The 228,805-nt window shown below is 74.5% G+C and carries 188 protein-coding genes, 1 tRNA gene and 6 pseudogenes (2 of these 195 only partly in view); 83 read left to right on the top strand and 112 right to left on the bottom strand.

What is annotated here, in order from left to right:
- Nucleotides 1-2,351, top strand: partial view of a glycoside hydrolase family 31 protein gene (locus tag ACSHWO_RS03945; RefSeq protein ID WP_438310064.1) — the 3' portion only. Its footprint begins 64 nt before the window's first position; 2,351 of the gene's 2,415 nt are visible here — the last part of the coding sequence; the start codon falls outside the window, past its left edge; its stop codon occupies nt 2,349-2,351.
- A 35-nt stretch (nt 2,352-2,386) separates the two neighbouring features.
- On the opposite strand, the gene ACSHWO_RS03940 is transcribed toward ACSHWO_RS03945, so the two are convergent.
- A complete protein-coding gene (locus ACSHWO_RS03940; protein ID WP_385804316.1) occupies nt 2,387-2,923 on the bottom strand; it encodes a DUF6817 domain-containing protein in 537 nt (178 codons plus the stop codon).
- Between the two features lie 180 nt (nt 2,924-3,103).
- Between ACSHWO_RS03940 and ACSHWO_RS03935 the strand changes: the two genes are divergently transcribed.
- Nucleotides 3,104-4,012 carry a LysR family transcriptional regulator gene (locus tag ACSHWO_RS03935; RefSeq protein WP_438310063.1) on the top strand — a complete coding sequence of 303 codons (909 nt, stop codon included), beginning with the start codon at nt 3,104-3,106 and terminating at the stop codon, nt 4,010-4,012.
- On the opposite strand, the pseudogene ACSHWO_RS03930 reads toward ACSHWO_RS03935, so the two are convergent.
- A pseudogene (locus ACSHWO_RS03930) lies at nt 3,980-5,290 on the bottom strand (MFS transporter); the annotation flags it as partial. The gene ACSHWO_RS03935 and the pseudogene ACSHWO_RS03930 overlap by 33 nt on opposite strands.
- Before the next feature lie 217 nt (nt 5,291-5,507).
- Here ACSHWO_RS03930 and ACSHWO_RS03925 point away from each other — a divergent pair.
- On the top strand, nt 5,508-5,771 hold the full coding sequence (locus ACSHWO_RS03925; protein ID WP_361085452.1) for a DUF6158 family protein: 264 nt from the start codon (nt 5,508-5,510) through the stop codon (nt 5,769-5,771).
- Between the two features lie 93 nt (nt 5,772-5,864).
- Here ACSHWO_RS03925 and ACSHWO_RS03920 read toward each other — a convergent pair whose 3' ends face one another.
- Nucleotides 5,865-7,235: a helix-turn-helix domain-containing protein gene (locus tag ACSHWO_RS03920; protein WP_438310062.1), complete on the bottom strand. Its 1,371-nt coding sequence runs from the start codon at nt 7,233-7,235 to the stop codon at nt 5,865-5,867.
- Between the two features lie 139 nt (nt 7,236-7,374).
- On the opposite strand from ACSHWO_RS03920, the gene ACSHWO_RS03915 reads away from it, so the two are divergent.
- On the top strand, nt 7,375-8,757 hold the full coding sequence (locus ACSHWO_RS03915) for a M64 family metallopeptidase (RefSeq protein ID WP_438310061.1): 1,383 nt from the start codon (nt 7,375-7,377) through the stop codon (nt 8,755-8,757).
- A 25-nt stretch (nt 8,758-8,782) separates the two neighbouring features.
- Here ACSHWO_RS03915 and ACSHWO_RS03910 read toward each other — a convergent pair whose 3' ends face one another.
- On the bottom strand, nt 8,783-9,946 hold the full coding sequence (locus ACSHWO_RS03910) for a serine hydrolase domain-containing protein (RefSeq protein WP_438310060.1): 1,164 nt from the start codon (nt 9,944-9,946) through the stop codon (nt 8,783-8,785).
- 104 nt (nt 9,947-10,050) lie between these two features.
- Here ACSHWO_RS03910 and ACSHWO_RS03905 point away from each other — a divergent pair, with 104 nt between their 5' ends.
- A complete protein-coding gene (locus tag ACSHWO_RS03905) occupies nt 10,051-11,130 on the top strand; it encodes a GNAT family N-acetyltransferase (protein WP_438310059.1) in 1,080 nt (359 codons plus the stop codon).
- On the opposite strand, the gene ACSHWO_RS03900 is transcribed toward ACSHWO_RS03905, so the two are convergent.
- Complete coding sequence (locus ACSHWO_RS03900; RefSeq protein ID WP_385804304.1) at nt 11,124-11,537, bottom strand: peptidase inhibitor family I36 protein; 414 nt, start codon at nt 11,535-11,537, stop codon at nt 11,124-11,126. The genes ACSHWO_RS03905 and ACSHWO_RS03900 overlap by 7 nt on opposite strands.
- Complete coding sequence (locus ACSHWO_RS03895; protein WP_438310058.1) at nt 11,530-12,471, bottom strand: hypothetical protein; 942 nt, start codon at nt 12,469-12,471, stop codon at nt 11,530-11,532. Before ACSHWO_RS03895 ends, ACSHWO_RS03900 begins: the two co-directional genes overlap by 8 nt.
- A gap of 152 nt (nt 12,472-12,623) precedes the next feature.
- Between ACSHWO_RS03895 and ACSHWO_RS03890 the strand changes: the two genes are divergently transcribed.
- The 4 genes from ACSHWO_RS03890 (at nt 12,624) to ACSHWO_RS03875 (ending at nt 18,535) form a co-directional block, all read left to right on the top strand.
- On the top strand, nt 12,624-15,482 hold the full coding sequence (locus tag ACSHWO_RS03890; RefSeq protein WP_438310057.1) for an nSTAND1 domain-containing NTPase: 2,859 nt from the start codon (nt 12,624-12,626) through the stop codon (nt 15,480-15,482).
- Nucleotides 15,483-15,622: 140 nt separating this feature from the next.
- On the top strand, nt 15,623-16,621 hold the full coding sequence (locus ACSHWO_RS03885) for an isopenicillin N synthase family dioxygenase (protein ID WP_438310056.1): 999 nt from the start codon (nt 15,623-15,625) through the stop codon (nt 16,619-16,621).
- A gap of 125 nt (nt 16,622-16,746) precedes the next feature.
- Complete coding sequence (locus ACSHWO_RS03880) at nt 16,747-17,955, top strand: alpha/beta hydrolase family protein (RefSeq protein WP_438310055.1); 1,209 nt, start codon at nt 16,747-16,749, stop codon at nt 17,953-17,955.
- Between the two features lie 46 nt (nt 17,956-18,001).
- Complete coding sequence (locus ACSHWO_RS03875) at nt 18,002-18,535, top strand: GNAT family N-acetyltransferase (protein ID WP_385804294.1); 534 nt, start codon at nt 18,002-18,004, stop codon at nt 18,533-18,535.
- Between the two features lie 100 nt (nt 18,536-18,635).
- Here ACSHWO_RS03875 and ACSHWO_RS03870 read toward each other — a convergent pair whose 3' ends face one another.
- On the bottom strand, nt 18,636-19,382 hold the full coding sequence (locus tag ACSHWO_RS03870; protein WP_438310054.1) for an HNH endonuclease family protein: 747 nt from the start codon (nt 19,380-19,382) through the stop codon (nt 18,636-18,638).
- Nucleotides 19,383-19,617: 235 nt separating this feature from the next.
- Between ACSHWO_RS03870 and ACSHWO_RS03865 the strand changes: the two genes are divergently transcribed.
- The 5 genes from ACSHWO_RS03865 to ACSHWO_RS03845 all read left to right on the top strand — a co-directional run bounded on the left by ACSHWO_RS03865 (nt 19,618) and on the right by ACSHWO_RS03845 (nt 32,381).
- The gene (locus tag ACSHWO_RS03865) at nt 19,618-20,487 is read left to right on the top strand and encodes a DUF4132 domain-containing protein (protein WP_385804290.1); all 870 of its coding nucleotides are present in this window, start codon (nt 19,618-19,620) and stop codon (nt 20,485-20,487) included.
- Nucleotides 20,484-25,454 carry a DNA-binding protein gene (locus ACSHWO_RS03860; protein ID WP_438310053.1) on the top strand — a complete coding sequence of 1,657 codons (4,971 nt, stop codon included), beginning with the start codon at nt 20,484-20,486 and terminating at the stop codon, nt 25,452-25,454. The genes ACSHWO_RS03865 and ACSHWO_RS03860 overlap by 4 nt, the downstream gene beginning before the upstream one ends.
- A gap of 137 nt (nt 25,455-25,591) precedes the next feature.
- Nucleotides 25,592-26,755, top strand: a complete 1,164-nt coding sequence (locus ACSHWO_RS03855; RefSeq protein ID WP_438310052.1) for an ATP-binding protein — start codon at nt 25,592-25,594, stop codon at nt 26,753-26,755.
- Nucleotides 26,752-30,474, top strand: coding sequence for a DUF5682 family protein (locus ACSHWO_RS03850; protein ID WP_438310051.1), 3,723 nt, complete (start codon nt 26,752-26,754; stop codon nt 30,472-30,474). The genes ACSHWO_RS03855 and ACSHWO_RS03850 overlap by 4 nt, the downstream gene beginning before the upstream one ends.
- A complete protein-coding gene (locus tag ACSHWO_RS03845) occupies nt 30,471-32,381 on the top strand; it encodes a hypothetical protein (protein WP_438310050.1) in 1,911 nt (636 codons plus the stop codon). Before ACSHWO_RS03850 ends, ACSHWO_RS03845 begins: the two co-directional genes overlap by 4 nt.
- 85 nt (nt 32,382-32,466) lie before the next feature.
- Here the strand turns inward: ACSHWO_RS03845 and ACSHWO_RS03840 are convergent, their stop codons facing one another.
- From ACSHWO_RS03840 to ACSHWO_RS03820, 5 genes are all read right to left on the bottom strand, one after another.
- Complete coding sequence (locus ACSHWO_RS03840; RefSeq protein ID WP_438310049.1) at nt 32,467-33,015, bottom strand: HAD domain-containing protein; 549 nt, start codon at nt 33,013-33,015, stop codon at nt 32,467-32,469.
- Between the two features lie 61 nt (nt 33,016-33,076).
- Nucleotides 33,077-33,661 carry a helix-turn-helix domain-containing protein gene (locus ACSHWO_RS03835; RefSeq protein ID WP_385804278.1) on the bottom strand — a complete coding sequence of 195 codons (585 nt, stop codon included), beginning with the start codon at nt 33,659-33,661 and terminating at the stop codon, nt 33,077-33,079.
- A gap of 288 nt (nt 33,662-33,949) precedes the next feature.
- Nucleotides 33,950-34,459 carry a mycothiol transferase gene (locus ACSHWO_RS03830; RefSeq protein ID WP_438310048.1) on the bottom strand — a complete coding sequence of 170 codons (510 nt, stop codon included), beginning with the start codon at nt 34,457-34,459 and terminating at the stop codon, nt 33,950-33,952.
- Between the two features lie 100 nt (nt 34,460-34,559).
- Nucleotides 34,560-34,748, bottom strand: a complete 189-nt coding sequence (locus tag ACSHWO_RS03825; RefSeq protein WP_385804274.1) for a DUF6381 family protein — start codon at nt 34,746-34,748, stop codon at nt 34,560-34,562.
- A gap of 442 nt (nt 34,749-35,190) precedes the next feature.
- Nucleotides 35,191-36,267: a PHP domain-containing protein gene (locus ACSHWO_RS03820; RefSeq protein WP_438310047.1), complete on the bottom strand. Its 1,077-nt coding sequence runs from the start codon at nt 36,265-36,267 to the stop codon at nt 35,191-35,193.
- 202 nt (nt 36,268-36,469) lie between these two features.
- Here ACSHWO_RS03820 and ACSHWO_RS03815 point away from each other — a divergent pair, with 202 nt between their 5' ends.
- The gene (locus ACSHWO_RS03815; protein WP_438310046.1) at nt 36,470-37,831 is read left to right on the top strand and encodes an FAD-dependent oxidoreductase; all 1,362 of its coding nucleotides are present in this window, start codon (nt 36,470-36,472) and stop codon (nt 37,829-37,831) included.
- A 154-nt stretch (nt 37,832-37,985) separates the two neighbouring features.
- On the top strand, nt 37,986-38,639 hold the full coding sequence (locus ACSHWO_RS03810; protein ID WP_438310045.1) for a HutD/Ves family protein: 654 nt from the start codon (nt 37,986-37,988) through the stop codon (nt 38,637-38,639).
- Between the two features lie 65 nt (nt 38,640-38,704).
- Here ACSHWO_RS03810 and ACSHWO_RS03805 read toward each other — a convergent pair whose 3' ends face one another.
- Nucleotides 38,705-39,145, bottom strand: a complete 441-nt coding sequence (locus ACSHWO_RS03805; RefSeq protein ID WP_361085384.1) for a MarR family winged helix-turn-helix transcriptional regulator — start codon at nt 39,143-39,145, stop codon at nt 38,705-38,707.
- Between the two features lie 138 nt (nt 39,146-39,283).
- Between ACSHWO_RS03805 and ACSHWO_RS03800 the strand changes: the two genes are divergently transcribed.
- Nucleotides 39,284-40,804, top strand: coding sequence for an MFS transporter (locus tag ACSHWO_RS03800; RefSeq protein WP_438310044.1), 1,521 nt, complete (start codon nt 39,284-39,286; stop codon nt 40,802-40,804).
- 104 nt (nt 40,805-40,908) lie between these two features.
- On the opposite strand, the gene ACSHWO_RS03795 is transcribed toward ACSHWO_RS03800, so the two are convergent.
- The 4 genes and pseudogenes from ACSHWO_RS03795 to ACSHWO_RS03780 form a co-directional block, all read right to left on the bottom strand.
- Nucleotides 40,909-41,484, bottom strand: coding sequence for a pirin family protein (locus ACSHWO_RS03795; protein ID WP_438310043.1), 576 nt, complete (start codon nt 41,482-41,484; stop codon nt 40,909-40,911).
- A 92-nt stretch (nt 41,485-41,576) separates the two neighbouring features.
- Entirely contained in the window at nt 41,577-42,248 is a 672-nt protein-coding gene (locus ACSHWO_RS03790; RefSeq protein ID WP_361085375.1) for a hypothetical protein, read from the bottom strand.
- A 178-nt stretch (nt 42,249-42,426) separates the two neighbouring features.
- Nucleotides 42,427-44,439 carry an RICIN domain-containing protein gene (locus ACSHWO_RS03785; RefSeq protein ID WP_385804260.1) on the bottom strand — a complete coding sequence of 671 codons (2,013 nt, stop codon included), beginning with the start codon at nt 44,437-44,439 and terminating at the stop codon, nt 42,427-42,429.
- 301 nt (nt 44,440-44,740) lie between these two features.
- Nucleotides 44,741-45,303 (bottom strand): annotated as a pseudogene (locus ACSHWO_RS03780) (EamA family transporter).
- Here ACSHWO_RS03780 and ACSHWO_RS03775 point away from each other — a divergent pair.
- Nucleotides 45,278-45,664: a MarR family winged helix-turn-helix transcriptional regulator gene (locus ACSHWO_RS03775; protein ID WP_438318905.1), complete on the top strand. Its 387-nt coding sequence runs from the start codon at nt 45,278-45,280 to the stop codon at nt 45,662-45,664. The pseudogene ACSHWO_RS03780 and the gene ACSHWO_RS03775 overlap by 26 nt on opposite strands.
- Here the strand turns inward: ACSHWO_RS03775 and ACSHWO_RS03770 are convergent.
- Nucleotides 45,592-47,544, bottom strand: coding sequence for a galactose oxidase-like domain-containing protein (locus tag ACSHWO_RS03770; RefSeq protein WP_438310042.1), 1,953 nt, complete (start codon nt 47,542-47,544; stop codon nt 45,592-45,594). The two genes, ACSHWO_RS03775 and ACSHWO_RS03770, sit on opposite strands and share 73 nt — an antisense overlap.
- A 224-nt stretch (nt 47,545-47,768) precedes the next feature.
- Between ACSHWO_RS03770 and ACSHWO_RS03765 the strand changes: the two genes are divergently transcribed.
- Nucleotides 47,769-48,431 carry a DUF4360 domain-containing protein gene (locus ACSHWO_RS03765; protein WP_438310041.1) on the top strand — a complete coding sequence of 221 codons (663 nt, stop codon included), beginning with the start codon at nt 47,769-47,771 and terminating at the stop codon, nt 48,429-48,431.
- A gap of 103 nt (nt 48,432-48,534) precedes the next feature.
- On the opposite strand, the gene ACSHWO_RS03760 is transcribed toward ACSHWO_RS03765, so the two are convergent.
- The gene (locus ACSHWO_RS03760; protein WP_438310040.1) at nt 48,535-49,563 is read right to left on the bottom strand and encodes an AraC family transcriptional regulator; all 1,029 of its coding nucleotides are present in this window, start codon (nt 49,561-49,563) and stop codon (nt 48,535-48,537) included.
- A 127-nt stretch (nt 49,564-49,690) separates the two neighbouring features.
- On the opposite strand from ACSHWO_RS03760, the gene ACSHWO_RS03755 reads away from it, so the two are divergent.
- Nucleotides 49,691-50,617 carry an MBL fold metallo-hydrolase gene (locus tag ACSHWO_RS03755; protein ID WP_438310039.1) on the top strand — a complete coding sequence of 309 codons (927 nt, stop codon included), beginning with the start codon at nt 49,691-49,693 and terminating at the stop codon, nt 50,615-50,617.
- Nucleotides 50,618-50,701: 84 nt separating this feature from the next.
- On the opposite strand, the gene ACSHWO_RS03750 is transcribed toward ACSHWO_RS03755, so the two are convergent.
- Nucleotides 50,702-52,699 (bottom strand): helix-turn-helix domain-containing protein, encoded by a 1,998-nt coding sequence (locus tag ACSHWO_RS03750; protein ID WP_438310038.1) that lies wholly within the window; start codon nt 52,697-52,699, stop codon nt 50,702-50,704.
- A gap of 32 nt (nt 52,700-52,731) precedes the next feature.
- On the bottom strand, nt 52,732-54,132 hold the full coding sequence (locus tag ACSHWO_RS03745; protein WP_438310037.1) for an MFS transporter: 1,401 nt from the start codon (nt 54,130-54,132) through the stop codon (nt 52,732-52,734).
- A 464-nt stretch (nt 54,133-54,596) separates the two neighbouring features.
- Here ACSHWO_RS03745 and ACSHWO_RS03740 point away from each other — a divergent pair, with 464 nt between their 5' ends.
- The 7 genes from ACSHWO_RS03740 (at nt 54,597) to ACSHWO_RS03710 (ending at nt 64,642) form a co-directional block, all read left to right on the top strand.
- Nucleotides 54,597-54,770, top strand: coding sequence for a thiazolylpeptide-type bacteriocin (locus tag ACSHWO_RS03740; protein ID WP_361085353.1), 174 nt, complete (start codon nt 54,597-54,599; stop codon nt 54,768-54,770).
- A gap of 87 nt (nt 54,771-54,857) precedes the next feature.
- On the top strand, nt 54,858-55,037 hold the full coding sequence (locus ACSHWO_RS03735) for a thiazolylpeptide-type bacteriocin (RefSeq protein ID WP_361085350.1): 180 nt from the start codon (nt 54,858-54,860) through the stop codon (nt 55,035-55,037).
- Nucleotides 55,038-55,144: 107 nt separating this feature from the next.
- On the top strand, nt 55,145-57,919 hold the full coding sequence (locus tag ACSHWO_RS03730) for a lantibiotic dehydratase (protein ID WP_438310036.1): 2,775 nt from the start codon (nt 55,145-55,147) through the stop codon (nt 57,917-57,919).
- A gap of 38 nt (nt 57,920-57,957) precedes the next feature.
- Complete coding sequence (locus ACSHWO_RS03725) at nt 57,958-59,097, top strand: lantibiotic dehydratase C-terminal domain-containing protein (RefSeq protein WP_438318902.1); 1,140 nt, start codon at nt 57,958-57,960, stop codon at nt 59,095-59,097.
- The gene (locus tag ACSHWO_RS03720; protein WP_438310035.1) at nt 59,094-60,896 is read left to right on the top strand and encodes a hypothetical protein; all 1,803 of its coding nucleotides are present in this window, start codon (nt 59,094-59,096) and stop codon (nt 60,894-60,896) included. Before ACSHWO_RS03725 ends, ACSHWO_RS03720 begins: the two co-directional genes overlap by 4 nt.
- Nucleotides 60,893-62,893, top strand: a complete 2,001-nt coding sequence (locus ACSHWO_RS03715; RefSeq protein ID WP_438310034.1) for a TOMM precursor leader peptide-binding protein — start codon at nt 60,893-60,895, stop codon at nt 62,891-62,893. Before ACSHWO_RS03720 ends, ACSHWO_RS03715 begins: the two co-directional genes overlap by 4 nt.
- Nucleotides 62,894-62,935: 42 nt before the next feature.
- Nucleotides 62,936-64,642 (top strand): thiopeptide-type bacteriocin biosynthesis protein, encoded by a 1,707-nt coding sequence (locus ACSHWO_RS03710; protein ID WP_438310033.1) that lies wholly within the window; start codon nt 62,936-62,938, stop codon nt 64,640-64,642.
- Nucleotides 64,643-64,652: 10 nt separating this feature from the next.
- Here ACSHWO_RS03710 and ACSHWO_RS03705 read toward each other — a convergent pair whose 3' ends face one another.
- A complete protein-coding gene (locus ACSHWO_RS03705) occupies nt 64,653-64,910 on the bottom strand; it encodes a LapA family protein (RefSeq protein ID WP_385804235.1) in 258 nt (85 codons plus the stop codon).
- A gap of 115 nt (nt 64,911-65,025) precedes the next feature.
- Between ACSHWO_RS03705 and ACSHWO_RS03700 the strand changes: the two genes are divergently transcribed.
- Nucleotides 65,026-65,098, top strand: a tRNA-Gly gene (locus tag ACSHWO_RS03700).
- Between the two features lie 3 nt (nt 65,099-65,101).
- Nucleotides 65,102-67,519 (top strand): hypothetical protein, encoded by a 2,418-nt coding sequence (locus ACSHWO_RS03695; RefSeq protein WP_438310032.1) that lies wholly within the window; start codon nt 65,102-65,104, stop codon nt 67,517-67,519.
- A gap of 15 nt (nt 67,520-67,534) precedes the next feature.
- Here the strand turns inward: ACSHWO_RS03695 and ACSHWO_RS03690 are convergent, their stop codons facing one another.
- From ACSHWO_RS03690 to ACSHWO_RS03655, 8 genes are all read right to left on the bottom strand, one after another.
- A complete protein-coding gene (locus tag ACSHWO_RS03690; protein WP_438310031.1) occupies nt 67,535-68,875 on the bottom strand; it encodes a S28 family serine protease in 1,341 nt (446 codons plus the stop codon).
- A 192-nt stretch (nt 68,876-69,067) separates the two neighbouring features.
- Nucleotides 69,068-69,220 (bottom strand): hypothetical protein, encoded by a 153-nt coding sequence (locus tag ACSHWO_RS03685; protein WP_438310030.1) that lies wholly within the window; start codon nt 69,218-69,220, stop codon nt 69,068-69,070.
- Nucleotides 69,221-69,608: 388 nt separating this feature from the next.
- Entirely contained in the window at nt 69,609-71,837 is a 2,229-nt protein-coding gene (locus ACSHWO_RS03680; protein WP_438310029.1) for a protein kinase domain-containing protein, read from the bottom strand.
- A 159-nt stretch (nt 71,838-71,996) separates the two neighbouring features.
- Nucleotides 71,997-73,163: a substrate-binding domain-containing protein gene (locus ACSHWO_RS03675; RefSeq protein ID WP_438310028.1), complete on the bottom strand. Its 1,167-nt coding sequence runs from the start codon at nt 73,161-73,163 to the stop codon at nt 71,997-71,999.
- 10 nt (nt 73,164-73,173) lie between these two features.
- Nucleotides 73,174-74,220 carry an ABC transporter permease gene (locus tag ACSHWO_RS03670; RefSeq protein ID WP_438310027.1) on the bottom strand — a complete coding sequence of 349 codons (1,047 nt, stop codon included), beginning with the start codon at nt 74,218-74,220 and terminating at the stop codon, nt 73,174-73,176.
- Complete coding sequence (locus tag ACSHWO_RS03665; RefSeq protein WP_438310026.1) at nt 74,217-75,806, bottom strand: sugar ABC transporter ATP-binding protein; 1,590 nt, start codon at nt 75,804-75,806, stop codon at nt 74,217-74,219. Before ACSHWO_RS03665 ends, ACSHWO_RS03670 begins: the two co-directional genes overlap by 4 nt.
- A gap of 169 nt (nt 75,807-75,975) precedes the next feature.
- Nucleotides 75,976-78,777 (bottom strand): SpoIIE family protein phosphatase, encoded by a 2,802-nt coding sequence (locus tag ACSHWO_RS03660; RefSeq protein ID WP_438310025.1) that lies wholly within the window; start codon nt 78,775-78,777, stop codon nt 75,976-75,978.
- 145 nt (nt 78,778-78,922) lie between these two features.
- Nucleotides 78,923-79,918: a cyclase family protein gene (locus ACSHWO_RS03655; protein ID WP_438310024.1), complete on the bottom strand. Its 996-nt coding sequence runs from the start codon at nt 79,916-79,918 to the stop codon at nt 78,923-78,925.
- Nucleotides 79,919-80,102: 184 nt separating this feature from the next.
- Here ACSHWO_RS03655 and ACSHWO_RS03650 point away from each other — a divergent pair, with 184 nt between their 5' ends.
- From ACSHWO_RS03650 to ACSHWO_RS03635, 4 genes are all read left to right on the top strand, one after another.
- Nucleotides 80,103-81,311: a PP2C family protein-serine/threonine phosphatase gene (locus ACSHWO_RS03650; RefSeq protein ID WP_438310023.1), complete on the top strand. Its 1,209-nt coding sequence runs from the start codon at nt 80,103-80,105 to the stop codon at nt 81,309-81,311.
- 17 nt (nt 81,312-81,328) lie between these two features.
- Nucleotides 81,329-81,778 carry a helix-turn-helix transcriptional regulator gene (locus tag ACSHWO_RS03645; protein ID WP_385804698.1) on the top strand — a complete coding sequence of 150 codons (450 nt, stop codon included), beginning with the start codon at nt 81,329-81,331 and terminating at the stop codon, nt 81,776-81,778.
- Nucleotides 81,779-81,788: 10 nt separating this feature from the next.
- Nucleotides 81,789-82,199, top strand: coding sequence for a VOC family protein (locus ACSHWO_RS03640; protein ID WP_361085305.1), 411 nt, complete (start codon nt 81,789-81,791; stop codon nt 82,197-82,199).
- Between the two features lie 65 nt (nt 82,200-82,264).
- Nucleotides 82,265-84,655, top strand: a complete 2,391-nt coding sequence (locus ACSHWO_RS03635) for an ATP-binding cassette domain-containing protein (RefSeq protein WP_438310022.1) — start codon at nt 82,265-82,267, stop codon at nt 84,653-84,655.
- A 106-nt stretch (nt 84,656-84,761) separates the two neighbouring features.
- Here the strand turns inward: ACSHWO_RS03635 and ACSHWO_RS03630 are convergent, their stop codons facing one another.
- Nucleotides 84,762-85,088 (bottom strand): hypothetical protein, encoded by a 327-nt coding sequence (locus ACSHWO_RS03630; protein WP_438310021.1) that lies wholly within the window; start codon nt 85,086-85,088, stop codon nt 84,762-84,764.
- 858 nt (nt 85,089-85,946) lie between these two features.
- Between ACSHWO_RS03630 and ACSHWO_RS03625 the strand changes: the two genes are divergently transcribed.
- Entirely contained in the window at nt 85,947-86,633 is a 687-nt protein-coding gene (locus tag ACSHWO_RS03625) for a TioE family transcriptional regulator (protein ID WP_385804195.1), read from the top strand.
- A gap of 20 nt (nt 86,634-86,653) precedes the next feature.
- On the opposite strand, the gene ACSHWO_RS03620 is transcribed toward ACSHWO_RS03625, so the two are convergent.
- Nucleotides 86,654-87,910 carry an FAD-dependent monooxygenase gene (locus tag ACSHWO_RS03620; RefSeq protein ID WP_438310020.1) on the bottom strand — a complete coding sequence of 419 codons (1,257 nt, stop codon included), beginning with the start codon at nt 87,908-87,910 and terminating at the stop codon, nt 86,654-86,656.
- A 103-nt stretch (nt 87,911-88,013) separates the two neighbouring features.
- Between ACSHWO_RS03620 and ACSHWO_RS03615 the strand changes: the two genes are divergently transcribed.
- Complete coding sequence (locus tag ACSHWO_RS03615) at nt 88,014-88,730, top strand: TetR/AcrR family transcriptional regulator (RefSeq protein WP_385804189.1); 717 nt, start codon at nt 88,014-88,016, stop codon at nt 88,728-88,730.
- A gap of 32 nt (nt 88,731-88,762) precedes the next feature.
- On the opposite strand, the gene ACSHWO_RS03610 is transcribed toward ACSHWO_RS03615, so the two are convergent.
- The 5 genes from ACSHWO_RS03610 to ACSHWO_RS03590 all read right to left on the bottom strand — a co-directional run bounded on the left by ACSHWO_RS03610 (nt 88,763) and on the right by ACSHWO_RS03590 (nt 97,415).
- The gene (locus ACSHWO_RS03610; RefSeq protein ID WP_438310019.1) at nt 88,763-90,034 is read right to left on the bottom strand and encodes a competence protein CoiA; all 1,272 of its coding nucleotides are present in this window, start codon (nt 90,032-90,034) and stop codon (nt 88,763-88,765) included.
- Between the two features lie 185 nt (nt 90,035-90,219).
- A complete protein-coding gene (locus ACSHWO_RS03605; protein ID WP_438310018.1) occupies nt 90,220-91,641 on the bottom strand; it encodes a DUF2079 domain-containing protein in 1,422 nt (473 codons plus the stop codon).
- Between the two features lie 148 nt (nt 91,642-91,789).
- The gene (locus tag ACSHWO_RS03600) at nt 91,790-93,856 is read right to left on the bottom strand and encodes a SpoIIE family protein phosphatase (RefSeq protein ID WP_438310017.1); all 2,067 of its coding nucleotides are present in this window, start codon (nt 93,854-93,856) and stop codon (nt 91,790-91,792) included.
- A 206-nt stretch (nt 93,857-94,062) separates the two neighbouring features.
- Nucleotides 94,063-95,955, bottom strand: a complete 1,893-nt coding sequence (locus tag ACSHWO_RS03595) for a peroxidase family protein (protein WP_438310016.1) — start codon at nt 95,953-95,955, stop codon at nt 94,063-94,065.
- A gap of 95 nt (nt 95,956-96,050) precedes the next feature.
- Nucleotides 96,051-97,415 carry a cytochrome P450 gene (locus ACSHWO_RS03590; RefSeq protein WP_438310015.1) on the bottom strand — a complete coding sequence of 455 codons (1,365 nt, stop codon included), beginning with the start codon at nt 97,413-97,415 and terminating at the stop codon, nt 96,051-96,053.
- Nucleotides 97,416-97,747: 332 nt separating this feature from the next.
- On the opposite strand from ACSHWO_RS03590, the gene ACSHWO_RS03585 reads away from it, so the two are divergent.
- Nucleotides 97,748-98,269, top strand: coding sequence for a SixA phosphatase family protein (locus ACSHWO_RS03585; RefSeq protein ID WP_438310014.1), 522 nt, complete (start codon nt 97,748-97,750; stop codon nt 98,267-98,269).
- A gap of 61 nt (nt 98,270-98,330) precedes the next feature.
- On the opposite strand, the gene ACSHWO_RS03580 is transcribed toward ACSHWO_RS03585, so the two are convergent.
- On the bottom strand, nt 98,331-99,758 hold the full coding sequence (locus ACSHWO_RS03580) for a YhgE/Pip domain-containing protein (RefSeq protein ID WP_438310013.1): 1,428 nt from the start codon (nt 99,756-99,758) through the stop codon (nt 98,331-98,333).
- A gap of 137 nt (nt 99,759-99,895) precedes the next feature.
- On the opposite strand from ACSHWO_RS03580, the gene ACSHWO_RS03575 reads away from it, so the two are divergent.
- The gene (locus ACSHWO_RS03575) at nt 99,896-100,561 is read left to right on the top strand and encodes a MerR family transcriptional regulator (RefSeq protein WP_438310012.1); all 666 of its coding nucleotides are present in this window, start codon (nt 99,896-99,898) and stop codon (nt 100,559-100,561) included.
- Nucleotides 100,562-100,710: 149 nt separating this feature from the next.
- Here ACSHWO_RS03575 and ACSHWO_RS03570 read toward each other — a convergent pair whose 3' ends face one another.
- A complete protein-coding gene (locus ACSHWO_RS03570) occupies nt 100,711-102,144 on the bottom strand; it encodes a PLP-dependent aminotransferase family protein (protein WP_438310011.1) in 1,434 nt (477 codons plus the stop codon).
- Between the two features lie 121 nt (nt 102,145-102,265).
- Here ACSHWO_RS03570 and ACSHWO_RS03565 point away from each other — a divergent pair, with 121 nt between their 5' ends.
- A complete protein-coding gene (locus ACSHWO_RS03565) occupies nt 102,266-102,550 on the top strand; it encodes a putative quinol monooxygenase (RefSeq protein ID WP_438310010.1) in 285 nt (94 codons plus the stop codon).
- Between the two features lie 464 nt (nt 102,551-103,014).
- Here ACSHWO_RS03565 and ACSHWO_RS03560 read toward each other — a convergent pair whose 3' ends face one another.
- From ACSHWO_RS03560 to ACSHWO_RS03510, 11 genes are all read right to left on the bottom strand, one after another.
- The gene (locus ACSHWO_RS03560) at nt 103,015-105,609 is read right to left on the bottom strand and encodes an acyl-CoA reductase (protein ID WP_438310009.1); all 2,595 of its coding nucleotides are present in this window, start codon (nt 105,607-105,609) and stop codon (nt 103,015-103,017) included.
- Entirely contained in the window at nt 105,606-106,772 is a 1,167-nt protein-coding gene (locus ACSHWO_RS03555; RefSeq protein WP_438310008.1) for an acyl-protein synthase, read from the bottom strand. Before ACSHWO_RS03555 ends, ACSHWO_RS03560 begins: the two co-directional genes overlap by 4 nt.
- Nucleotides 106,769-107,944: a GNAT family N-acetyltransferase gene (locus ACSHWO_RS03550; RefSeq protein ID WP_385804157.1), complete on the bottom strand. Its 1,176-nt coding sequence runs from the start codon at nt 107,942-107,944 to the stop codon at nt 106,769-106,771. Before ACSHWO_RS03550 ends, ACSHWO_RS03555 begins: the two co-directional genes overlap by 4 nt.
- Nucleotides 107,941-109,341, bottom strand: coding sequence for an MFS transporter (locus ACSHWO_RS03545; RefSeq protein ID WP_438310007.1), 1,401 nt, complete (start codon nt 109,339-109,341; stop codon nt 107,941-107,943). The genes ACSHWO_RS03550 and ACSHWO_RS03545 overlap by 4 nt, the downstream gene beginning before the upstream one ends.
- Entirely contained in the window at nt 109,338-110,642 is a 1,305-nt protein-coding gene (locus tag ACSHWO_RS03540; RefSeq protein WP_438310006.1) for a phenylacetate--CoA ligase family protein, read from the bottom strand. Before ACSHWO_RS03540 ends, ACSHWO_RS03545 begins: the two co-directional genes overlap by 4 nt.
- A gap of 241 nt (nt 110,643-110,883) precedes the next feature.
- On the bottom strand, nt 110,884-111,576 hold the full coding sequence (locus ACSHWO_RS03535; RefSeq protein WP_438310005.1) for a hypothetical protein: 693 nt from the start codon (nt 111,574-111,576) through the stop codon (nt 110,884-110,886).
- 55 nt (nt 111,577-111,631) lie between these two features.
- A complete protein-coding gene (locus ACSHWO_RS03530; protein ID WP_385804696.1) occupies nt 111,632-112,186 on the bottom strand; it encodes a DoxX family protein in 555 nt (184 codons plus the stop codon).
- A 114-nt stretch (nt 112,187-112,300) separates the two neighbouring features.
- The gene (locus ACSHWO_RS03525) at nt 112,301-112,810 is read right to left on the bottom strand and encodes a cupin domain-containing protein (protein ID WP_361085252.1); all 510 of its coding nucleotides are present in this window, start codon (nt 112,808-112,810) and stop codon (nt 112,301-112,303) included.
- Nucleotides 112,811-112,846: 36 nt separating this feature from the next.
- Nucleotides 112,847-113,587 (bottom strand): spermidine synthase, encoded by a 741-nt coding sequence (locus ACSHWO_RS03520; protein ID WP_438310004.1) that lies wholly within the window; start codon nt 113,585-113,587, stop codon nt 112,847-112,849.
- A 78-nt stretch (nt 113,588-113,665) separates the two neighbouring features.
- A complete protein-coding gene (locus tag ACSHWO_RS03515) occupies nt 113,666-114,292 on the bottom strand; it encodes a GNAT family N-acetyltransferase (protein WP_361085246.1) in 627 nt (208 codons plus the stop codon).
- 29 nt (nt 114,293-114,321) lie between these two features.
- The gene (locus ACSHWO_RS03510) at nt 114,322-115,095 is read right to left on the bottom strand and encodes a DeoR/GlpR family DNA-binding transcription regulator (protein WP_438310003.1); all 774 of its coding nucleotides are present in this window, start codon (nt 115,093-115,095) and stop codon (nt 114,322-114,324) included.
- 169 nt (nt 115,096-115,264) lie between these two features.
- Between ACSHWO_RS03510 and ACSHWO_RS03505 the strand changes: the two genes are divergently transcribed.
- The 3 genes from ACSHWO_RS03505 to ACSHWO_RS03495 all read left to right on the top strand — a co-directional run bounded on the left by ACSHWO_RS03505 (nt 115,265) and on the right by ACSHWO_RS03495 (nt 118,844).
- The gene (locus ACSHWO_RS03505) at nt 115,265-116,455 is read left to right on the top strand and encodes an MFS transporter (RefSeq protein ID WP_438310002.1); all 1,191 of its coding nucleotides are present in this window, start codon (nt 115,265-115,267) and stop codon (nt 116,453-116,455) included.
- 14 nt (nt 116,456-116,469) lie between these two features.
- Nucleotides 116,470-117,099, top strand: coding sequence for an HAD family hydrolase (locus tag ACSHWO_RS03500; protein WP_438310001.1), 630 nt, complete (start codon nt 116,470-116,472; stop codon nt 117,097-117,099).
- Nucleotides 117,100-117,401: 302 nt separating this feature from the next.
- Nucleotides 117,402-118,844: a hypothetical protein gene (locus tag ACSHWO_RS03495; RefSeq protein ID WP_385804128.1), complete on the top strand. Its 1,443-nt coding sequence runs from the start codon at nt 117,402-117,404 to the stop codon at nt 118,842-118,844.
- Nucleotides 118,845-118,933: 89 nt separating this feature from the next.
- Here the strand turns inward: ACSHWO_RS03495 and ACSHWO_RS03490 are convergent, their stop codons facing one another.
- The 4 genes from ACSHWO_RS03490 to ACSHWO_RS03475 form a co-directional block, all read right to left on the bottom strand.
- Complete coding sequence (locus ACSHWO_RS03490) at nt 118,934-120,496, bottom strand: hypothetical protein (protein WP_438310000.1); 1,563 nt, start codon at nt 120,494-120,496, stop codon at nt 118,934-118,936.
- 96 nt (nt 120,497-120,592) lie between these two features.
- On the bottom strand, nt 120,593-121,606 hold the full coding sequence (locus tag ACSHWO_RS03485) for a TolB family protein (protein ID WP_438309999.1): 1,014 nt from the start codon (nt 121,604-121,606) through the stop codon (nt 120,593-120,595).
- A gap of 8 nt (nt 121,607-121,614) precedes the next feature.
- Nucleotides 121,615-122,970, bottom strand: a complete 1,356-nt coding sequence (locus ACSHWO_RS03480) for an MFS transporter (protein ID WP_438309998.1) — start codon at nt 122,968-122,970, stop codon at nt 121,615-121,617.
- A 152-nt stretch (nt 122,971-123,122) separates the two neighbouring features.
- Nucleotides 123,123-123,998 (bottom strand): glycosyltransferase family 2 protein, encoded by an 876-nt coding sequence (locus ACSHWO_RS03475; protein WP_438309997.1) that lies wholly within the window; start codon nt 123,996-123,998, stop codon nt 123,123-123,125.
- A 415-nt stretch (nt 123,999-124,413) separates the two neighbouring features.
- Here ACSHWO_RS03475 and ACSHWO_RS03470 point away from each other — a divergent pair, with 415 nt between their 5' ends.
- The 7 genes from ACSHWO_RS03470 to ACSHWO_RS03440 all read left to right on the top strand — a co-directional run bounded on the left by ACSHWO_RS03470 (nt 124,414) and on the right by ACSHWO_RS03440 (nt 134,023).
- Nucleotides 124,414-125,514: a Gfo/Idh/MocA family protein gene (locus ACSHWO_RS03470; RefSeq protein WP_361085220.1), complete on the top strand. Its 1,101-nt coding sequence runs from the start codon at nt 124,414-124,416 to the stop codon at nt 125,512-125,514.
- A 97-nt stretch (nt 125,515-125,611) separates the two neighbouring features.
- Entirely contained in the window at nt 125,612-126,610 is a 999-nt protein-coding gene (locus ACSHWO_RS03465; protein WP_361085217.1) for an NAD-dependent epimerase/dehydratase family protein, read from the top strand.
- Complete coding sequence (locus ACSHWO_RS03460) at nt 126,607-127,758, top strand: DegT/DnrJ/EryC1/StrS family aminotransferase (protein WP_438309996.1); 1,152 nt, start codon at nt 126,607-126,609, stop codon at nt 127,756-127,758. Before ACSHWO_RS03465 ends, ACSHWO_RS03460 begins: the two co-directional genes overlap by 4 nt.
- Complete coding sequence (locus ACSHWO_RS03455; RefSeq protein WP_361085211.1) at nt 127,755-128,552, top strand: acetyltransferase; 798 nt, start codon at nt 127,755-127,757, stop codon at nt 128,550-128,552. Before ACSHWO_RS03460 ends, ACSHWO_RS03455 begins: the two co-directional genes overlap by 4 nt.
- Nucleotides 128,549-129,664, top strand: coding sequence for a DegT/DnrJ/EryC1/StrS family aminotransferase (locus ACSHWO_RS03450; protein WP_361085208.1), 1,116 nt, complete (start codon nt 128,549-128,551; stop codon nt 129,662-129,664). Before ACSHWO_RS03455 ends, ACSHWO_RS03450 begins: the two co-directional genes overlap by 4 nt.
- A gap of 16 nt (nt 129,665-129,680) precedes the next feature.
- Nucleotides 129,681-132,980: a DUF4082 domain-containing protein gene (locus ACSHWO_RS03445; protein ID WP_438309995.1), complete on the top strand. Its 3,300-nt coding sequence runs from the start codon at nt 129,681-129,683 to the stop codon at nt 132,978-132,980.
- A complete protein-coding gene (locus tag ACSHWO_RS03440; protein WP_438309994.1) occupies nt 132,977-134,023 on the top strand; it encodes a glycosyltransferase family 2 protein in 1,047 nt (348 codons plus the stop codon). The genes ACSHWO_RS03445 and ACSHWO_RS03440 overlap by 4 nt, the downstream gene beginning before the upstream one ends.
- Before the next feature lie 101 nt (nt 134,024-134,124).
- Here the strand turns inward: ACSHWO_RS03440 and ACSHWO_RS03435 are convergent, their stop codons facing one another.
- Nucleotides 134,125-134,862, bottom strand: a complete 738-nt coding sequence (locus ACSHWO_RS03435) for a hypothetical protein (protein WP_438309993.1) — start codon at nt 134,860-134,862, stop codon at nt 134,125-134,127.
- Between the two features lie 80 nt (nt 134,863-134,942).
- On the opposite strand from ACSHWO_RS03435, the gene ACSHWO_RS03430 reads away from it, so the two are divergent.
- Nucleotides 134,943-137,015: an O-antigen ligase family protein gene (locus ACSHWO_RS03430; protein ID WP_438309992.1), complete on the top strand. Its 2,073-nt coding sequence runs from the start codon at nt 134,943-134,945 to the stop codon at nt 137,013-137,015.
- Nucleotides 136,970-137,929, top strand: a complete 960-nt coding sequence (locus tag ACSHWO_RS03425) for a glycosyltransferase (protein ID WP_385804092.1) — start codon at nt 136,970-136,972, stop codon at nt 137,927-137,929. Before ACSHWO_RS03430 ends, ACSHWO_RS03425 begins: the two co-directional genes overlap by 46 nt.
- A 10-nt stretch (nt 137,930-137,939) precedes the next feature.
- Here the strand turns inward: ACSHWO_RS03425 and ACSHWO_RS03420 are convergent, their stop codons facing one another.
- The 9 genes from ACSHWO_RS03420 to ACSHWO_RS03380 form a co-directional block, all read right to left on the bottom strand.
- On the bottom strand, nt 137,940-138,746 hold the full coding sequence (locus ACSHWO_RS03420; protein WP_438309991.1) for a glycosyltransferase family 2 protein: 807 nt from the start codon (nt 138,744-138,746) through the stop codon (nt 137,940-137,942).
- Between the two features lie 15 nt (nt 138,747-138,761).
- The gene (locus ACSHWO_RS03415; protein WP_438309990.1) at nt 138,762-139,865 is read right to left on the bottom strand and encodes a hypothetical protein; all 1,104 of its coding nucleotides are present in this window, start codon (nt 139,863-139,865) and stop codon (nt 138,762-138,764) included.
- Nucleotides 139,866-139,870: 5 nt separating this feature from the next.
- A complete protein-coding gene (locus ACSHWO_RS03410) occupies nt 139,871-141,373 on the bottom strand; it encodes an oligosaccharide flippase family protein (RefSeq protein ID WP_438309989.1) in 1,503 nt (500 codons plus the stop codon).
- Complete coding sequence (locus tag ACSHWO_RS03405) at nt 141,370-142,098, bottom strand: chain length determinant protein (RefSeq protein ID WP_438309988.1); 729 nt, start codon at nt 142,096-142,098, stop codon at nt 141,370-141,372. Before ACSHWO_RS03405 ends, ACSHWO_RS03410 begins: the two co-directional genes overlap by 4 nt.
- A gap of 108 nt (nt 142,099-142,206) precedes the next feature.
- Nucleotides 142,207-143,343 (bottom strand): non-hydrolyzing UDP-N-acetylglucosamine 2-epimerase, encoded by a 1,137-nt coding sequence (gene wecB / locus ACSHWO_RS03400; RefSeq protein ID WP_438309987.1) that lies wholly within the window; start codon nt 143,341-143,343, stop codon nt 142,207-142,209.
- A 4-nt stretch (nt 143,344-143,347) separates the two neighbouring features.
- On the bottom strand, nt 143,348-144,604 hold the full coding sequence (locus tag ACSHWO_RS03395) for a nucleotide sugar dehydrogenase (protein WP_361085175.1): 1,257 nt from the start codon (nt 144,602-144,604) through the stop codon (nt 143,348-143,350).
- Nucleotides 144,604-145,377, bottom strand: a complete 774-nt coding sequence (locus ACSHWO_RS03390; protein ID WP_438309986.1) for a WecB/TagA/CpsF family glycosyltransferase — start codon at nt 145,375-145,377, stop codon at nt 144,604-144,606. The genes ACSHWO_RS03395 and ACSHWO_RS03390 overlap by 1 nt, the downstream gene beginning before the upstream one ends.
- Nucleotides 145,374-146,546, bottom strand: coding sequence for a hypothetical protein (locus ACSHWO_RS03385; RefSeq protein WP_438309985.1), 1,173 nt, complete (start codon nt 146,544-146,546; stop codon nt 145,374-145,376). Before ACSHWO_RS03385 ends, ACSHWO_RS03390 begins: the two co-directional genes overlap by 4 nt.
- 542 nt (nt 146,547-147,088) lie before the next feature.
- A complete protein-coding gene (locus ACSHWO_RS03380; protein ID WP_385804069.1) occupies nt 147,089-147,706 on the bottom strand; it encodes an acyltransferase in 618 nt (205 codons plus the stop codon).
- A 134-nt stretch (nt 147,707-147,840) separates the two neighbouring features.
- Here ACSHWO_RS03380 and ACSHWO_RS03375 point away from each other — a divergent pair.
- From ACSHWO_RS03375 to ACSHWO_RS03365, 3 genes and pseudogenes are all read left to right on the top strand, one after another.
- Nucleotides 147,841-147,957: pseudogene (locus ACSHWO_RS03375) on the top strand (histidine kinase); the annotation flags it as partial.
- Nucleotides 147,958-148,094: 137 nt separating this feature from the next.
- A complete protein-coding gene (locus ACSHWO_RS03370) occupies nt 148,095-148,409 on the top strand; it encodes a hypothetical protein (protein WP_385804067.1) in 315 nt (104 codons plus the stop codon).
- Between the two features lie 137 nt (nt 148,410-148,546).
- Nucleotides 148,547-149,455, top strand: a complete 909-nt coding sequence (locus ACSHWO_RS03365; RefSeq protein WP_438318898.1) for an aminoglycoside phosphotransferase family protein — start codon at nt 148,547-148,549, stop codon at nt 149,453-149,455.
- Nucleotides 149,456-149,561: 106 nt separating this feature from the next.
- Here the strand turns inward: ACSHWO_RS03365 and ACSHWO_RS03360 are convergent, their stop codons facing one another.
- The 6 genes and pseudogenes from ACSHWO_RS03360 to ACSHWO_RS03335 form a co-directional block, all read right to left on the bottom strand.
- Nucleotides 149,562-150,299 carry a glucose 1-dehydrogenase gene (locus ACSHWO_RS03360; RefSeq protein ID WP_438309984.1) on the bottom strand — a complete coding sequence of 246 codons (738 nt, stop codon included), beginning with the start codon at nt 150,297-150,299 and terminating at the stop codon, nt 149,562-149,564.
- A gap of 188 nt (nt 150,300-150,487) precedes the next feature.
- Nucleotides 150,488-150,714, bottom strand: a pseudogene (locus ACSHWO_RS03355) (FAD-dependent oxidoreductase); the annotation flags it as partial.
- A 154-nt stretch (nt 150,715-150,868) separates the two neighbouring features.
- A complete protein-coding gene (locus ACSHWO_RS03350) occupies nt 150,869-151,282 on the bottom strand; it encodes a rodlin (RefSeq protein WP_438309983.1) in 414 nt (137 codons plus the stop codon).
- Nucleotides 151,283-151,482: 200 nt separating this feature from the next.
- Nucleotides 151,483-152,796: a vWA domain-containing protein gene (locus ACSHWO_RS03345; RefSeq protein ID WP_438309982.1), complete on the bottom strand. Its 1,314-nt coding sequence runs from the start codon at nt 152,794-152,796 to the stop codon at nt 151,483-151,485.
- Entirely contained in the window at nt 152,793-154,067 is a 1,275-nt protein-coding gene (locus ACSHWO_RS03340) for an AAA family ATPase (protein ID WP_438309981.1), read from the bottom strand. Before ACSHWO_RS03340 ends, ACSHWO_RS03345 begins: the two co-directional genes overlap by 4 nt.
- A 139-nt stretch (nt 154,068-154,206) precedes the next feature.
- A complete protein-coding gene (locus ACSHWO_RS03335; RefSeq protein ID WP_438309980.1) occupies nt 154,207-155,649 on the bottom strand; it encodes a hypothetical protein in 1,443 nt (480 codons plus the stop codon).
- Between the two features lie 171 nt (nt 155,650-155,820).
- On the opposite strand from ACSHWO_RS03335, the gene hemC reads away from it, so the two are divergent.
- On the top strand, nt 155,821-156,756 hold the full coding sequence (gene hemC, locus ACSHWO_RS03330; RefSeq protein ID WP_438309979.1) for a hydroxymethylbilane synthase: 936 nt from the start codon (nt 155,821-155,823) through the stop codon (nt 156,754-156,756).
- A 14-nt stretch (nt 156,757-156,770) separates the two neighbouring features.
- On the opposite strand, the gene ACSHWO_RS03325 is transcribed toward hemC, so the two are convergent.
- Genes ACSHWO_RS03325 through ACSHWO_RS03310 form a run of 4 tightly spaced genes read right to left on the bottom strand, consistent with a single transcriptional unit; the run spans nt 156,771 to nt 157,995 of the window.
- Nucleotides 156,771-157,013, bottom strand: coding sequence for a hypothetical protein (locus ACSHWO_RS03325; protein WP_361085145.1), 243 nt, complete (start codon nt 157,011-157,013; stop codon nt 156,771-156,773).
- Nucleotides 157,000-157,281 (bottom strand): DUF6400 family protein, encoded by a 282-nt coding sequence (locus ACSHWO_RS03320; RefSeq protein WP_438309978.1) that lies wholly within the window; start codon nt 157,279-157,281, stop codon nt 157,000-157,002. The genes ACSHWO_RS03325 and ACSHWO_RS03320 overlap by 14 nt, the downstream gene beginning before the upstream one ends.
- A 54-nt stretch (nt 157,282-157,335) precedes the next feature.
- Nucleotides 157,336-157,497 (bottom strand): hypothetical protein, encoded by a 162-nt coding sequence (locus tag ACSHWO_RS03315; RefSeq protein ID WP_438309977.1) that lies wholly within the window; start codon nt 157,495-157,497, stop codon nt 157,336-157,338.
- 39 nt (nt 157,498-157,536) lie between these two features.
- Nucleotides 157,537-157,995: a GNAT family N-acetyltransferase gene (locus ACSHWO_RS03310; protein ID WP_385804043.1), complete on the bottom strand. Its 459-nt coding sequence runs from the start codon at nt 157,993-157,995 to the stop codon at nt 157,537-157,539.
- A gap of 346 nt (nt 157,996-158,341) precedes the next feature.
- Here ACSHWO_RS03310 and ACSHWO_RS03305 point away from each other — a divergent pair, with 346 nt between their 5' ends.
- Nucleotides 158,342-159,184, top strand: a complete 843-nt coding sequence (locus ACSHWO_RS03305) for an alpha/beta fold hydrolase (protein ID WP_438309976.1) — start codon at nt 158,342-158,344, stop codon at nt 159,182-159,184.
- A gap of 84 nt (nt 159,185-159,268) precedes the next feature.
- On the opposite strand, the gene ACSHWO_RS03300 is transcribed toward ACSHWO_RS03305, so the two are convergent.
- The 4 genes from ACSHWO_RS03300 to ACSHWO_RS03285 all read right to left on the bottom strand — a co-directional run bounded on the left by ACSHWO_RS03300 (nt 159,269) and on the right by ACSHWO_RS03285 (nt 162,886).
- Nucleotides 159,269-160,531 (bottom strand): cytochrome P450, encoded by a 1,263-nt coding sequence (locus tag ACSHWO_RS03300; protein WP_438309975.1) that lies wholly within the window; start codon nt 160,529-160,531, stop codon nt 159,269-159,271.
- A 30-nt stretch (nt 160,532-160,561) separates the two neighbouring features.
- Nucleotides 160,562-161,953 (bottom strand): NAD(P)/FAD-dependent oxidoreductase, encoded by a 1,392-nt coding sequence (locus ACSHWO_RS03295; protein ID WP_438309973.1) that lies wholly within the window; start codon nt 161,951-161,953, stop codon nt 160,562-160,564.
- The gene (locus ACSHWO_RS03290) at nt 161,946-162,152 is read right to left on the bottom strand and encodes a ferredoxin (RefSeq protein ID WP_438318895.1); all 207 of its coding nucleotides are present in this window, start codon (nt 162,150-162,152) and stop codon (nt 161,946-161,948) included. The genes ACSHWO_RS03295 and ACSHWO_RS03290 overlap by 8 nt, the downstream gene beginning before the upstream one ends.
- Before the next feature lie 71 nt (nt 162,153-162,223).
- Nucleotides 162,224-162,886 (bottom strand): hypothetical protein, encoded by a 663-nt coding sequence (locus ACSHWO_RS03285; protein ID WP_438309972.1) that lies wholly within the window; start codon nt 162,884-162,886, stop codon nt 162,224-162,226.
- 163 nt (nt 162,887-163,049) lie between these two features.
- Here ACSHWO_RS03285 and ACSHWO_RS03280 point away from each other — a divergent pair, with 163 nt between their 5' ends.
- Nucleotides 163,050-164,786 carry a serine/threonine-protein kinase gene (locus ACSHWO_RS03280; protein ID WP_438309971.1) on the top strand — a complete coding sequence of 579 codons (1,737 nt, stop codon included), beginning with the start codon at nt 163,050-163,052 and terminating at the stop codon, nt 164,784-164,786.
- 10 nt (nt 164,787-164,796) lie between these two features.
- On the opposite strand, the gene ACSHWO_RS03275 is transcribed toward ACSHWO_RS03280, so the two are convergent.
- Nucleotides 164,797-165,291 carry a hypothetical protein gene (locus ACSHWO_RS03275; RefSeq protein ID WP_385804026.1) on the bottom strand — a complete coding sequence of 165 codons (495 nt, stop codon included), beginning with the start codon at nt 165,289-165,291 and terminating at the stop codon, nt 164,797-164,799.
- Nucleotides 165,292-165,743: 452 nt separating this feature from the next.
- On the opposite strand from ACSHWO_RS03275, the gene ACSHWO_RS03270 reads away from it, so the two are divergent.
- Nucleotides 165,744-166,169 carry a subtilase-type protease inhibitor gene (locus ACSHWO_RS03270; RefSeq protein WP_385804023.1) on the top strand — a complete coding sequence of 142 codons (426 nt, stop codon included), beginning with the start codon at nt 165,744-165,746 and terminating at the stop codon, nt 166,167-166,169.
- A gap of 336 nt (nt 166,170-166,505) precedes the next feature.
- Here ACSHWO_RS03270 and ACSHWO_RS03265 read toward each other — a convergent pair whose 3' ends face one another.
- Complete coding sequence (locus tag ACSHWO_RS03265) at nt 166,506-166,661, bottom strand: DUF6131 family protein (protein ID WP_404238943.1); 156 nt, start codon at nt 166,659-166,661, stop codon at nt 166,506-166,508.
- Between the two features lie 201 nt (nt 166,662-166,862).
- Between ACSHWO_RS03265 and ACSHWO_RS03260 the strand changes: the two genes are divergently transcribed.
- Nucleotides 166,863-168,404 carry a hypothetical protein gene (locus tag ACSHWO_RS03260; protein WP_438309970.1) on the top strand — a complete coding sequence of 514 codons (1,542 nt, stop codon included), beginning with the start codon at nt 166,863-166,865 and terminating at the stop codon, nt 168,402-168,404.
- A 63-nt stretch (nt 168,405-168,467) separates the two neighbouring features.
- Here ACSHWO_RS03260 and ACSHWO_RS03255 read toward each other — a convergent pair whose 3' ends face one another.
- The gene (locus tag ACSHWO_RS03255) at nt 168,468-169,355 is read right to left on the bottom strand and encodes an alpha/beta fold hydrolase (protein ID WP_361085110.1); all 888 of its coding nucleotides are present in this window, start codon (nt 169,353-169,355) and stop codon (nt 168,468-168,470) included.
- A 215-nt stretch (nt 169,356-169,570) separates the two neighbouring features.
- Between ACSHWO_RS03255 and ACSHWO_RS03250 the strand changes: the two genes are divergently transcribed.
- From ACSHWO_RS03250 to ACSHWO_RS03240, 3 genes are all read left to right on the top strand, one after another.
- Nucleotides 169,571-170,164 (top strand): DUF4232 domain-containing protein, encoded by a 594-nt coding sequence (locus ACSHWO_RS03250; RefSeq protein ID WP_438309969.1) that lies wholly within the window; start codon nt 169,571-169,573, stop codon nt 170,162-170,164.
- A gap of 127 nt (nt 170,165-170,291) precedes the next feature.
- On the top strand, nt 170,292-170,867 hold the full coding sequence (locus ACSHWO_RS03245) for a PadR family transcriptional regulator (protein WP_438309968.1): 576 nt from the start codon (nt 170,292-170,294) through the stop codon (nt 170,865-170,867).
- A gap of 74 nt (nt 170,868-170,941) precedes the next feature.
- On the top strand, nt 170,942-172,660 hold the full coding sequence (locus ACSHWO_RS03240) for an acyl-CoA dehydrogenase family protein (protein ID WP_361085101.1): 1,719 nt from the start codon (nt 170,942-170,944) through the stop codon (nt 172,658-172,660).
- Between the two features lie 110 nt (nt 172,661-172,770).
- On the opposite strand, the gene bla is transcribed toward ACSHWO_RS03240, so the two are convergent.
- Together bla and ACSHWO_RS03230 are read right to left on the bottom strand one after the other, a co-directional pair.
- Nucleotides 172,771-173,688, bottom strand: a complete 918-nt coding sequence (gene bla, locus ACSHWO_RS03235; RefSeq protein WP_438309967.1) for a class A beta-lactamase — start codon at nt 173,686-173,688, stop codon at nt 172,771-172,773.
- A 155-nt stretch (nt 173,689-173,843) separates the two neighbouring features.
- Nucleotides 173,844-174,386 (bottom strand): EF-hand domain-containing protein, encoded by a 543-nt coding sequence (locus ACSHWO_RS03230; RefSeq protein WP_361085096.1) that lies wholly within the window; start codon nt 174,384-174,386, stop codon nt 173,844-173,846.
- 56 nt (nt 174,387-174,442) lie between these two features.
- Here ACSHWO_RS03230 and ACSHWO_RS03225 point away from each other — a divergent pair, with 56 nt between their 5' ends.
- Both ACSHWO_RS03225 and ACSHWO_RS03220 read left to right on the top strand, forming a co-directional pair.
- Complete coding sequence (locus ACSHWO_RS03225; RefSeq protein WP_438309966.1) at nt 174,443-174,784, top strand: hypothetical protein; 342 nt, start codon at nt 174,443-174,445, stop codon at nt 174,782-174,784.
- A 126-nt stretch (nt 174,785-174,910) separates the two neighbouring features.
- Nucleotides 174,911-175,477 (top strand): hypothetical protein, encoded by a 567-nt coding sequence (locus ACSHWO_RS03220; RefSeq protein WP_438309965.1) that lies wholly within the window; start codon nt 174,911-174,913, stop codon nt 175,475-175,477.
- Nucleotides 175,478-175,523: 46 nt separating this feature from the next.
- On the opposite strand, the gene ACSHWO_RS03215 is transcribed toward ACSHWO_RS03220, so the two are convergent.
- Nucleotides 175,524-175,724: a hypothetical protein gene (locus tag ACSHWO_RS03215; RefSeq protein WP_385804000.1), complete on the bottom strand. Its 201-nt coding sequence runs from the start codon at nt 175,722-175,724 to the stop codon at nt 175,524-175,526.
- 191 nt (nt 175,725-175,915) lie between these two features.
- On the opposite strand from ACSHWO_RS03215, the gene ACSHWO_RS03210 reads away from it, so the two are divergent.
- Nucleotides 175,916-176,362, top strand: coding sequence for a PPOX class F420-dependent oxidoreductase (locus tag ACSHWO_RS03210; RefSeq protein ID WP_438309964.1), 447 nt, complete (start codon nt 175,916-175,918; stop codon nt 176,360-176,362).
- Between the two features lie 26 nt (nt 176,363-176,388).
- Here ACSHWO_RS03210 and ACSHWO_RS03205 read toward each other — a convergent pair.
- A pseudogene (locus ACSHWO_RS03205) lies at nt 176,389-176,653 on the bottom strand (hypothetical protein); the annotation flags it as partial.
- A 292-nt stretch (nt 176,654-176,945) separates the two neighbouring features.
- Here ACSHWO_RS03205 and ACSHWO_RS03200 point away from each other — a divergent pair.
- Nucleotides 176,946-177,665 carry an esterase/lipase family protein gene (locus ACSHWO_RS03200; protein WP_438309963.1) on the top strand — a complete coding sequence of 240 codons (720 nt, stop codon included), beginning with the start codon at nt 176,946-176,948 and terminating at the stop codon, nt 177,663-177,665.
- Between the two features lie 35 nt (nt 177,666-177,700).
- On the opposite strand, the gene ACSHWO_RS03195 is transcribed toward ACSHWO_RS03200, so the two are convergent.
- The 5 genes and pseudogenes from ACSHWO_RS03195 to ACSHWO_RS03175 form a co-directional block, all read right to left on the bottom strand.
- Nucleotides 177,701-177,838, bottom strand: coding sequence for a hypothetical protein (locus tag ACSHWO_RS03195; protein WP_438309961.1), 138 nt, complete (start codon nt 177,836-177,838; stop codon nt 177,701-177,703).
- A gap of 203 nt (nt 177,839-178,041) precedes the next feature.
- A pseudogene (locus tag ACSHWO_RS03190) lies at nt 178,042-178,416 on the bottom strand (DJ-1/PfpI family protein); the annotation flags it as partial.
- Between the two features lie 125 nt (nt 178,417-178,541).
- Nucleotides 178,542-178,913: a hypothetical protein gene (locus ACSHWO_RS03185; protein WP_361085076.1), complete on the bottom strand. Its 372-nt coding sequence runs from the start codon at nt 178,911-178,913 to the stop codon at nt 178,542-178,544.
- A 65-nt stretch (nt 178,914-178,978) separates the two neighbouring features.
- Nucleotides 178,979-181,786, bottom strand: a complete 2,808-nt coding sequence (locus tag ACSHWO_RS03180) for a hypothetical protein (RefSeq protein WP_438309960.1) — start codon at nt 181,784-181,786, stop codon at nt 178,979-178,981.
- 170 nt (nt 181,787-181,956) lie between these two features.
- Nucleotides 181,957-182,364 (bottom strand): RidA family protein, encoded by a 408-nt coding sequence (locus tag ACSHWO_RS03175; protein ID WP_385803987.1) that lies wholly within the window; start codon nt 182,362-182,364, stop codon nt 181,957-181,959.
- A 145-nt stretch (nt 182,365-182,509) separates the two neighbouring features.
- Here ACSHWO_RS03175 and ACSHWO_RS03170 point away from each other — a divergent pair, with 145 nt between their 5' ends.
- The gene (locus ACSHWO_RS03170) at nt 182,510-182,893 is read left to right on the top strand and encodes a winged helix-turn-helix transcriptional regulator (RefSeq protein ID WP_361085067.1); all 384 of its coding nucleotides are present in this window, start codon (nt 182,510-182,512) and stop codon (nt 182,891-182,893) included.
- A gap of 28 nt (nt 182,894-182,921) precedes the next feature.
- Here ACSHWO_RS03170 and ACSHWO_RS03165 read toward each other — a convergent pair whose 3' ends face one another.
- From ACSHWO_RS03165 to ACSHWO_RS03150, 4 genes are read right to left on the bottom strand one after another with little or no spacing between them, the layout of a single operon-like run.
- A complete protein-coding gene (locus tag ACSHWO_RS03165) occupies nt 182,922-183,722 on the bottom strand; it encodes a PIG-L deacetylase family protein (RefSeq protein ID WP_438309958.1) in 801 nt (266 codons plus the stop codon).
- On the bottom strand, nt 183,719-183,913 hold the full coding sequence (locus ACSHWO_RS03160) for a hypothetical protein (RefSeq protein WP_385803980.1): 195 nt from the start codon (nt 183,911-183,913) through the stop codon (nt 183,719-183,721). The genes ACSHWO_RS03165 and ACSHWO_RS03160 overlap by 4 nt, the downstream gene beginning before the upstream one ends.
- A gap of 60 nt (nt 183,914-183,973) precedes the next feature.
- Nucleotides 183,974-185,410, bottom strand: a complete 1,437-nt coding sequence (locus ACSHWO_RS03155) for an NUDIX domain-containing protein (protein WP_438309957.1) — start codon at nt 185,408-185,410, stop codon at nt 183,974-183,976.
- Nucleotides 185,411-185,416: 6 nt separating this feature from the next.
- Nucleotides 185,417-186,331 carry an NUDIX hydrolase gene (locus ACSHWO_RS03150; protein WP_438309956.1) on the bottom strand — a complete coding sequence of 305 codons (915 nt, stop codon included), beginning with the start codon at nt 186,329-186,331 and terminating at the stop codon, nt 185,417-185,419.
- 157 nt (nt 186,332-186,488) lie between these two features.
- Here ACSHWO_RS03150 and ACSHWO_RS03145 point away from each other — a divergent pair, with 157 nt between their 5' ends.
- Nucleotides 186,489-186,908, top strand: coding sequence for a hypothetical protein (locus tag ACSHWO_RS03145; protein WP_438309955.1), 420 nt, complete (start codon nt 186,489-186,491; stop codon nt 186,906-186,908).
- The gene (locus tag ACSHWO_RS03140) at nt 186,905-187,261 is read left to right on the top strand and encodes a winged helix-turn-helix domain-containing protein (RefSeq protein WP_361085049.1); all 357 of its coding nucleotides are present in this window, start codon (nt 186,905-186,907) and stop codon (nt 187,259-187,261) included. Before ACSHWO_RS03145 ends, ACSHWO_RS03140 begins: the two co-directional genes overlap by 4 nt.
- A 73-nt stretch (nt 187,262-187,334) precedes the next feature.
- Here the strand turns inward: ACSHWO_RS03140 and ACSHWO_RS03135 are convergent, their stop codons facing one another.
- Nucleotides 187,335-188,441, bottom strand: coding sequence for a sugar ABC transporter substrate-binding protein (locus tag ACSHWO_RS03135; protein ID WP_385803966.1), 1,107 nt, complete (start codon nt 188,439-188,441; stop codon nt 187,335-187,337).
- Between the two features lie 312 nt (nt 188,442-188,753).
- A complete protein-coding gene (locus tag ACSHWO_RS03130) occupies nt 188,754-189,113 on the bottom strand; it encodes a peptidoglycan-binding domain-containing protein (protein ID WP_438309954.1) in 360 nt (119 codons plus the stop codon).
- Between the two features lie 521 nt (nt 189,114-189,634).
- On the opposite strand from ACSHWO_RS03130, the gene ACSHWO_RS03125 reads away from it, so the two are divergent.
- The 3 genes from ACSHWO_RS03125 (at nt 189,635) to ACSHWO_RS03115 (ending at nt 194,296) form a co-directional block, all read left to right on the top strand.
- On the top strand, nt 189,635-192,019 hold the full coding sequence (locus tag ACSHWO_RS03125; protein ID WP_361085040.1) for a phosphoketolase family protein: 2,385 nt from the start codon (nt 189,635-189,637) through the stop codon (nt 192,017-192,019).
- 355 nt (nt 192,020-192,374) lie between these two features.
- The gene (locus ACSHWO_RS03120) at nt 192,375-193,157 is read left to right on the top strand and encodes a hypothetical protein (protein ID WP_438309953.1); all 783 of its coding nucleotides are present in this window, start codon (nt 192,375-192,377) and stop codon (nt 193,155-193,157) included.
- A gap of 71 nt (nt 193,158-193,228) precedes the next feature.
- On the top strand, nt 193,229-194,296 hold the full coding sequence (locus ACSHWO_RS03115; protein WP_438309952.1) for a M12 family metallopeptidase: 1,068 nt from the start codon (nt 193,229-193,231) through the stop codon (nt 194,294-194,296).
- Nucleotides 194,297-194,417: 121 nt separating this feature from the next.
- Here the strand turns inward: ACSHWO_RS03115 and ACSHWO_RS03110 are convergent, their stop codons facing one another.
- Entirely contained in the window at nt 194,418-195,206 is a 789-nt protein-coding gene (locus tag ACSHWO_RS03110; RefSeq protein ID WP_438309951.1) for a CAP domain-containing protein, read from the bottom strand.
- A gap of 379 nt (nt 195,207-195,585) precedes the next feature.
- Here ACSHWO_RS03110 and ACSHWO_RS03105 point away from each other — a divergent pair, with 379 nt between their 5' ends.
- Both ACSHWO_RS03105 and ACSHWO_RS03100 read left to right on the top strand, forming a co-directional pair.
- Complete coding sequence (locus ACSHWO_RS03105) at nt 195,586-196,914, top strand: hypothetical protein (protein ID WP_438309950.1); 1,329 nt, start codon at nt 195,586-195,588, stop codon at nt 196,912-196,914.
- A gap of 267 nt (nt 196,915-197,181) precedes the next feature.
- Nucleotides 197,182-198,165, top strand: a complete 984-nt coding sequence (locus ACSHWO_RS03100) for a glycoside hydrolase family 43 protein (protein ID WP_438309949.1) — start codon at nt 197,182-197,184, stop codon at nt 198,163-198,165.
- 23 nt (nt 198,166-198,188) lie between these two features.
- On the opposite strand, the gene ACSHWO_RS03095 is transcribed toward ACSHWO_RS03100, so the two are convergent.
- On the bottom strand, nt 198,189-199,067 hold the full coding sequence (locus ACSHWO_RS03095; RefSeq protein ID WP_385803941.1) for an RICIN domain-containing protein: 879 nt from the start codon (nt 199,065-199,067) through the stop codon (nt 198,189-198,191).
- Nucleotides 199,068-199,481: 414 nt separating this feature from the next.
- On the opposite strand from ACSHWO_RS03095, the gene ACSHWO_RS03090 reads away from it, so the two are divergent.
- Together ACSHWO_RS03090 and ACSHWO_RS03085 are read left to right on the top strand one after the other, a co-directional pair.
- Nucleotides 199,482-200,066: a hypothetical protein gene (locus ACSHWO_RS03090; protein ID WP_438309947.1), complete on the top strand. Its 585-nt coding sequence runs from the start codon at nt 199,482-199,484 to the stop codon at nt 200,064-200,066.
- A gap of 103 nt (nt 200,067-200,169) precedes the next feature.
- On the top strand, nt 200,170-200,673 hold the full coding sequence (locus ACSHWO_RS03085; RefSeq protein ID WP_385803936.1) for an RICIN domain-containing protein: 504 nt from the start codon (nt 200,170-200,172) through the stop codon (nt 200,671-200,673).
- A gap of 76 nt (nt 200,674-200,749) precedes the next feature.
- On the opposite strand, the gene ACSHWO_RS03080 is transcribed toward ACSHWO_RS03085, so the two are convergent.
- Nucleotides 200,750-201,712: a hypothetical protein gene (locus ACSHWO_RS03080; protein ID WP_438309946.1), complete on the bottom strand. Its 963-nt coding sequence runs from the start codon at nt 201,710-201,712 to the stop codon at nt 200,750-200,752.
- 15 nt (nt 201,713-201,727) lie between these two features.
- Nucleotides 201,728-202,597, bottom strand: a complete 870-nt coding sequence (locus ACSHWO_RS03075) for a papain-like cysteine protease family protein (RefSeq protein WP_361085011.1) — start codon at nt 202,595-202,597, stop codon at nt 201,728-201,730.
- 700 nt (nt 202,598-203,297) lie between these two features.
- Between ACSHWO_RS03075 and ACSHWO_RS03070 the strand changes: the two genes are divergently transcribed.
- Nucleotides 203,298-204,641: a fibronectin type III domain-containing protein gene (locus ACSHWO_RS03070; protein ID WP_438309944.1), complete on the top strand. Its 1,344-nt coding sequence runs from the start codon at nt 203,298-203,300 to the stop codon at nt 204,639-204,641.
- A 62-nt stretch (nt 204,642-204,703) separates the two neighbouring features.
- The gene (locus ACSHWO_RS03065) at nt 204,704-205,468 is read left to right on the top strand and encodes a lytic polysaccharide monooxygenase auxiliary activity family 9 protein (protein WP_361085005.1); all 765 of its coding nucleotides are present in this window, start codon (nt 204,704-204,706) and stop codon (nt 205,466-205,468) included.
- A gap of 64 nt (nt 205,469-205,532) precedes the next feature.
- Here ACSHWO_RS03065 and ACSHWO_RS03060 read toward each other — a convergent pair whose 3' ends face one another.
- The 6 genes from ACSHWO_RS03060 to ACSHWO_RS03035 all read right to left on the bottom strand — a co-directional run bounded on the left by ACSHWO_RS03060 (nt 205,533) and on the right by ACSHWO_RS03035 (nt 210,833).
- Nucleotides 205,533-206,186: a 2'-5' RNA ligase family protein gene (locus ACSHWO_RS03060; protein ID WP_361085002.1), complete on the bottom strand. Its 654-nt coding sequence runs from the start codon at nt 206,184-206,186 to the stop codon at nt 205,533-205,535.
- A 142-nt stretch (nt 206,187-206,328) separates the two neighbouring features.
- Nucleotides 206,329-207,411: a PI-PLC domain-containing protein gene (locus tag ACSHWO_RS03055; RefSeq protein WP_438309943.1), complete on the bottom strand. Its 1,083-nt coding sequence runs from the start codon at nt 207,409-207,411 to the stop codon at nt 206,329-206,331.
- Between the two features lie 76 nt (nt 207,412-207,487).
- Complete coding sequence (locus tag ACSHWO_RS03050; protein WP_438309942.1) at nt 207,488-207,997, bottom strand: hypothetical protein; 510 nt, start codon at nt 207,995-207,997, stop codon at nt 207,488-207,490.
- A gap of 23 nt (nt 207,998-208,020) precedes the next feature.
- Entirely contained in the window at nt 208,021-209,091 is a 1,071-nt protein-coding gene (locus tag ACSHWO_RS03045) for a MerR family transcriptional regulator (RefSeq protein WP_438318892.1), read from the bottom strand.
- 77 nt (nt 209,092-209,168) lie between these two features.
- The gene (locus ACSHWO_RS03040) at nt 209,169-210,125 is read right to left on the bottom strand and encodes an aldo/keto reductase (RefSeq protein ID WP_438309941.1); all 957 of its coding nucleotides are present in this window, start codon (nt 210,123-210,125) and stop codon (nt 209,169-209,171) included.
- A 39-nt stretch (nt 210,126-210,164) separates the two neighbouring features.
- Nucleotides 210,165-210,833 (bottom strand): hypothetical protein, encoded by a 669-nt coding sequence (locus ACSHWO_RS03035; protein ID WP_438309940.1) that lies wholly within the window; start codon nt 210,831-210,833, stop codon nt 210,165-210,167.
- Between the two features lie 196 nt (nt 210,834-211,029).
- Here ACSHWO_RS03035 and ACSHWO_RS03030 point away from each other — a divergent pair, with 196 nt between their 5' ends.
- Entirely contained in the window at nt 211,030-211,461 is a 432-nt protein-coding gene (locus tag ACSHWO_RS03030; protein ID WP_438309939.1) for a hypothetical protein, read from the top strand.
- A 130-nt stretch (nt 211,462-211,591) separates the two neighbouring features.
- Nucleotides 211,592-212,398 (top strand): M4 family metallopeptidase, encoded by an 807-nt coding sequence (locus ACSHWO_RS03025; protein WP_438309938.1) that lies wholly within the window; start codon nt 211,592-211,594, stop codon nt 212,396-212,398.
- A gap of 130 nt (nt 212,399-212,528) precedes the next feature.
- Here the strand turns inward: ACSHWO_RS03025 and ACSHWO_RS03020 are convergent, their stop codons facing one another.
- The 3 genes from ACSHWO_RS03020 to katG (ACSHWO_RS03010) all read right to left on the bottom strand — a co-directional run bounded on the left by ACSHWO_RS03020 (nt 212,529) and on the right by katG (ACSHWO_RS03010) (nt 217,442).
- On the bottom strand, nt 212,529-213,269 hold the full coding sequence (locus ACSHWO_RS03020; protein WP_438309937.1) for a sortase domain-containing protein: 741 nt from the start codon (nt 213,267-213,269) through the stop codon (nt 212,529-212,531).
- 132 nt (nt 213,270-213,401) lie between these two features.
- Nucleotides 213,402-215,084 (bottom strand): phospholipase D family protein, encoded by a 1,683-nt coding sequence (locus ACSHWO_RS03015; protein WP_438309936.1) that lies wholly within the window; start codon nt 215,082-215,084, stop codon nt 213,402-213,404.
- A 126-nt stretch (nt 215,085-215,210) separates the two neighbouring features.
- Nucleotides 215,211-217,442, bottom strand: a complete 2,232-nt coding sequence (gene katG, locus ACSHWO_RS03010; RefSeq protein WP_438309935.1) for a catalase/peroxidase HPI — start codon at nt 217,440-217,442, stop codon at nt 215,211-215,213.
- 248 nt (nt 217,443-217,690) lie between these two features.
- Between katG (ACSHWO_RS03010) and ACSHWO_RS03005 the strand changes: the two genes are divergently transcribed.
- Together ACSHWO_RS03005 and ACSHWO_RS03000 are read left to right on the top strand one after the other, a co-directional pair.
- Nucleotides 217,691-218,119 (top strand): Fur family transcriptional regulator, encoded by a 429-nt coding sequence (locus ACSHWO_RS03005; RefSeq protein WP_438309934.1) that lies wholly within the window; start codon nt 217,691-217,693, stop codon nt 218,117-218,119.
- Between the two features lie 85 nt (nt 218,120-218,204).
- Complete coding sequence (locus ACSHWO_RS03000; RefSeq protein WP_438309933.1) at nt 218,205-219,290, top strand: DUF5954 family protein; 1,086 nt, start codon at nt 218,205-218,207, stop codon at nt 219,288-219,290.
- 105 nt (nt 219,291-219,395) lie between these two features.
- Here the strand turns inward: ACSHWO_RS03000 and katG (ACSHWO_RS02995) are convergent, their stop codons facing one another.
- From katG (ACSHWO_RS02995) to ACSHWO_RS02985, 3 genes are all read right to left on the bottom strand, one after another.
- Complete coding sequence (gene katG, locus ACSHWO_RS02995) at nt 219,396-221,585, bottom strand: catalase/peroxidase HPI (protein ID WP_385803880.1); 2,190 nt, start codon at nt 221,583-221,585, stop codon at nt 219,396-219,398.
- Nucleotides 221,586-221,675: 90 nt separating this feature from the next.
- Nucleotides 221,676-222,938 (bottom strand): serine hydrolase domain-containing protein, encoded by a 1,263-nt coding sequence (locus ACSHWO_RS02990; RefSeq protein WP_438309932.1) that lies wholly within the window; start codon nt 222,936-222,938, stop codon nt 221,676-221,678.
- Between the two features lie 416 nt (nt 222,939-223,354).
- Nucleotides 223,355-223,654 (bottom strand): hypothetical protein, encoded by a 300-nt coding sequence (locus ACSHWO_RS02985; protein WP_438309930.1) that lies wholly within the window; start codon nt 223,652-223,654, stop codon nt 223,355-223,357.
- 323 nt (nt 223,655-223,977) lie between these two features.
- Here ACSHWO_RS02985 and ACSHWO_RS02980 point away from each other — a divergent pair, with 323 nt between their 5' ends.
- Nucleotides 223,978-227,994 (top strand): Pls/PosA family non-ribosomal peptide synthetase, encoded by a 4,017-nt coding sequence (locus ACSHWO_RS02980; RefSeq protein ID WP_438309929.1) that lies wholly within the window; start codon nt 223,978-223,980, stop codon nt 227,992-227,994.
- Between the two features lie 42 nt (nt 227,995-228,036).
- A protein-coding gene (locus ACSHWO_RS02975) for a M1 family metallopeptidase (RefSeq protein WP_438309928.1) crosses the window boundary here: on the top strand, nt 228,037-228,805 show its 5' portion. 590 nt of this gene lie beyond the right edge of the window; 769 of the gene's 1,359 nt are visible here — the first part of the coding sequence; it begins with the start codon at nt 228,037-228,039; the stop codon falls past the right edge of the window.

The raw sequence follows: 228,805 nt of genomic DNA, 5'->3' as shown, positions 1-228,805 counted from the left end.
CCGCCGGGGGGCTGGCCATGGCGGGGCTGGCGGCCGCCGGCCCGCTGAGCCTCCCCGCCTCCGCAGCCCCCGCCTCCACCCCCGTCCCCGATTCCGCCGCGGCCACGGCGGGCGACGTCACCGCGTTCTCCCGGTCGGGCAACACCTTCACCGTCAACGCGTCCAGCGGAGCCAGGGCCCGCGTGGTCGTCGCCCGCGCCGACATCTTCCGGCTCTGGCTCTCGCCCGACGGCAGCTTCACCCACGACCCGGCCGGCTCCGCCCTCGCCACCACCACCGACTTCGGCCCGGTCGGCGCCGGCTGGAGCGACGCGGGCTCCCACTACCGGATCACCACCGGAGCCCTGACCATCCGCGTCCACAAGTCCCCCCTGAGGTTCTCCGTCTACCGCGCCGACGACACCACCCTCGTCTGGGAGGAGAGCCGGCCCACCGCGTGGACCGGCAACCGCACCACCCAGTACCTCACCCGCGGTGCGGACGAGCAGTTCTACGGCACCGGCCTGCGGCTCGGGGAGTGGGCGCTGCGCGGTAGGACCGTCCCGGTCGCCGTCGACAACACCTGGCGCGAGAACGCCAACGCCAGCCCCGCCCCCTTCTACATGTCCACCAACGGCTACGGCGTCATGCGCAACACCTGGGCCCCGGGCTCGTACGGCTTCGGGGCCCCCACCACCCTCACCCACGACGAGAAGCGGTTCGACGCCTGGTACTTCACCGGCGACTCCCTCAAATCCGTCCTCGACGGCTACACCGACGTGAGCGGCAAGCCGTTCCTCGCCCCGCTGTGGGGCCTGGAACTCGGCAACGCCGACTGCTTCAACGCCTCCAACCCCGACTACCAGGGCGACCACGGCCGGCCCCGCCACCAGACCACCCCCGACGTGGTCGGGTACGCCGACGACGCCCGGGCCGCCGACATGCCGTCGGGCTGGTTCCTGCCCAACGACGGCTACGGCTGCGGATACACCGCCCCCCTGAAGCAGACCGTCGACGCGCTGCGGGCCAGGGGCTTCCGGACCGGCCTGTGGACCTCCACCGGTCTCGCGGGCATCGCGGACGAGGTCGCCGGGGCCGGTTCCCGCGCCGTGAAGACCGACGTGGCCTGGATCGGCAGCGGCTACAAGTACGCCTTCGAGGGCGTGCAGCAGGCCGTCGACGGCATCGAGGAGAACTCCGACGCCCGCCGCTTCGTCTGGACGGTCGACGGCTGGGCCGGCACCCAGCGCAACGCCGTCGTGTGGACCGGGGACACCCACGGCACCTGGGACGACATGCGCTGGCACGTCCCCGCCATCGCCGGAGCCGGCCTCTCCGGCCTCAACTACGCCGCCGGCGACGTCGACGGCATCTTCGGCGGCAGCCCGCAGACGTACACCCGGGACCTGCAGTGGAAGGCGTTCACCCCGGCCTTCATGACCATGTCCGGCTGGGGCGCCGCCCATCCCTCCGCCGGCTACCAGGACAAGCAGCCCTGGCGCTTCGCCGAGCCCTACCGCTCCGTCAACCGCAAGTACCTCCAGCTGAAGATGCGGCTGATGCCGTACCTGTACACGATGAGCCGCACCGCCCACGAGACCGGTGTGCCCAGCACCCGCGCCATGGTCCTGGAGTACCCGAACGACCCGGTGGCCCGCGGGAACCTCACCAGCGGCCAGTTCATGGCCGGCGACTCCTTCCTCGTCGCGCCGGTCGTCTCCGACACCTCCGTCCGCGACGGCATCTACCTGCCCGCCGGCACCTGGACGGACTACTGGACGGGGAAGACGTACGCCGGGCCGGGCTGGCTGAACGGCTACCGGGCACCCCTCGACACCCTGCCCCTCTTCGCCAAGGGCGGAGCGATCGTCCCGATGTGGCCGCAGATGAACCACACCGGCGAGAAGCCCGTCTCCACCCTCACCTACGACATCCACCCGCGCGGAGCCTCCTCGTTCAGCCTGTACGAGGACGACGGGCTCACCCGCGCCCACCTGTCCGGCGCGTACGCCCGCCAGCAGGTCGCCGTCACCGCCCCGGCGGCCGGATCCGGCACGGTCGCCGTCACCGTCGGCGCTCCCGTCGGCGACTACGCGGGCAAGCCCGTCGCCCGCGGCTACGAGTTCACCCTCCACGTGGCGTCCGCCCCCGACCGGGTCGGTGTCGACGACTCCGCCCTCGCCCGCCTGGGCTCCAAGGCCGCCTACGAGGCGGCCGCGACCGGCTGGTTCTTCGACCCCGCCGACCGCGGCGGCATCCTGTGGGTGAAGTCCGGCAGCACGTCGGGCGCGTTCACCGTCACCGCCACCGGCACCTCCGTCCCCGCAGCCGAACCGGTCCCGGGCGCCGCCGCCCCGCCGACCGCACCCTGACCCGGGGCCGGACCCGGCCTGCCCGGCCCCGGGCGTCAGGCGTCCCCGAGTACGGCCCGGCACTCCCGGAGTGCCGGGCCGCTCAGCAGTTCCTGCCAGCGGTCGAACAGGGCGCGCAGGCCCGGGCCGTGTGCCGTGCGGAACGCGGGGTCGGTGCGGGCCAGGTCCAGCTCGTTCGCGGCCGTCAGCTCTGCGAAGTCCCGCCGCGCCTGCAGGCCGGGGGAGTGGACCCGGCCGGTGAACCGGTCCCGGAAGGCCGGTTCCGCGGCGGTGAGCGAGGGATACGAGGCCGAACGGTCGCAGCCGGCGTACAGATAGGCGATCCCCTCGGCCGTGTCGCCGATGACCGCGGCCAGTTCGGCCCGCCGGCCCACCGGCAGCAGGGCGGTGGCGAAGCCGTCCGTGCCGTAGAACGCGTGGCACAGGCCGGCGAGTCGCAGCTCGGGCCGCGCGCCCCAGGACGCGAGCAGCGCCTCGACGCGCGTGAGGTGCGCCAGGAGCGTCCCGCCGGGATGCGGGATCCGCTCGGCGCCGAGTCCGCGCAGCAGCGCGAGGGCAGCAGGGGTGGCCATGGCTCGACTCCCGTTCTCGTGAGCGGGTCGGCACCCGTCACCGCCCACCCCCCGCGTCCGGACCGACGGCGCGGGCGGGGACGGGTTGCCGCCCTGGGACCCGCGAACGATCGTGGTCCACCCCCACCTCCAAGTCAATCCTCTGATTTCCTATCAACACCCAAGCGATAGCTTGGGTGCATGACCCTCGACGACCTGCGTGTCTTCGTGGCCGTCTGCCGGGCCGGCAGCCTCAGCGCCGTCGCCCGCGACCTCGGCTGCACCCAGTCCGCCGTCAGCCAGCACGTCCGCCGCCTGGAGAAGCAGATCGGCACCGCCCTGCTCGCCCGCCACGCCCGCGGCGCCGTCCCCACCGAGGCCGGCCGGATCCTGCAGGCGGCCGCCGCCGACGGCATCGCCGGCCTCGACGGGGCGCTGCGCCATCTGGCGGACCTCGTCCGCGGGGACACCGGGTCGGTCCGCATCACCACGGGCGCGACGACCGTACGGCACTTCATGTCCGAGGCCATCGTCGGCTTCCGCCGCCGCCACCCGGACGTCAGCCTGGAGTTCGAGACCAAGAACTCCGGCCGCGGCTGCTTCGACGCCCTCGCCGCCGACGACCTGGACCTCGCCTGGATCACCATCGGCAAGCCGGTGCGCGGCATCGAGCAGCGCCCCGTCCTGGAGCTGCCGTGGGTCCTCGCGGTCGGCGCCGACGACCCCCTCGCGTCCCGCCCCCGCATCGACACCCCCGACCTGGCCGGCATCCGCCACATCCGGCTCCCGCAGAACTCCACCTCCCGGTCCCACCTCGACGCCGCCCTCGCCGAAGCCGGTGTCACCGTCCGCTCCGACACCAGCGTGGCCGACTGGGACACCGCCCTGCTCCTGGCCGAACTAGGGCTGGGCCACGCCCTGGTGCCCGCCCTGCCCGGCTGGCAGGTGCCCGGATCAGGCGGGCCGCTGCGCCTCGTCCCGATCCCGGCGCTGCCGCCCCTCCCGGTCGGCTGGGCCGTCCGCAGCTGGGACGCCCTGTCCCCGCTGGCCCGGGTCTTCGCCGACGACGTCGCCCGCAGCTGCCGGGCGCGCGCCGCGCGGCAGGAGTGACGCCGCCAGGAGGCCCGCGGCGGGCAGGGCGGCCAGTGCGAGCAGTGCGCCCGGCGAGGCCCCCGCGCCCGCGGCGACGGCGATCCCGAGGACGGGGCCGACGTTCATCGCCGTCTGCTTGAGCCCTCCGACGACCCCCGCGCAGCCGGGCGGGGCGTCCCCGACCACGGTCCCGGTGGCGGTCACCATGACGGCGGCGAAGCCGGCGCCGAGCACCGCGAACGCCGCGGTGACCGCGGGCCCGGCCCACAGGCAGAGCCCGGCCACACCGGCGATGACCAGGGCCGTGCCGCCGAGCGCGGTCCGACGCGGCCCCCAGCGCCGCAGCAGCATCCCGGCCGCCGGCGCCCCGGCGACCATGCACGCGGTCAGCGGCAGCACCAGCAGGCCGGTGGCCAACGGGTCCAGGCCGCGCCGCTCCTGGAGCAGGAAGGTGGCCGTGAACAGCGCCCCGAACATGCCCGCGGAGACGCACAGCAGCAGCGCCATCGACGCGGCGACCGGCACCGACCGCGCCACGGCGGGCGGCACCAGCGGCTGCGCGGAGCGCCGTTCGCGGTGCACGAACAGCGCGGCGATCGCGGCGGCCCCGCCGAGCCCCAGCAGCGTCGGCGCGGACAGCCACCCGTGCCCGGGTACGCCGGCCAGCGCGTGCACGAGGACCGCGAGGGCGGCGGCGAGCAGCACCGCCCCCACCGGCTGCGGCCCGCGCGGAGCGGTCCGGTCCGGCGCGGGTGCCCGTACGGCCGGCACCAGGGCGGCGATGGCCACGGCCACGGGGACGTTCAGCCAGAACACCGACCGCCAGCCCGCCTGGGCGACCAGCAGCCCGCCGAGCAGCGGTCCGGCCGCCGCGGCCACCCCGATCGCCCCGGTCCGGACGGCCACCGGGCCGGCGAGCCGCTCCGCCGGGTACGCCAGCCGCAGCAGGGCGAGCGTCGCCGGCTGGAGCAGAGCCCCGAACACGCCCTGCACCGCCCGCAGGGCGATCACCCAGCCGATGCCGGGGGCGGTGGCGATGGCCGCCGAGGCCGCGGCGAAGCCGAGCGCCCCGACGAGCAGCAGCCGGGCGTGCCCGTACCGGTCGCCGAGGCGGCCGGCGACGACGAGGAACGCGGCCACGGCGAGCAGGTAGGCGGTGCTGGTCCACTGCACCTGCCCCACGCTCGCCCCGAGGTCGCCGCCCAGGGCGGGCTGGGCCACGCTGAGCACGGTTCCGTCGAGGGCGACGAGGGCCGCGCCGGCGACGCTGACCACGAGCGCGGGCCGCTGCCTCATGACGCGACCCGGCCGGGGCGGGCGTGGTGGAACACCAACTCGAACGCGGCAGGGTGCTCCGGGGCGCGGTGCGCTGTCTCCTGGTCCATGGCCCATGTCTAGCCGATCATCGTAGACAGTGTCTACTCGCTGGCCGCGGCCGGGCCGAAAGGGCCCGTGGAGGGGATGATGGAGTCACCAGGTCCGTCGGTGACGCAGAGCGGGAGGTGTAGCGGTCATGGCTGAGCACGACGGCGGTCCGTCGGCGCGGAAGCTGGAGGAAGGCAGGCTGCTCAAGGAGCTGGAGGCCATCCACCGCACCCGCCACGAGACCCTGCTGCACGGGTCGGACGACGCGCTGGTCACCCATACGCAGCGGATGAACGAGCTGGAGCACGAGTACGTGCGCCGCCATCCGCAGCGCGCCCAGACGGCATCGCGCACCCGCTCGGGCGCCCGCGCCCGCACCAGCGGGGAGCAGGAGACGCCCGACGGCACCTGACACCCCTGCACGTGCACCCGCCCCGGGCCCGCACCGGAGGCGGACCGCCCGGACGGCCAGCCCCGGTGAGGCCGCCCGGACCGGTCGGGCCGTTCAGTCCCCCCGGACCGGCCGCCCCGGACCGCCCCCGAGCACCGCCGGCGGGGCCGCCGGCGCCGGGCCCAGCGTCGTCGTGCCCGGCGCCGCGCGGTGCCCCAGGCCGGTCCGGTACGCGTCGAGCGCGGCCTCGGTGCGGCCGGTGCGCCGCAGCAGGTCGCCCAGCAGCCGGCAGAGGTCCGCCAGGTCCCCGCTGGCCCCGCTCCGCTCCAGCAGGCCCAGTGCCTGTACGTAGTGCCGCTCGGCGCTCTCGGCCTCCCCGCGCTCCTCCGCCATCAGGCCGAGCAGCCGGTGCGCCCCGCCCGCGTGCACCGCCCCGTGGCTGTCGCCCAGCTCCAGCAGGCCCGCGAGCAGCTCGGCCGCCTCCTCGCCGCGGCCCAGCCGGCGCAGCACGTCCGCGAGTTCCACCTCCACCTGCGCCGTGTACAGGGCCGCCCGCCGGGCCGCCAGCATGTCCCGGGCCGTGCGCAGCTCGGCCTCCGCCGACACCAGGTCGCCGTCCTGCGCCTGCACGTAGCCCCGCATCCAGTGGCAGTGCGCCAGGTCCGTCTGCAGCCGCAGTTGCCGGTAGATCGACTGGGCCTTGGCGAGGGAGGCGTCGGCGTCGGCCGTCCGCCCCGCCGCCAGGAACGTCCGCGCCACCTGCCGGTGCATGCCCGCCACCAGCGCCGGGTCGTCGACCCGCGGGGCGAGGGCGAGGGCGATCTCGGCGGCGCGGGCCGCCCGGGCGTGGGCGCCCATGTCGATGTACGGGCCGATCACCGCCGCGTACAGCAGGACCAGCGCCTCGGGGTCGGCCAGGCCGCTCGCGTCCAGTTCGTCGATCGCCGACTCCAGCAGGTAGCAGGCGTAGCGCAGCTCCCCGGCGAGCAGGTGGGCGACGGCCCGACCGCGGACCGCGCGGGCCCGGCGGGGCGGCGGCTCGGCGGACAGCAGGCGCTCGACGGCCTCGAAGTGGCCGATCGCCGCGCCCAGTTCTCCTGACTCCAGGGCGCAGTCGCCGAGCCCGAGGAGCGCCTCCGCCCGCTCGGCGGCGAGGTCGAGCCGCTCGGCGTCCGCCAGGAGGCGCCGGTAGTGGGCGGCGGCCTCGGCGGCGTCGCCGGTCGCCAGCGTCACCTGGGCGTCGGTGAGGGCGAGCCGGAGCTCGGTGGCCAGCCGGGCGGGGCGGCCCGTGGCGAGCTCCTCGTACGAGGTGCCGAGCCGCTCGGCGAGGTAGCGCAGCGCCGCCTCCGACGGCCTGACCCTGCCCGACTCCAGCGTCGAGATGTAGGCGGCGGTGTACGCGGGCTCCGCCAGCGCCCGCTGCGTCAGGCCGCGTTCGGCGCGCATCCGGGCAACCCTGCGGCCGATCTCGGCCGGTTCGTCCATGAAGACCCCCTGCTGGTTCCAACTCCCCAGTATTCAGCGGCGACAGGCCATTGCGCACGCCCCGGGCCGCCCCTAGGTTAAGTAGCCGGTTCACTGCACTTATGTGACCGCTTAACTGCCTTACCCGGGGGAGGACTTCATGGACCGAGCCGTCCGAACGGCCCTGCGCGCCGCCGTCGCCGCGGCCGGTGCGACCGCGCTGCTGCTGGCCGCGGGCCCGGTCGGAGCGACCGCCGCGCCCGCACCGCCGTCACCGTCCTCACCCGCCGCGCCCGCCGCACCGGCCGGAGTCGGTCCCCGCGTGGAGGTGCCGGGCCCGGAGGGCGGCACCGTCGCCGGTTCCGGCCACGTCCGGGTGCGCGCCGCCGGACGCGCCGGGGCCGGGGCCCGCCTCTCCGAGGCCGAGCGGGCCGCCGACGGCACCGTCACCAAGATCGTCGACGGGGGGCCCAGCGCGGACCGCCTCGACGTCGTCGTCGTGGGCGACGGCTACACCGCCGCCGAGCTGGACCGTTTCCACGCCGACGCCCGGGCCAAATGGGCCGAGGTCACCGCCGTCGAGCCGTACGCCACCTACCGCAACCTCTTCAACGTCTGGACCGTCGACGCCGTCTCCCGCGACTCCGGCGTCACCGGCGACCCCACCCCCGCCACCGTCCGCGACACCGCCCTCGGCTCGTACTTCTGGTGCGAGGACATCGAACGGCTGCTGTGCATCGACCAGGCGAAGGTGGACGGGTACGTCGCGAAGGCACCCGACGCCGACCTCGTCCTCGTCCTCGCCAACAGCGCCAAGTACGGGGGCGCCGGCTACAACGAGCGCAGCGCCACCCTCGGCTACGAGGGCATCTCCACCGCCTCCGCGGGCAACGCCAAGTCCGGCCAGGTCGCCATCCACGAGACCGGCCACTCCCTCGGCAAGCTCGCCGACGAGTACTTCTACCCCGACACCCCCGGCTACGAGAAGTACGAGGGCCCCGAGCCCGCCGACTCCAACACCTCCACCCTGACCGCCGACCGGATGGCCGCCGAACGGGCCAAGTGGTACCGGTGGCTCGGCGAGCCGTCACCCGACGGCGGCACCGTCGGCACGTACGAGGGCGGCGGCTACTACGTCACCGGCCTCCACCGGCCCACCGACAACTCGCTGATGCGGGTCCTCGGCAAGCCCTTCAACCTGCCCGGCACCGAGGCGATGATCGGCGGCTTCTACCAGCACGCCCGGCCCGTCACCGCCGTCACCCCGACCACCCGCACCCTGCGGCTCCACCACACCGCCAAGGTGTCCGTGCCCCGGCTCACCGGCGCCGACGGGCGGCAGCTCGACGTCCGCTGGCACCTCGACGGACGCGAGCTGAAGCGCCTCGCCGGCCGCACCGAGGTCGCCGTCGCGGAGCTGTGGCTGCTCGACCGGCGCAGCCACCGGCTGTCCGTCACCGTCGAGGACCGCACCCCCGCCGTGCGCGACCCGAAGACGGCCGGCACCCTGCGCGCCACGCTCGGCTGGACCGTCCGCCTCTGAAGCCCCCGCCCGCTCGACGGCCCGGCTACGCCGCCGGGTGCGGGCGGGCGGCGTACGTCCAGAACGCGCGCATCACCGCGGGCGCGCTCGGGCTGCTCAGCTCGACCTGGGTCAGCAGCACGGCGACGGTGCCCGTCGACGGCGTGATGTGGGCCGCCGTCCCCGTGCCGCCGATCCAGCCGTACCGCCCGACCACGTTCCACGGATCCCGCGGAGCCACGTCGACGGAGCCGCCGAACCCCCACCCCTGGCCCTCCAGGAACAGCTCGGCCCCCGCCCGCTGATCCGGCGTCAGCCAGTCCGTGGTCATCCGCTGCACCGACCCCTCGGTCAGGATCCGGCCCCGGCCGCCGTCCAGGGCGCCCCCGGCGAGCAGCATCCGGCAGAAAGCGGCGACGTCGTCGGCCGTCGAGACGAGGCCGCCGGCGCCCGACGGGAACAGCGGGGCGCTGCTCCACTGCCCGTGGGGCGGATCGAGCAGCTGGAGCCCGCCGTCGGCCGCCCGGTACTGGCCGGTGAACCGGCCCAGATCGGCGGTCGGCACCGCGAAGCCGGTGTCGGACATGCCGAGCGGATCGAAGACCCGTTCCTCCAGGAACTCGGGCAGGGGCCTGCCCGACACCCTGGCGACCAGCACGCCCAGCACGTCCGAGCACGTGTGGTACAGCCAGGCCTCGCCCGGCTGGTGCAGCAGGGGGATCCGCGACAGCGCCCGCATCCAGGCGTCCGGCGCCGGCACCTCCTGCGGCCGCGGCGGCCCCTGCCGCAGCTCCTCGAAGAGCAGCGCGACCGCGGGCAACGAGAAGTCGTCGGGGAAGCCGATCCCGGCACGGAAGGTGAGCAGGTCGAAGACGGTGACCGGACGGGCCGCTGGCACCACGTCCGCCACCGGGCTCGCCGGCGTCCGCACGACGACCGGCGAGGCCAGCTCCGGCAGCCACGGCGCGACCGGGTCGTCCAGTGCGCACCGGCCCTCCTCGACCAGCATCATCACCGCGGCGGCCGTGACGGGCTTGGTCAACGAGGCGATCCGGAAGATCGAGTCCCGGACCATCGGGGAGGTCCCCTCCGCGTCCGCCGACCCGATCGCGGCGACCTCCACCTGGCCGGCGCGGTCCACCAGGGCCACCGCCCCGGGCACCGCCCCGCTGTCCACGAAGGGCGCCAGGACCTCGCGCAGACCGGTCATCACTTCCGCCTCTCCGCCGCGCCACCGCCGCAATCCGGACGCGCGGCCCCGGTTCGCCCGATATCCGCTGGCCCGGGCACCTGCCGCATCCTAGGGTTCCGCCCATGAAGATCACCGGCGCCCACGCCATGGACCGAGCCGTTTCCCTCGTCACGCGGGCACTGCGCGACGTGTCCCACCTCGACTGGACCGCGCCCGCGGCCGGACTGGAATGGAGCTGCCACGACACGGCCGTCCACATCGTCAACGACTTCACCGTGTACGCCGCCCGCCTCACCGCCCGCGCGCAGGGCCCCATGGAGGCCGAGCGGTACACCGCCCCCGGCGCCCCGCCCGCCGAGGTGATCGGGGCCGTCGCCGCCACCGGCGCCCGGCTGACCGCCGCCGTGACCGCGGCCGCCCCCGGCGACCGCGCCTGGCACCCGTACGGAACGGCCGACGCCGAGGGCTTCGCCGCGATGGGCGTCGTCGAAGCGCTGGTCCACACCCACGACGTCCTCGACGCCCTCGGCGCCCGCGGCTTCGCCCCCGACCCGGAGCTGTGCACCTTCGCCCTGGACCGGCTCTTCCCCCACACGCCCCGCGACGCCGCCGCCCCCTGGCCGACCCTGCTCTGGGCGACCGGCCGGACCGCCCTCCCCGGGCTGCCCCGCCTCGCCGCCTGGCGCTGGTACGCCGACCCCGTCCCGGCCGGCGACCGCGTCGTGCTCTGCGAGGTCACCCCGGACGTCGCCGGCGACCTCCGCGACGGCGGCAGCGGCGGCTTCGCCTGGCCCGCGGACGGCCCCGCCGAGGGCACCCGGTTCGCCGCCGGGATGACCGCCACCGCCTACCGGGACGGCACGTACCGCCCGGGCTGGGGCGCGTACGCCGTCATCCGCACGGACGACCGCAGGGCCGTCGGCGGCATCGGCTTCCACGCCGCCCCCGACGCCGACGGGAACACCGAGGTCGGCTACGACCTCGTCCCCTCGGCCCGGGGCAACGGCCTCGCCACCGACGCGCTGAACGGCCTGGCCGCATGGGCCTTCGGGCAGCCCGGCCGGGCCGTCCTGCACGCCTCGGTCGACGAGGACAACGCCCCCTCCCACGGGGTGCTCGAACGGGCCGGCTTCGAGCGCACCGGAACCGCCGGAGGGCAGGTCCGGTACGCCCTGCGGGCCCCGGGAGGCGGCGGTCAGTAGCCGCAGTTGTTGACCCACTTGTGGGAGGAGATCCGGTCGTTCCACTCCCACGGGACGTTGCCGGCGGAGCCGTTGGGCGCACAGGTGGAAGCCCCGCCGTAGTTGATGTCCTCGTAGACGCGGACGTCCCCGTAGGAGCCGGCGTAGCCGTTGTTCCACCAGGACGACGCCTTGTCGTTCATGTCGAAGGTGCCGGTGGCGCCGCACGTGCGCCAGTCGGTGTCGTTGCCGGCCCAGCCGCACGAGGCGCCGCCGCGGTTGGTGTGCTCCCAGACCCAGTAGTTGCCGTCCGCGGCGAGGCCGGAGGCGTCGGCCGGGGCGGCGCCCGCCGTGGTCAGCACGGCGGGAACGGCCAGCAGCGAAACGGTGAGCGCGCCGGCCAGGAACAGGCTGCGGTACTTACGCACGGGACCCTCCAGAGGTCTCGGTGGTGGTGTCGTGCTCGGACTGCGCGAGGCGCCGCGCCTTCGGCAGCGCCTCGCTCTGGAGCCGCCACCTCAGCGTGAGCTCCGCCCGGTACCGGGTACGGAGCTCCTCGCCGTAGGCGCGGTCCAGGGACTGGGAGACCCGGGCCAGCGGGGTGCCGGTCGCACAGGTCGCTTCGACGACGGCCAGCTCGGCCGCGGCCGCGTCCGCCTCGGCCGGAGGCAGTTCCTCGCCCCACCGGGCTGCGGCCCGCCGGGACTCGTCGGGGGTGGCGTGGGGCCGGCCCGCCGCCTTCATGCACGCCGCCCACTCGGCGACCGCCCCGGCGTAGCGCGCGTCCTCGAGGACCCGCGCCTCCCGCACCGGCCGCAGGTTCATCGTGACGACCTTGACCCGGAACCAGGTCGCCGGATCGCCGTACAGGGTGCGCTGCGCGTCGGCGATGCAGCCGTCCGCGGAGGCGGTGATCGTCACTCCGGTCGGCGCCTTCGCCGACAACCCCACGGGGGCGGCGCCCATCAGCGCGGTACGTGCGGCCGCGCGCCGGGCCGCCGGCAGCTGCCGGAAGTACCGCTGGTTGGGGTCGTCCTCGCGGGCCCGGGCGGCGGCCCGCTCCTCGGCGCCGCCGTAGCCGTGCTCCCGGGCCCACGCGACGTCGTCCACGACGTACGGGAAGGAGCGCGCGCCGTCCTGCGGCACCTCGGCCACCTCGTACGGGAACCCCCGCGCCGCCATGCACCGGCTGATCAGGACCTGCTCGGCCCGCGCCAGCGTCCGGGACTCGGCGGCGCTCGGCTCGCGGGCGTCGGGCCCCCGGGCGGGGGACCCGCAGCCGTCCAGGACCAGGACGACGGCCAGGGCCGCGGTCGTGGCGGTGGCGGCGAGCGCCGCGGCGGCGATGCGGTGTCGGTCCACCCGGGCTCCTTCCTGACGCGGTGCGGTGTGCGGTCGACCCAGGTGTAGCGGCGATCCGTTGTCCGGCGTCGGGGGGGTGCGGGCGAACAAACAACCGCCGAACAATCCGCACGGGGAGGCAGGAAACCGGTCCTCCGGGGAAGGGAAGGGGCATGGCCCGCAAGGAGCGCCCCCTGGACGACGGCGACGGACCGCTGCTGCGGTTCGCCGCCGCCCTGCGCCGCCTGCGCCACGACGCGGGCTCCCCGCCGTACCGCCGCCTCGCGGCCAGCGCCCACTACTCGGTGGCGACCCTGTCCGAGGCGGCGGCCGGCCGGCGGCTGCCGAGCCTGGACGTGACCCTCGCCTACGTCCGTGCCTGCGGCGCAGACACGGGGGAGTGGGAGCGGCGCTGGCACGCCGTCGCCGCCGAACTGTCCGCCGGGAGCCGCGACCCGGCCGTCGAACCCGCGGACGGGCCGGGCGCCGACCCGCCGCAGGACGCCCCCGAGGGCGTCCCGTACGTCGGCCTGTCGGCGTTCCGGGCCGAGGACGCCGGCCTGTTCTTCGGCCGGGAGCGGCTCGTCGAGGACCTCCTCGCCACCCTCGCCCGCCACCGGGTCGTCGCCCTCGTCGGTGCCTCCGGAGCCGGCAAGTCCTCCCTCCTGCACGCCGGACTCCTGCCCCGGCTCCACCGGGACGCCCCGCACACCGCGGCCCGCGTCCTCACCCCGGGACCGGACCCCCTGGGCCGGCTGGAGGAGGCCCTCGCCGCCGCCCGAGAGCCCGCCACCGCCGAAGAACTCGTCCTGGTCGTCGACCAGTTCGAGGAGGTCTTCACCGTCTGCGCGGACCCCGCCGCCCGGGCCCGGTTCATCACCGCCCTGGTCGACGGGGCGCAGCGGCCCGGCTCCCGCTGCCGCGTCGTCCTCGGCGTCCGCGCCGACTTCTACGCCCACTGCACCCGCCACGCCCCGCTCGTCGCCGTCCTGCGCGACGCCCAGACCGTCGTCGGCCCCATGACCGCGGCCGAACTGCGCCGCGTCGTCGTCGAACCGGCCCGCAGGGCCGGCCTCACCGTCGAAGGCGCCCTCCAGGCCACCCTCGTCGCCCACGCGCACGGACAGGTCGGCGCCCTGCCCCTGCTGTCCCACGCCCTGCTGGAGACCTGGCGGCGCCGCCGCGGGGCGGCCCTGACCCTGGACGGCTTCCACGCCGCGGGCGGCTTCGAAGGGGCCCTCGCCCAGTCCGCGGAAGCCCTGCACGCTTCCCTCACCGGCCGCCAGCAGCAGCTGGCCCGGCAGACCTTCGTCCACCTCATCGCCCTCGGCGAGGGCACCGAGGACACCAAACGGCCCGTCGCCCGCGACGAACTGCCCTCGGACGCCGACACCGCGACCGTGCTGGCCCGCGCCGCCCGGCTGCGGCTGCTCACCCTCGACGACGGCCGGGTCGAACTCACCCACGAGGCCCTGATCCGCGCCTGGCCCCGGCTGCGCGGCTGGCTCACCGACGACCGCGAACGCATCCGGCTGCACCGCCGCCTCACCGAAGCCGCCCGGGCCTGGGAGCACCTGGGGCGCGACCCCGGAGCCCTCTACCGCGGCACCCGGCTCGCCCTCGCCCGCGACCTCGCCGCCGGCCACGCCACCGAACTCACCGCCGCCGAGCGGGACTTCCTGGACGCCGGACTCGCCGCCGAGGAGGCCGCCGGGAACTCGGCCCGGCGCCGCGCCCGCCGCCTCGGCTACCTCGTCGCGCTGCTCGCCGCCCTCGTCGTGGTCGCGGGCGTCGCCACCGCCAGCGCCGTCCGGGCCGGCGCCGAAGTGACCCGGCAGCGCAACGACGCCGTCGCCCGGAACCTCGCCGACAGCACGGGCGACCTCACCACCACCGAGCCCGGGCTGGCCGTCCAGCTCAGCCTGGCCGCGTACCGCCTCTCGCCCACCCCGAAGACCCGCGACAGCCTCGTCAGTGCGCTGATGACCACGCTGCCGGCGCACCCCAAGGAGGTCGTCGCGCTCGCCTACCGCCCCGACGGCCGGCAGCTGGCCACCGCCAGCGGCGACCACACCGCCCGACTGTGGCGGACCCGGGGCACCGACCGGCCCGAACCCGTGGCCACGCTGACCGGGCACGGCGGCGACGTCCGCGCCCTCGCCTACCACCCCGACGGCCGCACCCTGGCCACGGGGTCCGCCGACGGCACCGCCCGTCTGTGGGACGTGTCCGACCCGGCCCGACCCACCGCACTGGCCTCGCTGACCGGACAGGGCGGCGAGGTCCGCGCCCTCGCCTACAGCCCCGACGGGCACACGCTCGCCACCTCCGGCAGCGACGGCAGCCTGGGCCTGTGGGACCTGGCCGACGCCGCCCGCCCCGTCCTCCTCGCCCGGCTCGCCGGCCACCGCGACGCGGTCCGCGCGGTCGCCTTCGCCCCCGACGGCCGCACCCTGGCCAGCGCGGGAGAGGACGCCACCGTCCGGCTCACCGACGTCACCGACCCGCGCCGCCCGACCCCGCTGGCCGCCCTGGAGGGCCACGACACCGCCGTGTTCTCCGTCGCCTTCAGCCCCGACGGAGCCGTCCTCGCCTCCGCGGGCGGCGGCCGCTCCCCGATCCGGCTGTGGAACGTCGCCGACCCGCGGCGTCCCGCCCCCCTCGCCACCCTCACCGGTCACACCGACGTGGTCGGCGCCGTGGTGTTCAGCCCCGACGGCCGCACCCTGGCCAGCGCCGGCGACGACCGCACCGTCCGCCTGTGGAGCGTGGCCCGCCCCGCCCGCCCCGGGCTGCTGACCACCCTCACCGGCCACGCCACCGCCGTCGGCTCGGTCGCCTTCAGCCCCGACGGGGCCGTCCTCGCCTCCGGCGGCTTCGACACCACCGTCCGGCTCGCGGGAACCGACCTCGCCCGGGTGATCGCCGAGGCCTGCGCCCACACCGGTCCCCGGATCACCCGGGCCCAGTGGACCGCCCACCTCCCGTACGTCCCCTACTCGCCGCCCTGCGCCGGACTGGAACGCCCTTGACGGGACGGGCCCCCGCCGGCGGGCGGGCGCGTCCGCGATCCCCCGTCGAGCCCGGTGGCCGCGTCCACGGGCCGGGCGGCCCGTCACGGCGCTAGCCTCGATGGCGGACGTCCGGCAACGGCTCGGAAAGGCAGGTCCCCATGGCGAGTTCCCCGCGTGCGGCGAGCGGCGGGGGAGCGGGCTACCCGATCCCCGTGATCGACCTCGGGCCGTGGCGGTCCGGCGACCCGGCGGCCCGCGCGCGGACCGCCGCCCAGGTCGACGGGGCCCTCAGAGCAGCCGGATTCCTCCTGGTCACCGGGCACGGAATCGACCCGGCACTGCCCGCCCGGATCCGGGCCGCCGCCCGGACGTTCTTCCGGCTGCCCGCGCCGGTGAAGGAGCCGTACGCGGTGACCGTCGGCGGCCGCGGCTGGCTCGGCCCGGGCGCCGAGGCCAACAGCTACGCCGAAGGCGCCGCCTCCCCGCCCGACCTGAAGGAGTCCTGGTCCTGGGCCGCGGACGAGCCCACCGGCGACCCCGCGGTGGACGCCGAGTGGTTCCGCCCGAACGCCTGGCCGGCCGAAGTGCCCGGGCTCCGCCCGCCGGTGGAGGAGTACCTCACCCGGATGCGGGCCCTGTCCGACGAGCTGCTGGAGCTCCTCGCCGGCGCCCTCGGCCTCGACGGGGACCACTTCACCCGGCACACCGGCCACCCCACGTGGGGGTTCAACCTCAACTGGTACCCGGGCACCGAGGTCGTCGGCCCGCCGCTGCCCGGCCAGTTCCGCATCGGCGCGCACACGGACTTCGGCACCGTCACCGTCCTCGACCGCGAACCCGGCGCGGGCGGGCTCCAGGTCCACACCGACGCCGAAGGCTGGCAGGACGCCCCGTACGACCCGGCCGCCCTCACGGTGAACATCGGTGACCTGCTGGCCCGCTGGACGGGGGACCGGTGGCGGGCGGGCCGCCACCGGGTACTGCCGCCGCCCACCGACGCGCCCGCGGAGGAACTCCTGTCGCTCGTGTACTTCTACGAGTGCGACCCGCACACGCGCGTCGAGTCCCTGCCGGAACCGATCGGCCGCGTGGCCCTCGAGCCGGTCGACTCCCACGCGTACCTGCGGGCGAAGCTGGACGCGATCAGCGTCTCCTGACACCGCGCCGGCCGCCCTCCCGTCCGTCCCCCTCGGGACGGACGGGAGGCCCTCCTGCGGGCGGAGCCCGGGATCCGCCTGCGAGACGACGATCAACGGGCCGTCCGTTGCGTAGCGTCGACTGCATGAACCGACGCCGAACCACCGCGGCCGCCGCGTTAAGCGCCCTGCTCCTGCCGCTCGTCCTGACCGCCGCCGGGACCGCCTCCGCGGCCGGGCCCGCCCCGGGGGCTCCGGCCGCGTCGGGCGCCGTGGCCGCGGCCGCCACCACCGGTCTGGTGCTGCCCGAACTGCCCCGCCCGAGCGGCCGGTTCGCTGTCGGGCAGGAGACCCTCCACCTCGTGGACCACGACCGCACCGACCCCTGGGCCGGGTCCGGGCCGCGCGAGCTGATGGTCACCCTGCGCTACCCGGCCCACCGCGGCACGGGCGGGCCAGTGGCCCCGTACCTCACCGGCGACGAGGCCCGACTCCTCCTCGCCGACCGGGGCCTGGAGCAGCAGGTCCCGGCCGAGAGCCTCGCCGGGACCGAGGCGTACGCCCGCTCCGGAGCGCGCCCCGTCGCCGGACGCCATCCCCTGGTCGTCCTCTCGCCCGGCTTCACCGTGCCGCGCGCCACGCTCACCGCGCTCGCCGAGGAACTCGCCTCCCGCGGCTACGTGGTCGCCGCCGTCGACCACGCGTACGAGACCGCCGGCACCAGCTTCCCCGGCGGGCGCGTCCTGACCTGCAAGGCCTGCGAGATCGTGCAGCAGACCCGGGACTACCGGCCGGTGGCGGACAACCGGGCCCGCGACGTGTCCTTCCTGCTGGACCGGCTCACCGGCCGGCACTCCGACCGGCGGCACGCCGGGCTGATCGACCGCAGCCGCATCGCCGTCGGCGGCCACTCGATGGGCGGCTCCGCGGCAGCCGCCGTGATGGCGGCCGACCCGCGGGTCCGGGCCGGCTTCGACATGGACGGTGGACTGTTCTCGCCCGTTCCCCAGGGCGGACTGCACGGCCGGCCCTTCCTGCTGCTCGGCGGGGCCGGCACCGTCCCCGGCAGCGCCCCCGACAACCCGGCCGGCTGGGACGCCAACTGGCCCCGGCTCGACGGCTGGAAACGCTGGATCACCTTCGCCGACTCCCACCACTTCACCTTCACCGACTGGCCCGCCGTCAGCGACGACCTCGGACTGCCGAGGATGACCCCGCTGCCCGGTGACCGCTCCGTCGAGCTCACCCGCCGCTTCGTGGGAGCCTTCCTCGACCTTCACCTCAGGGGCATACCGCAGCCGCTGCTTGACGGACCCGCCGCCGAGGTGCCCGAGGCCCGCTTCCACCAGCCCTGACCGCGCCGATTTCCGCAGGCAGGGGGCGTTTCGGCAGGATGGGTCCATGACCGAGATCCGCACCCCCCGCCTCCTCCTGCGCCGATGGGACGACGACGACCTCGTCCCCCTGTCGGAGATCAACGCCGACCCGGCGGTGATGCGCTGGACCGGCGACGGCACCCCGCTCGACCTGGAGCAGACCGCCGACGAGATCGAGCGCTGGGAGGACGAATGGGACGAGGAGGGCTTCGGCCTCTTCGCCGTCGAACTGCTCGCCTCCGGTGAGCTGATCGGCGCGGTCGGGCTGTCGGTGCCCGAGGAACTGCCCGAACTGCTGCCCGCCGTCGACATCCGCTGGCGCCTCGGCCGCCCGTACTGGGGCCAGGGCTACGCCTCCGAGGCCGCCCAGGCAGCCCTGGAGTTCGCCCTCCAGGACCGCGGCCTGGACCGGGTGATCGCCGTGGTCCGGGCCGGTGACCGGGCCTCCCACAACGTGGCCGACAAGCTGGGCATGGCGCCCGAGCGGGAGGCCACCGACCCGGAGCACGGGCACCTGCTCCAGGTGTACGGCATCGACCTCACGGAATACGACGGCTGACCGGGCACCAGCCACCCTTCCGCCCGCCCACCCGCCTGACCGGGCGGGTGGGCGGGTCGGCCCGGGTGGTGCTCCCGTCCGGCACCCTGCCGCGGTGCCGTCAGGCCGCGCAGGTGTCCAGCATCGTCGTGAGCACCTTCTTCTCCGCTTCCGTGACCGTCAGCCCGTAGGCGGACTTCACCGTCGTCCACGCCCGCCCGTAGACGCACCAGCTCGACCGGTCCGGCGGCTGCCACAGGTCCGGGCCCTGGTCGCCCTTCGACCGGTTCGACGCCGCCGTGACCGCCAGCAGCTGGGGGCGGGCCAGGTCGTTGGCGAACGCCTTCCGCTTGGCGGCGTCCCACGCGGCCGCGCCGGAACGCCACCCCTCGGCGAGCGGCACCACGTGGTCGATGTCCATCTTCGCCGCGTCGGTCACCACCGCCCCGTCGTAAAGGCTCTTCCACCTCCCGGAGACCGCCCGGCACTCCGCGTCCTGCACCACGTCCGCGCCGTCGCGCCGGAGCACCACCTCGCGGGTGTCGCACGCCCCGCCCTGCTCCGCCCAGTGCGTGAACATGGCCCGGCTGTATCCGGCCATCGTTCCCCCGGGCGCCACCGTCAGCCCGGCCAGCTGCGTACGGGCCACGGCGACGCCCGCCAGGCCCGGCAGGAGCTCCCCGCCGCCGCCTGCCGGGCCGTCACCGGCTGTCGGCGGCGCCGCGGACGACCCGGTCGGCGCCGGCGCCGGGGGCGGCGCGGAGGGGGAGCCGGTCCGGTCGCCCGTACCGTTCGCCGTGCACCCCGTCGCGGCCAGCAGCAGCGAAGCCGCCAGCACCGCGCCCCGCACCCGTGTCTGACGTCCCATGAACCCCACCCCGAGACCCCGGTTCGCGCACTGTCTCGAAAACAGTACCCAGAACCGGACATTCAGCCCAGTGCCCGGCTCCGGCGGCAGCCCCTCGCCCCCGATCCGAGCCCCCTGGCGGGGCGTTGTCAGTGGCCCTCGCTAATCTCCCCGCATACCGCAGCTCAGGGGGGCTTTTCGGCCGTACCCGACGCTGCGCGGAATCGGATCGGGCAGGCGGAAGGGCGCGAGGCAGATGGCTTGGCTGGCGGCGGGCGAGGGATACGAGATCGCCCTGGTGGAAGGAAAGGTGGCGGCGCGGTCCACCACCGGGCGCACGGCGGGACGGCAGCTGAAGTCACTGCCCAAGGCGCTGCGGGACCACCCCGAGGTGGACCGGCTGCGTCGGCTCGCCGAATGGCTCGACCGGCACGAGGCGGCCTGCATCGCCCAGGTCGACACCTGGATGGTGTCCTCCCTGCCCGTACCCACCGCGCTGTTGGCCCGGGTCTGGCCGGACGAGGCCTGGCAGAACGCGCTGCGCGACCTCGCCGTCGTCGGTGACGACCCCGACGAGGTGGGCTTCCTGCGCGACGCCACCGCCTCCGGCGAGCTGAAGGTGGTCAACCTCGACGGCGAGACCGTCCGGCTCTCCCCGCGCACCGTGACCCTGCCCCACCCCGTGCTGCTGCCCGACCTGGACGACGTACGGGACTTCGCGGCCGAACTCGGCATCGTGCAGCGCGTCGAGCAGATCCACCGGGCGACCTGGCTGAAGCCCGAGGGGCTCGCCGCCAAGGACACCGAGGTCCGCGACTACGCGGGCGGCGTCTTCCCCAACCGGTTCGGTCTGGCCGCCCGCGCCACCGGCCTCGGCTACCGAGTCTCCGGCGGCTACGCCACCTGCGCGGTCCGCGACACCGGCCGGGCCACCGAGGCGGCCGTCTGGATCGGTGAGCCGTACTACGAGGACGAGGCCACCACCGGGGCCCTGACCTGGCACGACGAGGACGGCCGGGCGGTACGCCTGACCGAGGTCGGACCGGTCGCCTGGTCCGAGGGCATGCGCATGGCCGCCGCACTGTACGCCGGACGCAAGATCGAAGAGGGCAAGGACGCACGATGACCACCACGACCACGACCACGAACGCGGCCCCCGGCACCACCGCGACCGGCACCGCGACCGAGGCCGCACTGCTCCTGAAGGCCGGCGCCGTGCTCCCCGTCGGCACCGACGGAGCGGGCCCCTCCGCCGTCGACCTGACCGCCCGCAGCTACCACCACCCCGCCCTGCCCGACGGCCGCGTCGTCGTCCGGCTCGCCGCCGCCGAACTCGGTCCCGCCGAGGACCTGGCCGCCGGCTTCCTCGGTCTCGTCCCCGACGAGGGCGAGCCGCCCGTCGTCGGCCTCGGCCAGCGCCAGGCCCTCGGCTTCCCCGAATGGGTCCTCGTCCACCACCCCGAGGACGGCCACCACGCCCTCGCCGTCGTCCCCGAACTCGACCGGGTCGCCCGCCAGGCCAAGACCAAGCCCAAGGCCGCCCTCGACGCCGTCCACGAGCTGGCCGGCCGGCTCGGCGCCGCGGTACCGCACTTCCTGCCCGTCTTCTACGAGCAGGCGGCCCGCCTCTTCCTCGCCGTCGAGAACACCGCGTACGCCTCCCAGCTCTTCGGGCGCGCCCGCACCAGCGAGGCCCAGCACGGCCTCACCGTCGACGAGGACCGCCTCGACGCCGTCTTCCTCGAGTTCGCCCTCGTCGGCGCCCTCCCCGTGAAGGTGCTCACCGGCTACGCCAAGGAGCTCTCGGCCCGCGTCAGCCCCGCCGAGGCCCACGCCCGCTTCCGCCGCCTGTGCGTCCGCCGCACCGCCGGCGGCCTGCCGCCCTCCGCCCAGGCCGCGACCGAGCTGCGCCGCCTCGCCCGGGCCGCGGGCCTGACCGGCAGCCAGGCCGAGCAGGACTACCTTGCCGAGCTGCTGCCGCTGCCCGCCACCCTGCGCGCCGCGTACGGCTGGTGGAAGGCGCACCGCACCGCGCTGACCGCCCTGGCCCGCCGCGAGCCCGCCGTCCGCGGCGCCCTCCTCGACCTGATGCCGCCCGGCGGCGGCGACGGCGAACTGTCCGCGCTGTGGCTGGACATCCTGGAGGAGTCCGGCGCCACCGCCGGGCTCATCGACGCCGGACTGCCCGCCGAGCAGCGCTGCGCCGACGGCGCCGCCGGCTGGCTGGAGCGCTTCCACCACGCCCGCCACACCGGCTGGGGGCAGCGCCCCACCCTGCCCGCCCTCCTCGACCTCGTCACCCGCGCCGCGGACCGGCTGCGCGCCGACCTCGCCGAGCCCGGACGCGAGGCCGGGCTGCGCATCGGCGTCCAGGACGTCGACCTGCTGGACCTGCTCCTCTCCCTCCGGATCCCGGTCGCCGACCCCGAGGAGAACCCCCGCTCGCACTACCGCCACAACCAGCTGAACCTGTCCGACTGGGCCCGCGCCGACCAGCGCCGCGACCTGCTCGCCCTCGCCGCCGACCAGCGGTTCCGGCCGGCGTTCCGCCGCGCCGTCAACTCCTACGGCGACGCCAACTCCGGCGCCGACGTCATGCGCCGCCTCGCGGCCTCGCCCGGCGGCCGGCCGATGCTCACCGAATGGATGCAGGAGGTCGCCCGCAACTCCAAGGCCGCCGGCCTGCCCGGCCTGCCCGACGCCATCAACCGGCTGACGTGGCTCCCCGCCGAGGCCCTCGAACTCGCCCGCGAGGAGGTGGCCGACGCGGCCGCCGCCGACCTCGGCGAGATCCTCGCCCGCACCTTGCGCGGCGGCCTCTTCGAGGAGTACGTCTGGCCCGCCTTCGAGGAGGCCGTGGTCGAACTCGCCGACCGCAAGGCGCTGCACCGCGGCAACCTGACCGTCGTCGAGGCCTGGCCCCACCTCATCGTCGCCAACCCCGTCCAGGTCCGCGTCATCGACGCCGACTCCACCGTGCTCACCCACGACCTGCGCGTGCCGGCCGGCGGCTCGTACCAGTACGGCTTCCACTACGTCGACGGCGCACTGCTCGTCTTCTGGTCCACCTGGGGAAGCGAGGTCCGGGGCTACTGGCACACCGACCCGCAGAACGTCTTCACCCTCAGGACCGACCGCTCCCACTGGTCGCTGCGCTCCGACGAGATCAGCCTGCCCCTGCCCGGCGGCGGCCGCACCGTAGGCGGCGGCGTCCTCCACGCCGGGGACACCGAACTGCCCCCCGAGCAGGCCCTGCTGTCCGACGGCACCTCGTACTGGGTGTGGCGGCGCCGCGAACAGGACAAGCCCGCCGGCTGGTGCGAGTACAACCCAGCGGACGGCACCCACGGCCGCTTCTCCCAGCCCGCCTTCCTCACCGACGTGCTCAGCGCCCACCGCGGCCACGACGACTTCGGCGCCCATGCCGCCTGGCTGCGGCCCGCACCCACCGTCGAGGGCTCGGCCCTCGGCACGCCCGCCGACGGCCTCCTCGGCTGGTGCGCCGTCCGCGTCAAGGGCGACGGCTGGTACGGCCGCGACACCGCCGGCCGCACCGTCCGCCTCCCCGAGGACGCCCACATGCCCGCCGCCGCCCTCGCCCTCCCCGGCGACGACCGGCCGCGTGCCCTCACCCACCGCTGGCGCGAGCTGAGCATCACCGACCCCGACGGCGTCGTCACGGTCAAGACCAGCGGCGACTACCGCAACGAGGGCCTCGCGACCGGCAGCGTCACCCTCCCGCCGGTGCCCTTCTGGTACGCCCTGCGCCCCCGCGACCCCGAGGGCTCCGCCGCCCTGCGCGCCGCCGACCGGGACACCGTCGCCGCCCTGATGGCGGCGGCCGCCGCCGCGGAGAAGGCGTCCGACCTGCCCGGTCTGGTCGGCGCCGCCTTCCCGCAGGTCACCGCGTCCGAACTGGTCGGCGGCATCATCGAGGTGCTGCGCTTCGCCCTCACCCAGCAGAAGGCCCTGGACGGCATCGCCGCCCGCCTGGACTCCGCCGCGGCCGACGGCCCCGGCGAACCGGAGGGCCCCACCGACCAGCTCGTCGAGAACGCCCTGCGCGGCGTCATCGGCACCGGCTACTACCACTGGGGCGCCGAGCGCGACGTCGCCCACCAGTACCTGCACCGCCTCGCCGCCGCGATCACCGACACCGGCGCCACCGCGGTGCCCGGCCGGCTCCACTTCGACACGCCCGGACTCGAGTACTCCGGGCTGCCGTTCACGCCGATGCTCGACCACCCCGCGGCCATCGCCTACCGGGCCGTCGCGCCCGGCGCCACCGACGAGCAGCGGGCCGCCCTGTGCGGACTGCTCGGCACGATCGACGCCCTCGGCCTGGCCTCCGCCGCAGGATCCGCCGACCGCTGGCGCCGCGTCCTGGTCCACCTCGACGACCACCACCTGAGCACCCCCGACGGCCTGGGCCGCAACGTCTCGCACCGCAGCCTGCTCCCGCTCGGCGGCGGCGCCGTCCTCGCCCTCACCGAGCACACCGAGAGCGTGCCCGCAGGCGGCCGCGAGTTCGGGGCCCTGCTCCACGACCCGTCCGGCCGGTTCGCCGTCCCCGGCCCCTACACCCTGCGCGGCGAGGCCCCCGTCGGCGACCGCGAGCGCGACCCCGGCTGGCTGACCGCCTTCCTCACCGAGGCCGCCGCCCGCGGCCCTGTACCACCGCGGCCCGAGGCCGCCGACGCGTTCGCGCAGCTGACCGGCGTCTCCGCCACCACGGCCAGGCTGCTCCTCGCCGGCCTGCCCAACATCGACAGCTACGAGCACCACTTCCTGTCGGCCGAACTGCGCACGACCCTCGGCGTGAAGGCCGCCGACGCCAAGCACGCCCGCACCGAGCTCAAGGCGCTCGACATCGACCTGCGCCGGTCCCTCGTCGCGGCCCTGCTGCCCGCAGACCCGGCCCGGCTGTGGACCGACGGCCCCGACGTCGCGGCCGCCGCCGAGCTGTGGAACCGGCGCGTGGGCCGCCGTACGCCCGTCCCCGAGTGGCTGCTCGCCGAGGCCACCCGCGCCGTGCGCACCTCCTCGGCCACGCACCGGGCCCTCGTCACGGTCCTCGACCCCGCGGCGTCCCCGGCGCTGGGCGCCGACACGGAGTGGTGGGTCCGGGGCGACCGGGTGGAGCCCAGCACACCGTGCGCGGAGCCGTTCGACGGATCGGTCCTGACCGACACCGTCGCCCTGACCGCCTGGCTCGCCCACCGGCTCCCCGCCGGCGACCCCGTCCGGGCCCTCCTGCCGCCGGCGCTCACCGCCGTACGGCAGCGGCTCGCCTCCCCCGGACTCCTGCTCGACCTGGGGTACTACGCGTACCTCCCCGACTTCCGCAAGGCCGCCGGCACCCCCACCGAGACCGCGGAGGGCTACGAGCGCTACGGCGCGGTCGTCATGGCCACCCACGACGACCGGCCCAGGCCCGCACTGCGCACCGCCCTGCTCGACTCCACCGGCTCCGACCCCTACCTGCCGGCCCTGCGCGGCGCCGACCAGAAGCCGTCCGCGGCCGAGGCCGCCCTGCGCTGCGTCCACGACCCGCGGTTCGCGGCGCTGCTCGCCGACCCGGGGACGCCGGCCGCGGGGGAGGCGGGCCCGGAGGGTACGTGGTGGCCGCAGGATCCGGGCCGGTCGGTGCCGGAGCTGGTGGCCGAGGTGCGGGCCGCGCACGGGCTGGGTGCGGATGCGGCGGTGCTGTACCTGATGCTGCTGGCGATGGCCGACCCCACGGACCGGAACACGGCCCGGTGGACGGGCTGGAAGCCGGCCCGGCTGAAGGCGGCCCGCGCCGAACTGGCCGCCACCGACCTGGTGGTGACGGCCGCCCGCACCCGGGCCGGGCGCACCCTGTTCCTCCCCGGCCCCTGGGCCGAGATGGCCTCCCCGAACCTGCCTGTCGAGCAGTGGAAGCTGCCCCTGTACGAGGGCCTCGCCCCCGGAGGCAGCCCGGCGCTCCGCGTCCTGGTGCCCGCCGAACCGGCCGCGGACCTCTACCGCCGGGCCTGGCAGCGGGTCACGGACGGCGACGTACCCCGCTTCGAGGAGCTCAAGGTCAAGCGCACCCGCACCCGCCGCCGCTGACGGCACTGCCGGCCGGCCGCACCCGCGGCCGGCCGGCGGGCTCCCGCCTCCCACACCCCGACCTGCCCGTCCCTGCCCCTTTCCCTCCCCTTCCCGTTCCCCCTTCCTTGCACTTGTTCGAGTTTCCGAGGACTCCCATGACGACCGTCACCGAAGACGCCGCCGCCACCCCGGCCCGCCAGACCCTGCCCGCCGAGGAGCGTCACGCCACCGAACTCGCCTTCCTCGCCGCCCAGGACACCGGCCCCCGCCCGCCGGGCTGGGCGCTGACCCCGCGGGCCGTCGTCACCTTCGTCTGCGGCAGCGACGGCACCGAGCTGGCCCTGCCGAAGCGCCGGGCGGGCCTGCCCGCCAAGCTGGTCATCGCCCCCAAGTTCGTCGGCGAACGCGCCCTCGTCGAACGCTGCGTCGTCACCCTCGCCGGTGAACGCGGCCTCCTCCTGACGGGCGAGCCCGGCACCGCCAAGTCGATGCTGTCCGAACTGCTCGCCGCCGCCGTCTGCGGCACCAGCGCCCTCACCGTGCAGGGCACCGCCGGCACCACCGAGGACGCCTTCCGCTACGGCTGGAACTACGCGCTGCTCCTCGCCCAGGGCCCGACCCCGCAGGCCCTCGTCGACTCCCCGGTCCTCTCCGCCATGCGGACCGGGCGCGTCGTCCGCGTCGAGGAGATCACCCGCTGCCTGCCCGAGGTCCAGGACGCCCTCGTGTCGATCCTGTCCGACCGGCGGGTCAGCGTGCCCGAACTCGCCGCCACCGAGGACGCCGTGGTCAGCGCCGCCCCCGGCTTCACGGTCATCGCCACCGCCAACCTGCGCGACCGCGGCGTCTCCGAGATGTCCGCCGCCCTCAAGCGCCGCTTCAACTTCGAGACCGTCGACCCGATCGCCGACGCCGACGCCGAGGCCACGCTGATCCGCCGCCAGGCGGTCGCGGCCGTCCAGCGCGCAGGCGCCCCGTTCGGCGTCGACGACGCCGTGCTCGACGCGCTGGTCACCGTCTTCCGGGACCTGCGCTCCGGGCGCTCCGCCGAGGGCTGGGACGTGGAACGCCCCGGTACGGTCATGTCCACCGCCGAGGCCGTCCAGGTGGCGACCTCGCTGGGCGTCGCGGCCGCCTACCTGCCCGGAGGCGACGTCCTGGACCTGCTGCCCGGCCACCTCCTGGGCGTGGTCCGCAAGGACGACCCCGCGGACCACGGCCGCCTGCTCGGCTACTGGGACGGCCCGGTCCGCCGCCGCGCCGAGGACGGCTCGGCCATGTGGCGCCGCCTGTGGGACCTGCGCGGGAGCCTGCGATGACCACCACCACCGCCCTGCCGGCGGGCGCCGCGGCGCCCGCCGCCGTCCCGGATCCGGACGCCGATCCCCGGGACACCGTGGAAGCGCTCGCCGCCTCCCGGACGCCGTACCTGCTGGGGGTGCGCCACCACAGCCCCGCCCTGGCCGCCGTCGTCCCGGCCCTGCTCGACGCCTCCGGGGCCGAGGTCGTCTGCGTCGAGCTGCCCGCCGAGTTCCAGCCGTGGCTGGAACACCTCGCGGACCCGGAGACGCAGGCCCCGGTCGCCCTCGCGGGCACCGGGCCCGACGGCGGACTGGCGTTCTACCCGTTCGCGGACTTCTCCCCGGAGCTGGCCGCGATCCGCTGGGCGCGGGCGCACGGCGCCGAGGTGCTGTGCTGCGACCTTCCGCTGTCCGACCCGCGCTGGACCCTGCGCGCGACCGCCGTCCCGGACACGGCCGAGGAACCGGTTCCGGACGCGCCCGTCGACGCCGCCCCGGACGCTGGTACCTCCGGCGGCTCCGACTCCGGGGCGCGGGCGCGTTCGTACGCGGGTGCCCTCAGCGCGGCCGGCACCGGCCGGGACGGCGACGACCTGTGGGACCGGGCCGTGGAGGTGCTGGCCCCCGGGTGCACCCCGGAGGCCGTCCGCCGGGCGGCCCTCGGCGTCGGCTGGGCGCTGCGCCAGGACGCGGCCGCCGGCGTCCCCGCGGTGGACCTGGCCCGCGAGGCGCGGATGCGCGAGGTCATCGCAGCCGCGGCCGCCGGAGGCCGGCGCGTCGCCGCCGTGATCGGCGCCTTCCACGCGCCCGCCCTCCTCGACTCCGGCTCCGGGGCGGATGACCGGGCCGCCGGGGACGGCGCCGGCCGGGCCGCCGGGGCGGTCGCGGGGGCGGGCGGTGCCGGGGCCGCCGTCACCTCGTTCGTGCCCTACTCCTTCGACCTGCTCGACTCCCGCTCCGGCTACCCCGCCGGCATCCGCGACCCGCTGTGGCAGCAGGCCGTCCTGGAGGCCGGCGGCGACCCCGAACGGGTGCGGACCGCGGCCTCCGCCGCCATCACCGGCCTGTGCCGGGAACTGCGCCGGGCCGGCCACACCGCCGGCACAGGTGAGGCCGCCGAGACCCTGCGCCTCGCCTGCGACCTGGCCGTCCTGCGCGGCCTGCCCGCCCCCGGCCGCGGCGAACTCCTCGAGGCCGTCACCACCGTCCTCGGCCAGGGCGAGCCCCTGGGCCGCGGCCGGGCACTGGCCCGCGCCCTCGAAGCCGTCCTCGTCGGCGCCGGCCGGGGCCGCACCACCCCGCACGCCCCCCGCTCCGGACTCGGCCCCGGCGTCGAGGCCGAGGTCACCGAGCTGAGGCTGCCCGGCCCCGAGGACCCCGCCCCCCGCGAGGTCCGCCTCGACCCGCTGCGCTCCCCGCTCGACCGGCGCCGCGAGGTGCTGCTCCAGCGGCTGGCCGTCCTGGGCGCCGGATACGGGGAGCCGCTCGACGTGGCCGCCACCGGCGACGGCACCGCGCTCGGCACCAAGTGGCGGCTGAAGTGGACCCCTTCCGTCCCGGCCCGCCTCGACCTCGCCGGTGTCCGCGGCGTCACCGCCGCCCAGGCGGCCGCCGGCACACTGCGCGACACCGCCCGCCGGGCCGCCGCCGACGGCGGCCCGACCCCCGCGCAGATCCTGGCCGGTCTGACCGCCGCCGCACGCTGCGACCTGCCCGAGCTGGTCACCGTACGCCTGGAGGAGGCGGCCGCCGTCCTGCCGCAGACCGCGGCCCTGCCCGAGCTGTTGGAGGCGCTGGACCTGCTGGAAGGGCTCTCCCGCGGGCACTTCCCCGTCGACTCCGACACCGTGCGCGCCACCGCGGGCGTGCTGGCCGACGAACTGCTCGACGCCGCCGTACGGGCCCTGCCCGGCCTCGCCGGCAGCGAGGACCCGGCCGACGCGCGCGCCCTCGTCGCCCTCGCCGACCGGACCGCCGCCCGGCACCTCGGCCTACGCATGGACGAGGCCCTCGCCGGGCTCGCCGCCGACGGGTCCCCGCTCATGCAGGGCGCGGCACACGCCGTACGCGTCGTCCTCGACCTCGACGCGGCCGCCGCGCTCGGCGACCGCGCCGCCGGCTGGATCGACAGCGCGACCGCCCCGGACGGCCGGCGCGCTCTGACCCGCAGGCTCGGCGGCCTGCTGGCCGCGGCCGGACCGCTGCTGCAGTCCTCCGCAGCCGCCCTGGTCCCGGTCCTCGACCGGGTCGACTCGCTCACCGACCAGGACTTCCTGGACCGGCTCCCGGCCCTGCGCGGCGGGTTCGACGCGCTCGCCCCCGCCGCCCGCGACCGGCTGCTGGCCACCGTCACCGAACGGCTCGGCGACCGCATCGACCTCTCCCTCGACGCCCCGCCCGCCCTGCTCGCCCTGTGGGCCGCCGCCGACGCCGCCGGGGCCGCCGCGCTGAAGGCCCTGCCCCACCCCGAGCACGCGGCCCCCGCCGGGAGCCCGACCGTGGCGGCGGATCCGGCCCCGCCCGCCCCGGCCGCGGATACGGCCCCTGCGGCCGAGGCCCACAGCCCCGTACGCGGTCCCGAGCCCGGAGCCGGTCCCGGAGCCGAGGCGGCCGCCGAGCCGCAGCGGCTCACCCCCGCCGACCGGTGGCGGCTGCTCCTCGGCCGGCAGCGCGACCGGCTGCCCGACGGCGCCCGCCGCTACGCCCGCGCCCTGGACGAGCTGTACGGCGCGGGCCGCGGCGAGGGCTCCGCCGACCTGGACGCCGGCGGCGGCGGAGGCCAGGAGGCCTCGTACCCCACGGCCCGCGAATGGGCCGACGAACTGCAGGCGCTCTTCGGCACGGACGTCCGCGAGGAGGTGCTCGCGGCCGCCGCCGACTCGGGCCGCACCGACGTGCTGACCCAGCTCGACCCGGCCGCCGTACGCCCCTCCGTGGAACTCCTCAGCTCGGTGCTGTCCCTCGCCGGCGGCCTGCCGGAGGCCCAGCTCGCCAGGCTGCGCCCGCTGGTGCGCCGCCTCGTCGACGAGCTCGCGAAGGAGCTGGCCACCCGGCTGCGCCCCGCGCTGTCCGGCCTCGACACCCCGAGGCCCAGCCTCCGTCCCGGCGGCCGGCTCGACCTGGACCGCACCCTGCGGGCCAACCTCGCCCACACCCGCCGCCTCGACGACGGCAGCCTCGCCGTCGTCCCCGAGCGGCCCGTCTTCAGCACCCGGGCGCGCCGCGAGGCCGACTGGCGGCTGATCCTGGTCGTCGACGTCTCCGGATCCATGGAGGCCTCGGTCATCTGGTCGGCGCTGACCGCCGCCGTCCTCGGCGGCGTCCCGACCCTGTCCACGCACTTCCTGGCGTTCTCCACGCAGGTCGTGGACTTCACCGACCGGGTCGACGACCCGCTGTCGCTGCTGCTGGAGGTCCGCGTGGGCGGCGGCACGCACATCGCGGCGGGGCTGGCCCACGCCCGTTCCCTCGTCACCGTGCCGAGCCGCACCCTCGTCGTCGTGGTCAGCGACTTCGAGGAGGGCGCACCGGTCGGCGGACTCCTCGCGGAGGTGCGCGCGCTGGCCGCGTCCGGCGCCCACCTGCTGGGCTGCGCCGCGCTCGACGACACCGGCACCCCCCGCTACTCGGTGTCCGTCGCCCGGCAGCTCGTCGCCGCCGGCATGCCGGTGGCCGCCCTCAGCCCGCTCGCCCTCGCCCGCTGGGTGGGCGACCGCCTCCGTGGAGAAAACCGTTGAGCACCGCCCCGTCGCCGCTGCCGCCCGTCGCCCCCGAGGTCCTCGCCGAATCCGTCGAGAACCTCACCGCCCGGCTGCGCAAGAAGCTCGACGCCGCCATCGAGGCCTGCACGGCCGGTAGCCCGGCCGCCGAGCCGGCCCCCGACGGCAGCATCGGCTTCCGCTTCGGCGCGGACGCCGTCGTGACCCTGCGACCCGGCCCCGGCGGCGCGGTCACCACCGCCGAACAGGCCGCCTGCAGCTGCCTGCTGGCGCCCCGCTGCCTGCACCGGGCCGCCGTGCTCGGCGCCGCCCCGCTGGCCGACGCGACACCGACCGACGCCCACGCCGAGCCCGAGCCCGTGGCCGAGCCCGAGCCCGTGGCCGAGACCGAAGCCGGGGCCGCGCCGCAAACGTCGGCGCCTGCAGCGGCCCTCGCCGCGGCGCAGCCGGCGGTACCGGAGGAACCCGCGCCGGCGGAACCCGCACCCGCCCCGGCCCTGACCGCCGCCCAGACCGCCGCAGCCTCCGCGCTGTGGCGGGCCGCCGCCGAGGCCCTCGCGGCGGGGGCCACGGCCGGCGGCGCGGTCGTCCAGGCCGAGTTGCTGCGCGCCGCCCACACCGCGCGCCTCGCCGGGCTGCCCCGCGCCGAGGCCGCCGCCCTGCGGCTCGTACGCGGCCTGCGCGCCGCCCGGGAGCGCAGCGGCACCCACCGGCTCGCCGACCTCACCGCCGCCTTCCGCGAACTCCTGCACACCGCCGCCGTCCTGGCCTCCGGGTCCGCCGACCCCGCCCTGGCCGGCAGCGCCCGGCGCGCCTACCGGCCGGGCGGCAGCCTGCGGGTGCACGGCCTGTGCCGCGAGCCCGTGCTGTCCGCGACCGGCTACGGGGGAGTGGTCACCCACCTGCTGGCCCCCGACGGGGGGCGCTACTCGGTCTCCGACGTCCGCCCCGGCGGTCTCGCCCGCGCCAGGGGCGCCGGCTCCGCCTCCGTGGCCCTCGGCGGCGCCGTCCTCGACCACGCCGGCCTGGCCCGCGGGGGGCTGCGCATCGCCGGGGCCACGGTGTCCCACGACGGCCGGCTCGGCGCCGGGCGCGGGGTGCAGGCGACCCCGCTGCCGGGCATCCGCTGGACCGAGGAACCCGTCGCCGCCCTCTTCGCCCGCCCCGCGGCCGAGGCGGTGGCCGCACAACTCGCCGACCCCGACCCGGACGCGGCCGGTCCCGCACTGCTGGGCTGCGACGTGACGGTGGTCGGCGCGGCCGGCGAGGACCTGCTGGTCCGCGAGATCCGGGCCGGGCAGGCCACGGCCGCCCCGCTGCTGCGGCTGCGGGCCGCCCACCCCCACCCGGAGCTGCCGCACGGGGAGAACCTGCGCCGCATCGCCGCCCACCCGGGCCTCGCGCTGCGCGTCCTCGGCCGGCCCGACCTGGACCGCGCCGCCACCCTGCGGCCCCTCGCCGTCGGCCCGGTGCCGGATGCGGAGCACACGCTGCGGCTGCCCGACGAATGGTTCGGCCGCGCCGACCTCGGCTACGAGCGCCTCCAGGGCAGCCACTTCCCGCCCGGCGCCGCCCCCGGGGCGGGGCCCCGCCCCGCGGACCCCGGGCCGGACCCCCTGGCCGACGCGCCGCTGTGGCGGGTGCGCCGCCTGCTGGAGACCGGGGTGGCGGGCGGGCGGCGGGCCGTCGCCGAAACTGCCCGCGGCAGCGGCTCGCAGGCGGCGTACGGGCCGCTGCGCCGGGCCGGGTTCACCACGGCCGCGGAGCTGGCGACGGCCCTGGCCGCGGAGGCGGACCGGCGCCCCCGCGACGCGTTCGGCCGCCTCACCGACCCCTCGGCCGACGGCTACGCCCGGGCCTGGCTGTCCGCGGCCACCCATCTGGCAGCCGCCGAACGGTCCCTGGTGGCCGCGTCCTGGGCCTGAACCGGCCGCGTACGGGCACGGCGCGCACGGGCGCTCAGCGCGTGCGGGCGCTCAGCGCGTGCGGGCGCTCAGCGCGTGCGGGCGCTCAGCGCATGCGGGCCCGGCCGAGCCGGGCTGGCCCGCGCAGCCAGGCGTCGAGCGCGGCGAAGTCGGCGTCCGTGAGCCCGAACCGGGCGTCGACACGGTGCAACAGGGCCCGGCCCGGGTGGTGCGCGTCCACCCAGGCCCGGTCCGCGGCGGCGATCTCGTCGTCGACCCAGGCGAACGGCCGCCCGGCCGCGTGATCGAGGAGGACGCGCACCTTCCAGTGCGGCCGCCTCCGCCCGGCCCCCGGCCCGTCCTCCTCGGCCGGCTCGGGCAGGGGCACGACGGGCAGCTGCGGCAGCCCGATCCGCGGCCCGACCCACGCGTTCGCGTCGTCCATCCAGGTCGTGGCCCACACCAGGGAGCAGGGGAGGGCCAGCAGCCGCGGGCCGATCGCGGGATCGAGCCGGGCCAGCAGCGGGTTCCCGTCGTCAGCGGGCCCGTACAGCGGGTAGCCGTGCGGGAGTTCCCGGGGCGTCGCCCCGAACGGGATCAGCGGGCCGTCGACATCGAGGAAGAGGAGGGGCTGGAGGGGCCGTACGGATTCCATCAGCGCAAGCATGCCGCAGACACAGCGGCCGCCGCAGCCGAGGTCCCGCCGAGGGGACCCGCTACACCTGACCCTGGCGCGGCTTGGCCCGTACGTGCACGCGCTCGCTCTGCGGGCCGAACAGGCTGAGGATCTCCACCGGTGCCTCGCCGGTGGAGCCGAACCAGTGCGGCAGCCGGGTGTCGAACTCCGCCGCCTCGCCCGCCCTGAGGACGAGGTCGCGTTCGGCGAGGACCAGCCGCAGCCTGCCGCTCAGCACGTACAGCCACTCGTAGCCCTCGTGCGTCCGCGGGTCCGGCGTGCTGCGGGCGGCCGGGATGACCATCTTGTAGGCCTGGAGCCCGCCCGGGTTCTGGGTCAGCGGCACGATCGTCGTGTCCGCCCGCCTGATCGGCTTCAGCCGCACCCGCGGATCGCCCACGGGCGGCGCCCCGACCAGCTCGTCGAGCGGCACGGCGTACGCGCGCGCCAGCGGCAGCAGGAGTTCCAGGTTGGGCTTGCGCTCGCCGGACTCCAGGCGGGACAGCGTGCTGACCGAGATGCCGGTGGTCTCCGAAAGCCGGGTCAGGGTGATGCCGCGCTTCTTGCGCAGGGTGCGCAGCCGCGGACCCACGGAGGCCAGGACAGCGGCATCGTCGTTCGCCATGACGGCAAGCCTACGGGGCCGGCTCCGCGGCCTCCCGGGCGTCCCGCAGGTCGTGGGGCGCCCGCGCCCCGGCCCTTGCCCGGTGTCGACGGGGTCGCCGGCCCGTGCGGTCCCGGTCCGCACCGTCCCGCCGGGGCCGGCCGCGGGGGCGGCGCCCGCCGCGACGGCCAGCAGGAGGGTGCACAGCAGGGTGGCCACACGGCCGGCGCGGTGCGTTCGGTCTCGGTCGACCGCCTTCCGTCCCGGGGGCGGGGGAGGCGGGTGGCGTGGCGTGGCGTCCGGCGGGGCTCACTGCCGGCCGAGCACGCCCCGTACGTAGGCCGCTTGGCCGGCGTGCTGCAGGTCGTCGGCGAGGACGCTGACCAGCCGCACGCCCAGGGTGACCGCAGGGTCCCAGCGGTCGTCGACGATCCGTTCGAGGTCGGCCGCGGCGAGGCCGCGGATGAACCCGAGGCTCTGTTCGTGCACGGCGTCGAAGTAGCCCAGCAGCAGCTCGCCGGAGTCGACGCGGACCGTCCCGACCTGCTTGGCGCTGTGCCCGAACCCGGTGTCCGCGGCGGGCAGCGGCAGTGCGAACCGGGCCGCCCAGTCCTGGGCCGTCCAGACCTGTTCGAGGCCCGACGCGTCGGCCACGTGGTCGTCCTGCACCCGGGTCAGGTGCCACACGAGCCAGGTGATCGAGTTCGCCTGCGGGTCGATCCGGGCGTTCAGCCCGTCCGCCGACAGCCCCTCGACCGCCTCGTGCACCACCTCCCGGATCCGCTCGTACCCGTCGGCCAGTACCTGTGTCGCCTTCATCCACCGTCCCCGGATCCGTCCCTACCGCTCCCGCTGCCGTCCGCCCACGGCATCGGCCGGAGCCCTGCGGCTGCCGGCCGATGCTCCTGGCCATCGACGCCTACATCGGATCCATACCCCGATCGTCGATCTTGCTCTCCTGCTCGCTCTGCTCCTGCAGGCGGCGGGCCTTGTCCTGGAGCCGGCGCCGCTCCTCCGGGTCGGTGGAGCGCTCGGCCGCCCGGGTCAGCTCCTGCGCCTTCTCGCGCAACTGCCTGACACGGCCGCCGGATCCGCTGGAAGCATTCATGATCACTCCTCGGGGGTGGGGGTAGGAAGAGCGCATTCAGCGAAACAGCAGTGCCGCGGGGACGCATCTCGAACCAGCGCCGCGCGCGGTCCGTGCGGGGCGGGTGTCCTCCGTTCGCCCCGTGCGCACGGCGCAGCGCGGTCGGGTGCCCCCGTCCCGACGCCGCTGCGGCGGCGCCCGCCCCCGGGCGGGCCGGGATCCGTCTCCCGGCTGCGGGCCGTTGGTGGTTCCCCGCGCGGTTCCCCGTGCCCCTGAGGGCGTGCGGGGAGCGGGAGTCCGGCTCGGCTGTGAGGTGGCGGTCGGGGGATGCCGCCCAGGGGCGCGGGGAACCGCGCGCGCAGCCACGGACGGCCCGCCGACGGGACCCGTCACTCCGGCGGCACCGCCGGAGCCGCCCCGGCCGAGCGGTCAGCCGGCCGGGGCGGCGGCGGGAGCCGGCGGCTCAGCGTGCCGACGCGGAACCCGCACCGGTCCGGCTCCGCCCCCGCGGCGGCCTGCGCGTACGGGTCCAGGCCAGCAGGTCCTTCTCCCGCCACGTGTTCACGACCCGTTCGGTGGGCACCCCGCACTCCACGGCCCGCTCGCAGCCGGTCGGCTGCCAGTCCAGCTGGCCCGGCGCGTGCGCGTCCGTGTCGATCGCGAAGAGCGTCCCCGCCTCCACCGCGAGCCGCAGCAGTCGGCGTGGCGGGTCCAGCCGCTCGGGGCGGCTGTTGATCTCCACGGCGGTTCCGGATTCGGCGCACGCCGCGAACACCGCCTCGGCGTCGAACTGCGACTCGGGGCGGGTCCGGCCGGTCACCAGCCGTCCCGTGCAGTGGCCCAGCACGTCCATCAGGGGGTTGCGCACGGCGGTGAGCAGCCGCCGGGTCATGGCAGGCGCGTCCATCCGGAGCTTCGAGTGGACGGAGGCGACGACGAGGTCCAGCCGGTCCAGTAGTTCCGGTTCCTGGTCGAGGGTGCCGTCGGGCAGGATGTCGCACTCGATGCCGGTCAGCAGCCGGAAGGGCGCCCAGGTCTCGTTCAGCTCCGCCACCACGTCCAGCTGCTCGCGCAGCCGGTCCGGCGACAGCCCCCGTGCCACCGTCAGGCTCGGGGAGTGGTCGGTGAGCACGGCCCACTCGTGGCCCAGGTCGGCCGCGGTCCGGCCCATCGCCTCGATGGTGCTGCCGCCGTCGGACCACTCGGAGTGCAGGTGGCAGTCCCCGCGCAGGGCCCGGCGCAGCGCTCGCGCGGCGGGTGTGGCGGGCGGGCCCTCGGGGTGCGCCGCGACTTCGTCCTCCAGTTTCTGCAGGTAGCCGGGGACGGCCCCGCCCAGCGCCTCGCGCACCACCTGGGCGGTCTTCGGTCCGATGCCCTTGACCGTCTCCAGCGTTCCGGCGGCGGTCCGCTGCGCGACCTCGTCCTCGCCCATCCGCGTCAGGGTGTCCGCCGCCGTGCGGAAGGCCCGTACCCGGTAGGTCGGCGCCTGGCCGCGCTCCAGCAGGAAGGCGATCCGCTGCAGTGCCGCTACGGGGTCCATCGACCACCTCCTGATCCGGTCGGTTTCCTCCCAGTTTCCCCCGTGATGTCCCGGCCGCAGATCGGCCCCGAGACTCAAAGCGCAGCTTTGAAGGGTCATAAGTTAGGGTTATGAGGCTATAAACGGGGGGCGGGTGCCGGGTTAGGGTGCCCTTAGTTTAAGGTGCCCTTTGATCCAGTTTTTCGGTCGAAGGGAACAACTCATGCCTCGCCCTCTGCGGGTAGCCATCGTCGGAGCCGGCCCGGCCGGAATCTACGCCGCCGACGCGCTGCTGAAGTCCGAGGCAGCCGCCGCCCCGGGGGTGTCCATCGACCTCTTCGAGCGGATGCCCGCCCCCTTCGGCCTGATCCGGTACGGCGTCGCCCCCGACCACCCGCGGATCAAGGGCATCATCACCGCCCTCCACCAGGTGCTCGACAAGCCGCAGGTCCGGCTCTTCGGCAACGTCGACTACCCGGGCGACATCACCCTCGACGAGCTGCGCTCCTTCTACGACGCCGTGGTCTTCTCCACCGGTGCCACGGCGGACCGCGCGCTCCCGATCCCCGGGGTCGAGCTCGACGGTTCCTACGGCGCCGCCGACTTCGTCTCCTGGTACGACGGCCACCCCGACGTCCCGCGCACCTGGCCGCTGAAGGCCGAGAAGGTCGCCGTCCTCGGCGTCGGCAACGTCGCCCTCGACGTCGCCCGCATCCTCGCCAAGACCGCCGACGAGCTGCTGCCGACCGAGATCCCGGCGAACGTCTACGACGGCCTGAAGGCCAACAAGGCCCTGGAGATCCACGTCTTCGGCCGCCGCGGCCCCGCCCAGGCGAAGTTCAGCCCGATGGAGCTGCGCGAGCTCGACCACTCGCCCAGCATCGAGGTCATCGTCAACCCCGAGGACATCGACTACGACGAGGGCTCGATCGCCACCCGCCGCTCCAACAAGCAGGCGGACATGGTCGCCAAGACCCTCGAGAACTGGGCGATCCGCGACATCGGCGACCGCCCGCACAAGCTGTTCCTGCACTTCTTCGAGTCGCCCGAGGAGATCCTCGGCGAGGACGGCAGCGTCGTGGGCCTGCGCACCGAGCGCACCGAGCTCGACGGCACCGGCAACGTCAAGGGAACCGGCCAGTTCACCGACTGGGACGTGCAGGCCGTCTACCGGGCCGTCGGCTACCTCTCGGACGAGCTGCCCAAGCTGCCGTGGGACGTCGCGACCGGCACCGTCCCGGACGAGGGCGGCCGCGTGATGGAGGCGGGCGAGCACCTGCAGTCCACGTACGTGACCGGCTGGATCCGGCGCGGGCCGATCGGGCTCATCGGCCACACCAAGGGCGACGCGAACGAGACGGTCGCGAACCTCCTGGAGGACCACGCGGCCGGCCGCCTGCACACCCCCGCCGAGCCCGCCCCGGAGGCCGTCGAGGCCTTCCTCGCCGAGCGGAACGTCCGCTACACGACGTGGGAGGGCTGGTACCGGCTGGACGCCGCCGAGAAGGCGCTGGGCGAGCCGCAGGGCCGCGAGCGCGTGAAGATCGTCGAGCGCGAGGACATGCTGAAGGCCAGCGGGGCCTGATCCCGCGGCAGGGGCCCGCCGGAAGCGGCGGGCCCCGCTGCACACCCGCCGGTACCCGGGACCTCCTGCCCGCCGGGCCCCGTCCGCGTCCGGCCGGCGGCCTTGCTAGGTTCCTGTCCGGCAACGGGAAACAGCGCAGTCGCAGGAGGCCGCCATGCACGTCGTACGGGGTGGCGCAGCCGTGCCCGGCGGGAGCCGGGTCAGGGTCCTGCGCGCCGGCGTCCGGCCGGCGGCCGCGTGGAAGAACGGCGGCGGCGTGACCCGGGAGATCGCGGCCTGGCCCGAGGGGGCCGGCGTGGACGACTTCGTCTGGCGGGTGAGCCTCGCCGAGGTGGCCGCGGACGGGCCGTTCTCGGCCTTCCCCGGCGTGGACCGCACGCTCACCCTCGCCGAAGGGGCGGGCATGGACCTCACCGTGGCCGGCGCCCGCCGCGTGGTCGGCGAGCGGTTCGCCCCGCAGGACTTCCCCGGCGACGCCCCGACCGACTGCCGGCTGCTGGCCGGGCCCGTCGTGAACTTCAACGTCATGTACCGCCGGGGCGCCACCCCGGCCGAGACCGCCGTCGTCCGCGGCTCGCTCGCGCTCACGGCCGCGCCGGACGACATCCTGCTGGTCGTCCCCCTGGAGGGCGGGGCCCGCATCGAGGTCCCCGGTGCCACCGGTGAAGCCGACGGCGGGAGCCTCGCCCTCGGGCGCCACGACGCCGCCCTCATCGGCGGGGTCCCGGCCGACGGGCCGTTCGCCGGGCTGCTGCGCAGCCCCGGACACACCGCCGTGGTCCGCCTTCCGGGCCGCCAGCCCGCCTGACGCGCCCCCCCCGCGGGCGCGCGTTCCACGCGTTCGTACGGCGCGCTCGTACGGCGCGTTCCGTCCTACGCGTTCTTCTCCAGGCCCGGGCGCAGGCGCCCCAGCAGGGCGTACAGCGTGGCCCGCTCGTCCTCGCCGAGGGTGTCGAGCGCCCCGTGAGTGGCCTGCATCTCCTCCCGGACCCGCCGGATGATGTCACGGCCGGCATCCGTCGCCACCACGTTCTTGACCCGGCGGTCGGCGGGGTCGGGCTCGCGCCGTACCAGGTCACGGGCCTCCAGACGGTCCACGATCCCGGTGACGTTCGATGCGTCGCACACCAGCAGCGTGGCCAGCCCGCGCATCGGCAGCGGGCCGTCGAGCTGGGCGAGGACCTTCGCCTGCGTGGAGGTGAGCCCGTAATGGGCCGCCGCGGTGGCGAAGTCGCGCCACTGGGCCGTGCCGATAGCGGCGAGCAGCTCCAGCAGCTGGAGCTTGGTGGGGGTCTCGGGGGCGGTGGTGCTCATGCTTCGAGCGTACTCAAGATCATTGACATTATCAACTATTTACTTGACCACCTTAATCATTGACCCCTACCGTCTGTGGAGTTACTTGATGACATCAAACATCTGCGTTCTGAAGCAGCGAGAAGGTTTCCCCGGAACATGAGCACCGCCGCCCCCACTCCCGCCGACGGCAGGACCCGCAACGAGACGGTCATCGTCTTCGCCCTGAGCCTGGCCGCCATGGTCGTCTCGATGATGCAGACCCTGCCGGTCCCGATCCTGGGCCTCATCCGCACCGACCTCGGCGCCTCGACCGCCGGCGTGAGCTGGGTGACCACCGCCACGCTGCTCTCCGCCGCCGTCTTCACCCCCCTGCTCGGCCGCTTCGGCGACCAGCACGGCAAGAAGACCACGCTGGTGGCCGTCCTCGGCGTCATGGTGGCGGGCTCCGTCATCGCCGCCGTCGCGACCTCGCTCCCCCTGCTGATCCTGGGCCGCGTCCTGCAGGGCGCCGCCACCGCGATCTTCCCGCTGGCCCTGTCGGTGCTGCGGGAAGAGGTCCGGCCGCAGAAGCTGCCCGGTGCGATGGCCCTGGTCAGCGGCACCCTCGCGTTCGGCAGCGGCCTCGCGCTCGTCGCCACCGGCCTGCTCACCTCCGGCGACGACGCCGACTACCGCAACGCCTTCTGGATGGCCACCGGCTTCGCCGCGCTCGCCCTCCTCGCCGTCGTCTTCCTGGTCCCCGCGACCCGCCACAAGACCGGCGGCCGCACCGACGTCCTCGGTGCGCTCACCCTCGGCCTGACCCTCCTGCTGCTCCTGCTGCCCATCTCGCAGGGCCACGACTGGGGCTGGACCTCCGGCCGCACCCTCGGCAGCTTCGCCGGCGCCGCCGTCATGGCCGCCCTGTGGGTGCTCACCGAGCTCAAGGTCGCCGAACCCCTCGTCGACATGCGGATGTTCGTCCACCGCCCCGTGCTCATGGCCAACCTGGCCGGCGTCCTCGTCGGCTTCGGCATGTTCGCGAACTTCCTCGGAGTCTCCTACCTCGTGCAGATGCCCGAGGCCCTCACCGGCTACGGCTTCGGCGCGTCCATCCTGCGCGCCTCCGTGCAGTTCCTGCTGCCCGGCGCGATCGTCTCGCTGCTCGCCTCGCCCGTCGGCGGGCAGCTGGTCCGCCACCGCGGCCCGCGCGCCGCGCTGGCCCTGGCCGCCGCCCTGGGCGCCCTCGGCTTCGGCTGGCTCGCGCTCGACCACGGCCACACCGCCTCCGTGATCGGCGCAGGCGTCGTCGTCGGTGCGGCCGTCAGCTTCGGCTACGCCGCGATGCCGGCCGTGATCATGGCGAGCGTCCCGCACCACCAGAGCGGCATCGCCAACGGCATCAACTCGATCTCCCGCTCCACGGGCAGCGCCATCGGCAGCGCCGTCGTGACGACGATCCTGGCCTCGAAGACCGTCGAGCACCTGCCCGCCGGCGTCCCCGCCCTGCCCGCCGAGTCCGGCTTCACCACCACCTTCTGGATCGGCGCCGCGGCCTTCGCCCTGGTCGCGGTCATCGCCCGGGTGGGACTGCGAGGTCGCCCCGGCCCCGCCGGCACCGCCGCCGGCGCGGCCGACCGGTCCGCCCCCGCCCCCGCGGAGGCGGCCGCCCCCGCGAAGCTCGCCGAGCAGGTCTGACCCCGCCCCGGCCCCGCAGTCCGGGGGACGGCACCGCACACGCGGACGCCGTGTCCCCGGACCGCGGCGTTCGGGTGTCGGGGTGTTCGGGTGCTCGGGTGTTCTCAGACGTCGATGCGGCCCATCAGGCCGCGCTGGTAGTCCAGCTGCGCCCGGCGGATCCCGGCGGCGTCGTTCATGACGAACGGGCCGGTGCGGGCCACCGGCTCGCCGATCGGTTCGCCGGCCAGCACCAGCACCTCGGCCGGGCCGCCGGGCGCCGAGACGGCGAACCGGTCCCCGTCCCGGGCGAGGAGGGCCAGACGGGGGTGCTGCGGTCCGCCCTCGGCCAGCAGTTCGGGGGTCGGGCGGGCGAGGTGGACCAGGCCCGAGCCGGCGGTCAGCCACTGGACCCCGCCGGGGTACACGACCCGCCTGTGCCCGTCGGAGTCGATGTCCTCCACCGCGCCGTCGATGACGTACTGGACGGTCTCGAAGCCTCGGCGGGGGTGCGGCGGCGTGCCCCTGGCCTCACCCGGGCCGAGCACGTGCGGGCCGACCTGGTCGACCACGGGGAACGGGTCGACCAGGGGCAGTTCGGGCTGCGGGAAGGGGCGGCGGACCGGGAAGCCCTCGCCCTCGAAGGTGTGGAAGGGGCGGAACACCCGGGCGGTGGAGCGTACGGCGGTGGGGGTGTCCATGCCCCGAGCGAACGGCATGGCCCGGCGGAGCGTCGACGCGGTCCCGCTTGGTTGTCAGGTCGCCGACGGTATCCGGCCGGGCACCCGTTCGTTCAACGCCGGCGAGCCCGCGCCCGGCGCACCAGCACGCCGACGGCCGCGCCCGCGAGGGCGATCACGGCCACGCCCGCCGTGGTCCACCAGACGGCGCTGCTGCTGCCGGCCTTCTCGGCGTCGGCGGCGGACGCCGGCGGCGAGGCCGGAGCGGCGGCGGGCGGCGGGGACTGCGCGGGAGCCGCGACCGACGGCACGGCGGAGGGCGCCGCGGCCGAGGCGGACGGGTCCACCGGGACCGGAGCGGTCGGCGCCGCGGAGCCCGTGGGCGGGGCGGGGTCCACGACCGGTACGTCGACCTCGCGTTCGGCGTGTCCGAGCGAGGGGAACCCGACGTCGACGGTCACCTTCCAGGTCCCGGGCGGCAGGACCTCGGCCGTGCTCCAGCCGACGCCCTGGCCCCGCACGAGTCGCCAGGGCCCCTGCGTACGGGTTCCGTCCACGCTGGTCGCGTTGACGGTGGCGGCAACGTTCTCGTCGACGGCGTCCCCGTCGTTCTCCCAGGTGACCTCGGTGGTGACGTGCCCTTCCCGCTGGCCGGTGATCACGACCTTGAGGGTGTCACCGTGGGCGTGGGCCGGCGTCGGCACGGCGAGGCCCAGGGCGGGGGCGAGGAACAGGAGCAGGGCTCCGAGTCCGGTGCGGACCGGGAAAGCGTGTCGTGTGCGCATCGTTGTGGTGCTCCCTGGTGCGGTGGGATGCGAGCAGTCCCGCAGTCGCCGCGGTGCGGAGCGCGCGGCGCCGGCCGCGCCGTGGGGGCGCGCGGCCGGTGCGGTGGGGCGGTGAACGTGAGGGGCCGGCGGACGACCGCGTGGGGGGCGGCCGTCCGCCGGTGGTCGGCGGCTCGGGTCAGCCGGCCTTCTGGACCGTCCAGACCTGGTTCGCGCGGCCGTCCGCGCGCTGGAGGTCGAGCAGCCACTCGCCGTAGTACGGACGGTTCGACACGGTCAGGGCGTAACCGCCGCTCGGGTCCGTGATGGTCGTCGTACCGTTGCGGGAGCCCAGCTTCCACTGCTGCGTGGAGCCGTTGCCGCAGGGCTGCTGCGCGATCCACATGCCCTGGGCCGGGGCCCCGCCCGTCTGCAGGCACTTGCCGGAGACGGCGGACTTGATGCGGACCAGGCCGTTGCCCGCGTCCTCGAACGTCCACTGCTGGTGGGTGTAGCCGTTGGCCTGCGCCCCGACGAGGATCGTGCCGTCGGCGCTGCGGCCGCCCCACAGCTCGGCGGCCATGCCGGTGCTGCCGTTCTGGAGCGTGTAGCGGGTGTTGGGGGCGGTGTTGCCGCCACCGCCGCCCGTGGTGCGGAAGACGGTGGTCTTGCCCGCGCCGCTGTCACGGCCGGCGCTGTCGCGCACCGAGACGGCGACCTTGTACTCCGTACCGGCCTGGAGGTTGTAGATGCGCACGGACTGCGACTGGACCCACGTCAGGTGCTTGCCGTTCAGCAGGACCTGGTACCAGGCGGCGCCGTCCACCTTGGGCCAGCTGACGACGACCGAGGTCGACTGGATCTGGCCGGCCGTCACCGTCGGACCGCCGGTGGGCTTCTTCGTCGGCGTCGGGCTGGGCTTCTGCGTCGGCTGGGGGCTCGGGTTCGGGCCCGGGTCCGTGCCGTTGCCGCCCTTGGACTTCATCAGGAACTGGTTGTCCGCGATGTTCCAGTGGGTGGCCAGGTAGCTGCCCGGCTTGGGGCTGGTGTGGAAGTAGTCGTCGTGGTTGCAGTCGAGGATGTTCTCGGCCGCCTGGTTGGTGCAGACGTTGCGCATCTGCGGGTAGTACGGCGTGTCCGAGTAGCACATCACGTCCCACTCGTCCGTGCAGTGGGCGCCGCGGCTGGTGTTGGGGGCGCTGTTGTTCACCGCGCCGAGGTTGTGGCCCAGCTCGTGCGCCGCGGTGTGTCCGCCCCAGCAACCGGAGTCCGTACGGCCGTAAGAGGGGCCGAAGTTGCTCTGGTTGTTCTGGCCCGGGCGCTCGTCACCGGCGAAGGTGCCGATGCCGCAGTAGACCTGGCTGTCCGCGAAGATCATGTACTTGCGGTCGCGGCGGTCGAGGCCCTTGGACGCGAGCGCGTTGTTGGTGGAGTTGAAGTCGGCCATCGCGGAGGCCGACAGCTCGATGTTCAGCACCGTCGGAGTGCAGTCGGCTGCCGTCACGTAGCGGATGTGACGGACGCCGCCGGTCTCCTGGGCGCTGTTCGAGTAGATGAGGTCGGCGTCGGCCGCCCACTTGCGGAACGACGCGAAGTACTCCGAGTACCGGTCGCGGTCGGGGCCGTGGACGTAGACCACCTGGACGCGGTTGCCGCTGTTGCCGTCACCGTCGCACTGGACGGTCTGACCGGCGGGACCGGCGGCCGCGGTCTTGCCGCTGCCGCTGCCGGCCGTCGCGGCGGGGGCCGGCGCGTCCTTGGGGGCGTCCTTGGCGGCCTTGGCGTCGGCGGCGGGCGCGTCCTGAGGACGCCCGCTGCTCTCCTCGGCCGGGGTCTCCGGCTTGGCCGGATCGGAGGCCACGGCCTGCGACTTCACGGCCGGGGCGACGTCCTTCTTGATGTCGACGTCCTTGGGCGGGGCGTCCGGACCGTGGCTGCACAGCCCGGTCTCCGTGCGGTAGACGCCGACGCAGCGGTCGCCCTTCTGCGCGGCCTTGAGGCCGTCGTAGACCATGCCGCGGTCCGCGTCGTTGGCGGGCTGCTCCTTCAGGGGGTCCGGCTCCGCGTCACGGGCCGGTGCGGCGGCCGGCGTGAGCGTCTCCGCGGCCGCCTGCGCGGTCGTCTCGGCCTGGGCGTCGTCGCCGAGGCCGGAGTAGGCAATGCCCCCCGCGATCACCGCCGCCGAGGCCATGGCGGCGGTGACGAGTATCAAGCGGCGCGGTTTGCGCCGGTGTTCGGGCTTCCTTCGACGGTGACCCGTCATGCGCACCTCAAATCCTTGGTCGGAGGAGTGGGTGCGAGGGAGCCTGCCAGATGGGCGACGTGGAGAATTCGGACAAACGGGAATGGCGATCGAGATATCGGACTGTTACCTGATGATGAGATTTGATGAACAGTCAACTCGCTTGTTTTCGGCGGAAGTTACGCGCGTAGGACGGTAAAGGTCCAGTCCTTTCATGTAATCTCGTTATCAAATCGAGATAAGGCGATCCGGCTTGTTGACGATAATTCAGTCAGGTATTCATCAAATTACTACGGGCTGAACTCTCGTTGTCACGAGCTGTGAGGAATCCTCTGTTCCGCCCTAGGAACACACCCGTCAGGGTCACTACGACCCCGCAGAGTTGCTGCGCGGTGAGCCCTCGCCGGCCAGCGCGGTACCGAGCAGCACGCCCGTCACCGGGTTCAGGGGCCCTGTCAACCCCGCTGTCGCGGCCGGCAGGTGCCGCAGTCCCGCGAACCAGGCGGCGAAGGCCGGCGCCGTCGCAACGGCGATCACGTAGCCGAACCCGAGCAGGGCCGGACCGTCGACCGCGGGCGGCGCCCCCTGCGCCGCCGCGGCCATCACGGTCGCCGCTGCACTGGTCGGCAGGTGCCGGGCGGCGACGTGCACCAGGGCGAAGAAGCCGCCGGTGTTGAGGGCGCCCAGCAGCAGCGACGTCCACCACCAGGAGCCGCTCGGCAGCTTCCGGGTGGCGGCGAGGAGGAGCAGCCCTGCGGGCAGGGACCGCAGGGCCGCCCCGTACAGGGGGTGGTCGGCGGCGCCCGACGTGGACGTGTCGCCGCAGGGGGTGATCGGCCGGCTGCACCGCCTCGGTCTGCCCCTGACCGACCGGCTGGACCTGGTCTACCGCCGCTACGGGTTGTGCGAGGGCGAGTTCGACGTCCTGGCGGCGCTCCGGCGCGCGGGCGAGCCCTTCGAGCGGGCACCCGGTGAGCTGGCCGTGCACACCATGGTCACGACGGGCGCGATGACCAAGCGGATCGACCGGCTCGAACGGGACGGCCTGGTCGCCCGCCGCCGGACCGCGGCCGACGGCCGCGGCCGTGTGGTCGCGCTACCGGCCGACGGTGCGGCGCGCCGTCATCGGGCGCCGAGCTTCACCCATTTCCCGGTGCTCGGCACGCCCTTGCCGTCGAGCAGGAACAGCAGGTAGTAGCCGGGCGGGGCGTCGGCCGCGCTCGGTGGCGTCCGCAGACCGAGGGTGCCGCCGGTCCCTGCGGCGCGGCCGGCGACGGGGCGGGCCGTCACGGCGAGTTCGAGGTGCCGCTGACTGGTGTTCACCGCGTGCGTGACCGTGGTCGGCGCCAACAGCACCGCCCGGGTGACCGCGGCCGCGGTGGAGCTGGCCACCTCGAAGTCCTTCCCGTAGCCGAGCTCGCCCGCGGGCACCCGGTCGAGGGCGGGCCGGTTGCCGCCCTGGTGCAGGTACGGCGGCTCGTACAGCTCGATGCTGCCGTCCATCTCGTCGCCGATGTCCGGGTCGTTCGCGATCTGCTGGAGCTCGTCCCCGGTGACCAGCACCCGGCCGTCCGGCAGGACCAGGGCGTTGGAGTGGTAGCCGCGCGGCAGCCGCTGCGCCGGACCGAGCCGCCACCGGCCGTGCGCGTCGCGCAGCTCGATCCGCCGGTACTTGAGGTCGGCCTTAGGGTTGAACGGCCCGTGCCCGTAGTCCCGGGTGTCCAGGGATCCGTTGACCGTGAGCAGCGTGCCGTCCGGCAGGATCAGCGTGTCGTCCTGCGTGCGGCCGAAGGCCCGCGGCTCCTCGGTGGTCCACCGGCCGCCGGACAGCCGGTAGGTGTTCGGGTCACGCGGGTCCCCGCCGAGGACCAGGACCGAGTCGGGGCCGCGCAGCCCGGCGGGCAGCGGCACCGCCGAGCCGTAGCCGCGGAAGTCGGCCGGGCGCCGGGGCAGGTCGGACCGGGTCTCCTCGACCGGGTCGAACAGCCACTGCTGGTCGGCGTCCCGGCCCAGGCCGTAGACCATCCCGTCGCGCAGGGAGAACAGGTGCGGGTAGTCGTTGCGGAACGGCGCGTCCACCCGCAGCCGCTCCGACGCCAGCCCGACGGGGATGTCGTACGGGCGCCAGGGCACGGGATGCCGCAGTGCGGGGAACCGCTCCACCACCGGAGTCGGTGTGCCCGTACCCCGCTCGGACTGGCCGGACATGATGATCTGCCGGCCGTCCGCACCGGTCACCACCGACGGGTACCAGCGGCCGACGGACATGTCCTGGTTGCGGAACCAGGTCTCGGTCCACGGGTCGAACACGAACGACAGCCTGGCGCCGCTGCCGCCCTTGCCGCCGGTGTTGCCGCCGAACACCCCGACCATGCCGTTGGGCAGGTAGGCGTGCCCGGCGCAGAAGAACGGCGCCGGGCGCGGGGCGTTCAGGCCGTCGGGCATGAGGACCGTCGGCGGCTCCACCTTCCGGAACGCCCGGGCCCCGGTGCCGAGGGCGGGGTCCCACAGGAAGGCGCGGCCCGCGTTGGTCCGGCCGATGCGGTCGGTGGGGCCCGTCTCCTTGGTGGGGTTGACCTCCACCCGCTCGAAGGAGAACAGCAGCACCTTGCCGGTGGGCAGCAGGGCCGTGTGCACGCCGAAGTCGGGGGAGGGGAAGAACTCCGTGAACCGGCCGAACCGGGCCGCCGGCAGTGCGTCGTTGGTCCTGCGCTGCGAGAGGGTCAACGCCGCCAGCCCGGAGCTGCGCTTGGCCTGCGGGTAGTCCTCGGCGCCGGCCGTGGCGCGGCGCCGCTCGGCGTGGGCCCGGGCGTGCGCCTCGCCGAGGACGGCGGCCTCGCCGGGGTCCGGGACCGCCGGTACGGGGGCGGTCCGGATCCGTGCTCCGGACGAGGGCCGTGAGACGGGCGCTTGGGCGGCGGGCGTTTGGGTGGCCGCCGGGGTGAGTGAGGCTGCTGGGGTTGGGGCGGCTGTTGGGGCGAGTGAGGTCGCCGGGGTGACTGAGGCGAGCGCGGCCACGACCGTACCGGCGCAGAGGGCGGCCGACCGCCGTACGAACCCACACCGATCCGCCATGAGCTGCTCTCCTCCCACTCCCGAAAGCGCCCAGAATAGAAGAAAACGGTCATTTGTTGCGGTTCGGCTCCCCGTGCTGTGGGGGACGGTGTGCCGCGCAGGGCCGTTCAGCCGCCGGAAGCCGCTGATGAAACGTTTCTTCGGTGAATCGGGGAGTCCGAGAGGGTGAGCGCCCGTGCCCACTGGGATGGACGGTCGTCCGGCAGTGGTTATCCATGGCCACTGTGATCAAGCCACTTCGCACCGCACTGACCGTCGTCGCCGCGACCGGATGTCTGGTTGCCCTGTCGCCCGCGGCCGGCGCCGCCCCCGGCGCCGCCCCGGTGGCTCCTCCGGGCCAGGTGGGCGTCGACGTCGCCAGCGTCAACGGCTCGGGGTGCCGACCCGGCACCGCGAGCGTCGCCGTCGCCCCCGACAACTCGGCGTTCACCGTCACCTACAGCGACTACCTGGCCCAGGCCGGCGGCGGCAGCTCCGTCACCGCGGGCCGCAAGAACTGCCTCCTCTCCCTCGTCGTCAACGTCCCCCAGGGCTACACCTATGCGGTGGCGAAGGTCGACTACCGCGGCTTCGGCAGCCTCGCCGAGGGCGCGATCGGCACGCAGAAGGCCAGCTACTACTTCCAGGGCATGAGCCAGACCGCCTACCGGACCCACCAGTTCCACGGCACGCTCGAGGACAACTGGCAGGTGACCGACACCGCCAGCATCTCGGCCCTCGTCTTCGCCCCGTGCGGGGAGAAGCGCAACCTCAACATCAACACCGAGCTGCGCGCGGAGGTCGGCACCTCCGACACCAGCAAGGTCAGCTACATGACCGTCGACTCCACGGACGGCGGCATCGGCACCGTCTACCACTTCTCCTGGAAGGAGTGCCCGGCCCGCTGAGGCCGCTGAGCCCGCCGGACGGCCGTCCGGCCCGGTACGACCGCGAGCCGTGAGCGGCTCGTGGGCCACGCCCGGGGCCCCGCCCGGGCGTGACCCCGGCCGCTCACGGCTCCTGTACTGCCCGGGCCGCCGCCCGGTACCGGCCGGGCGTGGTCCCGAACTCCCTGCTGAACGCGTGCGAGAAGGCGTACGCGGTGCCGTACCCGACCCGGTGGGCGACGGCGGCGAGGGGGTCCGCGGTGTCGCGGAGCAGGGCGGCCGCGTACGTCAGCCGCCACCAGGCGAGGTAGGCCATCGGGGGCCGGCCCACCAGTGCCGTGAACCGGCGTGCCAGCGTGGCCCGGGACACCCCCGCGTGGGCGGCGAGGCGTTCACCCGTCCACGGCGCGGCCGGGTCCGCGTGCAGGGCGCGCAGGGCGGCGGCCGCGACGGGATCGCCGAGGGCGGCCGGCCAGGCTCCGCGGGGGCCTTCCGCCATCCACGCCCGGACCATGTACACGAGCAGCAGGTCGAGCAGGCTGGGCACCGCCATCGCCGAGCCCGGCCGCGCCCCGTCCAGCTCGCCGCCCAGCAGGTCGATGGCGGCCCGCAGTTCGGGAGCGCCGCCCACGCGGTTCGGGAGGTGGACCACCGCGGGAAGCTCCAGCATGAGCGGGTGCGCGCGGCTCCGGTCGAGCCGGTACTTGCCGCACAGCAACTCCACGACCGGCCCGCCGCCGACCTGATCCCACCCGCGGCCGTCCGGTCCGACGCCGCCGGTCCCGCCTCCGTCCGGTCCGTCGGCGGGGCCGTCCGTACCGCGCAGGCCGGCCGGGGGCACCAGCAGCGTCCCGGCCCACACCCCCTCCGGCTCCTGTTCGAACGGCACCGCCCGCGCCACCCTCTCGGCGTCGGCGGGGGAGTCGGCCATCACATGGCCCGTACCGTGCGGCAGCAGCACCGCGTCCCCCGCGGCCAGCGAGACGGGCGGACCCGCCTCGGGCAGCAGCCAGCAACCGCCCTCCAACACCACGTGGAAGCCCGCCCCGTCGTACGGGGCGAACCGCGTGCACCACCGCCCGCGCACCCGGACCCGTTGCGAGGAGGGCCGCCCGATCCGCACTGCCGAGATCGCATCGCTCACCACGTCCACCGCACAAGCGTACTGCCCGCCCTGTCCGCCGGCCGTTGGCCGCCTGCCGCACGTCTGAGACAACGGCGTATCCCTGCGCGCCGATCGCGCATTGAGCGGCTCAACTCCCCTTCCTACGGTGGACGCCATGAGCAACGACAGCAACACGCGGACCATCGTGCTGGGCGACGTCGAGATCATCCGGGTCGTGGAGTGGCAGGGCGCGTTCGCTCCCGCCCGCGAGCTCGTCCCGGACGCCGGACCGCAGGTGTGGAAGGAAGACGAGGCCTCCCTGGCACCGGACCACTGGGACCCCGACCGCGACCTCGCCGTCCTCGCCCTGCAGACCTGGGTGGTGCGCAGCGGCGGACGGACGGTCCTGGTCGACACGGGCGTGGGCAGCGGGCGCGAGCGGCCCGGCACCCCGCACTTCCACCACCGGCAGGCCGACCTCCTCGGCGACCTCGCCCGCGCCGGCGTCCGGCCCGAGGACGTCGACACCGTCGTCAACACCCACCTGCACGCCGACCACGTCGGCGGGAACACCGTCGACGCGGACGGCGAATGGGTCCCGGCCTTCCCCAACGCCCGCTACCTCGTCCCGGCCGCCGACGACCACCACTTCGGTCCCGGGAACGGGTACGGCCAGGGCCTCCGGGAGGACGAGCGGTTGATCCACGAGGACAGCATCGCCCCCGTCCACCGGGCCGGACAGGCCGTCCTGTGGGAGGGCGCCCACCGCATCGACGAGCACCTCACCCTGGAGGCCGCCCCCGGCCACACCCCCGGCTCGGCCGTGCTGCGCCTGGAATCCCGCGGCGAACGGGCCGTCTTCGTCGGCGACCTGCTCCACAGCCCGGTCCAGATCCTCCGGCCCGCGTGCAACAGCTGCTTCTGCATGGACCCGCGGGCTGCGGCCGCGACCCGCCGCCGCGTCCTCGAACGGGCCGCCGACCGCCGCGAGCTGCTGATCCCCGCGCACCTCGCCGGCCCGGGCGCGTTCGAAGTCCACCGCCGGGGCGCCGACTTCGCCTTCGGCCCGTGGGCCGACCGCCACACCCCGCGGGGGGACTGACGGCGCCGGCCCGCCGCGCCGATGCCGCACCCTGTGACCGGCCCCATCGTGCCTCGCCCCGCCCCCGCCCCCGCCCCCACCCCCTCACCCGGGCCCGCCACCACCTCCGCGGTCGCCGTCCCGCCCGACCTCCCCCGGGCGGGGGAAGGCGGCGGGGCCCGCGCGCAGGATCCGCAGGGCGAGTTGGACCTCCAGCGCGCCGGCCGGGGTGTTCCAGTCCTCGCCCAGGACCTGCCCGATGCGGTCCAGGCGTTGGACCACCGTGTTGACGTGCACGTGGAGGGCGTCCTTCGTGCGGGCCAGGCTGGCCCCCTCCGCGAAGTACGCCTCCAGGGTCCGGACCAGTTCCGTGCCGCGCCGCGCGTCGTACTCCAGCACCGGCCCGAGCACCCGGTCCACGTACGCGCCCACGTCCGCCCCACCGCCCAGCAGCACCCCGAGGAACCCGAGGTCCGGGAGGCCGGCGCCTTCCCCGGTGCGGCCCAGCGCGTGCATCGCCTCCAGGCAGCGCACCGCCTCCGCGTACGCACCCGGCAGCGCCTCCGGCCCGGCCGCCGGACCCGCTGCGCCGGCGGTGACCGGCGCACCCAGCGCCCGGCCGAGGTCGGCGGCCAGGGCACGGGCGAGGGCGCCCGGGCCGTCGGCCGGGGCGAGCAGGACGACCCGCCCCTGATGCGGGCCGGCCAGGCCGTCGCGGGCGCGGGCGTGCCGCCCCGCCTCGGCGGCCAGCCGGGAGCGCAGGGCGGCGTCGCAGTCGAGCACCACCAGGGCGTGCGGCCGGCCGAGGTCCACCCCGAGCCGGCGGGCCCGCAGGAGCCGGCTGCCGGAGTCGTGGACCCGCCCGGCCAGCGGCGCGGCGAGCAGATCCGCGAGCAGCTCACCGCGGACCCGGTCCTCCGCCTGGGCGACGGACCGGCGCAGCAGGAGCAGCAGGGCCGTCACCAGTCCGGCCCGCTCGAACAGCCGCCGCTCGCTGTCGCAGAGTCCGGGGCGCCCGCCGAGGGCCAGCCCGCCCAACAGCTCCGGCCCGGCCAGCACGGCGCACACCCACACCCCGCCGACCACGACGGCACGGCCGCCGGACCGGGACGCGGTCAGCGCCCCGGCCAGGTCGCCGTCCGGCAGGCCCACCGGCTCGGCGCCGACCCGCGCGAGCTCCGCCCCGTCGGCGTCGTACACCACCAGGCCGCCTCCGCCGAGCAGGGCGGCCACCTCCCGGGCGACGTCGCCGACCTCGCCGCCCCGCAGCACGAGCCGGGTCAGGCGGTCGTGGGTCTCGGCCGCACGCCGCATCTCCTCGCTCTGCGCCCGGGCCGTCCGGGTCGCGGCCTCCAGGTCGACGAGCGCGGCCCGGGTCTCCTCCAGCAGCCGGGCGCTGTCGATGGCGACGGCGGCGTGGTCGGCCAGTGAGGACAGCAACGCCACCGCGTCGGGGGCGAAGGCGCGCACCGCCCGGTCGGCCGCGTACAGCACGCCGATGACCCGGGTCCCGACCCGCAGCGGTACGCCGAGGATCCCGCGCAGCCCCTCCTCCTGCACCCCGTGGTCGATGGCGGGCGTGTGCCGGAACCGGTCGTCGGTCCGGTAGTCGGCGGAGGCGTACGGGCGGGCCGTCTGGGCGACCAGCCCGCCGAGGCCCTCGCCCATGCCGAGCCTCAGCTGCTGGAAGGCGGCGGACACCGAACCGTCGGTGACCCGCATGAACGTGTCCCCGGCGACCGGGTCGTTCAGGGTCAGGTACGCCACGTCCGTGCCGAGCAGCATGCGGGCCCGGTGGACGATGGCCCGCAGCACCGCGTCCGGGTCGCGCAGCGCGGCGAGGTCGCCGGCGGTGTCGAACAGAGCCGTCAGCTCCGCCTCGCGCCGCCGGCGCTGGTCGAGGGTGTGCCGGACTTCCAGCGCCACCTGCGTGGCCTCCGCCACCAGGGCCTGCTCGGCGGGGCCCGCCCCGGCCGCCCGGGCCCGCTCCGCGGGCCGGGTGAACCGCTCGACCGGGGCGCCCTCGTGGAGCAGGCCGAGCAGTTCCCGGAGGGCGGCCGCCGCCCCGCCGGGTGCGGTGCCGGGGTCCTTCGCGGAGGTCATGGCGGCATTCTCCCGTGCGGGTCCGGCCCGGCTCAGGCGGGGTCGGGTCCGGCCGCGGCCGCAGCCCCGTGCGGGGACGCGGCCGCGGACGCAGGGCCGGCGGCGGCGCCGCTCCCCGCGGCCAGGTCGCGGCCGCGGGTCTCCCGGGCGAGGGCGACGGTCAGGGTGGTCACCAGCGCGGCAGCGCACAGGTAGAGGGAGACGGGCACCGAGGAGCCGTGGTCCTTGAGGAGCTCCACGGCGATGATCGGAGCGAGCGCACCGGCGACGATCGAGGCGAGCTGGGAGCCCAGTGAGGCACCGGAGTAGCGGACCTCGGTGTCGAACATCTCGGAGATGAAGGCGGCCTGCGGCCCGTACATGGCCCCGTGCAGCAGCAGCCCGACGGTGACGGCCGCGGTGATGACGGCGAACGACCCCGAGTCGACGAGCACGAAGAACCCGAAGGCCCACAGGGCCATGCCGGCCGAGCCGATCAGGGTGACCGGTCGCCGGCCGATCCGGTCCGAGAGGGCGCCCCACGCCGGGATGGCGGCGAAGTGGACGGCCGAGCCGATCAGGACTGCGTTGAGGGCGGTGCTCTTGGGCAGGCCGAGGTGGGTGGTGACGTACACGAGGAGGAAGGAGGTGAGCACGTAGTAGGAGATGTTCTCGCCGAAGCGGGTGCCGATGGCGGTCAGCACCTGCCGCGGGCTGCGCCGCAGCACCTCCACCACCGGGGCCTTCTCCCGGGCCCCGCGGGCGGCTTCGGCCCGGGCCCGCGCCTGCGCGGCGAGGAAGACCGGGGACTCGGAGACGCTGAGCCGGATCCACAGGCCGACGATCACGAGGACACCGGACAGCAGGAAGGGGACGCGCCAGCCCCAGGCGAGGAACGCCGCGTCCGACTGCACGGCCGCCAGCACCGCGAGGACACCGGTGGCCAGCAGGTTCCCGCCCGGCGCACCCGCCTGGGGCCAGGAGGCCCAGAACCCGCGGTTCCGGTCCCCGCCGTGCTCGGACACGATCAGCACCGCGCCGCCCCACTCACCGCCCAGCGCGAAGCCCTGCACCAGGCGCAGCACGGTCAGCAGCACGGGGGCGGCCGCCCCGATGCTCGCGTACGTGGGCAGCAGCCCCATGGCGAACGTGGCCCCGCCCATCATGAGCAGACTGACGACCAGCAGGCGCTTGCGCCCCACCTTGTCGCCGAAGTGGCCGAAGACCACCCCGCCGAGCGGCCGGGCCACGAACCCGATCGCATAGGTGATGAACGCGATCAGCGTGCCGGTCAGAGGATCTGCGGCGGGGAAGAACAGTTTGTTGAACACCAGGGCGGCGGCGCTGCCGTAGAGAAAGAAGTCGTACCACTCGACGGTGGTGCCTATGAGGCTGGCGGCGACGATGCGCTTGATGCTGCCGGGCGCTGGGGACGGTGTGGCAGAGGCGGCCATGAGTACCACTTCCGGACGGGGCTGGGGACGTTTCCGTGTCGCCACACCATAGAAACGCCCAGGTCAGCCGCACATGTGGCCCGTCACCACACTTACCGCCCCAAACATGTGAACCTCACCCATGCCCCGCCGACCGGGCGCGCCGCACGAGCGGCCCCGGTCGGCTTTCGGCACCGCGCCGGCGGTGGTTCCGGCCCGGGTGGGTGGCCATGCGCAATACGGAATGCGAAGTTCTTGATTTTCCCGGCTGGTTACTTTTAGGCCGCACGGAACAGGCCAGAAGGCGTGGACCTGACAATCTAATTGTGTTTGTTCTGTGCTCCCTTGTGGCCGTGCGGTGAGCCCGGCAATATTTTTTCAGCTCGAAAGCAGTCCCGGATGCCGGTGTTTTCGGCATCCTGCGGACTGCGGTATTTCGTGCATCGCACATTCGGCTTTCCACCCCCAATTTCCGGGAGACACGCATGTCCGAATTCGACCTCCAGGACCTCGACCTGGACCTCGGTGACCTCACCGTCACCGCCATGCGCGACACCGCCGCGCTGCCCGAGGGCGGAGCGTCCTGGGGCTCCTGCTCCTGCCAGGCCTCGTCCTCCTGCAACAAGCCGACCCTGGACAGCGACATCTTCGTCGGCTGACGACCGGGCGCCCATGGGCCCATGGGCCCGCACACGTGCACACCGCACCGATTCCGACCAGCAGACCCTCAAGAAAAGGAAACAGCCATGACCGGTGAAAGCGGCGCCACGGCATTCGAGATCGAGGACCTCGACCTCGGCGACCTCACGGTGACCTCCATGCGGGACACCATCGCGCTGCCCGAGGGCGGTGCGTCCAACGGAGGCAGCTCCTGCTCCTGCGGCTCCTCGTCCTGCGCCCACCCGCAGTACCCGCAGCCGTTCTAACGGCACCACACCACCACAGCACCACCGCACGCGCACCCAGAGCCTCCCGCCGCACCCCGCGTGCGGCGGGAGGCCCGCGCACCACCACCGACAGGACGGGGAACCCCATGCCGCAGCCGTATTCCACGGCCGTCGCCGACCCGACCACCGGCGTCGGCGACCGCGTCGGTGCCGACGGCTACCGGGTCCGGTCGGCACCCTACGCGCTGGCCCGCGCCACCGTGCTCGCCCACCCGGCCGAGGATCCGGCCGCGACCGCGTTCCGCGCCCTGCTCGACCGCCTGCACCGGCTCGACGCACAGCTGCTCCACACAACCGGTCCGCTCTGCGACGACCTGCACGACAGCCGGGACGGCCACCCCGCCGACTTCCACCGCGACGTCGTCCTCCCCCTGCGCCGCGCACTGCACAACGGCCGCGAGCCCCGGCCGGCCCTGCTGGCCCGCCTCGGCGACCTGCCCGACCGGATGCCCCGGCTCGCCGCCTGGATCGACCTGCGCGAGAGCCGCCGCGCCCTCCTCGACGGGCTCGACGCCGCCGCCGAACGGGCCCTGGCCGCCGAACGCACCGCCCTCGCCGCCCTGTGCCGCGACCCCGCCCTGGCCCGGGCCGTCGCCCTCACCAGCGCCGACCTGCACCGGGCCGTGGCCCGCGCCGCCACCGGCGCGGCCGACCGCCGAGCCCGCAAGGAGGAGGCCAGCGTGCTGCGCTACGCCCTGCGGGCCAGCACCAAGACCAGCCCGCTGTCCTGGTTCACCGCCGTCGGCTGGGGTCCCCTGCGCCCGGACCCGGTCCCCGCCGCGCCCCCGACCGGTTCGGTGCGCTCCTGGGGCGCCGGGACCCGCTTCGACGGCCCCTTCCGTGCCCTGGTGCAACCCAACCGCACCCTGACGGCCGCCCTCACCCTCGCCCTCCTCGACTCCCCGCACCGCCGCGCCGGACTCCCGCACCGCACCACCAGTACCGCCCGCATCACCGACGGGCGGGCCACGTACTCCCGCGCGCGGTCCTCCTTCGCCGGCGGCCGCTACCTCGTCCCCGGCGAGGACGAGGCGGAACTGGCCTACGGCGGACCGCTGCGCCTGGTCACCGAGCACACCCAGGCCGCCGCCGTGCCCCTGGACGAGCTGACGCGGCTGCTGGCCGCAGCCCTCAACGGGGCCGGAGGCGAGGCCTCCGCCGCAGCCGGCGCCTTCCTCGACCGCCTCGGGCAGGCGGGCCTGCTGATACCTGACGACCCGGTCCCGCCGCAGGACGCCGAACCCCTCGACCGCCTCGCCGCATGGCTGCGCGAGACCGCCGCCGCGGCGCCCGGCGAAGCGGACCGCGCCGCCGACGCCGCCCGCGCCGACCGCCTCGCCGAACTCGCCCGGGACACCGCCGCGTTCGCCGACGCACCGGCAGCCCGGAGGCCCGCGCTCCTCGCCTCCCTGTCGGAGCGGTGGACGGCGGAACTGGCCGACGCCGGACGCCCCGTCCCGGCCGTCTCCGCGCCCCTGACCGTCCTGTCGGAGGACGTCGTCGCCCCGCACCCGCTCGAACTCGACGGCCTCCTCGGCGCCGCCGACCACGAGGCGCTCGGCGAGGTCACCGCCCTCGCCGAACTCTTCGACCTGGGCCACGTCGTACGCCGCGTCATCCGCGACCGCTTCGTCGAACGGTACGGGCCCGGCGGCCGCTGCGCCCACCCGTGGGAGTTCGGCGCCGACGTGGCCGAGGCCTGGGAGACCGCCGGCAGCCTCGCCCTCCTCGGCCCCGCCGGCCGTGACGCCCTGCCCACCGGTGTCGCCGAACTGGCCCGCCTGCGCGCCGAGGCGGCCGACCGGATCCGGGAAGCCGCGGCCGCAAGCGCGACCGCAGCAGAGGGCGGCGGTCAGGGCGGTGCCGCGGTGGCCGAGGAGGTCGTGCTGCCGCCGGACCTGCTCCGCGGACTCGGCGACCGGCTGCCCGGCTGGGCCGTCGAACGGCCGATCAGCTACTCCTACTTCCTCCAGCGGGACCCGGCCCGCGGCCTGCTGTGCGTCAACCACGTGTACGGCGGCTGGGGCCGCTTCACCAGCCGGTTCCTCGACGCGCTCGACCCGCGGGCCGCCGCCGAGGTGTCCGGGCAGATCCGGCGCGGTCTCGGGCCCGCCGCCCGCGCCGCGCAGATCCGGCCCGTCGGCGGGTTCAACGCCAACCTCCACCCGCTGCTCGTCCCCGACGAGATCGGGCCCGACCGCAGCCGGGCCTCCCTCGCCGAAGCCGACCTCGAACTCGTCCACGACACGGCCGCCGACCAGGTCCGCATCCGGCTCAAGAGCACCGGCGAACACCTGGACGTGCTCTACCTCGGCTTCCTCGCGCCCGTCCTGCTCCCGCGCCGCATCGGGGCCCACCTGTGCGACCAGCCCCACGGCGTCGTCGACCTCAGGGCGCTCGCCCCCCGGCACACCCTCACCGCGCCCGGCGGCCGCGTAGCCCTCACCCCCCGGCTGCGCCACCGCCACGTGGTGCTCGAACGCCGCCGCTGGCTGCTGCCGCCCGGTGTCGTCCGGGAACTCCGCGCCGACCTCGGCGCCGCCGGACCCGTCCCGGCGGAGGCCGTGGCCCGCTGGCGCGCCCTGCTGGACCTGCCCGGACAGCTCTTCCTGCACCCGGCCGCCACCGCACCCACCGGCCGTGCCGCCGAGGACTTCCTGGCCCGGCTCGACCGCCCGAAGCCCCAGTTCGTGGACCTCGGCAACGCCCTGCACCTGCGCTGCCTGCCCAAGTGGCTCTCCCGGTACGCCGACGGCGCCGTCCTCGAAGAGGCGCTGCCCGCCCCCGGCGGCCTCGACGTGCCCACCCGCGCGGTCGAGCTCGTCCTGGAGGTCTACCGGGCCGGACGGAGGCAGCGATGACCCGCCGACAGACGACAGAGGAACGGAGCGTGCCAGGCATGCAGCCCCAGGACGACGGCGCCCGCGATGTGGTCGCCTACTACCACCACCCCCTCAAGGCACCCCTGTTGAGGGAGGTGATGCTCCCCCTCGCCGAGGCCTGCACGGCGGACGGCCTGGCCGCCCACGTCGAACGGCACTGGCTGCACGGACCCCACCTGCGGCTGCGCCTCCAGGGGCCGGCCGCACAGGTGGACGCCGCCGCCGGGGCCGCTGCCGGCCGGATCCGCGACTGGCTCCGAGCGCACCCCTCGAAGGGCGACCTCACGGAGGCCGAGCTGCTGGAGCGGGCCGCCCAGGCCGGGCGCAGCGAGCTCGTCCCGCCGCCGTACGGGCCGATCGTCCCCGACAACACGGTCCGCATCCAGGCCGTCGACCGCACCCCCCTCATCGGGCTGCTGGGGGACGACGGTGCCGACCTGCGCGACGACCTGCTGCGGGCCGGGATCCGTCCGCTGACGGCCGGCGCCGGCTTTCTCGGTGAGCACGGCGACACCCCGCAGGCACGGCTCCGGCTCGCCGTCACCGCCCTCGCGGCGCACGCCTGCGCCCACCCCGACGGCCTGGCCGGAGGCCACTTCTCGTACGTCTCCCACCTGGAGGACTTCCTCGTCCACGACGACCCGGACGGCCGGATCCGCAGCAGCTTCCAGCGCCACGCGGAACGCGCGGGGGACTCCGTCACCGCGCTCGTCGGCCGGATCGCCGAGGGCGGTGCCCAGGGCTGGGAACGGGCCTGGGCGGACTTCTCGGTGGGGGCCTGGCAGCTGGCGCAGAGCCGCCACGACGCGGGCGCCGACCTCCACGGCGTCCCGCTGGAGTACCGGGCGCGGGCCGCCGCCACCGGGGACGAGGAGGTGCACGCCCGCTGGAACCAGGACCTCCGCACCCGCTACAGCGAGTTCCACCGCCTGCTGCGCCGCTCCGACCCGCACGGCGCGATGTGGAGCCGCCCCGACTACCTGGTGTACCGGGCCTGCACCAACGCCCTGTACCGGCTCTTCGCCATCTGTGACATCCGGCCGCTGGAACGCTACCTCGCGGCGTACCTGGTCATCGGCACGGTTCCCGGGCTGACCGGATGCGACTGGCGGGCGGAGATCGACGCGGTCATCGAGGCCGTGGAGGCACGGTCATGAACACCGCCACCGCCACCGCTCCCGCCGTGCCCGTACGTCGGCTGCGTCCCGACGTCGCGGTGACCGTGGTGCGGGACGGCCTGCACCTGCGCGGCCGGCGGGGGAGCGTCACCCTGGAGGGCAGCAAGGCGCTGCCCACCCTGTGGCGGCTGCTGGAGAAGCCGTTGCGGGACGGCCGGCTCGAAGACCTGCTGGACGGCATCGAGCCGGACTCCGCCCTGCGGACCGCGGTGGACACCCTCCTGGGCCGGCTGGACGAGTACGACCTGCTCGTCACCGTCCCCGCCACCAGCCCTGCCGGTCCTGCCGGCTCGGCCGGATCCGTCGGCGGGTCCGGCTCGGTCGCCCCGTGGCTCGAAGCCGCGGCCGAGGACCCCGCCGCCGCGGCCGCGGCGCTGGCCACGACGCGGGCGCAGGTGGTGGCCGCATCCCCCGACGGGCCGCTGGCCAGGGCCGCCGGACGGGCACTGGCCGCGGGCGGGCTGCCCGTCTCGTACGCCGCCGACCCGGCCCTGCCCGCGGGCCGCATCCTGCTGTACACCCGCGGGGCCGGCCCGGACCGGGGCGTCGCGGCCGGGCTGTGCGGCGGGGCCGGCTATGCCACGGCCCCCGGCAGCGCCGCCCAGATCCGTGCGGACGCGACCGCCCTGGAGACACGGCTCGCCCAGGCCGCGGCCGCCCCTGCCGGCCCCCCGCAGCTGCACGCCACCCTGATCGGCGGCGCCGCGGCACACCGGCTGCTCTGCGCCGCGGCCGGCCTGCCGGACCCCGCGGACGAGGGCGAGGACGGGCGCCTGCTCCCCGGTCTGCCCGCGGTGCTCCTCGCGGACGCCCGGCCCCTGCGGGCCGAGTACCGCAGCTGGCTGGGCCCGGAACGCATCGACGCCGACCGGCGCGACGACCTGGCACCCGCGGGCACCCTCGCCGAGGCGCTCCGCCGGGTGACGGCCCTCGGCGACCGGCGGTGCGGGCTGCTGCCCGAGCCCCTCCCGGGGAGCCTGCCGCAGCTTCCCGTGCCGCTCGCGGCCTGCACGCCCTCCGGGGCCCGGCCCGCGGACGGCCCTCCGGTCCTCGAAGGCCCGGTCGGTGGTGCGCCGCGGCTGGACCTGGCGCGCCTGGAGGTGTTCTGCCGGGCCGCCGAACTGCGGTTGGGTGGAACCGGCTACACCGTCGGCGCCGACCCGGGCCACGCCGCGGGGCGCGCCCTGCGCGCTGCGGCGGCCGACCGCCTCGGGCGCGCGACGGACCGTACGGCCGGGGACCCGGGGGAGTGGGTCGGCCATCCGCAGGCCCGGCACTGGTGGACCACGCTGACGGCCCGCCTCGGCGTGTCGGCGCGCCTGGAGGTGTTCCGGGCCGCCCCGGGCGCGGAGGTCCACCACGCCGTGGTCCGCGGCACGGGGCCGGCCGCCCGCCCGGTGCTCGGCGAAGCCGTCGAGGCGACCCCCGGGGACGCGGCCGCCTTCGCCGCGCTCGCCGCGGTGTCCGCGCTCTGCGCGCGCGACGCCGGACTTCCGGCCGGGAGCCCGCCGCCGTCCGGCGGCGCCGTCGCCCCGCTGGCCGCCGCCGGAGTGCGCACGGCCGCCTGGGAGGACCCCGGCTGGACCGGCGGCTGGCTGGTCGACCTGGCCGGCCGCGAAGCCGCCTTCCAGACCGCGCTGCGCCGCCTGACCGGAGCGGACCGCCCCGCCACCGCCGGCCGGCCGCAGCCTGCGCTCCCGGCGGGGGCCCGGGAACTCGCCGACCGGCTGAGGGCCTTCGGCTTCACCGTCCTGCACACCCCGGAGGAGGAACGATGACGAAGGCGGCGGCAGCCGTCCCGGGCGTGAACGTCCCCCGCGACGAATCCGGGCCGCTCGGCGGCACCCTGGCGCCACCCGTGCTCGACGCCGGAGCGGCACTCGCGCTGCCGTCCGGCCGGGCCGCGGTCCTGCTGCCCCGGTGGACCCCGCGCCTCGCCGAGGAGCTGAGCCGGCACGCGCTGGGCCACCCCGTGGCCCTGGTGCCCGTACGGCTCGACGGCGCCCTGGCGGTGGTCGGTCCCGTACTGCGGCCGGGCGCGGCGGCCTGCCTGAGCTGCGCCGAGTACCAGCGGCTGGCCACGGCGGGCGGCCGGGTGCCGTGGCGCAGCCCCGGGTTGGAGCTGGCCGGCGTACTGTCCCCGGCGCTCGCGGACTGCGTCGGCGTCCTCGCACAGGACCTGCTGGACGGCGCCGACGGCCACGGTGGCACGGGCGGCGCCGACGGCCGCGACGGCGACGGTGGTACGGGCGGCGCCGGCGCCGTCGAGACCGCCACCGTGTACGTCGTGCACCTCGGCCGCGGCACCTGGTCCACCCACCGCCTCCGGCCCGTCGGCGGCTGCCCGGTGTGCCGCCCCCTCCCCCTGGACACGGCCGCCGGCGCGGACCCGCTCCCCGCCGGGCCCCGACCGCTGCCCGATCCGTACGTGCTGCGCGCCCCCAACTCCCGCACCACCGCGCAGGGCCTGCGCGCCGCGCTGTACGACGAGCGGTTCGGCCCGGTGCGCCGGCTGATGCGCGCCGAGGACTCGGCCTTCTCCCTGACCACCGCCGTCGTCACCGACGGCCGGGACCTGGACGACGGCGGGTACGGCAGGGCCCGCGACTTCGCCGACAGCGAGCGCATCGCCCTGTTCGAAGCCGTCGAGCGGTACGCGGGCATGCGCCCCACCGGCCGCCGCACCGACCTGCGGGCCTCCTTCGCCGCCCTGGGGCCCGACCGGGCCCTCGACCCGGAGCGGCTCGGCCTGCCCGACCCCGCCCACCACGGGCATCCCGCCGCACCGACCGTCCCGTACACCCCGGAGCTGGAAATGGACTGGGTGCAGGGCTGGTCGCTCACCCGGCAGCGGGCCGTCGCCGTCCCCGAGCACGCCGCCTACTGGGACGTTCCGGGACCCGACCGGCCGCGCGTGGTGTACGAGTCCTCCAACGGCTGCGGACTCGGCAACAGCCCCGAAGAGGCAGCGCTCTACGGCCTGTTCGAGGTCGCCGAACGCGACGCCTTCCTCATGGCCTGGTACGCGGCCACCCCGCTGCGCCGCGTCCAGCCACCGCCCGAGGACACCGGCACGGCCATGCTCGCGGACCGGGCGGCCCTGGCCGGCTACCGGCTGTCGCTGCTCGACGCGACCAACGACTTCGGCATCCCGGCGGTCGTCGCCGTCTGCCGGTACGAGGGGAACCACCCGGACGCGCCGCGGATGTTCCTCGCTGCGGGCGCCCACCACGACCCGCGCGCCGCGATCAGGTCCGCGGTGGCCGAGGTCGTCACCAACGTGCTGGAATCCGCGCACCGTTCCCTCGCCGAGGGCGGGCCGCGCGACCCCGAGCGGCTCCGACCGATGCTGGACCGCCCGGAGCTGGTCGTGGGCCTCGACGACCACGTCGGGCTCAACACCCTGCCCGAGGCGGGCCCGCGCCTGGAGTTCCTCCACACCGACACGCCCTGCGTGCCGGTGGCCGAGGCCTGGCCGGGGGCTCCCGAACCGGTCGGCGACCTCACCGACCTGCTCGGGGCGACCGTGGAGCGGCTCTCCCGGGCCGGCCTGGAAGTGGTCACCGTCGACCAGACGGAACCGGGGCTGCGCGACCAGCTCGGCCTGCACTGCGTGAAGGTCATCGTCCCGGGCTCGCTGCCGATGACCTTCGGGCACGTCAACCGGCGGACCCGCGGGCTGACCCGGCTGCTGGAGGTCCCGTACCGGCTGGGCCGCACCGCCCGCCCGCTGCGCCACGAGGACCTGGCCCTGCACCCGCACCCGTTCCCCTGACCCCGCACCCGCACCCGCACCCGCGAACGAGGACCGCACGCGATGACCACCGACACCTGGCACAGCCTCCACCTCTTCCTGCACTCCAGCACCGAGGACACCGACCGTTTCCTCCTCCGCGAGGTGGCCCCGCTCCTCGACCGGCTCACCGCGTCCGGCGGGGACGCCACCCGCTGGTTCTTCATCCGGTACGGCGAGGACGGCCCCCATCTGCGGATCCGGGCGCGCGGGCTGAGCGCGCCGGCCGCCGCGGACCTGGCGCAGGAGCTGGCGCGGGCGGCGAAGGACGTGCCGGCGGTGCCGGGCCCGTGGCCCTCCCGGCACGGGGAGGTCCGCGAGGTCGCGTACGTCCCCGAGACCGACCGCTACGGCGGCCCGCGGGCCCTCCCGGTCGCCGAGGAGGTCTTCGCCGCGTCGACGCAGGTGGCCCTGGACGCGCTGCGGGACCTCCATGCGGTCGGCGGTGCCGGAGCGGGCGCGGCGCGGCGGCTGACGCTCGCCGCGGACCTGGCCCACGCCACCGGGTACGCCCTCGGCATGGACCGGCTGACCACGGCCCGCTGGCTGCGCGGCCATGCGGCGGGCTGGCGGTGGGTCACCGAGGTGCCGCTGCTACCGGGCGCCTCCGTGCACGCCCGCGTCAACTCCGTCTTCGCGGGGCAGCGCACGGGCCTGGCGCGGCGCGCGGCGGCCGTGCGCGAACGCCTGGAAACCGGCACCGCGGCCGGCTGGCTCGGCCGTTGGGCGGACCGCGTCCACGAGGCCGACGCACTGCTGCGCGCCGGCGGCACCGCGGACGAGGAGCGGGCCACCACCCGCGACGCGACGGCATGGATCTGGGCCTCGCAGCTCCACATGCTGTTCAACCGGCTCGGCGTCACCCCCGACGAGGAGCGGGCGGTGTGCCGGCTCGCCGCCCGGACCCTGCTGGAGACCGACGAGCCGCCCGGCTTCTTCCCGCAGGGGCACACCGCGGCCGACGTCCAGTACCTGGAGCGCAGCAAGTTCCAGATCGGCCGCGGCGAGGACTCCGCGCTGCACGACCTCCCCGCCCCGCGGCCCGTCCCGCCGGGTCCGGAGTTCGCACTGCCCGCCGACCCCCTGCCGGACGTGCCGCTGGGCACCGTGCTCGTCGACCGCGCCTCGCTGCGCGGCGCGCTCGCCGGACCGCTGGACGCGGGCACCCTGGGCGCGCTGCTGTGGAACTCCCTCTCCGCGAACAGCCGCTCGGAGCAGACCCTGGCCGACGGCACGACCCGCACGCTCGTCCACCGCGCCTACCCGAGCGCGGGCGCCCTGTACACGGCCCGGGTCCGGCTGCTGGTGCTCGACGTGGCCGGGGTGCCCGCGGGCACGTACGACTGCGTGCCGGAGCGGCGGACGCTCAGCCGTATCGGCCCGGTGCCCGAGCTGTCGCAGATCAAGCCCCTGTCGACGTACCTGTCCCGTCCGTCGACGGACCCGGACTGGATCGGCGTCGACGGGGCGCCGATCGTCCTCGGCGTGTACGCGGACCTCGGCCTGCTGCGCCGCCGCTACGGACTGCGCGCCCTGCGCCTGGCCCTGCTGGAGACGGGCCACCTGGCCCAGACCCTGCTCCTGACGGCATCGGCGCTCGGCCTGGGCGGCACCCCGCTCGGCGGCTTCCACGACGACCTGTCCCACGAACTCCTCGGCCTGGACGACCTGGAGCAGCCGCTGATGTACCTGCTGCCCGTGGGCCGCCGCCCCGCGGCGGGGGACCGGTAGGGCGCCGCCGCTACCGGCGGGCGGCGCGGCGCCTGGCGAGGAACACGCCGAGGACCATGCCGACGAGGAGGGTGACGGTGAGGACCACCCAGAGGGGGACGGCGACGGTGGGGACCCACAACCTGACGGTGACCCGCCCGGTGTTGACGGCGATGAACCAGATGGCGAGGGCGGCCAGGACGACGAAGCCGATGGTGCGCAGGCGCACGGCACGGCCCTTGACGGTCAGCGTCGACGGCTGATGACGCGTTGAGCCCTTCGGTGCCATATGCCTCATTATCGAGCGATTCATCGCGTCGGGCGACCGGGCGGCCGGCCCGGCCGCCCGCCCCCGAAATCGTTTGCCGGGACGGGGCGCGCCTCCCTAAGGTCGGGCGTACCGACGGCGTGTAGCTCAGTCAGCAGAGCACCGGACTTCCTATCCGGGGGGCGCAGGGGCAGAACCTGCCACGCCGGCTTATGGACGAGACCGCTGACCAGCAGCCCACCACGCCCCGTACGGCGCCGCCGGCGCAGACCGCCACGGCCTCCCCGGCCTATGCCGCGGCCCGGCTGGAGCAGGCGCTGCGCACCTCCGCGGCCCACCCCGACGCGGCCGCGCGGGAGCGCGCCGAGGGCCGCGTGCGGCAGTGGCGGGCCGTGCTGTCCGGCATGGCCGCCGGGCGGCTGACCGTCGGGTCCCGCACCCCCGTCGCCGGGCTGCCGGCCTGGGTGACGCCCGAGGTGGTGCGGGGCGGCTTCGCCACCGGCACGCCCGCGGCGAGCGGTCCGCTCACCCCGTACGAGGAGGAGGCCGCGCACCGCGCAGGCCTTCCCGCGACCCGCGCCGAGCTGTTCGCGCACGCCCTGACCGAGGAAGGCCTCACCGGCCTGTGGGAGCTCCTGGACAGCGGCCGCTACGAGGTGGTGCTGCCGGAGGAGTCCGCACTGCTGACCGTGGCCTGGCTGATCCGGGCCGGCGACATCGACGCGGCGGCCGCGCTCGTCGCCGAGCTCCGGCCGTTCGCGGACCGGCTGCGCTTCCTGCCGCGCCCGACGGACCGACCGGCCGCCGACGCGGCCGCCGTGCACCGCCGCAGCGTCGGCGAGGTGGCGGGGCAGCTCGCCGCCCGGCAGCCCAAGGCGGCGGTCGAGGCGCAGCGGGAGGCACTGACCGTCTGGCGGCCGTTCGAGGACGACATGCTCGCCCACTGGCTGCGGTACGGCACCGGCACCCCGGACGCGGCGGGGACGGCAGGTGACGCCTCGCGGGCCGAGGCCGGCGCGCTGCTGGAGCGCTACCGGGAGCTCGCCGCCGCCCACCCGCTGTGCGGCAAGCACCGCGACCCGAAGTCGAACGCCGGCATCCTGCGCCGGGCCCTGGAGGAGACCGCCGCCGGACGGCCCGTCCCCGCCCGACTTGCCGGGCTGCTGCAGCACGCCGTGACCTCCATGGTCGCCAAGCGCGGCCTGCCGGGATCCGCCGAGCACACGCAGCTGCGCCGGAGCCAGGAGCTGCAGGCGGCCCTGCCCGCGCACCACCGCATCGCCGCCCTCGTGGCGCAGCGGCTCGCCCCGCTGGACCAGCGCGACGGAACGCCCGACGTGGAATCGCCCGTCGCCCCCGTCACCGAGGCGGAGGCGGACGCCTCCGGCCTGCCGGCCGGCACCGCGGTTCCGGAGCGGCTGCGGCAGACGGTGCGCTCCGCGCTGAGCGCCCCGCTGGAGACCCTGGTCGAGCAGGGCGTCGTACCGTCCGCCGAGGTCCTGGCCGAGCTGGTGCCGCAACTGGTGGCCGCGGCGACCGCCCAGCGCTACGGTGACCCCGCGCTGCGCACCCTGGCGGCCGCGACGTACCGCGCGTTCCGCAACCGCCGTTCGCTGCTGCTGCTCGACCTCGCCCACCAGGTCCGGGTGGAGGAGCTGCCCTGGGTGCGGGCGCTCGCCGCCCACGGCACCGAGGCGGACGCCGCCGAGCGTGCCCGGGGCGCGGCCGGCGCCGCCCTGCGGCAGCTCGGCGAGCTGGCGGTCGGCGCGTTCCCGGGGACCCTGCTGCCCAACCCGCTGGTGCGCGAACTGTCCCAGCTCGCACGGCAGGCTGAGCTGGCGGAGGCGCCGTTCGTGGAGGAGCTGGCGGCCGACATCTTCATGGGCGCCTTCTCCCCGAAGTTCCTGACCGCCGCCCGGGTGGCCACCGACCTCCTGGACGGCACCCTGTACGCGCGCTACTACGGGATCGACGGTGCGGCGGTGCGGAGCATGGCGGTGGTCCAGGCCGCCGAGCGCCTCGCCCGGGACGCCGGGGCCCGTACGGCGGCGGGTCCGGCGACGGCGCCGGCCTTCGCCGGGATGTGCGCCGAGCGGGCCGATGCCGCCCGGGACCGCTCGGCGGGTTCCGGAGGCGGCGCTTCCAGGTCGTGGTCGCCCGCCGCGAACGGCACCGTCATCGAGCAGGCGCAGATCCTCACCACCCACAACCTCGCCGTCCTCGTCCGGCACGCCGGTATCGCCCCGGCGGCGGGCTGGGAGGCCCTGGCCCGGGCCTGCTTCACCACCGCCTGCCGGCTGGTCGCACGGGTGGAGGGGCACCCGCGCCCGCTGGCCACGGTGAAGGACGCGGCCTACGCCTGGCGGCAGATGCTGTTCCACCTGTCGCTGTGCACCCCCGACCGGCAGGCGGCCTTCGTGGAGTGGGCGGCAGCCGAAGCCGCCCGTCGGCCGTGGCACACGGCCGCCCGCCTCGGCCCGGCCTTGGCCGGGCTCCGGATGGTCGCCGCGGGCGGCGCGTTCGGAGCGGACGGGACCGCGCACGGCGGCCTGGCCCGCCGCTTCCTGGGCTGGAGCACCGACGGTCACTGGATGTGCCGCCGGACACCGCCCGGACCGGCCCACCCCTGACCGGCGGCCCGCAGCTCACCCCCGGCCGGCACCGGTCTGCCCGGCCCAGCGGCGCAGCGCGGCCGTGGCCCGGTCCGCATCGGCCGGGGGCAGGCCCTTGACGGAGACGTGGTGGCTGCCGTCGCCCACCTCGAACACGTACGAGTCGCGCGTGCCCCTGCCGAGCCGGAAGGGCTCCGCGACCGACACGTCGTTCTGGCCGTTGACGAACATCAGCGAGCGGCCGTCGGCCCGCACCCATCGGTCGATGTCGGCCATCGCTCCGCGCTGGAAGTGCAGGGGTATCTCCCGCGGCACGTAGGACCGGAGTTCCTGGAGCCCCGGGTGGCGCAGCAGCCCCTCCAGGTACGGGGCGGAGAACGTGGCGTACCCGAGCTGGGTGCCCAGCTGGTAGAAGTACGGGGTGTAGGGCTCCAGCGACTGGTCGGTGTACACGGGAAGCAGCGTCACCCCGGCCACCCACGCGTAGAGCGCGTCATCGGAGGCGTCGGCCCCGGGCACCGTGGCGCAGGCGTCCGCCGGCTGGTGCATCCAGAACATCATCGGCAGGCGCAGCACGGCGAGTTCGAACGCCCGGTCCGCACTGCCGACGGTCCGGAAGGTGGCCTTCTGCTCCTCCGCCCAGCGGCCGTACCGTTGCGTCATCGCCTCGCGGCGCATCAGGGCCTGCCGCTGGACCTCGATGAGGGCGGCCCGGCACTCGGGGGTGCCGACCCGGGCCAGGCCGGCGTCGTAGGCGCGGTCGTCCCGGTCGTCCGTGTTGTTGGGCGCCGAGTACGCGACCGTGCCGGCCACGTCGTCCGGGTAGAAGCGGCGGTGGTAGACGGCCGTCATCCCGCCCTTGCTGCCCCCGGTCGATATCCACGCCCCGCGGTACAGCTGCTTGAGCGCGGCGACCAGACGGTGGTGGTCGCTGGCCGCCTGCCAGATGGTGAGCGTGGACCAGTCCTGGTCCGCCGCCTTGGACGTCCCGAAGAACCGCTGCTCGGTGGTGATCTGATTGGCGTCCAGCAGCACCGTCGGCTCCGTGGGGCGCTGCGGCGTGGACCCCAGGTCGTAGCCGCTGCTGTACAGCACCATCGGGCGGTCGACCGACTTGTGTACCAGCGTCAGCCGCTGCTCGAAGGAACCCCGATCGGGGCGGTGGTGATCGATGGGCTGCCGGAAGGCGAGGTCGAGGACGGTCTGCCCGTCGGTACCGGGGCGTTCGCCGACGAGCCGCATGCCGGGAACCGCCGCGATCCGGGCGCGGATGTCGTCGTCCAGTGGGGCGGCCCCGGCCGGGGCCGCCAGTCCGGTGAGGGCCAGCACCGCCACCGCAGCCGCGGTGACCAGGCGTTTCATCGTGATCTTCATGTCTCCAGGAAACCCGCCCGGACAGCTGTCGCGGATCCCCCGTGCGAGGAAGCGGTCTCCCCCGTACGGGGGAGGACGGCCCCGGCAGGCAGGCGAGAAGGTGGCAACCGGACGGCGTGCCCACGCCGCCGCCCGCCCGTTCGGGCCGCCCGCCCGCCCGCCCGCCGGGGCACCGGGACCTCCCGACCCCCCTCAGCCGGTTCGCACCAGCAGCTCCCGGCCCAGCCGCCTCGCCGTCAGGTCCGGGAGCGGCGTGCCGTCGCACAGGAAGCCGGAGACGACACGACGCGGGGAGCGGGCGATGCGCTCCACGGCGGGTCGGGCCGCTGCCGGGAGCAGGCGCATCCCCACCAGGGCGCGCAGCGCACCCAGGTGCGGCTCGTGCAGGTCCCGGCCGCGGGCCCCGCATCCCCCGTGACGCGGGCCAGCGCCGTCGCCGTCGCCAGGTCACCGGCCCCGGCGCCGGCCCGCATGGCCGTGGCGGCCGTCGCCGAGTAGACCGACCCCTGGTGGCAGAGTGACGAGGACAGCTCCTGCACCGCCCGTCCCGTACCTGCGGGTCCGCCGAGCCGGCCGCCCGCAGCAGCTCCGGCCCGCCGTCCGTCGGCCCGTAGCCGTGTTCGAGCGCGGCCCAGAGTCGATGGCGTCGGTTCCGTCCAGCACCCTCGCGACCCCACGGCGCAGCGACCGCCCGCGGCCACGGCGGGTGCCATGGCCGCGGGCGGGCGCCGGGTCAGCGCCAGGACGGATGGCCCTCGGTCGCCGACGAGGTGGTGAGGGAGCGGGAGTCGGTGCCGTCCGCGCGGACCGCCCAGATCACCGGCTTCTCGTACGGCCCCCGTACGAAGGCGAGCCAGGTGCCGTCCGGGGACCAGGCCGGGTCCATCTCGTGGGCGTCGGTCGCCACCAGGGCCCGGTCACCGGTGCCGTCGGCGCCGACCACACGGATGTCGCCCTGGGTCCCCCGCCCGTACGTCCCCGCGGTGTACGCGAACGAGCGGCCGTCCGGCGACCACACCGGGTCGAGCGCCGGGTGCGGCAGCCGGGTCAGCTGCTCCGGGGCGGCTCCCGCGGCCTCGGCGTCCACCGCATGGATCTGCCAGTCGTCCTTGCCGGACTGCATGCAGAACGCGATCCGCTTGCCGTCCGGCGACCATGCGGGGTCCTCCACGTGGGCGGTGCCGGAGGTCACCTGACGGGCGGAGCCGTCAGCGACGTTCACGACGAACAGCTGCTGTACGCCCTTCTCGGCGCGCAGCACCGCGAGCCGGCTGCCGTCAGGCGACCAGGACACCCGGCCGCCGGCGATGGCCGTGATCCGCCGTGCGTGCGAGCCGTCGGCGTCGGCCGTCCAGACGGCCGAGCCCTGCGCGGTGACCTGCGTGTACGCGAACGACCGGCGGTCCGGGGACCACTGCGGGAGCATGGCGCAGGCGTCCCCGGCGGTCAGCCGTACGGGGGCTGCGGCCCCCGGGTCGCGGCGGGAGATCACCCCGTGGCAGTCCTGCGGCCAGCCCGCGGCGGTGTCCTGACGCACCAGCACCGGCGCGGTCGGGAACGCGGCCGGGCCGGCCGACGCGGACGGCGGGGCGGCGGAGGCCGTGGGGCCGCCGGACCCCGTCGAACCGTGCTCCTCCGCCGAACCGAGCCACGGGCGCCACACCAGGAGGCCCACCGCGGACAGCGCGAGCAGCACCGCCGCCGCACGCACGGCGGTGGTACGGCCGGGCCGCCGCTCGGCGGGCTCCCGGGGCACGGCGGCCTCCGCCGCCCCGGCCCCGCCGGCCCCGCCGGCAGAGCCGACTGCGCCGGCTCCCGCTCCGGTCTCGGTGACGGCCTGTGCATCCGCAGGCCGGTCGGGACCGGGCGCCCCTGCCACCGCGGGCGTCGGCAGCGACGTGCCCTCCGCCTCCGGTACGGCCGCCACCGCCACCGTCGCGGCGGCCACAACGCCCGGGTCCGCCAAGGGCGGAGCGCCCGAGTCCGCCACGGTGCCCGACCGGTCGGCAACCGTGCCCGGAGCCGGATCCTGAGCGGGTGTCGGGTCCTCGGCCCGCGTCGGATCCCGAACCGGTGTCGGTTCCGGGGCCGCCGCCTGCGCGGGGTCCTCGCCGCGCAGCAGGGCCATGGCCGCGTCCGGCAGCCAGCCCTCCGCGGGCCAGCGGACGGTCAGCCGGCGCAGGAAGTCCCCCGAGGTGGGCCGGCCCGCCGGGTCCTTGCGCAGGCAGTCGGCGACCAGCCCGCGCAGTTCCTCGGGGACCGCGCTCAGGTCCGGCTCCTCGTACACCACCTTGTAGTGCCGGGCCGTCGCCGGGCCGTCGCCGAACGGCGAACCGCCCGCGGCCTGCGTGAGGACGACGCCGAGGGCGAACATGTCCACCGCGGGCGTGATCGCACCACCGGTGAGCTGCTCCGGCGACAGGAACCCCGGGGTGCCCACCTGCATGCCGGTCTGCGTCAGCGCCGTACCGTCCAGCGCGCGGGCGATGCCGAAGTCGATGACGCGGGGGCCGTCCTCCGCGATGATGATGTTCGCCGGCTTGAAGTCGCGGTGGATCACCCCGGCCCGGTGGATCGCCTCCAGCGCCTCCGCGAGCCCCGCGGCCAGCACGGTGAGCGTGTCCACGGGCAGGGCCGTGACCCGCGCCAGCACCGTGGCCAGGGTCGGCCCGGGCACGAACGCGGTCACCAGCCAGGCGGGGTCGCCGTCGGGGTCGGCGTCCACGACCGGAGCGGTGTGGAAGCCGCCGACGCGCCGCGCCGCCGCCACCTCGTCGGCGAAGCGGCGCCGGAACCCCGGCTCGGTGCTCAGCTCGGGGCGTACGACCTTCACGGCGACGGCCCGCCCGGACGGGGAGCGGCCGAGGTAGACCACGCCCATGCCGCCCTGGCCGAGCCGGTGGGTCAGCTGGTAGCGGCCGTCGCCGACCGAGTCCGGATCGCCCGGTCCCAGCGGTTTCATGTGTGAGCACCCCCGTTCCGCACCGTGCGCGGGTGCTGCCCTTTCCCTACCGGTCGCGCCGCCCGGCAGTCAAGCCGGGCCGGGAGCCCCGACGACCTGCCCGCTTGCCCGTCGCCGCGCAGGGCCCGCGGCCCCGCGCGGCCCTGCGCGGCGCGCGCGTCAGCGCCGCCAGATCTGCTCGTACGCCTCCCGGTAGCCCTCGGGGTCCCAGGACGTTCCTCCCCTGCTGTTGTCGGCCGTGACCACGTGGACGGGGGCGACGTAACCGCTGGGCGGGCTTCCCGCGAAGGCGCGGTTGAACTCGTCGACGATCTGCCAGCCCTGCTGCGTGAGCGGCTCGGGCACGGTCGCGGCCTGGAACTGGCCGCCGTTGATGCGCTGGAACGCGGAGGGGTCGCCGTCGCCCGCGCCGATGTTGAACGGGGGCCCGTCGCCGGGCTTCCCGGCGGCGCGGAAGGCGGGCGCGGCGTCCGCGAAGTAGAGGTCGTTGATGGCGACGGAGTGGGTCCAGCCCCGCCCGAAGCGGGACAGCAGGGAGGAGACCTCCTGCGGGGTGCGCTGGCTGGCGTCCGGAATGGGGATGTTCTCGTACGTGAGGAGCTTCACCCCGGGGCAGCGGGCGAGCTGCCCCTTGATGAGCTGGGCCTTGAACCGCGCGAACGGGATCGAGTCGTCGGTGAAGACGACGACGCCGGCGCCGCCGTCGGACCGGGCGATCACCCAGTCGGCGCTGATCCTCGCGACGTCCTCCACCCGCGTGGTGACGTTGGTGAAGAGCTTGGGGCTAGCGCTGGGACCGGGTGAGCTCACCGCGTGCCAGCCGATCAGCGGGATGCCCGCCTCCTCGGCCCGCGCCACCTGCTGCGAGGTGAGACGGGGGTCGAAGCCGCCGATGACGATGCCCGACGGTTTGAGGGCGACGGCCTGGCTGAACGCGGCCTGGATGCCGGCCGGGGTGCCCTCGCCGTCGATGACCCGGACGTTCCAGCCGATGGCTGCCGCGGCCTCCTTGACCCCCTTCGCGACTCCGGCGACCCCCGGGTTGGTCATGGTCTGGGCGACGTAGACGAGGGTCTTGTCGGGGACGGCCGCGGGGCCGCTGCGCGGGCCGCGCCAGGCGGTGTCGGTGCGTTCGGCGGCCTGCACGGCGGCCCTGGCCTTCCGCAGGGCCTCCGGGCAGCCGTCGGCCGCGGGCGCGGTCGCCGTCGCGCGTCCGCTCGCGGTCGCGGTCGACGGGGCCGAGCCCCGCTCGCAGCCCACCAGCAGGCCCAGGGCCGCCGCCCCCAGGGCCACGGCCGCGACGGCGGTCTTCCGGTACGGGTACACGGTGCTCCTGTCACTGGGTGCGCCGCCCACCGGCCACCCGCTCCGGGCGGTCCGGCGCGGCCGTGGTGCGCAGCCTCCGGCGGGACGAGTAGCCGGCCAGGCCGACCGCGATGAGCAGGGTGGCGCCGTTGAACAGCGGTGTGGCCCAGAACTCGGCGCCGAGCTGGCGGATGCCGGCGAGGCCGACGGCGAGCAGCGAGACGGCCACGAGGGTGCCCACGGCGTTGGCGCGGCCCGGTTTGATGGTGGTGGAGCCGAGCAGTGCGCCCACGAAGGCGGGCAGCAGGTAGTCCAGGCCCACGCTCGGGTTGCCGATCTGCTGCTGCGCGGCGAGGAGCACCCCGGCGAAGCCGACGACCAGACCGGAGCAGGTGAAGGCCTGGACGCAGTACGCGCGCGTGGGGATGCCGAGCATCCCGGCGGCGCGCGGGTTGGACCCGATGACGTACAGGTACCGGCCGAACGGCAGCCGCTCCAGCAGCACCCAGAGGACGACGACGACGGCGAGGACGTAGAAGGCGGGAACGGGCAGGCCGAGGAACCGGGAGTCGTACAGGTCGGTGAAGCCGGGCGGAAGGCCGTCCGGGCCGGGCACGATCCGGCTGCCGTCGGTGAGCCAGCCGGTGACGGCGTACATGATGCTGCCGGTGCCGAGCGTGGCGATGAGCGAGTCGATCCGGGCGAACTCGACGACGACGCCGTTGACGGCGCCGACCAGGGCGCCGCCGAGGACGACGGTGAGGCAGGCGAGCGGCCAGGGCCAGCCGGAGTCGACGACCAGGTACATCACCAGGACGTGCGCCAGCCCCAGCCCGTAGCCGATGGACAGGTCGAACTTGCCGGTGGCGATGGGGACGGTCACGCCGAGCGCGAGGAGGGCGGGGATCGACTGGTTGGACAGGATCGCCGAGACGTTGTCCAGCGTCGGGAAGGTGTCCGGCAGGATGACGGAGAAGACGAGGAAGAGCAGGACGGTGAGGGTCAGCAGGCCGTAGGTCCCGATGAGGTGCCCGCGCAGGTGGCCCGGCAGGGAGCGGTGCGAGGACGGGAGGGTCACGGGGCCGTCGCGCTTCCGGTGATCGCGGGCATGGCCGAGGCGGTCCGGGTGAGCTCCCGGACGCAGAGGGCCTCCTCCCGCAGGTCGGCGGCCACCGCACCGCGTACGAACACCAGGGCGCGGTGGGCGAGGTCGGTGACCTCCTCGAAGTCGGAGGAGACGAGCAGGACCGCCAGTCCGTCGGCGAGCGCGTCGTCGATGAGGCCGTGGATCGCCGCCTTGGCACCGACGTCCACGCTCGCCGTCGGCTCCTCCAGGACCAGCAGCCGCAGGCGCCCCGTCAGCCACCGTCCGACGACCACCTTCTGCTGGTTGCCGCCGGACAGGGTCGCGATCACGGCCTCGCTGTCGCGGGGGTGCACCGCGAACCGGTCGATGAGGGCGGTGGTCTCGGCGCGCTCCCGGCGCGGCCGGATCCAGCGCCACGCGGGCACCCCTGCGGCCCGCGGGTTGGCGAGGAAGTTCTCCCGGACGGTCAGTTCCGCGGCGCAGCCCTCCTCCTGGCGGTTGCCGGCCACGAACCCGACACCGCTGCGCAGGGCCGCGGCGACCGAGCGGGGCCGGTACGGGCGGCCGTCGAGCAGTGCCCGCCCGCCGACGAGGGGCAGCACGCCGGCGAGAGCGCGGCCGAGGTGCAGGTGGCCGGCGCCGGTCAACCCCACCAGGGCGACGGTCTCGCCCGCGTGCAGGTCCAGGCTGACGGGCCCGGTGCGGTCGGTCGTCACTTCCACGAGGCTGAGGACGGGCCGCCGTGCTGCGGATCCGGCGGAAGACGGAGAGGGAGGAGCGGAAGGGGACGCGCCGGTCGTCGGCTGTCGCCGGGCCGGCTCGGCGCCCGTGATGTCCTGGACGAGGCGGGCGGGGTGGTACGGGGCGAGGGGCCCGTGGCTGACGAGGCGGCCGTCGCGCAACACGGCGAAGGCGTCCGCGACCTGGTACACCTCGTCGAGCCGGTGGCTGACGTAGAGGACGCCGTGCCCGCGGTCGCGCAGGGCGTGCAGGACGTCGAAGAGGCGGGTGGAGTCCGCGGCGGGGAGGGTGGCGGTCGGTTCGTCGAGGACGAAGAGCTCGGCCCGCTGCGCCAGGGCGCGGGCGATGGCGACCAGGGAGCGTTCGGCGGGGGCGAGGTCGGCGATCCGGGCGTCGGGGTGGAGGTGTCCGGCGACGGTCTCCAGTGCCTCGGCGCAGCGCTCCCGGGTCCGCCGCCAGGAGATCAGGCCCCGGCGGCGCGGGTAGCCGGTGCCGAGGGCGATGTTCTCGGCGACCGTCATCCATTCCACCAGGCCGAGCTCCTGGTGGATGAAGGACAGCCCCGCGGACGCGGCGTCGGAGCCGAGCGGGTGCCCGGCGACCGTCACCTCGCCCGCGTCGGCCCGGTGGACCCCGGCGAGCACTTTGATCAGCGTGGACTTGCCGGCGCCGTTGGGGCCGAGCAGGGCGAGGACGCTGCCGGCGCGGATGTCGAGGTCGACCCCGTCCAGTGCGACCGTGCCGCCGAACCGTTTGCGCAGACCGCGTATCCGGACGAGCGGCTCCGCGCCGGGGCGGTCCGGCGGGATCGTCGAGGGGGCGGAACTGTCGTGCACGGACGTCTCCGGGGCCGGCCTGAGGGGTCCTCACCTCGTCGGTGAGGGTTGTTGAGGATGTTAATCCGACGGGTGGGGCAATCGCGGGCAAATCAGTGCCTTTTGGGCTCCAATGGTCGAGTGGAGGACCGGCCCCGCGCACGGGACGCGGCAGCGGCGCGGTGCGGGGTCATGCCGCGTCCAGGGCGCACTCGGCCCAGATGACCTTGCCGCGTCCGGTGTAGCGGGTGCCCCAGGCCTGCGAGAGCTGGGCGACGAGGAACAGGCCGCGTCCGCCCTCGTCCGTGCTGGCGGCCCGGCGCAGGTGCGGGGCGGTGCTGCTGCCGTCGGCGACCTCGCAGATCAGGGCGCGGTCGCGGATCAGGCGCACCTGTATGGGCTCGCCCCCGTAGCGGACGGCGTTGGTGACCAGCTCGCTGAGCATCAGCTCGGCGGCGAACCCCAGCTCTTCCAGCCCCCATTCGGCCAGGGTGCGGGTGGCGGCGGCGCGGACCTCGCCGACGCGGGCCGGGTCGGCGGGCAGGTCCCAGGTGGCGATCCGGTCGGGGGGCATGGTGTGGGTGCGGGCGACGAGCAGGGCGATGTCGTCGGCGGGGTGCTCGGGGGCCACGGCGTCGATGACCGCCTGGCAGGTGGCCTCGGGCGTCCGGTCGGAGTGGGTCAGGGCGCCGCGGAGCTGGGCGAGGGCGTCGTCGATGTCGCGGTGGCGGTCGTCGACGAGGCCGTCGGTGTAGAGCACCAGCGTGGTGTCCTCGGGGAGGGTGATCTCGACGGTCTCGAAGGGCAGTCCGCCCAGGCCGAGCGGGGGGCCGGCGGGCAGATCGGGGAAGGCGACCGTGCCGTCGGGGTGGACCAGGGCCGGGGGGAGGTGGCCGGCGCGGGCCATGGTGCACTCGCGCGTCGTGGGGTCGTAGACGACGTAGAGGCAGGTGGCGCCGACGATGCCGGTGCTGTCCGGGTCGTCCCCGCCGCCCTCCTCCCGGTCCAGGCGCACGAGGAGGTTGTCGAGGTGCGTGAGGAGCTCGTCGGGGGCGAGTTCCAGCTCGGCGAAGTTGCGGGCGGCGGTGCGCAGCCGGCCCATCGTGGCGGCGGCGTGCAGGCCGTGGCCGACGACGTCGCCGACGAGCAGGGCGACGCGGGCGCCGGACAGGGGGATGACGTCGAACCAGTCGCCGCCCACCGCGGACTCGGCGGGCAGGTAGCGGTGGGCGACCTCGACGGCGCTCTGCTCGGGGAGGCCGCGCGGCAGCAGGCTCCGCTGGAGCGCCAGGGCCAGGTTGTGCTCGCGGGTGTAGCGGCGGGCGTTGTCCATGCACAGGGCGGCGCGGGCGGCGAGTTCCTGGGCGAGTCGGCTGTCGTCGTCGCCGAAGGGGGGCGAGCCCGCCGAACGGTAGAAGCTCGCGATGCCCAGCAGCAGGCCGCGCGCGAGCAGCGGGACGCAGACGAGGGAGTGCACCTCGTGGGCGAGAACCCGCCGGGCCTGCGCCGGGTTCTGGGTGATCCAGCCGACGGCGGAGGCGAGGTCGCGCTCCAGCACCGGCTGTCCGCTCCCCAGGCACCGCAGGTGGGGGGTGCCGGGGTGCAGGTCCAGCCGTTTGCCGACCGGGTCGAAGAGGGTGCCGTCGCCGACGCCGTGGACCACCAGGCGCTGCAGGTCGGCCGCGGGGTCAAGGGACTCGTCGCCGCGGAGCACGGCCTCGGGCACGTCGATGGTGACGTGGTCGGCCAGCCGCGGCACGGCCGTCTCGGCGAGCTCGCGGGCGGTGCGGGTCACGTCGAGCGTGGTGCCGATCCGGGTGCTGGCCTCGGCCAGCAGCTCCAGTCGGCGGCGTGCCGCGACCGCGTACTTCCCCACCTCCGGCTCGCCGACCAGCACCAGGCCCCGGACCGCGCCCCCGCGGCTGCCGGCACCGTCGGGACCGCCGTCGGCGGGGCGGTTGCCCGCGGTCGGTGCGAGGGGGCCGGGCGGCGGTCCGGCGCGGCGAGCGGCGGGGTGCGGCGGTGCGGCGGGGTGTGGCGGTGCCGGGTGCGGCGGGGCGGTGGCGAGGTGGTGCACGGGCGGGCCCTCCCCGGAGAGGACGGCCTCGACGACGACGCCCTCCACCCCGGAGCTGCTCGTGACCGGGTTGCTGAACAGGGTGACGCCCCGGCCGTGGGGGAGGGGCACCTGGACGGAGACCCGCTGGGCCGTGGAGATCAGCTCGGTGGCCCTCTCCTTGAGGATCAGCTGGTCGTGGGCGTCGAGCGCACCGTCGGGAAGTTCGTCCAGCCCGACGGGCCCCCCGTTCCCGACGGCCTCCGCTCCGGCGCGCCGGCGGGCTTCGAGGTACGTCCGCAGCAGCCCGCGCTCCCGCGCCGAACTCTGTTCCATCAGCCGCCGCTCGATCGTCTCCGCGGCCCGGCGCACCAGGACGGGCAGCGCCGGGTCCTCGTAGGAGTGCGGGTACCCGAAGCAGAGGACGCCCACGACGCAGCCGCTGAGCTGGTCGCGGATGGGGGTGGCGGAGCAGGCGTTCCGCTGGGAGCGTTCGGCGAAGTGCTCGGCGCCGTGGACCTGGACCAGCCGGCGCTCGGCGAGGGCGAGGCCGATGCCGTTCGTCCCCGCGACCCGCTCGGCGAAGACGAAGCCGGGCACGGTCTGGATGGGCGGCAGGCTCCGGGCCAGCGAGGGCTCCCCGAAGCGGCGCTGCAGGACCGTGCCGTTCCCGTCGGCGAGACAGACGTTCATCCGGCTGCCCGCGAACCGGGAGGCCAGCTGGTCCAGCACGGGCGCGGCCGCGCGCACGAGCCGGCTGTCCGGATCGAAGTCGTCCCGGAAGGGGAGCTCGGTCTGGTCGGGCGAGAGTCCCAGCAGCCGGCAGCGCTCCCACGAGCTCAGGATCGGGCTGCGCACCCCGCCCTCGACGGGTTCGCCCAGCAGGAACCGCTCACGGGAGCGTGCGGGGCCGATCTGCTCTCCCGTGACCCCCATGTGCATCACTTCCCTCAGCCGGGTCCCTACCCGTACCGGTGGTCGTATCACGCCAGTGCATTTGAGTATATTCCTGCGGATTTGCTCGTCATGGGGCTCGGGTGAGCAGCTCCGCGGGGGCATGACGCGCCGCCGCGGACACCCGTCACAGGATCGCCACCGGATCGACGGGCGACCCGGTCCCGCCGGGCACGTTCAGCGGCGCCACGACGACCATGAACTCGTGGCGCCCCGCCCCGGCGCAGGCGGCGGCGAGCGCCTCCAGCTCCAGGTTGTCCAGCAGGGGCACCCCCATGGCGGCGACGGCGAGGGCGTGGACGGGGGAGTGGACGCCCTCGACCGGCGACGGCCGCAGGTCGCTGTCCCCGTCGGAGCCCAGCAGGCTGACGCCCCGCTCGGCCAGCAGCGGCACGGCGTCCACGTGGAAACCCGCACTCGCGGCGCCGACGTCCCAGGGCCCGACCTCCCGGCGGCGCCGGAACCGGCCGGAGCGCAGCAGTACGGCACTGCCGTCGTCGATGCGCACGCCGAGGGCCGCCTCCGCGGCCAGCACGTCCCGCGCCCGGACCGCCCGCCCGGGCTCCAGCCACTGAACCCCGAGGACGGCGGGCAGGTCGAGGAGCACCCCCTTGGCGACCAGCGGGCCGAGGGCCGCCACCGAGCCGAAGCGGGCGCCCGCGGCGCCGACGGACTCGCCGGCCGGGCGGCCGCCGTAGAGGAGCCCCCGGTAGGCGACGTGCGACAGCGCGTCGAGGTGGGTCACGGCCTTGCCGTGGTAGTCGACGCCGAGGAAGTCCTTGTACGTCGCCGGCTCGGGCGGCTCCACATCGCCGAGATCGGTCATGTGGTGCAGCGCGGGCTTGTCGTCGTCGGGCTCCGCCCGGGTGTTCCAGGGGAGCCCCAGGCGCACCGTCGTGCCGGACCGGACCAGCCCGGCGGCCCGCCGTACGTGGTCGGGGGTGACCCGGTTCCAGGCGCCGCGGTCGGCCGGGTCCCAGTGGCCCCAGGCGCGTACGGCGGCGAACAGGGCGTCGAACTCCTCCCGGGAGACCGGGGGGCCACCCGACCCGGCGGCGGGATCCCGTCCGGAAGGCGCGGACGGCACAGGGTTCGGTGGTACGTCCGGGGGTCGGGGGTTCATCCCTACTGATCTCCACGGTTCGGCGGACACCGCCCCCGGGGAAGCGGGAGCCGGTACGGACGCCCCGACGCCCGTACCAGAGCCATGCCCTTCCACCGCGGTTCCTACGCCCCGACCCGCGAGGCCCGCGCCGACCCCGGGCGGCGACTGGCAGCGTTCCGCCCGGGCGAGGCAGGCTTGAGCCATGAGGGCGCTCCTCCTCCGCTTGCCCCTGGGACCGGGAGACGGCGGTCGACACCAGATGTTCTTCGTGCTCGCGCAGTGCGTGCCCTTCGTGCTCGCGCTCCTGGTGCTCGTCGTCGAACTCACCCCCCTCCACTTCATCTACACCGGCCCGATGCTGGTCGCGACACCGGCCCTGGCCGCGGTGACCATGGGCCCCGCGGGCACGCTCGCCGCGGTGCTGCTGGCCGTCGCGGTGAGCACCACCACCGCCACCCACAACCACGCCTGGGGCAGCCAGCAGGTCTACACCAACTTCCTGGCCCTGCTCCTCGTATCGGTCGCCGGCTTCATGACGAGTCGCGCCGCGCGCACGCGCCAGCAGAACGAGCTCAACCAGATCCGTCGGATCGCCTCCGCCGCGCAGGAGGTCCTGCTGCGGCCCGTACCGGACCGGCTGGGTCCCGTACGCGCGGCCAGCCTCTACCTGGCGGCCGAGAAGGGCGCGCAGATCGGCGGCGACCTGTACGACGCCGTCCAGACCCGGTACGGGGTCCGGATGATCGTGGGCGACGTCCGGGGCAAGGGGCTGCCCGCCGTACGGGCGGCGGCCGTCGTCCTCGGTGCGTTCCGCGAGGCCGCGCACTACGAGGAGGAACTCGTGGAGGTCATGAACCACTGCGGGGAGGCCCTGCGCCGCGACGCCGCCCTGGCGGACGCGTCCGGAGGGGACGGCGCCCTGGAGCGCTTCGTCACCGCGGTCGTCGCGCAGGTACGGGACGGACCCGCCGTCGAGGTCGTCAACCGCGGCCATCCGCCCCCGCTGCTGCTCAGCCACGGCAAGGTCCGCGCCCTGTCGCCCACCTCCCCCCTGCCACCGCTCGGCCTGGAGGAGTTCCTCACCGACCCGCCGGGCGAGGCGGACAGCTACCCGTTCGCCCCCGGCGACCGGCTGCTGCTGCACACCGACGGGGTCATCGAGGCCCGCGCTCCCGACAACGCCTTCTTCGCCCTGCCCGAGGCCATGGAGGAGATGCACGACCACACCGCCGAGGCGTTCCTGGAGGGGCTCCACCAGGGGCTGGTCCGGCACACCCAGGGCTGCCTGGCGGACGACGTCGCGGTCATCCTCGTCGACCGGCTCGACCGGCCCGGCGAGGAGACCGTCGAGGGCCCGGCCGTCGAGGTCGCCGCCGTGGAGGACGCGGGTGTGGCACGATTTTCCGGGTGACCGGAAAACCAGACCGTGTGACCAGCGCCTCCGACCCGGCCGTTTCGCAGTACCGGCGCGACCTCGCCCTGCTGCGCCGGGTCCGCGACCGGATCGACCGCGAGTACGCGCAGCCGCTGGACGTGGAGGCCCTCGCCCGCGGCGTGCACATGTCGGCCGGGCACCTCAGCCGCGCGTTCAAGCGCGCCTACGGCGAGTCGCCGTACGGCTACCTCATGACCCGCCGCATCGAGCGGGCCATGGCCCTGCTGCGCCGCGGCGACCTCAGCGTCACCGAGGTCTGCTTCGAGGTCGGCTGCGCGTCGCTGGGCACCTTCAGCACCCGCTTCACGGAGCTGGTCGGCATGCCGCCGAGCGCCTACCGGCGCGTGGCGGCGGGCGCCACGGAGGGCATCCCCTCGTGCGTCGCGAAGCAGGTAACCAGGCCGATCAGGAATCGAGAAGCGCAGGCACGGGGCCGCGGATAGCGTGACGGTCATGGACATCAGCATTCACGCGAGCTTCCTCCCGCACGACGACCCGGAGGCCTCCCTGGCCTTCTACCGCGACACCCTCGGCTTCGAGGTCCGCAAGGACGTCGGGTACGGCGGCATGCGCTGGATCACGGTCGGTCCCCCCGACCAGCCGGGTACCTCCATCGTCCTGCACCCGCCGGCCGCCGACCCCGGCGTCACCGACGACGAGCGCCGCACCATCTCCGAGATGATGGCCAAGGGCACCTACGCCGGGATCCTCCTGGCCACCGCCGACGTCGACGGCACCTTCGAGCGCGTCGCCGCCGACGGCGCCGAGGTCGTCCAGGAGCCCGCCGACCAGCCGTACGGCATCCGCGACTGCGCGTTCCGCGACCCCGCGGGCAACCTGATCCGCATCCAGGAACTGGCCTGACCGGCCCGACCGGCCCGACCGTCCGACCGGGCCCGCCGGCCGCACAGATGGAGAAGACCCAGAGCATGGCCACGAGCAGGAACCAGCAGTCGCCCGCACCGCACGCCGCAGACAGCCACGACCTGATCCGCGTGGTCGGCGCCCGCGAGAACAACCTCAAGGACGTCAGCATAGAGATCCCGAAGCGCCGGCTGACCGTGTTCACCGGAGTGTCCGGCTCCGGCAAGAGCTCGCTGGTCTTCGACACGATCGCCGCCGAGTCGCAGCGGCTGATCAACGAGACCTACAGCGCCTTCGTCCAGGGCTTCATGCCCACCCTGGCCCGACCCGAGGTCGACGTCCTCGACGGCCTGACCACCGCGATCACCGTCGACCAGCAGCGCATGGGCGGCGACCCCCGCTCCACGGTCGGTACCGCCACCGACGCCAACGCGATGCTGCGGATCCTCTTCAGCCGGCTCGCCCGTCCGCACATCGGCCCGCCCAGCGCGTACTCGTTCAACACCGCCTCGGTCCGGGCCAGCGGCGGGCTCACCGTCGACCGCGGCGCCGCCAGGACCAGGACCGTCAAGGCGACGTACGAGCGCACCGGCGGCATGTGCACGGGCTGCGAAGGACGCGGCACGGTCTCCGACATCGACCTCACCCAGCTCTACGACGACTCCAAGTCGATCGCCGAGGGCGCGTTCACCATCCCCGGCTGGAAGTCGGACAACGTGTGGACCGTCGGGATCTACGCCGAGTCGGGCTTCCTCGACCCGAACAAGCCGATCCGCAGGTTCACGAAGAAGGAGATGCAGGACTTCCTCTACCGCGAACCGACCAAGGTCAAGGTCAACGGCGTCAACCTCACCTACGAGGGGCTCATCCCCAAGATCCAGAAGTCGTTCCTGTCGAAGGACAAGGAAGCGATGCAGCCGCACATCCGGGCCTTCGTGGAACGGGCGGTCACCTTCACCACCTGCCCCGCATGCGACGGAACCCGGCTCAGCGAGGGCGCCCGCTCGTCGAGGATCGGCACGGTCAGCATCGCCGACGCCTGCGCGATGGAGATCCGTGACCTGGCCGAATGGGTCCGCGGCCTGACGGAGCCCTCGGTCGCCCCGCTGCTCACCGCGCTCCAGCACACCCTCGACTCGTTCACGGAGATCGGCCTGGGATACCTCTCCCTCAACCGGCCGTCCGGCACCCTCTCCGGTGGCGAGGCCCAACGCGTGAAGATGATCCGCCACCTCGGCTCCTCGCTCACCGACGTCACGTACGTCTTCGACGAGCCCACCGTCGGCCTGCACCCCCACGACATCCAGCGGATGAACGACCTGCTGCTGCGGCTGAGGGACAAGGGCAACACTGTGCTCGTCGTCGAGCACAAGCCGGAGACGATCGCGATCGCCGACCACGTCGTCGACCTCGGCCCAGGCGCCGGCACCGAAGGCGGCACCGTCTGCTTCGAGGGCACCGTCGCCGCACTGAAGAGCAGCGGCACCGTCACCGGCCGCCACCTCGACGACCGGGCCGCCGTGAAGGACACGGTCCGCGAGGCCACGGGCACGCTGGCGATCCGCGGCGCCACGGCGAACAACCTGCACGACGTCGACGTGGACATCCCGCTCGGGGTGCTCACCGTCATCACCGGCGTCGCCGGCTCCGGCAAGAGCTCCCTCGTCCACGGCTCGATCCCGGCCGACGAGGGCGTGGTGTCCGTCGACCAGAGCCCGATCCGCGGTTCGCGGCGCAGCAACCCGGCCACGTACACCGGGCTCCTTGACCCGGTCCGCAAGGCCTTCGCCAAGGCCAACGGGGTGAAGCCGGCGCTGTTCAGCGCCAACTCCGAGGGCGCCTGCCCCACCTGCAACGGCGCCGGAGTGATCTACACCGACCTGGCGATGATGGCCGGGGTCGCCACCACCTGCGAGGACTGCGACGGCAAGCGGTTCCAGCCGGCGGTGCTGGAGTACCGGCTCGGCGGCCGTGACATCAGCGAGGTGCTCGCGATGTCGGTGACCGATGCCGAGGAGTTCTTCGCCGCCGGCGAGGCGCACACCCCGGCCGCGCACCGGATCCTCCAGCGGCTCACCGACGTCGGGCTCGGCTACCTCACCATCGGCCAGCCGCTCACCACCCTGTCCGGCGGCGAGCGGCAGCGCCTCAAGCTGGCGACGCACATGGCGGACAAGGGCGGCGTCTACGTCCTCGACGAGCCGACCACCGGCCTCCACCTGGCCGACGTCGAGCAGCTCCTCGTCCTGCTCGACCGGCTGGTGGACTCCGGCAAGTCGGTCATCGTCATCGAGCACCACCAGGCGGTGATGGCCCACGCCGACTGGATCATCGACCTCGGCCCCGGCGCGGGCCACGACGGCGGCCGGATCGTCTTCGAGGGCACCCCCGCCGAACTGGTCGCCGCCCGCTCCACCCTGACGGGCGAACACCTCGCGGCGTACGTGGCTCCCTGACGGGTGCGGGAGCGGGACCTCGGTACGGGGCCCGGACATACCGCCCAGGCCCCGTACCGGGCACCGCTGAGGGCAGCGCCGCGCTGCCCTCAGCGGGGCGTTGCCCTCAGCGGTGCCCGGCGGGGCCTACCGCCGACAGGTGCGACACCGCGGCGCGGGCGAGGTGCTGCCAGGCACGCACGTTGCAGTCCGGCTTCCTGAGGACGGAGACCGCCTGGTCTCCGAGTCCGGGCACGGCCGACGTGTAGGAGGCGACGACGTACGCCGGGTCGGCCTCGTCCTTGAGCTCCTCCTTCGCCCACGCGGTGGCCGATCGCGTGCTGCCCGGCCGGTAGACGGTGGTCGACACCTTCACGCGCGACGTCTCCCCCAGGCACTGACCGGAGCCGTGGCCGTGTTCCCTGCGGTGCGAGCCGGGCAGGAACGGCGCCATGTCCTCCGAGGTGAGCCGTGGTAACCAAGGTGCAGCCCAGGACGGCGACGCACCCGGCGACGAAGGCAGCGGCGGTGCCCGAACCGGGAGGTGTCCCCCGGCTGGCGCAGCAGGCCGAGCCGGTGTGCCTGGTCCAGGTACGCGAAGAGCCGCCACGGCAGCAGCCCGCTGATCCACAGCCCGGTCCGGCCGACGGCGAACCCGCTCCACGTCCCGCTCGGGTGCGGCGGCCGGGGTCAGGTGTTCGTCGAGCAGAGCCGCAGTTCTGCGGCGAGCGTGGGATAGGCGGCCAGTAGGCGCTGGAGGCGCAGCCGCCAGGCCCCGCGCAGGGGCCTCCTCGGTGTCTTCGTCGGCCTCGGCCCGCGCGGCCCGTATCCGGGTGCGCAGGACGTCGAGTTCGGTGCCGATGGTCCGGGCCACGTCGCTCGCCGGTCGGGCCCGCCGCCGCCACAGGGCCACCGCCGCGTCCCTCGCGTGCTGTCAGGCGTCCGAGGCCATGGCGCCCACCAGCGCCGTACCTGCCGCCAGCACGATCGGATCCATGCCAACTCCCCCTCGCGGACAGCGAATGCCGTGCGGTGCGAAGTGGTGCGGTGTGGTGCGGTGCGGTGTCGTGCCTTGCGAAGCGGTGTGCCCCCTCGATGCAGATGCCGCGCGCCCGCGGCGCCCCCGGGTCGGCGGGCGCGGGTGGGGCGGATGTCGATGACGAAGACGATCGCGTCGTCTGGCCGACGGTGGCCGGGTCGACGGAGGAGTACGCGTGGTCGGCCGGGGGCGGGGTTCCGTCCGGTCGAGCCCTTCGGCGGGGGGCTAGACTTCTGGCGCAGTTCTGGGCACTGGGACGGAGCACGCTTCACAATGGGGTTGAGGCCCGTCGATCTGGCGCGGGAGCACGGTCTGTCCACGCAGGCGGTGCGCAATTACGAGGAGGCGGGCATCCTCCCGCCGGCCGAGCGCACGCCGAGCGGCTACCGCGTCTACGCCCCGCGCCATGCGGCCGCGTTGCGGGCCTTCCTGGCGCTGGCCCCCGCGCACGGCCACGCGACCGCGACGGCGATCATGCGGGCGGTGAACGGTGACGCGGTCGAGGAGGCGCTGCGGCTGATCGACGGGAGCCACGCCCAACTGGCCGGCGACAGGCGCACCCTCGAGGAGGTCGAGCGGGCACTGCACGACCTGGTGCCACCGAGCGGGCCCGAGCCGGGGACGACGTTCATCGGACCGCTCGCGCACCGGCTCGGTGTCCGGCCGGCGACCCTGCGCACGTGGGAGCGGGCGGGGCTGGTCGTGCCCGGGCGCGACCCGCTCACCGGCTACCGGGTCTACACCCCCGCGGACGTGCGCGACGCGCAGCTGGCGCACCAGCTGCGGCGGGGCGGGCACGGGTTGGAGCAGATCGCGCGGGTGCTGGAGCGGGTCCGGACGGCGGGCGGACCGGAGCCGCTCCGGGCGACGCTGCGGGAGTGGCGCGACCGGCTGACGGTGCGGGGCAGGGCCATGCTGGCGGGGGCGGCCGCCCTCGACGCCTACCTGGGGTGCCGCTGACCGTCCGGGCCGTCGGGGGATCAGGCGACCCGGCCGATCCGGCCGGTGCGATCGCCCCGGCCGGCGTGGCCGGCGGCGTCGGGCTGCGCGCCGTAGTGGGGCAGGTCCACGGTGCTGCTGACGCGCTCGCCCATCCTGAGCATCCGGTTCAGCAGCCAGGGGCGGGACAGCAGCGTGTTGCGCAGGCGTATGCCGGTCGCGGTGCCGGGGGCGAGGAACTTCCCGGTGCGGTCGCCGCCGGCCTGGCAGCCCTCGGCGTATGCGCGGAGCCGGTTCTCGTACCGGGTGAAGGCCGTCCGGTGGTCGTTGCGGGCCCGCGCGAGTTCGCCGGCCAGCACGTACGCGGCGACGACCGCGGTTCCCGTGCCCATGCCGCCGATGGTGGCCCCGCAGGCCGCGTCACCGATGAGGCACACGCGCCCCCTCGACCAGGCGGCGACGTCCGCCCGGCTGATCGAGTCGAAGTACAGGTCGGGGGCCCCGCGCAGCGAGTCCAGCAGGCGGGGCACCTCCCAGCCGAGGCCGGAGAACGCGTCGTGGAGCAGCCGCTTCTGCTGTTCCGGGTCGTGGCGGTCGTACGACAGCTCGGGCGCGGCGAACACGAAGAAGGCGCCCGCCCGGCTCGGGTCCCGGTGGTCGGCGCCCACGGAGGCGAGCCGCCCGGGCGCGTTGTGGCCGACGGAGCCCTTCTCCACGCCCAGGACGTTGGGCAGCTGCCAGGTGGCGGCGTAGTAGCCGAGGTGGCTGACGTGGTCCTCCTCCGGTCCGAAGGCGAGGCGGCGGACGGTGGAGTGGATCCCGTCCGCGCCGATGACCAGGTCGAACTCACGCGAGGTCCCGCTGCGGAAATCGACCTGCACGCCGGAGGGCGTCTCGGTGAGGCGGGTGATCGAGTCGCCGAAGACGTACTCGGTGCGGGGGAGGCCGTGCTCGTACAGCGCGCGGGCCAGGTCCCCGCGGGGCACCTCGATCTCGCCGCCGGCGAACTCGGCCGGCAGGTGCAGCAGGGTCCGGCCGCGCTCGTCGACGAAGCGCATCGGGCTGCCCCCGGTCCGGATGCGGCGCAGTTCGGGTAGCAGGCCCATCCGTTCGAGGACGGTCAGGTGGGCCGAGCCGCGGAAGTCGACGGCCTGCCCGCCCGGGCGCAGGGCCGGCGCCAGTTCGACGACGGTGGGTTCGAAGCCGTGGCGTCCGAGCCAGTAGGCCAGCGCGGGTCCGGCGATGCCCGCGCCGGAGATGAGGACGGTCCTGACGGCCGGGGACTTGTGCACGGTCACGGTCTGCTCCGCTCTAAAACTGTGTCCGACGGACACGATTAATTACTGTGTACCGTAGACGCAGTTGCTTGCGCAAGGACGAAACGGGAGAGGAGCGGCAGGCATGGGTGGTGAGCACGCCGAACTGGTGCGGCTGCTGTGGGGTCCGCCCCCGAAGCGCGGACGGGGCCCCAGGCCGACGCTCGATCCGGAGCGCATCGCACGGGCCGGCATCGACATCGCCGATGCCGAAGGCCTGGCCGACGTGTCCATGCAGCGCGTCGCCGCGCACCTGGGCGTGACCAAGATGGCGCTGTACCGGTACGTGCCGGGCAAGGCCGAGCTGGTCGCGCTGATGGTCGACGCCGCGATCGGCGACTGCCCCGCCGTGCAGGCGCGCTCCGGCGGCTGGCGCGGGCAGTTGGAGGAGTGGGCGCGCCGACTGGGCGAGGCCTTCGCCCGGCACCCCTGGATCCTGGAGGCCACCGTCGGGCCGCGCGTCATGGGGCCCGCGGAGCTGTCCTGGTTGGAGCGCGCCGTCGCCGCCCTGGACGGTACGGGGCTGACCGGCGCCGAACGGATGGACGCCGCCGCCCTGCTGGCCGGCCACCTGCGCTCCCTCGCCCAGCAGGCCCGGGCCGCGGGCCCCGGGGGCGACCTGGAGGCGCAACTGGGCGTCATCCTGGGCGATCTGATGCGGGAGCACGGCGAGCGCTTCCCCGCGCTCACCACGGCCCTGGAGTCAGCGGCCGCGTCCCACGGGCAGGACCAGGCCTGGGAGTTCGGCCTTCAGCGCATCCTGGACGGCCTGGCCGCCCTCATCGACCAGCGCGCACGCTGAGCGCTGCACCGCCCGCGGAGCACCCCCGCCGCCTACCCGGCCTCCGGACCCGCACCACCGGGGCGGGGGTCGGGGGCGACCCGTACGAAGGCGCGGTGCCCGGTGGTCGGGTCGAGGACGGCGACCTTCAGCGGCGTCCGCGCGGCGGCCCGGATCCGGGCCAGCCACACCTGGCCCGGGACCAGTACCGTCAGGTCGTGCGGCCACGCCCCGAGGGCCTCCGGGCGGGGACAGACGACCCCGGCCAGCCTACGGATCCCCTCCCGCCTCGACACCGTGTGGACCAGCAACCCGTCGCCGTGCGCGCGGCTCTGGTCACCGAAGAACACCCGCTTCCCCGAGGCGTCCCGCACCATCCCGGTGAAGGCGCCCCACTGCGCGGGGTCGATCCCGGAGTAGGCGAAGAAGCCGGCCAGCCGGGCCAGTTCCTCCTGCCGCTCCAGTTCCTCCGCCCGTTCCTGCTCCTCCCGCAGGGCCCTCGACTCGGCCCGCCGCCGCGCCCGTTCCTCGGCCTCCTGCCGGGCCTGCTCGGCCGCGGCGGCCCGCTCCTCCGCCTCCGCCTCGGCTTCCAGACGCGCCCGCGCCACGGCCAGGTCCAGGTACGCGGGAGCCGTCCACCACACCGAGCCGTCCCGCCCCGTGTGCGCCCGGACCCGGCCGTCGAGGATCCACGCGACCGCATCGCCGAGCGGGCGCCTGATGTGCTCCCACGTCGCGGGGGCCCGAAGCGTGCGCGGAGTCCAGACGTACCTGGCCATCCCGTGGTGCACCGTCCAGCTCTGCCCGCGCCCCGGCGGAGGGTACACCTGCAGCGACGGCACGACCCGCTGCCACGGGCGGTGGTGCAGCGCCACCCAGCACACCGCGACGCCGTCGCGCGCATAGCGGGCGGTGCGCGCCAGCCCGTCGTCCGCGGTCATGGGGGACAGCTGCGCCTCCAGGGCCATGAACGGCTCGCCCCGGTCGTCGTGGACGAGGACGTCCGCACGCCAGTCCCGGGTCGCGGAGCCGACCTCCAGCTCGGCGTGCCACCCCGCCGCCCGGGCCGCCATGGCCAGCTCCAGCTTCAGCAGGTGGTGTTCGGGGGACTCGTACGCCAGCGCGCAGTGGGGCGGCCGGACCTTGTGGTAGAAGTGCCGGGCCCGGTGCTGCGACACGCGGGCGAAGACCTGGCCGCGGCACTCCGGGCAGGTCAGCTCCATCCCCTTGGCGCGGTGGACGTCGGCCCAGGAACGGCCGCACCCGAGGTCGTCGAGCGTCGAGTCGAGTCGTCCCCAGTCCTGGTGTATGGCGGTGAACCCCACCGGCCCCCCTGGTCGTACGGCCTGCGGCGGCCCGCGTTCCCGATCAGGGCCGGCGCCCTCGCCGGCCCCGTTCCGGCAAGTCCAGATGATCTTCCTGTGCGGTCGGCGGCCCCGCAAGGGCGGGCGGACGCGAGGTCCGTCACCCGACCACCCGCCCCCGGCCTGATCCTCGGGCCGTGCCGGCCTCAGGCAGCCGGGGAGCGGCGCAGCAGGACGAATCCGTCGTCCTCGGCGACGGTGCGCCAGCCGGCGTCGCGGGCGTCCCGGAGCGCCCGGGCCTCGTCCTCGGCCGACAGGGGGAAGCCCATCGGGTCCTGGGCGTCGACCACGATCCATTCGGCGGTGAGCGGGATGCCGGGGAAGCCGAACAGGGTGACCGTGCAGCGGTCGGTGAGCTGGGGGACCAGCCGGTTGGACGCGGCGACGGTCGCGCCGTCGGGGATCCGGTCCATCAGGCGGTGGGCGGCGGCGGCGCGCGGCGGCGTCTGCCAGGTCGCCCGGTCGGCGAACCGGGCCAGCGGGAACTGCGGCAGTAGCAGGAGTGTCGTGGCGGCACTGAGGGTGAGGGCGACCCGCACGGTCCGGCGGTCCTGCGCCGAGTCGCCGGGCGCCCACAGCCCCAGGCAGTGGACGAACGCGCCGAAGACGATCGGCATCAGGACGGCGCTGTAGTGGTAGACGGTGCCCCAGTAGGCGGGGGTGTCGGAGAGGAAGCGCCAGGCCAGCGTGGGCACTGCCAGGGCGATCAGCGGAGAGCGCAGCGCCATGAACGCGACCGGGGCCAGCAGCAGGACCAGGGTGGTGGCCTTGGGTTGCGGTGTGATCAGGTCGAGGGGCAGGTGCAGGAGGCGGGCCAGGGCCCCGCCGCCCGCGCCGTCCCCGGTCAGGACGCCCGTGTAGGCATAGCGGTGCTCGGGGTTGAAGGCCGGGATGATCACCAGGACCTCCAGCAGGGTGCCCGCGATCCCGGCCGCGGCGGTGGCGAGCCCCAGCCGCCGGGGCCCCCGCCAGGCGATGTAGGCGCCGATCAGGGCGACCGTCGCCCCGAGGTCCTCCTTCACCAGCAGCAGGGGCAGGGCCCAGGCGGCCGCGGCGGGCCAACGCCCGTTGCCCAGGGCGGTGACCGAGAAGGCCAGCAGCGGGACGGCGAAGCAGATCTCGTGGAAGTCGAACTCGACGGCCGTGGCGATGCCCCAGGACGCCCCGTACCCGAGGCCGACCACGAGCCCGGCGGCCGTACCGTACGCCTGGTGAGCCCAGCGGCTCAGCGGCACCACGGACACGGCGAGCAGGGCGGCCTGCGCGACCAGCAGGGTCACGGGTGAGGGGACGAGCCGGTAGAACGGGGCGAGCGTGGCGAGCACCGGGGAGAAGTGGTCGCCCAGCAGCCTGAAACCGGGCCCCTTCAGGGCGGACACCGGGAGGTGGCCCCGCGCGTACGAGCGCACGGCCTGCTCGAAGATCCCGAGGTCGTAGCCGGAGGTCAGCATCCGCCGGTGCAGCCTCACCGACAGCGTGGCGTACACGAGGAAGAACCCCGCTGCCAGGCACCACGGCAGCGCCGGCCCCGGAGCGGCTCCCGGGGCTCGCTTCTGCTTGCGCAGCACAGGTGACGTCCTCAAGGTCGATCAACGGCCACAAAACCCCTGAGTCGGCATCAAACCACCCCGTTCCGCCTTTGGGTCGGACGGTACGGACCGGGACGCGTCGAGTCGGGGCCGAGCGGGGCGGGTCCCCCACGGGGGCGAGGGGGCGTCAGGTGCCGATGCGGGCGATGAGGATGGCGATGTCGTCGTCCGCCGAGGCGGGGACCAGGCCCGTGACCAGGGTGTCGCACAGCTGGTCCAGGGGGCGGTGGGGCTCGGTGAGCAGCCGGGTGAGCTCCCCGAGCCGCTCGTCGATGTCGGTGCCCCGGGCCTCGATGAGCCCGTCCGTGTACAGGACCAGCAGGGATCCCGGCGGCAGGGGCAGGCGGGTGGTGGTGAAGTCGATGCCGCCGACGCCCAGCGGGACCCCGGGCGGACTGCTGACCACCTGGGCGGTGCCGTCCGGTCGCACCGCCACCGGCGGGGGGTGCCCGGCGCGGGTGATCGTGCATTCGCCGGTCCGCGGGTCGCAGGTGACGTAGAGGAAGGTGGCGAGCATCGGCTCGGCGAGGTCGGCGAGGGCCGCCTCCAACTGGTGCAGCATGTCCGTCGGCGGCAGGTCCAGGCGCCCCAGCGCCCGTACGCTCGCGGACAGCCGGCCCATCACCGCGGCCGCGGCCATGCCGTGCCCCATGACGTCGCCGATCAGCAGCGCGGCCCTGCCGTCGGGAAGCTGGAGGACGTCGTACCAGTCGCCGCCCACCTCGTTGATGTCGCTGGCCGGCAGGTAGCGGTGGGCCACCTCGATGTCCGTCGGCGCGGTGATGTGCTGCGGGAGCATGCTGCGCTGGAGCAGCACCGCGGTCTCGTGCTCGTGCTGGTAGAGGCGGGCGTTGTCGATGCTGATGGCGGCGCGGGCGGCCAGCTCGCCGGCGAGGACGACGTCGTCGGACCCGAACGGTCCCACGGGCCGCATCCGGTAGAGCGTGGCCACCCCCAGGACCAGGTCGCGGGCGACCAGGGGGACCATCATGAACGAGTGCACGCCCGCCTTGAGCAGTTGCGCCGGCTTGTCGGTGCGGCGTGCGGCGAGGGCGACGGCCCGCTGGTCGAAGCGGGCGAGGACGTATGGCTGGCGGACGCTGAGGGCCTGCGTGTACGGGGCGCCGGCGGGGAAGACGAGGGTCCTCCCGATCGGGGCGAGGACGTCGCCGAGCGCCCGCCCGGTCAGCGGCGACTTGCCCAGGCGCCGCAGCTCCGCCCCCGAGGTCAGGCCCATGCCGGGCTCGCCGCCGCGGGCCAGGCTCTCCAGCACGTCGACGGTCACCACGTCGGCGAGGTGCGGCACGGCGAGGTCGGCCAGCTCCTGCGCGGTGCGCTCCAGCTCCAGGCTGGCCCCCATCCGTACGCTGGCCTCGCTGAGCAGGGCGAGCCGGCGCCGGCCCACCGCGGCGGCGGTGTGGTCGCGCTGCTGTTCGGTGACGTCCACCAGCGTGGCGATCACCCCGATCGGCCGGTCCGAGGGGTCCTCGACCCGGACGTAGGAGCACGACCACACCCGGTCGTGGTCCGGGTCGGCCGGCGTACGCCCCCGGCGCCGCCGGTCCAGCAGCGGCTCGCCGGTGTCCAGGACCTCCCGCATCGCCTCCTCCATCTCGGCGGCGTTCACCTGGGGCAGCACCTCGGCGAGCCGCCGCCCGATGTGGGAGGACTCCGGCAGGCCGTTCATCCGCTCCAGGGCCGGGTTGACCAGCAGGAAGCGCAGCTGGGTGTCGAGGATGCCGATCCCCACCGGGGAGCGTGCGAACAGCCCCTCCCACACCGCCGACGACCCGCGGACCCGGCGCGCGGCGTGCGCCTCGGCGGCGAACACCAGCACCGCCGACGCCGAGCCCTTCCGGTCGGGCACCGGGCAGGCCCAGATCTCCAGCTCCAGCGGATGCCCGTCGCGGTGCCAGGCGGTGACCGTGCCCATCACCCCGCGCCCGGTGGCGGCCGTCTCCCACAGGGCCCGTCCCAGGCTGCGGTCGGCGCCCGGGTGCAGCAGGTCGGCGATGTGCCGTCCCAGCACCTGCGGAGGCGGGTACCCCAGGAGTTCCTGGGCGGCATGGTTCCAGCGGACGATCCGGCCGTCGGAGCCCGTCGCCACCTGGGCCACCGGCAGCGCGCCCAGCCACCCGCCGGCGTCCTGCGCGGCGCCGCTGATCAGCTCCTCCATCGAGGTCTGCTCACGCATGGGCCACCCACCCGGATCGGACCCGGACGACGTCGATCGTCCACACCCCCCATGGTCCCCCCACCCGCTCCGCACGGCCCACCGGGCTCCCGACACGCACGGTGACCGGCCGGCCGCGGGCGGCCCCGCGGGCGGCCCCTTACGCGGCCGTCCCGCAGGCCGTCCCGCAGCCGACGGCGCCGTGCGCGGGGCCGGGGGCAGGTGCCCTACAGGCCCTTCCACGGCCCGAAGGCGTTGGTGACGCCGTCCAGGGCGGGGGCCAGTTCGGGGTGGTGCCGCAGCAGCACCGTGACCATGGTGTTGCGGTCGACCCACTCCAGGCCCTCGGCGGTGTACACCTCCGGCCGGTAGTCGGTGGTGAAGAAGCGGTCGCTCTTGAGCCGCCGGCTCGCCATCAGGATGAAGATCCGGAACAGGGAGTCGCTGAAGCCGAAGCCCTCGGGCCGCGGCTCCACCAGATTGCCGACGAGGGTGTCGACGCGGTCGAGCCGGCCCTCGTAGAGGTCCCTGATCAGCGGCGTGTCGTCCGGATGGCCGCCCGTCAGCTCCTCGAAGGAGGTGACGGGCCGCTTGCGCAGCATCTGCCGGTAGGCGTTGTAGCGGGGGATGCCGCGCTCCCGGTCGCGCAGGATGTCGACGGTCCCGAGGTCCATGCGCTCGCCGGACAGCCGGAGCAGGTTGCGCAGCGCGTCGGGGTGGTTGTGCAGGACCAGGGCGCCGGGGTGTGAGGTGCCGAAGGTGTACAGGAGGTCGCTCATCCCGAACTCGTCGATCGCGGTGCGGGTGGTGCGGCCCTGCATCTCGTCGAAGCCGATGGTGCGGCGCAGCCGGCCGCCGCGGTGGTCGTGCACGGCGAGCTCGTCGGGGATGAGGGGGTGCAGCCGGTACGCGGAGACGAACTCCTCCGTCATCGAGTAGGGGGCCGTGTGGTGGTCGGTGGGAGAGCCGAGGATGCCGCTGAGCATCTCGCCCGAGCCGATCCGGCCGAACCGCTTGCTCACCCAGCGGGGCAGCATCCCGTACCAGTTGGCGTTCATCGCGTAGTGCAGCGCCGGCGTGTCGAGGATGCCGGGCGTCCACTCCACGGTGTGGATCTTCGCGATCAGGGCGGTGTTGACCAGCCGCGCGGTGTGGAAGATCCGCTCGTCGTCCCAGGTGGGGTGGTGGGAGCGGACCATGTCGCAGATCGCGTTGTGCTCCTTGGTGAACAGGTGGTGCAGCAGCGACAGGCCCGCCCAGTAGTCGTGGTTCATCCCGGTCCAGTCCAGGCAGTCCCGGCCCGGGCGGGGGTCGGCGGGCAGCCGGCCGTCCGCGCCGAGGACCAGCTTGCCGTGCTCGCCGGTGCGCAGCGAGCGGCAGCGCTCCTCGTCGCTGCCGTACAGCTGGGAGCCGTCCCACCAGTGGGTGACCGTGTTCTCGTACGTGGGCGGGGCGTCGGGGGTGGTGTGGGCGACCCGGTCGGGCTGGGTGCGGTTGATCCGCATGGGGCAGGTGCCGCCCCGGGCCTCCCAGTCGTCGTCCGGGGCCAGGGGCACGGTGAACGGGTCCTCGGCGGTGTTGTCGCCGTGGTTGGCCCAGCCGTGCATCTGGAACTGGATCCAGGCCGCCGCGAGGAGGTTCAGCGTGGTGGCCGGCACGAAGGAGCGGCGGGCCAGCAGCTGCCGGCTGATCTCCCGGGGGCTCGGGTTCATCAGCTCCGCGTCCGGCTCCGGGTAGGAGAGGTCCAGGGGGGCGTTGCGGTCGAGCCGGGTGCCGACCCGGCCCATGTCCTCGTCGTACGGGTCGTAGCCGGAGCCGTCGTACGACCGGTAGGGCAGCAGGTGCGTGGTGGCCCGGCGGGGGCGTTCGCCGCCCGCGCCGAAGGTGTCGTACAGGTTCTTGCGGCGCAGGTCCTCGCGGAGGGTGCGCAGGTTCAGCAGGGCGAGCGGCAGGGGCAGTTCGTGCCATTCCCAGTGGGCGTTGATCCCGGCGAAGGCGGCCGAGCCGAGACGCTCCAGCAGTCCGGCCGGCCCGTAGGGCGCGGTCACCCAGCTGCCGGGCTGCTGCGGTGTCTCGGGTACGGGGGCGGCGGTGCGGGTGGTGGGGGCGGTGTCGGTCATCGGGGCCTCGTGGTCTCGGCCGGCCGGCGGTCTCCGGCTCGGCGGGCGAAGAGCGGGAAGGAACGGGCGGGCGGGGTGTCGGCGCAGGTCGGCGGTCAGCGGGGGACGAGGCCCAGCCGGATGCCGGAGGTGTCCACGAGCAGCGGCAGCGGGCCCGAGGACGGCAGCGCGGGCCGTGCCCCGGTCAGGCGGTCGGCGCGCAGGATTTCGGCGCACAGGGCGGTGGTCACCAGCAGCCCCAGGTTCTCCCCGGGGCAGCGGCCGCCGCCGTGGCTGAACGGCGCGAACTGCAGGATCCCGGTCGCGCCGGGAGCCAGCCAGCGGCCGGGTACGAACGCGTCGGGCGCCGACACCCGGTGCGGGTCCCTGTTGTGGAACAGGGCGGGCACCAGCACCGACGTGCCCGCCGGGTAGGGCACGCCGCGCCAGGTCGTGGAGGCCCGGGTGACGCGTACCAGGTCCGGCACCAGGGGGAACAGCCGCAGGGACTCCCGGACGCAGGCCTGCAGCCGGGGCAGGAGCGGGCCGCCGCCCGCGGACACCTCGCCGAAGACGGCCTCCTGCTCGGCCGGGTGGGTGGCGATGAGCAGCAGGGTGCGGGCGGCGACGGGGCCGAGCGCGTCGAGCGCGAGCAGCCAGTGGTGGGTCTGGCCGATCGGGTCGAGGGTGCCGTCCGGGTCCGGGTGGGCGAGGGCCCGGGCGGCCAGGGTGTGGGCGGGGGCCGCCGCGGCGTAGGCGGCGATCCGCGCGTTGGCCCGGGCGTACAGGCTCCGCGCCGCCTGGGTCTGCTTGCGGCGCTTGCCCATCCAGTTGCCCTCGTTGCGCAGGGTGAACAGCCACTCGGTGAGCTGCCGGTCGTCGGCTGCCGCATCGCCCAGGACGATCCGACGGGTCACCCGCTGCATCGCGCGTTCCAGCGACGGCGTGTCGAGGAGGCTGCGCGAGGTGAGCCGCCGGGACTCGTCCGCGACCACGGCGAGGTACTCCGAACCGCAGGGGTGCACGGCCTCGGCGGCGGCGACGACCTCGTCGTTGACCTGCCGCCGCTGTTCGCGGAGTTCGCCGTGCGAGCAGATGACCCCGGTGGGCTCCAGGACGGCCAGGCCGGCGGTCTTGTCGGGGGAGTCCATGGCCAGCGTACGGACGGGTTCGGCGTAGAACTGGCGGAGTTCGGGCTCGTCGAGGAGGACGAGCATGGGCCCGGACATGCCCTTGAGCAGCACGGGCGCACCGCCGTGGCGGGCCCGCAGGGCGCGCAGGGTGGCCGCCGACCAGGCGGGCTGGCCGACCGCGGCATAGGCCTTGACCACGATTGGACGGGCGTTGACGAACCCGCGGACGAAAGCCGGCAGGGTGTGGGTGGCGAGGAAGCGGAGGTTCTCGGCGACCCCGGCGACGGCCGGCGCGGCGGTGCCGGCGGCGTCGAGTCCGCGGCCGACTGCCCGGGTGGACTGGCTCATGCCTCGATCACCTTTCGGGGGTCCGGCGTGGGCCGGGGCGGCTGGAGCAACGCCGGTCACGGTAGGCGACGGGCACGGCCGGCTTCCCGAACGCCATGCAGTTAATCGATTCTGCATGCCCCACCCGAGCGAAAACCGGCCGCCGTCGGCCGCCGGTCGGGCCGGGTCTGCTTCAGGCCGCCCTGCGCGTCCACCGTTCGGCCGCGCTTGCCGCGGGCCCGGCCGGGGAAGGCGGAGGGGGGCGGTTCCGGACCCGGGGCGCCGAGGACGAGGAGCGCCCGGCACGGGGCCGCGCGGGGGACCGGCGGGCCGGGCCATGGGAGGTGTGGACGGTGCCGGACAGCGAGCGCCGGATCGTGGTGGTCCGCCATGCGAAGGCGGTGCCCCGAGAGGCCACGGACGTGGAGGACTTCGAGCGCGAGCTCGCCCACCGGGGGCGCTGCGACGCCCCGGAGGCGGGCCGCAGACTCGCCGCGTTCGGGTTCGCCGTCGACCTCGCGCTGTGCTCGCCGGCCCGGCGGACCCGGCAGACCTGGCAGCTCATGCTCCCCGCGCTCGCCGACCCCCCACCCACCGTCTTCGACGACCGGCTGTACCAGGCCGACGCGGAGGAGCTGCTCGGCGTGCTCGGGGAGCAGGCGGACGAGCTGACCGGTCTGCTGGTCGTCGGCCACAACCCGGCCGTGCACGAGCTCGCGGTGGGCCTGTGCGGCGACGGGCCGGAGCCGCTGGTCGCCCGCCTCGGGAAGTCCTTCCCCACCAGCGCCATCGCCGTGTTCGCCGTGAACGGCGGGTGGGGGAGCCTCGCGTGGAAGGCGGCCCGCCTGGTCGATCTCTGGACGCCCCGCGGCTGACGCGGAACGCACGTCGGGCCGCGCCCGGGAAGGGCGCGGCCCGAAGGGGAGGAACCGGTGGTCAGACCGCGGCGGGCGCCGGGGAGGCGGCCGGGGCCTCGGCGTTCTGCGGGATGCGGTGCAGGCCCTTGCGGTCGTAGAAGCGGGTGACGCCGAAGCCGAACACCACGGAGACGGCGAGCGCGATCCCCATGGCGGCCCAGGCCCGGGTGAGGCCGGCGTCGCCCTGCGCACCGTAGTACAGGATGGAGCGCAGGCCGCCGGTCAGCTGGCGGAGCGGCTCGAACTCGGCGAGCGTACGGAAGAACCCCGGCAGCGCCTCCAGCGGCACGGTCGCACCGGAGGACGGCACGGCCATCGCGATGAAGACGATGGTGGAGATCAGCATGCCGGGCGTGCCGAAGGCGGCCAGCAGGGCCAGACCGCTGATGCCGACGACCGCGATGGTCGCCACCGAGTACAGCCACAGCAGGCCCAGGTGGGAGGCGTCCATGTCGAGCAGGCCCACCGTCGTGGCCTCGACCAGGGAGCCCATCACGACCGACAGGCCCGCCATCATGAGGGCGCCGATGGCCAGGGTGCGCACACGGCTCGTGTGCCGGACCGGGGTGCGCCGGCGGATCGGGCCGTAGTCGGTGTGCAGGTAGCCGAGCGCGTTGTCGACCTGGGAGTTGATCACGTTGGCGCCGAGCATGCCGCACACCAGCAGGACCAGGGCGTAGTAGAACGCGCTCAGGCCCATCGCGCTGCGCGCGCCGACCGGGTGCCCGTCGGCGACCTCCACGGCGGCAGGGTCGGCCAGCATCAGCTTGGCGGCCGGGGGCATCTGGGCGGCGGCCGCACCCTGGGCGGACACCCGGGCGAGGAGCTCCTTGCCGAGCTGCGCGGAGGCGGCGTGGGCGGCCTGCTGGCTCGCCTGGGAGGCCATGGACGAGCCGAAGCTACCGGCCGACTGGTTGGTCAGCACCGTCAGCTTCGGGCGCACCGGCTGGGGCTGCGCCTGGCCCTGACCCTGCGGCTGGGCCTGGGGCTGCCCCTGTGCCTGCCCCTGGGGCCTGGTCTGGCCCTGCGCCGGGGCCGGCGGTGCCGCCAGGGCCGACACCGACGCGGTGAAGTCCTCCGGGACGACGAGGGCGCCGTAGAGCTTGCCCTGGCCGAGCCGCTCGTCGGCCTCCGTACGGCTGAGCACCTGCCAGGAGATGCTCTTGTTGGCCGACGCGGACTTCTGGATCCCGGTGACGACCTGCTCGCCGAAGTTGACGTGCTTGCCGCCCGAGTCGGCGCCCCGGTCGCTGTTGACCAGCGCGACGGGCAGGTCGCGCAGGTTCCCCTTCGGGTTGACGTTGCCGCCGACGTACAGCAGCGCGAACAGCGTCGAGACCACCGCGAGGATCGCACCCGTGCCGAGCCACAGCCGTGGGCTGCGCAGGACGGAGGAGGGATCCGAGGGTGCTGTGGGGGACGGGGCGGACGGCTGGGGCGAAGGCATGGCAGCTCCAGGGTGATTACATGGAGTAGTTAGATATTCAAGGTATCCAGAACTAGATAGTGGCAGTATCTTCTTAGGGTGTCCAATCGACGACGACGGCGGCGGTCCTGCCCGGCCGCACCACAGCGAGGTAGCCGATGAGGATCTCGGAGCTCAGCCGCAGCACAGGCGTGCCGGTCGCCAGCATCAAGTACTTCCGCCGCGAGGGTCTGCTGCCCGCCGGCCGCGCCACGGCCGCGACCCTCGCCGAGTACGGGGAGGAGCACGTCCACCGACTCCGGCTGATCAAGGCGCTCACCAGCCTGGGCGGGCTCTCCATCGCCGCCACCCGTGAGGTCCTCGCCGCGGTCGACCGCGCCGACACCACCGACGCCGCCCTCGGCGCGATCAGCTACGCCCTGCCCGTACCGGTGGCGGAGGCGCCCGCGGGGGACTCCGAGCAGGAGGCCGAGGCCGAGACGGCCGCCGAGGCGGACGTCGCCGCGCTGATCGCGGCCATGGACTGGCAGGTCCCCGACACCTCCCCGCACGTACGGGGGCTCACCACGGCGCTCAAGCAGCTCAGGCGGCTCGATGCCGCGTACCGGCCGGACGGCCTCCTCGCCTACGCCGAGCTGGCCGACTCCATCGCCCGCCTCGACCTGCGCCGCGCCGCCGCCTTCTGCGACTCGGCGGCGCTGGCGGAGCAGGCGGTCGTCGTGTTCGCCCTGTCCGCCCCCGTGCTCGAACTGCTGCGGCGCCTGGCCCAGGAGGACCAGGTCCGCCGCCGCACGCAGATCGAGGCCCCGGACGCCGGCTACTAGGAGTGCGGGTCGGTAACGAGCAAGCGGCTCCGCTCCCGTGACCGGCGGATCGGTCGCAGCTGGTGTTGGGGCATGTGCGGCTGGCGGGGGCCTGCCCGCCGGGTGTCCGGCGGGCGGGGCTCGTGACGTGGCGGGGGAGCCCGGCTGGGTCAGCTGGCCGAAGTCAGTAGCTGGTCGAGGAGGACCTCCGCGATCTGTTCGGCTGCCCACTGCGCGCGGCTCGGGGCGAGTCGGCCGTAGCCGATGACCAGGGCCGGCGGGTGGCGCCGGGTGGTGTATCCGGAGAGGGCGGCGGTGGCGATGCCGCGGTCTGCGAGGTGCTCGACGATCACGTGGTCGTGGAGTCCGGGGGGCAGGGGGACCAACAGGTGCAGGCCTGCGGCGATGCCGCGGACCGGGCCGCAGTCGCGGATGACGGCATGGCTGCCCAGCGCAGTCACGAGGGCGTCGCGGCGGGCCCTGTACGTCTTGCGCACGCGACGTAGGTGCTTGTCGTAGCCGCCGGTGCCGGCGAGCCTGGCGAAGGTGAGCTGGTCCAGGGTGCTGGGGCCGGCGGCCGCGGTGTCGAGGGCGTCGAGCAGCGGTTGGCGCAGCGCCGGCGGTGGGACCATCCAGCCCAGACGCAGTCCGGGATGCAGGGTCTTGCTGACCGAGCCCAGGTAGACCACGAGGTTACGGTCGAGGCCGGCCAGCGCGCCGACGGGTCTGCGGTCGTAGCGGAACTCGGCGTCGTAGTCGTCTTCGACGATGACGGAGGCGCGCTGCACGGCCCAGGCGAGCAAAGCCCTCCGGCGTGCGGGGGAAAGGGCCGCGCCTGTGGGGAACTGATGGGCCGGCGCGCACAGCACCGCCCGGGCATCTGTTCGAGTCAGCGCCTCGACGTCGAGGCCCTCGGCGTCCACGGCGACCGGCTCGGTGGGCAGGCCGGCGGCGGCCGCGACCTGGTGCAGACGGGGCCAGCCGGGATCCTCGACAGCCAGGTGCGGGACCCCGCGTGCGGCCAGGACCCGCGCGACGAGCGACACTCCGTGGGAGGTACCGCAGGTGATGAGTACCTCGTCAGCCTCGACTGTCAGTCCGCGTACCCGGCTCAGATGGGCGGCAACGACCTCCCGCAACCGCTGCGCCCCTGCTGCCTGCGGAAAGACCGATGGTTCCCAGTCGGCGGTGGCGAGGACGTGTTGCAGGGACCGGGTCCACCCGGGTGCAGGGAATGCGGCCACGTCCGGTGTGCCCGGCCGGAGGTCGGCCACCACAGGCAGTGCGGAAGGGGCCCGCCGGGTCGTTGGTGCCCGGTCCGGGTTGGGCCTGGTGGAATGGGCCGTGACGCGCGTGCCGGAGCCCTGCCGCGTCTGCAGTTGGCCCTCGGCGGCGAGCTGGGTGTACGCCTCGTTGACGACCCATCGGGAGCAGCCGAGTTCGGCAGCCAGCGCGCGGCTCGGGGGTAGCAGGTGGCCCGGTCCCAGGCGGCCCTCCACGATTGCGGTCCTGATCCCGCTCGTCAAGCGCTCGTACAGCGACCCACCGTCCTCGGACAGTTCGATGAGGAGGCCGGTGGCTCGATTGGTTCGGTCATTGTCCATGAAAGCGGACTGTATAGCCGGACTACTTGCCCCTAGCGTCGTCCTGTGCAGCTGGTGGCAACGGGTCACCGCGCCATGAACAGGAACACCCACCCTGATGACGAACATCGAATCTCACGCATTGACAGTCGTCGCTCAGTTGCGGGCCAAGCCCGGCAAGGAGCGGGCTCTGCACCAGGCACTCACAGCGCTCGTGGCGCCCACGTCGCGCGAGCCGGGCTGCGTCACCTACAAGCTGCACGTTGATGTGGACGACCCCGCCTCGTTCTGCTTCTACGAGATCTGGCGCAGCCGCGCCGAGCACGCCGCGAACCTCCAGACCGCCCACCTACAGGACTTCGCAGCCCGGCTGGACGACCTCCTCGACGGCGAGCTTCGCGTCAGTCTTCTACGCCACATCGCCTGAGTCCGCCCGTTCAACGGGCCCGATGTCACACACGGCCGTATCGACCCCCAGCAGTTCGTCGGAGAAGCTGCAGCGGCCGACAGGCGCCTGCCCGTGCTGGTGAAACCGGCGGACGCTACACGGCGCATCGAGCGGGTCCTCCCGGATCGAGGCCCGCTGCCCGCGTTCGGCACCCCGCGGACGCTGCGCAGGTGGCTCGCTGCCCCGCTCGTCACGCCCGACGGCTCCCTGGTGAAGCGGGAGATGGGGACGCCGCAGGGCGCCCCGGTGTCCCCCGTGCTGGCGAACCTGTTCCAGCACTACGCGTTCGACGCCTGCATGGCCCCAACGGACCAGCTGCGACCGATCCGCCGATCACGGGAGCGGAGCCGCTTGCTCGTTACCGACCCACACTCCTAGCCGGGCCGGAGCCGCAGCCGGGGCCGAGGGGTCGGGCCATGCCCCGCCCCTCGACCCGGCCGGGCCTAGCGGCGGCCGTCCACCACGGAGCGGAGCTTGCCGCTCGTGGGGCTGCGGTCCAGCGACGCGCCGTCGACCGCCTCGACCACCAGGTCCAGCAGCCGCTCCGACACCGCCGAGCGGAGGTCGGGGTAGCCGGCCAGGAACACCTCGCGCAGCCGCTCCGGGTCCGTCCCGGCGGAGCGCTCCACCCGCACCGTCAGCCGCTCGCGCGCCTCCCCGTTGCCGAGCAGGACCTGCAGCTCGCCGCGGTGGCCGCCCTGCTCCTCCGCCAGGGTCACGAAGCGGCGGTGGTTGAGGAAGTACGTCGCCACCCGCATCACGTCGCCGGTGCGGCCCTGCAGCTCGAAGCGCGGGGCGTGGCTGCCGCACGGGCAGCGGCCCGGCACGGCCCGCCCCAGGTCGCCGATGACGTACCGGCCCAGCTGCTGGCCGCGCCGCGCATGCGTGGTGAACACGAGCCGGCCCGTCGCGCCCGGCTCGACCGGCCGGTCCGCGTCGGGGTCGACGATCTCCATCGTGTGCAGGTCGGCGTGGAGGTGGTGGACCCCGCCCGTGCTTTCGGTGCACTGGTAGCCCAGCGGGCCGAGGTCGGTGCTGCCGTAGGTGATGGAGCGGACCACCTCGATGCCGAACTCGACCTCCAGCGTCCGCTGCTGCTCCGGCGTGAAGCGCTCGCCGCCGTAGAACACCTTGCGCAGGCCCCCGTAGGCGCGCAGCGCGTCCGCCTCCGCGTGCAGCAGCTGCCACAGATAGGAGGGCATGCCGAAGAGCGTGTTCGCCCCGTGGTCGATCAGGGCCCGCGCCGTCGCACGGTGGTCGGGCCCGGCGGCCAGCGGGAGCTGGACCCCGCCGAGCCGCTCCAGGATGGAGAAGAAGCTGATGAAGCTGCCGTACATGCCGCCGCAGTAGAAGAGGTTGGCGGTACGGTCCCCGACCGGGTCGTAGCCGGCGGCGAGCAGGCCGCGGGCCGCGGCGTGCATCTGCGCGTCGTAGTCGTCGTAGCTGAACAGCGACAGCGCCGGCTCGCCCGTGCTGCCGCCGCTGTGGAAGTACAACTCGGCGTCGGCGCGGTCCACCCGGCCGTTGCGCTCCTGCACCTCCTCCTTGCCGAGCAGCGGGCCGGCGGGGGCCGGCAGCACCACGGGCCCGGCCAGGTCGTCCAGGCAGGCGGTGGTGGCGAACAGGTCCGGATCGGCCTGGACCGCGACGCGGCGGCTGTAGCGCTGCAGCGCGTACACCCCGTCGTGCGGCTCGCCCGTGTAGCTGTCGAGCATGGCGCCCACGGGCGTGATCCGGGTGACGCCGGCCGCCAGGGCGGTACGCGACAGCTCGGCGACGTCCGTCCTGCTGCCGGCGATGCCCGCGGTCTGCAGGTAGCGGCGCATCGGCCGCAGGGTCGCGATCATCCGCTCGCGCGGCAGCGGCTTGACCCACACGCTGCGGTGCAGCGGGGACGCCGTCAACGGGGACCGGGTGTCGGCCATGACCCGCCACGAGCCGTCGTCCGCGGCGAACACCCGGGTCAGACCGAGGTGTTCCTCCAGTCGGGCCACCAGCTCCGTGGTGGTCAGCTCGGCCTCCTCGGCCGGGTCCCGGTCCCCGCCCGCGGCGCCGGCCGGCGGGCAGGCCGCGGACCGGGCCGCGAGGACGCCCGCGAACCGCTCCGCGAACGCGAAGACCTCGGCCTCGTCCCCGGTGTCCAGGTAGACCACCTGCGGGCTCGAACAGGCCTGCTGCTCGTGCCGGCACACGTCCCCGGCGAGGGCGTCCAGCGTGTCCCCGTCCGACCACGCGTCGCCGGTCAGGTACGCGAACGAGATCCGGTGCCCCCACTCCACCAGCCGGCAGCCCGCCGGCACGTGCGCGGCCACCCCCGCGACCGCGGCCTCGCCGCCCCAGACGGCGACGGCGTCCGCGGGCGCGCACATCAGGCGCAGCCACTCCTGCCGGGACGACCCGAAGCGCAGCACGACGATCCGCGCGGCCAGCGCCCCGCTGGGGTCCAGGGCGGCCAGCTCGGCCATCAGGGCCTGCGGGAAGAGTGAGTCGGCGCTGCTGGTCTTGAGGACGTTGACGTTCCCCGCGAGCAGGCCCTCCACGATGCTCAACGGGGCCACGGTGGCCGCGTTGCCCGGCGCGATGTGCGCGACCATGCCCACCGGCGCCCACGCCTCGTACACCGCCTCGCGCGGGTCGGGCCGGTTCAGCCGGCCGGGCGCGGAACCGCCCAGCTCGCGGCGCAGCTTGCGGGTCAGCTCCCGCCGGCCGAGGTGGTGTCCGAGCTCGGCCAGGAGCGCCGGGTCCTCGCCCTCGGGCAGGTGCGCCGCCAACCGGGCGTGCACCGGGTGCTCCGGATCGAGGAGGGCGCCGGCCAGGGCGTCGCAGGCGGCCAGGACGGTCTCGGTCTCCAGCGGGGTGCCCAGCGCGGCCTCGACCGCGGCCGGGAGTTCGGCGAGCCGACGCCCGGCCTCCTCGTCGCCCGTGAAGGCGCCCTGCCAGTAGTGCGGTGCGTCGGCGGTCGGCCCGCCGCCGTTCGCGTACGCGGCCACGGCCACGGTCTCCGCCAGGTCTCCGTCGACGGTCATGCTCACGGTCACGCCATTCCCTTCATCAGTTCCGCCGCGGCCACCGCGCAGCTCCGGTTGCGGCTCACCCCGGCCCGGCCGTGGACGGTGAACCAGGGGGTCCGCAGCCCGCAGCCGCAGGCCTCCCCGGGCCGGAGCGAGGCCAGGTCGCCCATGACCACGCTCTGCGCGGGCACGGACGTGATGTACGGGGACACCAGGTGCAGGTAGCCCCGCTCCCCGTACGGCAGCGGCTCCAGGGTGCGGGTGGAGCGGATCGTGACCCGAGACCAGACGGGCGCGTGCAGCCGGTGCCGCTCGCACTCGATGTACGGGATGCAGTGCTCGACCGAGCCGAAGGTGTCCCGGATCCGCTCGCCGGGGACTCCGAGCTGCTCGGTGACCCGCGCGTACAGCTCCTCCTTGCCGATCCGGCGGTCGGCGTGCCCCTTCCAGCCGCCGCCGAGGACGACGAGGGAGCCCTCGGGCAGGCGCAGCGGCGGCACGCCCATGGCCCGCATCCGTTCCAGGGTGAACCACAGGAAGGCGGGGAAGCCGAGGATGCGGACCGGCGCGTCGTCCCGCTCGAAGCGGCGCAGCGCGGCGATGCAGCCGAAGGGGTCGAACTCGTGGTCGCCGCCCGCGCCGCCGCCCGTGTTGCGCAGGGCGTACTCGACGCTGCGCGCCGGGGCGAAGTCGCAGAGGTAGTTGTCGGTGAAGGCGGTGCCGAGGTTCAGCGAAGGCGCCGGCTCGTAGCTGTAGAGCAGGTAGTTGACCTCCTGCTCGGGGGTGATCCAGCCGTTGCGCTCGAAGATCCGGGCGACCATGCGCTGGGCGGAGCGGATCGTCCAGTGGTCGAAGAACATCTGCGACTTCTGGCCGGTGGTGCCCGACGAGGTCAGGTGCAGCTCGACGTCCTCGCGGGGGATGGACAGCACCTCGTGCCGCTTGAAGAAGTTCGCGTGGACCAGCGGCGTCCGGTACGCCCCGTCCTCCGCCGCGGGCGTGGCCGCGTACAACGAGCGGAAGAACGGGGACCGTTCGGTGTGCCAGGCGTTGATCTCCGCCATGGCGGCGGCGAACAGCTCGTCCTCGGCGGGCCCGGAGGCGTACGGGTCGGTCAGGTCGCACAGTTGTTGCACGTGCGGCAGGAGGGCGGGGTCGGGCACGCCGACCGGGGCGAGATGGGGGTTCATCGGGCAACCTCGGGTGGTGTGGGCAGGTGCGTCGACGCCCAGGCCGACACGTAGCAGTCCAGATAGGGCTGGAGCGGCGGCTCGACGGCGACGCCGCGGAAGTCGATGCGCTCGGTGGAGCGGGACAGTACGACGTAGTCGTGGAATCCGTCGCCGTCCGCGCGCATCGCCGGGTACAGCGCACCGGCGACGAACCCCTGGGCCAGGAAGGCCGCCAGGGCCTCCTGGTGCGCGAGCGGCACCAGGGCCTCCACGTAGCCGGCGCCCGCGCGGGCCAGTGCCCGGGTGACGGGTTCGAGGTGGGCGGCCGCCGCGGCGGGGTCCGGGTGGGCGGTCAGCAGGGAGCAGTAGCCGCCGGCGCGGTTGAGGTAGGCGTACACCTCGAACCGGCCGTCCTCGGGGGTGAGCAGCACGTTCGGGGTGTGCAGCGGGTAGAACCAGCCCTCCGCGCCCGGGAAGTGGTCGCGGAACCGGCGGCGGACGAACGCGGGGGCCTCGATCACCTCCAGCCGCATGGCGGCCTCCGGCGCCGTCGGCGCGGTGACCGGCGGGGCGCCCGGGGTAGCGGGGGCGGAGGGGGCCGCGGCGGCCCGGACCCCCGGGTAGCGGATGCCGAGCGCGCCCTCGGCCGTCCGCAGCAACGGCAGCAGCGCGGCGGGTACTTCGGCGACGGGCATCCGGCGGTCGAGCACCCCAGCGGAGTGACGCGCGTAGAGGGCGAGGCTCTCGCGGCTGCTGAGATCCACCGCGTTGGGCAGGATGCCCAGCGGGCGGAAGCCGTTGCGGGCGACGACGCGCTGCGGGCCCGCGCTGACCGTCCGGACGGTGGCGTACACGGAGTCCAGCCGCCCGGAGTCCAGCATCCGGGTGCACAGTTCCTCGGTCAGGGCCGCGGCCAGGCCGCCCGAGCGGTGCTCGGGGTGCACGGCGATGCCCTCCAGGCGGCCGATGCGGCTGCCGGCCTCTCCGTGGATGGCGGCCGAGGCGGTCAGGGCGCCGGAGTCGGGGCAGCGGCCGACCAGCCACAGGGAGTGCGGGTCGGCGATGAGCCGCGCCATCTCGGCGGGGTCGGTGCCGAGGGCGACGGGGTAGTGGGGTCCGTAGACGGCGTAGTAGAGCTGGCGCAGTTCGGCGATGTCCGCGCGGGCGGCCGGGGTGATGACGGGGTTCACCGCGCGCCTCCCGCCGGCCGGGCGGCCGCGCCGCCGACGGCATCCGCCTCCGCCTCCGAGTGCGTTCCCGCTGCCGCCCTCGCTCCGGCCTCCGCCTCGGCGGGTTCCGGGTGGTGCCGGCCGAGCAGGGCCAGGGCGCAGGCGGCGGGCAGCAGCCCGATGCCCTGCACCAGGCACAGCGTCTGCGGTGAGAGGCGGTCGCCGGCCGAGCCGAAGACCAGCGAGGCCACCGGCAGGGAGGCGCCGAGCACGGCCTGCATCACGGCGAAGAAGCCGGGCTTGTCGGCGGCGGGCACCAGCCGCTGGAAGAGGGCGACGAAGCGGACGCTGACGGCCCCGGCGCACCAGCCGGCCACGACCAGGCAGCCCGCGAACACCGGGCGCAGCGGGGCCAGGCCGGGCAGGGCCAGGGCGACGGCCATCAGGCCCAGGCAGTACGCGCCGGCGACGGCGGGCCGGCCCGGGACCCGGGTGCCGGTGAAGGCGCCGATGAGCGCGCCGGTGCCGAGGGAGGCCTCCAGCAGTGCCACGGTGCCGCCGCCGCCCCGCAGGACGGACCGGGTGTAGAGGGGGATGACGACGAACACGGCGGCGGTGAAGAGGTTCGCCGCGGTGAAACAGACCAGGATCCTTCGTACGTAGGGCAGTTCGCCGAGGATCCCGCGCAGCGTACGGCGCTGCCCGGCCACCGCGGCCGGCCCGTCTGCGCCGGCGCCGGCGGCTGCCGCTGCGTGGGCCGCCGCGGCGGTGCGGAACCGCGCCGTCGCGACGAGGACGGCGGCGAGCAGGTAGGCGGCGGCACACCCGGCGGCGAGCCCGGCCACGCCGGCCCGGTCCACGGCCAGGGCGCCGAGCAGGGCCCCGCCCAGGCCGGCCAGGGACTGGGTGGACAGTTCGAAACCGGTGGCGGACTCGATGTCGGCGTCGTCGACGAGTTCGGGCACCGACGTGGTCAGGCACGGGTCGAAGAAGGCCTGGCAGGTGGCCAGGGCGAGGGCGGCGCCGTACACGGCGGCCACCGGCAGGCCGCTGCCCTGCGCCCACAGGGCGAGACCGGCCGCGGCGGCTCCGGCCGCGGCGGCCGCGGTCCGCAGCACCGAGCGGTGCGCGAACCGGCCGACGGTGCGGGCCACCAGGGGCGCCAGGGCCACGGCGGGCAGCGTGCAGACGGCCATGAACAGGCCGGAGGCGAGCCCGCCGGCGTCCTGCACGGCGTAGGCGACGAGCCACCAGGACACGCCGACCTGGAACATGCGCACGGCCCCCTGGGTCAGGACCTGGCCCAGCCAGACGGCCCCGAAGGCGCGGTTGCGCAGGACGAGCGGCAGCCGCCGGCCGCCCGTCCCGGGCCGGTCGGCGGCCCCGGCCGGGGCCTGGGGCTCGGTGAGCGCGGTCATGCGGTCGGCCTCTCGTCCAGGACGCGGACGAGCTTGCCCGAGCGCGGGTTGACGGCGAGGTCCCGGTGGCGGGCCCACTCCACGGACAGCGGGTGCACGAACCCGGCGCGCACACTGTCCGGGTACAGCGGCCGTACGGTCTCCAGCTCCGTGACGACGGCCCGGGCCAGCGCCTCCAGCCCGCCCGGCCGGCGGTCCGCGTCGGCGCCGTCACCGGCACCCCCGCCTGCCCCGGGCGCCGTCGCCAGCCGCAGCACGAGCCCGTCCCGGCCCTCCCACCGGCGTACGACGAGCTGCATGCCGACGACCCGCCCGGCGGTGTCCGCCGCGGCCACGGCCTGCTGGGCGTCCTGCGTGTAGAGGGAGACCGGACCGACCCGTACGCCCTCCTCGGCGCGCCCGAGGATCCGGAAGTGGCCCTCCCCGGTGCCCGTCCACTCGGCACGGTCGCCCGCCGGGTAGCGGATGACCGGCATCAGGCGCCGGAACAGGCTGGTGACCACGACCCGGCCGGGCCGCCCCGGCTCGGTGACGGGCTCACCGGTGGTGTCGTCGAGGATCTCGACGACCGAGTGCGGGGTGAAGGCCCGGTGCACCCGGGCGTCGGGGCCGGGCACCGGGCGGCCGAGCAGACCGGCGTCCACGCTCGCGTACCCGACGGAGCGGACCTCGGCGTGCGGGAACGCGGTGGCCAGCAGCCGCCGCTGGTCGGCGAAGAGGGCCTCGCCGCCGAAGAGCAGCAGCTCCACGGAGTCGAGCCGGACGCCGGCCGCGACGACGTGCTCGGCCAGCCGGCACAGCGTGGTCGGCGTGCCGGTCAGTACCTGGGCCGCGAGGTCGCGCAGCGTGGGGACCGTCGACTCCAGTGGGGCGGCGCCGCCGATGGGCAGGCGGACGTTGTCCACGGGTGCGTGGGCCAGGGAGTCCAGGAGGAACAGGAAGCTGGCGTACAGCTCACCGGCGTAGAAGAGGTCGGCGACGCGGTGTCCCGGGCGCAGGCCCGTGTCCACGAGCCCCTGGCCGAAGGCGCTGACGAAGGTGCGCCATTCGTCGCGGGTGTAGACGGAGAACTTGGGCGAGCCGGTGGTGCCGCCGGTCTTGTAGACGGTGGCCTCGCTGAGCGGGCCCGTCAGCACCTGGTTGTCGTGGAGGGTGTTGGCCGCCCAGAACTCCTGCTGGTCCACGACCGGAAGGTCGGCGAGGCGGTCGACGTCCGGCGGCAGGGACGCGTAGAGGTCCCGGTAGAAGGGCGAGTTGTGGCGGGCGAAACGTATGAGGTCCGAGAGCTGCTGGGCGGACATGGGCCTTTGCCTAGGTGAACGGGAACAGGGGCGGGAGACACCTCGGGGCGCGGCAAGGGCACGGGCCCGCCTGCGCATCGGCCGGTGGTGGTGGGTACGGGGGAACCCCCGCACCCCCGCCTCCTCGACGCACGCCGACAACTGACGTGCAGTCACGATGATGGAACATCATTCCGGTTACCGCCAAATTGGCCAAATATTTCCGGCCATGGCGACCTGAACCCGCGAGATTTACCGTGCGTCACCCGCCCACGATCTCGACGCCGGCCGCGAGCATCCGGGCGATGACCTGCTCGGCGAGCTCCTCGTGGCAGATCAGCAACTCCATCGGACGCTCGCCCTTCGTGACGATCGTGTAGCCGCTGCCCGCGACCTCCAGCTGCCAGGAGTCCCGCCCCGTGGTCCACATGTCGGCGTACGCGGCGAGGTCCGGCCCGGTGTCGGGGCGGCTCCCGGCCCGGAGGGTCACCGCGGGGAGACGTCCGTCCGGTCCGGCAGGTGGGAGCATGAGGCCGGGATACCGGTGCGGGTCCAGGGCCTCCCGCACCTCGTCGGCGGGATGGCCGAACAGGTCGATGCCGTCGAGCGCGACGGGAACCGCCGCAGGGCCGTGCCACGACGGCCGGAAGCAGCCCCGCCGCACGATGACCTCGGCCAACGGGAGCCCGTCGGGGGAACGGCTGTCCGAGGACGGGCCGTCCAGGGGCGGGGCCTGCAAAGGCGGGGCGTCAGAGGGCGGGGCGTCCGCGCGGGCCGTCACCACGAGGTCGCACCAGCGGACGGAGTACCCCCACCCGGTGCCCGGCTCCCGGTCCTCCTCGACCGGGCCCAGGCGGGCCAGCACCTCCCGGGCGGCGAGCCCGTCCGTACCGAAGCGGAGGATGCCGGCACCGTTCGGCAGGAACAGCCCGGTCTCGGGCAGCAGTTCGATCATCCGCAGATCGTCCCGCCCGCCGCAGCCGCTCGGCAACCGGGCGGGCCGGTGCGCGCTACGCGCCGCCGGGGCGTCCGTCCTGCCGGGCGGCGGCCGCCTGCGCGGCCTCCATCGCCGCGATGCGCCGTCTGACCACCACCGTGGCGGCGGCCGCGCTGATGGTGAACGCCGCCAGCAGGACCGCGGGCCGGTCCAGCCGGTGCCGGGTCAGGTGGTCGACCGAGAAGCATCCCGGCCCGGAGACACCGAGCGAGGCGGCGACGAAGCCGAGGAACGCCGGGTACTCGAAGCCGCCGCCCTGGGCGAAGAAGCCCGCCGGCGCGTGCACCGAAACGGCCCCGGCCATCGCGCCGGCCGCGGCGGCGCCCGCCGCCGGGGTCGCGAGCCCCAGGGCGAGGAGGGCGCCGCCGCCGGCCTCGCCGAGGCCGGCAGCCAGCGCGCTCGGGCGTCCGGGGGTGAAGCCCATCTGCTCCATGGCCCGGGCGGTGCCGTCGAGGCCGGCCCCGCCGAACCAGCCGAACAGCTTCTGTGTGCCGTGCGCGACCAGCACGCCGCCCGTTCCGAGGCGCAGGGCGAGCAGTCCGAGGTCCTTGCGTCGGGTCAGCGGCATGGGGGAGGCCTTTCGGACGAGGGGCACTCCCGGCAGGATCGGTCCGCTCCCCCCGGCGCCCGCGGCCCCACACCGTGCACCCGGCGGAGCCCCACCGAATGGCCGACGGGCCGGTCAGGCGCGCCCGCGGGCCAGGGCCTCCTCCCAGACCCTGCTGGGTCCGAAGTGGTTGTCGTACAGCTCCTGCACCTCGAGGATGCTCTCCGGGGGGACCTTGCCGAACCGTATGCGCTCCAGGTGCCGGAAGTACTCGAAGCGCTCGATGCCCGGAGTGATCACGACGAGCATGTCGGCCGTCTCCCCGGGGGCCGCCGCGAAGGCGTGCCGGGTGCCCGGCGGGACGACCACGAGGTCACCCTGCTCCGCCGTGACCACCTGGTCGCCGGAGAGCAGGAGGGCGGTGCCGTCCAGCACGTAGAACATCTCGGCGGAGCGGGTGTGGTGGTGCGGCCGGGCCCCGTTGGCCCCCTCGGCGAGGGTCACCCGCATGGTGGAGAGCGCGCCGCCGGTGGCGCTGCTGTCGGCGAGCAGACGGTTGGTCACGGACGTCCCGGCGCCGATGACTTCGGCGTCGGCGGCCCGGACGACGACCGTGTCGTCGAAGTCGGGAAGGAACAGCGACACGGATCCCCCTGTCGGTCGATCGTGCGGTGGACGGAACTACCCGGCTGTCCGCCGGTCCTCGGCGCGGTCCGCGGGGCCGTGGTCGGGCACCGGGTTGCGGGCCAGGTGGACCACGTCGGGCACCCCGCGGGCCACCTGGACCTCCTGCGTCCGCACGGAGTCGAACCCCGCTTCGCGCAGGGCCCGTTCGAAGGCGGGGGAGGGCTGCGCCGACCAGACGGCGAGGACCCCGCCCGGGTTGAGCCGGTCCCGGCAGGAGGCCAGTCCGGCGGGGGAGTACAGCCCCTGGTTCTCCTCGTCCACCGTCCAGTCCGGGCCGTTGTCGATGTCCAGACAGAGCGCGTCGTACCGGTCGGCGGAATCCGCCAGGTACGCCACCAGATCGGTGTGCAGGACCGTCGTGCGCGGGTCGGCGAGGGCTTCGGCGGACACCGCGCCGAGCGGGCCCGTCCGGTGCCATTCGATGATCGCGTCCTCCCGTTCCACGACGGCGATCCGGCCCCAGCCCTGCTGCGCGGCGGCGTGCGCGAGCGAGAAGCCGACGCCGAGCCCGCCGATCAGCACGGACGGCGCGGGCGCGCCGGACGGCGGGTCGAGGGCGAGGTACGCGGCGTCGACCAGCAGCCGCTCGGACCTGCCGTCGGAGGTGTCCATCAGGAAGCAGCCGTTCGCGATGATCTCGTACGTGGCGCCCCGGCGCCGCAGCACGACCTCGCCAAACGGCCCTTCCCGGCGGTCCAGCGTTTCCGGGACGTCAGGTGTCGCTAATGCCTTCATGCGAGATTCAACGAAGCCCGCGTGACGGGTGTTCCGGCCGGGTCACACGAACATGTCCCGCATGCATCCTCCCGCACCTCAGGCCCCCGGCCGCCCCGCTTCCCCGGCGCGCCCCGCGGGCGGCGGATCGCCCTGCACGCGGGCGTGCAGGTGCTCGTCGTGCCAGCCGTCCGCGTGCAGCAGGGCGCTGCGCAGGGTGCCCTCCAGGGCGAAGCCCGCACGGGTCGCCACCGCGCAGGAGGCCGTGTTCGCGACGGAGTGGGTGATGCGGAGCCGGTGCAGGCCCAGGTCCTCCAGCGCCCAGCGGCTGACGCGGGCGACGGCCTCGGCCATGGCCCCGCGGCCGCGGCCCGCGGGAAGCAGCCAGTACAGGAACTCCGCGCTGCCCCCGCGGAGATCGACGTCGGCCAGGCCGACGAGGCCGACGGGGCGGCCGCCGTGCGGCTCGGCGACGGCCCAGACGACCGACTTCTCGGCCTGGCGGCGGGCCTCCCACCGGGCGATCCGCTCGCGCGCCGCGTCCGGGGTCAGGTGTCCGGGCCGGTTCCAGTGCTGGATGTCGGGGTCGTGGCACGACTCCGCGAGGACCGGCGCGTCATCGGGCGCCCACGGGCGCAGTTCGAGGCCGCAGGGTAACCGGAAGACGGGATGTCCGGCTCCGGCCAGGCGGCCCGGGAGCACGACGTCGGGTATGGGAACGATCACTCCGGCATCATGCCAGAGCGCTGCGGTCCTCAGTCCGCCTCCGGGGCCGGGTGCAGGACGTCCACGCCCCGCTCCCGCAGGGCGTCGACCGCCGGGGAGTCGGCGGGGGCGTCGGTGACGACGAGGGTGACCTGCTCGATCGGGCAGATCCGGCCCAGCGCCGTACGGCCCAGCTTGTCGGCGGTGGCGACGAGCACCACCCGCTGCGCCGCGGCCACGGCGGCCCGCTTCACCTGGACGTCGTCGAGGTCGTAGGCGGTGGCGCCCTGCACCGGGTCCACCCCGCAGCAGCCCAGCACGAACGTGTCGAAGCACAGCTCACCGAGCGTCCGGACGGCGGTGTGGCCGTGGAAGGAGAGCTCCTCGGCGCGGACCTGACCCCCCGGCATCACCAGTCGGATGCCGGGTTGGTCGGACAGGGCGAACGCGGCGTGCAGCGAGAGCGGGGCGACGGTGAGCCGGCGGCCGGCCATGGCCCGGGCGACCGCGACGGCGGTGGTGCCGGTGTCCAGGGCCACGGTCTCGCCGTCCGCCAGCAGCCCGACCACGGTGCGGGCCAGCCGCTCCTTGGCCGGTGTCCCGGACAGGGCGCGGACCGCGTACGGCGGTTCGACGCCGCCGGTCCGGCTGCTCACGGCGCCGCCCCGCACCCGGCGGAGCGCCCCGCGGGACTCCAGGACCTCCAGGTCCCGTCGGACGGTCATCTCGGACGCACCGGTGGCCCGGGCCAGTTCGGCCACCGTCGCGCGGTTCTGCTGCACGAGCAGCTCCACGACGAACTTGTGCCTCTCCCTCACGTTCATGCGTCTGCTTTTAGCACAGCCGGGTCGGGAGGGCCCTCGGAGGGGCGTTCCGAACACTGACTCTGTTGAAACGAACATTCTTAATGTTTATTGTGTGCGCAAAACAGTGGAGTCGGCGTCAAACTGAACACTGCACGTGTTCGCAGCGCCATGGGCGAGGGGAGGGGCGATGTCCGCCACCAGTGAGGCCGACCGGCCGGAGGTCTCGGGGAGCCGCCTCCTCGGGCCGGTCGCGATCGCCGCCTCGTGCGCCGCGTTCGTCGTGATCGGCGCCCTCCAGGCGCTCTACGGCCCGGCGATCCCGGCACTGAGGGAGGAGTACGGCATCAGCCCCGCCGCGGCCGGGCTCGGCCTCAGCGGCCACTTCGCGGGCGCGCTCCTGGGCGTACTCGCCTACCACCTGCTGCGCCGGCGCCTGAACGACCGGGCGCTGCTCGGCGGTTCCTACGTGCTCATGGCCGCGGGCGCGGCGGGCTTCGCACTCGCGCCCGGCTGGGTCACGGCCCTGGCCGGGGCCTTCGTGACCGGACTGGGCTTCGGCGGCATCGACTACGGCCTCAACCACCTCTTCGCCGTCGGCTTCGGCCACCGCAGCACCGCCATGCTCAATCTGCTCAACGGGCACTTCGGCATCGGCGCCATCGCCGGCCCGGCCCTGATCGGCCGGCTCGGCGCGGACGCCTACCCCGGGATCTTCCTCGGCCTGGCCGCGGCCAGCCTGCTGATCCCGCTCACCCTGGGCGGCGTGGCCCTGCGGGAGCCCGAACCGGCCGAGGCGGAGGGGCGGTCCGCGGGGGGCGTCCGGGTGCTGCCGGTCATCGCCGGGTTCGTCGGCGTCTACGTGCTGCACGTCGCCGTCGAGACCGGCGTCGGCGGCTGGGAGCCCACCCACCTCGAAGCCGCCGGGTACGGGGCGGCCGCCGCGGCCACCGCCACCTCCGCCTACTGGGCCGCCATGACGGCGGGCCGGTTCCTCGTCGTACCGATCGGACTGCGCTGCTCCGCGCCGTCGATCCTGGCCGTCTGCTGTGCGGGCATGGCCGGCTTCCTCCTGCTGGCCACCGTCCCGGCGCTCGCCCCGTACGCGTACGTCGGCGTCGGCCTCGCGATCGCCCCGGTCTTCCCGACCTGCCTGCCCTGGCTGAACCGGGCCGTGCCCGGGGTGGCCGCGGCCGGGGCGTACGTGATCGCCGCCTCGATGGTCGGCGGCGTCGCCTTTCCGCCACTGCTCGGCGCGGTGATCGACACGCTGGGGGTGGACGCGGTACCCCTGGTGCTGTTCGGACTCGCCGTCGCCTGCGCCGCCCTGAGCCTGTTGCTGCGCAGGAACGCCCCCCTGCACGGATCCCGAGGAAAGTGAGGTGTCGCCGGAAGATGGGGAACCGAAAGGTGCAAGCCGTCCTCTTCGACATGTTCGGTGTGATCGCCCGCCTCCAGTCGCCCGGGTCCCGGGCCGTACTGGAGCGCACGGCCGGCGCCGACCCCGAGCGCTTCTGGGAGGCGTACTGGTCCCGGCGCCCGCCGTACGACCGGGGTGAGGTGGCCGGACCGGCCTACTGGGCGGACGTCTGCGCCCAGCTCGGCATCCCGCTCGACGACCGCCTGGTCGGGGAGCTGATCGCCGCAGACCTCGCCAGTTGGAGCGAGGTCGACCGACGCAGCGTGGACCTGCTGGGTGCGCTCGCCGACCGGGGGGTCGTCCTCGGGCTCCTCTCCAACATCCCCGAGGAGCTCGCTGCCCGGTACGAGGCCGCCCAGCCCTGGCTGGACCGGTTCACGGTCGTCGGGCTCTCCTGCCGGATCGGCAGTGCGAAGCCCGAACCGGACGCGTACACATGGTGCGTTCGGGCACTCGGGCTGGCGGCCGAGGAGATCCTGTTCGTCGACGACAACGTCGGGAACGTCCGGGCCGCGCGTGAACTCGGCCTGCGCGGCCATGTGTTCACGTCCCACGAGGCGCTTGCGGCCGAGCTGGAGGCCGCACTGGAGATCCGGCTGGGGTGACGGGGGCGGGCCGGGAGCCGGGTCCTCGCGTCGTGCGGGCGGCAACACGCTGCGGATTGCGCCGACTTCCGCAGCGCGGCGCGGGGCTCCGGCCGGGGGTGAGAGGCGGGCTTACGTCGTCCATCCGGCCGGAACCCGCTGATCCGTTACGTACGGCGACGGCCCGGCACACACGCTGTCGATCGTGATCCTTCGGTCGGGGTGGCCGAATATCGCCGTTGTGGTGGACATGCCTGCCATGATCGCTTCTCACGTTACTTGTCGGTAGCGTAACTTCCCCCCAACCAGAAGGTCTTACGTACGTGCGCATGCTCGCCAGACGCCTCCTGCTGCCCGGCATCACCACGCTGGCGCTCACCGTCACCGGCTGCTCCTCGGCCACGCACACCGGGGCCGCAGGCCCCGCCGACCCGGCCAACCCCACCCCCGTGGCCGACGGCACGCAGCAGCTCGAGGTCGCCGCGGCCCCGGAGGGCACGCCCGCACCGGCCGGGATCGCCCGCGTCGGGGCCGGCAAGGGCACCCCGGAGAAGGCCGCGCTGAAGGTCGCCTCCTTCGACCAGAAGACCGGCCGCGCCGTCATAGCCTCGGCCCCGCAGGGCCCCACCCCCTCGAAGAACCCGCCGAGCACCAAGGGGCCGCAGAACTCGCCCGGTTCGTCCGCCTCGCCGAGCCAGTCCCCGGCGGCCGACAAGCCCGTCGCCGTGGGCGACGTCATCGCCAGCGCCCCCGCCCCCGGCGCCCCCAACGGCCTCCTCGCGAAGGTCACCGAGGTCGTCGGCAAGACCGACCGCGGCACCGAGGTCAAGACGGCCCCCACCACGCTGGCCTCGGTCCTGAACGACGACAAGGCCGACGGCAAGGTCCCCGTCGACCCGTCCGCGGTCACGGTCGAGCCCCTGATGAAGGGCGTCACCTTCTCCTGGGCCAAGACCGGCGGCATGAAGTTCGGCCCCGAGGGCGCGAAGCTGCCCCTCGGCAACCTGCGGCTCGACGTGAACGCCCCGATCGAGACCGCCCCCGGCGCCCCCGTCTCGGCCGGCGCCTCGGTCGCCGGCTTCGTCCAGCTCGCCCCCACCGTGGAGTTCGCCTACGACGGCTCGGGCGGCACCGGTCCCCGCACGGCCTTCCTCGGCATGAGCGGTGACTGGTCCTCGCAGTGGAGCCTCAAGGGACACGCCGCCGCGAGCACCGGATCGCCCAAGCGGATCCCGTTCGCGAAGCTGCACACCGCCCCCGTCATCCAGGTGGGCCCCGTCCCCGTCGTCGTCAACCTCGACCTGACCTGCTACGTCCAGGTGGAGGCCGACGGCCGCGTCACCCTGGAGGTCAAGCAGGACGTCAAGGGCGACTTCCGCGTCGGCGGCAGCTACGCCACCGGCAAGGGCTGGACCCCGGTCAGCACCTCGGACGTCAAGAGCACCCCGGTGAAGGCCGAGGTCACCGCCTCCGGCAAGGTCAAGGGCGCCCTCGGCGCCGAGGCCTCCATCGGCCTGTACGGGGCCGTCGGAGTCTCCGCGGACTTCGCCCCGTACCTGCGCGGCGAGGCCGAGGCCAAGGCGTCCGCGTCGACCGACGGCAAGACCTCCGTCAGCGGTGCCTGGGCCCTCTACGGCGGCTTCGACCTCAGCGGCAACCTCCAGCTCCAGCTGTCCCTGTTCGGCACGCCGCTGTTCGAGCGCAAGATCCCCCTGGGATCACTCAACCGCGAATGGCCGCTGGTCTCGGGCCGCACCGCCGGCTGAACCGACCGACCCGACGGTCCCTGAGAGGGGCGGTACGGGCGGCGCACCCCGCGCCGCACGTACCGCCCCCTCGTTGTCGGTGGGGGCCGCTAAGGTCCCCTCCGTACCGCAACCCCGGGGGGTGACGCGCGGCACGCGGGGGCCGCCGCACCGTACTTCGGCCACACCACCGAAGGTGGCGGGACCACATGACCACCAGCACCACCCACACCAGCACCAGCGCCGCCAGCAGCACCACGACGGACCGGCCCGGCCGCGCGAGCGAGGCCGAACTGCCCCTCGCGCCCGGCGCCGTCCTCCCGAACGGCACCGGCGGCGCCGGACCCGAGGCCGTGTAGCTCACCGCCCGCGCCTACCGCCACCCCGGCCTGCCCGACGACCGGGTCGTGGTCCGCCTCTCCGCCGCCGAACCGGGCGCCGCCGAGGACCGCGCAGCCGGCTTCCTCGGCCTGCGGCCCGACGGCGAACCCGCCGTCGTCGGCCTCGGCCGCCGCCGGGAGCTCGGCTTCCCGCAATGGCTGCTGGTCCACCACCCGCAGGACGGGCACCACGCCCTGGCCCTCGTGCCCGAACTGGAGCGGATCGCCCGCCGGGCCGGGACCGCGCCCAAGGCGGCCCTGGCTGCCGGCCGCGAACTGGCCGAGCGTCTGGTCGGCTCCCTGCCGCACTTCCTGCCGGTCGTCTGCGAGGAGGCCGCCCGCGTCTTCCTCGCCGCCGGCAAGCCCGCGTTCGCGGCGCAGCTGCTCGCCCGCGCCCGCAAGAGCGAGACCAACCACGACCTCCCCGTCGACGAGGACCGCCCCGACGCCGTCCTCCTCGAATTCGCCCTGGCCGGCGCCCTCCCGGTACGGGCGCTCACCAGCCACGGCAAGGACCTGGAGACGCGCCTGCCCGCCCCGGAGGCGTACGCGCGCTTCCGCCGCCTGTGCATACGCCGCACCGCCGGCGGCATGACCCCCTCCGCCCAGGCCTCCGCCACCCTGCGCCGGCTCGCCCGCACGGCCGGCCTCGACCCGGCCACCGCCGAGCAGGAATACCCCGCCGAACTGCTGCCCCTGCCCGCCGTGCCCCGCGCGAACACCGCCTGGTGGAAGACCCACGGGACCGCGCTGATCGCCCTCGCCCGCCGGCAGCCCGCCGTCCGCGGCGCCCTGCTGTCCCTCGTACCCGCCTGCGACGAGGACGGGAACGGCGAACTGTCCGCCCTGTGGCTGGACATCCTGGAGGAGTCGGGCGCCACCGCCCCACTGGCCCGCGAGACGCCCGCCCCCGAGGAGCACTGCGCCGACGGCGCCGCCGGCTGGCTGGAACGCTTCCACGCCGCCCGCCACTGCGGCTGGGGCACCCGGCCCGCGCTCCCGCCCCTGCTCCGCCTCGTGGAGCGCTGCGCCGACCGGCTGCGCACCGAACTCGCCGCGCCGCACCGGGAAGGCGCCGCCCTGAAGATCAACAAGCCGGTCACCGCTCGCCACCCGTACCACAGCAGCGTCCTGCCCCTCGGCGGCGGAGCCTTCCTCGCCCCCGGCCGCGACTGCACGTCGAAGGCCGACGGCTACAGGTCGTCCTCGCCCGGGTACGGCTCCCGTGCCAGCGCCAGGTTCGCCCGGACCCCCACCTCCCGCCAGGCGTACCGCCGAGCGCAGATCGGCCATCTGGCGTGCCTCGGCGCGCAGGAACGCGGCCTCCAGCGACCAGCACACCTACCACCCGACGGGCCCGCGGGGGAGCGGATCCGGCCACGGCGGCCGTCAGCCGAGGCGGGTCGGGGAGGAGGCGGCCGGGGCGAGGAGGCGGGGGGCGCCCGAGCCGTCCGCCGGGACCGTCCACAGGTCCGAGGTGTCCGCAGCCCCGTCCGCGGGCAGCGCGTAGGCCACGGTGCGGTCGTCGAGCCAGAGGGCCTGGTCGTCCACGCTGTGCTTCTCCGCGAGCGGGTGCTCGCGCAGCGTCCGCAGGTCCATGACGTGCTCGCGCCACAGCTGCGCCCCGCCTTGCACCCGCTTCTTGTACGCGATCCGCGTCTCGTCGGGCGACAGCGACGGGCACTCGACGTTCTTGGCCAGGGCGGTGACGCTGCGCTGCCCGATCGAGCCCTTCACCAGGTACGTCTGGCCGGCCGTGCCGAGCGTGGCGTAGAAGGTGTCGTCGTCCTTGGCGAAGGTGACGCCCCAGAAGTTCACGTCCGCCGCGGTGTACGGCTTGCCGTCGACGACGACGGCGAACTTCTCCAGGTCTGCCTCCAGCGTTCCGCTGCGGGTGTCCGCGATCGCGGTACGGGTGGAGAAGAACGCCGACCCGTACGACTCCCCGGACACGAAGACGGTCCACGCGGCGAACCGACCGCTGGGGGAGACCCGGGCCCGGGAGGGGGTGCCCGCGAGGGGGAAGCTGCGCACCGGCCGCAGCTGCGCGTCGACGATGACCGCCCGGTTGTCCTGGGCGAGGGCGCCCGGCGCGGAGACCAGGCACACCCCGGTGCCGGCGGCGGCGTGGAACCGCTTGCAGTTCAGGCCCGAGGCGGTCCGCCCGCCCTCCGGCGCCCCGGCCGCGACCGAGACGACGGACCCGTGGTGCGGGCCCGGCGCCCCGTTGAGGAAGGCCAGGCCGTCCGGCCGGTCCAGGGTGACGCGGCCCTCGGCGACCGCGGGGTCGCCTTCCCGGGTCCGCTCGGTGCGGGCGGCGGCGCGCACCACCAGCACGGCGGCGAGCCCGCCGAGGAGCAGCACGGCCAGGACGAGTACGAGCAGGCGGCGGGAGCGCGTCATCGGGTTCCTCAGGAGCGTCGGGCCGGGGCGGGAACGCCGTCCGGGCCCGTCGGGCGGAGTACGAAGCCTGCGACGGCCGCGCAGCAGCACAGGCCGGCCGCGGCGGCGGCGAGCGCGTGGCCCGGGCCCCACAGCGTCCACGCGCCGCCGAGGGCGACCGAGCAGCCGAAGCGGGCCAGCGCCTGGCCGGTGCCGACGACGGCGAGCCCGGTGGCCCGCAGCCGGGCGGGCACGGCCGCGCCGACGGCGGCGGGCAGCACCCCGTCGGTGGCTGCGTAGAACATGCCGTGCAGCGCGAGGACCAGGAACGGCAGGGCCGGCCAGGCGGGCGCCCACAGCAGCAGCCCGTACCCGGCGAGCAGCAGGGCGTGCCCGGTCAGGAACACCGCGCGGCGCCCGATCCGGTCGGCGAGGACGCCGGCTGGCACGGCCAGCAGCAGGAACACCGCGGCGGTGCCCAGGGGGAGCAGCGGGAACCAGCGCTCGCCGATGCCGGTGCGGTCCTGGAGCAGCAGGTACAGGAAGGCGTCGCTGACGGTGGTCAGCCCCAGCAGGGCGGCGCAGGCCGCGAGGGCACGCAGCCGGGGGAGCCGCAGCAGGGCCACGGCCTCGCGCAGGCCGACCGCCGCCGGCTTCGCGGACCCGGTGCCCGACGTACCGGTGACGGCTGCGGCGCCGGACGTACCGGCGCCGCCGGGTCCGGGCGCGTTCCGTCCGAGGCCGGTCGGCGCGGCGCCGGACGGGACGAACAGCACCAGCACCACCACCCCGAGGGCGGCCACGCAGCCGCTGACCCCGAAGACGGCGTCGTACCCGTCGACCGCCGCGCCCAGGATGAGGAAGGCCGCGAGCGGGCCGAGCAGGGCCCCGGTGGTGTCCATGGCGCGGTGCACGCCGAAGGCCCGGCCCTGTGCCTCGGGCGGGGTGGACAGGGAGATCAGCGCGTCGCGCGGGGCGGTGCGCAGCCCCTTGCCGGTGCGTTCGAGTGCGAGGACCACACCCACCGGGCCGAGGGTGTGCGCGAGCAGCAGCAGCGGTTTGCACAGGGCGGACAGGCCGTAGCCGACGCCGGCGATCAGCTTGTGGTTGCGGACCCGGTCGGCGAGGTGGCCGCCCAACAACTGCACCAGTGCGCTGACCCCGTTGTACAGGCCGTCCAGCGCGCCGAAGCCGAGCGGGCTGAGGCCCAGTCCGGCGACCAGATAAAGCGGCAGGACCGCGCTGACCATCTCGGAGGAGACGTCGGTGATCAGGCTCACCGTGCCCAGCGCGAGCACGGCCGGGGCGACGGCCCGGGACCGGACGGTCCCGCCGCCCGGTGCGCCCTCGGTGCCGCCGGGCGCGGAGCGGTCCGCCAGGTACATGCGCTTGCAGCTCCCGATGCCGACGGTCCGGGCCGCGCGGACGCGACCGTGCGCGGCTCGTACGTTCGTCCGCGCGAGGGGAACCCTAGTGGGTGTACGGGCCAACCGGGCGGCCTACGAGGGGATTTCGGCCGCGATCCGCCCGACGGGGGTCAGCCCCGCCGGCTGCTCTCGTCGCGCAGCCAGGTGGAGAAGTCCCCGGTCCGGATGGCCTTGCGGGACCCCCGGTGGGCGGCGAGGGCCGCCACGACGAAGACCACGATGCCGGGGAGCAGCCCCGGTTGGGCCAGCAGCAGCGCCCGCAGGTCGCCACCCCCCGTGCGCGCGGACGGTGCCGGCGACCCCGCCCCCGTCCCCGACCGCGTCTGGAACCGTTCCAGTTCGGCGGACGAGGTCGACGCCCGTACCTTGCGCCGGATCAGGTCGGCCCAGGTGCGCGGCGGCCGCACGACCACCCGCACCTCCTCGACCACCCGGCGCTCCCCGGGCGCGAAGGCGAGCGAGGCGGCCAGGTCGTCGGCCATCAGCGGCGGCAGGGCGGCGAGCCGGGCGTGCCCCCGCTCCGACACGGCGATCACCCCGCGCCCGAACAGCCCCTCGCGGACGGCCGGAAGCCGCTGCCAGACCCGGTAGTACGCGCGGACCGGCCAGGCGCAGCCGGACAGCGGGACGTCCCGGCCGGGGGCCGCGGCCAGCAGCTCCGGACCGGCGGCGAAGGCCTCGGCCAGGGCCCGAACGCCGGCCGCGCCGAGGACGACGTCGGCGTCCACGTACAGCCGGGGGAAGCCCCGCGCGTGCGCGTCCCCGGCGCGAAGCGCCGCGTGCTTGGAGGGAGCCGGGATCTCCACCACCCGGACGCGGTCGCCGCGGGCGCCCGCCACCGCGGCGGTGTCGTCCGTACAGCCGTTGCACACCACGACGATGTCGGGCGCCGGACGACCCGGTTCCGGGCCCTCGGCCAGGAGCGCGTCGAGCAGGCGGCCGATGACCCGGCCCTCGTTGTGGGCCGGTATCACGATGCTGGTCACCCCGGCAGTATGCACGCGCCGAACCTCCGTTCCCGCTGTTTCCCCCAACTCGCCCCGGCCGTAGGGCTGGTGGTCTAGATTGAACGGAGCCGACCGGATTCGGCGTGCTTCGGCAGCGCTGACGTCCCGCCGGAGCAGGGCAGTTGGGGAAGAGGCGGGTGCGGCGGCCGGGGGGAAACTGGCTGCCCGCCCGTGGGCCGGAGCGGCGCGTGGGGTGCCGGGGCCGGCCGGGGGGCGGAAGTACGTGGAACACGTAGGGCATCGGTCGTGGGGGGCCATCACCGTTGGGCGGGTCATGCACGGGTCGCGCAGGCGCCCGGCCCGCCGCCGACGGCACCCCCTTCCTTCGCACGCGTCCCCGCCATGGGTTGTCGTCACGCCCGCGGGCGTGCGCGGAACGGAGAAGGGGAACACTGTGAAAGACACCGCGAAGGACGCGGGGCAGGACACCGCAGCAGCAGGCGGGGGGCTGAAGAAGCCGTTAGGTGTCGCCGTCGTCGGCGCGGGCTACTGGGGCCCCAACCTCGTCCGCAACTTCCAGGCCAGCCCCGAGTTCCGGCTCCGCTGGCTGTGCGACCTGGACGTCGACCGGGCCCGCCGGGTCCTCGGCGGGTACTCCACGGTCCAGGCCACCTCCGACCTCCGGGCGGTCCTCGCCGACCCGGCCGTCGAGGCGGTCGCCGTCGCGACCCCCGCCGGCACCCACCTCGACGTCGCCCTGGCCGCCCTGCGCGCCGGGAAGCACGTCCTCGTGGAGAAGCCCCTCGCCGCCACCTACGAGGACGGACTGCGACTGGTCACGGAGGCCGAGAAGCGCGGCCTCACCCTCATGTGCGACCACACCTACTGCTACACCCCGGCGGCGGTCCGCATCCGCGAGATGGTCCGCTCCGGCGAACTCGGCGAGATCCAGTTCTTCGACTCGGTCAGGATCAACCTGGGACTGGTCCAGAAGGACGTGGACGTCCTGTGGGACCTCGCCCCGCACGACCTCTCCGTCCTCGACTTCATCCTCCCCGACAAGGTCCGGCCCGTGGCCGTCGCCGCGCACGGCGCCGACCCGATCGGCGCCGGCCAGTCCTGCGTGTCCTACCTGACCCTCCAGCTCAACACCGGTGCCATAGCCCACGTCCACGTCAACTGGCTGTCCCCGGTGAAGGTCCGCACCACCATGGTCGGCGGCTCCAAGCGCACCCTGGTCTGGGACGACCTGAACCCCGCCCAGCGCATCGCCGTCTACGACCGCGGAGTGGAGCTGACCGCCCCGCAGGAGATCGGCGAGGCCCAGCGCCGCGACATGCTCGTCTCCTACCGCAGCGGCGACATGGTGGCGCCCGCGATCGGCGAGAAGGAGGCCCTGCGCAGCATGGTCGAGGAGTTCGCCGCCGCCGTCCGCACCGGCCGCCGGCCGCTCACCGACGGCTGGGCCGGCCTCCAGGTGCTCGACATCCTGGAGGCGGCCTCCCGGAGCCTGGAATTCCGCGGCGCGGTCGTCGGACTGCGCACCGGACGCTGACCGTCCGACCGCACCGTCACGCCACGGCCCGCCGCGACGCACACCGCGGCGGGCCCGGCACGCAGCAAGCACGACAGACCTCAGTGGGGGCAAGGCGTTGAGCAAGGTTCGAGACAAGAGGATCCTGGTCACCGGCGGAGCGGGCACCATCGGCTCGCACGTCGTCGACCTGCTGGTGGAGGGCGGGGCCCGCGAGGTCGTCGTCCTCGACAACTTCGTACGGGGCCGCCGGGCCAACCTGGCCCGCGCCCTGCAGAGCGGCGTGGTGGACGTCGTCGAGGGCGACATCCGCGACACGGCCGCCGTGCGCAAGGCGACCGAGGGCGCCGACCTGGTGTTCCACCTGGCCGCCATCCGCATCACCCAGTGCGCGGAGGAGCCGCGACTGGCCAACGAGGTGATGGTCGACGGCACGTTCAACGTGCTGGAGGCGGCGGTCGCCGCAGGAGCGGGCAAGGTGATCGCCTCCTCCTCGGCCTCGGTGTACGGGCTGGCCGAGTCCTTCCCCACCACCGAACGCCACCACCCGTACAACAACGACACCTTCTACGGGGCGGCCAAGGCCTTCAACGAGGGCATGCTGCGCAGCTTCCACGCCATGTACGGCCTGGACTACGTGGCCCTGCGGTACTTCAACGTGTACGGGCCCCGGATGGACATCCACGGCCTCTACACCGAGGTCCTGATCCGGTGGATGGAGCGGATCGCCGCCGGCGAACCCCCGCTGATCCTCGGCGACGGCACCCAGACCATGGACTTCGTCCACGTCCGGGACATCGCCCGGGCCAACCTGCTGGCCGCCGAATCGGACCTGACCGACGAGGTGTTCAACGTCGCGAGCGGCACCGAGACCAGCCTGCGCGAGCTGGCCCTCGGCCTGCTCCGGGCCATGGACGCCGAGGGACTGGAGCCCGAACACGGGCCCGCCCGCGCCGTCAACGGCGTCACCCGCCGGCTCGCCGACACCACGCGGGCCGTCGAACGCCTCGGCTTCACCCCCCGCATCGACCTGCCCGACGGCCTGCGGGACCTCGTCGACTGGTGGCGGGCCGAGCGCGCCGCCGACCCCGCCGCAGGCCAGGAGGCAGCCCGATGAGCGCCCCGGACGCCCCCGCCCGCATCCCCGTCATGATCCCCTGGCTCGGCGAGGAGGAGGCCCGCGCCGCCGCCGACGCGGTGCTCTCCGGCTGGGTCGCCCAGGGCCCCCGCGTCGCCGAGTTCGAGCGGGCCTTCGCCGAACGCGTCGGCGCCGAGCACGGCATCGCCGTCAGCTCGTGCACCACCGCCCTCCACCTGGCCCTGATCGCGCTCGACCTCGGCCCCGGCGACGAGGTCGTCGTCCCCTCCCTCTCCTTCATCGCCACCGCCAACGCCGTCCGCTACGTCGGAGCGCACCCTGTCTTCGCCGACGTCGACGAGGCCACCGGCAACCTCACCCCGGCCACCGTCGACGCCGTCCGCACCCCGCGGACCCGGGCCGTCCTCGCCGTCCACCAGGGCGGTGTCCCCGCCGACGTGCACGCCCTGCGCGCCGCCTGCGCCGACTGGGGCGTCGCCCTCCTGGAGGACGCCGCCTGCGGCATCGGTGCGACCGTCGGCGGCAAGCCCGTCGGCCACGGCGCCCTGATCGCCGCCTGGTCCTTCCACCCCCGCAAGGTGATCACCACCGGCGAGGGCGGCATGGTCACCACGGACGACGCCGCCTGGGCCGAGCGGCTGCGCCGGCTGCGCGAGCACGGCATGAACGTGTCCGCCGCGCAGCGGCACGCGAGCAGCAAACCGATCGCCGAGAGCTACCTGGAGGTCGGCTACAACTACCGGATGACCGACATCCAGGCCGCGGTCGGCCTGGTGCAACTGGGCAGGCTCGACGAGATCGTGGCCCGCCGGCGGGCCCTCGCCGCCCGGTACGCCGGCCTCCTCGACGGCATCCCGGGCCTGCACGCCGTCCGGGACCCCGAGTACGGCGAGGGCAACTTCCAGTCGTACTGGATCCAGCTCGGCGAGGACTTCCCGGTAGGCCGGGACCAACTGCTCGCCGTGCTCGCCGAGTCCGGGATCTCGGCACGCCGCGGGATCATGGCCGCGCACCTGGAGCCCGCGTACGCCGGACACGCCGCGGCGCCGCTGCCGGTCACCGAGCGGATCACCAGGGACTCGCTGATCCTGCCCCTGTTCCACACGATGACGCACGAGCAGCAGGACCGGGTCGTGGCCGTGCTGCGCGGGCAGGCCGGCGGATGACCGGGCCGGCCACCGAGGACCTGCTGATCGTCGGCGCGGGCGGCTTCGCCCGCGAGACCGCCCAGGCGGTACGGGAAGCGGCCGCCGCCGACGCGGCGCACGGCCGCGCCCCCCGCTGGCGGCTGGCCGGGCACCTGGACGACGACCCGGCCCTGCACGGGCGTGAGGTCGACGGCGTGCCCGTCCTGGGCGACTGCGACCTGGTGCACCGGTTGCCCGCCGCCACCCGGGTCGTGGTCTGCGTGGGCAGCCCGCACGACTACGGGGTGCGGGCCCGCCTGGTGCGCCGCCTCGACCTGCCCGAGGACCGCTACGCGACCGTGGTCCACCCCACGGCCGCCGTCTCGGCCTCCTCGGTGCTGGGCCCCGGCACGGTGCTGCTCGCGCACTGCGCGCTGACCGCCGCCGTACGCGTGGGCGCGCACGTGGCGGTCATGCCGCACGCGGTCCTCACCCACGACGACACGGTCGGGGACTTCGCCACGCTCGCCTCCGGGGTCCGCCTCGGCGGCGGCGTGTGGCTGGGCCGGGGGGCGTACGTCGGCGCGGGCGCCCTGGTCCGGGAGTACACCACGGTCGGCGCCTGGTCGCTGACCGGCATGGGGAGCACGGTCCTCGCCGACGTGCCGCCCGGCGAGGTCTGGGCCGGCAACCCGGCCCGCCGGCTGCGCGAGGCGGGGGCCCCGGCCCTCGACGAACTGCGGGCCGACGAGGCACGGGCCGACCGGGCGCGGGCCGACGGCAAGGAGACCGGCCACCGGCCGGGGACACGGATGGGGAGCACAGCCCGATGAACCAGATACCGCTCGTCGACCTCAAGGCCGCGCACGCCGAGATCGCGGACGAATTACGCGCCGGGTTCGACCGTGTGCTCGCCGACACCGCCTTCATCGGCGGTGAAGAGGTCCGTGCCTTCGAGCGCGAGTACGCCGACTTCGCCGGCGTCGCACACTGCGTCGGCGTCGCCAACGGCACGGACGCACTCGAACTCGCCCTGCGGGCCGTCGGCGTCGGCGTCGGGGACGAGGTGGTGCTGCCCGCCAACACCTTCATCGCCACCGCCGGCGCCGTGAACCGGATCGGCGCCCGCCCGGTCCTCGTGGACTGCGTCCCCGACACCCTGCTGATCGACCCGCAGGCCGCCCTCGACGCGGTCGGCCCGAGGACCCGCGCCGTGGTCCCCGTCCACCTCTACGGACAGTGCGCCCCGGCCGCGGAACTCGCCGCGCACCTGCCCGCGCAGGCCCGCATCGTCGAGGACGCCGCCCAGAGCCAGGGCGCCACCCGGGACGGCCGCCCGGCCGGCAGCGGAACGATCGCCGCGACCAGCTTCTACCCGGGCAAGAACCTCGGCGCGTACGGGGACGCCGGCGCGGTGGTCACCGACGACGAGGAGGCGGCCGGCCTGGTCCGGGCCCTGGCCAACCACGGCGGCACCGCCAAGTACCGTCACGACGTCGCCGGGTTCAACAGCCGCCTCGACGGCCTCCAGGCCGTGGTGCTGCGGGCCAAGCTGACCCGGCTCGCCGACGCGAACGCCGCCCGCCGCGCCGCCGCCGCCCGCTACGGCGAACTGCTCGGCGACCTGGCCGCCGCCGGCCGCGTGACCCTGCCCGCCACCGCGGAGGGCAACGTCCACGTCTGGCACCTGTACGTCGTCCGCATCAGCGGGGCCGACCGGGACGAGGTCGTCGGCAAGCTCAACGCCGAAGGCATCGGAGCCGGCGTGCACTACCCGGCCCCCGTCCACCTCACCCCGGCCTTCGCCCACCTCGGGCACGGCCGCGGGGACTTCCCGCACGCCGAGCAGGCCGCGGACCGGATGCTCTCGCTCCCGCTCTTCCCACAGATCACCGCCGCCCAACAGCAGCGGGTCGTGGAAGCGTTCACCGACGCCCTGCGCTGACGCAAAAGAGGAACAGATGACAAGACGACGGACAAGGCGGCTCCGGTACTGCCTCTTCACCGTGGTCGCAGCCCTGATGGTCACGGTACTGCCGCCGTCCGCGGTGGCGGGGGCGGCGGACCCCTGCGGTCCCACCACGAACGCCATCGTGTGCGAGAACTCCAAACCGGGCACACCGATGTCCGACTGGTTCTCGCCCAGCGCCTACGGCGACATCAAGGGCTTCAGCGCCCAGATGAGCGTCCAGGCCGGCGACACCGTGCAGTTCAAGGTCCAGTCGCCGACCCCGTACCGGGTCTCTGTCTACCGGCTGGGCCACTACGGGGGCAACGGCGCCCGCCTGATGTCCACCGCAGCACAGGCGGCCCAGACCCACCCGGCGAACTTCGCCGCGGGCGGGCAGCCGCAGAGCTGCACCACCAAGGCCTCCACCGGCCTCGTGGACTGCGGCAACTGGCCCACCACGGTCACGTGGACGGTGCCCGCCGACGCGGTCTCCGGCGTGTACATCGCCAACTTCGACCAGGCGGACGGCAACGGCGTCATGCCCTACCCGTTCGTCGTCCGCAACGACGCCAGCCACTCCGACATCGTCGTCCAGACCAGCGACCAGACCTGGCAGGCGTACAACAACTACGGCGGCCAGGACCTCTACGACGGCCACGGCCCCGCGCCCGACGGCCGGGCCTACGAGGTCAGCTACAACCGGCCCATGGACATCGGCGGGGAGAACGGGGTCTACGGATCCGAGTACCAGATGATCTCGTGGCTGGAGCGCAACGGCTACGACGTCAGCTACATGTCCGGCGTCGACATGTCCAAGCGCGGCGCGACCCTGCTCCGCAACCACAAGGTCTTCATGTCCTCCGGGCACGACGAGTACTGGACCCAGGACCAGTTCACCAATGCCCTGGGCGCCCGCAAGGCCGGCCAGCACCAGACGTACTTCAGCGGCAACGAGATCTTCTGGAAGACCCGGCTCGCGCCCAGCATCGACGGAACCAACACCGCCGACCGCACCCTGGTCTGCTACAAGGAGACCAAGCTCTCCTTCCCCCAGCCGAACGGCGTCCCCGACCCGAGCGGCATCTGGACCGGCACCTTCATGGACCCGGCCAGCGCCACCAACGGCCGGCCCTACCAGCCGCAGAACCAGCTCACCGGCACGCTGTTCAGCGTCAACGGCTACCGCAGCGACGCCCTCACCGTGCCCGGACGGTTCGCGAAGATGCGCCTGTGGCGCAACACCACCGTCGCGAACCTGACGCCCTCCCAGACGGCCACCTTCCCCACCGGAACCCTCGGCTACGAGTGGGACAGCGACGTGGAGGACGCGGCCCGCCCGCCGGGCCAGATCCAGATGTCCTCCACCACCGTCGACATCGAGGACGGCAAGCTCCGCCTGGACTACGGCAACACCTACGGCAACGGCACCGCCACCCACAGCCTCGTCGCCTTCCGCGACCCGACCTCCCGCGCGCTCGTGTTCGGCGCGGGCACCGTCCAGTGGTCCTGGGGCCTGACCAACATGCCGACGTCCGACCCGGCCGCCGTCGTGGTCACCGAGGACAAGCGGATGCAGCAGGCCACGGTGAACGTGTTCGCCGACATGGGCGTCCAGCCCAGGAGCCTCCAGTCCGACCTGGTCGCGACCACCGCCTCCGCAGACACCACCGGCCCGACCGTCACCGTGACCAGCCCCGCGGCGGGTGCCACCGTGCCAGCCCTGCGCCCGGTGACCGTCACCGGCACCGCCGCGGACAGCGGCGGAGTGGTGGCCCGCGTGGAGGTCTCCACCGACGGCGGCACCACCTGGAAGGCGACCACCGGCATCGGGACCTGGAGCTACACCTGGACCCCGACCGCTCCCGGCTCGGCGCAGGTCCAGGTGCGCGCGGTGGACGACAGCGTCAACACCGGTGCCACCACCACCGTCCCGCTCACCGTGGGGCCCCAGCAGTGCCCCTGCACCGTCTGGCCGGCCGCTGCCGTGCCCGGCACGGTCAACGCCGGGGACGGCAGCGCCGTCGAACTCGGCGTGAAGATCCGCTCCTCCGTGCCCGGCTCCATCACCGGCATCCGCTTCTACAAGTCCCCGGCCAACCTCGGCACCCACACCGGCAGCCTGTGGTCCGCCTCCGGGCAGCGCCTGGCCACCGGCACCTTCACCAACGAGACGGCCTCCGGCTGGCAGCAGCTCAACTTCGCCACCCCGGTGCCGATCAAGCCCAACACCACCTACGTCGCCTCCTACTTCGCCCCGAGGGGCGGGTACTCCTTCGACAACACCTTCGCGGCCGCCGAGGCCGGACTGGCCCCGCTGACCGCGCTGCGCAGCGGCACCGACGGCGGCAACGGCGTCTACCGGTACAGCGCGACCGGCGGATTCCCGTCCACCGCCGCGAACGGCAGCAACTACTGGGTGGACGCGGTCCTGGACACCTCCACGGCCAGCACCACCCCGCCCTCGGTGACCACCACCTCCCCGCAGTCCGCGGCCACCGGCACGGCGATCACGGCCGGGGTCACGGCCACCTTCACCACCGCCGTGGACCCGGAGGGCCTGGAGTTCACCGTCAAGGACGCGGGCGGGGCGGCCGTGCCCGGCAGCAAGGTCTTCGGCGCCTCCAACAGCGTCACCTTCACCCCGGCCGGCGAACTCGCCCTCAACTCCACCTACACGGCCTCCGTGAAGGCGTCCGACCTGTGGGGCAACACCATGTCGGAACCGGTCACCTGGAACTTCACGACCAGCCCCAACCCACCCCAGGTCAACTGCCCCTGCACCCTGTGGAACAGCACCACCGCCCCGAGCACCGCCAACGTCGTCGACGACGCCAACTCCGTGGAACTGGGCACCCGGTTCCAGACCGCGGTGAACGGCTACGTCACCGGCATCACCTTCTACAAGGGCCCGAAGAACACCGGCACCCACACCGGCAGCCTGTGGTCCGCCTCCGGGCAGCTGCTCGCCACCGGCACCTTCGGCAGCGAGACCCTCTCCGGCTGGCAGCAGCTGAACCTCACCACCCCGGTGGCCGTCACGGCCGGCACCACGTACGTGGTCTCCTACCACGCACCGAACGGCAACTACTCGGTCGACGGCGGCTACTTCGCCGCCGCCCACCGCTCGTACCCGCTGGTCGCCCCGGCCGACGGCAGCGGCGGCGCCAACGGTCTCTACAAGTACGGCGCCTCCACCACCTTCCCGACCAACACCTTCGGATCGGTGAACTACTGGGTCGGCCCGGTCTTCACGACGACCCCGCCGCCCGCTGCGCAGGCCGGGCTCTCCTCGGAGGTGAGCAGCCAGTGAGCACGGTCAGCGTGGTGATCCCCTGCTACAACTACGGCCACTTCCTGGCCGACTGCGTCCGCAGCGTCCTGGACGAACAGCCGGGCGCCGACGTCCGCGTACTGATCATCGACGACGCCTCGCCCGACGGGTCCGGCGAGGTCGCGCGGGCCCTCGCGGCCGGCGACCCGCGGATCGAGGTCCGCGTGCACGAGCAGAACCGGGGCCACATCGCCACCTACAACGAGGGCCTGCTGGAGTGGGCCGACGGGGACTACGTCGCCCTGCTCTCGGCGGACGACCGGCTCGTCCCCGGCGCCCTCGTACGGGCGGCGGCCCTCCTCGACGCCCATCCCGAGGCCGGGTTCGCGTACGGGCGGCCGCTGCGCTTCCAGCACGGCGGCCCGCTCCCGCAGGCCCGGACCCGCAGCACCGGTTCGGTGGTCTACCCCGGCCAGTGGTGGCTGGAGCGGCGCTTCCGGGAGGGCACCGGGTGCATCACCTCTCCCGAGGTGGTCGTCCGCACCAGCCTCCAGCGCAAGGTCGGCGGCTACGACCCGAAGCTGCCGCACGCCGGCGACATCGAGATGTGGATGCGGCTCGCCGCGCACGCCGACGTGGGCTACGTCCGCGGCGCCGACCAGGCCTTCTACCGGGTCCACGGCAACAACATGTCCACCACCGACTTCGGCGGCCAGCTCGACGACCTCCGCCAGCGCCTCGTCGCCTTCGACTCGGTGCTCGACAAGTGCGGGGACCTGCTGCCCGACAAGGACCGGCTGTCCCGGCTGGCCCGGACCCGGCTCGCCCGGTACGCGCTGCGGCGCGCCTACCGGGCGTACGACCGGGGCCGGACCGGGGTGGTCCCGGTGGAGGACCTGGAGGCCTTCGCCGCCGAATGCCTGCCCCGGTACACGGCACTGCCCGAGTACCGGGCGCTGGTCCGGCGGCGCCGCATCGGGGCGCGGACCATGCCGTACCTCCAGCCGCTCGTGCTGTCCGCGGTCGCCGACCGGGGACGCGAGTGGCTGTGGTGGGAGTCCTGGAAGCGGCGAGGGATCTGATGGACCACCGGCACAACCCGTACGACCCGCAACACCTGCACCACCCGTACGACCGGGACCGCCGCCTCGCGCGGCGGTCCCGCCCGCCGTACCCCGAAGGTTCAGCCGGCCGCCACGGCCCCCGCCAGCCGCTCCCCGCCCGGGAGCCGGCCGCCGGACCCGGCTCCGGTGGGGGTCCCCGCACCGCTCCCGCCCGCGGTTGCGGCGTCGGCGCCCTCGCGCCGGCGCCGGTTCCGGCGCACCAGCAGCCGGTCGGTCCACAGGGCCGCCGACACCCCGGCGACCCCGGCCAGCGCCGCGATGCCGACCAGCGCCCGGCTCTTGGCGCCCTGCTGCGCTACCGCGGACGGCTGCACCAACTGGTCCACGCTCATCCGCGACGCGGCGGGGACGCCCTGCGCGTCCTGCAGCGCGGCCACGCGCCGCGCGTACGCCTCGATCACCGCGCGTACCGCGGCGTTCGCTGTCTCCGGGTCGGTGTGCTCGGCCTGCACCTGGAGCGAGGGGATCAGATAGCGCGGCGTGACGCTGGTGCCGCTGTTCCGCGGCAGCAGCCGGTAGTCGGCGGTCACCCCCTTCGCGCGCAGCTCGGCCCGGCCCTCGGGCGACTCCAACTGCTGCACCACGGCGTACGAGACGGCGGCCAGCGGCGGCTGCAGGTTGGCCAGCTGGTTCGGGTACCTCCCCGTGACCGGGGGTTTGAGCACGACGATCGCCGCACTCACATGGACCGGGGTGGGGCGGAGCACCTGAAGCGCTCCGGCCGCGGCGAGCACCGCCGCCACCACCAGGACGTACCAGCGCCGACGCAGCGCACGGACCAACTCACCAGGCGACACGGGGATTCCTTCCGTCCTGCACGATCCTCGCAGGACATCCCGCGGCCCGCCATCGAATCCGGCAGCTCGCGGGGGCGCGCGTGAGCATCCGCGACATGGCCGCCGTCCTGCGCCGCCGCTGGTACGTGATGGCCTCCCTGACCCTGCTCGGCCTCGTCGCCGGGCTGCACCTGTACCGCTCGGTGCCGGTGGAGTACCAGTCGGAGAGCTCGGTGGCCCTGCTGGACTCCACCGCGGTCGCCGAACTCGCCCCGACCTTCGGCAACCCCATCTCGAACGCCGGCGGTTCGCTGGTGGTCACCGCCGACGTACTGATCCGCACCCTGTCGGGTGCGGACGCCGCCCGCGCCCTCCACGGCCTGGGCGTCACCGACCCGTACGCGGTCGGCTTCGCCGCCAACACCTCCGGGCCGATGCTCACGCTGTCGGTCACCGGCACCGACCGGGCCAAGGTGCTCCAGGAGACCAACGTCCTGACCTCCTTCGCCGGGGAGCAGCTCAACGCCCTCCAGACGGCGGCCGGCGTCCAGCCCGCCTACTTCGTGCAGACCGCGCCCGTCGTACTGCCGCAGACCCCGGTGCCGCTGCTCAAGAGCCGCTACCAGCAGGTGCTCGGCGTGATGATCCTGGGCACCACCGCCGGGTTCACCCTGTCCTTCGTCACCGACGGCGTCCTCGCGGCCCGCCGCCGCAGGCGCGCAGCCGCCGAGGCGGCCCGGGAGGTAGCCGGGGAGACGGGCACCCCCGCTCCCCGGAGGTCCCGGCGGGCCGCGCTGCGCGTCGCCCGGGAGCGGCTCCACGAGCGTCGCCGCGGACGCAGCCTCGACGCCGCCGCCCTGCTCACCGGCTACCTGGCGCTGGCCCTGTTCATCCCGTCGAACCTGACGCTGCCCGGCCTCGGCGGGGTCGGCACCCCGGCCAACGCCTTCGCCCTGCTCTGCCTGCTCTGGTACCTGGCGACCTGGCTGACCGGCCGGATCCGGCCGGTCCCCGGGACCCGGCTGCCCCGGATCGTGATGCTCCTCCTCGCCCTCGCGGTGCTGGGCTCGTACCTCGCCAACGCGACCCGCGGCAGCTCGCACAAGGAGGTCCTCGGCGCCGACCGCGGCCTGATCGGGCTCCTGGTGTGGGTGTCCCTGGTCGTGCTGGTGACCGCCGGCATCCACGACCGACCCCGGCTGGACGTGCTGCTGCGCCGGATGGTCGTGATGGGGGCGGTGGTGGCCGCGATCGGTTTCTACGACTTCTTCACCGCGACGAACATCGCCGACAAGATCAGCATCCCGGGACTGCAGTCCAGCGTCCCGCAGATCGCCACCCTGGACCGCGGATCGTTCACCCGGCCCCGCTCCACCACCGCCCAGCCGCTGGAGTTCGGCGGGATGCTCGCCATCCTGCTGCCCTTCGCCGTCCAGCAGGCCTTCGACCCGGTCCGCCGGCACCTCGCCCGCTGGCGGCGCTGGGCGCCCGTGGTGCTGATGGGCGGCGCGCTACCGCTCACCGTGTCCCGGACCTCCATCATCGGGGCCCTGCTGGTGGTGCTGGTGATGGTGCCGCGCTGGAAGCCGGAGCGGAGGTGGGCGGCGATCGGCCTGCTGGGCGCGTCGGTGGCCGCCTTCAAGGTGATCATCCCCGGCCTGATCGGCACCATCACCGCCCTGTTCGCCTCGTTCCTCTCCAACGGCGACAGCAGCACCCAGGCACGCACCGTCAAGTACGGCGCGATCGTCCCCTACCTGGAACAACGCCCCCTGTTCGGCCGGGGCTTCGGCACGTTCACACCGAACCTGTACTTCTTCACCGACAACCAGTACATGCTCACCCTCGCGGAGATGGGCCTGGTCGGTGTCGCCGTCCTGCTGGTGCTGTTCTTCACCGGCATCCACCAGGGCGGAGCCATCCGCCGCCTGGCCCGCACCGAATCCGACCGGGAACTCGGGCAGGCGTTCTTCGCCTCGGCCGTGGTCTCCCTCGTCATCAGCGCCACCTTCGACAGCCTCAGCTTCCCGATGTTCGCCGGGATGTTCTTCCTGACGATCGCCGCCGGAGGCAGTTACCTCGGCTTCATCCGGCGCTCGGCGCCGAAGCCCCGAACCGCGGAGTCCCCATGTCCTCCCGTCCCCGCCACCCCGAGCCGGGTACCGGTCCCGTAGCCGTCCTCGTCGTCACCTGGAACAGCGCCCGGGTGCTGCCCGCCTTCCTCGCCTCCCTGCCCGAGGGCCTGGCCGGGCTCGACTGGCGCCTCGTCGTCGCCGACAACGACTCCGCCGACGGCACCGCGGACCTGGTCCGCTCCCTCGCCCCCGACGCCACGGTCGTGCAGACCGGCCGCAACGCCGGCTACGCGGCCGGGGTGAACGCCGCCCTCGCGGCCGCGGCCGGCTGGGAGGGCGGCTTCCGCGCCGCCCTCGTGTGCAATCCGGACGTCCGGATGCGGACCGGCTGCGCCGCCCGCCTCGTCGACGCCCTCGACACCCCGCTGTCCGGCGGCCGCCGGGTCGGGATCAGCGTCCCCCTGCTGTACGAGGAGGACGGCGCACTCCACCACTCGCTGCGCCGGGAGTCGCGGGTGACCCGCGCCCTGGGCGAGGCCGTGATCGGCAACCGCCGCGCCGGCCGGTTCCCGCTGCTCAGCGAACTGGTCACCGACCCGGAGGCCTACCGCGGGTCCACCGTCGCCGACTGGGCTACGGGGGCCCTGATGGCCCTGTCCCGTACCTGCCTGGACACCTGCGGGCCCTGGGACGAGTCGTTCTTCCTGTACTCCGAGGAGACCGAGTACTGCCTGCGGGCCCGCGACCGCGGCTTCGCCACCCGCCTGGAGCCCGCCGCCTCCGCCGTCCACCTCGGCGGTGACTCCCAGGTCTCGCCCCGGCTGTGGACGCTGCTGACCCTCAACCGGGTACGCCTCTACGGCCGCCGCCACGGCGCGGCCGCCACCGCCGCGTTCCGCGCGGCCGTCCTGCTGCGGGAGACCTCGCGGGCCGTCCTGGGCCGCCCCGCGAGCCTCGCCGCGGCCCGCGCCCTCGCCACCCCGTCGGCCCTGCGCGCCACCCCCGGGCCCTGACCCGGCAGGGTCACCCGGGGGGCGGCCGGCCGTTCCAGGCGGTGTAGAAGCTCCCCGGGTTGACCAGGTAGCGGACGGTCGGTCGGGGCAGGTGCCGGACCTCGTGGCGGCGCCCGTACCGGCGTACGAGCTCCCAGTCCTCCCGCGGCAGGACCTCCGGGGTGCGTCGCAGGCGGCTGAAGTGCAGCGACCGGGTGCGGCGGGCCACGAACGCGTTGGTGTCGAGGAAGGCCTCGCGGGCGGCCCGGCGCCGGTCGAAGGGCACCGACAGCACGTCCCGCTCCGAGCCGTCGGGGAGCACGCGGCGCAGGGCGGTGTACACGGCGTCCGGCCCGCCCGGCGGTTCCAGCACCGCCAGCGCCTGCTCCAGGTGGTCGGGCTCCCACAGGTTGTCGTCGTCCAGGAAGGCCACGTACCGCGAGCGGGTCAGCCGGATCCCCACGTTGCGGACGACCCCGGCCGTGCCGGTGTTGCGGACCAGGGACACCGCGAACAGACGTGGATCGGAGGGGAGTTCGGGCAGACCCGCCCCGTCGTCGACGACGATCACCACCTGGTCGTCCACCGTCTGCCCGAGGGCGGAGCGGACCGCGGCGCGCAGGGCCTCCGGACGCCGGTGAGTGGCGATCACGGTGGCGACCAGGGCGGTCGGGGGCCGGCCCAGCAGGGCGGCGAGCCGGCGGGTCTCGGCGTCCTCGAAGCGGCGCAGCCGCACCGCGGACGGGGCCAGTACGACCTTGTTCCTGGCCTCGAACAGCACCAGCCAGCCGAAGGCCCGCTTCAACAGTTCCCACGGGGCCCGGGCGATGCGCCGCATCTTGTCCTCTCGTCGTCAGGGCGAGGCCGGGGGCGGGACGGGCCTGCCGTCGGCCATGCGGTTGCCGCTCCACACGTTCCCGGCGCCGCCCGCGTTCCAGGCGGTGGCCGTGCCGTACGCCCCGGCCGTGGCGTGGTACTCGGTGGAGAACACGTTGTCGGTGACCTTGATGCCGGTGGCCCCAGGCCCGCCCCCGTAGAGGGAGTAGGCCCCGCCCGCCAGCCAGTTGCGTTCGACGACCACGGAGGAGACGACGCCGGTGTCGGCGAACAGCCCCACTGCGGCGGTGGCGCCCTGGTCCACCCGGACCGGGTTCAGCAGGGTGTTGTGGCGGACGGTGAGCCGGCCCTTGTTGCCGCCGCCGCTGATGACGGCGTCGGTGTGCTGCCACTCGCCGGTCTTGTTGCGGAAGGCGACGATGTCGTGCACGTAGTTGTCGTGCAGGTCGCCCTGGCCCATGGACAGGGCGTTGCCGAACACCGAGATGTCGCACCAGCCGACCTCGATCGAGCTGCCGCCCATGTTGGACACCGCGTAGTTGACGCCCCCGTTGTCGGGGCCCTTCCCCGGGATCGCGGTGATGGTGGTGTGGAGGACCTTCAGGCCGCTGAAGCCGGGGCGCAGGTTGATGCCCCACCAGTTGGTCGAGGTGATCCTGCTGTCGATGACGGTGACGTCGTTGGCGTAGACGTCCAGGGAGCCGCGGATGTCCCAGCCCTTGATGACCGTGCCGTCGGTCTTGACGGACATGTCGCCCGTGTCGTGCCGCTCCAGCCCGCCCCGCGGCCCGGTGGTGGACTCGTCGGGGAACCCGCACGCACCCGGGGACGGGCAGCCGGGCGACGGCGTGGGCGGGCCGCTGCTGCCGGGCGGGGGAGTGGCGGAGGGCGGGGCCGACGTGGAGCTCGCCGTCTCGCCGGTGCTCGGGTCCGGTGACGGCGCGGGCGTCGGCGGTGGACCGGTGCTGCCGGGCCCGGGGCAGTCGGGGGCGCCCTGCGGGCAGGGGGCGGCCGCGGGCTCGCCCCTCCCGGTCTGCTGCGCCTGGTAGAGGGTGATGACGGTGACGAGGACGAGCCCGGCCAGTAGCCAGGCGGCGAGGCGTTTGCGGTGGTGTGCCACGGTCGTCATCCCTTCGCGGCAGCGGTCGGTCCGGCGGGCGGTGCGCCGCGCAGGAAGCCCAGGCTGGGCAGTACGCACAGCGCGTAGCCCAGGGTGCCGGCCACGCCCGTCGCGAGGAGTGCCGGGACTCCGTCGCCGAGGAGCCGTTCCAGGCCCAGGACCACGGCCGCCATGACGGCGCCGCCGAGGAAGGGCCAGGCGCAGGCCCGCGCCACGCTGGCCAGCCGGATCCCGGCGCGGTGCAGGGTGACGAGGAAGACCGGCACGACGACGGCGCCGGCGACCAGGACGTGCCCCTGTGCGACGCCGACGATCCCGTCGGACCGGGCGCCGATCACCAGGGCGGGGAGCAGGACGACCAGCCAGAGGGCCTGCACCCCGATGAGGGAGCGGCGCCGGCCGACGGCGACCAGGCAGTCGTAGGCCAGTTCGCAGGCGATCCGGACCAGGCCCAGCGCCATCAGCCAGGGCAGGGCGGCGGCCGCGGGCAGCCACCGTTCGCCGTAGACGAGTTCGACGACGGGCGCGGCCAGCGCGGCGAGCAGCACGCACAGCGGGACGGTGCCGGTCATCACGACGCCCAGGGCGCGGCCGAACCCGCTCGCCAGCGCGCCCGGTGTGTCGGCCAGACGGGAGAACCCGGCGAAGGACACCCGGCGGGCCGCCTCGGAGATGATGCGTACCGGCCAGCCGGAGATGTTGAAGGCGAGGACGTAGAAGCCCAGGGCGAGTTGGTCCAGGGAGGAGCCGACGACCATGGTGTCGACGTTGACGACGCCGAGGGCGAGCATGCTGGCCCCCGCGAGCGGGAGGCCGAAGCCCAGCAGGGCCCGGGCCTGGGCGGCGTCCCAGCCGAACCGCAGGGTGCCGGGTGCGGCGAGGCAGCAGCCGAGGAGCGCGGCCGCGTTGCCGGCGACGGAGCCCCAGGCGAAGCTCATGGCCCCCCAGCCCTGGACGGCGAGCAGCAGGGTCACCGCGGTGCTGAGGACGAAGTTGACGGAGTCGACGGCCATCCGCCGGCCCTGCGCGAACTCGCGGGTGAGGAAGCCGGCCGGGACCTGCGACAGCCCGTCGAGGACCACGCACACGCACATCACCCGCAGCACCCCGGAGGCCTCGGGCGAGCCGAGCACCCGGGCCACCGCGGGGGCCGCCGCGAACAGGGCCGCATACAGCAGGCAGCTGGAGGCGGCGCTCAGGGTGAGGACGGTCGGGGCGAACCGGCGCGGGTCGCCCTCCCAGCGCACGATGGCCAGCGAGACCCCGAGCTCGTTCGCGGAGAGCAGCACCAGCAGGACCGTCTGGGCGATCCCGTAGACGCCCCAGGCCTCGGGGTCGAGGAAGTAGCGGGCGAGGACGATGCCGGTGGCGAAGTTCCCGAGCCGCATGACGACGGTGTTGACCAGGCTCCACCGGGCGGCGGAGCCCACCTTGCGGCCCAGCGGCGGTGCCTCGGGCTGTTGCGCGGCCTGCGTCCCGGCGGGTGTGCCGGTCGCGGGGCCGGTCACGTCGCCCCCGCACTGCTGGACACGGCTTCGGGGGCCCCGGCTCCGGCTCCGGTTCCGGTTCCGGCCTGGGCTCCGGTTCCGGCCTCGGCCTCGGGTGCGGCTGCCCGGCGCCGGCCCGGCCCGGCGGGCGTGCGGCGGCGGGCCTCCACGAAGAAGGTCGCCACCAGGCTGAGCACGAAGCCCAGCGCCCCCGCCATCACGAGGTACTGGAGCCGGGTCTTGGTCTGCGGCTCCGGCTTCTGCGGCGGGACGATCGTGGCCATGCGGATCATGGCTTCCGGGGTCACCTGCTGCTGGGCCTGGAACTCCTGGAGCCGCTTCTCCGCGTAGGCGGTCAGGAGCTGGTCCGACTCCAGGACCGCGGCCGGGTCGGTGCCGGAGACGATCAGCCACATGAACGGCCCCTGCGCGTTGTCGGCGATCTTCGCCTCGTACGTGCCGGTGAGCCCCTGTGCCTTGAGGTCGGCCCTGGAGTCGTCGGAGTTGAGGTTGCGGGCCAGGCCGTCGGCCATCCCGGTGAGCGAGGCCTGGGTGCTCAGGAAGGGGTTGCCGTCGAAGGCCACCGTGGCCTTCTTGGAGTTGAGCAGGGTCACCGTGCTCTGGGACCGGTATTCCACCGGGACCAGCAGGTAGACGCCCGTCGTGAGCGCGGCCGTGATCAGCAGTCCGGGCAGCAGGACGTACCAGCGCCTGCGCATGACCCGCCAGATCTCCGCGAGATCCATGGTCTTCCCCCTCGCGGCGGCGCCGTGTCGGACGCGCCGCCGCCCTGTCATTGCGATGTGTACGGTTCTTTGCTTCGTGGTGCGGTCGTACGTGGATCCGGCCCGGTGCTACGCCGCCCCGGACGCCCCGCCCGGGGCGAGGGCGGTGGGCCGCAGCCGCTCCCGCGCCGTCCCGCCCTCCAGCAGGACCCGGGCGATGCGCTCGCTGGCCCGCCCGTCCCACAGCGCGGGGCAGCGGGGCGCGGGCGGCTCGTCGAGGACCCGGTTCACGGTGGCCGTGATGCGGTCCGGGTCGGTGCCCGCGAGGACGTTGGTGCCCTCCTCGACGGTGACGGGACGCTCGGTGTTCTCCCGCAGGGTCACGCACGGCACGCCCAGGGCGGTGGTCTCCTCCTGGACGCCCCCGGAGTCGGTGAGCACCACCCGTGCCCCGTCCTGGAGCGCGATGAAGTCCAGGTATCCGGCGGCCGGGACCAGCCGGATACCGCCCGGGACACCGATCGCGGCCAGCCGCTGTGCCGCCCGCGGGTGCACGGGCAGCAGCAGCGGGCAGCGGCCGGCGATCTCGCCCAGCGCCTTGAGCAGGCCGCGCAGGGCGTCGGGGTCGTCCACGTTGGCCGGCCGGTGCAGGGTGACCAGGCCGTACCCGCCGCGGGTGAGCCCGTACCGGTCGAGGACGTCCGAGGCCCGGGCCCGTTCCAGGTTGGCGAGCAGGGTGTCGATCATGACGTTCCCGACGACGTGGATCTGGTCCTCGCGGTACCCCTCCGACCGCAGGTTCGCGGCCGCGTCGGGCGAGGGGGCCAGCAGGTGGTCGCTGACCCGGTCGGTGGCGACCCGGTTGACCTCCTCCGGCATGCTCCAGTCCCGGCTGCGCAGGCCCGCCTCGACATGGGCGAGCAGCGGGCCCGCCTTCGCCGTGACCAGGGCGCAGGCCAGGGTGGAGTTGATGTCGCCGACGACCACCACCGCGTCCGGGGCCAGCTCTTCGAGCAGCGGCTCGAAGGCCGCCATCACCCGGCCGGTCTGCTGGGCGTGGGTCCCGGACCCGGCGCCCAGGTACCGGTCGGGGGGCCGGATGCCGAGGTCGCGGAAGAAGACGTCGTTCATGGACGCGTCGTAGTGCTGGCCGGTGTGGACGAGGACCACCTCGGCGCCGTGGCGCTCCAGTGCGTCCATCACCGGTTTGATCTTCATGTAGTTGGGCCGTGCTCCGGCCACGCAGACGATCCTGTTCACCGCCATGGGGTCAGAGCACCTCCACCGCGGGCCCGGACAGCCGGTTGCGGCAGTCGAGCACGAAGGAGGCGTGCTCGGTGACCATCGCGTAGTCGAAGGAGTCGTGGTCGGTGAGCAGGACGACCACGTCGGCGGCGGCCAGCTCCCGGCGGGTCGGCTCCACCCGGACGAGCCGGGCGTCGACCTTGATGCTCTCCACCACGTGGGGGTCGGCCGCGCGGACCCTGGCCCCCATGTCGAGGAGCAGCTGGGAGATGCGCACGGCCGGCGATTCCCGGGCGTCGCCGGTGTTCTTCTTGTACGCGAGCCCCAGGAGCAGGATCCGGGAGCCGTTGACCGAGCGGCGCCGGGCGTTGAGGGCGTCCATGACGCGGCGCGTCACGTACTCGGGCATGTGGTTGTTGATGTCGTTGGCGAGTTCGACGAAGCGGAAGCTCTGGCCCAGCTCGCGCTGCACCCGCCAGGACAGGTACGACGGGTCGATGGGCAGGCAGTGGCCGCCGACCCCCGGGCCGGGCGTGAACTTCATGAAGCCGAACGGCTTGCTGGAGGCCGCCTCGATGGCCTGCCACACGTCGATGTCGAGGTGGCGGGCGAACATGGCGATCTCGTTGACGAGGGCGATGTTCACGTGCCGGAAGGTGTTCTCCAGCAGCTTCGCCAGCTCGGCCTCCTTGGGGGAGCGGACCGGCACCGTCTTGTCGACGAGGCCCCCGTAGAACTCCTCCACGGCCTTCAGCGAGGCGGCGTCCACGCCGGACACGACCTTGGGGGTCTGCTGGAAGCCCCAGACGGCGTTGCCCGGGTCGATGCGCTCCGGGCTGTAGCCGAGGTGGAAGTCGGCGCCGGCGGTGAGGCCCGAGCCGTTCTCCAGGATGGGTCCGAACAGTTCCTCGGTGGTGCCCGGGTAGGTGGTGGACTCCAGGACGACGGTGGCGCCGGGCCGCAGGAAGCGGGCCAGGGTGTGCGCCGACTCCTCGATGTAGCTGAGGTCGGGGGCGCCTTCGTGCAGCGGGGTCGGGACGGTGACGACGGCGACGTCGAAGCCGCCGCAGTCGCGTGCCAGGTCGCTGGGCCGGTACGTGCCCTTGGCCAGCGCCCGGTTGATCCGCTCGGAGGAGACGTCCTCCACGTAGGACTCACCGGCGGCGAGGCTCTTGACCCGCCGCGTGTCGACGTCGTACCCGATCACCTGGTGCCCGACCTCTGCGGCCCTGATGGCCAGCGGCAGGCCGACGTATCCCTGTCCCACGACGACTACGCGCATCAGTGACTCCTGTTCGCGGAACCGGCAGCAGACGGTGTGCGGCGGATGAGCTCCCGGGCCGTCATGGCCAGGAAGGCGGCGTTGGTGGTGAGGTAGCGCTTGCCCAGGCGCCGCGGCTCCTGGAGGGTGCGGTAGAACCATTCGAGCCCCATGCGCTGCCAGACCAGCGGGGCCCGCCTGGTGATGCCGGCCAGGATGTCGAAGGAGCCGCCGACGCCGTGCACCACGTGCGCGCCGGTGCGCTTGCCGTAGCCGGCGGTGAACATCTCCTTCTTGGGCGAGGTCATGCCGAGGAACAGCAGCCGGGCCCCGCTGTCGGCGACGGCGTCGGCGATGTCGGGCTGCTCGGAGTCGTCGAAGTAGCCGTTGCGGCTGCCGGCCACGCGCAGCCCGGGGAACCGCTCGGCGATCCGGTCGAGCATCATCCCCAGCACGTCCTGCCGGGCGCCGAGCAGGTAGACCGGGATGTCCGCGGCCTCGGCGGCGGCGAGCAGCCGCATGAACAGGTCGATGCCCGCGACCCGTTCGGGCAGCCGTACGCCGAGGATCCGGCCGGCCCACACCACCGCCTGCCCGTCGGCCAGGACGAGATCGCAGCCCGAGACGGCCGCGGCGAGGCGGGGGTCCCGCCGCATCGCGACCAGTTTGGCGGCGTTGACCATGCCGATCTCGATCTGCTCGCCGCGGCGTACCGCGTCGAGGCAGCGCTGGACGGTCTCGTCCATGCTCAGGGCGTCGAGCGTGACCCCGAAGAGGGACTGGCGTCGGTTCATCTCGGAACTCCCCCCAGCCAGGCGTGCAGCAGCCAGCCGAACTCGTACGGCCTGCACTCGCGGTCCACCGAGAGCGGCCGGAACAGCCGGTCGAGCGGAGCCAGCCGCGCCTGCGGGGCCAGCCGGGTGGTCAGCCCGCGGGCGGCCCGGACGGCCTTGGCGGGGTCGCCGCGGTAGACCTTGCGCCAGGTGACGCCGAACTCCTCACGGATCATCGGCTCGCGGGGTGTGCCGTCGGGCCCGCGGATCTCGGGTACGGCGGTCATCCAGCCGAGGCCGCGGCGGACGGCCGCGCCGAAGTCGGTGCCGCCGGCGTCCGCCAGGTCGAACAGGGCGGTCGGGGCCATGGCGTGCTGGTGCACGCTGTACACCGGGTAGCCCTCCACCATGCCGCCGGTGCGGGCGTCGTAGTGCCACCACCACTGGCCGCCGTCCCCCTGGAGGGTGCAGATCCGGGCGGCGCACATGTTGGCGGCCCGCAGGGCCTCCGGGTCCGGTCCGCTCGCGTGCAGCCGGGCCAGCGCCTGGATCGGGTAGGTCTGGTCGGCGAAGCACGCGACGTGCGAGCGGTAGCCGGGGACCAGTCCGGGGGCGGTGGCGTGAGGGAACAGCGGGCTGTCGGTCGTCGCCCTGGCCCCCAGCAGCCGGTCGCGGGCGGCCACCAGGCGGTCCTCCACGTCGACCGTCGGCCGGGCGGCGACGAGGGCTGAGAGCACCCAGGCCGCCTCCACGGTGTGCTGCGGCCGGTGGGGGTCGTCCAGGGCGGCGACCCGGGCGAGGGCGTCCCCCAGTTTGGGGTGGCCGGTCTCGGCGGCGGCCCAGGCCACGAGCGCCGCGTCGCCCAGGTTGTCGACCCCGGGCAGCCGCTCCACCAGCAGGTTCGTGAACGCGGCGGCGGTGTGCCCGCCGAACACGGCCTGCTGCCGGTCCTCGGGCAGGTACTGGGCGCCGAGGGCGGTGATGGCCGCGTAGCGGGTGCTGGTCCCGCGCCGCTCCACGCGGCGGGTTCCGTCGGGTGCGGCCGTTCCCACCCGTGTGAAGACGAAGGTCTCCGGGCCCGGCAGGTACATCTGCGGCAGGCCCGCCTCGGCGAGCGCGAGCAGGCGCTCGGCGAGCGCGTGCAGCGACGGGTCCTCCTGTGCCAGTGCTCCTAATCGTGCGGCGGTCACCGGGTCCCCACCCCGGCTTCCCGGGTGCCCCGCGCCCCTCGGCCGGGCCCCTGTTGCAGGGCCGGGCTGTACGGCTCCAACACACCTACCCCCTCTGAATAGCCGTTCCGGGGAGGGGAGCGCGCATGACGGCGCGCGCGCCGGCGGTGACGGTGTGATCGCCCCCGAGGCGCGGCCGTCCGGGGTCGCCCACTGGATCCCCCCAGCGATGCCCCGGACCGGAGCACGCGCGGACGGCAGCGCAGTACAGGCGCGCGAGCGCGCCTGCCGCCACCTCGTCCGCGATGCCCCCGTCGTGTACAACCCCCCACTGAACAAAGCCTGTTGCCTGCTCAGAACCCGTGTACAGGGACAAGGTATGCCCAAGGGTGTTCGTTGATTGCGGTTTTGAGGAAATGCCGGTGGCCCAAATTCCGACGGGACGTCAGCGGGCCGTTCCGGAACGGCGTCCCGCCCGGTGCACGGCCCCTGGCAGCGGAGCTCGCGGGCTCGCAGTCAGGCTCGGCGTCAGGCCCGTGTCGGGCTCGTGTCGGGCCCGGACCTCAGGCCTGCCCCGACCGGCCGTCCCGCTCGGTCAGCACCCCGTCCGCCTCCTCGTACAGGCCGCCGGTGCGCGGGCACTCCCACAGCCCGGGTTCGCCCTCGCGCGCCACCAGACGGACCCCGGCCCGCCCCACCCAGCCGATCCGGCGCGCCGGCACCCCGGCCACGAGTGCGAAGTCGGGGACGTCCCGGGACACCACCGCCCCGGCCGCGACCAGCGCCCACCGCCCGACGCGCACCCCGGCCACGCACACCGACCGGGCCCCCAGCGAGGCCCCCTCGGCCACGACCACCCCGGCGGCCTCCCAGTCGTCGCCGCGCTTGAGCTTGCCGTCCGGGTCGACGGCCCGCGGGTAGAAGTCGTTGGTGAGCACGACGGCCGGGCCGATGAACACCCCGTCGCCGAGTTCGGCGGGCTCGTACACGAGCGCGTGGTTCTGCAGCTTGACCCGGTCCCCGATCCGCACGCCGGGCCCCACGTACGCCCCGCGCCCCACGATGCAGTCGCGGCCGAGCCGGGCTCCCTCCCGTACCTGCGCCAGATCCCAGACGGTGGTCCCGTCCCCGAGTTCGGCCGTCGCGTCGACCTGGGAGGAGGGTTGAATTCGGACACTCACGGGGCGGTCCCCTTACGCTCGCGAGGGCATTCGGACGCGCGCCGCGACCGGCGCACGGAGGGAGCATATGCATCGCCGATCCGCCCCGCCCGGTACATCAACCGACTGTTCCCACAACTGACTTGCGCCTCCCCGTGCCCCGCCAGGGTCTCCGTACCCGGGCCCTGCGGCAGCTCGCGGACGAACGCGACCGGATCGCCCGCGAGCTCCACGACGCGGTGGCCCACCCCATGGCCGTGATCTCCGCACAGGCCGGGCCGGCCGGTCCACCGCCGCCCCGCCCGCGGAATCCGGCATCCGGTGACCGGAGGGCAAGCGGGTACGCTGCGCACCGACGGCGCCGGCAGCGGCCGGCGCAGGCAACGGCAGGCAGGGCCGGGGGGACCACATGGACGACCGCACGCAGCGCCACCGCTGGATCATCACCGCGGAGAAGCTCTCGGAGAACCACGCGGACAACGGCGGGCAGCTGGAGACCCTCAACGCGTTCGAAGGCACCCGGGAGGAAGCCGAACAGGCCCTGGAGCAGGCCGCACGCACCATGGTCGTGGGCACCTTCCTCCAGGAGCGCCGCCGGCTCGTCTACCGCCAGTCCGACGGCTCGTACCTGGTGCGCTGCACCGGCCGGATGGGCGGCCAGCACACCCGGGTGCTGCGTGCCGCACACCTCGTCTGGGACTCCGGCGCCGAGGACGCGGACTGACGGGCCGCCGACCGCGGCCCTGCGGGAACGGCGTAGCCGCACGGGAATTGCGTTGACGGGCGGGGCGGTGACGCGTTCGGATGGCCCGGTCCCCGCAACGCCCCACCACCGGAAAGGGACCCGTGCCCACCGCCAAGATGCACGCCGACGAGCCGGACACCGACGGCCCGCTCGTCCACCGCCTGATCGCCGCGCAGTTCCCGCAGTGGGCGGGCCTGCCCGTCGCACCGGTCGACCGGCACGGTACGACGCACGCCATGTACCGGCTCGGCGAGCGGATGGTCGTACGCCTGCCCCGCACCGCGGGCGCCGTCGACGACATCGAGCGGGAGTGCACCTGGCTGCCCCGGCTCGCCCCGTCGCTGCCGGTCCCCGTCCCGGTGCCGCTGGGCCGGGGCGTCCCCGGCGAGGGCTACCCCTTCCCGTGGGCCGTGTACAGCTGGCTCGACGGCGAGGTCCCCGCCGCCGGCCGTACCGCCGGACCCGGCCGGCTCGCCCGGGACCTGGGCGGCTTCGTCGCCGCGCTGCGCCTGATCGACACCGCGGGCGGGCCCGCCTCGTACCGCAGCGAAACCCTGGCCGCGCGGGACGCCGCCGTCCGCGACGCGATCGCGGGCCTGCGGACCCCTGCCGACGTCGACGCCGACCCCGCCGAGGTGACCGCCGCCTGGGAGGCAGCGCTGCGGGCGCCGCACTGGCCCCACCCGCCGGTCTGGATCCACGCGGACCTGCAACCGGGGAACCTGCTGCTGGCCGGGGACCGGCTCGGCGGCGTCATCGACTTCGGCTGTGCGGGCCTCGGCGACCCGGCCGTCGACCTGCTCCCGGCGTGGTACGTCCTCCCCGCCGGGGCCCGGGACGCCTTCCGGGCCGCCGCGGACGCCGACGACGCCGCCTGGGCCCGCGGCCGCGGCTGGGCCCTCTCGGTCGCCCTCCTCGAACTGGTCTACTACCGGGACACGAACCCCGTCATGACGGCCACCGCCCGCCACGTGGTCCGCGAGGTCCTCGCCGACCCCCGCCCGCCCCGGGCCCCCCGCCCCTGACGACCCCCGGGTCCGCTTGCGAGCCCGACGCGACACGGGTGAACGCGGCTACCCGGTTCTGTGGCCGGAAGGGCTCACCGCCTCGCGATGCTTTCCGGCCGCGGCACTAGCCCAGGCCGCCCGATGCCCGCAGGTTCTGGCCGGTGATCCAGCGACCGTCCGGGCCGACGAGGAACGCGATGACGTCGGCCACGTCGGACGGCTGCCCCAGCCGGCCGAGCGGGGTCATTCCGGCGACGGCCTCGAGTGCCTGGGGCGGGTTCGTCCCGCGCAGCAGCTCGGTGTCCGTCGCCCCGGGGGAGAGCGCGTTGACGGTGATGCCGCGCGGCCCGAGCTCACGGGCCGCCACGGCCGTCAACTGCTCGATGGCGCCCTTGCTGGCGGCGTACGGCCCGATGCCCGGGGCGGGCCGCACGGTGTTCAGGGAGGAGACGTTCACGATCCTGCCGCCGTCGCGCATCCGCCGGGCCGCGTACCGGGTGGTCAGGAAGACCGACCGGGCGTTGACCGCCATCACGCTGTCGAACACCGCCACGTCCGTCTCGGCCAGCGGGCTCGGCGTGAAGGCCAGGGCCGCGTTGTTCACCAGGATGTCCAGGCCGCCCAGGTGCGCCTCGGCGGCCTCCATCAACTGCTCCGGTCCGTCCGGCTCCGCCAGGTCCGCGCGCAGGGCCCGTACCCGGCCGCCGTCCGCCTCCACGGCCCGCACCACCTCGACGGCGGCGTCCTCGCGGGTGGCGTAGGTGAAGACCACGTGCGCCCCGTCGCGGCACAGGCGTTCGACGACGGCCCGGCCGATGCCCCGGGACCCGCCGGTGACGACTGCGTTCCTGCCCTTGAGCACGGCCCCCCCGAAGGTGCGGGTTGAAGATGCACCGGGAGCCTAGCGCCGTGGCCGGCCGCAGGTCACGCGCGGTAGACGCGCGCCAGGTGGGCGTCGAGCCGCGGCCGCCTCCGGCGCCGTGACCGAGGCGACGCGCGTGCCCAGGTACCCGTCCGGGCGTCCCAGCAGCGCCGCCGATCCGGCGGTCCCACCAGCTGCCCCCGCAGCGGCACGGCGGCCCCGAGGGCGGCGCGGACCAGGCCCATGCGGTCCCAGGCCCCCAGGGTCCGCGGCTGGATCCCGACCGCCTTGGCGTACGGCAGCCGCTGCGGCAGCCGGTCGACGATCCGGCAGTCCGCGCCCAGCCGGCGCAGCCCCGCGGCCGCGGTCAGGCCGACCGGCCCGGCGCCACGACCAGCACGTCCGTGTGGGTCACCGGTCTCTCCCGTCGCGGCCCCCGGGACTGCGTTGCCCCTCCTTGGTCGGCCCCCGCGCCCCGGTGGGCGACCGGAGGGCCGCCCGGACCACGGCCACGGGCGCCCCCACCGGCGGTGGCGGGGGCGCCCGTGGAGTCAGGCGTGCGTCGGGGGTCAGCTGCCGACGGCGGCGTTGCCGGAGAGGATCGGGATGTTGTCCAGGATGTGCGAGAGGGTCTCGTCGCCCTTGGCCTGGGTGGAGTTCTCGGCGCACTGCTGGTTCATCGGGTTGGACGCGACGTTGACGTCCTGGACGCCGACGTTGGCGAGTTCCCCGACCAGCGACTGGGTGTTCACCTTCACCGGCAGGGCGATGCACGGCTTGTTGGCGGAGCCCTGGATGAGGGAGGCCTGCGGGCTCATGGCACCCTCGGTCTTCTGGTTGCCGTAGATCTGGGCCGAGTCGTTGCCGTTGACGGTGTTGATGCCGTTGTCGTTGCCGATGGCCATGGCAGGGGAGGCCAGGGCGGCGCCGGCGCCGAGGATCGTAGCGGCGACGGCGACCGTGTTCGCGGCCTTCTTGAACATGGTGTTCCCTGTTCGTCGTAGGGGGGAGGGTGTTGCTCGTACGTGGAGTGGAACAGCGGCAACGGCCAGAAGTTCCGCTCCACCACCCGCAGGAGTGATCCGCGGCGTGCACCGCACGGCCGCTGCGGCCCACCCGGCGACGGGGTGGCCCGGCTGCCGTCCCGGCGCCCGGCGCCCGGCGCCCGGCGCCCGGGGGAGGCCTAGCCGATCTCCACCACCTGCGCCCAGCCGGGCGGCGCGTCCGGCACGTAGTCCGGGTCGTCCTCGCTCCACGCGCCGGATCCGCGCGGGAACAGGCCCACCACCGTCCGGCACGGCGGCCGGCTGTCCGGCCAGGGAGTCTGCCCGTCCGTCAGGACCACCACCACGTCCGGCCGGGGCCGGCTCCCCAGCGCCCGGGCGAAGCCCGTCCGCAGGTCGGTGCCCCCGCCGCCCACGAGCGGGATCCCCTCGGCCCGGCACAGCGGGTGCGCGATCCGGGCGGCCGCATCGCAGGGCACGACGGTGACCAGGTCGCGGCGGCCGCCGACGGCGCGGGAGATCGCGGCGACCTCGAGCAACGCACTGCCCAGTTCGGCGTCGCTGACCGACCCGGAGGTGTCGATGACCACGCCGACCCGGGGCGGTCTGCGCCGCAGGCTCGGCAGGACGGCGCCGGGCAGGGCGGCCGAGCGGCGCGCCGGCCGGCCGTACGTGTAGTCGTCGCCCGCGCCGGCGGCGGAGGCCGCCGAACGGACCGCCGCGCCCAGCAACTCCCGCCACTGCTGCGGCGGGTGGAACGCCTCCTCCGCCCAGCGCCGCCATCCCTCCGGGGCGCTGCCGGGGCGGCCCTTGATGCCCTGGGCGACCCGGAAGCGCACCGCGTCCTGTTCGTGCCGGTCGAGGCCGTGCGCGCCGTCCGGGCCCAGGTCCCACTCCCGTTCCAGGCCGTCGGCGCCGCTGCCGCAGTCCAGCCAGGCCAGGTCCCGGGTCAGCCGCCCCAGCTGGAACCAGCGCAGGTAGTCCTCCATGAGGTGGCCGTCGTCCAGGCCGAGGAACTGCGGGTCCACGGCGCCCTCGGGCCGGGCCAGCCCGTCGCCGAACACGTCGTCGTTGATCTCGCAGTCCGCGGCGATGTTCATGCGCAGCCGTTCGCCCGGTCCGGTCAGCCCGCGCTCGCGGGCGACCCGGTCGCTGCGTCCGTGGTGGTCGCGCAGCAGGTGGGACACCTCGTGCACCCAGACGCCGGCCAGCTCCTCCACCGGCGTACGGTCCACGAACGCCGGCGAGACGTAGCACCGCCAGTGCCGGTCGACGGCCATCGTCGGCACCCGCCGGGAATCCACCGTGTGCAGGGCGAACAGGGCGGTCGCCAGGTAGGGCCGGGCCCGGGCGGCCTGCAGCCGGGCCGCGAACAGCTTGTCGCGGTCGAGTCCGCCGGGTGAGTCGCCCCCGCCCGGCGCACCCGGCGCACCCGGTGTACCGGGCGCATCCGGCGTATCCGGCGCACCTGGAGCCCCTCGTGTCACGGTCATCGGGCCGCCCCCGCTCCCGCGCCGGCGCCCGCGGCGACCCGGGCCGCCGCGCGCTCGGCCCGGCGGGACAGGGACACCGCCCCGGCGAGCCGCTCGATCTCCTCCGGGACGTCCCAGTCGGTGCGGCGCAGGGAGGCGAGGCCGGTCGCGGGGACGACGACCAGGTCCGGAGCCCCCGTCTCCATCGCCCGGACGAGCAGGGCCCAGGCCGCGTCCCAGCGGGCCTTCTCGGGGCGTTTGCGGACCGCTTCCACCACCCCGTCGAGCGCGGCCTGCCGCAGGTCCCCCCGGTCGGGCAGGACGGCCCCCGCCGGGTCGGCGAGCAGCGCCTCGGGGTCCGGGAGGTCCATCCGGTCCAGGACCGCCAGCAGCTCCAGCCCCGGGCCGTCCCCGACGGCGCCCCTGACGAGCAGGGAGAGCACCTCCCGGGAGGAGCCGGCCGCGGTCGCGAACGCGATCAGGTGCAGGCTCATATCCCAGCTGCGGGGCGACGGCCAGGCGCTGCCGCGGCGGGTCTCGTTGCCGGGCAGCCGGTGGACGAGCGCGGGGCGGGCGGCGAGGAGCCCGCACACGGCGCGCCGGGCGACGTCCACGGCGTCCGGCAGCTTCTGCGGGTCGAGCCGGGGCAGGGTGGCGCGGGGCCAGGTCCCGCCGAGGCCGCGTACGACGACGTCGTGGTCGTGGGCCCACTGGAGGTGCACGAACCGGTTGGCGAGCGGCGGGCTCAGCTCCCAGCCGTCGGCTGCCGAGGCCCGGGGGTTCGCGGCGGCCACGATGCGGACCCCGGCCGGCAGCCGGAGGGCGCCGACCCGCCGTTCGAGCACGAGGCGGAGCAGGGCGGCCTGGACGGCCGGGGGTGCGGTGGACAGCTCGTCCAGGAACAGCAGTCCCCGGCCGGCGCGGACGAGCCGGACCGCCCAGTCCGGCGGGGCCATGGGGACGCCGTCGCGGGCGGGGTCGTCGCCGATGACGGGCAGCCCGGAGAAGTCGGAGGGCTCGTGCACGCTGGCGATCACCGTGGTCAGCGGCAGGTCCAGGGACTCGGCGAGCTGGGTGAGGGCCGCGGTCTTGCCGATGCCGGGCTCACCCCACAGCAGGACCGGCAGGTCGGCGGCCACGGCCAGGGTGAGGGCTTCCAGTTGGGGGTCGGGTCGGGGCTCGGTGGTGGTGTCGCGCAGCAGGGCGAGCAGTTCGGCGGCGACGTCGAGCCGGGGGGTGCGGTCGGTGCCGGAGGGGGCTGCGGGCACGGCGGAGGAGGAGTGCGAGGTCATGTCGGGGTCACCTGTGGGTCGAGTACGCGTACGCGGGCGGGCCCGTCCGGGTACCGGAGGAGCGCAGCGGTACGGGAGGGTCGGGTCAGGAGGAGCGCAGAAGGAGCACGGGAGGAGTGCGGGACGAGTCGGGCTTCGGTCAGGAGAAGGAGGCGTGCCGGGAGCGGCTCCGGCCGCGGCTGCCGCTGCGGCTTCGGGGGCGCGCCGGGTGCGGACGCCCGGGTGAGGGTCCGACGAGGCCGGCCCGGAACAGCCCGTACGTGATGCGCTGCAGTGCGGCGGCTTCGAGGGCGTCGCGCAGCGGCCCGCTGCGCAGGACGGCGTCGGGGCCCAGCAGGGCTTCGACGACGGCGAGCGCGCCCGCGGTGTCGCCGTGGTCCAGGCGTTCGCGGACACCGGTGAGGCAGTCCGGGCGGCGGTGCGCCTCGTCGATGGCCTGGAGGCAGGGCAGCGGCGGACCGCCCAGCGCGACGAGCAGCTCCTCGCGCCGGATCTGGGCCGGGTCGTGGTCGAGCGGGGCCAGCACCCCGTCGACCAGGGCGATCCGGTGCCGGGCTCCGCGGCAGTCCACGAGGCGCGGCTGTTCTGGCCGGCCGTCCGCCGCCGGAGAGGGCCGGGCGGGCGGAGGCGCACCGTCCGGTACGAGCGCCGGGGCGACGAGCGGGTGCAGTCGTCCGGCGTCGATGGCCCCGGCGCGGAGCAGGTCCAGGTCGGGCAGCGTCCACGTCGCCGCGTCGGGCAGGACCGGCAGCGCGGGCGCTCCGCGCTCCGGCACCGCCGCGGACACGCGCAGCGCGGTCGGCCCGGGATCCGGATCCACGTCCAGGACCAGCCGTTTCCGACCCCCGAGCCGTACGGCGACGGCGCCGCCGGTCAGCCCTTCGGCGCGGAGCAGGATCCGGGCCTCGGCGCCCCACCGGTCGACGGCGCACCGCAGGTCCTCGGGCACGGTCCCCGGTGGGACGGGAGCCGCCGCCGCAGCGGCCGCGGATCCGGCGCCGGGCGGTGGCCGGTCGGCTCCGGAGCGGACCCGCAGCTCACCGGCGTGCTGCGCGTCCCACAGGTGCCGGTGCAGGTCGAGTCGGAACCGCCGGCTGGGCCGGGGATGCGGATGCCCGCCAGCGCCGGCTCCGGGCCCGAAGGCGGCTCCGGAGCCGTCCGCGTCCCACAGGGCGAGGCTGATCCGCTGTCCGGCGTCCGCCCAGGCGGGCGCGGTCCGCACCACGAGGTACACGGGCCGTTCGCCGGCCTGCCCGTCGACCGCGTACCGGGCCAGGGGCAGGGTCAGCCCCGGCCGCAGCAGCCCGTCGGGGGCGATCCGCGGCAGGTGCCAGCGCAGCAGGTCGGGGGCCAGGCGGCGCAGGTCGGCCCGGATCCGGGAGGCGAGCTCCCGCCCCCGGGCACGCGCCACGGCATGCAGCTGGAGATCGACGTCGACACCGGCGGCGGCGCAGGCCCCGGCCCAGTCCCCGGAAAGGCGGCGGGCGGTCGCGGTCTCGATCATGGAGGGCGGCACGGCGTACTCGCGCACGCGCAGCCAGAAGGAAGTACGGGAGTCCCCGTGCACGGTGTGGGTGGGCATCAGCACTCACCTTGCGTGGACGGGACCCCCGATCTGTCAACAGAGTGTGTGGTCATCGCGGTGAGCGTAACGGGCCCCGTTCCCACCCGCCAGGCAATTTCCCGGTCGCGTACGGAGGTTGCCCGCCCGACCGGCGGAGCCGGCCCCTCCCGACGGGCTAGGGTGGCCGCCATGTCCGCCCCTGAGCTGATCCGCATCGTCTCCCGCGACTCGCCCATGGCCCTCGCCCAGGTGGAGCGCGTCCGCCGGGAACTCGCCGTGCTCCACCCGCACACCGCCACCGAGGTCGTCGCCGTCAAGACGACCGGGGACAGGTGGATGGGGAGCCTCGCCGCCGTGGACGGCAAGGGCGCCTTCACGAAGGAGGTGGACGCCGCGCTGCTGGCCGGCGAAGCCGATCTCGCCGTCCACTGCGTGAAGGACGTCCCCGCGGACCGCCCCCTGCCCGCGGGTACCGCGTTCGCCGCGTTCCTGAAGCGCGACGACATCCGCGACGCGCTCGTGCATCCCGCCGGGCTCACCCTCGACGAACTGCCGGACGGCGCGCGCATCGGCACGTCCTCCGTCCGCCGCACCGCCCAACTCGCCGCGAGCCACCCGCACCTGACCTGCGTACCGATCCGCGGCAACGCCAACCGCCGGCTCGACAAGCTCGCGGCGGGCGAAGCCGACGCGCTCCTCCTCGCCGTCTCGGGACTGGAGCGGATCGGCCGCGCGGACGCGATCAGCGAGGTCCTGTCACCGCAGCGGATGTGCCCGCCGATCGGCGCCGGCATCCTCGCCCTGCAGTGCCGGGAGGACGACACCGCGCTCATCGAGGCGGTGAGCGGCCTCGGCGACCCGGCCACGCACCGCGAGGCCACGGCCGAGCGCATGCTGCTGCACGTGCTCCAGGGCCACTGCAACGCGCCGATCGCCGGATACGCGTCCACCGAGCGCGACGGCGAGCTCGCCCTGTACGCGACGGTGTTCACCCCGGACGGCAAGAGGGTCCTGCGGGCGCACGAATGGGCCGGACCGCTCGATCCGGCCACGCTCGGCACGTCCGTCGCAGTCGCACTGCTCCGCCAGGGCGCGCGCGAGCTGATCGACGGGATCCCCCACTGACGGTCGGGCTACGGTCAGCCGGTGATCCGGTTGAACACGGACCGGGTGGCGCCGAAGCCGCTCTCGTGCACCCAGACGTGGGTGCATCCGGGGCACTGCAGGTGCAGCAGGCTGCCGGTGTTCGTCAGCAGGTACCGCCAGTGCCGCGAGCACGTCCGCCGGGTCTCGCACGGCTCGCAGCCGCGGGCGTCGTCGCAGTTCGGGCAGGCCACCCAGGCCCGCCGGCCGGGGTCGGCCTGCGGGTCAAGCGGCAGCACTGCCGCCGCCTTCGCGTCGGGGGAGCACCCCGGCGGCGACGAGGTCCTCGTACACCCGCTGCTGCTCGGCGTCGAGGCCGGAGTACAGCAGGTCGTACGCCTCCTCCTCGCCGCGCATGACCTCGACGGGGTCCCAGTCGGGCCCGAGCGCGTCGAGGATCTGAGCGCGCCGCAGCATCTCGTGCGCGGCGAGGTCGATGTCGAAGCCGGTCGTCCCCGCGCCGTCAGGTATGTCGGCGGGGTCGTGGGGCAGGTCGTGGGGGGCCATACCTCAGGAACTTAGGTAAGCCTTCTTTCCCAGGTCAAGGGAGGGTGTGCGGATTCACAGCCCGCCCGCGGCCCGGTCGGCCGCGGCGAGCGCGGTGGTCAGCAGCGGCCCGGCGACGTGGAGCAGCCCCTGGGAGCCCGTAGGGACGACGGCCGGCGGGCCGACCGTCCGGACGCAGCCGTACCGGTCCGGCGGCCCGCTGGTCGCACGGCCCACAGGACCGGGTCAGCGGAGTCGTGGTGATCAGGGCCGTCGTCAGATCCCGGGGGCCATGTCGTACGTGATCCACGGCGTGCGGGTGGCCACCTGGTCGTACTTGCCGCGCGCCCGGTAGTTGTCGTCGGCGGTGATCCAGCGCACCACGCTCCAGCCGTGCTCGGCCGCGATCTCGCGCAGCCGGGCGAGCAGCAGGTCCGCTGCGCCCGAGCCGCGCCCGGCGGGGTCGACGAAGAGGTCGTCGAGGAAGCAGCCGACGGTGGCCGACAGGGGGCGGGCGAACGGGCGGTAGTGCGCGAGGCCGACGAGCCGGCCGCCGGCGTCCTCGGCGACGAGGGCCTGCACCTCGTGGCCGGGGTCGTTCAGCCACGACCACACCCGCCCGGCCATCTCCTCGGTCTGCTCGACGCGGTAGAAGTCGGCGTACCCGCGGTAGAGGGCGCGCCACTGCGCGAAGTCCTCCGCGCGGACCGCACGGACCTTGATTCCGGCCGACATGGCTTCACACTCCCGGTTCTCGACGGACGACGGACGCACCCGCCCGGGCCCGGTGCGGTGTCCCCGTCGGTGCCCCTGATGCCGGTGCCAGGAGACGATCATCGGGGAGGTGTCCGGCCCGGGGTGCAGCCGGGGTGTCGAAACGGGCTGCGGCGATGTGCCGCGCCGGACAATGCGCCGGAGCCGCTCACCGTGCTCGCCCGGGCCTCGGGCTCGTGGCCCGTGCCCGTGCCCGTGCCCGTGCCCTGGGCCCCGCGTCTCCGGTCCGCGGTGCGGCCGGGCCGGAACACGCCGGGGTCGGGGTTTCGCGATGGACAACATCCGCCGTGTCGGCGATGGTTGCGCGATGGAGCACAAGATCACAGTTGCCCCCGGGATCACCCTGTGGGCCGAGGAGTCCGGCGATCCCGCCGCCCCGCCCCTGCTGCTCGTCATGGGAGCGAACGCCTCCGGCCTGGCCTGGCCGGACTCCCTCGTGGCGGCCCTCGCCCGCCGCCACCGCGTCATCCGCTACGACCACCGGGACACCGGAGCCTCCACCTGGTGCTTCGACGAGCGCCCGTACCGGATCACCGACCTGGCCGACGACGCGATCGCCGTACTGGACGCCCTCGGCGTCGACGCCGCGCACGTGGTCGGCATGTCCATGGGCGGACTGCTCACCCAGCTGCTGCTGCTGGACCACCCGGACCGGATCCGCACCGCCACCTTCATCGGGACCATGCCCCTGGACGGCGGTCCCGCCGGGGGCGAGCCCGACCCCGAACTCGCGCCCCTGTGGAACACCATGGCGGACCCGCGCGACCGCGCGGCCGAGCTCGACTGGCGGGTGGAGCACTGGCGGGTCCTCAGCGGCGGGGAGATCCCCTTCGACCCCGAGGAGTTCCGCAGGTCGGAGGAGCGGATCATCGAGCACTCCGGGCGCCACGACTCACCGGTGGCCCATGCCCGGGCCGGTACGGAAGGCCTCGACCGGGCGTCGGAGCTCGCGGCCGTCACCGTGCCGTCCCTGGTGGTCGACGGGCCCCGCGACCCCGTTGCCGGGACCGCCCACGCGCGGCACCTGGCCGGCCTGCTCGGCCGCGCCCGCGTGGCCACCGTCCCCGGACTGGGCCACGCCCTGCCGGAGTCGGTGGTACCGCAGCTCGCCGGGCTGATCCTCGAACACACCAGCGGCCGGCAGGGCTGAGCCGGTCACCCGCACGGGCCACCGGTGGATCGACGCCGCCGCCCGGGTGCGGCCGGCCGCTCCGGCCGCTCCCCGCCGTGTCCTTCAGGGCCGGATCCCGTCGCAGGCGACCCACAGGTGGCGCGGCCCGCGCAGCACCGCGTTCTGCCGGTACGGCGGCGGGTCATCCAGCAGCCGCGGGTTCTCCAGCCGCCGGGCCAGCTCGCTCAGTGCCTTCTGCGCCTCCAGCCGGGCCAGCGGGGCGCCGAAACAGCTGTGGATGCCGCTGCCCAGCCCCAGGTGCTGGACGTCCCTGCGGTCCGGGTCGAAGCGGTCCGGGTCCTCGAACCGCTGGGGGTCCCGGTTGCCGGCGGCCAGCATCAGCCACACCGGTGACCCCTTGGGGATGGTCACCCCGCGCACCTCGATGTCGACGAGCGGGGTGCGCTGCGGCAGCATCTGCACCGGCGGCTCGAACCGCAGCAGCTCCTCCACCATCGGCACCGCCAGCCCGGGTGCGGCGCGCAGCCGCTGCAGCATGTCCGGATTGCGCAGCAGCGTCAGCATCCCGTTGGTGATCAGGTTGACGGTGGTCTCGTGGCCGGCGATCAGCAGCAGCGCGGCCGTGCTGAGCAGCTCCATGGTGGACATGGCGAGGTCGCCGTGGCCGGTGGCCAGCTCGGACAGCATGTCCTCCTGCGGGTGCTTGCGCCGCTCCTCGATCAGCCCGGCCAGGTACATGCCCAGTTCCATCCGGGCGTCGTGGACGACCTTCTCCCGTTCCTCCGCGTTCGCGTCCGGATCCGGGTCCAGGCTCGCCGCGAGGGTGTCGGCCCACACGTGGAACCGGGCCTCGTCCTCGCGCGGCACGCCGAGCAGCCGGCAGATCATGGTCACCGGGAAGGGATAGGAGAACTGTTCGACGATGTCGATGCGTTCGGTGCCCCCGCCGTTGCCGGAGGCCCCGTTCGCGATGTCGTCGATCAGCCCCTTGACGGTGGCCTCCAGGTCGCCGCGCATGTTCTCGATCCGGTGCGGCGCGTGCGGTGGTCCGAACGGCCGGTTGGTCAGCCGGCGCAGCCGGTCGTGCTCCGGCGGGTCCAGCTTCAGGAAGCTCGGCGGCAGGGCCCCGCCCTCGCCGGCCTCGTCCTCCTCGCCCAGCGGGTCCGCGCCGCCCGACGTCCGGTTGCGCGCGTCGGAGCTGAGCCGCGGGTCGTGCAGCAGGCCGCGGATCTCGTAGTACGTGCTGACGACGTACGGCCCCTCGCCGTCGTGGTAGACCGGCGTCTTGCGCAGCTCCTCGTACAGCGGGTACGGGTTGGGGCGGTTGGCGTAGTCCAGGATGTCGGTCAGGATGCCTTGTTTCATGACGGTTCCTCCGGAGGGCGCGCGGGTCGGTCAGTGCCCGGCGGGGGTGAACGTCATCCGCCGGTCGGCCGGCGAATACCCGCTGAGGGTCACGGTCGGTCCGTGCGTGGGAACCGACGGGTCGGGGAAGTCGGCGTCCATCGGCCGGCTCCCCTCGGAGCGCCGGTCCACGGTCGGGAACGGCGGCGGGAACGGCGCGGTCAGCTCGATCTGCTTCTCGTAGAACTCCAGCCAGCGCGCGTTGTCGAACGTGACCGCACCGATCACCCGGCCCTGGTACCCGTACACCCCGGCGAACCGGCGCTCGGCGCGCGAACCCTGCGTGATCATGATCTCGGTGCCCATGGACGGCACGCCGACGGACTTGATGTTCACGCCGAACTGCGAGGACCAGAACGCCGGGACCCAGATGTGCGGACGCCGGTCCGCGCTCTCGCTCATCATGTTGTGGGCCGCGACCTCCGCCTGGCAGACGGCGTTCCCCCAGTGCTCCAGCGACAGGAACTGGTAGCCGAACAGCGGGTGCGGGGACCGGGCGACGTCCCCGGCCACGTAGATGTCGTCGGTGACGATGCCCATGATGTCGAAGGCCCGACAGCCCGCGTCGCAGGCGATGCCGCGCGGACCCGCGCCCAGTCCGGAGCCCGTCAGCCACTCGGTGTTGCGCTGCGCGCCCAGGCAGACGACGACCACGTCGCACTCCACCGTGGCGCCGTCGGACAGGTGCGCGGCACGGACCCGACCGGTGGAGTCGCCCTCCAGTCCGGTCACCATCACCCCGGTGCGCAGGTCCACCCCGTGCTCCTGGTGCAGTTCCATGGCCACCTGGCCGATGACCCCGCCGAGCGCCCCCACCAGCGGGGCGGCAGCGCGTTCGGCCACGGTGACCGCGATCCCGCGCTCGCGGCAGGCCGAGGCGATCTCGGACCCGGTGAACCCGGCACCGATGACCAGGACCCGGCGCGGCTCGGCGTCGAACCGTCGGGCCAGCTCCGCCCCGTCGTCGCGGGTGCGCAGGACGAACACGCCGTCGAGTTCGGCCTCCGCCGGGTTCGGCCAGGGCCGCGCCCGCACTCCGGTGGCGATCACGAGCCGGTCGTACGGCACCTCGTCGCCGTCGGCCAGCTTGACCCGCTTCCCCGCCATGTCCAGCCCGCTGGCCGCCACACCGAGCCGCCACTCGGCGTCGATGGCCCGGCGGCGGGGGAGCGCGGTGCGCTCGGCGGTGGACTTGCCCAGGAGGACCTGTTTGGACAGCGGCGGGCGGTCGTACGGTTCGTACGGCTCGTCACCGACCATGGTGAGCGTGCCCTTGAAGCCCTTCTCGCGGAGGGTCTCGGCGGCCCGCAGGCCCGCCAGCGAAGCCCCGACGACGACGATCCGGCCGCTGTTCCTGAGCTGCTCCAGCGCCGATTCAGGCATCGGAGGCCTCCAGATCCTCGACGAGGATCGCCTGGACGGGGCAGGCCGCGGCGGCCTGGGCCACGCGCTCGCGCTGCGCGGCTTCCGCCTGCGGATCGTAGAGGAGTGCCTCGTCCCCGTGCATCGCGAAGACGTCGGGTGCCAGGAAGGCGCACTGCGCGTACCCCTGGCATCGGTTCAGGTCGACGACAAGCCTCAGCAAGGTGCGGTCCTTTCGGTGGTCCCCTCGGCTTCCCGGCCAGTGTGGGGGGCGCGGCCGGGAACGGCCCGTCAGGCGGAGCCGTTGGAGTGAGGTGCGCGCCGCGGCCTCCGCCGGGCGACGACCAGCACGTACAGGCTGATGACCAGGGCCCACACCGGGAACACCAGTTCCCACCAGGGCGCCGAGGCGCCCACCACCAGCAGGGCCAGCCCGACGAGGTACCCGAACGCGTTCAGCGGGCGCGGGAGGCCGCCGAGCCTGCGCCCGATCGCGGAGGTCGCGAAGACGAAGACGGCGGCCATCCGCATGGCGTAAGTGGTCAGCAGCGTGTACGCGAAGTGGCGGCCGAAGGACTCCGGCCGGCCCTCGGCGAGCACCGTGCCCGCCGCCGCGGTGGCGCCGAAGAGCGCGGCGACGAACACCAGCCCGCTGCCCAGGAACACGGTCGCGAGGAACCGGTCCTCGGCCTCCCCGGTGTGCGCCCGCAGCGCCCCCATGAACCACAGGAAGGCGATGCCGGCGAACGGGACCAGGTGGACCGCAGCGCTCAGCGCGCTCTGCTCGCCTTCGTCGAGGACGAGGTCCTCCCCGCCGCCCCCCGACGGCAGCGCCGTCCGGACGAGGACGATCGCCGCTCCCAGCATCACGGCGAAGGCCACCCCGGCGAACCCCGCCGCCCGCGGTGTGCTCAGACCGCTCTCCCGGGACGCACCCGGCGTGTGTTGTCTCATCCCCCCAGCAAGCCGCCCCCGCCACCGTGCTGCCAGTGGGACCGCCCGCCCGGGTGACGGAGGCCGCTGCGGCGGTCGGGCCGGGCGAAACCGCTGCGCGGCCCGCCGGCCCGTCGATACGATTTCGGCCACAGGGCGGCGATTCGGGGGCGGCATGGATGCCTTGTTACCCACTGACCCGGTGCGCGTGGGCCCGTACCGCGTGGTGGCCCGGCTCGGCAGCGGCGGAATGGGCCGGGTCTACCTGGCCCGGACCCCGGGCGGGCGCAGTGTGGCCGTCAAGGTCGTCCATCCGGAACTGGCCGGGGACCCGGAGTTCCGACGCCGCTTCGCCCGCGAGGTGGCCGCCGCCCGAGCAGTGGACGGCAGGTTCACCGCAGCCGTGCTGGACGCGGGGGTCGACGCCGAGACGCCCTGGCTGAGCACGGTGTTCGTCCCCGGCGTGTCACTCGCCGAAGCGGTGGCCGCGCACGGGCCGTTCCCCGAGGCCGCCGCCCTCGCGCTCGCGCACGGACTGGCCACGGCCCTGACCGCCGTCCACGCGGCCGGGCTCGTCCACCGCGACCTGAAGCCGTCCAACGTCCTGCTCGGCCCCGACGGCCCCCGCGTGATCGACTTCGGCATCTCGCGGGCCACCGAGGCCAGCGTCCTGACCCGGACCGGAACGGCCGTCGGCTCGCCGGGCTTCATGTCCCCGGAACAGGCGAGCGGCGCGCCGGTGGGGACGGCGTCCGACGTGTTCTCCTTCGGCGCGGTGCTCGCGTACGCCCTCACCGGCGCCAGCCCCTTCGGCACGGGCGCCACCCCGGCCCTGCTGTACCGGGTCGTGCACGCCGAGCCCGAACTGGCCGGCCTCGGCGCCGCACCGCTCGCCCTGATCCGGCGCTGCCTGGCCAAGGACCCGGCCGAGCGGCCCACGCCCGCGCGGATCCTGGCGGACCTGGCCGCGATCGCGCCGGCCGGCGCCCCCGAGGGTTCCGCATGGCTGCCCCCGGCGGTGGCGCACCGCCTCCTGGCCCAGGCATCGTCCGCCCTCGACGCGGACTCCGACCCCTGCCTGCCGACCGCCGCCCCGCCCACTGAATCCGCCTCGCTCCCGGCCCTGCCCCCGTCGCAGGCCCCGCCCCCGCCCCCGTCGCAGGCCCCGCCCCCGGACCCGTCGCCGGTCCGGCCCCCGGACCCGCGCGGGTACGTTCCGGCACCTGCTCCGCACGCCGCACCGCCCACGCCCGGCCCCTCGGCACCGACGCGCCGGGACGTCCCGCCCCCGGCCCCCGCGCCTGCGACCGCGCCGCCGGCGGACCGCGACACCGTCACCGTCGCCGCGACCCCACCGCCGCCCACCCCACCACGCCGACGCCGGAGGGGGCTGCTCCTCGCTTTCGTGGCCGCGGCGGTCGTGGCGGCCGTGCTCGGCGGCATCCTGATCCACGGGAACAGCGAGCCGTCCGACGGTTCGAGTCCGTCCTCGGCCTCTTCGTCCGCGGACTCTGCGGAGGAAGAGGACGACGGGACCGGCGACGACAGCGACCCCCTGGCCGACTGGACCGTCGACACCGAGGCGGACGTACACCTGCCCACCGGCTACGGCATCGACGCCACCACCCCCTCCGACGCGCGCGAAGGCGACTCGTACGACCTCAACCTGTCCACAGCGTGGGTCCTGTCCGCCGGCGAACTCCTGGTCCTCGACTCCTCCGACGGCCCCACGCCCGGGGACTGCCTGGACGAGGACCGGGACTCCGACTACGGCACGTCCGTCGAGAACGCCGACTGGGGCGAGGGCGACCTGATCTGCGTCCGCGTCGACAGTGACCAGCTCCTGGTCCTGAAGGTCGACGACATCCCGGACGGCCACACGTACGCCGAGGGCCACGCCGAGGTCTGGCAGCGCACCTGACCCGCAGGGGTCAGTAGACGAGCTTGTAGCTGACGTCGTGCGGGACCGGCTCGGGTGCGGCCTCGGGGTAGACCAGGCGCAACTTCGTGAAGCGGTGCGTGCCGGGCTGGTCGGCCCACGGCTGCGGGTGGCTCAGGGTCACCTGCACCGGATAGGAGCGGAAGCGGCCCGCCGCGCAGTACGGCCGGCAGTCGTTGACCATGTCGGTGCCGGTGGCCGTCGCGGTGTCCCGGCCCCAGGTGTGCCAACGCAGCGCCACGAGACGGTTGTTGCCGTCGCCGCAGGCCAGCAGGTACTCCTTCGGGCGCACCTGCGGCTCCTCGAAGCAGTCGACGACCACGACCGGCGCCTGCTCGGGAGCAGGGGCGGAGCCGGGGCCGGGGCCGGCGGCGTGCGCCGCCGGTACGGATGCGACGGCGAATGCGGTTGCCGCGCAGAGGAGTGCCGCGGTCCGAGCCCGGGCGGCGATCCTGCCGGTGCGTCGTCGGGTGCCCGCTGTGTCCACGAGACCCCTCCTTAGCCCTTGCGTCCCGCCGCGGCGACGGCTGTGCCGCGGCCACCGCCCAGCTTCCCCCATCGGAGCCCGGTCCGCACCCGCAGCCCGTCGCCGCGGGCCCTCGCCCGTCCCTTTTGAGGGGTTTACGGGGCCTCGAACCGTACTGATCCGGTCAAGCTGGATGGCCGTTCGATGAACCGCGAGCGGCCAGTAGCAGGTCAGGACCCCCAACTCGGCCCGTCCGGCCCTCGGTCACCGCGCGTCGACGGCCGGCTACGCACCGGTCGCACCCCGCGTGAGCTGCCCGAACGTCCGGTCGGTATCTGATATCCGAACGTGGTGTCCGTAAATCGGCCGTGCATATGCGCCCGACCTTCGGCTCCGGCAGACTCGGCCACGCCGAAACGCGATATCGCAAGAAAGTATCGCGCTCAACCTTTGAATCGAAAGTTGGTCCTGTCGTGCGTTACCGCTTCGCTGCCGTCTCCGCCGCCGCCCTCCTCTGCGTGGCGGGCGCCACGGGCCTGGCGGAGGCCAAGCCCGCAAGCCTGTACGCCCCGTCCGCCATGGTCTTCGCCGTCGCCAAGGGCGACGACGCCGCCACCGCCACGTTCCTGCGCGCCTCCACCCTCAGCTGCGCGCCGAGCGCCCAGGGCACGCACCCCGACCCCAAGGCGGCGTGCGCGGCCCTGAAGTCCACCGACGGCAACCTCGACCGCCTGCTGTCCACCCCGAACCCGGACCGCGCGTGTCCGATGCACTACGACCCCGTCACCGTGACCGTCGACGGCGTCTGGGAGGGCAGCCACGTCTCCTGGAAGCGCACCTTCTCCAACAGCTGCGCCATGAACGCCACCCTCAACGGCAGCCAGGTCTTCGTCTTCTGACCCGACCTCGCGGCCGGCCCGACCGCCACGGGCCGGACCGCCCGCCACCCGACCGCGCCTCAGCAGGCGCGCACCGGCTGGAGGTTGCGGACGAACCGTCCGGGTTGCCGTCCACCCAGCCGCCCCGCCGGCCCCCAGCGCCGCACCCGCCACCAGCGCGGACACCGCTGCCGCGTTCCTCCCCGTCCCGTACTCCTGCCCGCGCGCCGACACCGGACCGCGACACCCGCCTGTCCCGGCCGGAGCCACGGCTGCGGGTGGGCCCGGGACGCGCCCGGACCCACCCGCACGGAGTGCCGCCGCCGCACCGCGGAGGGGCGGCAGCGGCAGGGCGGCTCAGTAATAGTGTTTGCGGCCCCCCACAGCATGTCCGGCCGCGCCGAGCACCCACAGCACCACGCCAATCAGTACGAGGATCAGGCCGATCGTCCACAGGATCGATATCCCGAAGACGAAGCCGATGATCAGCAGAATCACTCCGAGCACAATCACGAGAACCTCCTCGCGGCCTGGGAACGGGACGCCCTGCGTCTACCACCGATCCGCCCGGGCATGCCTGCGCGGCGCGGAATATCCGGTTCCTGTCCCACTTGTCCGCGCACCGGAGATCTGTTCGGCCGGGGAAGGGACACGGGCCGTTCGGCGGGACACAATGGTGACGGCCGGGTCGGGGGAAGGCTGGGGAGGGCGCTGATGGGTCGGGCCGTGCGTTTCACGCTGCTTGCCGTGCTCGGGCTGCTGGTGGTGCTCGCACCGCTGTACGCCCCGTACTTCAGCACGATCATGGTGTGGGAGCTACGGAAGGCGTTCGCCTGGCTGGCGCCGGCCGTGGCGGCCGTCGCGGCGCTCGCGCTCCTGCCGTGGCTCGTCAGCCTCGTGCGGCGGGAGAACCGGGGCGTCCCGGCGGGCGAGGGGGTCAAGACCCTCGGGTGCCTGGGCGTCATCGCGGGACTGGCCCTCGGCGTGGTGTGGCTGGTCTACGGGTCCTACCTGCAGGACCGAGCCTACATGGCCGGCACCCAGATCGTGACCGAGGCGGTGCCCGACCTCGCGGCCAGGTCCCCGTACGTGGTCGGAAAGGCGCAGGCCGCCCCGCACCTGGGTGATGTCACCGGTGAGATAGCGGACATCACGTATCTGCCCGATGCGGACCGGTTCGCCACCCTGGTCGAGCGGCGCGGCTGGCTGACCGGATACGAGGTCGGCCTCGTCCAGGAGGTCCCGCTCGGCGGCGGTGGGCGCTCCCAGCAGCGCTGCACGTTCGACGTGGACGTGGCCGACGCCCGCATCGGCGGCTGGTTCGGCCACAACCTCGGCCGGAAGATATCCGCGCAGAAGCGGTGGGTGCGCTTCGAGGCCTCCGACGCCTACGTCACGTGCTCGGGGGACACCCCCCTCGTGGTCGTCCCCCTCAAACGGCAGACCGGTCTCCTGACGGTGACGGAACGTCCCGCCGGAGTCGCCCTCTACGACGGGCGGACCGGAAAGCTGACCCTCACCACCGACACGGCCGACGTCCCCGGCTCCTCCTACCCGAAGAGCCTCGCGGCCCGGCAGCGGGAATCCACCGCTGCCGTCGGCAGCTTCGCCGACTGGTGGTTCGAGCGCAGCGGCTGGGACGCCTCCGAGGACGGCGCCAACGAGGGCAACGAGTCGGAGTTCACCCTGCGCTACCGCGACGGGTCGGGGCGCAGCGCGTACGTCACCCCGCTCACCCCGCAGGGCGAGGCGAGCTCCGTCGTGGCCGTGTCGATGGTGCCGACCCGGCACCGGGGCGGCGGGCTCGCCCCGCTGACCGTCCACCGGCTCAACCCCACCTGGTCCTCGCCGAAATCGATCGTCGCCCTGGTCAAGGCCGAGTACCGGGACGTCTGCTGCTACAACGACGACCAGGTGTTCGAGGTCGTGCCCACGGGCGGCGCCACTTGGACCGCCACCATCGGCAGCGAACAGAACATCCGCTACCGGGTGGAGGGCAGGGGCCAGGTCGGCGGCCGCGAGGTGTCCTGCCTGAAGGCCGCCGACGGCTCGCTCATCCGGTGCGCGTACGCGGCCCCCGGCTCGCCGGAGGAGCAGGAGCTCACGCGCCGCGAGGACGCCAAACGGAAGCAACCCGAGTCGAACGCCCCACCGGACGTCGGTGACCTCAAGGGCTACACCCCCGAGCAACTGGCCGAACTCAACCGCCGTGTCAACGAGGAGGTCAACCGCCGTCTCAAGGGCGGCAGCCAGTAGGCACCAGTTGATGGCCGATGGCCGATGGCCGATGGTCGGCGGTCCGTGGTCGGCCGTCGGCCGTCAGCCGCCGTCCAGGACGTCGCGCAGGGCCCCGGCGAACGCCTCCGGGTCCCCCTGCTGCCCGTACTCCCCGCCGAGGAAGCCCCCGTGGTGGCTGGGGAACGGCGTCAGCCCGACGCCCAGCCCTTCGGCGACCCCCGCCGCGGCCCGCGCCGGGAACTGCCCTTCCGACTCCTTGCCCGCCGCGACGACGATCCGGGTGTCCGCAGCCCGCAGCGCCGCGAAGTCCGGCCGGTACGAGGTGCAGCCGCGCATGTTCTGCCCCAGCAGCGGATCCCCGCGCGAGCCGTCGTCCTCGGCCGGCAGCCCGAAGGCGGCCGGGTCCGGGGCGGGCTCGTCCCGCCAGTTCTCCTGGAAGGGGCCCGTCCGCATGGCCACCGCGAGGAACTTGGCCATCGCCGGCCCCATGCCTTCACGCAGGTAGGTCGTGTGGACGTCCTCGCACACCGCCAGCGCCGCCTCCCGGTCCGGCAGGACCTGCGCCGTCGGCGGCTCGTGAGCGACGAGGATCCGCACCAGCTCCGGGTGACGTGCGACCAGCGCCAGCCCGTTGACGGCGCCGCCGCTGCTGGCGAACACGTCCACCGGGCCGGCCCCGACGGCCTCGATCACCCGCCGCAGGTCCTCGGCGTGCTCCTCCGGCAGGGTCTCGGCCGCCCCGTCGGTGCGGGCGCTCCGGCCGACGCCCCGCGGGTCGTACGTGATCACGGTCCGGTCGGTGAAGTACGACGCCAGCGTGCCGAACCCGGCGGCGTCCATCGGCGAGCCGATGAGGAACAGGGCCGGCCGCCGACCGGTCGGTCCGGCTCCGCCGGCGTCCGCGCCGCGCACGTCGTACGCCACCGTCGCGCCCGTCGATTCCAGGGTGCGGGTCACGGTCTCGGTCATGGTGGGCTCCTCCAGGTGTGTGCTGTCGAGAAGACAGACCGGGCCGGCCACCGGAACTCATCGCTCTCCGGCACAGAATTCTTCCCGAGCGGGCAGAAGCCGGCGGATCCCCGCCGACGGGCCGGCGGATCGCGCTGACGCGCGGCCCGCCCCGGACGGTGCCAGGCTGGGAGAGGGCCCCCTCCAGCACTCCCGTCCCCTTGCGGAGAACAGCCATGACCCATCCAGGGAAGCGTGGCGCGGCGCCGTGCGGGCGCCGCCTGCTCCTGGCCGCCGCCGTCCTCACCGGGGGCGTCCTCCTGGCCGGAGCATCCCCGGTCGCCGCCGCAGAAGCCGCGGCCACAGCCGCCGTCCCGGCCGCCGGGGAGGATGCCGCCGGCCGGGCCCCGGCGCCCCCGTGCCCCGTCACCCAGCTCGTCGCCGACAGCGCCGACCGCATGGGCCCGACGCAGGTGCGGATCACCGTGATCAACGAGGGCCCGAGGGCCTGCGTACTGCAGGGTCACCCCACCGTCGCCCTGGCCGGCCAGGGCTCGCCCAACAGGAACAAGCCCCTCGCCGTCCGCCGCCTGGGCGCCGCCCGGCCGGTGCTGCTGCCCGTCGGCGGCAGGGCCGAGACCCGCATCTCGTTCACCCCGGTCCTCGGCGAGGCCGGTGGGTACTGCGACTCCGGCGGCGAGCCGACCGTCGCGCCGTCGATGGTCGTGGGCGTCGCGGGCGGAGGGCTCCAGCTGGCACCGGCGGACGGCGGGGACTTCGCGCTGTGCGGCGCCGCCGTGAAGGCCACCGCCTTCCGGACCTCGTCCTGACCCGCCGACCGACCGACCGCCTGCCCGACCGCCCGCGCCCGCGGGCCTGCACGCGCTCCGGGTGACCCGCGTCTCACCTCGCCCCGCCCGCTTGTCTATGCAACGAGTTGCATAGCAGGATCGCAGTATGGCGCTCGACCACGCGATCCTCGTCTCCCTGCTGGAGAAGCCGGGCTCCGGCTATGAGCTGGCCCGCAGGTTCGACCGGTCCATCGGCTACTTCTGGACGGCCACCCACCAGCAGATCTACCGCGTCCTCAAGCGCATGGAAGCCGACGGCATGCTCGCCGTCCGCGAGGTCCCGCAGCAGGGCCGGCCGGACAAGAAGGAGTACTCCGTCGCCGGCCCCGGCCGGGCCGCGCTCGCCCGCTGGCTGCACGACCCGATCGAACCCGAGAGCCTGCGCCACGACCTGGCCGTGAAGATCCGCGGTGCGGCCTTCGACGACCCCGCCGCGCTGATCGCCGAGGTCGAACGGCACCGCAGGGCGCACGGCGACCGCCTCGCCCACTACCTCGCCGGCGAGGTCCGCGACTTCACCGGACCCGAGGCCCCCGCACCGCTCGACGCCGGCCAGGAACTCCAGCACGTCGTGCTCCGCGGCGGCATCGCCTACGAGCGGATGACCATCGCCTGGCTCGAGGACGTCCTCGCCACCCTGCACCGGCTCGGCGCGGTACCGCCGGCCGCGACGACCGACTGAACCGCACCACCTCCTCCCGCGCGCACCGCCCGGCTCCACCCCCCGACACCCGACCCCTCGGAAGGCGAACCTCCATGACCGATCCGCTGCTGTTCAACCCGCGCACCTACGACCCGGCGCACTTCGACCCCGAGACCCGCAGGCTGCTGCGCGCCACCGTCGACTGGTTCGAGGAGCGGGGCAAGCGCAAGCTGATCGAGGACTACCGCTCCCGGGCCTGGCTGGCCGACTTCCTCGCGTTCGCCGCCAAGGAGGGCCTGTTCGCCACCTTCCTCACCCCGGCCTCCGCCGCCCGGCAGGACGACCAGCGCTGGGACACCGCCCGGATCGCGGCCCTGAACGAGATATTCGGCTTCTACGGCCTCGACTACTGGTACGCCTGGCAGGTGACCATCCTCGGTCTCGGCCCGGTCTGGCAGAGCGGCAACGCCGCCGCGCGGGCCCGCGCCGCGGAACTCCTCGCCCAAGGCGAGGTGTTCGCCTTCGGCCTCTCCGAGAAGAGCCACGGCGCCGACATCTACTCCACCGACATGCTGCTGGAGCCGGACGGCAACGGCGGCTTCCGCGCCACCGGCTCCAAGTACTACATCGGCAACGGCAACGCCGCGGGCCTCGTCTCCGTCTTCGGCCGCCGCACCGACATGGAGGGCCCGGACGCGTACGTCTTCTTCGCGGCCGACAGCCGCCACCCGAACTACCACCTCGTGAAGAACGTCGTCGACTCCTCCAAGTACGTCAGCGAGTTCCGCCTGGAGGACTACCCCGTCGGCGCCGAGGACGTCCTCCACACCGGCCGCGCCGCCTTCGACGCCGCCCTCAACACCGTCAACGTCGGCAAGTTCAACCTGTGCACCGCCTCGATCGGCATCTGCGAGCACGCGATGTACGAGGCCGTCACCCACGCCCACAACCGCATCCTGTACGGGCGCCCCGTCACCGCCTTCCCGCACGTGCGCCGCGAGCTGGCCGACGCCTACGTACGCCTCGTCGGCATGAAGCTGTTCAGCGACCGCGCCGTCGACTACTTCCGCACCGCCGGTCCCGACGACCGCCGCTACCTCCTCTTCAACCCGATGACGAAGATGAAGGTGACCACGGAGGGCGAGAAGGTCATCGACCTGATGTGGGACGTCATCGCCGCCAAGGGCTTCGAGAAGGACAACTACTTCGCCCAGGCGGCCGTCGAGATCCGCGGCCTGCCCAAGCTGGAGGGCACGGTCCACGTCAACCTCGCGCTGATCCTCAAGTTCATGCGCAACCACCTGCTGGAGCCGGTCGAGTACCCGGCCGTCCCGACCCGCCTCGACGCGGCCGACGACGACTTCCTCTTCCGCCAGGGCCCGGCCCGGGGCCTCGGCTCCGTACGCTTCCACGACTGGCGGCCCGCCTTCGACGCGTACGCCGAGGTGCCCAATGTCGCCCGGTTCCGCGAGCAGGCCGACGCGCTGTGCGAGTTCGTCGCCACCACGGCCCCCGACGAGCAGCAGAGCCGCGACCTCGACTTCCTGCTCTCCGTCGGCCAGCTGTTCGCCCTGGTCGTGCACGGCCAGCTCATCCTGGAGCAGGCCCGCCTGACCGGTCTCGACCAGGACGTCCTCGACGAGCTGTTCTCCGTCCTCGTCCGGGACTTCTCCGGCCACGCCGTCGAGCTGTACGGCAAGGACTCCGCCACGGCGGATCAGCAGGCCTGGGCGCTGGGGGCGGTCCGCCGCCCCGTCGTCGACGAGGCGCGCGCGGCCCGTGTCTGGGCCCGCGTCGAGGCCCTGTCCGGGGCGTACGAGATGGCCCCGTAACCGGACGGGGAACGGGCGGCCTCCCCGCGCGACGCGGTGGAGGCCGCCCGGAACCGCCGCCGCGGCCCGGGCCGGGGAGACCGGCCGGAGGTTTCAGGCCGTCGTCTCCGTCAGACCAGCGTCTTCGTCAGTAGCTCCGCAGTCCTGACGATCAGGTCGTTGTCCCGCGGAGCGGTCGCCTCCGGCCTGGTGGTGAGGACGGCCAGCACCACCGGCGGCCGTCCCGGCGGCCAGGCGATGCCCACGTCGTTGTTGGTCCCGTACGAGCCGGCGCCCGTCTTGTCGCCGAGGGCCCACTCCCGGGGCACGCCCTTGCGCATGCGCTCGCTGCTCGTGGTGTTCGACAGCAGCCACCGGTTCAGCTGCTCGCGGTGCCGCGGGGACAGCGCGTTGCCGAGGGCGAGCCGGGTGTACGTCAGCCCGATCGCGCGGGGGCTGGTGGTGTCGGTCACCCGGTCGGGCTCGGCCGAGTTCAGCGCGGGCTCCCACCGGTCGAGCCGGGTGGTGCGGTCCCCGAGGGACCGGCAGAAGCGGGTGACCGCGGTGGGGCCGCCCAGCTCGCGGAGCAGGAGGTTCGCGGCGGCGTTGTCGCTCTGGGCGATGGCGGCGGAGCACAGCTCGGCCACGGTCAGGCCGTTCGCGATGTTCTCCTCGACCTGTGTGATGTCACCGCCGCCGGCGTCCGTGACGTCCTGCCGCGTGTAGTGGATGCGCTTGGCGAGGTGGCTGCCGTCGTGGTCGAGGTCCCGCAGGACGGCCGCCACGGCGACGGTCTTGAACACCGAGCACATGGGGAAGAGTTCGTCGGCGCGGTGGAGGACGGTACGGCCGGTGGCGGTGTCCCGTGCGTACACGCCCAGCCGTGCCCCGTGCGCGCGCTCCAGCGCGCGCAGCTGTGCCACGACGCCCCCTGCGTCGTACGACGAGGCGGCACGGGCGGTGCCCGCCGGCAGTGCCGCGGCCAGCGCCGCACCCGCCCCGGCGGTCAGCAGCGTGCGACGGGACGGTGTCGTTCCCGGTGTCTTCACGTCAGCCTCTCCTCTGTCTTGCTCGTGGTGGTCGGTCACGTGACAGGGAGGACGCCAAGCAAGATCATTTCGGTTCCCGGGGATCCGCGGCGGAGGACGTGCGCCGGCCGACCCGCGCGCCCCGGCCCCGCCCCCCCGCCGCGCGGCGAGCCGCCCTACGCCCGCCCCGGCCCGTACAGCAGGGCTTCCAGGCCGTGCGCGGCGGCCGCGCCGACGAAGTCCTGCCAGCCGATGGCGCCGTCGCCGTCGGAGTCGATCAGCTCGAAGGCGGCGGTCGCCTCCCGTCCGGACACGCCCTTGAGCTCCCGCCACATCGTGAAGTCGTGGAGGTCCATCAGTCCGTCGCCGTCCCGGTCGGCCACCGTGAACTGCGCGTGCAGGACCGCCATCACCTCCGGCGAGCCGGAGGGCGCGCCCGAGGCCGACTCCGAGGCGGGCAGGGAGGCGAACCACTCCCGGTACTCCTGCCGGTCGATCCTCCCGTCGTGATCGCGGTCGACCAGCTCGGCCTGCCGCTCCCACAGCGCCTGGTTCGCCTCGATCAGCGCGCGTCCCTTCGGTGCGCTGGGCCCCATCCCGTACGACTGCAGCAGCTGCTCGGCGCTGCCCCGGTAGTCCTCCGCGGTCAGCACCCCGTCGCCGTTCGTGTCCAACCGGTCGAAGATCTCGTCGGCCACCGCCGCCCTCTTGACGCTCATGCCGGGAGGGTAGGTCGGTCCGCCGCGCGAGCCCGTCGATTGACGCGCCCGGGGGCGTGTCCACAGGCCGGCGGGCACTGGCCGCACACCTGCGTGTCCGTCCGGACGGTCTGGCCTGGCCGACGCAGCCATCGGACGGGCCCACGGCGGCGCACTGGCAGGACTGGTCCACGGCCCTGGTCGAGGCCGGGCAGCGGCTCGGGTTCATCCGGACGGACGGGGACCGGTCCCTGCTGGCGACCGCCACGGCGGCGGTGGTGCGGGCCGCCGACGAATGGGCACTGGCCGGGCTGCGCGCGCAGCAGCCGCAGGCGCAACCGCAGGCGGCGGACGGTGAACGCGTACCGGACGGCGGCCGGGGGCGGCAGGGGGGACTGCCGGACGGCGGGCAGGCCTGAGAGCCTGCTGCGCGGCCGTCGACGACCGACACGAAGGACGGAAGGGGCCGCGTACGCACTGATCTGACGGTCGACCGGACGATACCTCCGACCTCCCCGGGGCCGGCCGGACGCCTCGGACGCTTCATGGGACCGGGCAAGTCCCGCTCCGAACCGGCCGTGGAGCTCACCGGCCGCGGGCGGGTGCGCGCTGCTGCTCGCGGCCGGGTGGTGGACGTCGGACGCCCACCGCGACTGGACCGGCCTCCGGTGGGCGGGGTGGTCCTGATCGGCCTCGACCTGTTCGGCGGCATCCTGACGCCGTCCTGCTGCTGTCGGGCGCCGCGGCCGTGGAGTCCGCTCCCGGCCACCTCGTGCTGGAGGCACCGCTGGAGCGGCGGCGCGACGGCCGAGACGAACCCGGGCGGGGCGGGGGGCGGTGGTGAGGCGGGGCCGGCCTCGGCCGTCCGGATCGCCCGCGAGCCGGCCACCGCGTGGATCTCGGGCGGTCCCGCCCGGGCGCGCGGGGCGTGGTGCGCAGCCGCCCCGCGGACGCACGCCACCGTCCCCGGAGCCCGCCGCCACCTGCTGGCCGACCCCGGCGGCCGCCCCGTCGCCGCCGTCCCCACCCCGCCCGCCGCCGTGCCGTCGAGCACCGGCGCCCTCGTCCCGCTCCACCAGGGTGCCGCCGGTTCGAACGGTTTCGGCCGATGAGCGGCAGCGGGGTCGGTTCGGGTGCGCCGGCCCGACCCGGCGGGCGTCAGTTGTTCGAGCCCACGGTGTTGTCGAATCCGGCGTTGAACACGTCGTCGCCGGCGATCTGGAGCCAGTCGCCGAAGACGAAGGTGTTCGAGGTCGGCTCCAGGACGGTCACGGTCACGTCGGCGCTCGCGGTGCCGGCGGCCCCGAAGACGATCGCGGCGGCGGCAACGGCGGTGAAGGCGGAACGAAGAGAACGCATGGGCCTACCTTTCTGCGGAATAGGACAGACCAGACCGTAGGGGCGTGGGTGGTCGCTGTCGCGGCGCCCGTCCGCGCGAGGACGAGTCCCATCCGAATGGCCGAGTCGCAACGCCTGCGTTCCGCACCGTCCGACGGGAGCGGCTACGGTGCCTTGATCCAATTCTCCCGCAAGCCGTCGGAGGCCCCACCGTGACCACGGACGACACGCAGCCCAGCCTGCACATCCTGCGCACCCTGCTCGCCGAGAGCCGACTCGGCGTCCTGGCCACCATCAAGTCCGACGGCCGCCCGCAGCTCTCCCCGGTCATGCCCCACTACGACCCGGAGACCAACACCCTCTACGTCTCGATGACCGAGGGGCGCGCCAAGACCGCGAACCTGCGCCGCGACCCGCGCGCCACCCTGGAGGTGACCAGCAGCGACGGCCGTTCCTGGGCCACAGCCGAGGGCGTTGCCACCCTCACCGGCCCGGGCACCGACCCCCACGGCCCGGAGGTCGAGGCGCTGGTGGCGTACTACCGCAGCGCCGCGGGCGAACACCCGGACTGGGAGGAGTACCGGTCCGTGATGGTGTCCGACCGCCGCGTCCTGATGACGATGACCGTCGACCACGTCTACGGCGCCGTGCTCGGCTGAGCCCCGAGCGCCGACCCGGTGTCCACTCACGCCACGAGCAGGCGAAGGCCCAGATCTGCCGCTTCGAGCTCGGCGGGCTCGCTGTTGCGCTCGGCCCACCGGCCGGAACGCAGGTCGTCACCGAGGTTCCGCACCGCCCGCTGCCCGGCCTCCGGCCCGACCCCGCAGGCCCTCCGCGGCGGCGGCCACGCACGGTGCCGAGCCGGTAGGCCGCTGCCCCCGCATGACCGCCGACGGCCCCACCGCGGTCCCGTCGCGACCAGCAGGTTCGTAGGAGCCGGTGCCGGCCCCGCCGCGGTCCGCGCCGACGGACGCACGAGCCCGATCCCGTCACAGTGGTGCAGCGTGCGGACGCTCACCCAGGCCAGCCCGGCCAGCCCGGCCACGCGTCCCACGGTCCAGTGACCCTCCACGGCACCGACCGTGGGCCAAGAGCCGCACGCACAGCCGGAGCAGAGGCCGCACCAGCGCGCCGCGTTTCCTGTCGGCAACGCTCTCGGGAGTGAATCCGGGACAGCCGGGCGGGTGACGGGTCCGCCCGACCCGCCCCACGGCCGCGGCGGTGCCGCTACAACGGCTTCCCGTGAAGCCGAGCCGCGCGCCCCGCGCCACCGCCCCCGTCAGCGTCGCCGCCCTGACCCTGGTCCTCGCGGTCTACCCGGCCCCGTCCGCGGCGGCCCGTACGGCGCCGGGGGCCGGGGCGGCCGCCGTTGCGGCAGCCGCCCCGGACCCCGTCGTCTTCGTACACGGCTGGAACAGCGACGGCTCGACCTGGGCCACCATGGCCGGCCGGTTCCGGACCGACGGCTGGCCCGCCGGCCGCCTGTTCCAGTGGAGCTATCCCACCGGCCAGTCGAACGCCACCACCGCGGCTGGGCTCGCCGCCGAGATCGACCGCGTGCTGGCGGCCACGGGAGCCGCCAAGGTCGACCTCGTCACCCACTCGATGGGATCCCTCTCCTCCCGCCACTACCTCAAGACCTTGGCCGGGGCCGCCAAGGTCGACGCCTGGGTCTCCCTCGCGGGTCCCAACCACGGCACGAACACGGCCTACCTGTGCGGCGGCGCGTCCTGCGCCGACATGCGGCCGCGATCCCCGTTCCTCACCGCCCTCAACACCGGCGACGAGACCCCCGGCGCCACCCGCTACGCCACGTGGAGGTCGCCGTGCGACCTCGTCGTCAGCCCCCAGAGCACGGTCGTCCTCACCGGGGCGGTGAACCACGTGACCCCGTGCCTGCAGCACACCGCGTTCCCGACCGACAAGGCCGTCTACGAGCAGGTCAGAGCCCACCTCGGCTGAACCGCCCGGCGGTCGCGTCGAGCAGCCGTCCGCCTTCAGGTCAGGAGCAGGACGAGACCGGCCAGCAGGGCGGCGCACGAGAGCGCGAGGACAAGGAACACGGTTCGCCTGCCGGCACCGCGCAGGCGCAGGGCGGGGGCCAGCGGGCCCACCGGGGCGGTCTTCTTCTTCACGGCGGTCTCCTTGACGGTTGCGATGGCGCCGGACGAGGTCGACGAGCTGCACGTCGGGGCTCAGGGGCGCCCCGCTGCCGCAGGGCCTCCCGCAGCCGCAGCAGTGCGCGGCTGCGGTCCCGGGACCGCAGCAGGACGAGTCCCGCCGCGGTGACGACGGCGGCACCGGCCAGGGCGGTGGTCAGTGCCGCGGCCGGGTCGGCGCGGGCCGCGGCCAGCGCCGTACCCGCCACCGCCGTCACCACGGCGACGGCGAGTGCGAGCCGGGCCGCCAGCACCCGGTCCCGCACGAACAGCGGCCGGCACCCGGTCAGCAAGCGCCCAGCCGGCGACACGTTCCCGAACCCTACGAAGATGGGGTCCGGGCCGACCCTCACCGCCGGGTGGTCGGCCGCCAACTGGGCGGCCGTCGACCAGTGGGTGGTGGCCGTCCTGCCGTCCAGCAGCCCGGTCGCCGCCAGCAGATGGGCGCCGACGCACACCGACGCCACCCGCCGGGCCGGTGGCGCGGCCGTATTGATCCAGGCCACCACTTCCGGGTCGATCCGGGCGACCGGCCCGTCGGGGTGGAGGCCGACATCGGGGAAGACCGCGATGACAACGCGGCGGGTCGTGGACGTGCCCCCATCGTCGCCGCCCGTCCCGCGCGGCTGCAATGACGGAGTTCCGTCGGACAGGCGGGTGGGGGCCCGCGCGGTGCGGGCTACCGGGGGCCGGCGATGCCCACGTGCAGGGCCAGCGTCATGAAGGCCGCGGTCAGGGCGGGGGCGCCGGCCTGCGCCAGGTAGTTGACGAAGCCGCCCATCAGCTGCTGGAGCCGTGAGGGAGACGGCTCCTCCCCGGCCGCCTCGCCGCGCAACGCGTCCAGCGCCCGCCGCGCGCCGGCCTCCTGGTCGGTCGACAGGTCCAGCCGCGAGATGACGCCCAGCATCAGTTCGACGAACGGCGCCACGGCCGCCGAACCGGCGTCCGCGGAGATGGTGGTGGAGGTCTGCGTGGCGTTGTCGCCGTTCAGGAACTGGCCGGTGGCGGTGCCGTGGATGGTGATGCCGCCGCGGCTCTGGTTCTCGGTCATCGGTTTCCCGTCCTCGTCATGGTCTCGCGTGCGGGCCGCGACCGTCGGCCGCGGTGTGGTGGGTGTCAGCGGTGCGTGGACGGGCCGAGGCACTCGATGCCTTCCGGACCGCCGAACGTGGAGCAGGGGACGCGCTGCAGGGCGGCCTCCTCCGGCTTCGGTAGGGCGGTCACACCGGGAGCGATGTGCACGCGGGGGAGTTGGGCGAAGGCGCCGGCGAGGGCGGCGGTCGAGCCGCCGTCGCTCAGGTCGGTGCTGGACAGGCCGATGTACCGGCCGGTGGTGAGGTTCAGCGTGCAGGTCTTCGTGCCGTTGGGGTACGGCTCCTGGCGGCCGGTGCTCTCGTCGAAGCCCCTGGCGTTCGGATCGGCAGCGCCCGGCGTGGTCGGCCCTTCGTCGCAGCCGAACCACTCGGGTTCCCCGTCGAACGGGCGGGAGAAGGCCCGGGCCGTGCCCGTGATCTTGGCGGTCAGGTTCGTCTTCGTGTTCAGCGGGACCACGAACGCACACTCGCGCTTGGGCGGTGCGGACGCTTTCAGGTCCAGCGGCGGCTGGACGCAGGGCCGCGTGCCCGGTGTGTCGGGGGTGACCGTGACCTCGAACTGCTCCGCCCCCAACTGGACGGCCACCAGAACGGTTCGCGGTGCGGTCGGGGGCCGCCCGGCGGTCCGCTGCACGCAGTCCCGTCGCGCGGCCTCGTCGTCGGGGCTGGTCGTCGTGGCGCACACGGTGCGCTCGCGGTCGGCCCGGACGGTGCAGGACGAGGAGGGCGAGTCCTCCTCGCACCCCCAGTAGACGAGGTTCACGCCGGGCGGGAGCGGTCCGGCGGGGATGACGCGTACGGGCCCGCGCTCGCCCCTGGCCACCTGCGAGACCTTGGTGCAGTCGGTCTTTCCGGTGCCGCTCGGGCAGGCGCTCTCCGCGGTACCGGGCATGTCCCTGACCTCGAAGAGGTTGGTCGCCACGTGGACGTGCAGGGGCACGGTGGGCGGAGTCTCTGCGGGGCCCGAGCCCTGGCCAAGGATGATCACACCGCCGAAGGAGGCCGCCGTGATCAGCGAGCCGCCGATGATCACCTTGGCGAACAGTGACAGGCCGCCCGGATCCACGGGCGGCGCGGGGAGTCCCGGATCGGGTGCGGGTGCCTGCGGGTCGGGCGGAGGGGGTGACGACGGGGCGCCGGCGTCCCCGGGGTGGGCGGAGCCGTGGTGCGGCGCGGGCTCGGATCCCGACGGGCCGGCGCCGGTGCCGTGCTCAGCGCCCCCGCCCGTGTCCGGGCTGGTGTCCGTACCGCTGCTGGTGTCCGTACCTGCGCCCGTGTCCGTGCCCCTGTCCGTGGCCGTGCCGGGGTCCGTGTCCGTGCCGGAACCGCTGCCGGGGGACGGGGCGGGGCCGGGTGCGATCTGCGCCTGCGCGCCTTCGGCGAGGGCGGCGCCGGCGGGGTCGCCGAGGGCGTGCCAGGCTGCCGCGGCCGCACCGAACGCGGCGGCCGCGGCGCCCCGCTTGCCGGTCAGCCACGAGCGCACACCGGACTCGTACGTGAAGTACGCGTGGGCCCGCTCGTCACCGGCCTGACGGGCCGAGGCCAGGCCGCGGCCGATGATCCGGTCCCACGCGCCCCAGCGCAGGGAGCACGCCGTGCCGGGGGCGGCGGCCCGGGTGAGGGCGACGCCCAGGTCCGGCCGGCCCGCCCGGCCGACGGTCTCTGCGAGCCCGGCGATCAGCAGACTGTGGTCCGCCAGGGCGGCGGGCGGGGTCCGCCGGTCCGCGGCCCATCCGGTGAGCCGGGTCGTCGCCTCCGCGACCTGCTGCGGGGTGAGCGCGAGGCCCTCCGGCAGTGGGCCGCCCGGATCGCCGGCCAGGCGGACGTGCGGACCGGTGCGGTTCAGCAGCCCCAGCCCGGTCAGCCGGTCGACGGCGTCCGCGACGGCGGTCGTGGTCGTGCCGGGCACCAGCAGCGCGAGGACGTCCACGGTGGCCTGCGCCCTCGGCGCCACCGCGAGGAACGCCAGGACGTGCCGGGACGCGCCGCCCAGCCGGGCCACGGCCCCGCGCAGCAGTTCCGGGACCTCGGCGGGCGCCGGCAGCACGGCCGCCCCGCCGGGCGTGCCGTCCCCGGCGGGGCGGGCCAGGGCCGCCGCCCTGATCAACGCGGCGGGATGCCCCTGGCTGGCCCGCCACAGCGCGGCGGCCGCCTCCGTCTCGGCCGGCAGCAGCGGACGTTCCAGCGTGCGGGCCAGCAACTGCTCGCCCGCCGACGGGGAAAGACCGGTGAGGGCGATGGCCTCGCCCTCGCCCCACAGCAGGCGCTCGCGCGAGGTGAACGCCACGGTGCCGGACGGCACCGCGTCCTGGAGCCGGGTCAGTTCCCGGGCCGGCACGTCGAGGTCGTCGATGACGACGCAGAGCCGGAGGTCGGCCAGCAGGCGGTGCAGCTCGCCCTCGCCCGGTCGGTAGCCCGGGGCGTCGTAGCAGGCCTCGAAGACGCTCTGGGCCAGGTCGTCGGCGTCCTTGCCGTACCCGTCGAGGAAGACCACGCCGTCGTGGTGGCCGACCTCGAACACCGCATGGCGGAGCAGGGTGCTCTTGCCGATGCCCTCCGGTCCGTGCACCCCGGCCGGCTCGTTGCCGGTGATGCTGCGCACCAGGGCCGCCAGCTCGGTGTCCCGGCCGAGGGGCGGGCGACCCGCACGGCGCGGCAGGCGCTCGATGCGTTCGCGGCGCACCGGTTTGGGCCGCCCGGGCGGCCCCACCACGGTCACCGTCGAATGCGTCGCGTTCACGACGACGCTCAGGACGTCGTTGTCGTCGCCGGTGACGAACTGCCCGACCGCGTCGCCGTGCACCGACAGGTTCCGGTCCCCCTCCGCCATCGCCTCTCCCACCCCTTGGCGTCGGAACGTCCCTGGCAGGATTCCGCAGCGATACGCCCCGCGATAGCGGAATGGCGCATTCCTTGTCCTTGTGGGGATGACGAATCGATTCTCCGCTCCCCGCGGGGACGCGGCCGCGCCGCCACGCGGCCGGGTCACCGCACGGCGGTTCAGTCGACGACCGCCATGGCCTCGATCTCGACCAGGTGCTCGGGTACGTCGAGGGCCGCGACACCCAGCAGCGTGGCGGGCGGGACCGGGGCGACCCCCAGCCTCGCGGCCGCCCGGCCGATGCCGTCCATGAGCCGCGGCATCTTGTCGGGCGTCCAGTCGACGACGTAGACGGTCAGTTTCGCCAGGTCGGCGAAGGAGGCCCCGGCCGCGGCCAGTGCGGTGCCGATGTTGAGGTAGCACTGCTCGACCTGGGCGGCGAGGTCGCCCGCGCCGACCGTGGTCCCGTCGGCGTCCCAGGCGACCTGCCCGGCGATGGAGACCAGTTTCGAGCCCGACGCGACGGACACCTGCCGGTAGGCGTCCACCTGCGGCAGTCCGCTGGGGTCGATCAAGGTGATGGCCATGCTGCGTCGCCTGCTTCCTCGTCGCGAGCGGGCGGCGTCCGGTTCCTGGGACATGGCCGCCCGTGCTCTCTTGTGGTTACTCGGAAACCGTAGGAGAGTGACCGTTGACGTGGAAGAACGCACTTTTCGGTAACTGAGGAACCTCATGGTGACCAAGCAGGTCGGCGGTAGCCCGGCCGACGATGCAGACCTCCTGCGCGCGGACTCACTGGGGCGGGAGGTCTTCTCGGACGTCGCCAACAAGTGGGCGCTCCTGATCATCGAATCCCTCGGCGGGCGCACACTGCGTTTCAGCGAGCTGCGCAACGAGGTCGACGGCATCAGCCACAAGATGCTCACGCAGAACCTCCGCACGCTGGAGCGCAACGGCCTGGTCGACCGCACCGTGTACCCCACGGTCCCGCCGCGGGTCGAATACACCCTCACCGAGGCCGGTACCGCCCTGCGCGACACCGTCGCCCGCCTGTGCGACTGGACCCACCGGTACATCGGCCACATCGAGGCCTCCCGCCGCCGCTTCGACGGCTGACGACCGCGCGGCGGCCCGGCCCCCGGAATCAGGCCTCCAGCCGGGCCCGTCGCCGCCCGGGGCCGCCGTCCGCGCCGCCGTCCGGGCGGGCGTCCAGACGCGTGAAGTACTCGGTGGCGATGATCCGTTCGCGGTCTTCCGCGGGGAGGCGGGAGAGGACGCCCGGCAGCGGGCGGGGGCGTTCCACTTCGCTCCGATGGGCCAGGATCGCGCTCCACTTCCGCTCCAGCCAGGGCCGTACGTCCACGGCAGCCGTCACGTGCTCCTCCGGCACCGAACGGACGGCCTTCCCCACCCGCGTGAGGAGCGGGCCCAGGTCCCCGACGCCGGAGTGCGGATGGGTGGCCAGGTAGAGGGCGCGCGGCTGCCACGGTGGGCCCGACTCCGGGGCGTGGTGTTCGAGCCCGGCGGCGTGCACGGCCAGCAGGGTCGTGCGGTGGGTGTGGACGTGGTCGGGGTGGCCGGTCAGCCCGCCGTACGCGTCGTGGGTGACGACGATGTCCGGCCGGAAGTCCCTGAGGTGCCCGACGAGCCGCCCCACGGCCTCGTCCAGCGGCACGTCGAGGAAGCGCGGCGCGCCCGGCGCCGACTCCGGGACGCGGGCGTCGGCGTACCCGAGCATCCGGGGCCGGCCCGCGCCGAGGATCCGTACCGCTTCGCCGAGTTCGGCGGCCCGGTGGCTGTCCGGCGCCCAGGTCGTGGTGAGCACCGAGGTCCGGGCCCCGGACGCGGCGTGCTGGGCGAGGACACCGCCGGCGACCAGGGACTCGTCGTCGGGGTGGGCGAACACCGCGAGGAGGCTGGGCAGGGGCGCGGGGGCTGCGCTCATGTCCCGCCCTCCCCGCGTCCGCCGCGCGCCGGCAGCCACCGGCACACGATCCGGCAGCGCGGTCTGTCCACGACGTGCCCGGCGGGCAGCCGGTCGTCCGGGGCGCCGGCCGGGTGCAGGCTCAGCGGCCGGACGTCACGGCCGGAGGCGTAGTGGTCGTCCCGGTCCCGTGCGGTCGAGCTGGACTTCATGCCGGTGCACCCCGTTCCGTGGTGGTCGTGTTCGTCCTCGTACGCCCTGCCCCGCGCGCGTCAGTCCGCCGCCGCGCCCCGCGGCGCGGCGCGCAGCCGCAGCAGGGTGCGCCGACCGCGTTCGACGACCTCCGGGTCGCCCTGCGCGGTGCCGTAGGCGATCCCGGAGACGGCGTCGAGCACGGCCTCGGCCGCGAGGTGCTCCTCCTCCGGCCCGGTCAGCGGGCGCCCGTACCCTTCCCGGAAGGCCTCGTGCAGGTCGGGCCGGTGGGCCCAGGCGTCCCAGAGGCGCACCCAGGCCCGGACGGCGGGCGCGTACGCGCTCCGCTCGAAGTCGATGACCGCGAGCGCGCCGTCCTCGGACCGCAGCAGGTTGCGCAGGTGCAGGTCCCCGTGCGTGGGCACCAGGCCGAGGGGCGCGAGGCCGGCGAGGCGCGCGGCGGCGGCCCGGACGAACGCGGCGTCGCCCGGGGCCAGGTGGGGCAGGGCCGCGTCGAGGTGGAGTTCCCACGTCCCCGCGGCGGGGGAGGGCCGTGCGGCGGGCGGGCGCGGGGGAGCGGCGGCGTGGAAGGCGGCCGTGAGCGCGCCGATCGCGCGGAGCAGACCGCGGTCCGGGCCGGGCGCACCGTGCAGGGGGCTGCCCGGAAAGGCCGTGACCACGATCGCCCGGAGGTCCTCGTCCGCGGCGACGAGCTGCGGCGCCCGGCCGCCGAGCGCGGGGACCCACTGCCGGTACGCGGTCACCTCCCGCTGGTGGGCGCGGGCCCCGGCGTGCCGCTTGAGGTACCAGGTGCCGCCGGCGGCGCCGGTCAGCCGCCACACGTCGCTGCCCTGCCGGGCCCAGGACGCGTCCTCGGCCGCTGCGACCCGCCCGACCCCGCGTTCCGCGAACGAGAGCAGCGCACGCGGGGGGCCGTCCACGGGCGACGGCCCGGGCAGGAGGCGGGTCCGGGCCCGCTGTCGCCCGTCCCCTTCCTGGTGGGGGACGGGGTCGCCGGGCTGCTGGAAGTGGACGGCCCCGGGATGCCCGGCGCGGTAGGCGTCCAGGCCGGCCCGGCAGTACGCCACCATCGGATCCGGCAGCGCGTCGAGCGGGTACCAGCCCATGGCGTCGCAGACGGCGGGCTCCCGGACCGCCGGCTCACCCGCGAAGCGCCGGACCTCGAAGAACAGGCCGATCCTGGCCCGGCCGTGGGGGCTGCGGTGGTGGACCGTGGTCGCCAGCGCCACGTCCGCGCGGTCGACGACGACTCCGGTCTCCTCCGCGGCCTCGCGGATCACGCCCTCCACCACGTCCTCGTGGGGTCCGTCCAGGTGTCCCGACGGCAGGTGCCACAGACCGGAGGCGTACACGGGTCCGGCACGCCGGGACAGCAGCACCTCCGGGCCCTTCCCGCCGTCGCGGCGCAGGATCAGATGGACGTCGACGGGCAGCGCGTACCGCTCGCGGCGGGGCGGCGGGTCCCCGGCGTACGGACCGTTCGGCAGACTCACCATGGCGCCTCAGCCCCACCCGAGTTCGCTGTACGAGCGTCCGGCCCGGATCCCCTCGACCGCGGTCCGGGCGTACGGGACCATCGGATCCGGGAGCGCGTCGACGGGCCACCAGCCCCAGGACACGCAGCGGTCCGGCTCGCGGACCTCGGGCTCGCCCCGCCAGCGGCGGGCGCGGAACACGAGCTGCATCCGCGGCTGCCCGCCCGGGTGGTCCACCACGTGCACGACATGGGCCAGTTCGACGTCCGCCGGGTCGATCACGAGCCCGGCCTCCTCCTCCGCCTCCCGGACCAGGCAGGCGACCGCGGACTCCTGCTCGCAGTGCCCGGCGAGGAAGTGGTGCGAGGCGCCCGCGTACGCGCTGTCGGGGTGCCGCAGCCCGAGGAGTACCGTGCTCCCGCGCTCCAGGTAGAGGTGCACCCCGACGATGTGCGGCCGCGCCCGCCTTCCGCTGCTGCCCGGTTCCGCCACCGCGACCGCGGCCGCGGCCGGCGGCCGTGGCCCGGCCGCCCGGTGAAGGTCGATGACCTGCTGCGCCCAGGGGCTCATGGTGAGGTACGGGATCCGGTCGGGGCCGAAGTGCCGGAACATGATCCCTTCGGTGAGGGGGAGTGCGTCGGCGTCGCCGTCCCACCGTCCGAGGAAGACCTGGATCGGGTTGCCGGCCCCGTGGGGGCCGCGGGCGTCGACCACGGCGAACGCCTCCAGCGGCAGCACGAGCCCGGTCTCCTCCAGCAGTTCGCGCTCCACCGCGTCCCGGCAGGTCTCGCCCGCCTCGCGACCGCCGCCCGGGAGGGACCAGGCGCCGGGGTCACAGATGTGCGGCTTGTTCGCGTCGCGCAGGTGCAGCAGGTACCGGCCGCGCGAGTCGACCAGCAGGGCGGCGGTTCCGCGCGGCTCGTCCGGGACAGCAGGGCGCATCGCTCGGGACTCCTTCCAACGGCACCGGCAGGCGACGGACATGCTGCCCACCCCACCCCGCCCCAAGCCCCGGAAGGCTTCGGACCTTTTCTACTTGCCGGATTGGAAAGTAGTTGTCATCCTGGCAATCGGAGCGATCAGGGAACGAGGGGGAGTCGTGCACAAGTTGACCGGGGCAGGGGCGAGGTTGGGGCAGGCCGCCGACATGGAGCGGGCGGCGCGGGCGCGGAGCGGCTGGTACGCCCGCTACCTGTGGGCGTTCGCCGCCGGGCAGTTGGTCCTGGTCCCGGTCGCCGTCCTGTGGCACGGCCCCGTTTCCGCCACGGTGTTCGGGCTGGCCAATGCGCTCCTCGTGACGGGACTGAGCGCGTATGCCGCCCGGCAGCGCGTGACGCCCCGCGGCTTCGGCGTCAAGCACGGGGTGATGGTCGGATCCTGGGCCGCCGTCTTCGCCCTGACGGTCACCCTCGGCAGCACGGTCTTCGCGGACAGTCCGGCCTTCGCGGCAGTGGCCGCGGCGGGGTGCGCGCTGCCGCTCGCGACGGGTGCCCGGCTCGAACAGCGGCGTTCGTCGTGACCGCGGCGGAGCCGCCGGCCGGACCGCGGGGCACCCATCCCCGGCATGCGCTCGCAGCCCTGCTCAACGCACCCGTGCGCCTGTCGGTCGTGGCCGCCCTGGTCCCGGTGGACAAGGCCGAGTTCGGCTTCGTGCGCGACTTGGTGGAGGTGAGCGACTCGGTCCTGTCCAAGCAGGTGTCGGCGCTGGAAGAGGTCGGCTGGGTGGCCGTCCAGAAGGGACGGGCCGGTCGGCGTCCGCGGACGTGGCTCTCCCTGACCGCCGAGGGACGAGCCGTCTACCAGCGGCACCTGGCGGCGCTGAGGGCCATCGCCGCCGGCGAGGGGTTCGGCGGGCACGGCAGCCCCGCGTGAGGCCGCCGCCGGCGGAGCGGAACGCGCGGGGCGTGGCGACCCGGCGTGGGTGCGGAGCCTTCGGGGGACCTGCCTACGGCTTCAGGAGGCCGAGCTGCTCGCAGGCGTTCCTGTAACGGTCGGTGCAGATCTCGGACACCGTGTACACGCCGTCGTCGATCACGGTGGACTTGACGTTGTCCCTGGTGAGCGCGACACCCGGGACGAGCACCGACGGCACGCCCTTGGTGGTGGGGCTGTCCACCTTCTGGTTGATGATCTCGTCGATCCGGTCGCCCTTGGCCAGGGCGACGGCCATCTCCGCGGCGGCCGCGGCCTCGGGGGCGTACCGCTTGTAGACGCTCATGTACTGGTCACCGGCGACGATCCGCTGCACACCGGCCAGCTCGGCGTCCTGGCCGGTGACGGGGGGCAGGTCGGCGAACCCGGCCGCCTTCAGGGCGGTGACGATGCCGCCCGCCATACCGTCGTTGGCGGAGTAGACACCGATGACCCGGCCCTTGCCGAGCGCCGTGAGGGCGGCGGCCATGTTCGCGTTGGCGTTCTCCGGCTTCCACTCGATGGTGTCGTACTCCTTGCCGATGGCCACCTTGCCGTCGAGGACGGAGTGCGCGCCGGACTTGAACTGCTTGGCGTTCGGGTCGGTGACCGAACCGTTCATCATCACGATCTGGCCGCTGCCCGCCCGGTCGCCCAGCGCCTCCAGCAGCGCCTTGGCCTGGATCCGGCCGACGTCCTCGTTGTCGAAGGAGGTGTAGGCGTTGATCGGTCCCTCGGCGAGACGGTCGTAGGCGACGACCGGAATGCCGGCGGCCCTGGCCTTCTTGACCGCGCCGGCGATGGCCTTGGAATCCACCGCGTCGATGATCAGGACGTTCACCTTATTGGTGATCATGGTGTCGACCTGGGAACTCTGGACGGCCGCGTCCTGCTTGGCATTGGCGTAGATCACCTGGCCCTTGCCCCGCGTGAACTTCGCGACCTCCTTCTCGATCAGGGGCTTGTCGAACTTCTCGTAACGCGCCGTCTGGTTCTCAGGCAGCAGCAGTCCGACCTTGATCGCGTCGCTCTTTTCCCCCGGTCTTGTGTCGCCGTCGTCCGAGCTTCCGCAAGCGGTGAGCGAGACGGCCATCGCGGACGTGGCGACGGCGACGACAGCACGGCCCAGATGCGTGTTCACGATGTAAACCTCCATGACAGGGCCGTGTCCTTGCGGCCGAGGTAGAGGCAGTCAACTGGGCGTTCAAGCCATCGTCAAGAAGCGAATTATTAACGAGATGGCAACGTTGCCATCGCCGTCGGACTCGTGCAATTCGGTCCGTTTCCCGCATTTCAGCGGCCCCGGTTTCGCGGGAGAACTTCAACTTGTGAATGACCGTTGGGGTCTTGTGGGCGGCGGTGCGGAAGATACCGACGAAACATCGGAAAACGGAACCGATCGGATCGAAGCGCGACACGGTGTGCGATCCGGGCGTTCGGGAAGACGGTGGCGCTACCCCGGGTAGGGGTCGTAGCAGTCCAGAGCCGGGTCGTAGAGGACGGCCCAGGTCTGGGGCCTGACGATGCCGTCCCTGGCGAGGCCGTGACAGCCCTGGATCCATTTGATCTTGGCGAGGGTGCGGCCGCCGAAGACGCCGTCCACGGCCAGCTTGGGGACACCGCCCCAGATGTTCGACAGGCACTGCGCCTGTTTCACACCCGCTCCCGTGCTGCCCTGCTGCAGGACGGGGCGGTAGGTGGCGGACGCGTACGGGCACCCTCCGGGCGTCGCACCCGACGGCGGCGTCGTGCCTCCCAGGGTCCCGACCGCGAGCGCGGCAACGCCGAGGACGGAGGCGATCCGGTGTTTCAAAGCGGCTCCTCTCGGTGGTCCCGGCGCCGAGCGGTCGGCCGCGTCGGGCGTAGTCCCATTGTTGGCCGCGGACGCTCGATCCGCAGCGGCACCTGCCGCGATGTGCGGAGATGCTCCGGATGGGCTACGATCGATCCTGAGCTCGCCGCCGCAAGAAACGGTGGTAGGACTGGCGTTGGTGGTCCAAGGAAAGGCACCCCACTTCCTGTGGGGGGATGCAGGTGCAAGGCCTGCCCAGCGCTCGATCAAGGCCCCGGCCTCCTCACGGAGACCGGGGCCTTCTGCTGTTCGCGGTGCGGCCGGGCCGTGCACCACGCCGCCGTGCGGGTCCACTCCGCCCGGCGGTGTGGCCCGAACGGCCCTGTCGGACACCTCGCCGACCGCACAAGGTGGTAGTCGGTGCACAACCGGACGGAACAACGGCTACGCCGGCCCACCCGCCACCTCTACCTCCCCTCAGCCTCCCCTCCATCGCCCCTCCTTGGCCACCGCCTCCGCCCCGCCACCGAAATGGAGTCGTGATGTCCGTCGACACGCAGCCGGAGCCCGCCGAGCTCACCGAGGAAGAGCTCACCGGGCTGAACGCCCACTGGCGCGCTGCGAACTACCTCGCCGTCGGCCAGATCTACCTCATGGCCAACCCCCTCCTGACCGAGCCGCTGCGCCCCGAGCACATCAAGCCGCGCCTCCTCGGCCACTGGGGCACCTCGCCCGGACTCAACCTGGTCCACACCCATCTCAACCGGGTCATCAAGGCCCGCGACCTGAACGCCCTGTGCGTGTGGGGTCCCGGCCACGGTGGTCCGGCCGTCCTGGCCAACTCCTGGCTGGAAGGCTCGTACACCGAGGTCTACCCGGACGTCAGCCGGGACGCGGCCGGCATGGCCCGCCTCTTCCGGCAGTTCTCCTTTCCCGGCGGTGTGCCCAGCCACGTCGCCCCGGAGACCCCGGGCTCCATCCACGAGGGCGGCGAGCTCGGCTACTCGCTCTCCCACGCGTACGGGGCCGCCCTCGACAACCCGGACCTGGTGGTCGCCTGCGTGATCGGCGACGGCGAGGCGGAGACCGGGCCCCTGGCCGCCGCCTGGCACTCCAACAAGTTCCTCGACCCCGTCCACGACGGCGCCGTCCTGCCGATCCTGCACCTCAACGGCTACAAGATCGCCAACCCGACGGTGCTGGCCCGCCTGCCCCGCGCCGAACTCGACGCCCTTCTGCACGGCTACGGCCACGACCCCATCCACGTGTCCGGCGACGACCCGGCCACGGTGCACCGCGCGATGGCGCGCGCCATGGACACGGCCCTCGACCGCATCGCCGCCGCGCAGGAGGCCGCCCGCAGCGGCGGCAGCACCGAACGGCCCCGCTGGCCCGTGATCGTGCTGCGCACCCCGAAGGGCTGGACCGGTCCCGCCGAGGTGGACGGCCTGCCCGTGGAGGGCACCTGGCGCGCCCACCAGGTCCCCCTGGCCGCCGTACGGGACAACCCGGAGCACCTGCGGCAGCTGGAGGAGTGGATGCGCTCCTACCGGCCCGAGGAACTGTTCGACGAGCAGGGCGCCCCGCGACCCCAGGTGCTGGCCGGGATCCCGCAGGGCGCGCGCCGGCTCGGCGCGACCCCGCACGCCAACGGCGGGGTCCTGCTGCGCGAGCTGCCCCTGCCCCCGCTGGAACGCCACGCGGTGGAGGTCGACAAGCCCGGCGCGACGCTGCACGAACCCACCCGCGTCCTCGGGGACATGCTCCAGGACGTCATGCGGGCCACCGCCGACCGGCGCGACTTCCGCCTCGTCGGCCCCGACGAGACCGCCTCCAACCGCCTCCAGGCCGTCTACGCGGCCAGCGGCAAGGCCTGGCAGGCCGAGATCCTCGACGCCGACGAGCACCTGGAGCGCCACGGCCGGGTGATGGAGATCCTCTCCGAGCACACCTGCCAGGGCTGGCTGGAGGGCTACCTCCTCACCGGCCGGCACGGACTCTTCTCCTGCTACGAGGCCTTCGTCCACATCGTCGACTCGATGGTCAACCAGCACGTCAAATGGCTGCGCACCACCCGCGGCCTGCACTGGCGCGCCCCGATCGCCTCGCTCAACTACCTGCTCACCTCACACGTGTGGCGGCAGGACCACAACGGCTTCTCCCACCAGGACCCCGGTTTCGTCGACCACGTCCTCAACAAGAGCCCCGAAGCGGTCCGCGTGTACCTGCCGCCGGACGCCAACACCCTGCTGGCCGTCGCCGACCACGTACTGCGCAGCCGCGGCTACGTCAACGTCGTCGTCGCGGGCAAACAGCCCTGCTTCGACTGGCTGTCCATGGACCAGGCGAAGCTCCACTGCGCGCGGGGCGCCGGCATCTGGGACTGGGCCGGCACCGAGGACGGCTCCCGCGAACCGGACGTGGTGCTCGCCTGCGCCGGCGACGTCCCGACCCAGGAGGTGATGGCCGCGGCCCAACTGCTGCGCAGGTACCTGCCGGACCTGGCCGTACGGGTGGTCAACGTCGTCGACATCGCCCGTCTCCTGCCGGCCGGGGACCACCCGCACGGCATGAGCGACGCGGAGTACGACGGACTGTTCACCACCGACCGCCCCGTCGTCTTCGCGTACCACGGCTACCCGTGGCTGGTCCACCGCCTGGCCTACCGGCGCACCGGGCACCACAACCTCCACGTTCGCGGCTACCGGGAGATCGGCACGACGACCACCCCGTTCGACATGGTGGTCCGCAACGACCTGGACCGGTACCGACTGGTGATGGACGTCATCGACCGGGTCCCCGGGCTCGCGGTGCGCGCCGCGGCCGTACGCCAGCGCATGGAGGAGGCCCGGCAGCGCCACCACACCTGGATCCGCGAGCACGGTACGGACCTCCCCGAGGTGGCCGACTGGTCCTGGAACGGCTGACGTCCGCAGCCGGTCCCGCGGACTCGGCGCGCTGCGGATCCGCGCCACCCTGCGGATCCGCAGCGCGCGGTCCGCCCGCCGCCCGCCCTAGGCGTCCCGCCTCGCGGGTCCGGTGGTGCGCCGTCGAATCGTTGACGCGTTTCCCTTTGAAAGTGCAACCATGCACCCCTGGAACACCTTTGATTGATATCGCCGAGGCCGAGGAGTAACCTCGATTCTGAGGCAGCCAGGTCGACTTCCGCCGGTTCTCCGGCAGCGGCCGGGCGCCACCACTTCCCGTGACCACGGCGGCGGGGGCGGATCTCCGGAGGCACGGGAGAGCACATTCCTCTTCTCCCTCGTCCAAGGAGCCCCCATGTCCGGGGAACTGCTCTACTACAGGAGCGGCGACGGCCTGATCGCAACCGGTCACATAGACGGCAACGGCCTCTTCTCGCACCTCGCGGACGGCCGGCTGAGCGACAGCTGGACCCGCATCGTGCCCGTCGGCCGAGAACTCCTCTTCTACCGGGACGACAACGGCGTCATCGCCACCGGCCGCCTCGGCCGGGACGGCATCTACACCAACCTCGCCGACGGCAAGCTCTCCGACGGCTGGGACCAGATCGTGCCCCTCGGTCGCGAGCTGCTCTTCTACCGCAACGACACCGGCACCATCGCCACCGGCCGTCTCGGCACGAACGGCACCTATGCCAACCTCGCGGACGGCACGCTCAGTACCGGTTGGACGCGGATCGTTCCTCTGGGGCGGGAGCTGCTGTTCTACCGGTCGGACACGGGCCGGATCGCCACCGGCCGCCTGGACACGAACGGCATCTACACCGATCTCGCGGACGGCACGCTCGGCACCGGTTGGACGCGGATCGTTCCTCTGGGGCGGGAGCTGCTGTTCTACCGGTCGGACACGGGCCGGATCGCCACCGGCCGCCTGGACACGAACGGCATCTACACCAACCTCGCGGACGGCACCCTCAGCCACAGCTGGACCCACATCAACGCCCTCGGCAGAGAACTCCAGTTCTACCGCGACAGCGACGGCCGCATCGCCACCGGGCGCCTCGCCACCAACGGGATCTACACCAACCTCGCCGACGGCACGCTCAGCCGCGGCTGGGACATGATCACCGGTGTCGTGTGACACACCCCGGCGCCCTCGAAACCGCCGACCGACCGGAACCTCGCACCGCAACCACTGAGGAGTGAACGGTCATGGCAGAGAACCCCGCCGAGACGTCCGTGGTGGGCGTCCCGACTTACTGCTCACAACCCCCGCGCACCGCACCCGTCCTGCCGCCCGGCGCGAGCCCCGACCGGGCGCGCGCCATACTCGTCGGCGGGGCGAAGTGGGTGAACGGCACCGTACTGCACTACTGCTTCCTGAACGAGCCCGGCGCCGCCCTGGACGCGACCCAGCTCGACGAGATCCGGCGCGCCTTCCAGGAGTGGAAGGACGTCGGCATCGGGCTGGAGTTCCGCGAGGTGACGCGGCTCTCCGAGGCCGAGGTCCGCATCAGCCTGCGCAGGGGCGACGGGTCCTGGTCCTACGTCGGCCGGGACGTCCTCGGCATCCCGCCGCCGCAGCCCACGATGAGGTTCGGCTGGAGCCTGACCGACACACCGCACGGGAAGGCGACCGCGCGGCACGAGATCGGACACACCCTCGGCTTCGCCCACGAACACCAGAACCCGTTCGCCGGCATCGAATGGGACGAGGAGAAGGTCTACCGCTCGCTCGGCGGACCCCCGAACAACTGGTCACGGGAGAAGACCTTCCACAACATCCTGCGCAAGCTGTCCACCAACGAGGTGGAAGGCTCGACGTGGGACCCGCTCTCCGTCATGGAGTACCCGTTCCCGGCCGGCCTGATCATCCGCCCGGAGCAGTACCGGACCGGCATCCCCGACCCGGTGAGGATCTCCGAGCAGGACAAGACGTACGTCCGCCGGTGGTACCCGGTCATCGACGCGAAGCCGCCCGAGCTGCATCCGCTGCAGTCGGTCGAACTGGGCCTCACGTCGGGGGAGCAGGCGGACTTCACGATCGAGCCCGCGGAGACGCGGACGTACGAGATGGGCACGTTCGGCAGCAGCGACTTCGTCATGGCCCTGTTCGAGGACATCGACGGCGAACTGCGTTACCACACCGGCACGGACGACAGCGGCACCAACGGCAACGGCCGCCTGAAGGCCAAGCTCTTCCAGGGGCGCCACTACGTGCTGCGCGCCCGGCTGTACTCCACCTGGGGCCCGGGCAAGGCCGCCCTCATGTGCTGGTGAAGGCGGACGACGCAGGGTGCGGGGAGTGGAGTTCCGCCTTCGGGCCCATCCGCGTGTGGGGCGACCGGAATTCCGGTCGCCCCACACGCGCGCGGTGCGCTGCCTTTTCGATGGCGGTGCGTCAGCGTGCCGCGCCGAAATCCTGCGTCCAGTAATGGTTCGGCCCCGCGTAGCCGATACCGATCTCCTTGAAGGAGCAATCGAGAATGTTCCGCTTGTGGCCCGGGCTGTTCATCCAGCCCTCCATGACCGCTGCGGGAGTGCTGTAGCCGTACGCGACGTTCTCGCCGTACGTGCTCCAGGTGTATCCGGCGCGGGTGATGCGCTGGCCCGGGTCGGAGCCGTCGGAGCCCGTGTGGGACATGTTCGCGTGCGCGGCCATGTCCTGGCTGTGGCTCTGGGCGGCCGCCGTCAGCTTCGCGTTGACGGTGAGCGCGGGGCAACCGACCACGGCACGCTCCTGGTTGACGAGCGCGAGGATCTCGCCCGCGACGCCGGAGGCGGTCGGGGTCGCGGCCGCCTTGGGCGTGCTCGGCGCCTGGACCTGTGGTTTCGTGGTGGTGACCGGCTTCCTCGTGGGCTGCTGCTGCTGCGTGCGGCGGGGCGCCTCGGCGACCGGCTCCGCGGGGGCTGCCGGGGTGCTCTCGGCCGTGGGGGCGCTGCTCTCGGCCGCCGGGGGGCTGCTCTGGGTCGGGAGCGTCACCGGCGCCTCGGAGGCCGGGGGGACGGGCGCGAAGGCGGGGGCGCCGTGCCAGGGGCGCATCTGGTGCCGGCCGGCTGCCTGCGTGGGGACGGAGTCCGGCCCGCCGAAGCAGGCCATGGCGGCCGTGGGTACGCCCACGATTCCGAGGGCCCCGACGGCGATCGCTATTTTCCTGTAGTGCTTTTTCTTCTTCCGGTGCTTCTGCATGCGTGACCTCATTCGGTGATCGCGAAGCTTCCGGCGCCCGAAACGCAAGCGCCGGAGGAGTCGCCATTCTTAAAAGCCCCGCAACGGCCTGGCAAGTTATGTCTACTAATACGCGGGGGGCATCGGTGGCGCGGCTTGAAACGAGACGCGGATCATGTATGGCCGCATTGCGGCATCTCCGGGAAGGGCCTGATGGCCGGCCAGAAGCTGGCGCGAGCAGGCAAAACGCAGCCCCGGGAGCGAGTGCCGCGGATTCCGTTTCCGCCGGAGTGGGGAATGTCGATTCCAAAACGGACAAATATTGAAATGTCGGCTGGCTGGCGCGGCTGTGACGATTCCGTTTTCGGCCGGCGAGTCGTGACGTATGTCACGGAATCCGATGCCGGTCGACCGCAACCTTCCGGCCGGGGTGTCGAACGGGCACCCGGGGGGCGGGGGCCGGACCCCGGTCGCGTCCCCCGCCTACATCCGCCGCGACGTGGAACCGCAGCTGCGCGAGGCCCTCCGCCGGGCCGGGTTCGTCCTGCTCGTGGGGGAGTCCGCAGCAGGCAAGTCCCGGCTGGCGCACGAGGCGGCCCGCTCGCTGTTCCCCCCGCACGCCTTCGTCCGCCCCCTCGGCCGGGCGGCGCTGCCGCTGGCGGTGCGGCCGGCCGCGCGCCGCCGGCGGTCCCTGCTGTGGCTGGACGACCTGGAGGACTTCCTCGGCGCCGGCGGCCCGACCACCGCCCTGCTGGCCGGGCTCTCCACCGCCCCGGCGGGCCGACGCGTGGTGCTGGCCACCCTGCGCACCGAGGCGTACCGGCGTTTCGACGCCCGCGAGGAGAGTCGGCTCACCGGCTCCGACCGGGACGCCTGGCGCACCCAGCGGGACGTACTGCGCAGGGCGGAGGTGGTACGGCTCGCCCGCCACTGGTCGCCGGAGGAACGCCGGCGGGCCGCGGACCACCGGCAGGACCCGCGGGTCAACGCGGCCTTACGGGCGGGGGAGCGCTTCGGGATGGCCGAAGTCCTCTCTGCCGGACCGCAGTTGCCGGCCGCCTGGCAGAACGCCTGGGCTCCCGGCGCCAATCCGCGCGGCGCGGCCGTGGTGGCCGCCGCGGTGGACTGCGGGCGGGCCGGGCTGCACCGCCCCGTCAGCCGGGAACGGCTGTGCGAGCTGCACGTGCCCTACCTGGCGGCGCGCGGCGGCGGCGACCTGCGACCGGAACCGTTCGCCGAGGCGATGGACCGGACCTGCGCAGCCGCGTACGCCACGAGCGGCCTGCTGGTCGGCGACTACTCCCAGGGGTACGCGGCCTTCGACTACCTGATCGACACGCCGGGCCTGGCCCCGGTGCCCGACCACCTGTGGCGCACCCTGGTCACCCGGGTCACGCCGGCCGAGGCGTACGACGTGGGGCTGCTGGCGCGCCAGGAGGGTCGGTCGCGCCGGGCCGCCGAGGCGCTGTCCCGCGCCCGGCGGGGCGGGGTGGCCGGCGCCGACTTCCTGTTCGCGATCACGGGCCCCGCCACCCCGGCACCCTGGCAGCCCGGGCCGGACGGACCGCAGAGGCCCTGGCCGCCTGGGAGTCGCTGGCGGCCGCCGCAGCCGGGTCATGGGCCCGGACCGCCCGCACACGGTCTACGCCCGGGTCGAACGGGCCCGTTCCCTGAACGCCGCGGGCCGGTCCGGCGAGGCTCGCGCCCTGCTGGTCCGGACCCTCCGTGAGGCCGAGCCCCTGCTGGAGGCCGACCACCGGAACCTCCGCCTCGCCCGCGACCTCCTGGCCACCCTCTCCACGGCCGGTCCGGGGCACGCGTAGCCGGTCGGCCGGGGCCGCGGCAGCGGTGCACGCGCGGCGCCCTCCCCGGCCGTGGCCGCGACCCGCAGGCGCCCCCGGACGTTAGCCCGTCGACACGGGAGGCGGGGCCCGCCCGAGGCATCCCCGCGCACAACCCTCCCGCACGCGATTCCTCGTACTCAAGGAGACGACAGGTGTTCCCCACAGCCGTACGCCGGTTCGGCCGCTCGGCCGCCGTCACCGCCGCCGGCGTCCTCGTCACGGGCCTCCTCGCCGCGGCACCCGCCGGGGCCGACGGCGCAGCACCCGCCCGGGCCGCCCTCGTACTGGACCGGGACTTCCCCGATCCGGACGTGGTCAAGGAGGGCCGTACGTACCACGCCTACGCCACCAACGGCGGGGCCGCCAACATCCAGCACGCCACGTCCACGGACCTGTTGCACTGGACGCCGGTCGACACCGACCCCCTGCCCCGCCCCGGGGACTGGGCGGAGCCCACGCGCTCGCTCGTGTGGGCGCCGGAGGTCTTCGCGAACGGCCGCGGCTTCACCATGCACTACACCGCCCGCGACCGGGCCAGCGGCAGGCAGTGCATCGGCGTCGCCCTCTCCCCCTCCCCGGACGGCCCGTTCCGGCCCGCCGGACCGGGACCGCTGGTCTGCCCGGCCGACCAGGGCGGCGCCATCGACGCCGCGAGCTTCACCGAGGGCGGCCGCCGCTACCTGCTGTGGAAGAACGACGGCAACTGCTGCGGCCTGCCCACCCGGATCCACCTGCAGCCCGTCTCCTGGGACGGCACCCGGACCACGGGCGATCCCGTCCCCCTGATCGGCCCGGACCTCCCGTGGGAGGGGCAGCTCGTAGAGGCCCCGACCCTGGTGCGGCGCGACGGCCGCTACGTGCTCCTCTACTCGGCCGACTCCTACGCCGACCACCGCTACAAGACGGGTTACGCGGTGGCCGACAGCCTGACCGGCCCCTACGTCAAGGCGCCGGAACCGCTCCTGTCCACCGACTCCCTCGGGGGTGCGGTCCGCGGTCCCGGAGGGCAGGACGTGGTGACCGGCCCCGACGGCACGGACCGGATCCTCTTCCACGGCTGGAGCCCCGACGGCTCCGATCGGCGCCTGCTGTACTCCGCCGGCCTCGACTTCACGGACGGTGTCCCCCGCGTCTGACCGGCGCCGCGGGCCCGGCCCCGTCAGCCCCACCTCTGCCGGTCGGAGCCGTCGCAGGGCACGGCCCGCAGCCCCTGCCCGCCGTCCTCCAGGCAGGTCCCGGAGCTCCGGCTCCTGATCTCGACCGAGGCGTCCGCCAAGGCCGTCACCGCCCACTGCTGGGAGACGGCCTTGCTGCAGGACGCACCGCGCAGCCCGGAGGCGCCCCCGTCCAGGCAGGCGCCCGTGGCGTGGTTGCGCAGTTCGCTGCCGCCGTCGGGATTCGCGCGGACCGTCCACCGCTGGTAGCTCAGCCCGTTGGGCTCGAAGGACCGGAGCCCCTTGTCGAGGCTGTGGTCCAGGCAGTTGCCCGTGACGCGGTTGACGAAGATGCGGCTGTGGTCGACCGGCGGCGCCCCCTGCGGCCCGGCCGCCGCCGGGTGCGCGGACTCCTGCGGAGCGCCTGCCCCGCGCGCGGGTTCCTGGCCCGACGGCCACAGGAGGAACGCCGCCAGCGCACCCCCGCACAGCAGCCCGGCGCACGTACCCCCCACGGCCCACGCCCAGCGGTGCTGCGCCCACTCACCGGCCGTACGCCGCCACCGGCGCCATCGGGAACCGGTCGCCGGGGCGGTGGGGGTCGGACCGCCCGCCGCCGGGGGCGGCTTCGGCTGGCACCGGTCCGCCGCCTCCCACAACGCCCGGTACTCCGCGGGATCGGCGCCCAGGGCCCGGCACAGGTCGCGGACGGTCGCCCACGGCGGGACCGTGCTGCCCCGCAGATAGCGGGAGAGCGACGAGTCGCTGATCAGCACCTCGGATTCCAGCGAACGCAGCGTCCGGCCGGACCGCCGCTGCAGAGCCCTCAGCGCGTTCCCCAACTGCTGCCCCGCACTGGGGTGCTGTCCGTCGAGGCCCGTCATCCCCGCCCCCTTCCGACGGCCGCGCGCCGTTGCCCCGGCAGGCCGCCCCGTGTCCCGGGATGGTCGTGTCCCAGCAGGTCAGCACCATAGGGATCCCGACATCGCCGAAGCAAACGGGACAGCGTTGCGACGGCCTTCCCGGCCCCCGCAGACTCCTTCTCGTCCGGCCCCGCAGCCGGTGCCGAGCGCCGCACCGCGGCCCGGTGCCCATGGCTGTCGGGTGTCCGTCACCGGCCCGTACGGGCCGGATCGCCGGCGGCCGCGCCCTGATCGCGCGGACCGTCGTACGTCCCTCCTCCTCCGTCCGCCGCCGGGTGCGCATGCGCGCAATCCAGCAACACCAGGCGCGCAAGCAGCACCAGTAACGCGAGCAACGCAGGAAACACAAGAAACGCGAGAAACAGGAGACTTCGTATGTCCAAGAAGACCACCCGCCGTTGGGTCAGCGCGACGTTGACGGCGATGCTGTGCGCCGGCTCCCTCGTGCTGATCGCGCCCTCCGCCCCCGCGGCCCCGGCGGCGGCCCCGGCGGCGGCAGCCCAGGCGGCCCGGGCAGCGCAGGCGGCTCCCCGGCTCACCCGTGCCGAGGTGCTGGCGCGGGCGAAGACCTGGCTGACCGCCGACAACGGCCGCCCCGTGCCCTACAGCCAGACCAAGCGGTGGAAGGACGGATACCGGCAGGACTGCTCCGGCTACGTGTCCATGGCCCTCGGGCTGCCGAAGCCCGGCCCCAACACCGTCTCCCTGAAGAACGACGGGTTCACGCGCCGGATCGCCATGAAGGACCTCGTCCCCGGCGACCTCGTCCTCAAGGCCGACAGCAAGAGCGCGGACCGGCGCCACGTCGTGATCTTCGACGGCTGGGCCGACAGCGCCCACACCGTCTACGCGTCCTACGAGCAGGCCGGCGGGGCCGGCACCCGCTGGAAGCGGCACTCCTACGGGGTGAACGGGCGCGACGGCTACCACGCCTACCGGCCCGTCAACGTCGTGGGCTGAGCCGCCCGTCCCTCGCGCGGGGCGGGTGCCCGCCGCCCGCCCCGCGGCACCCACACCCTCTCGCTCCACACCCGACCCACCCACCCCCTCACCGAGGAGAACCATGAACACCGCTACGACGAACGCGAAGAGGCTCCGGGCCGCCGCTGCCCTCGCGTGCGCGCTGCTCGCCGCCGGGCTGGCCACGACCACGTTCACGACGGAGGCCGGCGCGGCTCCCGCGGCCGGACCGGACAGCGTCCAGACCCTCCGCAACGACGCGACCTCCGCCTGCCTCGACGACAGCGAGCACGGCACCCGCACGTACACCTGCCTGGGCAACGACCACCAGAAGTGGAACGTCCACCAGTGGGCCGACGGCACCCGCGAACTGCGGAACACCAAGACCGGCAGGTGCCTGACCGACAGCCCGGCGGGCCGGGTCGCGCCGTACCCCTGCGACAAGGCCAAGGACCAGAGCTGGTTCGTCCACCGCTACCCGGACGGGGCGGTCGAGCTCAAGAACCAGCAGACCGGACTGTGCCTCGACGACAGCCCGGCCCACCACCTGCGCACCTTCCCGTGCGGAACCCACAGCCAGAAGAGCCCGTACCAGACCTGGCGCTGAGGTCCGGCGGCCGGCAGCACGGCGACGGCGCCCGCCCACGCGCGGTGGGCGGGCGCCGGTTCGGCACGCGGAAGGGTCAGCTCGGGGAGATCCTCCTGCGCCGGCGCTGCGCGTACACCGCCGCACCGCCGACCGCCGCCAGGGCGGCGGCCCCGGTGACGGCCACCGGCTGCCAGGACGCCCCGTCCGCCGGCCGCTCGGCAGCGGTTGCCGAGGTGGCCGCGGTGTTCGAGGTGCCGGCCGGCTGGTCCTGCGTCAGATCGGCGTAGCCGCCGGCCAGGCCCTTGCGGTCGTACTCGGATCCGGGCAGCTTGTCGCCGTACCGGGCGGACACCAGCTTCTGATAGGCGGCGAGGGTGAGGGAGCGCTTGCCGCCGAGACCGGTGTTCGCCTCGTCGTTGAGCGGCTCGACCATGCCGTCGGCGGTGAGCCGGTACCAGGCGTGGATCTGCGGTTCGGTGAAGACGCGGGCCTGCGGGGTGCCGCGTTCGGCGAGGCTGAGGTCCCTGTCCCCGTCCTGGATGCCGGCCAGCTGCCAGCCCTCGGCTCCGGGGTTCTGCGGGCTGCTGCCCGGAGCGGAAGGGCTTCCCTGGGGCGTGAGCAGGACGGAGGCGGGGCGGCCGTCGGAGGCGTTCACCCGTGAGGCCAGGTAGGACAGCCGCAGCGCGGTCTGCGGGCTGCCCTGGGCCTTGCCGGCGACGAACTCGGGGCTGATCTCGAACATCGGCACCGGGTCCTTGAGGTCGAACCGGGGCGGCGCGGCGGCGGCGGGCGCGTTGGCGGGGCCGCCCTGGCTGCCGCCGTCCGCGTTGGCGGGACCGCCGGCCTGCCGGGCCTGCACCAGGAAGCGGGAGACGGTGTCCCGGACCTGGTCGCTGCGGAGGGTCTGCTGCGCGGACGGGTAGCCGGCGATGCCGTCGCCGTCCGCCCCCTGTGCGGAAACGTTTCCGCACAAGGTGGCGGCGAGTGCGGTGGTGGCCAGGACGGCAGCCCGGACCGCCGTGCGCCGGATGCGCCGCATGGTCTGCATGGTGTGCATGGTCGGGTCCTCTCGTCAGCCCTGGATGCCGACCCGGGAGTGGGTCCACTGGAACGAGTTGTTGTTGACGTAGGTGGAGTAGTTCCACCAGGTGTACGTCTGGGTGGTCTGCCACGGGTCGCCGACCGCGATCATGTTGGTGGCGCTGTCGTAGCCGTAGATGACGTTCATGTGGCCGCCGCCGCTGCGCCATCCGAACCGGACGGCGAACGGCCGGCCAGCGGCTATCTCGCCCGCCGACTCGCTGAACGAGGCGTTGCGGTACAGGCTGCGGCCGCTGTTGCCGAGGCCGAGCTTGGCCAGGCCGTTGGCCATGTCCTCCAGCGTCGCCGGCTGGTTGTTGCAGTCCACCCACGTGCCCTGGGCGGCGAGTTGGCAGAACCGCTCCTGGGTGACGTTGCGGCCCCAGAACTTGGCGATGGTCACGCCCGAGGCGTCCCAGCACCACTGCGTCCTGACCTGCTTCTGCATGTCGATGTTCAGCGACTTCGCGGTCGCCGGGCCGGGGTTGGGCTTGGTCGGCTTCGGGTTCGGGGTCGAGCCGCAGACCGGCAGGCCGGTGGTGTTCTCGCGGATGAACGCGTCGGCGACGTAGTAGGAGCCGGTGGAGATCCACCGGTTGTTGTTCTCCACGGTGTCCCCGGTGGTGCGGCAGGCCATCTGGATTTGGTCGCCGACCTTCGAGGAGCCCTTGACCTGGGCCGAGAGGGACGGCTGCGCCCGGTGGTTGACCGTCCGGTAGTTGCCCTGCCCGCCGTAGACGGTGCCGCTGACCGTGCCGGCCTGCGCGAGGGCGCCGAAGCCGAACAGCAGGCCTCCGGAGAGCGCCGCGGTGACCGCGGCTATCAGCGCCTTCTTGCGGCGGGACATGCGACGTTTGTGCATCGTGCTCCTTGAACCGAGAGGGGGGTGCCCGCGGGACGGCCCTGGGGCCACCCGTCTGTGCAGGCCGCTGCGGCCGGCGCTGCACGGCTGTTGCGCCGTTATCCGGACGGGCTTCCGTGCCCGGGCATATCGGCGCTGCTTTCCTCGATTGGATGGGGTGCCGGGAATCCTGCCAGAGAGAAAGGGCGATTTGAACGAGGTTGCTCTACGCGCAAAGATGTCGCCGCTTCAACCAACGCGCGACGCGAAATGACGGACCGTCAACTTGCCTGTCATTGCGCTGACTTGAGCGTGCACGGCGTGCTGGTCCAGTCCATTCGATCGGGTCAGTCGCGCGCGGACTTTACGCGATCTTGACGGTGGGCGACCTCTTGTTGGATGGCCCGTCAAATAGCCGAATCGCCCAGCGTGCATGACGCGTGACTCTCCATGCATTTCCAGAAGCGAGGGCCGTCCGCTCTTTGTCGTCCGGCCGTCACGCGGCGCGGGCGGAGTGTGACCCGGCGTGCCCGGAGCGCTGCAGGGCGAGTGCGGGGATCAAGGGCGTCCTATCCGGACCTTAAGGGACGGATAACAGAGGGCCCGCGGCCCTTCTGCGGCCCGTTCGGGCCTCATATCGCCCTTAGGGTCACGGGTGTTGACCGAGGCACTTCCGATGCCGCCGCCATACCGGCGGATCGGCTTTACCAAGAGGTTTCTGATGTCCCGAAAGCGAATTGCCCTGGCCTGTGCGGCCGTGGTCGTCGGGGTCGGCTCCGTCGTCATCCCCGTGGCCGCCAATGCCGGAGAGGAGGACGGCCTCGCCGCCGCCTGCCGCGTCGCGGACCAGGCCACCGTGTGGTGGGCGTCCGGCGAGGTCTCCCTGACCAACAAGGGGGACCGGCCCGTACGGGACTGGACCGCCGAGTTCGACGTGTCGCAGGGGCAGGTCACCCTCGACAACCCCTGGGCGTACGAGCTCCGCCAGGACGGCAAGCACGTCACCGTGAAGCCGATCGCCGACCGCGCCGACCTGGCCGCCAAGGGCAACCGGGCCGTCAGGGTCGGGATCAACCCCGCCGGCAAGGCCATCCCCAAGATCACCGGATGCCGGGTGAGCAGCCCGTCGGGCGACGACGGCAACGGCACCGACACCGGAACGAACACCGCCGTCCCCGCCGACAGCGGCTCCTTCGTCAAGGACCACACCGCCGTCCACCTGATGTGGAAGCCGCCCGCCGGCGGAGCCGAGGTCGACCGCTACGAGGTCTTCCAGGACGGCAAGCAGGTCAAAACCGTCAAGGGCACGATGGCGGACGTCGAGAAGCTGGCCGCCGCCACCCGCTACACGTTCAAGGTCCGCGCCGTCCGCACCGACGGCCGCACCACCGGGTTCAGCAAGGACATCGTGCTCACCACGCACGCGGCGCCCGGCCAGGACAAGGCGAAGCCGGTCATCCCCGCGGAGCTGGAGGCCACGGCCTCGGGTCCGTACCAGGCCTCGCTGCGCTGGCACGCGGCGACCGACGACGTCGCCGTCACCGGCTACCGGATCTACCGCAACGGCACACGGGTCCAGGAGGCGGACGCCAAGGCCACCTCGGCCACGGTCTCCGGCCTCACCGCGAGCACCGCCTACCGGTTCAGGGTCACCGCCGTCGACGCCTCCGGCAAGGAGTCCGACCCGACCCGCGAGACGCAGGTGACGACGGCCGCGGCGCCCGACGGGAACGGCGGCACCGCCGCCCCCGGCGACTTCGCCGCCACCACCGCCACCAAGCAGGACGGCAACGTCACCCAGCACTACCTCAACCTCACGTGGTCCGTCCCGCAGGGCGTCGGCCAGATCACCACCTACCAGGTCTACCTGAACGGCAAGCCCGCCCAGACCTTCATGTGGGGCACCGGCGACCCGGTGCTGCCCGTGCCCAGCACGAAGGGCTCCCGCGAGGTGCTCGTCGGCGCCCACCCCGGCACGACGTACACCGTGAAGCTCCGGGCCCGGCTCGGCGACGGCAAGTGGGGGGCGTTCTCCCGAGAGCTGACCGTGAAGACCGGCGGCTGACCTCCCGGCGCCGCCCCCATCCACCGCGCACGCCCGACCCCATGACCAGGAGCGTCCCCTTCATGAGCACGACCCGCCCCACCCCCGGGCCCGTTCCCGCCGCCGCGCCGGCACCCGCCCCCACGCGGGCAGCGGCCCGCCGCACCGGCGCCCTGCGCCTCACCGCGCTCATCGCCCTTCCCCTCGCCGTGACCACCCTCGGCTCCGCGCCCGCCTCGGCCCACGGCTCCACCGCCGACCCGGTGAGCCGCAGCGTGGCCTGCACCAAGAACCCGAAGGCGAGCGAAGCCTGCCGGATGGCGCTCGCCCAGAGCCCCGGCATCCCGGGTGACTGGAAGTCGATCGTCCAGGGCCGGGCCATCGACCACAGCACCCCCACCTCCTCCCCGCAGCACCGCGCCCGCATCCCCGACGGCAAGCTGTGCAGCGCCGGCAACGCGCAGTTCTCCGGCCTGGACCTGGCGCGGGACGACTTCCCCTCCACGACCCTGCCCAGCGGCGCCGAGTACGACCTGCGCTACGACATCAGCGCGCTGCACAACCCGTACCGCATGGAGATGTACGTCACCAAGGACGGCTACGACCCGAAGAAGCCGCTGAAATGGTCGGACCTGGAGGACACCCCGTTCCTCAGCGCCGACAACACGGCCGCCACGGCGGCGCCCGCGGGCTTCCTCGGCGCCAAGGCGTTCACCTTCAAGGCGGTGCTCCCGGAGAAGAAGGGCAAGCACCTGATCTACACGGTCTGGCACGGACTGAAGCGGCCCGACGGCTCCTTCCAGAGCGAGGAGGCCTTCTACTCCTGCTCGGACGTCACCTTCAAGTAGGCGACGCCGGCAGGCCACCCCGAGCCCGGGCACCCCACCCCCTCACCCGGGCTCGGGGCACACGTCACCCGCCGCCCTCGGCGTACCAGCGCACGGCGCCGGTGCCGAGGGAGACCGCCGCCCGGGGCCGCATCGGCCCGTCGCCGCGGCGGGAGAGCAGCACGACCTCCTCCACCCGCGCCGCCGTGCTGCCCAGGCGGGCCGCGCACTCCGCGGCCAGGCGCCGCGGGTCGTGCGTACGGCCGAGCGAGAGATGGGGCGTGAAGCGGGGGAAGCGGTCGCGGCAGCGGGGGAACGGCTCGACCAGGTCCCGCTGGAGGGCGGTCCAGGGAGCCGTACCGGCGGCGGCAGGGTCGAGCCACACGGTCGCGTACCCGCGGTGGCGGAAGAACCGCACCCCGCCGAGGCGGATGTCGAACGGCTCCGACGCGGCGGCCGCGGCGGCCAGCAGGGGCGCGGCCGCCGGGAAGTCGGCCTCCGGGACGAACCCGAACACGAGGTTCACGTGCGGGGGCCACCGCCGGATCTGGGGGTCGTGCACGGCACGGATCTCCTGGACGGCCGGCCACAGCGCGTCCGGCGGAAGCCAGGCCACGGCGCTGCGGGGCGTGGGCGCGACGTCGAGGAAGCCCGGTACGCCGGCGCTCACACCGCCGCCCGCGTCCGCGCCCGGATCCCGTATCCGGCGGGAGGCGGCGCGGTAGCTGCGTTCACGCACCCACGCTAGACAGCCCGCCGGTTCGCCCCGTCTCCGGCTGCGGGACACGCCCGGTATTCACCCGCTCGGGGACCGGACGGACCGCGGGTGTGCGGCGGGCCTGCCGCACACCCCCGGCGGGGGGAGTCCGGACGGACGGGTCTCAGGGGCCGGCGTTCAGCTCCGTGACGATCGAGGCGGGTGTGTGGCCGCTGCTGTCCGAGAGCCTGTGGAAGTCGACGGACACGTAGTTCGGGGTGCGGCCCCCCGTCGCCTTCCGGCACTGCTCGGCGATGCGGTTGCGCAGCTTGCTGCCGTTGTCCAGGGCGGCGGTGAGGACGGTGGGCACGTTGCGGTGGTGGCTCATGGTGAACAGCCGTCGGAATCCCGGCTCCTGGCGGTCCAGGGGGAGGTCGGCCCAGCGGCTGACGCACGCGAGGTCGTTGCCCATGTCGCCGAGGCTCCAGTAGTTGCTGACCGTCCAGGACCTGTCGTACATGACGCCGAGGTGTTCGCGGTCGGACCGGTCGGAGAAGACCAGCAGCCGCTTGCCGGCCGTGACCAGGTCGGCGACCTTCGGCCAGCCCTGCTGGCGTACGTGCCAGTCGTCGGGCCGGAACAGCAGCTCGGGCAGGCCCCGTACCCGGCCGAGTGACTGCTGGAGCTGCTCGGGGCTGACGTAGTCCTCCAGGAAGACGGTCACGACCTCCTGGGGGTGGGCGGCGAGGAAGTCCACCACGGTCTGCATCGTGCCGTGGAAGGACTGGCGCGGCAGGGCGTACGTGGCCCCGGCGAAGGTCTTGCAGTCGCCGTGGCACAGGTACACGTCGGAGGGGTAGCAGTCGCTGCCGAAGCTGATGACGCACAGCCAGGTGCTGCGCTCGTACCAGTGGGTGTCCAGGCTGAGGCCGCGGACGCCGTTGTCGAGCTGGTGGCGCACGGACTCGGCCTGGTTGACCGAACTCCAGCGGGAGTCCTCGTAGTTGGTGAAGGCGTTGTGGGTGGTGAGGAAGGCGACCTCGTCGAGGCGGCGCCCGCCCCAGCGGGCGGCGGCGGCCTCGGCCGCGCGGGTGCCCGCGGGGCCGGTGGCGGGGGAGGTGGCGGTGGCGGGGGTTCGGGCGGGCGCCGGGGTCGGGGTGGCCGACGCGGTGGCGGCGGTCGCCGTGCCGAGGAGGGCCAGCAGGAGGAGGCACACCAGGGGATACCGGCCGCTTCTTCGCGACAGCAGCATGTTCATGCCAATCATGGGGCGGAGGGTAGCGCGCCGACCCGTGATCCGCGCCCCCGCGGACCCGACCGGCCGAAACCCGCCGCCCGCCGTGTCACGCAGCAGAACCGGGTGCGGAGGCTCGCCGTGTGCGGTCCCGCCCGGCGATGGCCGCAGCGACCTCTTGGATGGCGCCACGAAGAAGGTCGCCATAGGGATCCCGAGGAAGCTGTGGGACGTGCTCTTCGGCCGCGTTGATGTGCTCGGCGGCGGCTTCGAAGGAGCCGAGGCGGCGGTAGTCGTCGGCGAGGTTGAGGTGCAACGAGGGGTAGAAGCCGGCGATGTGGAGGCCGGCGTGGTGCTCCTGGACGCGCTGCTCGGTCACGGCGTCGGCGGCGTCCAGGGCCCGGACGTCCCAGGCCAGGGCCTGAGCGGGATCCTCGTAGAGATCTGCCAGGTGGTGAGCCAGGGAGCAGCGGTGCAGCGGATCGCCGGTGACGCCGATCGCGGACCACAGGCCCAGGAGTCTTCGACGCGCGCGAGGGAGGTCACCGGCTCGGCCTTCGGCGACGGCTCGGCCGATGGCTTCCATGGTCGGGTCGGGGCTGGCGGGTGCGGTCGTCACGGGGGTGTTCCTCGTCGTCTCGTTCAGGCGGGGTGGTCGGCCTTGACGGGCATGGCCAGGGTGGTGAGATCACCGCGGTCGGCGGAGCGGACCGTGACGGGCTGGTCGTGTCCCCTCAGATCGAGCATCACGTCGGGGCCGATCGCGGTGCTCACGGCGGGGTAGAACGTGGTCAGCTCGAACCGGATCCGCAGGGCCTGCCCCGTCGCGGTGGCCGAGAGCGGGATGCCGGGGTGTTCCTCGTCCGCTGACACGACGTTCACTCCGTGGTCGGCGACGTCCAACGCGATGCGCTCACCGGGATGTTCTTCCAGGGCCCTCAGAAGCAGATCCTTCGAGACCGCCACACGGGTGGTGACCTCGCCCAGTGACGCGAGCATCAGCCGGTAGTCGGGGAAATCCTCGGACAGCAACCGGCAATGCCGGTCCTCCCGGTCGGCCACGCGGAACCAGATCCCGTGCGGCACCGCTTCTACCCGAACCAACGGGCTGCGGCGGATCTCGGCGGCTGCCGTCCGCAGCTCGTCACCGTCGACCGTGCCGGCCCACGTCTGCGCCGGTGGTTCGGTCGGCACCAGGGTTCGGGTGGAGAGCCGGTAACGGTCGGTCGCGGTCAGGGTCACCGCCTCATGGCTCGCCTCGATGCGCAGGCCGGCGAGTACCGGCAGGCCGGGCTCGTGTGCGGTCGCGGTCAGGACCTGTTCGACCGCATCCGCCAGCACGGGACCCTTGAGCGCCGCAATCGGAAGACCTGGCACTGTGCCGAGGACGGACCTGATGACGGCAGCCTTCTGCTGTGCCGCCACCGCGTCGCCGACGACCCTCGCGACATGCTCGTCGAGCAGCCGGGATGCCGCGTCAGCCCCGGAACCCAGTACCGCCTCGACACCGGCGAGGGGCATGGCGATCTCGCGCAGCTGGCGCAGCACGGTCGCCCGAGCCACCTGGTCAGCGCCGTAGTAGCGGTAACCCGAGACCGGGTCGACCTCGGCAGGGGGCAGGAGTCCGGAGTCGGCGTAGAACCGCAACGCGCTGGAGGTCAGACCACTGCGCTGGGCGAAGGCCCCGATCGGCATCAGATCATCTTGTGGCACCGCGCCATCATCGGGCTTCAACCAACTCGAAGGTCAACACCGACGAGCCGCGTCCCCGACCTCACTGGGCAATGCACCTAGGGCAGCGGTTCGCCGCGGGCGGTGAGCCAGAGGGCGTACCACTCCTCGTGGTCCAGTTCCGGCAGCCGGTCGACCGCCTGGCGGCAGGCCCGGATCCGCGCCGGATCGGAGGTGCCGATCACCGGTGCGATCCGGGCCGGGTGCCGCTGGAGCCACCACAGCAGAACCGTCTCCGGGGTGACCTGTTTGCGTGCGGCCAGCGTGGCGAGCAGCTCCGAGGTCGCGTGCTCCTGCGGGGTCTGCGCCCGCCCGGTGAACCGGCCCTGCGCCAGTGCTCCCCAGGCCTGTAGCCGGATGCCGTGGTCGCGGCAGTGTTCGAGGGTGCCGAGGGGGAAGCCGTTGGCCGCCGCGGCGGGGGTGTTCAGCAGGACCCCGGCCTCGACCCAGTCGCGCCGGTGCAGGCTCATCTCCAGCTGGTTGACGACGAGCGGCAGGTCCAGCCGCGACTGGAGCGCCGCGATCTGCGCCGCCCCCATGTTGGAGACTCCGAACCGGCGCACCAGGCCCTGGGAGTGCAGCGAGGCCAGGGCCTCGGCGACCTCGTCCGGATCCGCGAGCGGGTCCGGACGGTGCAGCAGCAGGACGTCGATCACGTCGGTGCGGAGCCGGGTCAGGCTCTCCTCGACCCGGCGCAGCACCGTCTTGCCCCGCAGGTCGTAGATACCGGGCCGCTCGCCGTCCGCGAGCCGGATCCCGCACTTGGTCTGGATCGTGACCCGGGCGCGCAGCCCGGCGTCCCGGGCCAGTACTTCGCCGAAGACCGCCTCGGACTTGCCGTGGCGGTAGATGTCGGCGTGGTCGAAGGCGGTGATCCCGATCTCCAGGGCGGCATCGACCGCCGCCTCCGCGGCCGCGATCTCCGCGGTCCCGTACGACTCGGGCCCCCAGGTACCGCCCAGTCCCATGCACCCGTACACCGGCCGGCCCGCACTCGCGTTCGTGTTCCTCGTCACCCCCCGACCCTACGGCCTCCGGACGGGGCGTGGGGCGGGTCAGAAGGTGTAGCAGGACGGACGGGGAGCCGTGGGGGACGGGGCGTCGTTGTCGTTGCGGAGTTCGTAGAACTCGCGTTCCGGGGCGGCCCTGAAGGTGCGCAGGGCCTCCGGGGTGAACAGCAGGCAGAACGGCCTGGTGATCGGGGTGCGGCTACTGGCGCGGTCCAGGACGAGCGCGCCGTCGTACCGGCCCGCCCTCAGGGTCCAGTCGGAGCTGTCGAACAGGAGCGTCGGCTGTTGCGGCTTGTCCTGGGTGACCACCAGGGGGGAGGGGTCGGCGGTGCGGTCGTACTTCAGCCGGTTGGAGGCGAAATCGTAGTTCCACGCCCCGGATTCGTTCCAGCGGAACCGTGGCCGGCCGCCCTTGGGAGCCGCTGCCTTCAGCTGCAGCCGGACCGCGGTGATCACCTCGACGTCCTCCGCCCGGAACCGCGTGGTGATCGTGGGCTGCACGAACAGGTGCACCGTGTGCTGCGGCGCCCGGGGCTCGATCCGCACCAGGTGCGGCAGGGCCACGGACACCTTCGGTGCCTGCTGCAACTCGGCCAGATTGAACAGCGAGATCCCCAACGCCGCGAGGCCCGTCAGCGTCGCCGTCCACACCTGCGCCGCTTCCAGGCGCCCGCGCCCCGGCCCGTGGGCCGCCGGCTCGGCAGTGGTCGTCATGGGGCGAGTCTGCCGCCGCCCGTGCGGGCCGCGGCCGCGGCGCACCGGAGCCGGCGGTTCCCTTTCACCCGAACCCCGGCCGGTCCGCACACCTCACGCCGTCCGTCAAGCCACGACTTCCAGGGGCGTGACGGGGCGCGCGCCCCGGGGCGTACTGGAAGTACCCCTTCCGCCTCTCCCAGCAAAGGAGCACACCATGACCCACCGCTTTCGAACCAAGCGTCTCGTCCTGCTCGCCGCCTCGGCCACCATGGTCGCGGGAGGTGCGCTGGTGCCGACGACCGCATTCGCCGCCACCCCCGCGACGTCGCACACGGTCGCCCTGCCCGGCGACGACATCGGCGACGGCAACAAGTCCACGCTGCTGTTCCTCGGCGAGCCCGACCACGCCATCCGGATCGTTCCCTACAAGGACGCGCCGGGTAAGGGCGGGGCGGGCAAGAAGAGCGACGGGAAGTGGGGCAAGAAGCACCCGGGCAAGGGCGGCCCTTCCGAGGACACCGGTGTGAAGACCCCCAAGGGGACGGACTGGCAGTGCATCACCGCCCCCTGCGGTCCGCCCGACAGCGTCCACCCGGAGGTCCTGCACCATGACTTCGAGGGCACCGTCGTCCCCACCGGTACCTGAGGCCCCGCTGCGGCGCCGTTCCCCGTGAACGGCGCCGCAGTCGTACGGGGCCGCCCCGCCGCCTGCCGACCTGACTGATCGGCCCCCCGTTTGTGGGGCGGCGGCGGGGTTGCCTGCCAGCATGGCGATCATGACTGAGAGTGCATCTGTACAGCCGGTTCGCAGGATCTTCGACGGCCGGAACGATTCCGACAACCCGGTGCTGGTGCGCGAGGAGGGAGGGGCCCCGACCGGCGACGCGCTGGTCGACGGCACCTACGACACCCTCGGCGTGACCTGGGACTTCTTCCGCACGGTGTACGGGCGCAAGGCCATCGACGGCCGGGGCGGCCCGGTCGAGGCGGTGCTCCGCGGCGGGGAGCCGGGCGCCACCTGGCACGGCTCGCGCATCCTGCTCGGCGGCGGTGACGCCCCCGCGCCGCTGGACGCGGTCGCCGCGCAGTACATGATCGGCGTCATCCAGCACACGGCCGAGCTGGAGTCCTACGGTCAGCCCGGCGCGCTCGCCGTCTCGCTCGGGAACGTCTTCGGCCTCCTGGCCAAGCAGTACACCCTGAAGCAGGGCGTCGAGGAGTCGGACTGGCTGTTCGGGCAGGGCCTGCCCGCCTCCGGCGAGGCGGTCGGCTCCCTCGCGGACCCCGCGCGGTTCAAGCAGGTGGCCCACATGACGGAGTACGACGAGACCGTCGACGAGGACGGCGGTGTCCACGTCAATGCCGGCATCGCGAACCGTGCGTTCCACCTGGTCGCGACCGAGCTGGGCGGCAACGCCTGGGAGCGGGCCGGGCGCATCTGGTACAAGGGCCTGATGGGCTACGCCTCCCGCACCACGAACTTCTCCGCGTTCCGCTTCGCGACCCTCGGCGCCGCCCGTGAGCTGGACATGCCGGCGGACGTCGTGGCCCGGGCGTGGACCGAGGTCGGCGTGGACCGCTGACCGGTTCGCGCCTTCCACGGGCGCAGGGCCCCGACCGCCGGGTGTGGCGGTCGGGGCCCTTCCGGCACCGGCCGGCCGCGTGAGCCCGACGGGTCCGTCAGCCGACGGCCGCGTCAGCCCGACGGGTGCGTCAGCCCGACGTGCCCGCCGGCGCGGGGGCCGCGGGTGTCGTCCTGCGCAGCACGCCTATCTTGTCGATGCGGTGCTCGGGGTTGCCCTGCGCGTCGCTCCAGTAGTTGCCCGCGGCGTGGTCTTCCGGCGTGGCGCACGTCGAGATCGTGATCATGGCCTGGGTGGGTGCCTGCCCGGGAGCCCCGGGGACCGCCGCACGCTGCTCGGCCAGCGAGCGCTCCGACCGGAAGGACGTGGAGCGGGTCGCGACGATCTCGTACGTGTGGACGACGCCACCCGCGGTCACCAGGACCGTGTCGCCCTCCTTCACCGCCGCCAGCCCGTGCAGCGGCCCGCCGGCCGACATGCGGTGGGCCGTGACCAGGAAGTTCCCGACCCGGCCGGGGCCCACACCGCCCCGCTCCCCGTACGGGCTGGCCGCGTGGCCGCGGTCCTGGATTCGGGTCCCGGAGAGGTCGTCCGTCGTGCCCTCGTACGGCTCCACGCGCAGCCCGAAGACCCCGATCGACGGGATCGACAGCAGGGACGGCGCGGCCGGCTGCGACGCCGGGCCCGCCGCGCTCGTGGCCGTGGCGCTCGCCGCGGCCGCGGCTGCGGTCGTTCCGGCGGGGACCTTCGTGGCGGGGGCCGCGGCGCGCGCGGAGGCTTCGGGGGCGCAGGCCGCCAGCAGGACGGTTGCGGCGCCGGCCACGGCAGCGGGTACGGCCCGGGGGAGGGCGGGCAGGAAGGGCAGGGGCATGGGCGGGTGCGTTTCCTGTCGGTGGGCCGGGCCGTACGGCATGTGGGGGACCCGGTTCGCCGTGCCAGGGTGACACACGCGGCGCGCGGTCCAGAAGTGCTGCGGACTGCGACGCGTTCCCGCCGGCCCGGCTCAGAAGGCGTTGCGGCGGCGCAGCCGCAGCGGGCGGCCGTCCGGGTCCACGAGGAGGTGGTGCAGGGGAGTGGCCAGGGCCCGGGCCGTGGGAGCCAGCTCCGGCGGGCGGTAGCCGCGGAGCCGGCCGGGCGGGCGCGGTCCGCGGCAGCCGTCGGCGTACCAGGCGTCCAGGTCGGCCGCGGCCGAGGCGAAGGAGTGGAAGGCGGCGACCGGGTCGCACAGGGCGTCGTCGGCGGTGGGCGCCCCGCCGCCCGCGTCCGGCACCGTGTCGGGCACCGGATCGGGACCGATGTCGAGGTGCTCGCGGGACAGCTCCAGACGGAGCCGGCGGGCGAACCCGCGGGCGCCGTCGCCGAGGCCGCCCGGGTCGCCGGGCGGACGCGGGTCCTCGGTGGTGTCCAGGACGACGCAGCTGAGCTCCGAGTCGTGGGTCCACGAGCGGAGGTTGATGTTGTCGGAGCCGACCGACGCCCACACGTCGTCGATGACGCACACCTTGGCGTGCACGTAGACGGGAGTGCCGGCGTGGTTCTCCAGCCCGTAGACGGCGACCCGGGGGCCGCCCGCCCGGCGCAGCCGGTCCAGGGCGCTGACCCGCCCGATCAGGTTCATGGGAAGGGTCAGCCGGCCGTCCTGCTCGGGGAGCGAGGGGATGACCGCGATCAGCCGCAGGCCGGGGTTGACGCGCAGCGCGTGGGCGAAGCAGGCCACGACGCGCGGCGACCACAGGTACTGGTCCTCCAGGTAGATCAGGGAGCGGGCCCGGCGCAGGGCCTTGAGGTAGCCGCGGGCGATGCTGCGCTCGCCGTCGGGGGCGAAGGGGTAGCCGCGCAGCAGCCGGTTCGGGTAGGTGCGCAGCACCTGGACGGTGTGGGTGCCGCACGGCTCGGGGTCGGGGCCCTGCGGCGGCAGGGGGTCCGCGTCGGTGTCCTCGTGGTGCAGGAGCTCCCGCAGGCGGGTGACGGGGCTGCGCGAGAGCGGTGAGGGATCCTGCCAGCGCTCGCGGAAGACGGCCTCGATGTCGCCGACCACCGGCCCGCGCAGGGCGAGCTGCACGTCGTGCCAGGGCGGGTGCGGCCCGTACGCCCCGGCCATCGGCACGGCCTGGGGATCACCGAGGTGGCTGCGGTCGTCGTTGCGGTTGTGGCACAGGTCGATCCCGCCGACGTAGGCGATGTCGAGCCCGGGGCGGCCGGGGTGGCGCAGGACGACCATCTTCTGGTGGTGCGAGCCCCCGGGGCGCACCCGCATGTCGAGGAGGCACTCGCCGCCGGCCTCCTCGATCTCCGCGCCGAGGTGCAGGTTCTCCGTCTCGCTGAACTGCAGGCGGTCGAGGTGGGAGCGCCAGACCAGGCCCTTGACGACGACACCGCGCTCGGCGGCCCGGGCGAGGACGGCGCCGACCTCGGTGCCCCGCCGGTCGGCGCCCCCGTCCCGGCCGGGGTGGTGCCGGCCGAGGCGTTCGTCGGGGTCGCCGCGCCAGTCGGTGAACAGGAGCAGGTCGCCGGCCCGCTGGGCGTCGATCCGCTCCAGCAGCTCCGCGAAGTACGCGGCGCCGTGCACCACCGGCCGGACGTCGTTCCCGTCCGACCAGGCGGTGCCCCCGGGCCGGCGGCGGTCGAGGCGCGTCGCGGGGTTGCCGCGCTCGGGCGGGGTGAGCAGCCAGTCGGTCCGGTTCATGGCACGGGTCCTCCGTACCCCTTCTTACCCGCGCGGGGGCGTTCCCTCCCCCGGGCGGGGCGCCGGACACCCCCGGTGGCGGCACCGCCACGCGGAGTTCCCCGGGGGTGTCCGGCGCGGACGCCGTCAGGAGCGGTCGAAGCGGTCCAGCTCCATCACCTTGTGCCAGGCCGCGACGAAGTCGTCCACGAATTTCCGCCCGGCGTCGTCGCTCGCGTAGACCTCCGCGAGGGCGCGCAGCTCGGAGTTCGACCCGAACACGAGGTCGGCGCGGCTGCCGGTCCACTTGAGCGCGCCGGTGGCGGCGTCGCGGCCCTCGAAGGTGTGCGCGTCCTCGGAGGTCGCCTTCCACGTCGTGCCCAGGTCGAGCAGGTTGACGAAGAAGTCGTTGGTGAGGACTCCGGGCGTCGTCGTGAGGACGCCGACGGACGTCTGCTGGTGGTTCGCGCCCAGGACGCGCAGGCCGCCGACGAGGACGGTCAGCTCGGGAGCGCTCAGGGTCAGCAGGTTCGCCTTGTCGAGCAGCAGGTACTCGGCGGGCAGCCGGTTGCCCTTGCCGAGGTAGTTGCGGAACCCGTCCGCGGTCGGTTCGAGCGCGGCGAACGACTCGACGTCCGTCTGCTCCTGTGCGGCGTCCACACGGCCCGGCGTGAACGGGACCTCCACCTCGAAGCCCGCGGCCGCGGCCGCGGTCTCGACGCCCGCGTTGCCGGCGAGGACGATCAGGTCGGCGAGCGAGACCTGCTTGCCGTCGGTCCGGCCGCCGTTGAAGGCCTCCTGGATGCCGGTCAGGGTCCGCAGCACCGCTGCCAGCCGGTCCGGCTCGTTGACCTCCCACCCGCTCTGCGGCTGGAGCCGGATGCGGGCGCCGTTGACGCCGCCGCGCTTGTCGCTGCCGCGGAAGGACGACGCCGCCGCCCACGCGGTGGACACCAGCTCGGCGACGGAGAGGCCCGAGTCGAGGATCCGGGACTTGAGGTCCGCGACGTCCCCGGCGTCGACGAGCGCGTACGTCCGCCCCGGCAGCGGGTCCTGCCACAGCAGCGTCTCGGAGGGCACCTCGGGGCCGAGGTAGCGCACGACGGGGCCCATGTCGCGGTGGGTCAGCTTGAACCAGGCCCGGGCGAAGGCATCGGCGAACGCCGCGGGGTCCGCCAGGAAGCGCCGCGAGATCGACTCGTACACCGGGTCGAAGCGGAGCGAGAGGTCGGTCGTCAGCATCGTCGGCGCGTGGCTCTTCGACGCGTCGTGCGCGTCGGGGACGGTGCCGGCGCCGGCACCCTCCTTCGGCCGCCACTGCTGCGCGCCGGCGGGGCTTTCGAACAGCTCCCACTCGTAGCCGAAGAGGATCTCGAAGAAGCTGTTGTCCCAAGAGGTGGGGGTGTTGGTCCAGATGCCCTCGAGGCCGCTGGTGATGGTGTCGCCGCCCTTGCCGGTGCCGAAGGAGTTGCTCCAGCCGAGGCCCTGCTGCTCCAGCGGGGCGCCCTCGGGGTCGGCGCCGACGTGGTCCGCCGGGCCGGCGCCGTGGGTCTTGCCGAAGGTGTGGCCGCCGGCTATGAGGGCGACGGTCTCCTCGTCGTTCATCGCCATCCGGCGGAACGTCTCGCGGATGTCGCGGGCCGCGGCGATCGGGTCCGGGTTGCCGTTCGGGCCCTCCGGGTTGACGTAGATCAGGCCCATCTGGACCGCGCCGAGGGGGCTCTCCAGCTCCCGGTCGCCGGTGTAGCGCCGGTCGTCCAGCCAGGTGGTCTCGGGACCCCAGTACACGTCCTCGTCGGGCTCCCAGACATCCGCGCGGCCGCCGCCGAAGCCGAAGGTCTCGAAGCCCATCGTCTCCAGGGCGACGTTGCCGGCGAGGATCATCAGGTCCGCCCAGGACAGGCTCTGGCCGTACTTCTTCTTGACCGGCCACAGCAGGCGGCGGGCCTTGTCGAGGTTGGCGTTGTCCGGCCAGCTGTTCAGCGGGGCGAAGCGCTGCTGGCCGGCGCCCGCGCCGCCGCGGCCGTCGCTGATCCGGTACGTGCCCGCGCTGTGCCAGGCCATCCGGATGATGAACGGGCCGTAGTGGCCGAAGTCGGCCGGCCACCAGTCCTGCGAGGTCGTCAGCACCTCGGCGATGTCCCGCTTCACCGCCGGCAGGTCGAGCGTCTCGAACGCCGCGGCGTAGTCGAACCCCTCGCCGAGGGGGTTGGCCACGGCCGGGTTCTTGGCGAGGATCTTCAGGTTGAGCCGCTCCGGCCACCACTGGCGGTTTCCGCCGCCCTGAGTCGGGTGCGGGGCCCGCTCGTGTGCGACCGGGCAGCCTCCGGCGCCTTCAGTCTTCGCGTCCACGACGATTGCTTCATCGTTCTCAGGCATGGGAATCCTCGGAATCCTTCCGGACTGGGTGGACCACGGTGCTCGGGAACAAGGGGTGGAGCAGGGGGAGCGGGCGGGCTCCTTCACCGGGACCGGGTCTCGCCACCGTCACGCGCTCTCGCCGCCATCGTCCTGTCCCTTGGTTGTCGCCGGAACTGATCCTACGATGGACATAGTCCAAGTCAATGCGGCAACCAGATCTGTACGGATTCATTGGTCGAACGAGGCGCATTTTAGGCTGGTGGGGCATGAGCGACCTGGTGAAGCGGCTTCGCGGACGCGGCTGGCGGATGACGGCCCAGCGCCGGGTGGTCGCGGAGGTACTGGACGGCGAGCACGTCCACCTCACGGCGGACGAGGTGCTCCTACGGGCCACCGCCCGGCTGCCGGAGGTCTCCCGCGCGACCGTCTACAACACCCTCGGCGAGCTCGTCGCGCTCGGTGAGGTGGCCGAGGTGACGACGGACGGCCGCGCGAAACGCTACGACCCGAACGCGCGCCGGCCCCACCAGCACCTGGTGTGCTCCGGCTGCGGCGAGATCCGCGACGTCCACCCGGCCGGCGACCCGTTGGCCGACCTGCCCGACTCCGAACGGTTCGGCTTCACCGTCACGCGGGCCGACGTGGTCTACCGGGGCCTGTGCCCCGCCTGCGCCGGGGCCGCCGGGGCACCGTAGCGGCGCTCCGGCCCGCGCCACCCGCCCGGGGGGCGGGAACGCCGAAACCGCCGCGGAGCCGTGCTCCGCTCGGCAGGATGGGGGCATGGACCGTGGGGATGCAGGGCCGGACCGGCCGCGGCCGATGGTGGTGCGCGTACCGGTGGAGCCGGTGGAGGCCGCAGCGGAAGCCGATGCCGTCGACGCCGTGGCGCGTGCGGGCGACGTGGCCGTGCGCGGCCCGCTGTTCGGGGTGGCGGCACGGCGCCCGGGGGACGGGCCGCGGTGGCGGGTGGTGGTCGCCGTCGCGGCCGGCTGCCCGCAGCTGGCACGCGACAGCCTGAACTCGAAACTGTGGTTCCGCGCGAAGGACGAGGCGAAGGACCGGGCGGAGCGGCGCGACCTGCTGGCCGCGGTCGCCCGGCTGGAGACCGGGCGGGTCGACGAACTCGTCGCGGCCGGCGAGCGCTACCGCATCGTGCGCGCCGAGGAGTACGCGGGCGCCGGCCCGGGCGGCATCGAGGAACCGCGCCCCACCGACCCGGAGCCCCCGGTCCCGGACTGGGCGCGCAACGCCGCGGAGCCGAAGCTCGACGCGGACCTGGTCCTGGACCCGGACGCCCCGGTCACCCCGACCCAGGCCGTCGAGCAGCTGGCCCTGCGCGGCCTGCACTACGTCGGCGACCGGTTCCCCGCAGACGTGCGCGCCGACTCCCGGCAGGCGCTGGACACCCACCCGGACGTGCTGCTCCTGCCGCCCACGTTCACGGTCGTGGAGCAGTCGAGGGGCGGTTGGAAGCCGGTCAGCGGCCCGCACCCGACGGCGCACGCGGCCCGCAGGTCGCTGGAGTTCGGGCTGACCTGGGCGTGGCCGCGGATGCGCGGCCTCATCCCCGTGAGCACCGACACGCACACCGACGCCCGTACCCGGACGGCGGCCGCCGGCGGACGGGCGGACCGGCACGCCGCCGAGCTCGCGGCGTACGCCGAGGCCGCCGACCGGCTCCGGGCCGGCCGGGTGAACCGGCTGGAGTTCCGCGGCACCGTGTACCGGATCGCCCGCACCCGCCGTCTGCTGCGCTGGGGGCCCGACGGGCCCGAGGGCCCCCGCCCGACCGACCTCAACACCCAGGACCCGGCACGCATCCACCCCCCGCTCGACGAGGACGGCAACGTCCTGCCCGAGGACTGAGCCGGGGGTGTCCGCGGGGGAGTCCGCCGGGGCGCCCCCGGGGTGTCCGGGCCGGCCGGGGAGGGGCCGGCCGATCCGGACACCGGAACCCGGGGTCCCGTGGGCTCAGGCCAGGTCGAACCGGTCGAGGGTCATGACCTTGTCCCAGGCGGCGACGAAGTCGCGCACGAACTTCTCCTCCCCGTCCTGAGAGGCGTAGACCTCCGCGATGGCCCGCAGCTGGGAGTTGGCGCCGAAGACGAGGTCGACGGCGGTCGCCTTCCACTTGGCCCCGCCCGTGGCCCGGTCCCGGCCCTCGAACTCGTTCTCGACCGTGGCGGACGGCTTCCACTCCGTGCCCATGTCCAGCAGGTTGACGAAGAAGTCGGTCGTCAGCGTCCCCGGCCGGTCGGTGAACACGCCGTGCGGGGACTGCCCGACGTTGGCGTTCAGCGCCCGCATGCCGCCCACGAGCACGGTCATCTCGGGAGCGGTCAGCGTCAGCAGGTTGGCCCGGTCCAGCAGCAGGGTCTCCGGCGACAGCTTCTCGCCCGCCCGCACGTAGTTGCGGAACCCGTCCGCGGCCGGTTCCAGCACGGCGAACGAGTCGACGTCGGTCTGCTCCTGCGTGGCGTCCGTGCGCCCCGGGGCGAACGGGACCGTGATGTCGTGCCCGGCGTCCCGCGCCGCCCGCTCGACGGCCGCGCACCCGCCCAGCACGATCAGGTCGGCCATCGACACCCGCTTCCCGCCGGACTGCGCGGCGTCGAAGTCCCGCCGGATCCCGTCCAGGGTCTGGAGCACCGCGGCCACTTCGGGCGTCCTGTTGGGCTCCCAGTCCTTCTGCGGGGCGAGCCGGATGCGCGCCCCGTTCGCGCCGCCGCGCTTGTCGGTGCCGCGGAAGCTCGCCGCCGACGCCCAGGCGGCGGCCACCAGGTGCGACACCGGCAGCCCGGAGCCGAGGATGCTGTCCTTGAGGGCGGCGACGTCCTTGTCCGTGACCAGGTCGTGGTCGACCTCGGGGACGGGGTCCTGCCACAGCTGCGGCTCCGGGACCCACGGGCCGAGGTAGCGCGAGGCGGGCCCCATGTCGCGGTGCAGCAGCTTGTACCAGGCCTTGGCGAAGGCGGTCGCCAGCTCGTCCGGGTGCTCGTGGAAGCGCTCCGCGATCGGCCGGTACACCGGATCCACCTTCAGCGCGAGGTCCGTCGTCAGCATCATCGGCGCGTGCCGCTTCGCCGGGTCGTGCGCATCGGGCACGATGTCCTGCGCCTCGGGGTCCTTGGGCTTCCACTGGTGGGCGCCGGCGGGACTCTGGGTCAGCTCCCACTCGTACCGGAACAGGTTGTCCAGGTAGCCGTTGTCCCATCGGGTCGGCGCGGTGGTCCACGCGCCTTCCAGCCCGCTGGTGAGCGTGTCGGAGCCGCTACCGCTGCCGTACGTGTTCCGCCAGCCGAGGCCCTGCTGCTCCAGGGGGGCGGCCTCGGGCTCCGGGCCGATGTACTGGGAGTCGACCGCGCCGTGGCACTTGCCGAAGGTGTGGCCGCCGATGATGAGCGCCGCCGTCTCCTCGTCGTTCATCGCCATGCGCGCGAAGGTCTCGCGGACGTCCCGCGCGGCGGCCACCGGGTCCGGGTTGCCGTTGGGGCCCTCCGGGTTCACGTAGATCAGCCCCATCTGCACGGCGCCGAAAGGCCGGGCGAGCTCTCGGTCGCCGCTGTAGCGCTCGTCCCCGAGCCAGGTGTCCTCGGGCCCCCAGAAGACCTCGTCGGGCTCCCAGATGTCCTGCCTGCCGAATCCGAATCCGAAGGTCTCGAACCCCATGGACTCCAGTGCGCAGTTGCCGGCGAAGACCAGCAGGTCGGCCCAGGAGATCTTCCGCCCGTACTTCTGCTTGACCGGCCAGAGCAGGCGGCGCGCCTTGTCGAGGCTCGCGTTGTCCGGCCAGCTGTTGAGGGGGGCGAAGCGCTGGGCGCCGGAGCCGCCCCCGCCCCGACCGTCGGCGATGCGGTACGTGCCCGCGGCGTGCCAGCTCATCCGGATGAAGAGCGGCCCGTAGTGGCCGTAGTCCGCCGGCCACCAGTCCTGTGACGTGGTCATCACCTCGAAGACGTCCCGCTTCAGTGCGTCGACGTCGAGGGTCTTGAACTCCTCCGCGTAGTCGAAGTCCTCGCCCATGGGATCGGCGAGGGGCGAGTTCTGGTGCAGGACCTGGAGGTCCAGCTGGTTCGGCCACCAGTCCCGGTTGGTCTTGGGCCGGGTCGCCGTAGGGGTGGGGGAGGGGATCGCCGGGTTCTCACTCTCGCTGCCGGACACGTCCATCCTTCTTCCTGTTTGGATATTTTGTCCGTATGGTCGCGCACGGCGGACCGCGGAGCGGTGAGAACACGCCTGGAAGAATCCGCGTCAGGACACCTTGAGCGGGTGCCCGGGGGCGAGGGCGGCGGCGATGCGTTCGGCGATGGTCTGGGCCGAGTTGCCCTCGGGGCTCTCGGGACCCTGGGTCACGCTGACCGCGATGGACAGCTGCTGCGCCGGCAGGTAGGCCTGGACGGCCGCGTACCCGGAGAAGGACGGGTTCGTCGTGATCCAGCCGTTGACCACGATCACCCCGAAGCCGAAGTGCCGGGACGGCGTGTTGGTCAGGAGGCAGACGCTGGCCGGGCAGGAGGCCGTCGGATGCCCGAGGCCGACCGTGCCCGGGTTCAGCTGGGTCCGGAAGGACGTCCGGGACAGCAGCTCGCCGGTGCCGATGCCGCGGGCCGACCGTTCCAGATCGCAGACGTCCTGGACCAGGACCGCTCCCGGGGCCGTGGTCCAGGAGGGGTTCCAGAAGGTCGCCTCCTCGTAGCGGCCGCGCTCGGCGGTGAAGGCGTGCAGGACGGGCTCCGGGATCTGCGGCGTGAACCGGTTGGCGGTCTGGCCGAGCCCCAGCGGGCCGAAGACGCGTGCGGCGAGCAGCCGGTCCAGGCGCTGGCCGCTGATCTTCTCCAGCGCGGCCCCGAGGAGGACGAAGTTGGCGTGCGAGTAGTTCCAGTTGGTCCCCGGCTCGTACAGGAGCGGGGGAGTCGCTGCGATCTTGAGGACCTCCGCCGGGGTCCAGGCGCGGAACGGCGCCGCCTCGTACTCCGCGATGAACTTCGGGTTCGTCACGTAGTCGTGGAGGCCGGACGTGGAGCTGCCGAGCATCCTGAGGGTGATCTCCGAGCCGTGCGGTGCGTCCGGCACCCAGCGGGACACCGGGTCGTCGAGCGAGGCCCGGCCCTCCTCGACGAGCTGCAGCAGGACGGTCGCCATGTAGACGATGCCGACGGAGCCGGTGCGGAAGTGCATCGACGGATCGGCCGGAACGCCCGTCATCGACTCGCCGAGGGCCGAGGTGAGCACCTCCCGGCCGCGTGAGGTCACCTTAAGGACCACCGCGTTCAGCCCGAACTCCCGCTTGGCCCGCTCCGCGATGTCGAGGACCCGGCGGGCGTCGCCGTGGGCGGGGACGGGAGCGGGTGAAGCGACGCAGGCCCGCGCGGCGGTGTCGGCAGGAGCGGCGGAGGCCGCAGCGGGGGCGGCCGCAGCGGGGGCGGCCGAGGCCGCAGCGGCGCCGGACCCGGCCGGCAGGGCGGCGCCGATCAGGCAGGCCGCGCAGAGCGACACCACGGGCGTGCGCCTCATCCTGCCAGTGTGGGCGTGGCTGCCGCCCGGCGCACTTCTGCTCGGCGGAGGCGGTCGGGATCGGGGAACGGCGCGGGCCGGGAAGTGCCCGGCGGCGTCCTCGTACTCCACCGGGCGCCAGCCGGTGGCCTCCGGGGCGCCGCGGAGCCGGTGTTCCGCGAGGGGGTCCGGGGTGGTGACGCGGGCCCGTTCGCGAAGCGCGGCGCCCGGGTCCGGAAGGTGGTCGAGGAGGCCGGCCGAGAAGCTGCCGTGCACGGACCGACCGGACGTCGGGTGATCCCGTCCCGCTTCCGGTGATCCCCGGCTGACGGCCGCCGCCGGGCTAGGGGATCGCGCGGACGACCACCAGTGAGCCCTCGTACGTGCTCTGGACCCGCAGGTGTCCGTACGCCTCGTCCCAGGCACCCGGTCCCAGGTCACGGCGCAGGGCCGCCTCGAAGCGCGCCGACCCGGTCGTCGACGCGGTCCCAGGCCGGGCACGCCTGCCGGACCGCCGGGTCGAGGAGCAGTTCCGGACGGCCGTAGTACGCCTCGTTGAACGCCTCGGTGCAGTCCAGCGGGATGGGCGCCGTCCGCACCGTGCCCGTGCCCCCCAGTGCGTCGGCGAGGTCCCCGACGGTGGGGTGGCGGCGGGCCTCGGCGTCGAGGACCTCCGGCGCGTACCGGTTCAGCCGGAAGTCCCGGACCAGGGCGGGGTCGCAGGTGGGGATCACCACGGGCCCCCGCCCTCTCCGCCGCTCGCCCCGCCCGGCGGTTCCCGCCGCCGGAACCCTCGCGACCCATCCTGCATCTACGAAGTGAATTCGACAACAGCCTGGCATGTGCCTGGTCGAATAGCTGCTGAGCCTCGCATATGAGCTCATGCCGCAGGACGTGGCGCCACGGTGCGCCTGCACGTGGCCGAAACGCGTCGAACCCGTCGATCCTTCCCGCAGGTGCACTAAACTGGCGGGCTGTTTGGCGCTGTACCCGAGCAACCCGGGTGAAACCGGGATCTTCCGACAACCCGGCCGTGTCCGGGTGCGAGACGTGAGGGCCGATGGCAGCCACACCCGAACACGGTGAACTCACCCTGATCGACGACCGCACGACGGCCGAGGAGGACGGGCGCACGGAGTCCGGGAAGTCCGCCCGGTTCCGCGCCGGTCCCGCGGCCCCGCCCCGCACCCTCGTCGACGTCTTCGACGCCTCCGTGCGGGCGTACCCGGACGAGCTCGCCCTGGACGACGGCACCGCCCGGCTGACCTACCGGTCCCTGGCCGCCGAGGTCGAACGCCGCCGGCGCGCCCTCGCGGCCGCCGGGATCGGCCTGGGCGACCGGGTCGGCGTCCGCGTGCCGTCCGGCACCAACGAGCTGTACGCGTCGGTCCTCGCGGTGCTCGCCGCCGGCGCCGCTTACGTGCCGGTCGACGCCGAGGACCCCGACGAGCGCGCCGCGCTGGTCTTCGCCGAAGCCGGGGTGCGAGCCGTACTCGGAGCCGGGCAGCGCATCGAGGCGTTCGAGACCCCGGGAGCCGGGGGAGCCGCAGGGACCGGGGGAGCCGCGGAAGTCGTAGAGACCTCCGGTGCCGCGGAAGCGGCCGTGGCCGCCGGTCCGGCGCAGGACCGGGCGGCCCCCGCCGCGCGCCCCGGGCCGGAGCACGACGCGTGGATCATCTTCACCTCGGGCTCCACCGGCAAGCCCAAGGGCGTCGCCGTCACCCACCGCAGCGCCGCCGCCTTCGTGGACGCCGAAGCGGCGCTGTTCCTCACCGACGAGCCGATCGGGCCCGGCGACCGGGTCATGGCGGGCCTCTCCGTCGCCTTCGACGCCTCCTGCGAGGAGATGTGGCTGGCCTGGCGGCACGGCGCCTGCCTCGTGCCGGTACCCCGCTCCCGGGTGCGCAGCGGCGCCGACCTCGGCCCGTGGCTGGTGGAGCAGGAGATCACCGTCGTCTCCACCGTGCCCACCCTGGCCGGGCTCTGGGAGCCCGACACCCTCGACGAGGTCCGGCTGCTCGTCTTCGGCGGCGAGGCCTGCCCGCCCGAGCTGGGCCGGCGCCTGGTCACCGAGGGCCGCGAGGTCTGGAACACGTACGGTCCCACCGAGGCGACCGTCGTCGCCTGCGCCTCGCTCCTGACCGGCCGGGACCCGGTCCGGATCGGCCTGCCGTTGAACGGCTGGGAACTGGCCGTGGTCGACGGGTCCGGCGAACCGGTGCCGATGGGCGGCAGCGGCGAGCTCGTCATCGGCGGCGTGGGCCTGGCCCGCTACCTCGACCCGGACAAGGACCGGGAGAAGTACGCCCCGCTGGACGCCCTCGGCTGGCAGCGCGCCTACCGCAGCGGCGACCTCGTCCGCGCGGAACCGGACGGCCTGGTCTTCCTCGGCCGCGCCGACGACCAGGTCAAGCTCGGCGGCCGCCGCATCGAGCTGGGCGAGGTGGACGCCGCACTCCAGGCCCTGCCCGGAGTGAGCGCCGCGGCGGCCGCCGTCCGCACCGCGCGCGGCGGCGCCCAGCTGCTGGTCGGCTACCTCGTCCCCCAGGACGGCTGGGACCGGGCCGCGGCCCTCGAACGGCTGCGGGCCGCCCTGCCCGCGGCCCTCGTACCGCTGCTTGCGCCCGTCGACGCGCTGCCCACCCGCACATCCGGCAAGGTCGACCGGGACGCGCTGCCCTGGCCCCTACCCGACCAGGAGACCGCGACCGGCCCCGCCGCGCAGCTGCACGGCACCGAGGCCTGGCTCGCCGAACAGTGGCACGAGACCCTCGGCGTGCCCGTGACCGGCGCCGACGACGACTTCTTCGCGATCGGCGGGGGCAGCCTCGCCGCCGCCCGGCTCACCACCCGGCTGCGCAGCCGCTACCCGGGCGTGGCCGTCCTCGACATCTACCAGCAGCCCACCCTGCGCAAGCTCGCCCGCCGGCTGGAGAAGTCCGCCCAGGAGGACGCCGCGGCCCGGCCCGTCGCCCCCGTCCCCGCCCGCACGCAGCTGGCGCAGTGCCTGCTGCTGCTCCCGCTCGCCACCCTGGTCGGCCTGCGCTGGACCGTGGCCCTGCTGGCCCTGGGCAACGTCCTGCACCGGTTCGGGCCCTATCCGTGGGCGCCGACCGCCTCCTGGTGGCTGGTCGGCGCCGGTACGGCCCTGTTCTTCAGCCCCCCGGGCCGGCTCGCGATCGCCGCCGGCGGCGCCCGGCTGCTGCTGCACGGCGTCCAGCCCGGCCGCTACCCGCGCGGCGGGAGCGTGCACCTGAGACTGTGGACGGCCGAGCGGCTCGCCGAGTGCGCCGGCGCCACCGCGCTCACCGGGTCCTGGCTGGAGCGATACGCCCGGGCCCTCGGCGCCAAGGTCGGCCCCGACGTGGACCTGCACTCCCTGCCTCCGGTCACGGGCCTGCTCAAACTGGGCCGCGGCTGCGCCGTCGAGTCCGAGGTCGACCTCGCCGGGCACTGGCTGGACGGGGACCGACTGGTCGTCGGCCCGGTCAAGGTCGGTGCCGGGGCGGTCGTCGGCACCCGCAGCGTGCTCTTCCCCGGGGCTCGGGTCGGCAAGCGGGCCGAGGTGGCCCCCGGCTCCGCGGTGACCGGGCAGATCCCGACCGGCCAGCGATGGGCCGGGGCGCCCGCGGTCAAGGTCGGCCGCGCCAAGCACAACTGGCCCCGGGAGCGCCCGCCCCGGTCGGTCCACTGGCGCGCCATGTACGGGGTCACCGGCTTCGGGCTGACGTTCCTGCCGGTGGCCGCCGCCGTGCCGGCGCTGTTCGTGGCCGGCCGGTTCGTGCCCGCCGACGCCGGGCTCGCCCGGGCGCTGGGCGGAGCACTGCTCGCAGTGGTGCCGGGTGCTCTCGCGTACGGCTGCGCGTACGCCCTGCTGGTGCTGGTCTCCGTACGCGCGCTCAGCATCGGACTGCGCACCGGGAGCCATCCGACGCACAGCAGGGTCGCCTGGCAGGCCTGGACGGTCACCCAGCTGATGGACCTCTCCCGGGGCAGGCTCTTCCCGCTGTACGCCGGGCTGATCACCCCGGTGTGGCTGCGGCTCCTCGGCATGAAGGTCGGCCGGGGTGCGGAGGTGTCCACCGTGCTCGCCCTGCCGAGCCTCACCACCGTGGGCGACGGCGCGTTCCTCGCCGACGACACCCTGACCGCGCCCTGCGAGCTGGGCGGCGGCTGGGTGCGGATCGGCCACTCCGAGATCGGCCGCCGGGCCTTCCTCGGCAACTCGGGGATGACCGCCCCGGGTCGCGCCGTGCCGGACGACGGGCTGGTCGGCGTACTGTCCGCCACCCCCAAGAAGGCCAAGAAGGGCAGCTCGTACCTGGGCCTGCCGCCCGTGCGGCTGCCCCGGTCCGCGGCCGACGCCGACCTGAGCCGCACGTACGACCCGCCCGCGCGGCTGCTGTGGGCGCGCGGCGCGGTGGAGCTGTGCCGGCTCGTCCCGGTGTTCTGCTCGGCCGTGCTGGCCGTCCTGGCCGTGGCCGCCCTGAGCGCCGCGGCCGCGGCGGGCGGCCCCGGCCCCTGGGGCGCGGCGCTGCTCTCCGGGGTGGTCCTGCTCGCCGCGGGCACGGCCGCCTGCGCGGTCGCGGTGGCCGCGAAGTGGCTGCTGGTGGGCCGCCACCGGCCGGGGGAGCACCCGCTGTGGAGCGGCTTCGTGTGGCGGGGCGAGCTGGCGGACACGTTCGTCGAGGTCCTGGCCGTGCCGTGGCTGGCCGGATCGCTGTCCGGCACGCCGCTGCTGGTGCTGTGGCTGCGCGGCCTCGGGGCCCGCATCGGCCGGGGCGTGTGGTGCGAGAGCTACTGGCTGCCGGAGACGGACCTGGTCGTGCTCGGTGACGCCGTCAGCGTGAACCGCGGCTGCGTCCTGCAGACACACCTCTTCCACGACCGGATCCTGCGGACGGATACTGTGATCCTCCGCGAGGGCGCCACCCTGGGCCCGGGCGGAATCGTCCTGCCGGGGAGCACGCTGGGGGCGCGCAGCACTCTCGGCCCGGCCTCCCTCGTGATGGCCGGGGAGTCCGTCCCCGCCGACTCCCGCTGGCTGGGCAATCCGATCGAGGCGTGGCGGTCGTGACGGGCCGCCGCGGGCACCGGGCGGCAGGGAGCGGAAGCGTCAGTGAACGGCCAGCAGACAGCGGGATCCGACCCCTACTTCCCGGACAACGGTGATCCCCGTTACCGCGTGCACCGGTACGAACTCGCCGTGGAGTACCGTCCCGGCCCCAACCGGCTGACCGGCACAGCCCGGCTCAGCGCGATCGCCGGGCGGGCGCCGCTCCCCGAGTTCCACCTCAACCTGGCCGACTTCCGGCTCGGCCGGGTGCTCGTGGACGGCCGGGTCCCGCACTACAGCCACCGGGCCGGCAGGCTGCGGATCCGGCCGGCCAAGCCGCTGCACGCCGGGGCCGCGTTCACCGTGGAGGTCACCTGGTCGGGCAACCCCAAGCCGGTGCGCAGCCCCTGGGGCGGCCTCGGCTGGGAGGAGCTGACCGACGGGGCGCTGGTGGCCAGCCAGCCCGTCGGGGCGCCGTCCTGGTACCCGTGCAACGACCGGCCCGCCGACAAGGCCGCGTACCAGCTCTCGGTCAACACGCCGTCCGCGTACACGGTGGTGGCCGGCGGCCGGCTCCTCACCCGCACCACCCGGGCCAGCACGACCACCTGGGTGTACGAGCAGCCCGCGCCCACCTCCAGCTATCTGGTCGGGCTGGCCATCGGCACCTACCAGATGGTGCTGCTCGGCGACCCCGGCCTCGGCGGCGTCGCGCAGAGCGCGCACGTGCCGCCGCACCTGCTGCCGCGGTTCTCCCGGGACTTCGCCCGGCAGCCGGCCATGATGCGGCTGTTCGGGGACCTGTTCGGCCCCTACCCCTTCGGTGAGTACA

This window comes from Streptomyces pallidus (ex Mingjun et al. 2026) (assembly GCF_051550185.1).
GTDB lineage: Bacteria > Actinomycetota > Actinomycetes > Streptomycetales > Streptomycetaceae > Streptomyces.
The sequence above is the reverse complement of the archived record's forward strand: the minus strand, read 5'-3'. Positions and strand labels throughout refer to the sequence as shown.

Bases quoted from the DNA above. Each gene is read 5' to 3' on its own strand.
- ACSHWO_RS03940 (WP_385804316.1), bottom strand. From the start codon at position 2,923: ATGGCCACCCCTGCTGCCCTCGCGCTGCTGCGCGGACTCGGCGCCGAG.
- ACSHWO_RS03935 (WP_438310063.1), top strand. From the start codon at position 3,104: ATGACCCTCGACGACCTGCGTGTCTTCGTGGCCGTCTGCCGGGCCGGC.
- ACSHWO_RS03925 (WP_361085452.1), top strand. From the start codon at position 5,508: ATGGCTGAGCACGACGGCGGTCCGTCGGCGCGGAAGCTGGAGGAAGGC.
- ACSHWO_RS03920 (WP_438310062.1), bottom strand. From the start codon at position 7,235: ATGGACGAACCGGCCGAGATCGGCCGCAGGGTTGCCCGGATGCGCGCC.
- ACSHWO_RS03915 (WP_438310061.1), top strand. From the start codon at position 7,375: ATGGACCGAGCCGTCCGAACGGCCCTGCGCGCCGCCGTCGCCGCGGCC.
- ACSHWO_RS03910 (WP_438310060.1), bottom strand. From the start codon at position 9,946: ATGACCGGTCTGCGCGAGGTCCTGGCGCCCTTCGTGGACAGCGGGGCG.
- ACSHWO_RS03905 (WP_438310059.1), top strand. From the start codon at position 10,051: ATGAAGATCACCGGCGCCCACGCCATGGACCGAGCCGTTTCCCTCGTC.
- ACSHWO_RS03890 (WP_438310057.1), top strand. From the start codon at position 12,624: ATGGCCCGCAAGGAGCGCCCCCTGGACGACGGCGACGGACCGCTGCTG.
- ACSHWO_RS03885 (WP_438310056.1), top strand. From the start codon at position 15,623: ATGGCGAGTTCCCCGCGTGCGGCGAGCGGCGGGGGAGCGGGCTACCCG.
- ACSHWO_RS03880 (WP_438310055.1), top strand. From the start codon at position 16,747: ATGAACCGACGCCGAACCACCGCGGCCGCCGCGTTAAGCGCCCTGCTC.
- ACSHWO_RS03875 (WP_385804294.1), top strand. From the start codon at position 18,002: ATGACCGAGATCCGCACCCCCCGCCTCCTCCTGCGCCGATGGGACGAC.
- ACSHWO_RS03870 (WP_438310054.1), bottom strand. From the start codon at position 19,382: ATGGGACGTCAGACACGGGTGCGGGGCGCGGTGCTGGCGGCTTCGCTG.
- ACSHWO_RS03865 (WP_385804290.1), top strand. From the start codon at position 19,618: ATGGCTTGGCTGGCGGCGGGCGAGGGATACGAGATCGCCCTGGTGGAA.
- ACSHWO_RS03860 (WP_438310053.1), top strand. From the start codon at position 20,484: ATGACCACCACGACCACGACCACGAACGCGGCCCCCGGCACCACCGCG.
- ACSHWO_RS03855 (WP_438310052.1), top strand. From the start codon at position 25,592: ATGACGACCGTCACCGAAGACGCCGCCGCCACCCCGGCCCGCCAGACC.
- ACSHWO_RS03850 (WP_438310051.1), top strand. From the start codon at position 26,752: ATGACCACCACCACCGCCCTGCCGGCGGGCGCCGCGGCGCCCGCCGCC.
- ACSHWO_RS03840 (WP_438310049.1), bottom strand. From the start codon at position 33,015: ATGGAATCCGTACGGCCCCTCCAGCCCCTCCTCTTCCTCGATGTCGAC.
- ACSHWO_RS03835 (WP_385804278.1), bottom strand. From the start codon at position 33,661: ATGGCGAACGACGATGCCGCTGTCCTGGCCTCCGTGGGTCCGCGGCTG.
- ACSHWO_RS03830 (WP_438310048.1), bottom strand. From the start codon at position 34,459: ATGAAGGCGACACAGGTACTGGCCGACGGGTACGAGCGGATCCGGGAG.
- ACSHWO_RS03825 (WP_385804274.1), bottom strand. From the start codon at position 34,748: ATGAATGCTTCCAGCGGATCCGGCGGCCGTGTCAGGCAGTTGCGCGAG.
- ACSHWO_RS03820 (WP_438310047.1), bottom strand. From the start codon at position 36,267: ATGGACCCCGTAGCGGCACTGCAGCGGATCGCCTTCCTGCTGGAGCGC.
- ACSHWO_RS03815 (WP_438310046.1), top strand. From the start codon at position 36,470: ATGCCTCGCCCTCTGCGGGTAGCCATCGTCGGAGCCGGCCCGGCCGGA.
- ACSHWO_RS03810 (WP_438310045.1), top strand. From the start codon at position 37,986: ATGCACGTCGTACGGGGTGGCGCAGCCGTGCCCGGCGGGAGCCGGGTC.
- ACSHWO_RS03805 (WP_361085384.1), bottom strand. From the start codon at position 39,145: ATGAGCACCACCGCCCCCGAGACCCCCACCAAGCTCCAGCTGCTGGAG.
- ACSHWO_RS03800 (WP_438310044.1), top strand. From the start codon at position 39,284: ATGAGCACCGCCGCCCCCACTCCCGCCGACGGCAGGACCCGCAACGAG.
- ACSHWO_RS03795 (WP_438310043.1), bottom strand. From the start codon at position 41,484: ATGGACACCCCCACCGCCGTACGCTCCACCGCCCGGGTGTTCCGCCCC.
- ACSHWO_RS03790 (WP_361085375.1), bottom strand. From the start codon at position 42,248: ATGCGCACACGACACGCTTTCCCGGTCCGCACCGGACTCGGAGCCCTG.
- ACSHWO_RS03770 (WP_438310042.1), bottom strand. From the start codon at position 47,544: ATGGCGGATCGGTGTGGGTTCGTACGGCGGTCGGCCGCCCTCTGCGCC.
- ACSHWO_RS03755 (WP_438310039.1), top strand. From the start codon at position 49,691: ATGAGCAACGACAGCAACACGCGGACCATCGTGCTGGGCGACGTCGAG.
- ACSHWO_RS03750 (WP_438310038.1), bottom strand. From the start codon at position 52,699: ATGACCTCCGCGAAGGACCCCGGCACCGCACCCGGCGGGGCGGCGGCC.
- ACSHWO_RS03745 (WP_438310037.1), bottom strand. From the start codon at position 54,132: ATGGCCGCCTCTGCCACACCGTCCCCAGCGCCCGGCAGCATCAAGCGC.
- ACSHWO_RS03740 (WP_361085353.1), top strand. From the start codon at position 54,597: ATGTCCGAATTCGACCTCCAGGACCTCGACCTGGACCTCGGTGACCTC.
- ACSHWO_RS03735 (WP_361085350.1), top strand. From the start codon at position 54,858: ATGACCGGTGAAAGCGGCGCCACGGCATTCGAGATCGAGGACCTCGAC.
- ACSHWO_RS03730 (WP_438310036.1), top strand. From the start codon at position 55,145: ATGCCGCAGCCGTATTCCACGGCCGTCGCCGACCCGACCACCGGCGTC.
- ACSHWO_RS03725 (WP_438318902.1), top strand. From the start codon at position 57,958: ATGCAGCCCCAGGACGACGGCGCCCGCGATGTGGTCGCCTACTACCAC.
- ACSHWO_RS03720 (WP_438310035.1), top strand. From the start codon at position 59,094: ATGAACACCGCCACCGCCACCGCTCCCGCCGTGCCCGTACGTCGGCTG.
- ACSHWO_RS03715 (WP_438310034.1), top strand. From the start codon at position 60,893: ATGACGAAGGCGGCGGCAGCCGTCCCGGGCGTGAACGTCCCCCGCGAC.
- ACSHWO_RS03710 (WP_438310033.1), top strand. From the start codon at position 62,936: ATGACCACCGACACCTGGCACAGCCTCCACCTCTTCCTGCACTCCAGC.
- ACSHWO_RS03705 (WP_385804235.1), bottom strand. From the start codon at position 64,910: ATGGCACCGAAGGGCTCAACGCGTCATCAGCCGTCGACGCTGACCGTC.
- ACSHWO_RS03695 (WP_438310032.1), top strand. From the start codon at position 65,102: ATGGACGAGACCGCTGACCAGCAGCCCACCACGCCCCGTACGGCGCCG.
- ACSHWO_RS03690 (WP_438310031.1), bottom strand. From the start codon at position 68,875: ATGAAGATCACGATGAAACGCCTGGTCACCGCGGCTGCGGTGGCGGTG.
- ACSHWO_RS03685 (WP_438310030.1), bottom strand. From the start codon at position 69,220: ATGCGCCTGCTCCCGGCAGCGGCCCGACCCGCCGTGGAGCGCATCGCC.
- ACSHWO_RS03680 (WP_438310029.1), bottom strand. From the start codon at position 71,837: ATGAAACCGCTGGGACCGGGCGATCCGGACTCGGTCGGCGACGGCCGC.
- ACSHWO_RS03660 (WP_438310025.1), bottom strand. From the start codon at position 78,777: ATGGGGGTCACGGGAGAGCAGATCGGCCCCGCACGCTCCCGTGAGCGG.
- ACSHWO_RS03655 (WP_438310024.1), bottom strand. From the start codon at position 79,918: ATGAACCCCCGACCCCCGGACGTACCACCGAACCCTGTGCCGTCCGCG.
- ACSHWO_RS03650 (WP_438310023.1), top strand. From the start codon at position 80,103: ATGAGGGCGCTCCTCCTCCGCTTGCCCCTGGGACCGGGAGACGGCGGT.
- ACSHWO_RS03640 (WP_361085305.1), top strand. From the start codon at position 81,789: ATGGACATCAGCATTCACGCGAGCTTCCTCCCGCACGACGACCCGGAG.
- ACSHWO_RS03635 (WP_438310022.1), top strand. From the start codon at position 82,265: ATGGCCACGAGCAGGAACCAGCAGTCGCCCGCACCGCACGCCGCAGAC.
- ACSHWO_RS03630 (WP_438310021.1), bottom strand. From the start codon at position 85,088: ATGGCGCCGTTCCTGCCCGGCTCGCACCGCAGGGAACACGGCCACGGC.
- ACSHWO_RS03625 (WP_385804195.1), top strand. From the start codon at position 85,947: ATGGGGTTGAGGCCCGTCGATCTGGCGCGGGAGCACGGTCTGTCCACG.
- ACSHWO_RS03615 (WP_385804189.1), top strand. From the start codon at position 88,014: ATGGGTGGTGAGCACGCCGAACTGGTGCGGCTGCTGTGGGGTCCGCCC.
- ACSHWO_RS03600 (WP_438310017.1), bottom strand. From the start codon at position 93,856: ATGCGTGAGCAGACCTCGATGGAGGAGCTGATCAGCGGCGCCGCGCAG.
- ACSHWO_RS03595 (WP_438310016.1), bottom strand. From the start codon at position 95,955: ATGACCGACACCGCCCCCACCACCCGCACCGCCGCCCCCGTACCCGAG.
- ACSHWO_RS03590 (WP_438310015.1), bottom strand. From the start codon at position 97,415: ATGAGCCAGTCCACCCGGGCAGTCGGCCGCGGACTCGACGCCGCCGGC.
- ACSHWO_RS03580 (WP_438310013.1), bottom strand. From the start codon at position 99,758: ATGCCTTCGCCCCAGCCGTCCGCCCCGTCCCCCACAGCACCCTCGGAT.
- ACSHWO_RS03575 (WP_438310012.1), top strand. From the start codon at position 99,896: ATGAGGATCTCGGAGCTCAGCCGCAGCACAGGCGTGCCGGTCGCCAGC.
- ACSHWO_RS03570 (WP_438310011.1), bottom strand. From the start codon at position 102,144: ATGGACAATGACCGAACCAATCGAGCCACCGGCCTCCTCATCGAACTG.
- ACSHWO_RS03555 (WP_438310008.1), bottom strand. From the start codon at position 106,772: ATGAACCCCCATCTCGCCCCGGTCGGCGTGCCCGACCCCGCCCTCCTG.
- ACSHWO_RS03545 (WP_438310007.1), bottom strand. From the start codon at position 109,341: ATGACCGCGCTCACCGAGCCCCAGGCCCCGGCCGGGGCCGCCGACCGG.
- ACSHWO_RS03540 (WP_438310006.1), bottom strand. From the start codon at position 110,642: ATGTCCGCCCAGCAGCTCTCGGACCTCATACGTTTCGCCCGCCACAAC.
- ACSHWO_RS03535 (WP_438310005.1), bottom strand. From the start codon at position 111,576: ATGATCGAACTGCTGCCCGAGACCGGGCTGTTCCTGCCGAACGGTGCC.
- ACSHWO_RS03530 (WP_385804696.1), bottom strand. From the start codon at position 112,186: ATGCCGCTGACCCGACGCAAGGACCTCGGACTGCTCGCCCTGCGCCTC.
- ACSHWO_RS03520 (WP_438310004.1), bottom strand. From the start codon at position 113,587: ATGAAGGCATTAGCGACACCTGACGTCCCGGAAACGCTGGACCGCCGG.
- ACSHWO_RS03510 (WP_438310003.1), bottom strand. From the start codon at position 115,095: ATGAACGTGAGGGAGAGGCACAAGTTCGTCGTGGAGCTGCTCGTGCAG.
- ACSHWO_RS03505 (WP_438310002.1), top strand. From the start codon at position 115,265: ATGTCCGCCACCAGTGAGGCCGACCGGCCGGAGGTCTCGGGGAGCCGC.
- ACSHWO_RS03500 (WP_438310001.1), top strand. From the start codon at position 116,470: ATGGGGAACCGAAAGGTGCAAGCCGTCCTCTTCGACATGTTCGGTGTG.
- ACSHWO_RS03490 (WP_438310000.1), bottom strand. From the start codon at position 120,496: ATGGCCGATCTGCGCTCGGCGGTACGCCTGGCGGGAGGTGGGGGTCCG.
- ACSHWO_RS03485 (WP_438309999.1), bottom strand. From the start codon at position 121,606: ATGACGCGCTCCCGCCGCCTGCTCGTACTCGTCCTGGCCGTGCTGCTC.
- ACSHWO_RS03480 (WP_438309998.1), bottom strand. From the start codon at position 122,970: ATGTACCTGGCGGACCGCTCCGCGCCCGGCGGCACCGAGGGCGCACCG.
- ACSHWO_RS03460 (WP_438309996.1), top strand. From the start codon at position 126,607: ATGAGCGCCCCGGACGCCCCCGCCCGCATCCCCGTCATGATCCCCTGG.
- ACSHWO_RS03455 (WP_361085211.1), top strand. From the start codon at position 127,755: ATGACCGGGCCGGCCACCGAGGACCTGCTGATCGTCGGCGCGGGCGGC.
- ACSHWO_RS03450 (WP_361085208.1), top strand. From the start codon at position 128,549: ATGAACCAGATACCGCTCGTCGACCTCAAGGCCGCGCACGCCGAGATC.
- ACSHWO_RS03445 (WP_438309995.1), top strand. From the start codon at position 129,681: ATGACAAGACGACGGACAAGGCGGCTCCGGTACTGCCTCTTCACCGTG.
- ACSHWO_RS03425 (WP_385804092.1), top strand. From the start codon at position 136,970: ATGTCCTCCCGTCCCCGCCACCCCGAGCCGGGTACCGGTCCCGTAGCC.
- ACSHWO_RS03420 (WP_438309991.1), bottom strand. From the start codon at position 138,746: ATGCGGCGCATCGCCCGGGCCCCGTGGGAACTGTTGAAGCGGGCCTTC.
- ACSHWO_RS03405 (WP_438309988.1), bottom strand. From the start codon at position 142,098: ATGGATCTCGCGGAGATCTGGCGGGTCATGCGCAGGCGCTGGTACGTC.
- wecB (WP_438309987.1), bottom strand. From the start codon at position 143,343: ATGGCGGTGAACAGGATCGTCTGCGTGGCCGGAGCACGGCCCAACTAC.
- ACSHWO_RS03395 (WP_361085175.1), bottom strand. From the start codon at position 144,604: ATGCGCGTAGTCGTCGTGGGACAGGGATACGTCGGCCTGCCGCTGGCC.
- ACSHWO_RS03390 (WP_438309986.1), bottom strand. From the start codon at position 145,377: ATGAACCGACGCCAGTCCCTCTTCGGGGTCACGCTCGACGCCCTGAGC.
- ACSHWO_RS03370 (WP_385804067.1), top strand. From the start codon at position 148,095: ATGGACGACCGCACGCAGCGCCACCGCTGGATCATCACCGCGGAGAAG.
- ACSHWO_RS03365 (WP_438318898.1), top strand. From the start codon at position 148,547: ATGCACGCCGACGAGCCGGACACCGACGGCCCGCTCGTCCACCGCCTG.
- ACSHWO_RS03350 (WP_438309983.1), bottom strand. From the start codon at position 151,282: ATGTTCAAGAAGGCCGCGAACACGGTCGCCGTCGCCGCTACGATCCTC.
- ACSHWO_RS03345 (WP_438309982.1), bottom strand. From the start codon at position 152,796: ATGACCGTGACACGAGGGGCTCCAGGTGCGCCGGATACGCCGGATGCG.
- ACSHWO_RS03340 (WP_438309981.1), bottom strand. From the start codon at position 154,067: ATGACCTCGCACTCCTCCTCCGCCGTGCCCGCAGCCCCCTCCGGCACC.
- ACSHWO_RS03335 (WP_438309980.1), bottom strand. From the start codon at position 155,649: ATGCCCACCCACACCGTGCACGGGGACTCCCGTACTTCCTTCTGGCTG.
- hemC (WP_438309979.1), top strand. From the start codon at position 155,821: ATGTCCGCCCCTGAGCTGATCCGCATCGTCTCCCGCGACTCGCCCATG.
- ACSHWO_RS03320 (WP_438309978.1), bottom strand. From the start codon at position 157,281: ATGGCCCCCCACGACCTGCCCCACGACCCCGCCGACATACCTGACGGC.
- ACSHWO_RS03310 (WP_385804043.1), bottom strand. From the start codon at position 157,995: ATGTCGGCCGGAATCAAGGTCCGTGCGGTCCGCGCGGAGGACTTCGCG.
- ACSHWO_RS03305 (WP_438309976.1), top strand. From the start codon at position 158,342: ATGGAGCACAAGATCACAGTTGCCCCCGGGATCACCCTGTGGGCCGAG.
- ACSHWO_RS03300 (WP_438309975.1), bottom strand. From the start codon at position 160,531: ATGAAACAAGGCATCCTGACCGACATCCTGGACTACGCCAACCGCCCC.
- ACSHWO_RS03295 (WP_438309973.1), bottom strand. From the start codon at position 161,953: ATGCCTGAATCGGCGCTGGAGCAGCTCAGGAACAGCGGCCGGATCGTC.
- ACSHWO_RS03285 (WP_438309972.1), bottom strand. From the start codon at position 162,886: ATGAGACAACACACGCCGGGTGCGTCCCGGGAGAGCGGTCTGAGCACA.
- ACSHWO_RS03260 (WP_438309970.1), top strand. From the start codon at position 166,863: ATGGGTCGGGCCGTGCGTTTCACGCTGCTTGCCGTGCTCGGGCTGCTG.
- ACSHWO_RS03255 (WP_361085110.1), bottom strand. From the start codon at position 169,355: ATGACCGAGACCGTGACCCGCACCCTGGAATCGACGGGCGCGACGGTG.
- ACSHWO_RS03250 (WP_438309969.1), top strand. From the start codon at position 169,571: ATGACCCATCCAGGGAAGCGTGGCGCGGCGCCGTGCGGGCGCCGCCTG.
- ACSHWO_RS03245 (WP_438309968.1), top strand. From the start codon at position 170,292: ATGGCGCTCGACCACGCGATCCTCGTCTCCCTGCTGGAGAAGCCGGGC.
- ACSHWO_RS03240 (WP_361085101.1), top strand. From the start codon at position 170,942: ATGACCGATCCGCTGCTGTTCAACCCGCGCACCTACGACCCGGCGCAC.
- ACSHWO_RS03230 (WP_361085096.1), bottom strand. From the start codon at position 174,386: ATGAGCGTCAAGAGGGCGGCGGTGGCCGACGAGATCTTCGACCGGTTG.
- ACSHWO_RS03220 (WP_438309965.1), top strand. From the start codon at position 174,911: ATGGGACCGGGCAAGTCCCGCTCCGAACCGGCCGTGGAGCTCACCGGC.
- ACSHWO_RS03215 (WP_385804000.1), bottom strand. From the start codon at position 175,724: ATGCGTTCTCTTCGTTCCGCCTTCACCGCCGTTGCCGCCGCCGCGATC.
- ACSHWO_RS03185 (WP_361085076.1), bottom strand. From the start codon at position 178,913: ATGACCGAGAACCAGAGCCGCGGCGGCATCACCATCCACGGCACCGCC.
- ACSHWO_RS03180 (WP_438309960.1), bottom strand. From the start codon at position 181,786: ATGGCGGAGGGGGACCGGAACCTGTCGGTGCACGGCGACGCGGTCGGG.
- ACSHWO_RS03175 (WP_385803987.1), bottom strand. From the start codon at position 182,364: ATGGCCATCACCTTGATCGACCCCAGCGGACTGCCGCAGGTGGACGCC.
- ACSHWO_RS03170 (WP_361085067.1), top strand. From the start codon at position 182,510: ATGGTGACCAAGCAGGTCGGCGGTAGCCCGGCCGACGATGCAGACCTC.
- ACSHWO_RS03165 (WP_438309958.1), bottom strand. From the start codon at position 183,722: ATGAGCGCAGCCCCCGCGCCCCTGCCCAGCCTCCTCGCGGTGTTCGCC.
- ACSHWO_RS03160 (WP_385803980.1), bottom strand. From the start codon at position 183,913: ATGAAGTCCAGCTCGACCGCACGGGACCGGGACGACCACTACGCCTCC.
- ACSHWO_RS03155 (WP_438309957.1), bottom strand. From the start codon at position 185,410: ATGGTGAGTCTGCCGAACGGTCCGTACGCCGGGGACCCGCCGCCCCGC.
- ACSHWO_RS03150 (WP_438309956.1), bottom strand. From the start codon at position 186,331: ATGCGCCCTGCTGTCCCGGACGAGCCGCGCGGAACCGCCGCCCTGCTG.
- ACSHWO_RS03125 (WP_361085040.1), top strand. From the start codon at position 189,635: ATGTCCGTCGACACGCAGCCGGAGCCCGCCGAGCTCACCGAGGAAGAG.
- ACSHWO_RS03120 (WP_438309953.1), top strand. From the start codon at position 192,375: ATGTCCGGGGAACTGCTCTACTACAGGAGCGGCGACGGCCTGATCGCA.
- ACSHWO_RS03115 (WP_438309952.1), top strand. From the start codon at position 193,229: ATGGCAGAGAACCCCGCCGAGACGTCCGTGGTGGGCGTCCCGACTTAC.
- ACSHWO_RS03110 (WP_438309951.1), bottom strand. From the start codon at position 195,206: ATGCAGAAGCACCGGAAGAAGAAAAAGCACTACAGGAAAATAGCGATC.
- ACSHWO_RS03105 (WP_438309950.1), top strand. From the start codon at position 195,586: ATGCCGGTCGACCGCAACCTTCCGGCCGGGGTGTCGAACGGGCACCCG.
- ACSHWO_RS03095 (WP_385803941.1), bottom strand. From the start codon at position 199,067: ATGACGGGCCTCGACGGACAGCACCCCAGTGCGGGGCAGCAGTTGGGG.
- ACSHWO_RS03090 (WP_438309947.1), top strand. From the start codon at position 199,482: ATGTCCAAGAAGACCACCCGCCGTTGGGTCAGCGCGACGTTGACGGCG.
- ACSHWO_RS03085 (WP_385803936.1), top strand. From the start codon at position 200,170: ATGAACACCGCTACGACGAACGCGAAGAGGCTCCGGGCCGCCGCTGCC.
- ACSHWO_RS03080 (WP_438309946.1), bottom strand. From the start codon at position 201,712: ATGCACACCATGCAGACCATGCGGCGCATCCGGCGCACGGCGGTCCGG.
- ACSHWO_RS03075 (WP_361085011.1), bottom strand. From the start codon at position 202,597: ATGCACAAACGTCGCATGTCCCGCCGCAAGAAGGCGCTGATAGCCGCG.
- ACSHWO_RS03070 (WP_438309944.1), top strand. From the start codon at position 203,298: ATGTCCCGAAAGCGAATTGCCCTGGCCTGTGCGGCCGTGGTCGTCGGG.
- ACSHWO_RS03065 (WP_361085005.1), top strand. From the start codon at position 204,704: ATGAGCACGACCCGCCCCACCCCCGGGCCCGTTCCCGCCGCCGCGCCG.
- ACSHWO_RS03055 (WP_438309943.1), bottom strand. From the start codon at position 207,411: ATGATTGGCATGAACATGCTGCTGTCGCGAAGAAGCGGCCGGTATCCC.
- ACSHWO_RS03035 (WP_438309940.1), bottom strand. From the start codon at position 210,833: ATGACGACCACTGCCGAGCCGGCGGCCCACGGGCCGGGGCGCGGGCGC.
- ACSHWO_RS03030 (WP_438309939.1), top strand. From the start codon at position 211,030: ATGACCCACCGCTTTCGAACCAAGCGTCTCGTCCTGCTCGCCGCCTCG.
- ACSHWO_RS03025 (WP_438309938.1), top strand. From the start codon at position 211,592: ATGACTGAGAGTGCATCTGTACAGCCGGTTCGCAGGATCTTCGACGGC.
- ACSHWO_RS03020 (WP_438309937.1), bottom strand. From the start codon at position 213,269: ATGCCCCTGCCCTTCCTGCCCGCCCTCCCCCGGGCCGTACCCGCTGCC.
- ACSHWO_RS03015 (WP_438309936.1), bottom strand. From the start codon at position 215,084: ATGAACCGGACCGACTGGCTGCTCACCCCGCCCGAGCGCGGCAACCCC.
- katG (WP_438309935.1), bottom strand. From the start codon at position 217,442: ATGCCTGAGAACGATGAAGCAATCGTCGTGGACGCGAAGACTGAAGGC.
- ACSHWO_RS03005 (WP_438309934.1), top strand. From the start codon at position 217,691: ATGAGCGACCTGGTGAAGCGGCTTCGCGGACGCGGCTGGCGGATGACG.
- ACSHWO_RS03000 (WP_438309933.1), top strand. From the start codon at position 218,205: ATGGACCGTGGGGATGCAGGGCCGGACCGGCCGCGGCCGATGGTGGTG.
- ACSHWO_RS02990 (WP_438309932.1), bottom strand. From the start codon at position 222,938: ATGAGGCGCACGCCCGTGGTGTCGCTCTGCGCGGCCTGCCTGATCGGC.
- ACSHWO_RS02980 (WP_438309929.1), top strand. From the start codon at position 223,978: ATGGCAGCCACACCCGAACACGGTGAACTCACCCTGATCGACGACCGC.